Origin of the sequence: Pauljensenia sp. 20925_1_34 (assembly GCF_041432775.1) — a bacterium.
Taxonomy (GTDB): Bacteria; Actinomycetota; Actinomycetes; order Actinomycetales; family Actinomycetaceae; genus Pauljensenia.
This window is the reverse complement of sequence record NZ_JAPWAG010000003.1, coordinates 1-172500: the sequence shown is the minus strand read 5'-3', so window position 1 is coordinate 172500 and position 172500 is coordinate 1. Positions and strand designations below refer to the sequence as shown.

At 65.1% G+C, this 172500-nt stretch carries 140 protein-coding genes, 5 tRNA genes, 3 pseudogenes and 1 CRISPR repeat array; of the genes and pseudogenes, 78 read left to right on the top strand and 70 right to left on the bottom strand.

Annotation, left to right across the window (positions count from 1 at the left end; all coding sequences use genetic code 11):
* Nucleotides 1-570 precede the first annotated feature (570 nt).
* The gene (locus O3669_RS02545; protein ID WP_371523523.1) at nucleotides 571-1455 is read left to right on the top strand and encodes an alpha/beta hydrolase; all 885 of its coding nucleotides are present in this window, start codon (nucleotides 571-573) and stop codon (nucleotides 1453-1455) included.
* 254 nt (nucleotides 1456-1709) lie between these two features.
* Here the strand turns inward: O3669_RS02545 and O3669_RS02540 are convergent, their stop codons facing one another.
* From O3669_RS02540 to O3669_RS02500, 9 genes are all read right to left on the bottom strand, one after another.
* Nucleotides 1710-2588, bottom strand: coding sequence for a hypothetical protein (locus O3669_RS02540; protein WP_371523522.1), 879 nt, complete (start codon nucleotides 2586-2588; stop codon nucleotides 1710-1712).
* A 43-nt stretch (nucleotides 2589-2631) separates the two neighbouring features.
* Complete coding sequence (locus tag O3669_RS02535; RefSeq protein WP_371523521.1) at nucleotides 2632-3333, bottom strand: hypothetical protein; 702 nt, start codon at nucleotides 3331-3333, stop codon at nucleotides 2632-2634.
* 215 nt (nucleotides 3334-3548) lie between these two features.
* A complete protein-coding gene (locus tag O3669_RS02530; RefSeq protein WP_371523520.1) occupies nucleotides 3549-4478 on the bottom strand; it encodes a hypothetical protein in 930 nt (309 codons plus the stop codon).
* A 50-nt stretch (nucleotides 4479-4528) separates the two neighbouring features.
* Nucleotides 4529-5386, bottom strand: coding sequence for a hypothetical protein (locus O3669_RS02525; protein WP_371523519.1), 858 nt, complete (start codon nucleotides 5384-5386; stop codon nucleotides 4529-4531).
* A gap of 41 nt (nucleotides 5387-5427) precedes the next feature.
* Nucleotides 5428-6138, bottom strand: coding sequence for a hypothetical protein (locus tag O3669_RS02520; protein WP_371523518.1), 711 nt, complete (start codon nucleotides 6136-6138; stop codon nucleotides 5428-5430).
* A gap of 7 nt (nucleotides 6139-6145) precedes the next feature.
* A complete protein-coding gene (locus tag O3669_RS02515; protein WP_371523517.1) occupies nucleotides 6146-6910 on the bottom strand; it encodes a hypothetical protein in 765 nt (254 codons plus the stop codon).
* Nucleotides 6911-7158: 248 nt separating this feature from the next.
* Nucleotides 7159-7341, bottom strand: a complete 183-nt coding sequence (locus O3669_RS02510; protein WP_371523516.1) for a hypothetical protein — start codon at nucleotides 7339-7341, stop codon at nucleotides 7159-7161.
* A gap of 171 nt (nucleotides 7342-7512) precedes the next feature.
* On the bottom strand, nucleotides 7513-8115 hold the full coding sequence (locus O3669_RS02505; protein WP_295968591.1) for a GDSL-type esterase/lipase family protein: 603 nt from the start codon (nucleotides 8113-8115) through the stop codon (nucleotides 7513-7515).
* A 62-nt stretch (nucleotides 8116-8177) separates the two neighbouring features.
* A complete protein-coding gene (locus O3669_RS02500; protein WP_371523515.1) occupies nucleotides 8178-12041 on the bottom strand; it encodes a multifunctional oxoglutarate decarboxylase/oxoglutarate dehydrogenase thiamine pyrophosphate-binding subunit/dihydrolipoyllysine-residue succinyltransferase subunit in 3864 nt (1287 codons plus the stop codon).
* A gap of 319 nt (nucleotides 12042-12360) precedes the next feature.
* Here O3669_RS02500 and O3669_RS02495 point away from each other — a divergent pair, with 319 nt between their 5' ends.
* From O3669_RS02495 to O3669_RS02480, 4 genes are all read left to right on the top strand, one after another.
* Nucleotides 12361-13686, top strand: coding sequence for a hemolysin family protein (locus O3669_RS02495; RefSeq protein WP_295921128.1), 1326 nt, complete (start codon nucleotides 12361-12363; stop codon nucleotides 13684-13686).
* Nucleotides 13683-14717 carry a hemolysin family protein gene (locus tag O3669_RS02490; RefSeq protein ID WP_295921131.1) on the top strand — a complete coding sequence of 345 codons (1035 nt, stop codon included), beginning with the start codon at nucleotides 13683-13685 and terminating at the stop codon, nucleotides 14715-14717. The genes O3669_RS02495 and O3669_RS02490 overlap by 4 nt, the downstream gene beginning before the upstream one ends.
* A gap of 82 nt (nucleotides 14718-14799) precedes the next feature.
* Complete coding sequence (locus tag O3669_RS02485; RefSeq protein WP_314768723.1) at nucleotides 14800-15909, top strand: M23 family metallopeptidase; 1110 nt, start codon at nucleotides 14800-14802, stop codon at nucleotides 15907-15909.
* Nucleotides 15906-16739, top strand: a complete 834-nt coding sequence (locus O3669_RS02480) for a glycerophosphodiester phosphodiesterase (RefSeq protein WP_315284294.1) — start codon at nucleotides 15906-15908, stop codon at nucleotides 16737-16739. The genes O3669_RS02485 and O3669_RS02480 overlap by 4 nt, the downstream gene beginning before the upstream one ends.
* Nucleotides 16740-16998: 259 nt before the next feature.
* Here O3669_RS02480 and O3669_RS02475 read toward each other — a convergent pair whose 3' ends face one another.
* The 7 genes from O3669_RS02475 to O3669_RS02445 form a co-directional block, all read right to left on the bottom strand.
* A complete protein-coding gene (locus O3669_RS02475) occupies nucleotides 16999-17763 on the bottom strand; it encodes an XRE family transcriptional regulator (protein WP_371523514.1) in 765 nt (254 codons plus the stop codon).
* The gene (locus tag O3669_RS02470; RefSeq protein ID WP_371523513.1) at nucleotides 17760-18233 is read right to left on the bottom strand and encodes a hypothetical protein; all 474 of its coding nucleotides are present in this window, start codon (nucleotides 18231-18233) and stop codon (nucleotides 17760-17762) included. The genes O3669_RS02475 and O3669_RS02470 overlap by 4 nt, the downstream gene beginning before the upstream one ends.
* A 13-nt stretch (nucleotides 18234-18246) precedes the next feature.
* Complete coding sequence (locus O3669_RS02465; RefSeq protein WP_371523511.1) at nucleotides 18247-18675, bottom strand: hypothetical protein; 429 nt, start codon at nucleotides 18673-18675, stop codon at nucleotides 18247-18249.
* Between the two features lie 14 nt (nucleotides 18676-18689).
* Nucleotides 18690-18833, bottom strand: a complete 144-nt coding sequence (locus O3669_RS02460; protein ID WP_315284306.1) for a glycine zipper domain-containing protein — start codon at nucleotides 18831-18833, stop codon at nucleotides 18690-18692.
* A gap of 24 nt (nucleotides 18834-18857) precedes the next feature.
* Nucleotides 18858-19280: a hypothetical protein gene (locus O3669_RS02455; RefSeq protein ID WP_315284301.1), complete on the bottom strand. Its 423-nt coding sequence runs from the start codon at nucleotides 19278-19280 to the stop codon at nucleotides 18858-18860.
* Between the two features lie 341 nt (nucleotides 19281-19621).
* Nucleotides 19622-21040, bottom strand: a complete 1419-nt coding sequence (locus O3669_RS02450) for a sodium:proton antiporter (RefSeq protein WP_371523510.1) — start codon at nucleotides 21038-21040, stop codon at nucleotides 19622-19624.
* A 202-nt stretch (nucleotides 21041-21242) separates the two neighbouring features.
* Nucleotides 21243-21318, bottom strand: a tRNA-Arg gene (locus tag O3669_RS02445).
* Between the two features lie 99 nt (nucleotides 21319-21417).
* Between O3669_RS02445 and O3669_RS02440 the strand changes: the two genes are divergently transcribed.
* Nucleotides 21418-21873 (top strand): ribose-5-phosphate isomerase, encoded by a 456-nt coding sequence (locus O3669_RS02440; protein ID WP_371523509.1) that lies wholly within the window; start codon nucleotides 21418-21420, stop codon nucleotides 21871-21873.
* 475 nt (nucleotides 21874-22348) lie between these two features.
* Here the strand turns inward: O3669_RS02440 and O3669_RS02435 are convergent, their stop codons facing one another.
* On the bottom strand, nucleotides 22349-23608 hold the full coding sequence (locus tag O3669_RS02435; protein ID WP_295920258.1) for an Nramp family divalent metal transporter: 1260 nt from the start codon (nucleotides 23606-23608) through the stop codon (nucleotides 22349-22351).
* Nucleotides 23609-23778: 170 nt separating this feature from the next.
* Between O3669_RS02435 and argS the strand changes: the two genes are divergently transcribed.
* The 6 genes from argS to O3669_RS02405 all read left to right on the top strand — a co-directional run bounded on the left by argS (nucleotide 23779) and on the right by O3669_RS02405 (nucleotide 34790).
* On the top strand, nucleotides 23779-25458 hold the full coding sequence (gene argS / locus O3669_RS02430) for an arginine--tRNA ligase (protein WP_371523508.1): 1680 nt from the start codon (nucleotides 23779-23781) through the stop codon (nucleotides 25456-25458).
* 4 nt (nucleotides 25459-25462) lie between these two features.
* Nucleotides 25463-26854: a diaminopimelate decarboxylase gene (gene lysA, locus O3669_RS02425; RefSeq protein WP_371523506.1), complete on the top strand. Its 1392-nt coding sequence runs from the start codon at nucleotides 25463-25465 to the stop codon at nucleotides 26852-26854.
* A gap of 323 nt (nucleotides 26855-27177) precedes the next feature.
* A complete protein-coding gene (locus tag O3669_RS02420; protein WP_371523505.1) occupies nucleotides 27178-29526 on the top strand; it encodes a S8 family serine peptidase in 2349 nt (782 codons plus the stop codon).
* A 222-nt stretch (nucleotides 29527-29748) separates the two neighbouring features.
* Complete coding sequence (locus tag O3669_RS02415) at nucleotides 29749-34146, top strand: S8 family serine peptidase (protein ID WP_371523504.1); 4398 nt, start codon at nucleotides 29749-29751, stop codon at nucleotides 34144-34146.
* Between the two features lie 220 nt (nucleotides 34147-34366).
* On the top strand, nucleotides 34367-34582 hold the full coding sequence (locus tag O3669_RS02410; protein WP_371523503.1) for a CopG family transcriptional regulator: 216 nt from the start codon (nucleotides 34367-34369) through the stop codon (nucleotides 34580-34582).
* On the top strand, nucleotides 34575-34790 hold the full coding sequence (locus O3669_RS02405) for a CopG family transcriptional regulator (RefSeq protein ID WP_371523502.1): 216 nt from the start codon (nucleotides 34575-34577) through the stop codon (nucleotides 34788-34790). The genes O3669_RS02410 and O3669_RS02405 overlap by 8 nt, the downstream gene beginning before the upstream one ends.
* Nucleotides 34791-34901: 111 nt before the next feature.
* On the opposite strand, the gene O3669_RS02400 is transcribed toward O3669_RS02405, so the two are convergent.
* From O3669_RS02400 to O3669_RS02375, 6 genes are all read right to left on the bottom strand, one after another.
* Nucleotides 34902-35135, bottom strand: a complete 234-nt coding sequence (locus O3669_RS02400) for a hypothetical protein (RefSeq protein ID WP_295920246.1) — start codon at nucleotides 35133-35135, stop codon at nucleotides 34902-34904.
* Nucleotides 35122-35973, bottom strand: a complete 852-nt coding sequence (locus O3669_RS02395) for a DUF6318 family protein (protein ID WP_371523501.1) — start codon at nucleotides 35971-35973, stop codon at nucleotides 35122-35124. Before O3669_RS02395 ends, O3669_RS02400 begins: the two co-directional genes overlap by 14 nt.
* Nucleotides 35974-36076: 103 nt before the next feature.
* The gene (locus tag O3669_RS02390) at nucleotides 36077-37063 is read right to left on the bottom strand and encodes a hypothetical protein (protein WP_371523500.1); all 987 of its coding nucleotides are present in this window, start codon (nucleotides 37061-37063) and stop codon (nucleotides 36077-36079) included.
* Complete coding sequence (locus tag O3669_RS02385) at nucleotides 37047-37895, bottom strand: DUF6318 family protein (protein WP_371523499.1); 849 nt, start codon at nucleotides 37893-37895, stop codon at nucleotides 37047-37049. Before O3669_RS02385 ends, O3669_RS02390 begins: the two co-directional genes overlap by 17 nt.
* 445 nt (nucleotides 37896-38340) lie before the next feature.
* Entirely contained in the window at nucleotides 38341-39378 is a 1038-nt protein-coding gene (locus O3669_RS02380) for a DUF5692 family protein (protein WP_371523498.1), read from the bottom strand.
* Entirely contained in the window at nucleotides 39378-40415 is a 1038-nt protein-coding gene (locus O3669_RS02375) for a hypothetical protein (RefSeq protein WP_371523497.1), read from the bottom strand. Before O3669_RS02375 ends, O3669_RS02380 begins: the two co-directional genes overlap by 1 nt.
* Nucleotides 40416-40584: 169 nt before the next feature.
* Here O3669_RS02375 and O3669_RS02370 point away from each other — a divergent pair, with 169 nt between their 5' ends.
* Both O3669_RS02370 and O3669_RS02365 read left to right on the top strand, forming a co-directional pair.
* A complete protein-coding gene (locus O3669_RS02370) occupies nucleotides 40585-41874 on the top strand; it encodes a DUF5692 family protein (protein ID WP_371523496.1) in 1290 nt (429 codons plus the stop codon).
* A gap of 379 nt (nucleotides 41875-42253) precedes the next feature.
* A complete protein-coding gene (locus O3669_RS02365; RefSeq protein ID WP_371523494.1) occupies nucleotides 42254-46429 on the top strand; it encodes a S8 family serine peptidase in 4176 nt (1391 codons plus the stop codon).
* Between the two features lie 1678 nt (nucleotides 46430-48107).
* Here the strand turns inward: O3669_RS02365 and O3669_RS02360 are convergent.
* Complete coding sequence (locus O3669_RS02360; RefSeq protein WP_371523493.1) at nucleotides 48108-48398, bottom strand: IS30 family transposase; 291 nt, start codon at nucleotides 48396-48398, stop codon at nucleotides 48108-48110.
* 104 nt (nucleotides 48399-48502) lie between these two features.
* The gene (locus tag O3669_RS02355; protein ID WP_371523491.1) at nucleotides 48503-49120 is read right to left on the bottom strand and encodes a transposase; all 618 of its coding nucleotides are present in this window, start codon (nucleotides 49118-49120) and stop codon (nucleotides 48503-48505) included.
* Nucleotides 49121-49244: 124 nt separating this feature from the next.
* Nucleotides 49245-51303: direct repeats of the CRISPR family, unit length 36 nt; unit sequence GTCTTAATGCACCTTTTGGCGCTCGGTGCTTTCTGA.
* A gap of 1273 nt (nucleotides 51304-52576) precedes the next feature.
* Here O3669_RS02355 and O3669_RS02350 point away from each other — a divergent pair.
* From O3669_RS02350 to cas2, 4 genes and pseudogenes are all read left to right on the top strand, one after another.
* Nucleotides 52577-53104, top strand: a pseudogene (locus O3669_RS02350) (CRISPR-associated endonuclease Cas1); the annotation flags it as partial.
* Between the two features lie 73 nt (nucleotides 53105-53177).
* Nucleotides 53178-53372 (top strand): annotated as a pseudogene (locus O3669_RS02345) (CRISPR-associated endonuclease Cas1); the annotation flags it as partial.
* A gap of 101 nt (nucleotides 53373-53473) precedes the next feature.
* Entirely contained in the window at nucleotides 53474-53767 is a 294-nt protein-coding gene (locus O3669_RS02340) for a CRISPR-associated endonuclease Cas1 (RefSeq protein ID WP_371523529.1), read from the top strand.
* Entirely contained in the window at nucleotides 53764-54045 is a 282-nt protein-coding gene (gene cas2 / locus O3669_RS02335) for a CRISPR-associated endonuclease Cas2 (protein WP_371523490.1), read from the top strand. The genes O3669_RS02340 and cas2 overlap by 4 nt, the downstream gene beginning before the upstream one ends.
* A gap of 66 nt (nucleotides 54046-54111) precedes the next feature.
* Here cas2 and O3669_RS02330 read toward each other — a convergent pair whose 3' ends face one another.
* Genes O3669_RS02330 through cas6 form a run of 7 tightly spaced genes read right to left on the bottom strand, consistent with a single transcriptional unit; the run spans nucleotide 54112 to nucleotide 65402 of the window.
* Nucleotides 54112-56283, bottom strand: a complete 2172-nt coding sequence (locus O3669_RS02330) for an RAMP superfamily CRISPR-associated protein (RefSeq protein ID WP_371523489.1) — start codon at nucleotides 56281-56283, stop codon at nucleotides 54112-54114.
* Between the two features lie 2 nt (nucleotides 56284-56285).
* A complete protein-coding gene (locus O3669_RS02325) occupies nucleotides 56286-56873 on the bottom strand; it encodes a hypothetical protein (RefSeq protein WP_371523488.1) in 588 nt (195 codons plus the stop codon).
* The gene (locus tag O3669_RS02320; protein ID WP_371523487.1) at nucleotides 56870-59689 is read right to left on the bottom strand and encodes an RAMP superfamily CRISPR-associated protein; all 2820 of its coding nucleotides are present in this window, start codon (nucleotides 59687-59689) and stop codon (nucleotides 56870-56872) included. Before O3669_RS02320 ends, O3669_RS02325 begins: the two co-directional genes overlap by 4 nt.
* Complete coding sequence (locus O3669_RS02315) at nucleotides 59686-61803, bottom strand: RAMP superfamily CRISPR-associated protein (protein ID WP_371523486.1); 2118 nt, start codon at nucleotides 61801-61803, stop codon at nucleotides 59686-59688. The genes O3669_RS02320 and O3669_RS02315 overlap by 4 nt, the downstream gene beginning before the upstream one ends.
* Nucleotides 61800-63815 (bottom strand): hypothetical protein, encoded by a 2016-nt coding sequence (locus tag O3669_RS02310; RefSeq protein ID WP_371523485.1) that lies wholly within the window; start codon nucleotides 63813-63815, stop codon nucleotides 61800-61802. The genes O3669_RS02315 and O3669_RS02310 overlap by 4 nt, the downstream gene beginning before the upstream one ends.
* Before the next feature lie 13 nt (nucleotides 63816-63828).
* Nucleotides 63829-64602 carry a hypothetical protein gene (locus O3669_RS02305; protein ID WP_371523484.1) on the bottom strand — a complete coding sequence of 258 codons (774 nt, stop codon included), beginning with the start codon at nucleotides 64600-64602 and terminating at the stop codon, nucleotides 63829-63831.
* Nucleotides 64599-65402 (bottom strand): CRISPR system precrRNA processing endoribonuclease RAMP protein Cas6, encoded by an 804-nt coding sequence (gene cas6 / locus O3669_RS02300; RefSeq protein ID WP_371523482.1) that lies wholly within the window; start codon nucleotides 65400-65402, stop codon nucleotides 64599-64601. The genes O3669_RS02305 and cas6 overlap by 4 nt, the downstream gene beginning before the upstream one ends.
* Nucleotides 65403-65803: 401 nt before the next feature.
* Between cas6 and O3669_RS02295 the strand changes: the two genes are divergently transcribed.
* Entirely contained in the window at nucleotides 65804-68176 is a 2373-nt protein-coding gene (locus tag O3669_RS02295) for a S8 family serine peptidase (protein ID WP_371523481.1), read from the top strand.
* A 151-nt stretch (nucleotides 68177-68327) separates the two neighbouring features.
* Here the strand turns inward: O3669_RS02295 and O3669_RS02290 are convergent, their stop codons facing one another.
* Entirely contained in the window at nucleotides 68328-69728 is a 1401-nt protein-coding gene (locus O3669_RS02290) for an NAD(P)/FAD-dependent oxidoreductase (RefSeq protein WP_371523480.1), read from the bottom strand.
* A 199-nt stretch (nucleotides 69729-69927) separates the two neighbouring features.
* Here O3669_RS02290 and O3669_RS02285 point away from each other — a divergent pair, with 199 nt between their 5' ends.
* Genes O3669_RS02285 through O3669_RS02275 form a run of 3 tightly spaced genes read left to right on the top strand, consistent with a single transcriptional unit; the run spans nucleotide 69928 to nucleotide 70884 of the window.
* Nucleotides 69928-70182 carry a type II toxin-antitoxin system Phd/YefM family antitoxin gene (locus O3669_RS02285; protein ID WP_295921450.1) on the top strand — a complete coding sequence of 85 codons (255 nt, stop codon included), beginning with the start codon at nucleotides 69928-69930 and terminating at the stop codon, nucleotides 70180-70182.
* 40 nt (nucleotides 70183-70222) lie between these two features.
* Nucleotides 70223-70495 (top strand): type II toxin-antitoxin system Phd/YefM family antitoxin, encoded by a 273-nt coding sequence (locus O3669_RS02280; RefSeq protein ID WP_371523479.1) that lies wholly within the window; start codon nucleotides 70223-70225, stop codon nucleotides 70493-70495.
* Nucleotides 70495-70884 carry a type II toxin-antitoxin system VapC family toxin gene (locus tag O3669_RS02275; protein WP_009057585.1) on the top strand — a complete coding sequence of 130 codons (390 nt, stop codon included), beginning with the start codon at nucleotides 70495-70497 and terminating at the stop codon, nucleotides 70882-70884. The genes O3669_RS02280 and O3669_RS02275 overlap by 1 nt, the downstream gene beginning before the upstream one ends.
* Before the next feature lie 49 nt (nucleotides 70885-70933).
* Here the strand turns inward: O3669_RS02275 and hrpB are convergent, their stop codons facing one another.
* Nucleotides 70934-73567, bottom strand: coding sequence for an ATP-dependent helicase HrpB (hrpB, locus tag O3669_RS02270; RefSeq protein WP_371523478.1), 2634 nt, complete (start codon nucleotides 73565-73567; stop codon nucleotides 70934-70936).
* A gap of 41 nt (nucleotides 73568-73608) precedes the next feature.
* Nucleotides 73609-73731, bottom strand: coding sequence for a toxin-antitoxin system antitoxin subunit (locus O3669_RS02265; RefSeq protein WP_371523477.1), 123 nt, complete (start codon nucleotides 73729-73731; stop codon nucleotides 73609-73611).
* 67 nt (nucleotides 73732-73798) lie between these two features.
* On the opposite strand from O3669_RS02265, the gene O3669_RS02260 reads away from it, so the two are divergent.
* The 5 genes from O3669_RS02260 to O3669_RS02240 are packed head-to-tail and all read left to right on the top strand — an operon-like array spanning nucleotide 73799 to nucleotide 80368.
* Nucleotides 73799-74851 carry a PhoH family protein gene (locus O3669_RS02260; protein ID WP_371523476.1) on the top strand — a complete coding sequence of 351 codons (1053 nt, stop codon included), beginning with the start codon at nucleotides 73799-73801 and terminating at the stop codon, nucleotides 74849-74851.
* Entirely contained in the window at nucleotides 74848-75297 is a 450-nt protein-coding gene (gene ybeY, locus O3669_RS02255) for an rRNA maturation RNase YbeY (RefSeq protein ID WP_295969528.1), read from the top strand. Before O3669_RS02260 ends, ybeY begins: the two co-directional genes overlap by 4 nt.
* Nucleotides 75294-76652: a hemolysin family protein gene (locus O3669_RS02250; RefSeq protein WP_371523475.1), complete on the top strand. Its 1359-nt coding sequence runs from the start codon at nucleotides 75294-75296 to the stop codon at nucleotides 76650-76652. The genes ybeY and O3669_RS02250 overlap by 4 nt, the downstream gene beginning before the upstream one ends.
* A gap of 1 nt (nucleotide 76653) precedes the next feature.
* Nucleotides 76654-77901, top strand: coding sequence for a GTPase Era (era, locus tag O3669_RS02245; protein ID WP_371523474.1), 1248 nt, complete (start codon nucleotides 76654-76656; stop codon nucleotides 77899-77901).
* 1 nt (nucleotide 77902) lies between these two features.
* Entirely contained in the window at nucleotides 77903-80368 is a 2466-nt protein-coding gene (locus O3669_RS02240; protein ID WP_371523473.1) for an excinuclease ABC subunit UvrA, read from the top strand.
* Between the two features lie 770 nt (nucleotides 80369-81138).
* On the opposite strand, the gene O3669_RS02235 is transcribed toward O3669_RS02240, so the two are convergent.
* From O3669_RS02235 to O3669_RS02210, 6 genes are all read right to left on the bottom strand, one after another.
* Nucleotides 81139-81810 (bottom strand): LUD domain-containing protein, encoded by a 672-nt coding sequence (locus O3669_RS02235; RefSeq protein ID WP_291464755.1) that lies wholly within the window; start codon nucleotides 81808-81810, stop codon nucleotides 81139-81141.
* Between the two features lies 1 nt (nucleotide 81811).
* The gene (locus O3669_RS02230) at nucleotides 81812-83416 is read right to left on the bottom strand and encodes a LutB/LldF family L-lactate oxidation iron-sulfur protein (RefSeq protein WP_371523472.1); all 1605 of its coding nucleotides are present in this window, start codon (nucleotides 83414-83416) and stop codon (nucleotides 81812-81814) included.
* A 1-nt stretch (nucleotide 83417) separates the two neighbouring features.
* Nucleotides 83418-84215, bottom strand: coding sequence for a (Fe-S)-binding protein (locus tag O3669_RS02225; RefSeq protein WP_295919133.1), 798 nt, complete (start codon nucleotides 84213-84215; stop codon nucleotides 83418-83420).
* 366 nt (nucleotides 84216-84581) lie between these two features.
* Complete coding sequence (locus tag O3669_RS02220; protein ID WP_371523471.1) at nucleotides 84582-85133, bottom strand: hypothetical protein; 552 nt, start codon at nucleotides 85131-85133, stop codon at nucleotides 84582-84584.
* Nucleotides 85134-85178: 45 nt separating this feature from the next.
* Nucleotides 85179-85724: a hypothetical protein gene (locus O3669_RS02215; RefSeq protein ID WP_371523470.1), complete on the bottom strand. Its 546-nt coding sequence runs from the start codon at nucleotides 85722-85724 to the stop codon at nucleotides 85179-85181.
* Nucleotides 85725-85874: 150 nt separating this feature from the next.
* Complete coding sequence (locus O3669_RS02210; protein ID WP_371523468.1) at nucleotides 85875-87536, bottom strand: L-lactate permease; 1662 nt, start codon at nucleotides 87534-87536, stop codon at nucleotides 85875-85877.
* 204 nt (nucleotides 87537-87740) lie between these two features.
* Here O3669_RS02210 and leuA point away from each other — a divergent pair, with 204 nt between their 5' ends.
* Complete coding sequence (gene leuA / locus O3669_RS02205; protein WP_371523466.1) at nucleotides 87741-89495, top strand: 2-isopropylmalate synthase; 1755 nt, start codon at nucleotides 87741-87743, stop codon at nucleotides 89493-89495.
* Between the two features lie 64 nt (nucleotides 89496-89559).
* Here the strand turns inward: leuA and O3669_RS02200 are convergent, their stop codons facing one another.
* Nucleotides 89560-90144 carry a TetR/AcrR family transcriptional regulator gene (locus O3669_RS02200; RefSeq protein WP_295919144.1) on the bottom strand — a complete coding sequence of 195 codons (585 nt, stop codon included), beginning with the start codon at nucleotides 90142-90144 and terminating at the stop codon, nucleotides 89560-89562.
* A 397-nt stretch (nucleotides 90145-90541) separates the two neighbouring features.
* A complete protein-coding gene (locus tag O3669_RS02195; protein WP_295919146.1) occupies nucleotides 90542-91081 on the bottom strand; it encodes a TetR/AcrR family transcriptional regulator in 540 nt (179 codons plus the stop codon).
* Nucleotides 91082-91323: 242 nt separating this feature from the next.
* Between O3669_RS02195 and recO the strand changes: the two genes are divergently transcribed.
* Both recO and O3669_RS02185 read left to right on the top strand, forming a co-directional pair.
* Nucleotides 91324-92061, top strand: coding sequence for a DNA repair protein RecO (gene recO / locus O3669_RS02190; protein WP_315283443.1), 738 nt, complete (start codon nucleotides 91324-91326; stop codon nucleotides 92059-92061).
* Nucleotides 92058-92882: an isoprenyl transferase gene (locus tag O3669_RS02185; protein WP_371523465.1), complete on the top strand. Its 825-nt coding sequence runs from the start codon at nucleotides 92058-92060 to the stop codon at nucleotides 92880-92882. Before recO ends, O3669_RS02185 begins: the two co-directional genes overlap by 4 nt.
* On the opposite strand, the gene O3669_RS02180 is transcribed toward O3669_RS02185, so the two are convergent.
* The 6 genes from O3669_RS02180 to O3669_RS02155 form a co-directional block, all read right to left on the bottom strand.
* Entirely contained in the window at nucleotides 92879-93421 is a 543-nt protein-coding gene (locus O3669_RS02180; RefSeq protein WP_314768619.1) for a hypothetical protein, read from the bottom strand. The two genes, O3669_RS02185 and O3669_RS02180, sit on opposite strands and share 4 nt — an antisense overlap.
* A gap of 92 nt (nucleotides 93422-93513) precedes the next feature.
* Nucleotides 93514-93912 carry a Fur family transcriptional regulator gene (locus O3669_RS02175; RefSeq protein WP_371523463.1) on the bottom strand — a complete coding sequence of 133 codons (399 nt, stop codon included), beginning with the start codon at nucleotides 93910-93912 and terminating at the stop codon, nucleotides 93514-93516.
* A 24-nt stretch (nucleotides 93913-93936) separates the two neighbouring features.
* On the bottom strand, nucleotides 93937-94851 hold the full coding sequence (locus tag O3669_RS02170; protein ID WP_371523462.1) for a metal ABC transporter permease: 915 nt from the start codon (nucleotides 94849-94851) through the stop codon (nucleotides 93937-93939).
* Entirely contained in the window at nucleotides 94844-95686 is an 843-nt protein-coding gene (locus O3669_RS02165) for a metal ABC transporter ATP-binding protein (protein WP_371523460.1), read from the bottom strand. Before O3669_RS02165 ends, O3669_RS02170 begins: the two co-directional genes overlap by 8 nt.
* Nucleotides 95683-96699, bottom strand: coding sequence for a metal ABC transporter substrate-binding protein (locus O3669_RS02160; protein ID WP_371523458.1), 1017 nt, complete (start codon nucleotides 96697-96699; stop codon nucleotides 95683-95685). Before O3669_RS02160 ends, O3669_RS02165 begins: the two co-directional genes overlap by 4 nt.
* A 64-nt stretch (nucleotides 96700-96763) precedes the next feature.
* Nucleotides 96764-97780 (bottom strand): LacI family DNA-binding transcriptional regulator, encoded by a 1017-nt coding sequence (locus tag O3669_RS02155; protein ID WP_371523457.1) that lies wholly within the window; start codon nucleotides 97778-97780, stop codon nucleotides 96764-96766.
* Nucleotides 97781-97944: 164 nt separating this feature from the next.
* Between O3669_RS02155 and O3669_RS02150 the strand changes: the two genes are divergently transcribed.
* The 9 genes from O3669_RS02150 (at nucleotide 97945) to aroD (ending at nucleotide 108747) form a co-directional block, all read left to right on the top strand.
* On the top strand, nucleotides 97945-99129 hold the full coding sequence (locus O3669_RS02150) for an extracellular solute-binding protein (protein WP_371523456.1): 1185 nt from the start codon (nucleotides 97945-97947) through the stop codon (nucleotides 99127-99129).
* 217 nt (nucleotides 99130-99346) lie between these two features.
* Nucleotides 99347-100933, top strand: coding sequence for an ABC transporter permease subunit (locus O3669_RS02145; protein WP_371523455.1), 1587 nt, complete (start codon nucleotides 99347-99349; stop codon nucleotides 100931-100933).
* Nucleotides 100933-101829, top strand: a complete 897-nt coding sequence (locus tag O3669_RS02140) for a sugar ABC transporter permease (RefSeq protein ID WP_371523454.1) — start codon at nucleotides 100933-100935, stop codon at nucleotides 101827-101829. Before O3669_RS02145 ends, O3669_RS02140 begins: the two co-directional genes overlap by 1 nt.
* A gap of 552 nt (nucleotides 101830-102381) precedes the next feature.
* Nucleotides 102382-102771 (top strand): GntR family transcriptional regulator, encoded by a 390-nt coding sequence (locus O3669_RS02135; protein WP_101602054.1) that lies wholly within the window; start codon nucleotides 102382-102384, stop codon nucleotides 102769-102771.
* The gene (locus O3669_RS02130) at nucleotides 102768-103664 is read left to right on the top strand and encodes an ATP-binding cassette domain-containing protein (RefSeq protein ID WP_371523453.1); all 897 of its coding nucleotides are present in this window, start codon (nucleotides 102768-102770) and stop codon (nucleotides 103662-103664) included. Before O3669_RS02135 ends, O3669_RS02130 begins: the two co-directional genes overlap by 4 nt.
* The gene (locus O3669_RS02125; RefSeq protein WP_295919179.1) at nucleotides 103661-104377 is read left to right on the top strand and encodes a hypothetical protein; all 717 of its coding nucleotides are present in this window, start codon (nucleotides 103661-103663) and stop codon (nucleotides 104375-104377) included. The genes O3669_RS02130 and O3669_RS02125 overlap by 4 nt, the downstream gene beginning before the upstream one ends.
* 814 nt (nucleotides 104378-105191) lie before the next feature.
* Complete coding sequence (locus O3669_RS02120) at nucleotides 105192-106580, top strand: glycine--tRNA ligase (RefSeq protein WP_007589590.1); 1389 nt, start codon at nucleotides 105192-105194, stop codon at nucleotides 106578-106580.
* A gap of 40 nt (nucleotides 106581-106620) precedes the next feature.
* The gene (dusB, locus tag O3669_RS02115; protein ID WP_371523452.1) at nucleotides 106621-107913 is read left to right on the top strand and encodes a tRNA dihydrouridine synthase DusB; all 1293 of its coding nucleotides are present in this window, start codon (nucleotides 106621-106623) and stop codon (nucleotides 107911-107913) included.
* 12 nt (nucleotides 107914-107925) lie between these two features.
* Nucleotides 107926-108747, top strand: a complete 822-nt coding sequence (gene aroD / locus O3669_RS02110) for a type I 3-dehydroquinate dehydratase (protein WP_295968448.1) — start codon at nucleotides 107926-107928, stop codon at nucleotides 108745-108747.
* A 479-nt stretch (nucleotides 108748-109226) separates the two neighbouring features.
* Here the strand turns inward: aroD and O3669_RS02105 are convergent, their stop codons facing one another.
* Complete coding sequence (locus tag O3669_RS02105; protein ID WP_371523451.1) at nucleotides 109227-111260, bottom strand: glucose PTS transporter subunit IIA; 2034 nt, start codon at nucleotides 111258-111260, stop codon at nucleotides 109227-109229.
* 444 nt (nucleotides 111261-111704) lie between these two features.
* Between O3669_RS02105 and O3669_RS02100 the strand changes: the two genes are divergently transcribed.
* Genes O3669_RS02100 through O3669_RS02090 form a run of 3 tightly spaced genes read left to right on the top strand, consistent with a single transcriptional unit; the run spans nucleotide 111705 to nucleotide 115511 of the window.
* Entirely contained in the window at nucleotides 111705-113009 is a 1305-nt protein-coding gene (locus O3669_RS02100) for a deoxyguanosinetriphosphate triphosphohydrolase (protein ID WP_315284055.1), read from the top strand.
* Nucleotides 113010-113054: 45 nt separating this feature from the next.
* On the top strand, nucleotides 113055-115025 hold the full coding sequence (gene dnaG, locus O3669_RS02095; protein ID WP_314770305.1) for a DNA primase: 1971 nt from the start codon (nucleotides 113055-113057) through the stop codon (nucleotides 115023-115025).
* Between the two features lie 6 nt (nucleotides 115026-115031).
* A complete protein-coding gene (locus O3669_RS02090; RefSeq protein WP_295968113.1) occupies nucleotides 115032-115511 on the top strand; it encodes an S-ribosylhomocysteine lyase in 480 nt (159 codons plus the stop codon).
* 106 nt (nucleotides 115512-115617) lie between these two features.
* Here O3669_RS02090 and O3669_RS02085 read toward each other — a convergent pair whose 3' ends face one another.
* Entirely contained in the window at nucleotides 115618-116130 is a 513-nt protein-coding gene (locus O3669_RS02085; RefSeq protein WP_371523450.1) for a hypothetical protein, read from the bottom strand.
* A gap of 91 nt (nucleotides 116131-116221) precedes the next feature.
* On the opposite strand from O3669_RS02085, the gene O3669_RS02080 reads away from it, so the two are divergent.
* The 3 genes from O3669_RS02080 to O3669_RS02070 all read left to right on the top strand — a co-directional run bounded on the left by O3669_RS02080 (nucleotide 116222) and on the right by O3669_RS02070 (nucleotide 118005).
* Entirely contained in the window at nucleotides 116222-116464 is a 243-nt protein-coding gene (locus O3669_RS02080; protein WP_295921740.1) for a type II toxin-antitoxin system Phd/YefM family antitoxin, read from the top strand.
* Nucleotides 116465-116466: 2 nt separating this feature from the next.
* Complete coding sequence (locus tag O3669_RS02075) at nucleotides 116467-116727, top strand: Txe/YoeB family addiction module toxin (protein ID WP_371523449.1); 261 nt, start codon at nucleotides 116467-116469, stop codon at nucleotides 116725-116727.
* Nucleotides 116728-116856: 129 nt separating this feature from the next.
* The gene (locus O3669_RS02070; RefSeq protein WP_371523448.1) at nucleotides 116857-118005 is read left to right on the top strand and encodes a branched-chain amino acid aminotransferase; all 1149 of its coding nucleotides are present in this window, start codon (nucleotides 116857-116859) and stop codon (nucleotides 118003-118005) included.
* Nucleotides 118006-118088: 83 nt separating this feature from the next.
* Here the strand turns inward: O3669_RS02070 and O3669_RS02065 are convergent, their stop codons facing one another.
* A complete protein-coding gene (locus O3669_RS02065; RefSeq protein WP_009057105.1) occupies nucleotides 118089-118994 on the bottom strand; it encodes a LysR family transcriptional regulator in 906 nt (301 codons plus the stop codon).
* Nucleotides 118995-119082: 88 nt separating this feature from the next.
* Between O3669_RS02065 and O3669_RS02060 the strand changes: the two genes are divergently transcribed.
* From O3669_RS02060 to manA, 4 genes are all read left to right on the top strand, one after another.
* Complete coding sequence (locus tag O3669_RS02060) at nucleotides 119083-120144, top strand: YeiH family protein (RefSeq protein WP_048677357.1); 1062 nt, start codon at nucleotides 119083-119085, stop codon at nucleotides 120142-120144.
* A gap of 119 nt (nucleotides 120145-120263) precedes the next feature.
* Entirely contained in the window at nucleotides 120264-121865 is a 1602-nt protein-coding gene (locus tag O3669_RS02055) for an ABC transporter ATP-binding protein/permease (protein ID WP_371523447.1), read from the top strand.
* Nucleotides 121862-123622 carry a thiol reductant ABC exporter subunit CydC gene (cydC, locus tag O3669_RS02050; RefSeq protein ID WP_371523446.1) on the top strand — a complete coding sequence of 587 codons (1761 nt, stop codon included), beginning with the start codon at nucleotides 121862-121864 and terminating at the stop codon, nucleotides 123620-123622. Before O3669_RS02055 ends, cydC begins: the two co-directional genes overlap by 4 nt.
* 82 nt (nucleotides 123623-123704) lie before the next feature.
* Nucleotides 123705-124922 (top strand): mannose-6-phosphate isomerase, class I, encoded by a 1218-nt coding sequence (manA, locus tag O3669_RS02045; protein WP_295918515.1) that lies wholly within the window; start codon nucleotides 123705-123707, stop codon nucleotides 124920-124922.
* 216 nt (nucleotides 124923-125138) lie between these two features.
* On the opposite strand, the gene O3669_RS02040 is transcribed toward manA, so the two are convergent.
* From O3669_RS02040 to O3669_RS02015, 6 genes are all read right to left on the bottom strand, one after another.
* Nucleotides 125139-125831 (bottom strand): type 1 glutamine amidotransferase, encoded by a 693-nt coding sequence (locus O3669_RS02040; protein WP_371523445.1) that lies wholly within the window; start codon nucleotides 125829-125831, stop codon nucleotides 125139-125141.
* A gap of 33 nt (nucleotides 125832-125864) precedes the next feature.
* Nucleotides 125865-126938 (bottom strand): hypothetical protein, encoded by a 1074-nt coding sequence (locus tag O3669_RS02035; RefSeq protein ID WP_371523444.1) that lies wholly within the window; start codon nucleotides 126936-126938, stop codon nucleotides 125865-125867.
* Nucleotides 126935-127567 carry an ABC transporter ATP-binding protein gene (locus tag O3669_RS02030; protein ID WP_295918520.1) on the bottom strand — a complete coding sequence of 211 codons (633 nt, stop codon included), beginning with the start codon at nucleotides 127565-127567 and terminating at the stop codon, nucleotides 126935-126937. The genes O3669_RS02035 and O3669_RS02030 overlap by 4 nt, the downstream gene beginning before the upstream one ends.
* Nucleotides 127552-128595, bottom strand: a complete 1044-nt coding sequence (locus tag O3669_RS02025) for a hypothetical protein (RefSeq protein ID WP_371523443.1) — start codon at nucleotides 128593-128595, stop codon at nucleotides 127552-127554. The genes O3669_RS02030 and O3669_RS02025 overlap by 16 nt, the downstream gene beginning before the upstream one ends.
* Nucleotides 128596-128619: 24 nt before the next feature.
* Entirely contained in the window at nucleotides 128620-129192 is a 573-nt protein-coding gene (locus O3669_RS02020) for a hypothetical protein (protein ID WP_371523441.1), read from the bottom strand.
* A gap of 375 nt (nucleotides 129193-129567) precedes the next feature.
* Nucleotides 129568-130761: a cobalamin-independent methionine synthase II family protein gene (locus tag O3669_RS02015; protein ID WP_371523440.1), complete on the bottom strand. Its 1194-nt coding sequence runs from the start codon at nucleotides 130759-130761 to the stop codon at nucleotides 129568-129570.
* A 320-nt stretch (nucleotides 130762-131081) separates the two neighbouring features.
* On the opposite strand from O3669_RS02015, the gene ilvD reads away from it, so the two are divergent.
* The 4 genes from ilvD (at nucleotide 131082) to O3669_RS01995 (ending at nucleotide 137042) form a co-directional block, all read left to right on the top strand.
* On the top strand, nucleotides 131082-132929 hold the full coding sequence (gene ilvD, locus O3669_RS02010) for a dihydroxy-acid dehydratase (RefSeq protein WP_371523439.1): 1848 nt from the start codon (nucleotides 131082-131084) through the stop codon (nucleotides 132927-132929).
* Nucleotides 132930-132952: 23 nt separating this feature from the next.
* The gene (locus O3669_RS02005; protein ID WP_371523438.1) at nucleotides 132953-134002 is read left to right on the top strand and encodes a biotin/lipoate A/B protein ligase family protein; all 1050 of its coding nucleotides are present in this window, start codon (nucleotides 132953-132955) and stop codon (nucleotides 134000-134002) included.
* Between the two features lie 140 nt (nucleotides 134003-134142).
* Complete coding sequence (locus tag O3669_RS02000) at nucleotides 134143-135771, top strand: DUF262 domain-containing protein (protein WP_295968429.1); 1629 nt, start codon at nucleotides 134143-134145, stop codon at nucleotides 135769-135771.
* Nucleotides 135772-135782: 11 nt separating this feature from the next.
* A complete protein-coding gene (locus O3669_RS01995; RefSeq protein ID WP_295968426.1) occupies nucleotides 135783-137042 on the top strand; it encodes a type II toxin-antitoxin system HipA family toxin in 1260 nt (419 codons plus the stop codon).
* 79 nt (nucleotides 137043-137121) lie between these two features.
* On the opposite strand, the gene O3669_RS01990 is transcribed toward O3669_RS01995, so the two are convergent.
* Complete coding sequence (locus O3669_RS01990) at nucleotides 137122-137742, bottom strand: MarC family protein (protein WP_371523436.1); 621 nt, start codon at nucleotides 137740-137742, stop codon at nucleotides 137122-137124.
* 47 nt (nucleotides 137743-137789) lie between these two features.
* Nucleotides 137790-138488: a YggS family pyridoxal phosphate-dependent enzyme gene (locus O3669_RS01985; RefSeq protein WP_371523435.1), complete on the bottom strand. Its 699-nt coding sequence runs from the start codon at nucleotides 138486-138488 to the stop codon at nucleotides 137790-137792.
* A gap of 115 nt (nucleotides 138489-138603) precedes the next feature.
* Here O3669_RS01985 and O3669_RS01980 point away from each other — a divergent pair, with 115 nt between their 5' ends.
* The 5 genes from O3669_RS01980 to O3669_RS01960 all read left to right on the top strand — a co-directional run bounded on the left by O3669_RS01980 (nucleotide 138604) and on the right by O3669_RS01960 (nucleotide 141133).
* Nucleotides 138604-138993, top strand: coding sequence for a YccF domain-containing protein (locus O3669_RS01980; RefSeq protein WP_371523434.1), 390 nt, complete (start codon nucleotides 138604-138606; stop codon nucleotides 138991-138993).
* A gap of 19 nt (nucleotides 138994-139012) precedes the next feature.
* On the top strand, nucleotides 139013-139522 hold the full coding sequence (gene ybaK, locus O3669_RS01975) for a Cys-tRNA(Pro) deacylase (RefSeq protein WP_371523433.1): 510 nt from the start codon (nucleotides 139013-139015) through the stop codon (nucleotides 139520-139522).
* 309 nt (nucleotides 139523-139831) lie between these two features.
* Complete coding sequence (locus O3669_RS01970) at nucleotides 139832-139966, top strand: hypothetical protein (RefSeq protein WP_371523432.1); 135 nt, start codon at nucleotides 139832-139834, stop codon at nucleotides 139964-139966.
* The gene (locus tag O3669_RS01965; RefSeq protein WP_371523430.1) at nucleotides 139956-140651 is read left to right on the top strand and encodes a Pr6Pr family membrane protein; all 696 of its coding nucleotides are present in this window, start codon (nucleotides 139956-139958) and stop codon (nucleotides 140649-140651) included. The genes O3669_RS01970 and O3669_RS01965 overlap by 11 nt, the downstream gene beginning before the upstream one ends.
* A 53-nt stretch (nucleotides 140652-140704) precedes the next feature.
* Nucleotides 140705-141133 (top strand): bleomycin resistance protein, encoded by a 429-nt coding sequence (locus tag O3669_RS01960; protein WP_371523429.1) that lies wholly within the window; start codon nucleotides 140705-140707, stop codon nucleotides 141131-141133.
* 118 nt (nucleotides 141134-141251) lie between these two features.
* Here O3669_RS01960 and O3669_RS01955 read toward each other — a convergent pair whose 3' ends face one another.
* Nucleotides 141252-144002: a DEAD/DEAH box helicase gene (locus tag O3669_RS01955; protein WP_371523427.1), complete on the bottom strand. Its 2751-nt coding sequence runs from the start codon at nucleotides 144000-144002 to the stop codon at nucleotides 141252-141254.
* Between the two features lie 253 nt (nucleotides 144003-144255).
* Between O3669_RS01955 and O3669_RS01950 the strand changes: the two genes are divergently transcribed.
* The 4 genes from O3669_RS01950 to O3669_RS01935 all read left to right on the top strand — a co-directional run bounded on the left by O3669_RS01950 (nucleotide 144256) and on the right by O3669_RS01935 (nucleotide 149032).
* Nucleotides 144256-145749: a sodium:alanine symporter family protein gene (locus tag O3669_RS01950; protein ID WP_295967250.1), complete on the top strand. Its 1494-nt coding sequence runs from the start codon at nucleotides 144256-144258 to the stop codon at nucleotides 145747-145749.
* A gap of 172 nt (nucleotides 145750-145921) precedes the next feature.
* On the top strand, nucleotides 145922-146689 hold the full coding sequence (locus O3669_RS01945) for a fumarylacetoacetate hydrolase family protein (protein WP_371523425.1): 768 nt from the start codon (nucleotides 145922-145924) through the stop codon (nucleotides 146687-146689).
* 103 nt (nucleotides 146690-146792) lie between these two features.
* Nucleotides 146793-148238: a cytosine permease gene (locus O3669_RS01940; protein WP_371523528.1), complete on the top strand. Its 1446-nt coding sequence runs from the start codon at nucleotides 146793-146795 to the stop codon at nucleotides 148236-148238.
* Nucleotides 148235-149032, top strand: a complete 798-nt coding sequence (locus tag O3669_RS01935; protein ID WP_371523424.1) for a purine-nucleoside phosphorylase — start codon at nucleotides 148235-148237, stop codon at nucleotides 149030-149032. Before O3669_RS01940 ends, O3669_RS01935 begins: the two co-directional genes overlap by 4 nt.
* Before the next feature lie 86 nt (nucleotides 149033-149118).
* Here O3669_RS01935 and O3669_RS01930 read toward each other — a convergent pair whose 3' ends face one another.
* Nucleotides 149119-150291, bottom strand: coding sequence for a MalY/PatB family protein (locus O3669_RS01930; RefSeq protein WP_371523527.1), 1173 nt, complete (start codon nucleotides 150289-150291; stop codon nucleotides 149119-149121).
* Nucleotides 150292-150434: 143 nt separating this feature from the next.
* On the opposite strand from O3669_RS01930, the gene gltX reads away from it, so the two are divergent.
* The 5 genes from gltX to pulA all read left to right on the top strand — a co-directional run bounded on the left by gltX (nucleotide 150435) and on the right by pulA (nucleotide 156691).
* Nucleotides 150435-151940 carry a glutamate--tRNA ligase gene (gltX, locus tag O3669_RS01925; protein ID WP_371523423.1) on the top strand — a complete coding sequence of 502 codons (1506 nt, stop codon included), beginning with the start codon at nucleotides 150435-150437 and terminating at the stop codon, nucleotides 151938-151940.
* A 251-nt stretch (nucleotides 151941-152191) separates the two neighbouring features.
* Nucleotides 152192-152263: transfer RNA gene (locus O3669_RS01920), tRNA-Gln, on the top strand.
* Between the two features lie 27 nt (nucleotides 152264-152290).
* Nucleotides 152291-152363 (top strand) — tRNA-Glu (locus O3669_RS01915).
* A 21-nt stretch (nucleotides 152364-152384) separates the two neighbouring features.
* Nucleotides 152385-152460, top strand: a tRNA-Glu gene (locus tag O3669_RS01910).
* 154 nt (nucleotides 152461-152614) lie between these two features.
* Entirely contained in the window at nucleotides 152615-156691 is a 4077-nt protein-coding gene (gene pulA / locus O3669_RS01905; RefSeq protein ID WP_371523422.1) for a pullulanase-type alpha-1,6-glucosidase, read from the top strand.
* Nucleotides 156692-156770: 79 nt separating this feature from the next.
* On the opposite strand, the gene O3669_RS01900 is transcribed toward pulA, so the two are convergent.
* Entirely contained in the window at nucleotides 156771-157508 is a 738-nt protein-coding gene (locus tag O3669_RS01900; RefSeq protein ID WP_295918576.1) for an IclR family transcriptional regulator, read from the bottom strand.
* Between the two features lie 174 nt (nucleotides 157509-157682).
* Here O3669_RS01900 and leuC point away from each other — a divergent pair, with 174 nt between their 5' ends.
* From leuC to O3669_RS01875, 5 genes are all read left to right on the top strand, one after another.
* A complete protein-coding gene (leuC, locus tag O3669_RS01895; RefSeq protein WP_371523421.1) occupies nucleotides 157683-159083 on the top strand; it encodes a 3-isopropylmalate dehydratase large subunit in 1401 nt (466 codons plus the stop codon).
* Between the two features lie 74 nt (nucleotides 159084-159157).
* Nucleotides 159158-159790 carry a 3-isopropylmalate dehydratase small subunit gene (gene leuD, locus O3669_RS01890; RefSeq protein WP_295918581.1) on the top strand — a complete coding sequence of 211 codons (633 nt, stop codon included), beginning with the start codon at nucleotides 159158-159160 and terminating at the stop codon, nucleotides 159788-159790.
* 68 nt (nucleotides 159791-159858) lie between these two features.
* Complete coding sequence (gene murA, locus O3669_RS01885) at nucleotides 159859-161184, top strand: UDP-N-acetylglucosamine 1-carboxyvinyltransferase (RefSeq protein ID WP_371523419.1); 1326 nt, start codon at nucleotides 159859-159861, stop codon at nucleotides 161182-161184.
* Nucleotides 161185-161188: 4 nt separating this feature from the next.
* The gene (locus O3669_RS01880) at nucleotides 161189-162157 is read left to right on the top strand and encodes a diacylglycerol kinase family protein (RefSeq protein WP_371523526.1); all 969 of its coding nucleotides are present in this window, start codon (nucleotides 161189-161191) and stop codon (nucleotides 162155-162157) included.
* A 121-nt stretch (nucleotides 162158-162278) separates the two neighbouring features.
* Nucleotides 162279-163052 carry a lysophospholipid acyltransferase family protein gene (locus O3669_RS01875; RefSeq protein ID WP_371523418.1) on the top strand — a complete coding sequence of 258 codons (774 nt, stop codon included), beginning with the start codon at nucleotides 162279-162281 and terminating at the stop codon, nucleotides 163050-163052.
* Here the strand turns inward: O3669_RS01875 and O3669_RS01870 are convergent.
* A complete protein-coding gene (locus O3669_RS01870) occupies nucleotides 163049-163711 on the bottom strand; it encodes a hypothetical protein (protein WP_371523417.1) in 663 nt (220 codons plus the stop codon). The two genes, O3669_RS01875 and O3669_RS01870, sit on opposite strands and share 4 nt — an antisense overlap.
* Before the next feature lie 64 nt (nucleotides 163712-163775).
* Here O3669_RS01870 and O3669_RS01865 point away from each other — a divergent pair, with 64 nt between their 5' ends.
* From O3669_RS01865 to O3669_RS01845, 5 genes are all read left to right on the top strand, one after another.
* A complete protein-coding gene (locus O3669_RS01865) occupies nucleotides 163776-164795 on the top strand; it encodes an NAD(P)H-dependent glycerol-3-phosphate dehydrogenase (protein WP_295968717.1) in 1020 nt (339 codons plus the stop codon).
* A 49-nt stretch (nucleotides 164796-164844) separates the two neighbouring features.
* The gene (locus O3669_RS01860) at nucleotides 164845-165981 is read left to right on the top strand and encodes a D-alanine--D-alanine ligase family protein (RefSeq protein WP_295921272.1); all 1137 of its coding nucleotides are present in this window, start codon (nucleotides 164845-164847) and stop codon (nucleotides 165979-165981) included.
* A gap of 91 nt (nucleotides 165982-166072) precedes the next feature.
* Entirely contained in the window at nucleotides 166073-166990 is a 918-nt protein-coding gene (locus O3669_RS01855; RefSeq protein ID WP_371523416.1) for a RimK family alpha-L-glutamate ligase, read from the top strand.
* 91 nt (nucleotides 166991-167081) lie between these two features.
* A tRNA-His gene (locus tag O3669_RS01850) sits at nucleotides 167082-167157 on the top strand.
* A gap of 82 nt (nucleotides 167158-167239) precedes the next feature.
* Nucleotides 167240-168298 carry an NAD(P)-dependent alcohol dehydrogenase gene (locus tag O3669_RS01845; protein WP_371523415.1) on the top strand — a complete coding sequence of 353 codons (1059 nt, stop codon included), beginning with the start codon at nucleotides 167240-167242 and terminating at the stop codon, nucleotides 168296-168298.
* A gap of 64 nt (nucleotides 168299-168362) precedes the next feature.
* Here O3669_RS01845 and O3669_RS01840 read toward each other — a convergent pair.
* From O3669_RS01840 to O3669_RS01830, 3 genes and pseudogenes are all read right to left on the bottom strand, one after another.
* A pseudogene (locus O3669_RS01840) lies at nucleotides 168363-168914 on the bottom strand (IS3 family transposase); the annotation flags it as partial.
* The gene (locus O3669_RS01835) at nucleotides 168901-169194 is read right to left on the bottom strand and encodes an IS3 family transposase (RefSeq protein WP_371523525.1); all 294 of its coding nucleotides are present in this window, start codon (nucleotides 169192-169194) and stop codon (nucleotides 168901-168903) included. The pseudogene O3669_RS01840 and the gene O3669_RS01835, both read right to left, overlap by 14 nt.
* Before the next feature lie 36 nt (nucleotides 169195-169230).
* Entirely contained in the window at nucleotides 169231-169542 is a 312-nt protein-coding gene (locus O3669_RS01830) for a transposase (protein ID WP_371523414.1), read from the bottom strand.
* A 441-nt stretch (nucleotides 169543-169983) separates the two neighbouring features.
* Between O3669_RS01830 and O3669_RS01825 the strand changes: the two genes are divergently transcribed.
* Nucleotides 169984-170904 carry an Abi family protein gene (locus tag O3669_RS01825; protein ID WP_371523413.1) on the top strand — a complete coding sequence of 307 codons (921 nt, stop codon included), beginning with the start codon at nucleotides 169984-169986 and terminating at the stop codon, nucleotides 170902-170904.
* A 273-nt stretch (nucleotides 170905-171177) separates the two neighbouring features.
* On the opposite strand, the gene O3669_RS01820 is transcribed toward O3669_RS01825, so the two are convergent.
* The 3 genes from O3669_RS01820 to O3669_RS01810 all read right to left on the bottom strand — a co-directional run.
* Nucleotides 171178-171711 (bottom strand): IS3 family transposase, encoded by a 534-nt coding sequence (locus tag O3669_RS01820; protein WP_371523524.1) that lies wholly within the window; start codon nucleotides 171709-171711, stop codon nucleotides 171178-171180.
* 36 nt (nucleotides 171712-171747) lie between these two features.
* Nucleotides 171748-171942: a transposase gene (locus O3669_RS01815; protein WP_371523412.1), complete on the bottom strand. Its 195-nt coding sequence runs from the start codon at nucleotides 171940-171942 to the stop codon at nucleotides 171748-171750.
* Between the two features lie 302 nt (nucleotides 171943-172244).
* A partial coding sequence (locus O3669_RS01810) for a hypothetical protein (RefSeq protein ID WP_371523411.1) occupies nucleotides 172245-172500 on the bottom strand: 256 nt, incomplete at its 5' end.

Below are 172500 nucleotides of genomic sequence, written 5' to 3'. Positions count from 1 at the left end.
GTTCGCGCTCACATCTCTAGGGCGAACGTGCAAGCGACGCACAAGTCCAGGCGCCGTCGTGGCCACAACGCAGACCACCTCAGCCACAACACCCGGGACAGCTCATAGCTCACCCCATTGTCAACGTCTTTCGCCGAGATGGTCTGCGATGCTGGCGCCACGCCAGCTCGAACCGCGACCTCACCGCCAGCAAACGGGGGGAATTGCACCATTAGAGGTGCGACACGCCGGCGACACGCCGAAGGGAGGCTCCTAATGCTGCAAAACCCCCACCATGACCCCTGGTGTCCTGCTCCCTAACCAGCGCAGGCCTGCCAATTGGGACGCTGATAAACGTCGGATGGGCGTCACCGATGGGATGACGAAGGACGTCACGGGCGACCAGCTCCGCGACGACGCTTGGCGTCGCCGCCCACTGGCACCGCCGCCCAGTAGCTCTGAACGGAACAACAAACGCAACAAAGCGTCCGCAACGAGGAGAACCCCTCTCCTGAGTCGTATCCTGGTATGTGCTGGCGCGCCGGTGCGTCCCGCGCGCAACACTGATTCGTCGAGACGAAAGAGGCCGTCATGTCCCTCCAGATGCGCGTTGTTCACTTCTGTATGGGGCTTGTGCCTCCGTTGCTACAGAGCGAGACAGCAACTGAGCAGATGGCGCTCCACGCCCCACAGCCCGCCCCGATGCCTGCACGCATGCGAGGACGTTTCACGGCGACGTGCGACAAAGGCATAACCCGCGTGTTCCCGAAGCGGGGCCAGCGCGCGGGCGGCGCGCTCATCTATCTGCATGGCGGAGCCTACGTGTACCCGATGGTTGCCGGGCAGTGGGGCGTCGTCGAGGGCCTCATCGACCGAACCGGCTTGCCCGTCATCATCCCTGACTACCCGATTGCTCCCGCGCACACCGCGACTGACGCGTTCGACGTCGTCCAGCCCATCATCGACGAGGCCCAGGCTGAGTTCGGCCGCGTCATCCTCTTTGGAGACTCGGCGGGAGGCGGACTGGCCCTCTCCCTCGCGATGCAGCGACGCGACGCGGGTGCGCGGCAGGTGGACGGCCTCGTCCTGTACGCCCCGTGGGTGGACGTGACCATGACGAATCCGCGCATCGAGGAGGTGCAGCGCCGCGACCGGGTTCTGCGTGTCCCCGGCGCGGCGTGGGCGGGCCGCGCGTGGGCCGCAGACCTGGATCCGGCCGACTGGCGCGTCAGCCCCCTGTACGGAGACCCGTCGGGACTGCCGCCGATGCGTATTTTCCAGGGCGACGCGGACATCGTCGGCCCCGACGTGATCGAGTTCGCGCGCAAGGCCGCCCGCGCCGGGGTGGACGTGCGCCTGCGCGTGGAGCCGGATGGCTTCCACGTGTACGTCCTGGGTGTTCCCATCATTCCCGAGGCCGTGGCCGCCCTGGACCGCAGCGCTCGCTTCATCTCGTGGATCCTCACCCAGGGCTGACCTGTGTTTCACGCGGCGTTTCACGGCCTCGTCGATGAGGGACGAGGCCTGCGCGGGGCAGCGCCCGCCAGCACACCCACACGGGGGCAGCGCTCGCTTCATCTCGTGGATCCTCACCCAGGGCTGACCTGTGTTTCACGCGGCGTTTCACGGCCTCGTCGATGAGGGACGACGCCTGCGTGGGGCAACGCCCGCCAGCACGGGGGAGTATCGGTCAGTGTGCGGGGGAAGGTCCGCCAGCACGCCCACGTACCTCAGGACAGTCGCACGTCCTCCAGGACCATGCTGTGCATGTACACGTCGATGGTGAGGGGAGTCTTGTCCGGGTTGAGGACGCACGCCTGGTAGAGCGGCTGCATGATTCCTGACAGCCGAGAAATGTCTCGGCTTTGCGTCCTGATGGAGAAGGTGTGGCGGGTGCCGTCCTCGAAACGCATGTGGAAGTGATTGTTGAAACTGGTGTCGTTGCGCGGAATCCGGTAACTGCTCACGATGTCTTGGTCATAGCTGCAGGAGGTGACCGTGCGCGTCTGCGACCCATCGAACAGGTCCCAGGCGGCGGGAACCAGGTAAAAGAAAGTAGGCGCCGCGATCATGAGGACGCCGATCGTGGTCCAGCCCATGGAGTCTCGTTCTTTACTGTAGGCGCGGCGGTCGCCGGATTGTTTCGCGGTGCGCAGGTCTCCCAGGGACGAGACGATCGCGACGATCCCGCCGACCACGATGACGAGCCCGACACAGCACAGGAGGATGGTGCTTGTGAGCATGCCGCTGCCGTAGGCGTCCATGTTGGACATGATGACGTGGGTGGCGACGAACGCCGCCGGGATCGCGATGATGGAGTAGGGGGCCAGACGCCGGAGGGCACCGCGCTTGGGAGCCCCCGAGGGCGCCCCCGGCACCGAACCGGCCCCCGGCAGGGAACCGGCGCCCGGCACGGAACTGGCCCCCGGCACGGAACCGGCGCCCGGCACCGAACTGGCCCCCGGCAGGGAACCGGCGCCCGGCACGGAACCGGCGCCCGGCAGGGAACCGGCGCCCGGCACGAAACCGGCGCCCGGCACGGAACCGGCGGGCGGGCCGGGGATGGGAGGCTGGGAGGGAACGTTGCGGTAGGGATACTGGGAACTCATGTGGATCCTTTGACGGGCTACAGTCGCGTTGGCGGGCGCGTCGTCAGTTGAGGCGCGCGGCCAGGATGGTCCGGGAGTGGGGCATGATCTTCAACGTCATGCCGGTGGTGCCGGCATGGGTCACGCAGGCCTCGTAGAGCACGTCGTAGACTGCCTGGCTGCTAGCAGATTCGTTGTCCCGGGGGTGCAGGCGCATGTCTTGCACGCGGGTGGAACCGTCGGCGAGCTGCATCGTGATCTCGTAGACCTCGTAGTTGATGACGCGGGTCCGGCCGCGGCTGCCGCTGCGCTGCTGCCTCTGGGCGACCGTGTTCGTGCAGCTGGTGACGGTCACGTTGCGTGAGCCGTCGGTGGCGTCGCGCACGAAGGGAGTGAGGTAGGCGACGCTGATCGCTCCGAAGGCGAGGCTGATGGCGACGCGGCCCGCCACCTTCCACAGGCGACGGCGCGGGATGGCTTTGTCGACCCCGCGTTCTCGGGCCTCGCGCGCGTCGCGGATCATGACGGGGATCGCCAGGGGGACGGTCAGGCAGGTGGCGAGGACGCCGACGTTCATGGCGACGCCCGTCAGAAAGTGGAGCGGCCCGTAGTCCGCGGCCATGTACATGGAGACGGCGACGATGATGAGCGGAAAGAACGTGAAGGCCCGGATCAGGTAGTGGTGCTCGATGAGATCCCGGTAATCCTGCCTCGTGGGCGGGTAGTAGGGTTCCTTGTTGGGCTGGGGAACGCTCGTGTTAGTCACCGGTGTGTCCTTCGGGCGAGGTATCGACGAGGCGATGGTCGGCTCGCGCGGGCACGCGGGCTCGCGTCGGCCTGATCGCCGTGTGTCTAGCCAGGATAGACCCGTGTGCCCACGGGGTAGTCACCGTGTCCACGCACTGGCGGCCCGGTGTTGACGGGGCGTCGGCGTCGCGTGACAAACCTCCGTCCGGCGTTGCGGGCGCTGCTTGGCGGCGCCTAGTTGTTGAGCCGGGCGTCCGCGATGACCCGCGTGCGAGTGTAGTAATCCACGGTCATGGACGCGGCCCCCGACCGCAGATGACACGCTTGATAGAGGACTCTCACCGCGCCGCCCTCATGCTCGATCTCCTCTGCGCTGTCCATCTCGATGGTCGTCGTGTGGACGGTCCCGTCGTCGAAGGTCATGGTGAATTCGTTTTCGTACACGGTCGTGCTCCCGCCACGGGAGGACGATTTCTTTATCGAGTACTGGTCGTAGGTGCACGATGTCACCGTGAATGGCTGTGGCCCGTCGGCGAGGTCGAGGGCGGCGGGCACCCCGTTGGACAGAGCGAAGTACCCGAGCAGCAGTCCCACAAAGCCAACCATGACGAGTCCGGGCTGTCGTGAGAGGGCGTCATTCTCGTTGCCCTGCGCCCTGGATGCACGCATGCGGCGGTGTACGACGGCTCCGAGGGCGATGCACCCGAGCGCAGCGATGAGAAGCACGCCGCTCTTGATGAGCGTCCACTGAAGCACTTCCGGGCCGACGGTGAAGGACTCGCCGATCAAGTACACGAACATTGCGATGAGGATGCCCAGCGTCGACAGGATGACCCACAGCCAGAAGTGTCCCTTGGACTCTTTCTTCGGCTCGCGCGGCGCGCCGGTCGGGGATGCGCCCGGGTAGTAGCTTCCCATCGTCGAGGCCTGGGTGCGGCGCGCTTGCCCGTTGGGGCCTCCCTGCCCGCCCACGCTCGGGGCGGTCGGGTTGGCCTCCCATGCGCCCCGGTTGCGCGTGATCGGTGGTTGGGGGACGCCGCTGGAGGGCGCGTCCTCGCGTGGGGACCACGGGTCGGGCGCCTGGTGAGGGAACTGGCGTGCGGAGGCGGACGGGTCGAAGGCGGACGGGCCGAAGGCAGACGGATACGGGTTCTGGTTGCTCATGGTGGACCTGAGGGGAGGGGGAACGAAGCTGGGGCGAGATCGTCTGTGTGTCAGTTCAGGCGGGCGTCGACGATGATCCAGCTGTGCTCGTAGACGTCCAGGGTCATGGACGCGTTGCCCGATTGCACGTTGCAGGCCTGGTAGAGCACCTCGTAGGTGCCGCCCATGGTCTGGATGCTCGTGCGCTGGTCTGTCTCGATGGTTGTCGTATGCGCCGTCCCGTCGGTGAGGGTCATCGTGAAGTAGTTGTCGTACACGGTGCGCCCGCCTCCGCGTCGACGCGACCGTCGATGCGAGCCCTGCTCGTAGGTGCACGAGGTGACGGTGACGGTGTGGTGGCCTTCCACGAGGTCTTGGGCAGCCGGGACGCCGAGGGTGGCGGAGAAGTAGCCGCTGATGGGGAGGATGATGATGGTGAAGAACAGGGCGCGAACGCGCATGCGGCTGGTTGCGATGTCGCCGACGGCCTTGGCTCGCCGCAATTCGCGGAAGGAGCGGGGGATGCTGACCAGGCACCCGATGGCGACGATGAGCCCGATCCCGCTGGCCGCGGCCGTCCAGGTGAGTCGTTCCGTGCCGAAGTCGTATGAGCCTCCCACCACGGCGTAGATGACGAGGGCTAGGACGGCCAGGATCGTGAGGATGGTCGTCGCGAGGGAACGCTTCTTCCGTTGGGTGGGGGCAGTGGCCTCTTCGCCGGGCAAGGGGGCGGGCTGGGCGTACCCGTAGGAGGCGGCGCCCGCGGGCGCCTGGTAGGGCTGCCCGTACTGCCGATACTGGTATCCGGATGCCTGCTGGGAGTCGGTGCCCTGGTAGGAGGGGTACTGGTACTGGGAGGCATCGAAGGGGGGAACCTGTCCGGGGCCGGAGGGGTTCTGCGGGGAGTTGAACTGGTTGGGGTTGCTCATGTGGGGATCTATGCTGTGAGGGGTGTGTGGCGAGGCCTGGGCTAGGAGGGTGCGTCCGCCGCGGCGGGCAGGCGCGCGGTGAGGGTCCAGCTGGCAGCCTGGGTGTCTGTGTCCACACTACCGCCCACGCTCGTCGCGAGGGCGCGGATCTCACCCATGTGCCGCGCACCCAGGACGGGGGCGCGATCTGTGAGCGCGCTGATGGTGAGGGTGAGGGCTTCCTCCGTCGCCGAGCCGGTGACGGTGAGCGACGCGTTCTTGTCGAGTTCGGCGATGTGGGAGAAAGCCAGGTAGAGGATTTCCGCGCCGACGGCGTCCCCGTATTTGCTCAACGGCGCGTACTCGTTGAAGAGGTTGATGATGGTGAAACCGGATTGCTGAGCGAAGGTGATGGCTCCGTCGATGCTCGCGAAGTTGCTGGGCGGCTTGGGGTGGTTGGGAGGCGTGGCTGTGGTGGTTGGGCGGAGTGTGGGTGTTGCGGGTGGCGTGGCGAGGTGGGCGGGTACCTCCGGGGAGGGGCGCCCGGCTGCGTGCCGCGGCGGGGTCTTCCAATCCCTGTACAGGAATCGGATGCCGGCAAAAGTAGCGACCACGATGAAGACAATCAGATAGGAGGCCGCTGCGGTGACGACGGTCGGCGACCATGAGCCAGGTGAGAAGAAAGACCCTAGGACGATATTGAGGGTCAAGAAAGCGATCATGATTGCGCAGAGGAGGAACTCCTCGCGCCTGGTGGCTTTCTGCTTAGTCACGTGTCGCTCATTCCACTCGTGCGTCGACGATGATCCAGCTGTGGCGATAGACCTCGAGTTTCAGAGACGAGGTCCCCTTCTTGTCAGCGCACGCTTCGTAGAGGGCGCTGTAGACACTGGTCGCCTTGGAGGCGCCGCTTAAGCGAGTCGTGTGCTTCGAACCGTCGGTAAGGGTGAGCTTGAAACTGTAGGACGTAGAGGTGCCGCTCCGCCGCGAGCGCGTCCTGACCTCACTGTAGCTGCACGACTTGACGGTGACGGTCTCTGTTCCTTCGATCGTGTCCGCAACCGACTGCACGGAACCAATGATCGCCATCGCTCCGACGATGAGGACGGGGATGGAGGTAACAACGAGCGAGACGATTGGCTTACGCATGTTCGTCCTGTCGCCGGAGCGCTTCGCTCGGTTCATACGGTGAGCCGTCACGACGATGATGACCGCACAGATGAGCATACTGATGGTGCCTACGGCGCTCGCGATGCTTTGCCACTGGAGCTTGATGTCGCCCATATCGTAGAAATTGCTCAGCACAAAATAGGCGATGACACCGATGGTCGCGAGGACCTTCAGAGCGTTGAGCGCCGTCGTGTAGTTCGTGTTTATGACCGGACGGCCCATGTTGTTGCGTCCATGCGGAGCGCCGGGACCCTGGCCCGGGAAGGGACGCTGGGGGTACATGCCGCCCGGGTATTGTCCGGGCGGCGGCTGCGTCGGGGCTTGGCCTGGGAAGGGGCGCTGCGGAGGATAACCGTGGGGGTATTGGTTGCTCATGGTGTCTCGCTGGCGTGGTTGGTGTCGATGTGGGTGGGCAATTGAGTTCTCGCGCCGTGGCGGGCGCGCGCGGAGGAATACTCCACGGCAACTATAGCTATCTGCTCTGGCGCGCGGGGCACGTGCTGGCGTGGAGACCGCGCTGCGCGGTGCGCCGACAGGCGCAACGACGGATTCAGCCCGCATGGACATCTGTGAGGCTATGGGTGGAACACCATGCGGCCAACGCGCGGGCGGCGCGCTCGCGGTTACCCGTTCACGGCCTTGGCTACTGTCGCGTCGATGATCACCCAGCTGTGGCTGTCGACCTCAACGGTGAGGGATACGGCGCCGGAACGGGCAGCGCAGGTGACGGCAATGACGAGGCCGACGGCCGCCGCGCTCATGACGCCGAGAACGAGGAAAGCGAAGAGCTTATCGCGGGTCGACATCCCCCGCGAGGAACCCGTGAGGAAGAGCGATCCCAGACTCGTGGGGACAGAAGAGCTGGAGGAAGGGGAGGGCGGGGAAGCGTTGATGGGGTCGATCTATGTGGTGGGGGAGCGAGACGAGGCGGGGGGTTGCTCGATTGACGTGGATACGCGCGTCTCTCCCGCCGACACTCAAACGTCCGTTGGCGTCGCGCCCGTCCACTCGTACCAGCCCTGGTGCTGGACGATCCAGGCCATCAGGGCGTAACCGGCCTGGCCGGGCAGGGTCTGGCCGTCGGCGCCGCGCGCCATGGAGGCGGCCATGTCCTCGAACCACTGGTCGTGGGCGACCAGCGGCGTGTAGCAGTCGACGAAGGGGATGCCGCGGCGCGCGCACACCTCGGAGCAGGAGGAAGCCAGGGCTTTGAGAGCCCCCGAATCGACCCCGGCCAGGGGAGGAGGACCCACGACGAAGCTGGGGATACCCAGAGAGGTCGCGCGGTCCGTGATGTTGGCGAGGTTCAGGCGCGAGCGCGCGGTGGAAATACCGGCGGGAACGTCGCCGGGGCCAATCCCGATGACGAGGCCGTGGGGCTCTCCGTCGGCCAGGCGTGGCAGGACCTCGGCCTCCCAACGCGCGGCCATCTGCTTGGTCGTTTCGGAGGGGACCGCCAGCGTGAGGAAAGTGGCGGGCAAGTCGAAGGTCGAGTGGGCGTTGACGCGGCCAACCCAGCCCAGGCCTCGGGGGTCTCCGACGCCCGCGACGAGCTCGTCGCCGATAAAGCAGATGCGCATTGGGGGTCCTTTCCAGGTGTGCCTGCGCGCGCCCGGAACACCGGGCACGCGCAGGGAGGTCGCTAGCCTTCGAAGGCCTGCGCAATAAGGGTAGCTGCTTGCTCCTTGTGAAGCGAGGCACGTCCAGCTGCGGTCGTCGCCGACTCGGGGCGCGAGACCATGCGGACCGGGCGTCCCAGCGACGGGAACAGGTTGAGCGCCAGGAATGGCAGCGCGCCCTGGTTACGCGGTTCGTCCTGCGCCCACGTCACCGACGCGTTCGGGTACTGGGCGAGCGCGGCCGCCACCTCGGCCTCGGGCAGCGGGTAGAACTGCTCCAGGCGGATGATCGCCGTCGAGGTGTCGCCGCGACGCTCACGTTCCTTGGCGAGGTCGTAGTACAGGCGTCCCGAGCACAGCAGGACGCGGGTCACGGCTGCGGGGTCCGTGATCGACGCGTCGCCGATGACGGGCTGGAAGCTGCCCGAGGTGAACTCGTCGATGTGCGAGGACGCTGCCGACAGGCGCAGCAGCTGCTTGGGAGTGAACGCGATGAGCGGCTTGCGTGGGCGCTTGTAGGCCTGCGTACGCAGCGTGTGGAAGTAGTTCGCCGGGGTGGAGGGCTGGACGATCCACATGTTGTCCTGCGCGGCCAGCTGCAGGTAACGCTCGATGCGGGCGCTCGAGTGGTCGGGTCCCTGGCCCTCGTAGCCGTGGGGCAGGAGCATGACCAGCGAGGAACGCTGTCCCCACTTCTGCTCCGCCGAGCACACGAACTCGTCAATGACGGTCTGCGCGCCGTTGGCGAAGTCGCCGAACTGAGCCTCCCAGATCGTCAGTGTCTCGGGGCTTTCCAGCGAGTAGCCGTAGTCGAAGGCCAGCACGCCGTACTCACTGAGCGGGGAGTTCCACACGTCGAAGCGCGCCTGGTGCTCGGTGAGGAAGCGCAGCGGCGTGAACTCACGGCCGTCGTCGGCGTCGTGCAGGACCGCGTGGCGCTGGACGAAGGTTGCGCGCGCGACGTCCTCGCCGGACAGGCGAACGCCGGTGCCCTCCATGAGGAGCGTGCCGAAGGCCAGGAGCTCCGCAAATCCCCAGTCGACGGGCTTGTTGCCCAGCGCCATCTCCAGGCGGCGCTCGCACAGCTGACGCAGCTTGGGGTGGGGCTCGAAGCCCTCGGGGAAGCGCACGTGGGCGCGGCCGATGCGGCGCAGCTGCTTGGCAGGCACGGCGGAGGTCCACCCGATCATCATGCCGGTGCCGGGCAGCTGGGACTCGGGCATGGTCCATTCCTCGTCGCGGGACTCCCCGGCCTCGCCCACGCCGGCCGTCAGTGCGGGGTCGTGCGTGCGGCTGCCGGGGTTGATCTCGGACACCGACGAGGCTCCGCCCGCGCGGGTCTCCTCCAGGATGCGCCCCAGTTCCGCCTCGTATTGGGCGATGGAGAGGCGGGCCTCGTCCTCGGTGAGCTGACCGCGACCCACGAGGCCACGGATGTACACCGCGCGCGTGGAGGGGATGCGGTCGATGAGGGAGTACATGACCGGCTGGGTCATCGACGGGTCGTCGCCCTCGTTGTGTCCGCGGCGGCGGTAGCACACCATGTCGATGATGACGTCCTTGTGGAAGGCGTTGCGGTACGCGAAGGCCAGGTGCGCGCAGCGGATGACGGCCTCGGGGTCGTCCGCGTTCACGTGCAGGATCGGGACCTGAAGGCCCTTGGCCAGGTCGGTCGCGTAGCCGGTCGAGCGGCCCTGGGTTGGACCGGTTGTAAAACCGATCTGGTTGTTGACGATGACGTGGATCGTGCCGCCGGTCTTGTAGCCCTCAAGCTGGGAGAGGTTGAAGGTCTCCTGGACGACGCCCTGGCCGATGAAGGCCGCGTCGCCGTGGATGAGGATCGGGATGATCGGCAGGTCCGGGTCGCCCAGGGCCTCCTGCTTGGCGCGCACGATGCCCTCCAGGACACCGTCCGCGGCCTCCAGGTGGGAGGGGTTGGCCGCCATGTAGACCTTGGTGGCCAGACCGTCGTCGAGGGAGTACACGCCCCACGTGCCCAGGTGGTACTTGACGTCGCCGGAGCCCTGGACGGAGTTGGGCATGTAGTTGCCCTCGAACTCGTCGAAGATCTGCGCATACGACTTGCCCGCGATGTTGGCCAGCACGTTGAGGCGGCCGCGGTGCGCCATGCCGATGGCGACCTCGTGGATACCGGCGCGCGCCGAGTCGGCCAGGATGTGGTCGAGCAGCGGGATCAGGGACTCGCCGCCCTCCAGCGAGAAGCGCTTTTGGCCCATGAACTTCGTCTGGAGGAACTCCTCGAAGGCCTCGGCGCGGATGAGGGTGCCCAGGATGTGGCGCTGCGCCTCGGGGGAGGGGGCCTCGTAGGGGCCCTCGATGCGTTCCTGGACCCACGCGCGCTGCTCGGGGTCCTGGATGTGCATGTATTCGATGCCGACCGTGCGCGTGTAGGTGTCGTGCAGGCGCGTGAGGATGTCGCGCAGCAGCATCTGGTCGGAGCCGCCGAAGCCGCCGGTGGGGAAGGGACGGTCCAGGTCCCACACGCTCAGGCCGTAGGAGGCGATGTTCAGGTCGGGGTGGCGGCGTACGCGGTAGGCGAGTGGGTCGGTGTCGGCAGCCAGGTGTCCGCGCGAGCGGTAGGCGTGGATGATCTCCGTGATGCGGGCGGGCTTGCCCTTCTCGCGATCTGGGTCGTATTCGTAGTCGGCCTCCCACGAGTAGGGGCGCGTGGGCACGTGCAGGGAGGTGAAGACGCGCTCGTAGAAGCCGTCGCGGCCCGACAGCTTGGCGTCGATCAGGCCCAGGAGACGGCCCGACGCCGCGCCCTGGATGATGCGGTGATCGTAGGTGGAGGAGAAGTACATCGTCTTGCCGATGCCCAGGGACGCCAGGCGCTTGGGGGAGACGCCGCGGAACTCCGCGGGGTAGTCGGTGGCGCCCACGCCAATGATGAGGCCCTGGCCGACCATCAGGCGCGGCACCGAGGTGGTCGTGCCCAGCGTGCCGGGGTTGGTCAGGGTGACGGAGGCGCCCTGGAAGTCGGCGGTCGTCAGCGTGGCCGTGCGGGCGCGGGAGACCAGGTCCTGGTAGGCGTCGACGAACTCGGAGAAGGTCAGGGTGTCGGCGTCGTGGATGACGGGAACCTTCAGGGAGTGGTTCCCCTGCGCGTCGGCCACGTCGATGGCCAGGCCGAAGCCGATGTGCGCGAGCTGTTCGATGGCCGGCTTGGTGCCCTCAAGCGTGTAGCGCACGTTCAGGTCGGGCATTTCGCACAGCGCCTCGACCAGGGCGTAGCCGATGAGGTGCGTGAAGGAGACTTTGCCGCCGACGGTGCGCGCCAGGTGGGCGTTGATCAGGGCGCGGTTTTCGATGAGGAGCTTGGCGGGGATTTGACGCTGGGAGGTGGCCGTGGGGATAGAGAGCGAGGCCTCCATGTGCTTGGCGGTCGCGCGTGCGGCGGACTTCAGGACACGCAGCTCGTCCTGGACGGGTGCTCGGTGGGAGCGGGTGAAGGCGGCACGTCCGTGTGCCAGGCGCGTGTAGGGGCTGGTGGCCTCGGCCACCGCGGCGGGCGGGGCGGGGGGCAGGTCGGAGCGGGTCACGGAGACGACGGGGGTGGCTACGCGAGCCGCCTTCGTTTCCTCCTCCTCAATGTCGAGGGTGGGCGGGGTGACGCTCACGGGCACCTCGGGGGCGGCCTCCGTTGCCGAGGCCTGGGTGGCCTGGGTGGGTTCGCTCCCCTCGAGCGCGCCGGGAATGGCCTCGGGGATGGCGGGGCGGGTGGCGCGCAGCTGCGGGGGAGCGGATTCGGTCGCGAAATAGGCGCGCCACGAGGGGTCGAGCAGCTGCGGATCACGCTCGTACAGGTCGCGCATCTTCGCGAGGTACCACTGCGGATCGGGCTGGGAAACTGTGTGAGTGGGCACGTCTTCCTCCGTTTGACTCACGCCGCGTGCATGGGCTTGTTGCGCGGCGACCGTACCGGACAGATTCTACCGCCGCGTGACCACCTTCACGAGACCTGGGCGACACTTGGTGATCATTTCAAGGGCCTTTGGTCCGGTATAGGGAGAGTATTGGCACAGCATCGCGATGTGTGGAAGTGCGCGCTGGGTCGAAGGTCGTTGCCCGCTAAACTGGATGCATCATGGACTGCGACTCTGCTGGCTCTCCCGCCGCTCTTTCCCGCCCCCTGCCTGCGCGTATGCGCCCGGCCCGCCCCGGCCTCGTCGATAGGGGGCAGCGTTGACGACCGCTCTCATGCTCCTGCTTGGCGTCGTCTTGACCGCCGGGACCTTCGTGTTCGTCTCCGCCGAGTTCTCCCTTGTTGCGGTCGATCAGGCTGTCCTTGACAAGCACGCCGAGGAAGGAGACCGCGGTGCCGCTTCGGTGCTGCGAGCGACTCGCACCCTGTCGACCCAGCTCTCGGGCGCCCAGGTCGGCATTACCCTGACGACGATCCTGCTGGGCTACACGACCCAGTCCGCCCTGGCCGAGCTGCTGGAAGGCTGGCTCGGTGCCGCCGGGCTCGCGTGGGGCCTGGCGACCGGCATCGCCGCCTTCGCGGCCGCCACGTTCATCAATGTGTTCTCGATGCTCTTTGGTGAACTTGTGCCCAAGAACCTGGCGCTGGCTCACCCGATGGCCACGGCCGTGCGCGTCGTGCCCTTCCAGATGGCCTTCACCGCCGTCGCCCGCCCCGTCATCTGGGTGCTCGGCGGCGCCGCGAACTGGGTACTTGCCCGCATGGGCATTGAGCCGCAGGAGGAAATCTCGTCGGCGCGCTCGGCTTCCGAGCTGACCGCCCTCGTTGAGCACTCCGTCGAAGAAGGCACCTTCGACATGTCGACGGCCGACCTGTTCGTCAACACGATCCGCATGTCCACGCTCAGCGCCGCCGACGTCATGACCGACCGCGGACGGCTTCACACCCTCGGGGAGGGCGACAGCGCCCAGGACGTCCTCGACCTGGCCCGCGAGACCGGCCACTCCCGCTTCCCGGTGATCGGCGACGACTCCGACGACATCCTCGGCCTGGTCTCCCTGCGCCGCGCGGTCGCCGTGCCCGTCGAACGCCGCGCCGAGGTTCCCGTCATCTCTTCCTCCCTCATGACCGACGCGCCCACCGTTCCCGAGACCGTGCCGATCGGCCCGCTGATGGTCCAGCTGCGCGACGAGGGCTTGCAGATGGCCGTCGTCGTCGACGAATACGGCGGTGTTTCCGGCATCGTCACCCTCGAAGACGTCGTCGAAGAGATCGTTGGCGAAGTCTCTGACGAGCACGACCAGCGCCGCCTCGGTATCCGCCCGCGACCCGACGGGACGTTCCTCGTTCCCGGCACGCTGCGCCCCGACGAGCTGGCGCGCCGCACCGACATTTGTCTGCCCGAGGATGGCCCCTACGACACGATCGGAGGCCTCGTCATGAACGAGCTGGGCGAGATTCCCTCCGTCGGTTCGCATGTCGTCGTTGACGGCGTCGGCATTGAGGTCGCTCAGATGCAGGGGCGCAGGGTCGCGCAGGTTGCTATCACTCCCGCGCCCGCCGACGAGACGGAGGACGACGAATGAGCACCGGCATGGGCCTGGCAATCACCGTCGCGCTGCTTGCGATCAACGCCTTCTTCGTGGCCGGCGAGTTCGCGGTCACCTCGACGCGCCGATCCCAGGTTGAGCCGCTGGCTGACGGGGGAGCGCGCGGCGCCAAGGATGCGCTCTACGCGCTGCAACACGTCTCCCTCATGCTCGCCATCTGCCAGTTGGGCGTCACGGTCGCGTCCACGACGCTGGGCGTCGTCGCCGAACCCGCGATCGCTCACCTCGTGGAATCCCCGCTGGAGCGCCTGGGCGCTCCCGAGGCCACCAGCCACGTCGTCGGATTCGCGGCGGCCCTCATCATCGTGCTGTTCTGCCACGTCGTCTTCGGCGAGATGGTTCCCAAGAACATCTCGATTGCCGCCCCCGTGCGGATGCTGCTCATTCTCGCGCCCGTCCTTGTGCGCCTGGGCCGCCTCCTGCGCCCGATTATCGAGGCCATGGACCGTTTCGCGAACTGGTTCGTCCGCCTGTCCGGTTACGAGCCGCGCTCGGAAATCTCGGCCTCGTACACGGTCGAAGAGGTCGCATCGATCGTCGTCGCCTCGCAGGAGGAAGGCGTGCTGACCGACGAGCTTGGTCTGCTCAGTGGCACTTTGGAGTTCTCCGAGGAGACTGCCGGGTCGGCGATGGTCCCGCTGGCGGACCTGGTGACTCTTCCCGATGGGGCCACGCCCGCCGACGTGGAGGAACGGGTCGCCCACACGGGATACTCGCGCTTCCCGATCGCCGACCAGGACGGGGCCATCGTCGGCTACGTTCACCTCAAGGACGTCCTCTACGCCTCCGGCGAGGAACGCACCCAGCCGATCACCCCGTGGCGTATTCGCCGCCTGGAGGCCGTCTCGTCGGGCGACCAGGTCGAAGACGCACTACGCCATATGCAGCGCACCGGCGTTCACTGCGCGCTCGTGCGCGACGACGGGCAAGTCGTCGGTATCCTCTTCCTGGAGGATATCCTCGAGCTGCTGGTCGGTGAGGTTCGCGATGTCCTCCAACGGCCATGAATAGGCCGCCGGATGCGCGTTGACAGCGAGCGTTGCTAGAGTGGAACGATCAGGAAACGAGAGGGGAGTAAGCGTGAGCGACATGGAGTGCCCGCTGCCCAAGCGGTCGCAGCTGCGCGCCGCGCGATCTCAGGAGGCCGAATCGTCTCGGCCCATCACCGCGGAGATTCCGCAGGACGTGGCTCCGCCCCCGCTCCCTCCGACGACTCCGCCCGCGCGCGCCACGGCCTCGCCGACGCTCGCTCCGATGTCCCTGCCCCCGTCTGTCGAACTCGTGACCGAACCCGACCTCGACTATTCGGACGCCGACTACGACGACTACGACGATCTGGACGACGCCTACACCGGCTACGACGGCGAGGAGTACGAGGAATACGAGGAGGTCACGGAGACCACCGAAAATGTGCAGGTGCCGAAGGTGCAGAAGCCGCGCCGAAACGTTCACCCCGTCGGCTACCTGCTGCGCGCCCTCCTGATCGTGGGCCTGGCGGGGTCAACCATCGCCGTCCCGATGACGGGCCGCGTCGGATCCGACTCCTCCCTGACAGTTCCCGCGCGCTCCTTCGGCTGGACCACGGGACGCGGCAGCTGGGCCTCCTCCCAGGTCCTGCCCGAAGCAATCGCCCTGGACGCGACCCTGACCGCGGACTCGCGTGCGAAGGCCAAGGCGCCTGTCGCGGTCACCGGCTGCGCGGCCGGCGTCGGCGCCGACGGCAACCGCAACGTCAAGGTCGTCGCCGACACGGTGTACTGGCCTCTGGCCGAGGGATCCTACACGATTACGTCGCCCTTCACGATGCGTATCTCGCCTGTTTCTGGTCAGCTCCTGGCCCACGAGGGTATTGACATGGCGGCACCCATGGACACGCCCATCACCGCTGTTTACGGCGGCGTTGTCGAGGAACTCGCCGAAAACTCGCACTCGGGTGCCTACGTGCAGATCAAACACACATTGCCTGACGGTACCGTCTTCCATTCGGCCTACCTACACCAGTACATGAACAAAATTACGGTCAAGCTCGGCGACACCGTCACCGCCGGCCAGGTGATCGGCGCCGTCGGCAACAACGGCTGGTCGACCGGCCCCCACCTGCACTTCGAAATCCACGACGCCTCCGACACTCCCGTGGACCCGGAACCCTGGATGGCCGAACACAAGGCCATTTACCTTGGACAGGAGCCCTGCTCATGATGCCCGTCACCATGCGTCAGGGGCCCATCGTCTTCGCCCACCGTGGCGGCGGCGAGGAAGCCCCCGAGAACACGATGAGCGCCTTCGCCTACGCCTACGAGGCCGGGATCCGCCACGTGGAGACCGACGCCCACGTCACCGCCGACGGCACAGTCGTCATGTGCCACGACGAGACCGTGGACCGCTGCTACGACGGCGTCGGCGCGATCTCCGAGATGACGTGGCGCGAGCTGTCCAAGCTGCGCCACCGCGACTCCGGGGAGCAGATGCCGCTGCTCGCCCAGGTCCTCGAAGCGTTCCCGGACATGTACTTCAACATCGACGCGAAGGAGCCGGGCGTCGAAGGCCCCCTCCTCGACGTCATCGCCGACCACGACGCGGCCGACCGCGTGCTCGTGGCCTCCTTCTCTGAGCCTCGCCTGCGCGCCGTGCGCGACATCGCCGCCTCGGATCCCGCCCGCGCCGTCGCCACGTCTCTGGGCACCGAGGCCGTCGTGCGCCTGGTGGGCGCCGCGAAGAGCGCCACGAACCCCGCCTGGTGGCACGTGCCCGGCCCGCGCCAGGGGGCCATCGCCGCGCAGGTGCCCATGCAGCAGGGCCCGATCCGCGTCGTCGACGAGCGTTTCGTCGCCACCGCCCACACCCTGGGCCTGGCGGTCCACGTGTGGACCATCAACACCGTGGCCGACGTGCTGCGCCTCCTCGAGGTCGGCGTCGACGGCATCATCACCGACCGACCCGCCTTTGTGCGCGACTTCCTGGACGCGCGAGGCCTGTGGACCCAGCCTCCGGTGCCCGGCGCTGGCGTGCACCCGATGCCGAGGGACTAACCCGCACGCCCGTGAGCGCTCCTTTCCGAGCCGGGCACGCTGGTTTCGTGGCGTGGGCGGAGCCGGTCGGCTCCGCCCCTCAATCGACGTATGCGTCAGGACCGCAGACTCACTCGTCGCCGCTGAAGTCGGCCACGGCCTCGTCAAGGCCCGCGCGGCGGATGCGCACGAGCGAGAGGGCGGTGACCTGCTCAAGGACCTGGCTTGGGGGAGGACTCTGCTGCCTTTGGGGTCAAAGGTCGGCCGAAACAGGTGGCTGTTAGGGCACGAGCAGCCCCATCAACATCGCCCAGATCGCTGCGCGAGGCGGCGCGTCCAGTGTTGGATCCGCTGACAGGCGGGCGAGGGCTTTCTCGTCAAGCGGAGCGTGGATTTGCGCGTGCAGATGGTCGGTCACGAAGCACTCATAGTGTGGCCCCGTCCGCCACTGTCCGCGACGTGTCTCTTCGCGCACGCAGGTGACGACGCTCCAGCGCCCCGAGACGCAGTCCTGGGCGAAGTGTGACTCCGCGGGACCATATGTCACGAGATCGTTGAGCACATCCTGAGCGCCTTGTGCGTCGAGAGAACGAATCGCAGCGACGAAATCCGCGGGAATGTAAGGAGGCCCGTCGTGGATGGTCGGTCCGGCGTGCAGCAGGGAGGCGAGGGCTGCGATGTGGGGGACTTCGCAGTCATCAACCTGGCTGAAGTGCACGCCGTCCACATCGGAACGCATAACAACGGAGCGAGGTGCTGTGGGCCAGATCCTCCAGTCGCGCACGATGCCCGGGATGGAAGGGGAGAAGACGCGGATAATAATTCGGGAGTGGGCTGCCCGCACCGGTTCGAGGATTCGTGCCGCGTCACCGGCCAGGCCGTTGGCACCGGCAAGCCCGAGCGACACCAGACCGCTGGTGAGAGCAGCGCTTGAAATGTGCCCGGCATTCTCGTCACTGGCAATCATTTCGAGCAGGGCATCGGCCTGCTCGACGGTGACGATGATCTGATCCGAGGAGTTGGCGTCGATTGCCTGGTCACTCACGGTGTCACCTCCAGGGTTTGAGCCATCGTGATGAAATCATCGATGATAGTGGGGAATAGAATGCTGGGGCACGTACACGTCGCGGTCCACAGGAAACGCTGCGGAGGTTGCAGTGTCGCGGGCGCAATGCGTGTCATCCACGTGAGCTGACTGAGGGTCAGCGACACATCGTCAAGAATGTAGACGCCTGTCCGCCATCGAGCCCCCTCCGGGAGAACCGGCCACGCGAAGTCGTCAATAAGGTGGAATCCGGGCAACGCTTCCTCCACCTGCCTGATGGTGTCCGCGTAGACATCGTCGTCGCTCGCGTCGGTGCTGAGCGCTCCGCCGGTCACCACGAAGGTCGGAACATTACCCTCATCTTTCGTCTCAGTGACGGCAACGAGGCGAACGCTGGGATCATCCGCGAGTGGGCCTAGCTGTGTGTATTCCTCCGGGGTCAGGAATCTCCATCCCGACGAAAGAGCCATTGTTACCTGTTCGTCACCAGAATTCCTTCCTGCCCGCATGGTGCAGTGCCCACGCTTCCTGGTCAATGTTCCCGCTCTCATCCAGGAGGCCATGGCGCTTGGCGTACTGCCAATCGGCGTAGACCCACCGGGGAAACTTGATGGGCAGAAGACCGATGAGAATTACTAGGACAAGGAGTAATGAAATATAGACACAGGGCGTATACAGGACGCGAGGAATGATTCCCTGTTCGGCAAAGGTCATGACACCGACATCTATAAACGCTAGTGAGAATGCTGGGGTGCTGATCGCTGACCAGTTTCTGCCGCGAAGACTTGGTTTCGTCATAGTTCCCAAGATTCGTCCAAGGCGACTGTCAGAGAACATTTCAAGATACCATATTGTCATGCAGAAGATGCCAAATAGAAATGTCAAAACTGGCATGACATCATCGTATTTCATCGTCTGAATCCCTTTTACCCGTTGTCCATATGGCTATCAATGACTGAGTTTGCTCCGTCTCCAACCTTCTCTCCAGCGTAGTGCCCGATCAGTCCTCCGACGACACCGCCGACCAGGCCACCAACGACTGCACCAACGGGGGCGAAAGGCCCTGAGATAGCGAGGTGCGGACCCGCGTTCGTTCACCAGAATCCCTTGCCTTTTGTGTGTTTCTCGTATGCCTCCTGATCGATGTTGCCATCGGCGTCTAAGAGCCCATGGCGCTTGGCGTACTGCCAATCGGCGTAGACCCACCGTGGGAATTTGATCGGTAGAAGTCCAATGAGAATCACCAGAAGAAGTAGCATCATGAGGCATGCGAGGCTAAAGGTAAACCAGTCGGGGGCGTGCTTTTCAATGAGCGTAACAAGAATATATATAAACGCGATAGATGTAAGAGCTGGAGATCCAATAGCTGCCCAGTTCTTGCTGATGCGACCTTGTCCGTTCATGCGACGCCACAGGTTCGCAGCCTTGGAGTCTGTGAACATTTCGGCGTACCATGTGACCACGCCAAGAACGCCAATAAACAAAGCGCACAGAATGCCAAACAGGTGCTCTTTCATGTGCGATCCTACCCCATCCTCTCTGCTATACGCTCTACACCTTGATTGTTTATCCCATCGCCAACAGCTTCTCCAAAATAGTGGGCGGCCACCCCGCCGATGACGCCCTTGACGGGGCAGCAGTAATACGGACGAGTGTCATATGGTCGTTTCCCATTCCTCCCTGCTGCTTGCTCGTTGGCTTGAACTCAGCATCAGGGTAGCGGATGAGCTGAGGAAGGTGCTTGGCGCTTGGGCTTTGCCCCATCGGAACTGCTTATAACATCCCTGTTGGTGAGCAAAACGAGGGGGCGGAGCCGTGTGGCTCCGCCCCCCTCAACGCATCTGTCAGGACCGCCCGCTTACTCGTCGCCGCTGAAGTCGGCCACGGCCTCGTCCAGGCCCGCGCGGCGGATACGCACGAGCGACAGGAACACCAGGCCGGCTGCCAGGGCGATGCCCAGGCCTCGAACCAGCCAGGACTCGCCCACAAAGATCATCGCCATGGCGGCCAGGATCGGCACCAGGAGCGTGAACGCGTAGCCGATGTAGCGGCCAAACGACGGCATGGGCACGCCGTCGGACTCGGCAACCGACTTGACCATGAAGTTCGGGCCATTGCCGATGTACGTGATCGCGCCACAGAACACGGCGCCCAGCGAGATCGGGATCAGGTAGTACTCGGGCACGCCCGCGACCAGGGTGCCCTCGCCGCCGGAGGCCTTCGCCATCTCGAAGAACGTCATGTACGTCGGGGCGTTATCCAGGATCGAGGACAGACCGCCCGTGAACACGAAGTACGTCATGCGTGTCAGCGGCAGGGACGGGGCGATCTGCTCCAGGTAACGCAGCGCCGGCGCCATCGTCGCGAAGATGCCGATGAACAGGGTGGCGACCTCCATAATCGGCGCCCACGTGAACGCGTTCTCCTCGAAGCGCACCTTCTTATCCGAGAGCTTGTAGGACAGGCCCGCGACCGTGAACATGATGATCTCGCGCCACGGCACGAAACCGGTCCACGAGTGCACGTGGCCCTCGGCCAGCGCCTCGCCGTCCCAGGAGGGAGCGAAAGCGACGGACAGGATGATGATCGCGAAGAAGAGCAGGTTGATGGTGCCGTGCAGGCGCAGGGGCCTCACCTCGCGGTCGTCGGCCTCAATGGAGGAGGTGTCCTCCGACGCGTAGCGCACGCGGTCGATCGAGTAATACGACAGGAGCAGCAGCGCCAGAGTAAACAGCCACTCCTTCCACAGCGCAAACGTCCACGTGAAGGGAACGCCGTGCAGGTAGCCGAGGAAGAGCGGCGGGTCGCCAAGCGGAGTCAGTATGCCGCCACAGTTGGCCACGATGAAGATTGTGAACAGGACCGTGTGCACGCGGTGCTTACGTTCCTTGTTGGTCTCCAGGAGCGGGCGGATGAGCAGCATGGCCGCGCCCGTTGTCCCGATGAACGAGGCCAGCAGGCCGCCGATCGCCAGGAAGATCGTGTTGTTACGCGGGGTCGCCTTGATGTCGCCGGCCAGGTGAATGCCGCCGGAGACCACGAAGAGCGCGAAGAGCAGCGCGATGAACTGCACGTACTCCACGCCCGTGGCGATAAGCGGGCCGGTGCCCGCCCTCATGAACATCCAGACCGTCGTCGGCACGCCGAGAGCGAGCGCGACGGACAGCTGGGAGGATTCCTTTTCCCACCAGTGCGCGGTCTTGGGGATGATGGGCAAGAGCGCGATACACGCGAGCATCGCGACGAAGGGGAGCAGACTCCACCACGGGTAGGTCATTGGCCATTCCTTGGTAGACGATAGAAACGCTCTTTATTTTATGCGGTGGCCGCGTGGTGGGGAACGTTGTCCGAGGTGGGAGTGGCCTCATCGATGAGGCGGGGGCGCGTGGGTGCACGGGTGCGGGCTCGCGGTGGGCGCGTGAATGGCGGCGACCGTGATACCGCGTCTGCGCGGGCGTGTGGCGGGGCGCGGGTACGCGTGGCGCCCCGAACAGGACTCGAACCTGCGACCTCTTGCACCGGAGGCAAGCGCTCTATCCGCTGAGCTATCGGGGCAGCTCCGCCAGTTTAGCAGGCTTCAAACGCCCGCGCGTGACGGTGAGGTGTGCCATACTAGTGGGCGTTGCTTGTCCGAGAACCCCTCAGGAGGATTCCATGCGCGTCCATATTGCCACTGATCACGCCGGTTTTGAGCTCAAGGAAAAGATCATCGCCCACCTGCGCGAGGCCGGCCACGACGTCGTCGACCACGGCGCGTTCGCCTACGATGCGCTCGACGACTACCCGCCCTTCTGCATTGATGCGGCCAAGGCGGTCGCCAGCGAGCCGGGTAGCCTCGGCGTTGTTGTCGGCGGTTCCGGTAACGGTGAGCAGATGGCCGCCAATTGCGTGGAGGGCGTGCGCGCCGCCCTCGTGTGGTCGGACGCGACCGCGCGCCTGGCCCGCGAGCACAATGACGCGAACATGATGGCTGTCGGTGCCCGCCAGCACAGCGACGACGAGGCCATCGCTCTCATCGACGCCTTCCTCGAGACCCCCTTCAGCGGGGATGAGCGCCACCAGCGCCGCATCGACCTGATGAAGGACTACGAGCGTTCCGTGCGCGCCTGAGAACTTCCGTGGAACGGGGCCGGTGATGACCGGCCCCGTTTCGTGTGCTCGCCCCGGCGCGCGCCCCGGCGCTCCGGCCTCGTTATGCGCCCCGGCGCCCCGGCTTCGTGGTTCCTCCACAATGTCGCACGTAATTCCCCGGCGTGTGTTTCAAATTTTGAAATCTAAGTGGCGGAATTCCGCGGTTTTCTCGATGCCTAACAAAATTTAGGGGAACCAAATTACGTGCGACTTTTTGGTGGTGGGGAGTGTTGCCTGGGCCTGGACTCGGGCTTGGCTCCGGCCTCGTTACGCGCTCCGGCCTCGTTGCGCGCCTCGGTGCCCCGGCCTCGTGGTTCCTCCACAATGTCGCACGTAATTCCCCGCTGTGTGTTTCAAATTTTGAAATCTAAGTGGCGGAATTCCGCGGTTTTCTCGATGCCTAATAAAATTTAGGGGAACCAAATTACGTGCGACTTTTTGGTGGGTCTGGCCCCTAGCCCTGGCCAGTGAGCGTCAGGTAGACCAGGAAGAGGTTGAGCGCGACGATGACGGCTGCGATGAGGAACCCGACGGCGCGCAGCGTGCGGGTGTTCGCATACTCGCCCATGACCTCGCGCTTGGCGGTCAGGCGCATGAGCGGAATGATCGCGAAGGGGATTCCGAAGGAGAGTGCCACCTGGGAGACAACCAGCGCCCACGTCGGCTCCGCGCCCGCGCCCAGGATGATCAGGGCCGGAATGAGGGAGACGAGGCGGCGCACCAGGATCGGCACGCGAACGTGGAGAAGGCCATTCATGATCTCGGAGCCCGCGTAGGCACCCACCGACGTCGACGCCAGGCCCGAGGCGAGCAAACCCACCGCGAAGACGGTGCCCACGATGGGGCCGAGCGTGGAGGAGATCGCCGCGTGCGCCCCCTCGATCGTGTCGGTGCCGCTCTGACCGGCCAGAGCCGCGGCCGCCAGGAGCAGCAGGCCGATGTTGACCAAGCCGGCGATGCTCAGCGCCCAGTAGATGTCGATGCGCGTGGCGCGCAGCAGGCGTGAGAGGTGCCCCGAGGAGTGGCGCGAGTCCGCGGTGGAGGGGCCGAGCTCGTCGGCCTCGTGGTCGTTGACCAGCGAGGAGTGCAGATAGACCGCGTGCGGCATGACGGTTGCGCCCAGCATGGATGCCGCGACCAACACCGAGTCTGTGCCCTGGAAGCGGGGGAGGAGTCCGCCGAGCATGCCCGAGGGGCTGGGTGGGGCGACGAACAGACCTGCGAGGAATCCGAGCGTGATGACGATCAGTAGGCCGACGATGATCGTCTCGAACTGGCGCTGTTTGCCTTCGCCTTGGACGACGAGAAGTGCCATGGACACGGCACCGATGATGACGCCGCCCCACAGCAGTGAGATCCCGAAGAGGAGGTGGAGGGCGAGCGCGCCGCCGATGACCTCGGCTAGGTCGGTCGCGGCGGCCACGATCTCCGCTTGGATCCAAAAGGCGATGCGTCCGGGCTTGGACATGCGATCACCCAGGAGGGCGGGCAGGGATCGGCCGGTGACGAGGCCGAGCTTCGCGGACAGATATTGGACGACCATCGCGAAGATGTTGGAGGCGAGGAGGACCCACACGAGCAGGTAGCCGTAGCGCGCGCCGGCCGTGATGTTGGCCGCGACGTTGCCGGGGTCGACATAGGCGACGGCCGCGACGAAAGCGGGGCCGAGGAGGGGGATGAGCTTGTGGCGATGCTCGCTGTCCGTGGCGCTCATGGGGATCCTCACTACAGGTAGAAAAATATTCGGCTACCCGAAATATTACTCGCCTCGCGTCCCTCACGGCGGGACGAAAGGCGCCCAGGCGGGCCTCGTGTGGCCAGGTTTTCACGCGCGCACCGCGCATGGGTGAGCGGTGACGAGCGAAAACCCCGTAATCTTGAGGGGTGACTCCTGAAGAACTTGCCTCTCTTATTCGCTCGACGCTGCTGGACGCTGCCGCCGCCGGGCGCATCTCCATCGACCCTGCCCTTGTGCCCGACCCGGTGACGGTCGAGCGTCCGCGCGTGCGCGAGCACGGTGACTGGTCGACCAACGTCGCCATGCAGCTCGGCAAGAAGGCCGGTATGGCCCCGCGCGAGTTCGCGCAGATCCTCGCCGACGACCTCGCCGCCGCAGACGGCATTGATTCCGTCGAGGTCGCGGGCCCGGGCTTCATCAATATTCGACTGGGCGCGGGAGCGGCCGGCGAGCTGGCCCGCACCATCGTCGAGGCCGGGGCTGCGTTTGGCCGCAACGAGACCCTCGCGGGTCGCTCCATCAACCTCGAGTACGTGTCGGCCAACCCGACCGGTCCCGTGCACCTGGGTGGTGCCCGCTGGGCAGCAGTCGGCGACTCGATGGCGCGCCTCATGGCCGCCTCCGGCGCCGCCGTGACCCGCGAGTACTACTTCAACGACCACGGCTCGCAGATCGACCGCTTCTCCCACTCCCTCTACGCCCGCGCGACGGGCCGCGAGGTGCCCGAGGACGGCTACGGCGGCCAGTACATCGCCGATATCGCCGACCAGGTCCGCGCCGACGCGTGCGCCGCCGGCGAGCCCGACCCGATCAGCCTGCCCGAGGACGAGGCCATCGAGGTCTTCCGCGCTCGCGGCGTCGAGCTCATGTTCGGCGAAATTAAGGAGCGCCTGCACTCTTTCCGTGCCGACTTCGACGTCTTCTTCCACGAGGACTCCCTGCACAACTCTGGTGCGGTCGCCGAGGCGATCGAGCGCCTGCGTGAGCGCGGCGAGATCTTCGACGAGGGGGGCGCGGTGTGGCTGCGCACGACCACCTACGGCGATGACAAGGACCGTGTCCTCATTAAGTCGGACGGACAGGCCGCGTACTTCGCGGGCGACGTCGCCTACTACCTGAACAAGCGTGAACGCGGCGCGGACGTCGCGATCTACCTGTTGGGCGCCGACCACCACGGCTACATCGGCCGCATGATGGCCATGTGCGCCGCCTTCGGCGACAAGCCGGGTGAGAATCTGCAGATCCTCATCGGCCAGCTCGTCAACCTGGTCAAGGACGGCGAGCCCGTGCGTATGTCTAAGCGCGCTGGCACGATCGTCACTCTGGATGACCTGGTCGACGCCGTGGGCGTGGACGCCGCGCGCTACGCGCTCGTGCGCGTCTCGATGGATACCCAGGTCGACATCGACCTGAACCTGCTCTCTCAGCACTCCAACGACAACCCGGTGTACTACGTGCAGTACGCGCACGTGCGCACCTGCAACGTTGCGCGTAACGCGGCCACGCACGGCGTCACCCGCGACGCCGGCTTCGACCCTGCTGCCCTCGACACCGACGCGGACGAGGCCCTGCTGGCGGCCCTCGCTCAGTTCCCGGCCCAGGTCGCCCAGGCCACCGAGCTGCGCGAGCCGCACCGCATCGCCCGTTACCTGGAGTCCCTGGCCGCCACCTACCACACCTGGTACGGCCAGTGCCGCGTGACGCCGCGCGGTGACGACCCGGTCGAGCCTGGCCACGTCGCTCGCCTCTGGCTCAACGACGCGGTCACCCAGGTGCTGCGCACCGGCCTCGGCCTCCTCGGCGTGAGCGCCCCCGAGAGGATGTGACCCGGTGAGCGAGGCGGAGTTCCTGACCTGCCCGACCCCCGACGAGCGCCCCGACCTGTGGCCGTGGAGTGCGAGCCGGGAGGACGGCGTGCTGCGCGTGGGAGGCGTTGACCTGACCAGCGTCGCTGACGAGTTCGGCACGCCCACCTTCGTGCTCGACGTCGAGGCCATGCGCGGGCGCGCCCGCGTGTGGGCCAGCGCGATGGCCGAGGAGTTCTGGGACGGCTACGGCATGAGCGGCGGCGACGCCTTCTACGCCGGCAAAGCGTTCCTGAGCGCCGACGTCGCGCGCCTCGTCGCGGACGAGGGCCTGGGCATCGACACCGCCTCGCTCGGCGAGCTGACCCTCGCACTGCGCGCCGGGGTGGATCCCGACCGCATCGGCCTGCACGGCAACAACAAGTCCGATGCGGAGATCCGCCTCGCCCTGGAGGCCGGAATCCACCGCATCTTCATCGACTCGATGGACGAGGTCCACCAGATCGAGCGCATCGCCGCCGCTCTCGGAGTGGTTGCGCCCGTCATGGTGCGCCTGAAGTCCGGCATTCACGCGGGCGGCAACGAGTACATCGCGACCGCCCACGAGGACCAGAAGTTCGGCCTGTCCCTGGCCACCGGCCAAGCCTACGAGGCCGTGGCTGCGATCAAGGATGCGGCTCACCTGGACTTCCGGGGCCTGCACAGCCACATCGGCTCCCAGATTTTTGGGACCGAAGCCTTCGCCGAGGCCGCGCGCATCGTCATCGACTTTGCGGCGCTCCTCAAGGCCGAGCTGGATCTCGACGTTCCCGCGATCGACCTGGGCGGCGGCGTCGGCATCGCCTACACCGGCCAGGATCCGGTCCCGACCTCCCCGGTCGAGGTCGCCCGTGCGCTGGCCACCGTGGTGCGCGAGCGCTGCGCCCACCACGGCCTGCCCATCCCGCACGTGTCCGTTGAGCCTGGCCGCTCGATCGCCGGTCCCTCGATGGTCATGCTCTACCGCGTGGGCGTCGTCAAGGACATTTCCCTGGAAGACGGGGGAGTGCGCCGCTACGTGGCGATCGACGGCGGCATGTCGGATAACATCCGCCCGGTCCTCTACGACGCTGCCTACACGGCGACGCTCGCCAACCGCGACCCAGCCGAGGCCTCGTCCCTGGCGCGCTGCCGCATCGTCGGCAAGCATTGCGAGAGCGGCGACATCATCATCCGTGACATCGACCTGCCGGCCGACATCGCGGGCGGCGACCTGCTGGCCGTTCCCGCCGTCGGTGCGTACGGCTACTCGATGGCGTCGAACTACAACATGCTGACCAAGCCCGGCGTCCTGGCCGTCGAGGACGGATCCGCGCGGTGGTTCATCCGTCCGCAGACGGTGGATCACTTGCTGGCGCTCGACGCGGGTCTGGAGTAACTGTCGGCCTGTAATAAGCAGAGCAGACGGGGAGTGCCTACGGGCGCTCCCCGTCTCTGTTGTTTCCGTGTTCGCCCTCTGCTCCCGCGCTGAGGCGATGCTTCCTCAGCAATGTCGCACGTAATTCCCCTCCGTCTATTTCAAATTTTGAAATCGCATCGTTGGAATTGCAACGTTTGCGGGCTACTCAAATACTGACCAGGGGGAAATTACGTGCGAGATTAGGGTTGCCTACGTTTTGTTGTTACTGGCAAACCCTAGGATGATTGTTGCTACCCAACGCAGTCATGCTCCACCGAGTCACAATCGAAAGTCGAGGAACAATGCGCCGCACTGCCGCACGCATCGGAGTCGTCGCCGCGCTCGCCCTGTCCATGGGCGTCGCGACGGTGGTTGCTCCGCCCGCACACGCCGAGGACGCGACCGGCCTCATCTCCCCGGTTCGCGCCAACGACGACGAGATGAACTACGCGATCAACCTGGCCCCCGGTGCAAGCGCCGCCGACCTGGAGCGCGCGATCGCCCTGGTCCCGGGAGCCAAGGGCGCGGCCCTGGCCTCGTACCCGCAGATCGGCACCTTCTTCGCCCAGAGCGCCACGCCCTCGTTCGCCCCCGACCTGGCCGCCAAGCTGAAGGACGCCGGAATTCCCGTCCACTCGATCGGCCCGACCCGCACCCAGGGCGTGCTCTACTACGAGCGCGTTACCCTGCCCACTGACGAGGCCGGGGACGCTCCCGCTGAGGCACCCGCAGACGCGGCGGGCACCGGCCTGGCCGCCATGCGTGATGAGACCGCCACGGAGGCGGCCACCGAAGAGATCTTCAACTGGGGTGCGCAGACCATGCACGCGCGCGAGGCCGGTCAGGTTGACGTGGAGCGCGCGCCCGTGACCGTCGCCGTCGTCGACTCCGGCGTGGAGGACACGCACCCCGACCTGGCGGGCCGCGTGGACACGGTGCGCTCCGTGAAGTGTTCGGTGAACGGCGTGGCGACGCAGGACTTCTACGGCTGGCGCGACGAGTTCTACCACGGCACGCACGTGGCGGGCATTATCGCCGCCAACCACAACGACATTGGCATCGACGGCATCGCACCCCAGGCGACCATCGTGGCCATCCAGGCGACCAACGATAATCGCCTGATCTACCCCGAGTACGTGACCTGCGCGTTCATGTGGGCCGCCGATCACGGCGTGGACATCGTCAACAACTCCTACTCGATGGACCCGTGGGTCTACTGGAGCCCGACGGACCCGGAGCAGGCGGCGGGCCTGGAGGCCGCGACGCGCTCGATCAAGTACGCGCAGGGCAAGGGCCTGGCGGTCATCGCCGCCGCCGGTAACGAGGGGGTGAGCATCGACAATCCCACGATCGATAACGGTTCTCCCACAGATGCCGCCACGCCGACCAAGGGACGCAACGTCGAGGGGAGCATCCGCGTGCCCTCCATGATCGACGGTGTCGCGCAGGTCAGCGCGGTCATGCAGGCCTACAATGTTCGCCCCGGCCTGTCGCTGGCGCGCGCCGACTTCTCGAACTACGGCACGACGATTGATTTTGCGGCTCCCGGCGACCAGATTTACTCGACCGCGACGCAGCTGTTCTACCTGAGCGGGTACGCGGTCGCGGACGGCACGTCGATGGCGACCCCGCACGTGTCGGGCGTTGCCGCGCTGATTAAGTCTGTGCACCCGGAGCTGACGGGTGATCAGGTGATCGAGCTGATGAAGAAGCAGGCGGCGGGCAACTACGGTGAGCTCAACGCTCCGTGGGATGGCAAGGAGTACCGCGGTGTGGGTCTGCCGGACGCGCTGGATGCGGTCCTGAAGGATCAGCCGCGCCCCGTGGTCGGCCAGATCGAGTATTCGACGGATGGCGCTCAGTGGGCGCCGCTGGATGGCCAGGAGCTCTCCGGTTCTGTGTCCGTGCGCGCGACGGTGAGTGGCGCGGTGACGTCGGCACGTCTGCTGGTGGGTGGCCAGGAGCTCGCGACGGGCACCCCCGCGGAGGGCGTTGTGATGCTCCAGGCTGACGGCGTGGATGTCTCATCCCTGACCGGCGCGCACGTCGTCATGGTCGAGGCATCGGGCCGCAACTCGGACCCGCGCGCCGACGATGACGTGACCGTCTCGGCTCCGTTCAGCGTTGCCGGCGCCAGCGAGGATCCGAACGAGGCCGTGGCCGGCGAGTGGAAATCCGATGCCGTGGGCTGGTGGTGGCGCAAGGCCGACGGCTCCTACCCCTCCTCGCAGGCGCTGCGCATTGACGGGAAGACCTACCGATTCGACGAGCGCGGCTACATGGTGACCGGCTGGGCGACGGTCGATGGCCAGTGGAGCTACTACAAGCCGTCGGGCGAGCAGGCCTTCGGCTGGGAGAACGTGGGCGGCACCTGGTACTACCTGGATCCGGCGACCGGCGCTATGGCCTCGGGCTGGCTGAACCTGGACGGCACGTGGTTCCGCCTGGACGCCTCGGGCGCGATGCGCACGGGATGGCTCAAGGAAGGTTCGTCCTGGTACTACCTGCAGCCCTCGGGCGCGATGGCGACCGGCTGGGTCAAGGACGGCGCGTACTGGTACTACCTGGATGAGGGCGGCGTCATGGTGACGGGCGACCGCGTGATCGACGGCGTTGCCTACACCTTCGATTCGTCGGGTCGTATGCGCTAGCGGCCGGTGGCGGGGCTCGGGATGGGCACTCCCGGGGCTGACAGTACCGGCCGTGGAGGGGTCGCGCAGGCGCGCGGCCCCTCCACTGTCATGCTCGAGATCGCGCAGGTGGTGCCCGATTTCAGCGCAGATGAATTGTCAGACCTGTCAAACTCTAGGAAGATGGTCCTGCGCGTGCACGTGGTCGTGCGCGCGTTAGCGACAACTGAAAGTTGAGGAACCATGCGCCGCAACGTTGCACGCATCGGGCTCGTCGCCGTCCTCGCCCTGTCCATGGGCACAGCGACGGCGACCGCACCACCAGCCCGAGCCAATGAACCCACCTCCCTCGTTTCCCCCGCACGAAGCAGCGCGGGCCTCATGAACTACGCGATTAACCTGAGTCCGGGCTCCAGTCCCGCTGACCTGGAGCGCGCCCTCGCCCAGGTTCCGGGAGCAAACGGCGCAGCCCTGGCCTCGTATGCGCAGATCGGGACCTTCTTCGCCCAGAGTGAGTCGGCCTCGTTCGCTCCCGACTTGGCCGAGGCCTTGGCGGGCGCCGGGATCACAGTGCACTCGATTGGACCGACCCGCGTGGCCCCCGTGCCCGAGGGCGAGCGCGTCGAGATGGCTGACCCAGGTGAGGATCCCGCGCCGCAGCCCGCGCCGCAGCCCGCGCAATCTGGAGACACCGCGGGCCAGAGCGGCGCTCAGTCGGGCGGCCACTCCGGCGGCGTGCACAGCGCTCGCGGCCAGGCGGTAAGCTCGGCCGATGGGGCGGAAGAGGTCTCGAATTGGGGAGCTGCGGCCATGAGCGCCGCCGATGCGGCGGCCGTGCCCGTCGCGCATGCCCCCGTGACCGTCGGCGTTATCGACACGGGTATCGACGACATGCACCCCGACCTGGCTGGGCGCGTCGATCAGACCCGCTCCGTGTCGTGCGCGGCCAACGGCATCGCCTCCCAGGCGTACGGGGGTTGGCGTGACGACTACTTCCACGGCACGCACGTCGCCGGCATCATCGCTGCGAAGCACAACGGCGTCGGCATCGACGGTATCGCGCCGGACGCGACCCTGGTGTCCATCAAGGCCGCGAACTCCGAGCAGCTGATCTACCCCGAGTACGTGACCTGCGGATTCATGTGGGCGGCGGGACACGGCGTGGACATCGTGAACAACTCCTACTCGATGGACCCGTGGATGTACTGGAGCCCGACCGACCCCGAGCAGGCCGCGGGACTGGAGGCGGCGTCGCGCTCGATCGCCTACGCGCAGGGCAAGGGCCTGGCCGTCATAGCGTCGGCCGGCAATGAGGGGGCGGACAACGACCATCCGACGACCGACTCCGGCTCGCCGACCGACGTGGACACGCCCATCAAGGACCGTCCCGTCGCGGGTTCCATCCGCGTGCCCGGCCAGGTCGCGGGCGTGAGCCAGGTCAGCGCGGTCAAGCGGGTCGACCCCGAGACCAAGCCGGAGTGGACGACGCTCGCGCGCGCTGACTTCTCCAACTACGGTAAGACCGTCGATTTCGCGGCCCCCGGCGAGGACATCTACTCGACCGTGCCGCTCGCCCTGTTCCCCAGCGGCTACGCAAAGACGAGCGGCACGTCCATGGCGACGCCCCACATGACGGGCATCGCCGCGCTCATTAAGGCGACGCACCCGAGCTTCACGGGCACGCAGATCATCGATCTGATGCGCAAGCAGGCCGCCATCGACTACACGCGCCTGGATGCACCCGCCGACGGCAAGGAATACCGGGGCTACGGCTTCATCAACGCGCTGACCACGATGCGTCGCGACCAGATGCAGCCGACCGTGAACACCCTCGAGTACCGCGTTGGCAAGGGAGAGTGGAAGAGCCTCGACGGCGCGGTCCTGCCCGCCGGCCCGGTCACCTTCTACGCGGCGGCGGCCGCCCCCATTAGCCACCTGCACATGGATGTCGCGGGCCTGACCAGCGTCGACCGCGACGGCTCGGGCACGTACGACGCGCCCGACTTAAGCGTGTCCGCCGAGAACGTGGACCTCAGCTCGCTGGTGCCCGAAGGGGTCGACTCGGTGAGCGCCCGCATCCAGGTCAGCGCCACAGGCATCAACTTCGACCGCCAGGCCGACGACGACACGAGCCGCGAGGCGAGGGTCACGGTGTCGCGCGACCCCGCCGTCGTCCCCCAGCCCGAACCCGATCCGGGCACCGGCGAGGCTCCTCTTCCTGGAACGGCCACGGCCGGAATCACCGCCCCCGCCCGCGCCACCGAGCAGCTGCCCGCCAACTACGCGGTCAACCTGCCCAAGAACACGGATAAGGCCACCTTCGAGCGCGCCGCAGCCCAGGCCTCGTTCAAGGGAGGCCTAGTCCTGGCGCGCTACCCGCAGTTCGGAACGTTCTTCGTCCAGTCGGCTTCCCCGACGTTCTCGCCCGACCTGGGAGAGGCGCTGATCAAGGAGGGCATCAGCTACGACTCGATTGGCCCGACCCGCCAGGCGCCCGTCGGCGGTAACGAGGCCGTGGTCCCCATCGACTATGCGACCCGCGTGGCCGCGGACAAGGCGATCGAGGCCGCTCCGAAGGCCGACGCAGCGCAGACGGGCGGCGCGCAGACAGGCGGCGCTCAGTCCGGCGGCGCTCAGAGCGAGGACGAGGCCGGGGTGACGCCCGACCCGCAGACCTCCAACGGGTGGCACCTCCAGGCGCTGCGAGCCCTGGAAGCCCAGGACGTGGACGTCATGCGCGCGCCCGTGACGGTGGGAGTGATGGACCAGTCCATCGACGACACCGTGCCGGATCTGGCCGGTCAGGTCGACCACGCGAAGTCCGTGGCCTGCAACGTCAACGGCATCCCCAACCAGGATCCGGCGGCGTGGCGCTGGGACGACGCGACGCACGGCACGCACGTGGCCGGCTCGATCGCCGCTAAGCACGACGGCGTGGGCGTGGACGGGGTCAACCCGACGCTGACGATCGCCGCGATCAACGTGGCCTCGCGCAACGGCGGCTACTTCTACCCCGAGTACATTGCCTGCGGCTTCGTGTGGGCCGCCGAGCACGACATTTCGGTGACGAACGGCTCCTACTACGTCAACCCGTGGAAGTACTGGATGCCGAACGATCCCGAGCAGGCCGCCGGCCTGGAGGCTGTCCAGCGCGCCGCCGACTACGCGACGTCGAAGGACGTCATCAACGTGGTGGCCGCCGGCAACTGGACGACGGACCTGGACAACCCGCCGGCCACCGACGACTCGTCGCCGGGCGACACGTGGGGCGCTTTCGAGCGCGACGTGACGGGCGGCGTCTACCTGCCGTCGATGATGCGCGGCACCCTCGCGGTGTCGGCGCTGCAGCTGCCCGACGGCGCGGACCCCGCGACCGGCGTGCTGGAGCCGACGTCCTGGTCGAACTGGGGCGCGACCAGCATCGACTTTGCGGCGCCCGGCGCGAAGATCTACGCGCCGCTGACGAGTTGGTACGGCAAAGCCTACGGGAACCTGTACGGAACCTCGCAGGCGTCGCCGCTGGCGGCGGCCGTGATCGCGACGCTGCGCCAGGTGCACCCGGAGATGAACTCCTCGGAGATCATTGCGTTGGCGAAGAAACAGGCGGGTGCGCCCGAGAATTGGGACCGTCTGGCCGCGCCCGTGGAGGGGCGCGAGTACCGTGGCGCGGGCCTGCCCAACGCCCTGGATGCCGTGCTCAAGGACCAGCCTGCGCCGGTCATTGGCACGGTTGAGTACTCGACGGATGGGGGCGCGTGGAAGCCGCTGGCGGGGGAGAGCGTCGCAGGGCGCGTCTCCATCCGCGTGACCGTCGCCGGTCCGGTGACCTCCGCGCGCCTCCTCGTCGGTGAGCGCGAAGTCGCGACCGGCGTGGGAAACGGCGCCTTCGAGGGCAACTCGGTGACCCTCCAGGCCGACGGCGTGGATGTGTCGCATCCGCAGGGAGTGGGCCGCTTCGCGGGGGCTGCGACCGTGACTGTCGAGGCCTCCGGGCGCAACGCTGATCCGCGGGCCGACGACGACGTGACAGCGCGCGTTCCCTTCACGGTCAGCCCCGATCACGTCGGACCCGACGAGGCCCGGGCTGGGCGCTGGGTGTCCGGCACCTTCGGCTGGTGGTGGCGCTACGAGGACGGGACCTACCCGACCTCGACGCAGCTGCGCATCGACGGAGCGATTTACCGCTTCAACGCGCGCGGGTACATGGTGACCGGATGGGTGCATGAGGACGGCGAGTGGTTCTACTACGGGCCCTCGGGCGGACAGGCCTCCGGCTGGGTTCGCGTACACGGCACGTGGTACTACCTGGATCCCATCAGCGGAGCGATGGCGAGCGGCTGGATGAAGGTGCAGGGCGCCTGGTACTACCTGTCGTCCTCGGGCGCGATGCGTACCGGCTGGGTGCGCGACGGATCCTCGTGGTACTACCTGTCGTCCTCGGGGTCCCTGTCCACCGGCTGGCAGCGCGTGGGCTCCAGCTGGTACTACCTTTCGCCTGACGGCGGTGCAATGGTCACCGGCTGGCTGAAGGACGGCGGATCCTGGTTCTACCTCTCCTCCTCCGGGGCGATGGTGACCGGGGCGCGCTGGATCGACGGCACGCGCTACGTGTTCGACGACGAGGGCCGCCTCCAGGAGTAAGCCTCACGAGGCCGGGGATCCTTCCCCGGTTGAGAGATGAGGGGCCGCGCACGTTTTCTCGTGCGCGGCCCCTCGCGTGTGTTGCGCCCGTGCGGGCAGAGATGTCGTGGGAGTCCCGTTCCCTTGGGACCTATTCGTGCATACACTGATATGTGTGCGAATGGGTGGCTTTGCTGGTAACGCGAGCGGTGCTCGCAGAGGTTGGTTCAAGGAGGTAACGATGGCGACGTATACGTCAGCTGATGGTGCGACGTTCACTGATGAGGATCTGGAGCGTTGGGGGAACGAGGCTGAGAACGGTGTTCCTTACGACGGGAAGCATCTCGGTTCGTCTGCGGCCGGCCGCCCGATTAGCGTCGGTGTTGGTGCGAAGCCGTTCACCCTCCGCCTTGATCGTGCTCGCCGTGCCAAGCTTGCCGAGGTGTCACATGAATGATCGTCTCATTCGCGATAATCCTGTCAGCGATGAGCAGATTCAGGCGTGGGCTGATGAGGCTGAGCGTGGCTACGACCTGACCAAGCTCCCGTCCCCGCTCCCGGGCCGTCCCCTAGTAGGGAACGGCCCGGGCGTAGGCCTCACGGTGCGGTCGGACGAGGAGCCCCTCGATGCGATGATGCAATGCGCTTCCTCTGAAGGGGAATGACAGTCATCCTGACGCGATACATGCAGCGGTGCGAATAAGCGATCCGTTACCCCTTGCTCGCGGACGTGAAGCCCGCTTCCTCGGGCGTCGTGCCCAGGCGTACTGGGCGGGTTAGTGGCCTTGTTTTTCTTCCCAGGTGTCGGTGTTGTTGATGACCAGGTGGGACAGGCCCATACCCATTGACACCGCCGCTACCGCGACACTCGTTCCGCTAGCTTCGGCCTCAAAAAGTGAAAAATCAAAGGGCTCGTCGGCCGCATTCACACCTGACGACAGCAGTGTCATCGTCAGAACCGTGCTGGTCAGCAGTGAAGCGGCGAGTCGTTCAGGGTTATTGACGAACATCAGGATTCTTCGAACCTCCTTGGATGGCAATCCACCTACCATCTTGCCATGTCATCAGAAGCGCAAATACTAGTGATTGTTCCCCTGTAGAAGAAATAACTCTCTGGCCTTTGCAACTCGTGCCATCTGATGTCGTGGTGAGAAGGACGACGAGCACTGAATTGGGCGGCACATCATTGCCATTAGGACGTTGCGGCTCGACGCGCAGAACATGATTAACACTTATTCGACTATCGTATGTCCAGCCGTCGGAGTACATGGAATTTATGTCAGATATAAACTTGTTTCGAAAGCTGTCATTAGGGTCCGACACGTTCTCAAAGAGTTGTGTGTCTCCGGTGTTCCATGCGTAGGCGAGCGTGTCGAGGAGGTATTCGGCGGCGAGTTCTGCTCCTCTTTCGGTGTTTTCTTTGGCTTCTTCGGGTAGTTCGGGTTTGCTGTAGGTGGAGGCCGCGTGCTCGGCAGGACGCACGAGAACTCCGTCGGGTCCGATTTCGTAGCCGCCCGACATGGCAGGTTCGCTCGATGCGGACGGTGCAGGCCGAGCAGCGGGGGTAGTCGTCGCCGCAACGGTGGGTTGTTCACCCCAGGCGTGCCACCAGCCGTAAGCAACACCGTTGATGTACAGGGAGTAGGATCCGCCAATGAACAAGAACACGACGGCGACGCGGATCCCCCAGTCCACGGCGTCGGCGTCCATCCACGCCCGAAGCCGCGCCTTGGCTCCCTTGGGCCGGTTGCGCTTCACATCAGCCCGATAATCACTCCACCGCTCCCACAGCGTGTACTTACGCGGGGCGGACTCGCGGCGGAACTGCTCCTCGTCCTCCTCAGTCACGGGACGTTCAGATAGGGGTGGGACCATCATGGCGTGTGCTCCTTTGCCTTGCCTGTTTCCTGCGTCGCGTGTGCAGCGGTTACGTTCGCTCGGGCGGCTAGGGTTAGTGGCCTTGTTTTTCTTCCCAGGTGTCGGTGTTGTTAATGACCAGGTGGGACAGGGGAAACTTGCCGGTGGTCTCGGTGGTGGTGACCAGGCCGTTGATGGTCTGGGTCTCCCCAGTGAAGGGATTGGTGGCTGTTCCGCTCCACGTGGTGGTCAGCGTGATCTCGCGGTCTTCGTGGGGGTAGGGGCCATCGAGCATGGAACGCCAGCCTTGAGGCGGGGTGTAGTAGTGGCGGATGAGGCGTGGGTCGGTGTTGAGGTCCATGCCGTCTTGCCACACCGAGCCAGTGGAGGTGGTGACAAGGTTCGGGGTTCCATCACCCCAACTCCACTCATAACTCGTGGCCGTGAGCGTGATCGTGATGTCGTGGCCCAGAAGGTTGATGACGTGGGTTTGGGTGGGACTGGTGACCGCGACGATGGAAGGAATGTATTTGTTCGTGTACGAGACGTTCAGTGGGCGCTTGTACAGGCCAGCGCCGTCGGCGTGTATGATGGTGGCGGCGGCGTAGAGGATGTCCTGCGTTGTGGGCTGGCGCCCAGGATCCTGGGCTTGATCGTTGCCGCGTTGTGGTGCTGGAGGAAGAGGACACGCATCGTCGTAGTTCGTGCTAGAGGCAGCACTGCCTTTAGGTCCCTTTCCTGGAGCTGCTGCCTTGCAACGAGCCCACTCCGCGTACGCCAACGCACGAGGATCAGGCGTATTATCAGCTGTTTTCTGCGCCCTCTGTTCATCCAGAGTCGACGAACCACCACCACTCGACGGATGTCCAGAGGATTCTATCTGCTTCTGCTGCTGCGCCAATACGGTAAGGCTGTCATTGTCGGTATTGACGCAAATCCCAAGTTGTATTCCGGTGCTATCAGTGCAATTGTCGATTGGCTGAGCAACTGTTTCACCGGAAATGGCGATCGTAAGATGGGTGCATAATATGGCGCTGAGGCTAAAATTGATAAGTTGAGTCCATTTATTTTTCCTCATCATTGAGCACGCTCCCTCCCGTTGAAATCCAGCCACCATTTTTCCAAGTCATGTAGAACGCGTAAGTGACCGACTCGTCGGAATTCTTGTCAACGATCCTTTGTCCAACGCACGCGATTCCGTTGTTTATGGTGCCATCGAATACAACTGCGATAGTATTGGGTTCGACCCCCCATTCCTTTTCAGATGCTGGAAATACAGACACTATGTTTGTCACGGTTGTCTTGTTGCCGTACATCCAGCCATTTGTGTAGAGAGCGTTGACATTCTTGATCTGACCTTCACGATATTTCTCTCCTGGTTCTGTCATGTTCTCAAAGGGTTGTGTGTCTCCGGTGTTCCATGCGTAGGTGAGTGTGTCGAGGAGGTATTCGGCGGCGAGTTCTGCTCCTCTTTCGGTGTTTTCTTTGGCTTCTTCGGGTAGTTCTGGTTTGGTGTAGGTGGAGGCGGCGTGCTCGGCGGGGCGTACCAGGACGCCGTCGGGTCCGATTTCGTAGCCGCCGGACATGGCAGGTTCGCTCGATGCGGACGGTGCAGGCCGAGCTGCGGGGGTGGTTGTCGCCGCAACGGTGGGTTGTTCACCCCAGGCGTGCCACCAGCCGTACGCAACACCGTTGATGTACAGGGAGTAGGATCCGCCAATGAACAAGAACACGACGGCGACGCGGATCCCCCAGTCCACGGCGTCGGCGTCCATCCACGCCCGAAAGCGCGCCTTGGCTCCCTTGGGCCGGTTGCGCTTCACATCAGCCCGATAATCACTCCACCGCTCCCACAGCGTGTACCTGCGCGGGGCGGACTCGCGGCGGAACTGTTCCTCGTCCTCCTCGGTCACGGGACGTTCGGATAGGGGTGGGACCATCATGATGCATACACCTCTCCTGTGAGGTCTCCTCCTGGGCGCTTCCGACGCTGGAAGCACTTCCTATTCCCATCAGATTACGCGCAGAACCGACACGAAACACCAAGAATGTGCAGTAAGCACCACGGCACGTTCTCCCACCCAACCCGCACAAACGTGCACCAGGCAGACCAACCCCGCCCCGACCTCGTCAAACAACAAACACACACGCACTGGCAACCAACGGACCCACTGTCAAGACCGACCACCAAACGGACACAACGCCGACGGTAGGCGGGGACGCGGAGAACTCGCGCTGAGAGGCAAGAGCCGTCGAAACGCCGCGAGAGGTGCAACGTGCGGGGGCCGCGCACTGATGATGTGCGCGACCCCCGCCAGCAAGAAGCTCCCCACAGAGGGGCTCATCCGTCAAGGACACCTATCGTTGATCCGTAGCCACGAACCCCGCTTCCTCGGGCGTCGTGCCCAGGCGCGCGGCGATGAGCTCCTTGTCCTTGTCGGACGCGAGGTCACGGACCCACGAGGCGTAGGTGGCCTCGTCGGCGTGGACCTCCTGCGTGAGCGGGTTGCGCCGCTTGGAGACGATGGTGCGCACGTGCGCGCCGAACACCCACATGTTCGCCACCAGCGCCGCCGCCGAGAGGATGAGCATCGCCCAGGGGTTGTGGGCGCTGCGGTGGGCGAACATCGAATCGTGCATGAAGTGCGGGAACGTGAGCACGACGCCCGACCACAGCGTGAGCGTGTACGCGCGGTACTGGATCCATGCGCCGCGCCCGAACTTCATGAGCACGGGGATCGTGCACGAGGCCAGCAGCGCCACGCCCGAGTACCACGCCCGGTCCGCCAGGCAGTTGTACACGTACGCGAGGTTCCACAGGTCGTAGGCGATGATCCACCCGATCGTCAGGTCGCCCCAGATGAGGGCGCGTTCCTTGCCCTTGGAGACGAAGATCCCGACCCACCCGGAGATCGCGAGCAGGTTCAAGATGCCCGCAATGCCGTTCATGACGTTCCACGGCCCGCCCCACGTGACCATCCCCTGCGAGGGATCCACCCCGTGAATCCCGTAGCACTGGAAGTCGCGCACCACGGCCTCGGCGATATTCACCGCGAGGATCGCGGGCGGGATGATCAGGTACCAGCGGTTGTAGCGCAGCCTCGGGAAGACCTGCAGGGCGACGAGGCACAGGGACCCCGCCAGCGCCGAGTACTGTTTCACGATCGGGAACCAGCCCGCCGAGGCCGTCCCCGCCGTCGAGTGCGGCCACCAGAAGATCGTCAGGGCGATGGGCACGATCACGAAGAGCGCGAGGACCACCCACATGTTGCGCTGAGCCAGCCACGCCCCGCCCGCGAGGAGGGCGACGACGAGGAAGAGCATCGCGTAGTCCCACCACTGGCCGACCTCGAAAAAGAAGAGCGTCGGGTAGTCCGGGGGAGTGACGGCGCCCATCAGCGTTGCTCCTTCCCCCAATTGGGCAGGTAGGTGCGTTCCATCTTCTGGCGGATCTGCTCCTCCCAGGAGAAGGCGGGCTCCCTCCAGCCCTCGAAGTAGGAGGCGTCGACCTCGCCCGCCCACGGGCTGTCCGCGCCCGTCGGCGGCCACGACGGGTCGTCGGTGACGGGCGGGCGGATCTCGGCGACGGCCGGAGCGGACCGGCCGTAGCGGAACCACTGGGTGAAGGTCTCCTCGAACAGGGGAGTGCCGTCGTAGCGCCCGGCGGGCGTGCCCGAGTTGAAGAAGCGCCCGCCCAGCATGCCGCGCATGAATCGGCCCGTCAGGTGCTGCTTCTTCTTGAACTCGAGGACGCGCTTGACGTAGAGGTTTTGCAGGTGGGTCATGCATCCGCCGATGAACTCGATGTTGATCCAGTTCAGGGCTTTCATGGCGGGGGAGGCGGGCTCGTAGCCGATGCGCCAGTGGTTGATGAGGCGCGTGCGCCCGCCCGACAGGGGCACCATGTAGAAGCACCAGGCGGCCGCGAAGTTCGTCATCCCGGGGAAGCGGAACGCGTAGGAGCCGGGCGCCTTGGGCGGGTTCTTCGTGTCGACCCACTGGACCATGTACTTGCCGGGCACGACGTCTGCCCACTCCATCGACATGCCGTGGAAGTCGAAGGCCGCGATGTCGCCGGGCACCATCGAGTCGGGCTGCTGGAACTCCTCCTGGATCTCGTAGGAGTTGAAGAAGGGCAGGCGCGCGAAGACGCGCTCGAGGAACTCCGAGGAGAAGGACCCGGACTTTTCCGCGCCGATCTGCTTGAAAAGACGCCACACCGCGTAGGCGGGCGCGTCGATCGTGATCGCGTAGGTCGAAGAGTAGCCGTTGTCGTAGTTGGCGTCGATGAGGTCATCGCCCGGGTAGTGCCAGGCCTGCTCCTCGGGCGTGGCCTTCCCGCTCAGCTGGCTGAAGGCGTACATGCCGCCCAGGAGCGCGGCGGTTCCGGTCAGGCCGGCGGCGCAGAGGGTACGACGGGGTAGGCGTGTCATGAGTCCTCCTCCTTGAGGAAATTGACGAGGGGTGCTCCCGCTGGTGCGGGCCTTGGGGGAGCCCCGGCGCGTTATGGGATTCCACGGTGAACCCCGCACGCTAGGTTAGTGTTTGGGACTATGATAGCCGACAACTATTAGCCCGGTTGCACATTCAAAGGAGAATGCTGTGGACTCGCTTTTCCTGTGGGAGCTTGGGACTCCCAAGGTGTACCTCATCTGGCTGCTGGTGCTCGCCGCCCAGATTCTCGTCGCGGAGATTAACCGGCGGTGGAACTGGACGATCTTCGCCGTGTGGACCGTGGGCGGCATCGCCCTCATGCCCTACGCGTGGATCCATGGGACCCCGATGGTGGGCTGGTTCCCGTTCGGCAAGTACGCGATCATGATCCTGACCGCCACCATGACGGGCACGGTCCTGGTCTACGCGAAACGCAACCCCGTCAAGGCACACAAGTACGCGATCTGGCTGGGCGTGGCCCTGTGGATCGGCCTGGCCGTCAACATCATGGAGGCCAACATCCGCGACCTGACGATCTACTTCAACGCGGATGCATACTACGCGTGCGGCGCCGACTGGCAGTGCCTGAAGGGCGTCAACGACGCGCACACCATCGATATGATCGCAGGCCTGCCCGAGGCGCGCGGCGTCACCGCCGAGCTGCACTCCGCCCAGTGGTACCAGGAGGTCGCCGCCAACCTGGAGGCCCGCCACGTCGGCATCGACCCGGAGACGGGCTTCCGAACGATCGGCGGCTACTGGAACCTCCTGTCCGCCGCGGCCGGACTGCTCAACATCATCACGATCACGGGCCTGGGCAAGATCATCGTGACCTCGCCCGGCAAGCGCGACGTTCGAGGCCTCATCTGGGTGGACATGGTGTGGCCGTGGGTGATCGCCTACGACCTGTGGAACCACGCGTTCTTGTACAATTCGCTGGCCGACTACACGTGGTACTGCACGCTCGCCCTGCTGCTCGCCTGCACGATCCCCGCGTTCACGTGGGCGAAGGGGCAGTGGATCTGGTTCCGCTGCTTCACCCTGGTCTTCTGGATCTCTATGAACACCCTCCTGCCCGAGGTCTTGGTCCCTCCCTCGGACATCTTCAACTTCGCGACCATGGACCCGCGCGCGAACATCGCGTGCGCGGTGGCCGCGCTCGCGGCCAACGTCGCGCTGTTCGCCTACTGGCTGTACAAGATCGTGGTGTACAAGAGGAATCCGATCACGGGCGTCCTGTACTGCGAGCTGGGCGAGTTCCGCACCATCGTGCGCGAACACTGCGATGACAAGGACAAGTACTTCCTCGTCGACCGCATCCCCGAGACACCCGAGGAGCTCGGCTTTGAACCCGACTCACCCACTCCGCCGGGCGATGGCTACCGCGCGTGGATGCCGTGGTGGAAGGGTGAGGACCGCCGTCACCCCTCCAAGCGGACGGCGCGTTTGCGGGAGTAGCCCTCCCTGCGCGGTCATCATCGACGAGGCCTCCCCGGGCGTTTTCGGGGAGGCCTCGTTCGCGCGTGTGCGAGGCCTGGGCCGCCTCCGCGGGCAGTGTGTCGTGCGGGGGAGGGCATGGGATATGGGAGGGCAGTAGGCGGTGTCAAGCAGGTGCAGATGCTTATATGGCATATGGTCACGGTTTGGGTGTTTATGTTTTGGCATATGGTGATTGCGTGAGAATTATTCAAGTAATTATTTGGCTTGTATGTCGGCGTAAACACTTGTATATGGATGACTTGCCTCTGTGATTTGTGTGTATTGACAAACCTGTGGATCATGGTTACTGCGTGGACGAAGTTGTCCGCGCGCAGTGACAATTGAAAGTCGAGGAACTATGCGCCGCACTATTGCACGCATTGGCCTCGCCGCGGCCCTCGCTCTATCGATGAGCGTGGCCACGGCGACCGCCCCGCCCACCAGCGCCGACGACAACGTCGGCTTGGTCGCGCCCGCCAGATCCAGCGCGGGCCTCATGAACTACGCCATCAACCTCGATCCCAACGCCGGTGAGAGCGAGATGGCCACTGCTATCGACCTGATTCCCACCGTCGGTGGGATTCTCATGACGGACTACCCACAGTTGGGCACCCTTTTTGCCCAAAGTGAGTCGGCCTCGTTCGCGCCCGACCTGGCTGCCGCCCTGGCGAAGGCTGGGGTGAGCGTCCATTCGATTGGTCCGACCCGCGTCGCCGCGGTGCCTGACATCGAGCGGTTCACGAACCCGCTTCCGCCCCCGGATGCCGCCGCCGCGCCTGACGCCGCCGCGGCCGCGGACGCCCCTGACGCGGACGCCCCTGACGCGGATGCCGCCGACGCGGATGCCGCCCCGACGATTCCGGGCCCGAACAGTCCCGTTGCCTCGTCCGGCACGAACTGGGGCGCCGAGGCCATGGGCGCCAAGGAAGCCGCCGCCGTCGCCGTGACGCGCGCCCCGGTGACCGTGGGCGTCATCGACACCCGCATTGACGACACGCAGCCCGACCTGGAGGGGCGGGTGGATACCGAGCGATCCGTCTCCTGCGCCGTCAACGGCGTCGCGAGCCCGGTTGAGGGGCCGATGGAGGGCGGACCTGCCCACGGCACGCACACCGCCGGCATCATCGCGGCCAACCACAACGACATCGGCATGGACGGTATCGCGCCGGAGGCGACTCTCGTGTCGATCAAGGCCGTCAACGACAGAGACAAGCTGTACCCCGAGGCCCTCGTGTGCGCCTACGAGTGGGCCACAAGCCACGGGGTGGACATTATCCACAACTCCTTCCAGATGGACCCGTGGGTCTACTGGAACCCGACCGATCCCGAGCAGGCCGCTGGCCTGGAGGCCGCTGAGCGCGCCATTCACCGCGCCCAGTCGCGCGGGCTCGCGGTGATCGCCGCCGCCGGTGACCGAGGCGTTGACCTCGACCATCCGACGACGGACAGTGACTCGCCCACCGACGCGACTCCCATTCCGAACCGCTCCGTCGAAGGGGCCCGGATGGTGCCCGCCATGGTCAGCGGCGTCGCCACCGTCGCCTCGGTCGGCAAGGCGGACTGGGACGACCACTCGCTGCGCGCGACGCTGACGCGCTCGGAGACGTCGAACTACGGCGCATCCGTCGACTTCGCGGCGCCGGGTGAGTCGATCTACTCGACCTACCTGAGTGGGCGCGTCCCCCAGATCTACGGATCCGCCTCGGGCACGGCCAAGGCCGCCGCACACGTTACGGGCGTCGCGGCCCTCGTGAAGTCGACGCACCCCATGCTGCCCGGCGAGCAGATCATCGACATCATGCGCAAGCAGGCGGCCAGGGACTACGGGCGGCTCACAGCCCCGGCTGACGGCAAGGAATACCGCGGGTGGGGCTTCCCCGATGCTCTGGGCGCTGTGCTGCGTGACCAGGCCCAGCCCATGATTCGTGGCGTCCAATACCGCGTCGGCGACGGCGAATGGACGGACCTTCCGCGCGCGGTCCTGCCCGCCGAGGTCGTGCAGATGCGCGTGACAGCGCACGCGCCGGTGTCCTACCTGAACCTGGACGTCCCGGGCGTCACCTCCGTGTCCACCGACTCGGAAGCGGGATACATTGCTGAGCCCCTGGTCCTGGACGCGGACGAGGTCGACCTGCGTCAGGTGATACCTGACGGCCAGGAGTACGTGACCCTGCGGGCCGTCGTGTACGCCGAAGGCCTGAACTACGACAAGAACGCCGACGACGACGTCAGCGGCGAGATCGCCTTCACGGTCGCGCGCGACCCGAACGCCGTGCCCGACCCGGACCCGGCTCCCGGCCCCGGGGACGACCCCGCGCCCGGCGAGCCCGTCGCCCCCGGCATCATCTCGCCGGACCTGCCGATGCATCAGCTGCCCGCCAACTACGCCGTGAACCTGGCCGCGGGAGCGGATGAGGCCACCTTCGAGCGCGCGGTCGCCAAGGCCTCGTCCATGGGAGCGCTCGTGCTCGCGCAGTACCCGGCCTTCGGCACGTTCTTCGTCCAGTCGGGCTCGCCCACCTTCGCCGGCGACCTGGGTGGGGAGCTGTCCGACGCTGGCATTTCGTTCCACTCGGTGGGGCCCACCCGCCAGGCGCCGGTGCTCGGTAACGAGGCTGTGCTGCCCGTCGAGACCGCCGGAGGGCCCGTGGTCGCGAGCGGGGATGCTCCTGCCCCGGCCGGGCAGTCGCCGGTGATCGTCGGCGGCGTCTTCCCCGACCCGCCGGGCGATAACCAGTGGCACTTGAAGGCCATCGGCGCGCTGGACGCGCAGGGCGTGGACGTCATGCGCGCGCCCGTCACGGTCGGTGTCATGGCGGACGGCTTAGAGCACACGATTGTGGACATGTACGATCGCGTCGACTTCGACAAGTCCGTGTCCTGCAACGTCAACGGCATCCCGCTGCGCGCACCCCAGGTGTGGGGCAAGGCGGGCGCGACGCTGGGCACCCAGATGGCCTCCGCGATCGCCGGACGCGGCGTCTCCAGCGGCGTACCCGGCGTGAACCCGACGCTGAGCGTCGCCGCCATCGACGTGGAGTCGCCCATCAACGGGCAGCATTACCCCGAGTACCTCGTGTGCGGCTACGTGTGGGCCGCCGATCATGGCATTTCGGTGACGACCACCTCTTACGCGGCGGACCCGTGGAAGTACTGGATGCCTCACGAACCCAACCAGGCTGCGGGGCGCGAAGCCATGCGCCGCGCCATCGACTACGCGGCGTCGAAGGACGTCATCAACGTGGTGGACGCGGGAAGCGGAGGCATTGACCTGGATAATCCGCCGATCAAGGATTCCTCGTCGCCCACCGATGCGTGGGCGCCCTACGAGCGTGACTCGTGGAGCGGCCTGACCATCCCGAGCATGATGGACAACGTCGTACCCGTGTCCAGCCTGCGCCTGGTGGACGGGCAGGACCCGGCGACGGGCATGCTCGAGCCCTCATTCACCACGAACTGGGGCAAGCAGACGGTCGCGTTCGCATCCCCCGGCGAGAACGTGTACACGTCGCAGACCTGGGACTTTGGGTCGTCGGGCGGTGTTGTGAAGAATTCGTCGATGGCCGCTCCCGTGGCCGCCGGCGTGATCGCGACGCTGCGCCAGGTGCACCCCGAGATGGATTCTTCTCAGATTCTCGAGCTGGCTCGCAAGCAGGCTGGCGCTCCCGCGAATTGGGATCGCCTGTCCGCTCCCGAGGGCGAGCGCGAGTACCGGGGCGCGGGCCTGCTCAGCGCCTCGGACGCGGTGCTCAAGGACCAGGCTCGGCCCGTCGTCGGGGACGTCGAGTTCTCTGCCGACGGTTCGACGTGGGCGCCGCTGGCCGGGCAGAGCCTGTCCGGGCGCGTGTCCCTGCGCGTGACCGTGACCGGGTCCGTCACCTCGGCACGGTTGCTTGTCGGCGGCAAGGAGGTCGCGACCGGGCAGGGGAGCGGTGAGTTCTCCGGATCCGGCGTGACCCTGCAGGCCGACGGCGTGGACCTGTCGCAAGCAGTTGCCAGTGGGTCGGGTTCTGGTGGCGCGTCCGTGAGCGTCGAGGCGTTCGGGCGTAACTCCGATTCTCGCGCGGACGACGACGTCACGGTGTCCACCGCGTTCACGGTTGTGTCGGGGGATGGTTCGGGTTCCGGTTCTGACGCCTCTGGCGTGGCCGAGGCCGGGGCTGGGCGCTGGGTCACCAGTGCCCGGGGCACGTGGTGGCGTTACGACGACGGCACCTTCCCGAAGAACGTGCGCCTGCGCATCGATGGGAAGGTGTATCGCTTCGATGCGCGCGGCTACGTGGTGACCGGCTGGTCCCGGGTGGACGGCAAGTGGTCCTACTACGGCGCCGACGGGGCGCAAGCCTTTGGCTGGACAAAGATCCGAGGCACCTGGTACTACCTGGATCCTTCCACGGGGTGGGTACACACCGGCTGGCTCAAGGACGGTGACCATTGGTACTACCTGACGCGCTCGGGGGCCATGGTGACGGGCGTGCGCTGGATTGACGGCACGCGCTACGTGTTCGACGCCGCGGGCCGACTGCTGACGTAGGTGTTGGTAGCCTGACGGATTCCGGGTGTCGGATTCCGGCTGTCGGATACCGGCTGAGACGCAACGGGGCCGCGCACGACAACTCGTGCGCGGCCCCGTTGCTATGCGTCCTGTGATGCTCGGTGCTTTCTGACCCTTCCCGACGGACACGTCACCGGCCCCGACCTAAACCTGGTCTTACTGCACCTTTTGACGCTCGGTGCTTTCTGACCGTGATGGGGCCGTCCTACTGGGTGAGGCCTGGCGAGTCTTAATGCACCTTTTGGCGCTCGGTGCTATCTGACCAGACGACTCTTCAAAACGAGGAGGCCAAAAAGAGGTTCAAGGTCTTAATGCACCGTTTGGCGCTCGGTGCTTTCTAACCCAGGAAAGAGTCCCTCATAGAGCTCACAGACCGTCAGTCTTAATGCGCCTCTTGGCGCTCGGTGCTTTCTGACCATCCCTAACCCGCTCCCAGACGGCACGATCATGTCTTAATGCACCTTTTGGCGCTCGGTGCTTTCTGACACCGCTATGGGTGAGTTCACGCCAGCCCACTACTACGAGTCTTAATGCACCTTATGGCGCTCGGTGCTTTCTGACGCTGCGTCCGACGCCACGCAGAAGTTCGCGGACACACTGTCTTAATGCACCTTATGGTGCTTGGTACTTTCTGACTTCCCAGGCCCCAGTCTCGCCGGTTCCGTGTCTCGGTGCCGTCTTAATGCACCTTATGGCGCTCGGTGCTTTCTGACACACACAGCGCGGCTATGAGGTTAGTACCATTGTTGGTTCGTCTTAATGCACCTTATGGCGCTTGGTGCTTTCTGATGACAAGATCGAGAACACTGCTCACTCGGAGGGTAACGAGTCTTAATGCACCTTATGGAGCTTGGTGCTTTCTGGCATGCTTACACATCGCCTTCGGGTGTTAGCTGGAAAGCGTCTTAATGCACCTTTTGGCGCTCGGTGCTTTCTGACTCACTGTGTTCAACACAGCCAATGACTGGAACATCAATTACTAGTCTTAATGCACCTTATAGCGCTTGGTGCTTTCTGACACGTTCAAGTTCACGCTTGTCCAGGCGCTCGCCGTCGAGTCTTAATGCGCCTTGTGGCGCTTGGCGCTTTCTGACCCCAACTAGGTACTGACGTTCGAGGATTCGATTTCCAGGTCTTAATGCACCTTTTGGCGCTCGGTGCTTTCTGACAATCCTCGCCGTAACCGGCATGATAACACTCCTTATAGGTCTTAATGCACCTCTTGGTGCTCGGTGCTTTCTGACAATCATTCCGATTCTGTGGGAGAGTACCCAAATTCCTGGTCTTAATGCACCTTTTGGCGCTTGGTGCTTTCTGACCCCGAAAACATCAAGTTCGGGTGGACCAACGATAATGGGTCTTAATGCACCTTTTGGTGCTCGGTGCGTTCTGAGGCGGTTCTGGTGGCTCTGGCGTCCTTCGCGCTTGGTGTGTCTTAATGCACCTTTTGGCGCTCGGTGCTTTCTGACATGTTGAAGCTCAAGCTTATGACGGCAATCCTCACCGTGTCTTAATGTACCTTTTGGCGCTCGGTACTTTCTCACGGTTTGATTCTACTCCTTCTAGGAGACACCTACTTGGTCTTAATGCACCGTTTGGCGCTCGGTGCTTTCTCACTCCAAGAAAACGGGATGCTGAGCATGGTAAATCGGCGGTGTCAATGGGTGGTAGCAATGAGTTGGTTGAATGCTTCTGTGGGGGTGTGGTAGCTGAGGGTGGTTCTGGGGCAGTTGCCCGGTTCGTGGGCGATGGCGTCGAGGTAGGGTTGGTGGCTGGTGATGGGGGTTCCTTTGGGCAGGTAGCGGCGGATGAGCCGGTTGGTGTTGTCGTTGGTTCCTCTCTCCCCGGGGCTGTGGGGGTGAGCGAAGAACACGTCCACGCCGGTGTCGTGGGTGAGGCGTTGGTGGCGGGCCATTTCCCGGCCTTGGTCCCAGGTCAGTGTGCGCATCGCCCCTTTGGGAAGGCCCTGGATGCGGCGGGTGAGTGCGCAGGACCTGGTCGGCTTTGCGTCCCAGGGGCAGGGCGACGATGATCAGGTAGCGGGTGGTGCGCTCAACCAGGGTCGATGCTCGCGCTGGCTCCGTCTTGGCCGATGATCAGGTCGCCTTCCCAGTTGCCCGGGATTTTCCGATCAGAAATGTCAGGGCGCTCGTCAATCAGTCGCATCCCAACGATGGGGGGTTTGCGCCCGCTTGCTGGGGGTTTCTTGCGCATCCACCGGCGCGAGGGCAAGCAAATGCCGTGTTCGATGAGCGTCTTCTTGGGGTGGGCGTAGATCCACGTGTAGATCGCCTCGTGGCTGATCGTGTGGCCCTGGGCGTCGGGGGAAGTATCCATGGAGGGCAGTGTGCCACACGCCTCCTCTCGCAGGCGCCCGCTGATCTGGCGGGGAGTGTGCCCCTGGGACAAATCAGCAATTACACGGTCGCGAAGAACCTCGTCGAGGTCCAGGAGGCGCTTCTTCGGGCGACGCCTGGCCGCGCGGGCTGCCTTGCCGGCTTCCTCGGCCCGGTACTGCCCGTCAGGGCCCGTATGACGGGCGATCTCACGGCACACCACCGAGGGGCTACGCCCAATCATGTGCGCGATACGCGTCTTGGACAAGCCCACATTCACCCCCGCCATGATCGCCGCGCGATCCCAGGCACCAAGCATCCGACGACACCCCATGATCAGCCTCCAAACAGCATCACCGCTACACGAAAATTGCTTACACCCTATGACACCGCCCACCGTTTGGTGCTCGGTGCTTTTTGACCACCCGCCCCGACCACTCCCACGCCCGCAACTCCGGGTCTTAATGCACCTTATGGCGCTCGGTGCTTTCTAACCCGTCGTAACGGATACTCTGACCTCCCCGGGTCAGGCGTTGTCTTAATGCACCTTTTGGCGCTCGGTGCTTTCTGATCTGATTGACTGGTTGGTGCCCCGTGGATGGCTGCGGTATGGGGTCTTAATGCACCTTTTGGCGCTCGGTGCTTTCTGACGTGTTTCGACATGGCAGGCGAGATCGACGCTATCGGGTCTTAATGCACCTTATGGTGCTTGGTGCTTGGTGCTTTCTGACAAGAAGTACTACTACCAGATGATGCTGTATGGTCTTGGGTCTTAATGCACCTTATGGCGCTCGGTGCTTTCGGACATTCTTGACTCGATCCCCAATATGGTAGACCGCGCTATGTCTTAATGCACCTTTTGGCGCTCGGTGCTTTCTGACATTACACGTGCAGACACGTTGAATCACTTCGTGTTCAAGTCTTAATGCACCTTTTGGCGCTCGGTGCTTTCTGACACAGAAGCGACACCCACAGACCAAAAACCTACCACGTCATAATGCACCTTTTGGCGCTCTTTGCTTTCTGACTTCAATGCTCACTTTTCGCGATCCTGTCTGCAGCAAAGTCTTAATGCACCGTTTGGCGCCCGGTACCTTCGGACCTGGTCATCGACTTCGGGAACTCGGAAACCCGAGTGTCTTAATGCACCTTTTGGTGCTCGGTGCTTTCGCACCCCACAAGGCGCAGGTGACCATGCGATTCAGTCAGGAGTCTTAATGCACCTTTTGGCGCTCGGCGCTTTCTGACACTTCGATGACATGGGGTTCGGACTCACGATGTCAGCCGCGTCTTAATACACCTTTTGGTGCTCGGTGCTTTCTGACTGAGCAAGACCAACGCTGACCTCGCGTTCATGGCGGGGTCGTCTTAATGCACCTTTTGGCGCTCGGTGCTTTCTGACTGATCTCGTCACGGGCGTGGCGATGTACTCGCACTGGTCTTAATGCACCTTTTGGCGCTCGGTGCTTTCTGACCCTGGTGGCGTGTACACATGGAGAGCTCCCTAGCTCCGTCTTAATGCACCTTATGGCGCTCGGTGCTTTCTGACATGGATGTGGCGGAGTCTGAGGATCAGATCCGTGAGGGTCTTAATGCACCTTTTGGCGCTCGGTGCTTTCTGACACGCTCAGGAGAGCTGTCCGGTAGGCGGCGGTTGCCCGTCTTAATGCGCCTTTTGCTGCTTGGTGCTTTCTGACAAGGATGCCCTGTTCGTCTACCTGGAAGTAGACGCGGTGTCGTAATGCACCTTTTGGCGCTCGGTGCTTTCTGACCGATAAGGCTCAGGAGGCCCGCGAGAAACTCTACGACGGGTCTTAATGCACCTTTTGGCGCTCGGTGCTTTCTGACCACGCCTACATTGCTGCTCTGTCTTGCACCAAGGAGGTCTTAATGCACCTTTTGGCGCTCGGTGCTTTTTGACCAGCTACCGCCCAAGCATCACCTGTACGCACTCTGCGAGTCTTAATGCACCTTTTGGCACTTGGTGCTTTCTGACAGGAATCGAAATCACCAAGAAGGGACGCATTCTCAAAGATTCTTAATGCACCTTTTGGCGCTCGGTGCTTTCTGACTGCCACATGGGTATCATCTGTACGCCCTGTGCGATAAGTCTTAATGCACCTCTTGGCGCTCGGTGCTTTCTGACATCACCTCAGCAGTCGCAAACAATCCCGGGTGTCGTTCTTAATGCACCGTTTGGCGCTCGGTGCTTTCTGACCGTCAAGGCGTACGGCGGCGGCGTCTCAGAGGACAAGTCTTAATGCACCTTTTGGCGCTTGGTGCTATCTGACCCAAAGAGGACAAGGTCCCCACGGAACGACAGAAGAAGCCGTCTTAATGCACCTTTTGACGCTCGGTGCTTTCTGACAGGTGAATACCTGCAGAAGGGGGATCTCCACTCCGCATGTCTTAATGCACCTTTTGACGCTCGGTGCTTTCTGACCGACGACACAGCTGCGGCCATCGCGTCTCTTGCGTCTATCTTAATGCACCTTATGGCGCTCATCTTGGAGGGTTGTTAGAAAATATCGCATGCAATTCGGCTTCCACTCCTTCAAGAGTTGAAGCTGCATCGTTGAGATGTCGCGGTTTTCGCCGTTCATTGAAGTTTGAACTAAGGGAATTGCATGCGAAATTCTTGGGCGCTCGGTGCTTTCTGACTCGTCTCCCTGTACGAGAACAACCTCGTCGCGATCCGGTCTCAATGCACCTTTTGGCGCTCGGTGCTTTCTGACCGATCCGTTTGAGCCACATGGTGCGCAGAACTTCACGTCTTAATGCACCTTTTGGTGATTGGTGCTTTCTGACGGAATCTCGTCTTGTGGAAAATTCCCCCTTAACGCTGTCTTAATGCACCTTTTGGCGCTCGGTGCTTTCTGACGGAGTGTCAGAGGCACCTTCCTCAGAGGATCGAAAATGTCTTAATGCACCGTTTGGCGCTCGATGCTTTCTTACAAGAAGACGTTTTACGTCTTCAAGTGTGCAATGAGGAAGTCTTAATGCACCTTTTGGCGTTCGGTGCTTTCTGACTTGCATGGACAAGTTCTACAGCTCAGTCATCATTGAGTCTTAATGCACCTTTTGGCGCTCGGTGCTTTCTGACTGCCCTGCGTGTCGCACCCCTGTGACCAGGGAAAACGTCGTACCGGATAGCCAGTGGCCGAAAAAGCACCCCTCCGACCAGCAAGCACGAGGCCAGATTACCAGACGTTTCGTTGCGACTGCTCGCATCGCCGCGGAACGCCTGTGGGGCCGACGCTGTCCCGGAAATCGCCGCCATCGTCGGCGTGTGCTCCTCCATAACGCTTCACACTTGTAGAGTAACCGCAAGGTTGTTGAATGGAAGGACAGACAATGACGACATCCGCCATGCATCGCCGCACTTGACGCGAACACGATCGCAACGGCGGACGCTATCGCTCGGGCGCTCCTGGCCGAATCGGTGCGCGAAACCCTCGGACGCCGCCTCGCCGCGGAACGCCCCCACGGCACCTACGACGACACGCGCGCAGGACACGACGCATTCAGCAGGGGAGTCATAGACGACTATGACCACGACAATGACCACCTCGTGCGAGCCACCATCTGAGTCGCCGACCCGGGCCTCGTGTCCTGTGCGGGACTCGCGGCACTGGGCCTGCCCGACACCGACGCCCCCATTATCGACGAACTCGCCCGGGCCTCGGACCCCACCTCGATCGAGCGCACACTCGCTGACGCGGCGCTGCTCGAACTTGACAGGTACGCGACCGGTCGAGGCGTGCGCTACTCGCGCGTCGGAACCACCCTCATGCTCGCGGCGCCAAGCGAGCAGCGCTTGGCGGAGGCCATCGACACCGTCGCCGCCGCGGCCATCAACACGGGCGCGCGCGTCACCGACGTGACGACCCAGTACATCGACGAGGAAAGAGCCCTCGCGAGCGTCGGCATTGACCTATGGACCGCCAGGCCCGGCGACGAACCCACGGGCCAAGCCGACCGCATCCTCTACGTCGGCCGCGACGGCGCACGCGTGCACGTCAAAGCGGGCCGCGTCCTCGTCGACGCGCCCGGCTCACTGCCTGCCACCTCCGTCCCCAAAAACAGCGTGACGCGCATCGTCTTATCCGGAAACGTCGGCCTGTCCGCCGGCGCGCGCTCGTGGGCGATGCGCAGTGGCGTCGATGTCGTGTGCCTGTCGCGGCGAGGCTCCTACCAAGGCGCCCTCATCGGCGCCAACAGGGGAGCGCACGCCAGTCGGATCCTCGCGCAAGTGGCCCTCGTCGGCGACCGTGAGCGGCGCGTCCGCCTGGCCGCCAGTCTCATCGGCGCGAAAATCCGTGGCCAAATCCACGTCCTCACCCGCATCGCCCGACGCGACGAAGCCGTGCACGTCGCCGACACGACCGCGCATGCACGCGTGGCGTCGCTCCCTCGCGGGCGCGCGCACACTCGACGAAGTCATGGGTATCGAAGGCGCGTGCTCCAACGCCTACTTCGACGCGCTCTCCGGGTGTGTGCCCGCCGACGTCACCTTCGACGGGCGCAGCCGACGACCACCCCGCGACCTGCCCAACGCCGCCCTGTCCTACGGGTACGCGATCCTCCTGTCCGAGTGCGTCGGCGCGCTCCACGCCGCCGGGCTCGAACCGTTCCTCGGCATCGCGCCGCGCCCAGCGACAAGCGGCCCAGCCTGGCGCTGGACCTCATGGAACAGTTCCGCCCACTCCTGGTCGACCAGACCGTCATGGCGCTCCTGCGCGCACGCAAACTCCGGCCCGAACACGGCGTCGTCGAGGCCGAAGCCGGGGGAGTGTGGCTGGGCGGCGACGGCAAGAAGATCCTCGTCGACGCGTACGAGGCCGCCTGCCAGCGATCCGTCACCGGCGCCCTCTCCGGATATTCGGGGTCGTGGCGCAGACACATCGCCCACTCCGCGCAGATGCTGGCGCGCGCCATCGCCGAGCCCGACTACCCGTGGAACGGGATCGCCTGGCGATGATCTACATCATCGCCTACGACATCGCCGATAACAAACGGCGGATGCGCGTCGCCAAAACACTGGAATCCTGGGGCTACCGCATCCAAGAATCCGTATTCCAGCTTCGCCTCGACACCGCAACGCTGGCGCGCGTGCGTTTGTTGCTGGCCGCTCTCATCTCCGACGCCGAAGACGTCATCCACATCTACCCCATCTGCTCATCCTGCGCCGACCGCGCCGACATACTCGGCGCGGCCATAGCGCTGGACGATGTGGGGTTGTGTCGGGGAGTGTGGTGAGGGGCTGGCGCCGCGGGGGCTACACGGATCGTGTAGCCCGTACAGGTGCATTCACTTAAGCGTGCGTTACGGTTTTCTCCCTACTGACATAGGTATCTCCCAGTTATCCGCAGCCAAAGATGTGGGTGCTACAGCGTGTCCTTTCTTTGAATGGCCGGTCTTACTATCCGTTTCGTTATTCCATTTATTTTCATTAAGATGCATGTAACGAACGGGATGCTCGTCCGAATAGCCGATGCAAGAGCGCATGAATGCTTTTGCTGAAACTGTCTTAGTAAGCAGTTCGTAAAACTCTTGTGCCTGCTCAATGAACGTGTGATAGTTCCAACCTGAATCAGCGTCGGCGAGTAACTCGCTCGGAGCTCCAAAGCATCCATCAAGGTGCTTATAGTCATTAACGAGACCCCAGTGGTCCGTATCCTGTCTGGAGGTTCTATATATCGAATATTGGCTACAATCGACTTTAACGACGCCAAGGCCAAGTGCTTTTCCTGTTCCCATGCGCAGGTAAGCCGTTTGTCTGCTGTGTGAACTGCTTGCCCATGCACCGAGTTGCTCGGAATTTACGATTAGTATGAGAACGCGAAGTTCCGAAGTTGAGAGTCCTTCGAATCTAAGCGTGCAATCGAATGTCTGTTTAGAGGGAATCCATGCGTTGATGCGAGTTTGAACTCGTATATTTGACGTATCAATATTGTTGCCGCTCATAGAATCCTTGTAATGCTCATAAGTTGCGCGCTTTAAGAACCCGTCACGACTCTCAAGATCTTGAGAGCGAAATGGGTAAGCGGCGGCGCCAAGCATGTCTCCCATTGAGTAATAGTATGGGCGATCCCTGCCACTAATCAATTTTCCATTCGCGTCTGTAAGAAAGCGCCTCGCTGATGACGCTTTAGGGGCTAAAAGCGGGTGCAACACCGGTCGTTTCCTGCTTTGGAATTGAACGCTGTCGGTTGAAACGGATGAGATCGTAATGCGCCCTTTGAGTGCAGCAGTGTTGGAAGTGGTGTCTGGAATCTGTTCTGCTGTAAATCCGAAGAGGTGATCTGCTGGTGATGCTTCGTCCGCTTTAGAAGCTGGGAGTATCTGCTGTGCCTTAGCGAGATCTCGGGGTGCGCGCGGATAATTGCGACGACCAACCTCCGTGGGGAGTATCTCGATGATGGAATCGCTGCCATCCAGACGTGCATAGGCTAGGAGTCCGTTGTGGTTGATCTCTTCGGTCAGGCCGCTATTATTGCGCTCGTGCACGAAGCGGCTTGCATTCTTGGGGCGCGTCTCTCCATCTTCACTGTTGTAGGCATAGGAGAGTATCACGCGATCATATGTTGCGGCGATTTCTGGTCGGATGTCGATGCTCCGTCGTGATGAGCTCTCGTCAAAGAATATGCGTTCAGAGTTCTTTGTGCTGAATATTCTTTCGTTGGTTTTAAGTAAGTCATCTGGAGTTGTTGCATAGAACCAACCTTTGTATCCGCTTTCCATGTTCTGGCGAGTATTTGACTCTTCATCGGTTCGGGGGTCTGTATCATTGTCTAGGTTAATTTTAGCTGCTATGTTCTCTGGGAGTTCAAGGGGCTTGTAGGTGCTACGTTCGTCGTCCCAAATTGCAGTAACTACATAGGTTGAGTCGACTGGCGCCGCCTGAAACCAGACCTCACTATTATGCTTAATTTCAAGGTTGGTATTCAGCTTTCTACTACCATCAAATGTGTATACTTTGGCGAATCGTGCGTTGTTGGGTCCATATAGTAGGGTACCTCGATGTGTTCCGCTTTCGTATTCGCTATCTAAACGAATTGGGATCAGATTGTTTGCGGCGGCCGGGTCTGCGCGATAAGTTAGTGTGTCGCTATGGTCCCCAAATATCCTAAAGCGGGATGCCGTCATTCGTTCGTAAGCATTTGCAATCATCCCTTTTATCATTGTTGCCGGTATTATAGGTTTTCCTGTTGTGGGGTCGATCTGTAATTCGATTTCTCTCGGTTGACCCTCGGATCTGTCTTGTTCTCCAAAAATGAGCGCTGTCATCGTTTTGATCGTGAGGTGCATTTCTCCGGAGAATGTGTCGGCGGCAAGATGATCCAATGTCACTGGTGTTTTATCTACCAGGAAGTTACTCAGTTCGTTGCTGCCATTATTTCTTGGGCTGCTGGCGTTTTTGCTAGTTGCTGCCGAAGGTCTAATGACGGGAATTGAGTTGACGGATGAATGAAATTTGAATCTAGTATCAGTCATGGCTATTTCCACTCTCCTGTGAATAGCTGGTCGACTACGACCGTGTTTCCGTACTTATCTTCTTCTCGAATGAACTCGACTGCCGTCATCGGCTTTGTAGCGGCGTGTGCCTGGTCTTCTTCCTGACCGGTGGTTGCTTCCGAGGCAGAATCCGCGTTATCGCTCGCAGCAGACTCATGCTGCAGATAGCTCACCTTGTTGGCCCATCCGCTGACATATGGCTTCCCTGACTCCGATCCTTCGGACGATGCCTTGGTTGTGTTGGCGGTGAGCGTCAGCTCAACGGCACCCACGCCGTTCACCCACCGGAATTCGTGAGCAAGCGTTGAGTCTGCGTTGTCATCGCCAATGACCTGCCAGATACGTATCTCATAAGTGCGTTCGTCATCGAAGCGTGCGGACTTCACATCCGGTATTTGACGCGCGCCGTTGGTTGCCCACCCAATGCCGACGAATTTCTGCTCGTTGAACTTTGTGTCGATGTGCGCAGCAAGCGCACTAGCACTATCGATGATGTGATTGGTGGTCTTTAGGAGGCAAGGGACTCGGTTTGCTACGGTTGCGCAGTTATCGATATTCGTCTCATTCATTGCTTGTCGCTCTCGTTAGAATCTGAGGCCTCATTCGAGGGATCTTCGAGCTTTTGTAAACGATCAGCCCAACCCTCATACGAGGGTTGTTCCTCTGTCTTGTTTCTCAGATACGCCAGAAGTGCTGTTGCGCCTCCGCGGGCATCGGCTTCACTGCTATCGTTGCGTTTCCACAAAAACGCTTCTTTCGGGGTATTTACGACGTGACCATCAGCGCCAGACACGCTGAGGCTCGTTACCTCAACTTGGCCGTGGCCTCGAGTTGTCCTGCCTCCGAGCGGAAGCGTGCCCGCGCTGAGTTCCGCTAGGGCGATACACAGGAGACACCAGGACGCTCGGGCGAAGGGTAAACACTCGTTGAGTGATAAGCCCCCGATACCCGAGTCGGTCTTCACGTTCTGAAGAAGACGTGCGGTGTCAACCTCGATCACGATGTCATTCCACGTCGCGTGCGGATAGGTCACCTCGTTGAACAGGAGCCCCTCGACGACTCCGCCTGTCCACCGGTCGATTGCATTATGAGTGACCGTGACGGATGGTCCAGTGTCCTTTGTCGTACAGTCTCGGACTCGAACTGCCCCACGATATTCGGTGGTACCGAACATGTAACGCACGAGCCGTGGTTCTTTGGCCAGTTGCTCGTGAATATCGATGGGTACTTGGTTCTCTTCGCTATCCGCCTGAGTGAAGCTCTCGACCTGTGATGGGGGATTATCGGCATACAGTACCGTTCGAGCGATCCGCGAACACCTGGAGCGCAGCGCACCGCGAATTGAGGTACCGGGGATCAACAGGGGAGCTGTACTGTCCGCCGTGCTTTTGCCAGCAGTCTTAACCCTCAGGGGATGTTGGGTATTTCCGTCATCTGACTGAGGGTCGTGTACGAACACACCGGTTGGTGAGTTCCAGCTGATCCGCACCTGCGTCGGTCGAATACGTTGAGCTGCAGAGCTCTCTTGATCGCCATCGGATTCTGAGCCCACCCACTTTCGAATCAGATTGATTGCAGTGTGCTCTGCCGATGTCACCTCCGGGCACTTCTCACCGAAGGCTGAGATTACGCTCGTCAGAATATTTCGCGCAAAGTCCGTACGAGCCTCGTGCACCTCGTGAGAATCTTCGGGGTGATCGGGCCCCTCGAAGGGAATCTCAACTGGTGACGTAGCGTCTGGCAATCCGATGAAAGATACTCGGGAGACATCGATGAAGCCGAGACCCCCGCCTGTCCCTCCTCCAAGAGGCAGGATTCCCTCGCAGAGGTCGGTGACGGCCATGGTCAGGAGAAGGATAGCTGCTCGCATGCGGATCTTGAAGCCTGGAAGCTCGTAATCCTTGTCTGATGACGAGGGGGCTGGAAGCGCGAAACCACCAGGGTCCTGGCGAATATTTCGGCAGAGTTGGGCGTGGTCAACGTCGATCTGAATCGAATCCCATGTGGCATGCGGATACAGCAGCTCCGAATACAACGCTCCGTGGGCAGCGCTTCCTGTGACTCGGTCGATCGCGTTGCGTGTGAGCTTCAAAGGCTTATCCTTTTCCCCTTGTGTTGGGATATGCCCCTCGCAGTCGTGGACGCGGACCGTTCCCCGGTACTCGGTTGTCCCGAACAAGTAACGCACGAGGATCGGATCCGCGGCGAGCTGCTTGTGCACATCCTCCGGCATCCCGAGTTTGTCACAACCTTCGCTGTCACTGACGATGCTGCGAGCAATGCGAGAACAGTGGGACCGCAACGCCCCGCGGATCGACGTGCCCGGAAGTAGCAGCGAGGCCTTGTCCTCATGTGCGACTTTCGGATAAGTAGCATCCCCGTGATCGGCGCGATGCTTGTCATCGAGGTGCCAGTTGCGCAGTGGCGCTGCGGGTACCGTGTCTTCTTCCGAGGATTTGATGCCGTCGGGTTTGTTCATTCCGACGAATAATCCCGCCGGAGCCTGCCACTCAATCTTGATGTTGGTTGATGCAGATTGACGGTCCAGGTTCTGGTGAGGCTCGATGTATACAGGCGAGTGCTGGTCGAGTATTTGAGCAAGAGAGCTAGCTGGATCCCCCTTTTCGCTCTGTGAACCGGGGACGACTACCAGCTTGCAGTCATACCTAGCATTCTCGTTGAGCGGTTCGATGCGACCCCAACCGGCCCCTGTCCTGCCTCCGAGGCTGATGCACTTGCCGTGGAGGAGAGTCACGACCGCTTGCAGGGCTCTCTCAACGAGAGCAGGAGGCGCAGGCGGGGTCCCCTTTGTTTCCTTGCTCGGTGTTGTGGACTGTCCATCCTTGTCTTTTGTGGAGCCTGGGGACTTGTCCTGGGCTTCGGCACTGACACGGATATCGAAAGTCGTGTCCACGGGCAGGTACTCGTACGCGAAAAGTGCACCGTCTGCGGCCCCGCCGGTGGCGCGGTCAATGGCCGTGCTCATGCGGTGGGGGAGGTCACCACTAGCGCGGTCCCATACCACGGCGTGGTGGAAGGTGAGGGCGCTTGCCCGCAGTGGGAGGGATTTGTCGGTTCCGATGCCACGTTGCTCTTTGCGAGTACCGACCTCCCGACGCATCTCACCGCCCCACAGGCTCTTGAGCTCTTCCATGCTGAAGCGAAGCTCATTCATGTGTTCTTCAAACGCGGCACGAATGGCTCCCTTGATGGAGCGACCCGGCAGGATTGCCTCGCCCAGCCCATTGCGCACGAAAGCGTTCGGCTGCACAGTCCGGCCGTCCTCGTCGGTTATGGGGCGTTCAGGTACCTCATCGACGCCGCCGGAGTGCAGCGCAGAGACAACGCGCACGGGGATCGACATGTCGTAGCGGAAAATGGTCATGAGGCAGCCTCCGTTGATGCTGTAAAGCTCTTACTCTTGGTCTTGAACAAGGGCAGTGTCGCTTCCGCCAGCACGGGGGAGTCCACGACGAAGCGACCGTATCCCTGGGGCGTCAGCTCACCGACGCCGATATGCCCGAGTGCCTTGAGCGACCCCAGATCGTCCGGGGAGATACGCACTCGGACTACTGAACCCGCTTGGATCGCCAGCCGCGTGGCGCGAGGCGCGTTATCCCTCGGCGACCACGAGTCCACGCGCCGGTGTCGGATCGCAGTCAGAATCCGTTTGCGATTCTTGTCGTTCGAGTCCTGATTGGAGAGCAAACGAGGCTTTTCGTCAGTGCTCTCCTGAACGACCGTGACCGGAACGTTGGCTCGCCTGAAGGCAAGCTCCAGATCCTCAACGCTCCCGCCTAGCCCCAGAGCGCTCGACCGTGCGAGCACGTCGGACGTGAACCACAGCGATACTTCGTTGGTGGATTCAGAGGACGAGGCCTGGGTTCCCTCATCGGTGACAGGCCCCTCTACCGGGGGCGGGGTACTTCCCACTTTGGTGAAGGTACTGCCCACAGTGCAGCGGGCACGCCCGAATGTGCCTGTGAGCTTGCGGGATCCGAGGAAGGCTGACTGCTCAGCAATACCGAGGTCGAGCGTCAGAGGTGAGTCTTCGGATGAAGCATCGGTGCCGCGAAGCTCACTCAGTAGTCGTTTCGACACAACAACCGAAGCTCGCAGTTTCAACCCGGCGGGCAGGGCGCGCACGAGGAACAACTGGCCGTCTTTCGCTGCACCCGTCTCCGAATTGATCGCCGTCGACTGTCGACCGATCAGCGAGGGCTTCCCGATCCAGCCCGTGACGGAAGCACCGCTCGAGTCAACGAATACATAGCAGCCACGTGTCGGGATCGTGTTCTCGCCGCACTCCTGATCGTCAATGGGAATATGCCTGTTGAAGAGCGTGCGGGGTTCTTCATCGTCTTGTTTGTCCTTGGGTTTGTCCTCGGGAACCTTCTCATTCTCCAGAACAAAAGGAACGGGCAAACCAGGAGTTTTCTCGTAAACCGGAAGTGCATCGCTGATACGTAGGTCACCGCTGATAATAGCGGATTTCACGAGGTCACTGCCCCCCTGATACTTCTTGCGCAGGAGGTTGTGCAGCCACGGGACCAACACGGTTCCGCGCAGGAAGTCCAACGAACGGACCTCGTTCGAGAAAGGGACCTCGTAGGAGACAACCGGAGTATCAAGAACGATGTCGAGGGCCGTTTCGTACCAGGTCGTGTCACCGGACTCCGACTGCTGAAGGCAGGGCATTGCGATGTCTTGGGGGCTGTTCTCCGGAAGATTCGGCGCGTCTGGGATCTGCTTCAAGCTCTTCTGAGCGCGGCACCGCAGTTGATCTGCGACGGTCGCTACATCTTTCGACGAATATGTGATGCTATCGGGGTCGTTACTGTGGTTCTCGAGGATCCGTGCAAGCGCTTCGCTGGCGTTCTCCTCCTGCTGGTCGATCTTCACGTAGTCCTTATCGCTGACCACGACCGTGCACTCGCCGTCGCCTCCGCTGCGGCCTGAGCCGATGCCTCGGACCATGAGGCCCGCAACCCCCAGGAGGAAGTGCGCGGCCTTGATCGTCGTTTTATCGGAGATCTCAGCTCCGGCCTCGTCGATGAGGGTGAACGTGCCCGTGAGGACGCCGGCTGCCGCGCGCTCCGTGAAGCGTAGGAACTGGTTGCGCGCCGTCCCCGTGGTCGGGTCGATGGAGAGGGACACCGTGTCGTGGATTGGGATTTTCGAGGCCGGGGTTGCGTCCGAGAAGAGAACGTGACGTGGGTGGGAAGTTGAGCCTGGCTCGCTGTTGGGGTCCTGGCCGAAGAGCCACAGGGCAAAGCTGGTCCACTTCCCCTCCTTCTGCCCGTCGAGGGCCTTCGCCGCCAGCATTGCCTGCTCGCGCAGTACACCCGTGATGACCGTGCCGCGCACGACCGGCTTACCGTTGCTGCGCTCGATTGTTGAGTGCGTGCGCCCCGCCTGGCCAACGCCTGTCGACACGCCCCAGTCGGACGTGAACACGATGGTCACGTGGCCGCTCGCGGTAGGTGAATTGGTGGTCACTTGGCACCTCCTTTGGTGGAACCGTCTGCTGCTTCCGGTGAGCCATCGCCGTCGGCGTTCCTGCCAATCCGCGAAGTGAGGTAGCCGTCGGGCAAATTCCCGGACAGGTCGATGAGGTCCAGGAGCCACTTGATCTGCTCGAGGGATTCGCCAGCCTCATCGGAGCTCGATGAGTGAGGCGAGAGAAGCTTCAACTGTCTGGCAAGGAGTCCAGCACTGGGGGCATTCTGTAGCGCGTCGCCCCACTCTGTTGCGGCCTGATCTTCCTTGCCTTCCGCGAGGAGTTTGACGATACGGTTCGCGCGGGCACGCGGGAACGGGTCGCCGGTGGTCTGCGTGGGGTAGTCCGGTTTCTTGCCGTCGAAGGCGGCGACCGCCTGAAGGATGCGCGCCCAGGAGGATAATGGTTGCGGAGCTGCGATGGTTGTTTCCTCGGCCGAGGTCGTGGTTGCGTCCCCGATGCGCTGCGGCGCGTAGTGACCGATCAGGAAGGGACGCTGCGTGCGGCCCTTGTGCTCGTTTAGCGTGTCCTCCGGGTTGAGGACCGTCGCGTCGCGCAGGACGTGGAAGTCGATCGTCGAGCAGGGGACCGTCCCCGGCTTCTTGCCAAGCGTCTTTCCTCGCGACACCAGCTCTTCCGCCAGGTCGTAGGCGATGTGGAACGGGAAGTTGCGGCCCACGATGGCCACGCCCGCCGAGGCCGTCAGGGGTCCGGGGCTTTGAATGATGTAGTCACCGATTTCGAAGTGGTCCCGTTCTGGTGCGTCGGGCTTCTTTCCTCCAGCAACAATGGCGAGAACTGACAAAAGATCGTCGTCCTTCGTTAGCTTCTCATAGTGGCGGATGTAGGCTTCGGCAAAGGGGATCGCGTAGCGTCCGTCCGTGTAGACCGTGACGTCGTCGCCGCCGACCAGCACGGGAACCACGGGAACGAGATCAATATCGTCATCGTTGGCGAGGTATTCAACGTCGGCCCACGAGCGCGCAACCGCCTCTTTGACGATACCGTCAAGACGGTAGTTCACCTCCATGATGAACCATTGGAAGATATTGTTTTCGTCGGGCGTACAGGGGTTTTCTTCCCTCCAGTATGCCGCGGGCTTGAGATTGCTGAGGTTTCCCTCAACCGTGTTGAATGCCTCGCCGAGGTCACGCATAATCGCGCCCACTCCGTTGCCGTCGATGTGGATGACCCCGACAGAGGAAAGGCTAGCGAGCGTGCCCTGAGAGTTAGCTGCTTGAGGTAGGTCTTGGAATGCTCCTTCAAGCTGGAACGGGTCTTCGTTAAGCCTCTCTATTGTTTTCGGCCATTTGTCAGGATTATCTGGCGACCAACGTGACGCAACCTCCTGGAGCTGAAGGCGTCGAGCTGACCGTGACCACGCGCGCTTGATACGCGAGGGGAGGGACAAGGTGTCCTGCGCGTCTTGGTCTGTCTGCGTAGGTGGCGAAAAATTGGTGTCGTCGTCGGTGAGAAGGGGAACTTTGAGTGTTTCCCTTGCGTAGTGGCGCATCTCCCTGCAATCGTCTTCGGAGAGTTTTGGTGATGCGGGAAGAGCAGACTCTGATCCTCGTTCCAGGAACGGGAACTGCGGGAAGCGTGCCGCCGCCGGGCGGCGGTTCAGCGAGTACTCCAAAAAGACATGATCAAGCTCCTTCAGGTCGTCCGCATCTACCGTGTTGGATGTCGCCTCGATGAAGACTCCCGTGACGTCGAGGCCCGGGGCGTCAGTCAGCGCACGGAGCGTGACCTCTCGGATCAGTCGCTTCGCTAATTCCTTTGGATCGCCATCAGTGTCTCTGAAGCGGATGATCACCTTGCCGGACGAGTTGGAAACCCAGAAAAAGGGTGGAAGATCATCTGTGTCGAGGATCTCTTTCGCTTCTTTCTTAACCCAATGGGACAGCAGAGTGATCTCGAAGGACGCGCCGATCTGCTCGCGCAGGCGAGGAGACGAAAAGATGAACGACTGATTGCTGTTCGTCTGCAGCATGACGAGGTAACTTGTCATGACGGGTTCCTGCCTACTCTCCACTGCGCCGGGGAAGCGTTGTCAATAGCGAAAAGATGTCTGTCATCATCCGCCCAATTTGATTGACAACGACCGTGAAGGGACGTCGGAACGGTTCTTTTTGATCTTCTGTGTCTAGTGATCCAGGAGGGCATAGGGTGATTAGTCCGGTAATATCCTGCTGTGACTCAAGTGCTTCTTTTGTGGTGCCACTGTTTCCTATTGATTCAAGTGTATGTCGTAGTAGATCAGTTTGTTTCTCGTTGAGGATATACTTTTTTCTGCCGTCGGGCAGTAACTTTGATTTCAAGAGCTTGTTGCTAAAGCATAGAATGATCAGATCGTATTTTGTGAATTGTTCGTAAATGCAATTGTAATCCTGTGTGTCTGATGTTATGGCGTCGGATTGGTTTGTGATGTTATCCTCATTTAATAGTTGTGAATAGCGTAGCTGTGCCTCGACGTTGTCGCATTCTTTTTTATCGCCTGCTAGTAGGATCTTCTTGCTTCTGAGCCCATGATCGACTCGCTCTTTGAGTTTTATCCAGTTCTTTCCGACTGAGTCGATAGCAAAATATGTTGGGATTAGTGCGAAGAGTGAGCAAGAGAGGGGGAATAGAAATTGGTTTGCTATATCTTCACATTCATTGTTGATTAATAGTCCGCCGATAAGCAAGAGAGCTGCGGCGCAGGCAAGGCCAATGCAGATCCAGATCTGGGTGGCATAGCGCTTGAAGAAGTGTTGTGTGCTTTTTTGATTCATGGTGGAAAATCCTGTGTTGTTCATGCGGCCACAGCGTCTATGACGCCCATGCCGAAGCTCGTGTGTGAGCCGACGTTCGTGTATGCGGACAGCGCCATGAGGCGTGAGAAGACCTGGGTCGCTTCGGCGCCCTCGACGCCGCTGATGCGCAGGTGGCCCTCGTGGGCCGGGATCCGACGCGAGCTCAAGCGGCCCTGCCCCGCGTTGCGCGGCATCGCCAGCGACACCATGGAGGAGCGCGTGAAATCCTGCGTCGCTAACACGCTCGCCATGGCATGCCGATCAATCCGCGGGGGAGCGAGCCTCCTGTTCCACGCCCACCAGCGCTGCTGCAAGCTCGTCGCAATCGTCGCAGGCGACAGGCTCGGCACATGATTCCCCTTCGATGAGAATGTCGTCGGTGTCACCAGGCGCACCTCCCACGCGGTGTCCTTATCGCGCTGCGCTAACTCCTCCCACGACTCCTGCGCGATAACCTGCCCCTCACGGGCGATCAGTATCGCGTCATCCTCGGTGCCAGCGCCGAGGCGCATCACCCCACCCCACGACAGCCACGCATCCAGCGTGTCCACTAGTCGGTCGTCCAGGAAGCGCACCTCCACGCCGAACGTTGACTCTGAGTGGCATAGCTCTCCGAGCGAATACGGCTTCACGCCGCCCGCGTCGTGCGGGGGGCGGTGCGCGAGCGTCGGGAACTGGGCGGCGCGCGCCGGGCTGATGCCTGGCGGGAGGTCAAGAATGGCTGACAGGGCGGCGTGAAGCCGTCTGGGCGTCGCTGGCACCCCCTCGGGGGCGTCAAAGCTGACGTAGACGGATGCTGGCATCGGTGCCTCCCATCACTCGCGTGTGACTGTCGTCTCTGACGCTACCACATTTGATCGCCGGAAACATGGCCACCTGTCAAGTTGTCTGTTGAATTGCCGAAGTTTGAGATAATGTCTGCCGGGCAGCGCTGGCGCGATGCAAAGTCTGCGTGAAATTTCGAATTCTGAAAGAGTGTCAAGTTAGCTGTTGGACTTGGTGTGGCAATTTGGCTGGGTCTGTCTCTGATCGGCGGGGAATGGTGTGTGCGGTACAAGAAAGCCTTGGAAAATGGGTCAAGACTTCTTAAAATGTGAAACCCTGTGGAACGTTTGTCAACAACCTTGGGATCATTGTGACATGGCGCGCGCTCTAGGCTGACCTGGTGGTCGCGTCTCCATTAGTACAGAAACGAGGAACTCTGATGCATCAACGCACATGGAAGGCCCTCATCGCGGGAGGAGCTGCCCTCGCGGTCGGCTTGACACTCACCGCGTTCGGGGCCCCCTCCCACGCCGAAGGCGTCGCGGGAATCACCTCTGAGGCGCGCGCCCAGGACGAGGTCATGAACTACGCGGTCAACCTGCCCGCCACGGCCTCACGCTACGACTTCAACGCGGCCGTCTCCAAGGCCTCGGAAGGCGGCGTCGTCCTGGCCCAGTACCCCGAGTTCAACTCCTTCTTCGCCCAGTCCGTGAAGGCCGCCTACGCGCCCGACCTGGGCAAGAGCCTCGTCGCCGCGGGCATCTCCTACGACTCGATCGGCCCCACCCGCTACAAGACCGTCACCGGTGACGAGGTCCGCACCGAGCAGCCCACGAAGACCGAGGCCGAAGCGGCCGCCGTCAACGAGGCCGCCGCCGAGCATGAGACCGGCCTGTCCGCCGACTCCCAGCTCAACGACTTCACCCCCGACGAGGGTGACGCCAACGCCTGGGGCCTGTCTGCCATCGGCGCGGTCGACGCCCAACAGGTCGACGTGCCCCGCGCCACGGTCACCGTCGCCGTCATGGACACCGGCATCGACCCCGACCACCAGGACTTGAAGGACCGCATCGACGCCTCGCGCTCGGTCGGCTGCCAGGTCAACGGCATCCCCAACCAGGACCCTTCGGCCTGGAAGGATGACCACTACCACGGCACGCACGTCGCCGGCACCATCGCGGCCTCGCACAACGGCTACGGTGTGGACGGCGTGGCCCCCGACGCGACGCTCATCGCCATCAAGACCTCCAACAAGGCCGGCTCGTTCTACCCCGAGTACGTGACCTGCGCCTTCGACTGGGCGGCCGAGCACGACGTCGACATCTCGAACTCCAGCTACTACATGGACCCCTACGCCTTCTGGATGCCCAACGAGGCCTCCCAGGCCGCGGGCCTCGAGGTGGCCACGCGCGCGGTGCGCTACGCGAAGCTCCACGGCGTCGTTAACTTCGCCGCCGAGGGTAACTCCAACGACGACCACGACAACCCGACGATCGACAAGGACTCCCCGAACGACGTTGAGGGTGCGGCCGTCGAGCGTAACGTCGCGGGCGGCATTGACGTCCCGGCCATGCTCAACGATTCGGTCCTGTCCGTCTCCGCCCTCAAGCTGCCCACGGGCACCGACCCGGCTACGGCGAAGCTTGAGCGCGCCGGATTCTCCAACTACGGCACGACCTCGGTCGACGTGGCCGCCCCCGGCCAGCGCATCTGGTCCACCATGCCCACCTGGGAGAAGGACCCGCCGTTCGGCTACCTGTCGGGCACGTCCATGGCCTCCCCGCACGCGGCGGGCGTCGCCGCTCTGGTCAAGCAGATCCACCCCGACTACACGGCTGACCAGGTCATCGCCCTCATGAAGAAGCAGGCCGGCTACACCTACGACCGCCTCGCTGCCCCCGAGGATGGCAAGGAATACCGCGGCGCGGGCCTGGTCAACGCCCTCGACGCGGTCCTGAAGGACCAGCCCCAGCCGATCCTCGGCAGCGTCGAGTACTCCTTCGACGGCGGCAGCGACTGGCGCCCCCTGGCCGACGCTCACGTTGCCGGTACGATCTACGTGCGCGCGACCGTCTCCGGCCCCGTCACCAAGGCCACCATGCAGGTCGTGGACAAGGAGCCCGTCACGGTTGAGGGCACCGGCGACTTCACCGGCAACCAGGTTGTCCTGCTCGCTGGCCCCTACGACACGGCCACCCTGGCCGGGGAGAACCCCTTCTCCACCGTCACCATCAGCGCCGAGGGCCGCAACAAGGACCCGCGCGCGGATGACGACGTCACCGATTCGATCCACTTCCACTTCGACGCGTCGGCGCACGAGGGTGGCGCGTGGACCAACGACCCCGCCGGCTGGAAGTTCTGCTACGCCGACGACACCTGCGCCACGAACGGTCCGCTCGTCATCGGCGACGGCACCTACTACTTCGACGAGAAGGGCATCATGGGCACCGGTTGGCTGTCCTACGACGGCGCGTGGCACTGGGCGGGCACGTCCGGCCGCATCGCGATGGGCTGGGCCAAGGTCGCCGACTCGTGGTACTACATGGGTGACTCGGGCGCGATGATGACCGGCTGGACCGAGGTGAACGGCTCCTGGTTCTACCTGGCTGACTCCGGCAAGATGGCCACGGGCTGGACGAAGATCGCCGGTTCTTGGTACTACCTGCAGGAGTCGGGCGCCATGGCGACCGGCTGGGTCAACTACGGCGGCACGTGGTACTACCTGAACGAGTCCGGCCAGATGGTGACCGGCCGCGTCCAGATCGACGGCACCTGGTACACCTTCAACTCCTTCGGAGCGCTGGTGCGCTAAGCGCCCATTGACGAGGCCGGGGGCCGCTCCCATGGTCCTCTGACCTCGCGCTGGGTGAGGAACGCAAGCGGGTGGGTCCGAACGAAGAGTTCGGACCCACCCGCGTATTCGTTTGTGGGACGAGGCCGTGGCCGGGCCTCGCGCTGAGGCCTCAGCCGAGCGAATCGAAGAGAACCTGCAGGCCCTCACCCATGGTCGGGTGCGCGATCGGCAGGAAGCGCAGCTGCTCGTAGGTCAGGCCGCCAGCCATGGCGACATGCACGGCCGTGATGACCTCGGAGACGTTCGGGCCCAGGAGGGTCGCGCCCAGGATCTGGTGAGTGTTCGCATCCACGACGGCCTTCCAGAAGCCCTCGCCGGCGTAGCGCAGCGTCTTGGCGCGCGGGATTGCGGCCGTGGGGACCTTCGCGATACGCACGTCGAGACCGGCCTCGCGCGCCTCGGTCTCAGACAGGCCGATGCGGGCCAGCTCGGGGGTGGCGAACACGGCGTAGGGGATCGTACGGCCCTTCGTGGTGGTCGTCGGATCATCCAGGGATGCGCCGGTCAGCTGGGCGCGGATGATGCGGAAGTCCGACCAGGAGGCGTGCGTGAACATGGGCGTGCCCGCGCAGTCACCGGCCGCCCACACGCCCTCGGCAGAGGTGCGCAGGTGCTCATCCACCGCGACGAAACCGCGATCGGTCAGCTCAACCCCGGCCTCGTCCAGGCCGATCCCATCCGTGTTGGGAACGCGACCCACGGCCACCAGGACCGCCTCGGCCGACACCGTCGAGCCGTCGGAGAGGGTCAGGGTCGTCGTGGAACCCTCGCGCGACGCGGATTCGGCGCGCACGCCCGGCAGGATCCGCACGCCCGCGGCCTCCAGGCCAGCCTCGACGACGCGCGCCGCGTCCTCGTCCTCGCGCGGCAGCACGTGATCGCCCGACGAGATGAGCGTGACCTCCACGCCGAAGGTCGCCATCATGGAGGCGAACTCCACGCCGATGTAGCTGGCGCCGATGATCGCCAGGGAGGCGGGAAGCTCCTCGAGGCGCAGGATCTCCTCGTTCGTCCACGCGCCCGACTCCCACAGGCCGGGGATCGCGGGACGCGCGGGGCGCGAACCCAGGTTGATGAGGACGCGCTCGCCGCGAATCTGGCGCTCGCCGCCGTCCTCAAGAGCGACGGTCACCGTGCGCTCACCCGTGAAACGAGCCTCGCCGCGAATGAAATCCAGACCGGGGGCCGCGAACATCTTCTCGTGCGCGCCCACCATGGCGCCGACGATGCCCTCCTTGTGGGCGCGGAGCTTGCCCAGTTCGACGCGCGCACCCTCGGTGCCGACGATGCCGAAGGCCTCGTCCGTGCGCGCATCGCTGAGGCGACGCGCTGAGTTCACCAGCGACTTCGTGGGGATGCACGCCACGTTGATGCACGTGCCGCCAATGAACTGGCGCTCGACCATGGCCACCTTCCAGCCGGCCTTCGCGCGCTCCATCGCCAGGGACTTTCCGGCCTTGCCGCCGCCAACAACCAGCAGATCGACGGTCTCGATTTCGTTCGTGGACATGGTTCTCCTTGTCTTGGTGAGGTGATACTGATGAAACGCGCGCGAGCTGGAACTATTCCACAGGGTGAACACCCCGGGCGTGTCACTTCTCACGCGAATACGGCTCGATATCAGCCGTTTGGCTGTTGTATAGGAGCGCTGTGTCATAGTGTGGTCGTCGCACTCGTTGAAAGTGCCTCCGGCATGCTTGAATAGAGCTATGAGGGCTCTAGAAATTGGTGATTTCAAAGAGGATGTAGGTGCTGCGCTCGCGCGGGCCTCATCCGGGGAAGTCGTCACGCTCACACAAGAAGGCCAGCCTGTCGCCGAGCTTGGTCCTGTGCGCATGTCGACGTACCAGCAGTTGCGCGACTTGGGGCTCGAGCGTCCCGCCATGGCGGACCTCGACGCTTACCGCATGCCGTCCAAAAACCTCCCTGACGGGCGGGGCATAGTCGGCAAGCTGCAGGACTGACGAAGTTTGTCGCCACGCTCCATGTGCTACCATGTAGCACATGGAGACTGTTGGTATTCGCGAACTGCGTCAAAATGCTTCCCAGGTGGTCGCCAAGGTTGCCGCCGGCCAGGTCATCACCATCACTGATCGCGGCCGCCCGGTCGCGCAGATGAGCCCCCTTGTGAACTCATCGATCGAGCGGCTCCGCGAGCGCGGGTTGATAACCCCCGCCACTCGGACCTACGAGGAGTACCGCGCGTCGACAAAGCCGACGACAGGGCCTCCACTCAGCCCGGTTCTCCAGCAACTGCGCGATGAAGAGCGCTACTAATGGCGCTCTACTTCGACACGTCGGCGCTCGTCAAGCTCATCATCCCCGAGGAGGGGACAGAGGCGCTCGAGACGTTCATCAACCGCGCCGACTGCGGCTTGTGGACCAGTGAACTGTCGCGCACGGAACTGATGCGCGCGTGCGTGCGCCGGGGAGCGGATGCTTCCCAGGTGCGCCAGCTTCTGTGGAGTTTTTCCACGCTGACCTTCGACACTGAGATGTTCGACCTGGCGGGGCGGCTCCTGCCCGTGGAGCTGCGTAGCCTCGACGCGTTGCACCTGGCCGCCGCACTGTCGATTGGCCGCGATCTCCAAGCCATCGTCACCTACGACAAACGTATGGCTGACGCGGCGCGCAAGAGCGGAATCCCCGTCGAGTCACCGTGCTGACTCGCTTGTGTCTCCGAGTGAGGCTCCGCGTGCTCGCGCGCACTTTCCGCTAGCTCCGCCGCTTAGCGCGGTTCGTGGGCTCGGCGTGCAGCGGATCCTCAGGCCACGGGTGCTTGGGGTAACGCCCGCGTAGCTGGGCGCGCACGTCCCGATAGGGTCCCGCCCAAAACGACGTCAGGTCCGAGGTGACCGCAGCGGGCCGCCCCGCCGGGTCCGTCAGGTGCAACACCAGGGGCACGCGTCCATCGAGCAAGCGCGGCGTGTCCGTCCACCCAAACGCCTGCTGCACGCGCAGGGTCAGCACCGGGTGCGCCCCGCTCCAGTCGATCGGCCGCGTCCCTCCGGAAGGAATCGGTAGCTTCTCGGGGGCAAGCTCATCCAGGCGCGCCGCCTGCGGCCACGGCAGCATCGCGCGCAGCACCTCCAGCATCGACACCTGCGACAGGGGAGAACCCGACGCGAGGCGACGCCCCCACGGGGCCAGCCACTGCTCCGCGCTGCCCGCCAAGGCCTCGTCACTCACGTCCGGCCAGGGATCGCCCAGCGCCTCGTGGAGAGCGTGCAGACGCTCCCTCAAGGATGAGGCCTCCTTACCCCAGCCGAGCTCGCCCAGCCCCCGGGCGGCCAGATGCTGCGCCACCAGTGCGGTCGCCTCCTCGGGGTCAAGGGCCTTTGCCGGGGTCGAGGACAGGGGGATCGTCCCGAGTGAGCGCGTGCGGGTCGCCCGCAGGACGCCGCGCTCGAGGCGCGCGTCGGTCCCCTCGGCGAGCAGCGCCGAACCTGCCGCCAGCGCGTCCTCCTCCGACAGGGGCACCGCCGCGAGGATGCGCGCGTGGCGCGAGGCAGGCGCCCGGTCGATCGAAGCCACCGCCAACCACTCCTGGCCCTCCAGAGGAGAACCCTCGGGCAGCTCGGCCCCCACGCCGCCCGCCAGGATGTACGCGGACGAGGCCGGGCGACGCCTCGCGATCCACTGCGGGTAGGCGAGCGCGCACGTCAGGGCCAGCTCGTCCTCGCGGGTGCGCGCGCTCTGCCGCCTCACCCCGGAGTCGCCCGCGCCGCGCGCCGCGTCGGGGGCGTGAACGGCAGGCAGAACGCCCCCCACCAGCTCCCCGTCTGACAGCCTGGACGCGAGGCGCGTCAGGCGCGCCTGAGTCTCCTTGACGCGTGCCACCAGGGCGCGGGTAACGGACGAGTTGCCGGATCCACCGCGGCCCAGCCGCCTCTCCAACCCACCCAAGTCCGCTCCCGGCGCGCGAACGTCCTCAGACAACACCGCGACGAAACGCGCCGCCTTCACCGCCCCAATGACGCCACTCGCCGCGAGCAACGCCCTGCCCAGGGGCGGATCCAAGGGAAGGGACGCCAGCGTGCGGCCAAGAGCGGTCGCGGCCCCGGCCTCGTCGATGGCACCCAAGGAGGACAAACGCTCCCCGGCGGCCTCCCACATGCCCGCAGGTGGAGCGTTGAGCAAGGCAAGATCCTCCACCGGCGTGCCCCACGCGGCGACCTGGAGACGCGCATCCGTCAAATCCTGCGTGGCGATCCCCGGCGCCGACTGGGCGGGCCTGCGCGCGACGTCCACGGGATCCATGACGCGCACGGCGACGCCCGGTCCGGTGCGAGCGGCGCGGCCAGCGCGCTGCTCGAGACGCGCGAGCGAGGCGGGGACCGTGACCAGCGACGACAGGGAACGGCCGGCGTCGAAGCGCGGCTCGCGCGCCAGGCCCGCATCCACGACGACGGACACGCCCGGCACGGTCAGCGACGACTCCGCGATCGACGTCGACAGGATGACGCGACGAGCGCTCGCGGGGGACAGAGCGCGGTCCTGCTCGGCGGCGCTGAGCTGACCGTGCAGCGTCAGGACTGGGACGTCGCCTAGGTGCAGGTTGCTGCGCACGGTCTCGATCTCACCCACGCCCGGCAGGAACACCAGCACCGAACCGCTCGTGGATGCGAGCGTCTCCTCCACCGTGCGGGCGACGTGGGACAGGTACTCGCGGCGCACGCCCACGCGCTCATGCCCGATGGCCCCCACGGCCTCCACGCCGCGCGGCGGGGGAGCGTAACGCAGCTCCAGAGGATGGATATCGCCCGGAATATCAACGAGAGCGGGCTCCTCGCCCGTCGCCTCGCGCAGCCAGGAAACCGTGCGCGAGGCCTCCAGCGTCGCCGACGTCAGGGCGATGAACAGGTCGTCGCGCAGCGCCGAGCGGGCGTCCAACGCGAATGCCAGCGCCAAATCCGTGTCCAGGTCCCGCTCGTGGAACTCGTCGATGACCAGGGCGGACACGCCCGGCAGCTCCGGGTCGCGCTGCAAGCGGCGCAGCGCCACGCCCGGCGTCACCATCTCCACGCGCGTCCTCTCGCTCACCCGCGAATCACCGCGCACCGAATAGCCGACCTGGCCGCCGACCTCCTCGCCCAGCAGACGGGCGATCCGGCGGGCCGCAGCGCGCGCGGCCACGCGACGTGGCTGGGTGACGAGCACCCGGCCGCTCGTGCCCGCTTCCGCCAGCGCGACCGCGACCGCGGGCGGCAGCAACGTCGTCTTACCCGTGCCCAGGGGAGCGGTCACCACGGCGCATGCCCCCGGACGCACCGCCGCCGCGATATCGCCCAGCGCGCGCGTCACCGGCAGCTGTGGCGGGTGTGAAACGAGCTCTACGAGGGTGGGCATGGCTCTTTCTTCCACAAGAGAGTGATACTGCTGACGGGCTCTCATTGTGTAGAGCTGCCGTTTTTCCGCAGTATTTCAACGTCGTACCCTGCTTCTGCCCCTGCGACCCACGCATCAATCTGGTCCTCGCCGACAGCTTCTACGTGCACGGTCTGTTTGTTCATACACACAGGCTAATACGAAGGTAATGAGGGTGAGGAAGATGGGGCGGCAGCGTAGAATGGGTGCAGTATGACTACGGAGAACACTTCCCCGACGCTGTCGGCGGCCACCCTCGCACACACCACGGGCCGCGTCACCATCCCCGCAGACATGGACCCGATCACGGTCCTCGGCATCGCAGACCAGGTTCTGCGCGCCCTCGAGCGGGGTTTCCCGCACGTCCGCTTCCTCGTGACCGGCCGCGACATCTCCCTGGCCGGATCCCAGGCGGACATCGACGTGGCCGCCGGCCTCCTCGAAGAACTCATCGGCATGGCCCGGCGCGGCACCGCCCTGGATGCCACCGCCGTCGAACAGGCCATCGGCCTACTCGGACGCCTCACCTCGGGCGAGGCCCCCACGGAGGAAATCCTCTCCGCGCGCGGACGCTCGATCCGCCCCAAGACCCCCGGCCAGAAGGCCTACACGGACGCCATCGACCGCGCCACCGTTGTCTTCGGCATCGGCCCTGCGGGCACGGGCAAGACCTACCTGGCCATGGCCCAGGCCGTGCGCCGCCTCCTGTCCGGCGAGGTCCGCCGCATCGTCCTGACCCGCCCCGCCGTCGAGGCAGGGGAGAACCTTGGCTTCCTGCCCGGCTCCCTCACCGACAAGATCGACCCCTACCTGCGTCCCCTCTACGACGCCCTGGGCGACATGCTCGACCCCGAGGCCCTGCCCAAGCTCATGGCCGCCGGCACCATCGAGGTCGCGCCTCTGGCCTACATGCGCGGACGCACCCTCAACGACTCCTTCATCATCTTGGACGAGGCCCAGAACACGACGGTCGGCCAGATGAAGATGTTCCTCACCCGCCTCGGATTTGGCTCCAAGGTCGTCGTCACCGGCGACGCCTCGCAGGTCGACCTGCCCGGCAGCCAGACCTCGGGCCTGGCCGTCGTCGAAAGCATACTGGGTGACATCGACGACATCGAGTTCTGTCGCCTGACCAGCGCCGACGTCGTGCGCCACGAGCTTGTGGGCGCGATCATCGACGCCTACCAGCGCTACGACGATAAAAACGCCGCGCGCCGCGCGCGCACCCGCAGCCACAACACCGCACGCAGGGAGTACACGTCATGACCGAGGTCATCAACGAGACCGACTACGAGATTAACGAAGCCGAGTTTTCCGCCCTGGCCGACTTCGTGCTTGACCAGATGCACGTCAGCTCCGACGCCGAGGTCAACATCATCTTCATCGAGCCCGAGCCGATGGAGGACCTGCACATCCGCTGGCTCGACCTGCCCGGCCCGACCGACGTCATGAGCTTCCCCATGGACGAGCTGCGCCCCGGCACCGCCGACCGCCCCACGCCCCCCGGCATGCTCGGCGACATCTGCATCTGCCCGGCTGTCGCCTCCCGACAGGCCGCCGAATCCGGCCACAGCGCCGCCGAGGAGATGCTCCTCCTGGCCACGCACGGCATGCTCCATCTCCTGGGCTACGACCACGCGACCGACCCCGAGCGCGAGGTCATGTTCGCCCTCCAACGCAAGCTGCTGCTGACCTTCCTGGCCACCCGATGACCCTGACCGTCCCCCTGGAGGCGGCCCCGGCCTCGCCGATCATGGACGTGCCCTCGATCGCGCTGCTGATCCTGGCGATCGTCTCCCTGGCCTTCGCCTCCGTCGCGCAGAGCGTCGAGCAGGCCGTCCAGCGCCTGACCCTGGCCGGCGTCGAAGACCTCATCGAAGAAGAACGCCGCAACGCGCGCGTCCTGTACGGCCTGGTCGATCGCCGCCAGCGCACCCTCCTGTCGCTGCGTGCTTTCCGTACCTTCTGGCAGGTCGTCTACGCGGTCATGGGAACGATCGTCCTGGTGGATACGCGCCTGCCCTGGTGGGCGGTCGCCCTCATCGCCGTGTCCGTCATCGCGGCCCTCCAGCTCCTCTTCGTGTCCTTCCTGCCCGCCCAGTGGGGCGCGCGCAACCCCGAGGGCATCGGCCTGGCCGGCGCGTCCTTCGCGGACCGACTCTCGCGCCTGAGCCACCTCGCCGACCCTGTCCTGAAGCGGCTGCGCTCCTCACGCCCCGCCCCCGAACCCACCGAGGCGCAGGTGCGCGCCGAGCTCATCTCCGACCTGCGCGAAATCGTCGACGAGGTCGGCGAACCCGAGAGCTTCGAGGAGGAGGACCGCGACATGGTCCGCTCCGTCCTGGACCTGGGGCACACCCTCGTGCGCGAGGTCATGGTGCCGCGCACCGACATGGTGACCATCGACGCCGACACGCCCGCGGCCTCAGCGCTGCGCCTCTTCGTGCGATCCGGCTTCTCGCGCGTGCCCGTCGTCGGCGACGACGTGGACGACATCCGCGGCATCCTGTTCTTCAAGGACCTCGTCTCCCGCTGGGAGGCCACCGGCGGCCAGCTGGACCTGCGCGCCGAGCAGATGATGCGCCCCGCCGAGTTCGCCGTCGAAATGAAGCCAGCGGACGACATGCTGCGCCAGATGCAGGCCGAACGCTTCCACATGGCCATTGTCATCGACGAATACGGCGGCGTCGCGGGCCTGGTCACCCTCGAGGACATCCTCGAGGAGGTCGTCGGCGAGCTCACCGACGAGCATGACCGCCACTCCATCGAACCCGAAGAAATCCTGCCAGGCATCTGGCGCGTTCCCTCGCGCTACCCGATCTCTGAGCTCGGCGAACTGCTCGGCCGCGAGATCGAAGACGAGGACGTCGACTCCGTCGGCGGCCTCCTCGCCAAGGCCATCGGCAAGGTTCCGCTGCCCGGCGCGAGTGGCACCCTCGCCGGAGTCATCATGGCCGCCGAAGAAGCGCGCGGACGCCGCCGCCAGGTCTCCACGATTGTCTGCCAGCTCGACCCCGACGCTTTGCTCATCCCCGATCCAACCCCCGCCGACGACAAGGATAACTGACATGCGATTCCCCTCCGACGACGAACTCATGGCCGGCCCCAACGCCTTCGGGGACGCGCGCATCGAGGTTGCCCCCGACGCTGCCGACCCGGAAGCCGACGCTCGCGCGCAGATCGACGCCGGCCTCGGCGAAGAGACCGCGGACGAGGCCGGGGCCGAGCCGGGCGACGACGCGGACTGTGAGGACTCCGACGACTCCGATGACTCCGAGGACGACGAAGAGTACGAGGACTTCGAGGGCCTGGAGGACGAGGAGGACGCCGACCTCGACGCCTTCGAGGCGCTGACCTCCGTGGCCGCCCTGCGCGAGGACGCGGCCGCGACCATCGAGATCCCAGACTTCCCGGAGGACTTCCGCGCCGGCTTCATCTCGATCGTCGGGCGCCCCAACGTCGGCAAGTCGACCCTGACGAACGCGCTGGTCGGGCGCAAGATCGCGATCACCTCGGGGCGCCCCGAGACGACGCGCCACAACATCCGCGGCATCGTACACGGGGAGGGCTACCAGCTGGTGCTCGTGGACACCCCCGGATACCACCGCCCGCGCACGCTGCTCGGCAAGCGCCTCAACGACATGGTGCGCGAGGCCCTCTCCGAGGTCGACGTCGTGCTCTTCTGCCTGCCCGCCGACCAGCGCATCGGCCCCGGCGACCAGTTCATCGCCCGCGAGCTGCGCGGCATCAAGCGGCCCATCATCGCGGTGGCGACCAAGTGCGACGCCGTGCCGCGCGAGCGCGTCATGAAGCACCTGCTGTCCATCGAGAAGCTGGGGGAGTGGGCCGCCATCGTCCCGGTCTCCTCCGTGGAGGGCAAGGGCATCGACCACCTGCGCGAGGTCCTCGCGCAGACGGTGCCGCTGTCGCCGCCGCTCTACCCCGACGGCGACGTCACCGACGAGTCGCGCGACACCCTCATCGCGGAGTTCATTCGCGAGGCAGCCCTGGAGGGCGTGCGCGACGAGCTGCCCCACTCCCTGGCCGTCCAGGTCGAGGAGATCATCGAGAGGCCGCGCCGCGAGGGCGACGACCGCCCGCCCATGCTCGACATTCACGTGAACGTCTACGTTGAGCGCGACTCCCAGAAGGCCATCATTATCGGCCGCAAGGGAAGCCGCCTCAAGCAGATCGGCACCCAGTCCCGCGCCCACATCGAGGAGCTGCTGGGCCGGCGCGTCTACCTGGACCTGCACGTGCGCACCGCGAAGGACTGGCAGTCCGACCCGAAGATGCTGGGACGCCTCGGGTTCTGACATGCCCAGCGTCATCCGCGTGCGTGGTGCCCGCGTCCACAACCTGAAAAACGTGGACGTTGACGTTCCCCTGAACGCGTTCGTTGCAGTCGCGGGCGTGTCCGGGTCGGGCAAATCCTCCCTGGCCTTGGGCACGCTCTACGCGGAGGGATCGCGGCGTTACCTGGAGTCCCTGGCGACCTACACGCGCAGGCGTATCTCCCAGGCGGCCAAGGCCTCGGTCGACGAGGTTGCGCACGTGCCCGCCGCGCTCGCGCTGCGCCAGCGCCCCGGCGTGCCCGACGTGCGTTCCACCTTCGGCACGGTGACGGAGCTTCTCAACCACCTGCGCCTCCTGTTCTCGCGCGCGGGCTCCTACCTGTGCCCGAACGGGCACCGCGTCCCACCCTCGCGCAACGTCGCCCTGGAGGCGCCTCTCACGTGCCCGCAGTGTGCGGAGTCCTTCTACGGCCTCGGCGCGGAGGAGATGGCCTTCAACTCGGGCGGTGCGTGCCCGGTGTGCGAGGGGACGGGTGTCCAGCGCGTCGTCAACCGAGCGTCCCTCGTGCCCGATGAATCCCTGACTATTGACGAGGGCGCGGTTTCCCCGTGGGGGTCCCTCATGTGGAAGCTCATGAAGGACGTCGCGCGCGAGATGGGTGTGCGCACGAACGTGCCCTTCCGGGACCTGAGCGATGCGGAGAAGGCGATCGTCTACGAGGGGCCCGCCGAAAAACGCCACATCGTCGTCGCCACCAAGACGGGCGGCGCGGAGCTGGACTTCACGTACTTCAACGCGGTGGCTACCGTTGAGAACGCCCTGTCGAAGGCGAAAGACGAGAAGGCGCTTGCTCGCGTCGAGAAGTACCTCATCACCCGCACATGCCCCGCGTGCGACGGCACGCGCCTGGGGGAACGTGTACGCTCCACGCTCATCAAGGGCATCGACCTGGGCGAGGCCTCTCGCCTGACGCTCACGGAGCTGCGCGAGTGGGTCCAGCGCGTCCCCGGCCTCGTCCCGGATGAGGTCGCGCCCATGGCTCGCGTCATCGTCGACGAGATGACCGAACCGATGGAGCGCCTCGTCGAGCTGGGCCTGTCCTACCTATCGCTGGACCGCGCCTCCTCGACGCTATCCAACGGCGAGCGCCAGCGCATGCAGCTCGCCCGCGCGGTGCGCAACCGGACGACCGGGGTCCTCTACGTGCTGGATGAGCCGACCATCGGCCTGCACCCCTCCAACGTCGACGGCGTCCTGGCAATCATCCGCGAGCTCATCGCCGACGGGAATTCCGCTGTCGTCGTCGACCATGACACACGTGTCCTGGGTGCCGCCGACCACCTCATCGAGATCGGCCCAGGCGCGGGCGCGGACGGCGGTCGCGTCATCTTCCAGGGTCCCATTGCCGAGGCCTCCCACGCCCCCGCGTCCCGCATCGGCCCGTACATGGCTGGGGTCCGTCGGGTTGAGCGTGCAGCGGGGGAGTCGGATCAGGGCGCGGATATCGACGGGCGCGGTGCGCTTCACCTGGAGACTAACCAGATCCACACGGTGCGGCCCCTGAGCGTGGACGTACCCGTCGGCTCGCTGACGGCCGTCACGGGCGTCAGTGGGTCGGGCAAGACGACGCTCGTGCTGGAGTCGCTGGTTCCCGCGCTGCGTGCGCGCCTTGCTGGCGAGCCTTTGCCCGTGCACGTGCGCGACGTGGACGCCGCTGGCATTTCGCGCGTGAACCTGATCGACGCGACACCCATCGGCGTGAACGTGCGCTCGACCGTGGCCACGTATTCCGGGGTGTTGGACGAGCTGCGCCGCGCGTTTGCTCGCACCGAGGAGGCGCAGGCTGCTGGGTTGAAGCCCGGCGCGTTCTCCTACAACACGGGTTCGCTCCGATGCCCCACGTGCGACGGTACCGGGCAGATCACCCTGGACGTGCAGTTCCTGCCGGACGTGGACATTGAGTGCACCGAGTGTCGGGGGAGCCGCTACGGCGCGCAGGCTGCGTCGATTCTCCGCGATGGGCTGAGCCTGCCCGACATCATGGCAATGAGCGTCGACGAGGCTCGGGTGGCCGTGCGCGGACTCAAGAAAGCGGGCGCTCTCCTCGAGACCCTGTCCGGCCTTGGTTTGGGCTACCTGACGCTCGGCGAGGCGACGCCCGCTCTGTCCGGTGGCGAGGCGCAGAGGCTCAAATTGGCCTCGGAAATGGGGAGGCGGCAGGACGGCACGCTCTTCGTTTTCGACGAGCCGACGATTGGCCTGCATCCGGACGACGTGCAGGTCCTCATCGACGTGCTCCAGCACCTCATCGAGCGGGGAGCGACCGTCCTCGTCATCGAGCACGACCTGGACCTGATCCGCTGCGCCGACTGGGTCATCGACATGGGGCCGGGCGGAGGCATCGAGGGCGGGCGTATCGTCGCTGAGGGCACGCCCCGGGACATCGCGGCGTCCGAGGCCTCGGTGACGGGCCGCTATCTACGCTGACGGGGTCATCATTACCGGCTCGGCGCGCCCGGGCTGGTTGTGGCGGTGAGTGGTTCAGTGTGCCAGTTCCGCGTTTGTTCTTGTATGTTGGGGCGCTGCACCCGATCCGTAGGCAATGCACCTTTTCTGATCGGGTGCAGCGCCCCATATCGGGTGTACTGCCCCATATCGGGTGCACCGCCACGTAACGGGTGCACCGCCACGTAACGGGTGCAGTGCCCCTATGCTTCTGGCAGTTGTGGTGGCCGGGGATGTGGGCGTCTTCTGAGCTTGGGTTGTCTTCTGCTTGGGCTGTCTTCTGCTTGGGGCACTTCGTGGTGCCTTTGTGGCGCCTCATGTTGTGGTTCCTCAGAAATGTCGCACGTAATTCCCCGAGATATATTTCAAACATTGAAATCGCATCGTTGGAATTGCAACGTTTTCGGGGTGCTGCACAAAGTTCGGGTACCCGAATTACGTGCGACTTTTGGTTGATGAGGCGCCCAAGGCGAACTCCTGTGTTCGGTCGACGTCCCACGACACTGTCCACGATCCCCGGGACGCTTCGACCTGGAGGGCTCGTCTGCGTTTGAGAGGTTGTGGTGCTACCCGTAGGACCCAGCTGCGCATGGAGAGGTTGACGGTGCCGCCTGTCGGGCCAAACCGCGCATGGAGGGGCGCCACCCACAGGGTCCAGCTGCCAGGCTCCGGGCCGGAAGAGCTCATGAACAAGGCAAAATGTGGTGCCCGGCTGCCGTGAGGCAGCCGGGCACACTTACGTCGTGATCAGATCACTTGACGATGACGACTCGCAGGAAGCGGGGGCCGTGCACGCCGTTGACGCGGACCAGCTCGATGTCGGAGGTCGCCGAACCGCCGGCGATCCAGGTCATCGGACGGGTCGGGTTCTTTCCGAGGATGTCCACCGCCTGGGGGACCGTGGGCACGATGTCGGAGGCCTTGAGGACGACGACGTGGGTGTCGGGCACGAGCGAGATCGCGCGGCGACCCTGGTCGGGCTCACCGTCGAGGACGATGGTGCCCGAGATAGAGATCGCGACGCGGCAGCGCGTGACGACCGCATCGATCTCGTCCAGCTCCAGCGTCGGGATGGCCTGCTCGCGGCTGTCCTCGCGGACCGTGCGGCCGTCGCGGGCGGCGGCCTTCTTGAAGGCGTCGTCCAGGCCGGTGGGGACCACGACGGAAGAGGCCTTCTGGTCGGCCAGGAACGTCGAGATCGCGTCGGCGACCTCAGACTCCTTGGAGACCACGACGACCTTCGCCGAGTAGTCCTCGAGCTTCTCGATCATTTCCTCGATGACGGCCTGCGAACCGGGCGCGTGCTCGGTGGAACGAATGTAGTCGCGGGGGATTGGGCGCACCGGACGGCCCTGCTGGGAACGGGAGATGGCGTCGCGTGCGCGCGCCAGAATCGCGGTCTTCGCGTCCATGGTGGTGGTCATGTCACGCCTCCTTCTGGGTCGTGCTGGTGGTCATGCCGTGTTCGGAAGCGAGCGGGAGTCCCGTTGCTGGGCGGTCCGTGCGCGGCGCGTTGGCGTCGGAGTCCTTGTGGGTGCGCTTCCACCACTCGCGGAAGGTTTCCTTCGGGGCGACCGGCAGGTCGCGGGCGCGCGTCCACAGCGAGGCCGGGAACGGCAACGCGCCGATGGAGCCCTTCTTGGCGAACAGGCGGGTGGCCTTCGCGCCCTTTCCGGCGGCCTTCCACAGCGTCGCGTTCGTCATCATCGGGGTGGTCGCGCCCATGGCGAGGTCCCACACGTCGGGCACGAGGTTGCGCTTGACGTCGACGGTGCGGGCGCGCATGTGGATGAGGATCGTCGGGATGTCGATCTTGACGGGACAAACCTCGCCACACGCGCCACACAGGGAGGACGCGAAGGGCAGGGTGTGCACCGGATCGTGCTCGTCGAGGCCCTGGGTGAGCTGCGGGGTCAGGATCGCGCCGATGGGGCCCGGGTAGACGGAGCCGTAGGCGTGACCGGAGGTGTGCTGGTAGACCGGGCAGATGTTCATGCACGAGCCGCAGCGGATGCAGGCGAGGGCCTGGCGGCCGATCGGGTCACACAGGACCTTGGTGCGGCCGTTGTCCATGAGGATGAGGTGGAATTCCTGGGGGCCGTCGCCGGGGGTGACGCCCGCCCACATGGAGGTGTAGGGGTTCATGCGCTCGCCGGTGGCGGAGCGGGGCAGGAGCTGGGAGAAGATCTCCACGTCCTGGAAGCGAGGAACCAGCTTCTCGATGCCCATCAGGGTGATGAGCGTGTCCGGCAGGGTCAGGCACATACGGCCGTTGCCCTCGGACTCGAAGATGGAGACGGTGCCGGTTTCCGCGATGCCCATGTTGGTGCCGGAGACGGCGACCTTGGCGTGCAGGAACTTCTTACGCAGGTGGGCGCGGGCGGCGCCAGTCAGCTCGGTCGGGTCGTCGGAAAGGTTGCGGGGCGCGTCCTCCATGCGATCCAGGAAGATGCCGCGGACCTCGGAGCGGTTGCGGTGGATCGCGGGGACGACGATGTGGCTGGGCATGTCGTCGGCCAGCTGGACGATCATCTCGGCGAGGTCGGTCTCGCGAGCGCTGATGCCCTCTTCCTTCAGGAACTCGTTGAGGTTGGTCTCCTGGGTGGCCATGGACTTGACCTTGACGATCTCGTCAACGCCCTTGGACTTGATGATGTCCGCGACGATGCGGTTGGCCTCGTGCTTGTCGCGTGCCCAGTGGACGATGCCGCCGCGGGCGGTCACGTTGCGCTCGAACTCTTCGAGGAGCTCGGGCATGCGCGAGGCGACCTCGAACTTGACGGCCTCGGCCGCGCTGCGCAGGTTCTCCCAGTCCGGCATTTCGGCGACGCGCTGGGCGCGCTTGGAGCGGATGGTGCGGGTGGCGTGGCCCAGGTTGCGGCGCATCTGGGTGTTGGCCAGCGTCTTGTGGGCGCCTTCCGGGAAGGTCGTGCCCCAGCGGAGGGTATCCTCGGGAATGGTGACGGTGGTGCGCCAGCCGCCGGTGTGCGACTCGGGGGCGGAGGGCATTCCGATGAACGTTGCGGTCATGTCAGATCACCTGTGCGCTTTCGGGTGCGAAGGAGATGTTGCCCTCGAAGGGCTGGTCCTTGGTGGATGCCAGGATTTCGGCGAGGTGCATCGGGCGGATGCCCGAGTTGAGGCGGGAGAGGCCGCCGCCGACGTGCATGAGGCAGGAGTAGTCGCCCATGACGAGGACTTCGGCGCGCGTGGACATGACGTTGGTGACCTTGTCCGCGAGCATCGAGGTGGAGGTCTCAGAGTTCTTCATGGCGAAGGTGCCACCGAAACCGCAGCAGACCTCGGCGTCGGGCAGGTCGACGAGGGTCAGGCCTTCAACGTTGCGCAGGAGGCGGTAGGGGCGGTCGCCGACCTTGGCGATACGCAGCGAGTGGCACGTCGGGTGGTAGGTGACGGTGTGGGGGAAGTAGGCGCCCACGTCTTCCAGGCCGAGAACGTCGGTGATGAGCTCGGTCAGGTCGTAGGTGTGCTGGGCGATGAGCTGGGACTTCTTGGCCAGCTCGTGGTCGCCCACGTGCTCGGCGACGACCTTCTGCTCGTGGCGCGCTGCACCGGTGCAGGAGCCGGAGGGGACGACGATGGCGTCCCACTGGCCGTCGAGCACGGGCTCGAAGGTCTTGACGTGGTTGCGGGTGATCTTGGCTGCGTCTTCGAAGTAGCCGGTGTTGGCGTGCATCTGTCCGCAGCACACCTGGTCTTCAGGGAAGACGACTTCGTGGCCGAGGCGCTCGAGCAGCGTGACTGTCGCCTGGGCGGCCTGGGGGAACATGACGTCTGCCAGGCAAGTGGAGAAAAGAGCGATACGCACTGGGGATCCTTCCTCGTGGGTGCTGTCGCTCATCAGTATGGCTGGGTCCGAGGTCCCGGGAGACCAATTGTGTGGGGCCTTCGGTGGGTGCCTTTCGGGAGTGGCGTTATCTCGCGGAAAAGTCAGGACATAGGGATCGTGAAAAGTTGGCTCTGGGAGGGGCGTTTGGGACCTCTGGGACCCGACTTAGAACAAGGAGATCTTGCGTTTATCGTTTCTTTATCGTCGCGTGCCCTCACAGGGAAACCCGGGCCTCGTTCATGGATGTTTCATGGACGAGGCCCGGGCTGGGTTCTTGGGGGCGTGGCGCGGACTTTCGGGATGCGGCGGGGTAACGCCAGCGAAGCAATGGGGCGTGTGCGGGCGCTAGCCGTTGATGCCTTCGCCGGTGACGATGATGAGGTTGCAGTCGGTGGAGGCTGCGAAGTCGGTGATGTCGAATGAGCCCCATTCCGAGTAGATGGCGTCCTTGTTGGTCTGGAGGACGGAGTTCGCGTGGTCGGCGGGGATTGTGACGAAGTGGCAGTCCTGGGGGACGTACTGGTAGAGGCCTGGGTAGATGCCGGGCAGCAGGGTGTTGTTACCGGTGGCGCCCTCGCTGAGCTTCTGGATTGACTCGGGAGCAACGGTGGCGACGCCGGTCACCCAGAAGTGGTGGTCGGGGGAGGGCAGTCCGCGTCCCTCAGGGAAGTTGGCCGCCGCGACGTGTCCTTCGGATGCCCCCAGACCGGGCATGCGCTCGTTGAAGGAGTCGGTGCGCTCCTGAACCTTGATCTCTCCGTCGGTCTTGTAGGTGAATTCGGCGAAGCGCGGGTCCTCGGGGAGGCGCCCGCGAGAAGAGGCCCCGAAGGGGTTGCACCCAGCGGTGAGAACGGCAATGGCTGCGAGTACTGTGAGGGTGTGCAAGCGGCGTGTCATGAGATTCTCCGGTGTGAGGGGGCGTTCATTGGTTGTGTGCGGCTGCTAGTCGCTGAGTCCGATGGCGGTGATCACGACGAGGTGACAGTCGCTTGACGCTGCAAGTGCTTTGACGGGTAGAGCTCCGAAGTCCTTGTTGACCTGAGTGTTGTCGCCCTTGAGGGTCTTGTCGGCGTGTGTTGGGTCGATGGTGGAGAAGTGACAGTCCTGTGGTACGTACTGATAGAGGCCTGGGTAGATGCCGGGCAGGAGCGCGGAGCTGGTTGTGCCCTCCATGAGTGCGGTGATCGTCTCGTCGGGGACGGTGGCGACACCTGTTACCCACAGTTCTGGATCGGGGTTGGGGAGCAGGTCGGATGGCGAGTATTCGATGGTTACGTGCCCCTCAGTGGCCTGCAAGCCCGGCCAGCGCTCGTTGAAGGAGTCGGTGCGCTCCTGGACCGTCGGCTTGTTGTCGCTGTCGAAGGTGAACTCGGCGAAGCGCGGGTCTTCTGGAAGTCGTTCGCGAGACGAGGCCCCGAAGGGGTTGCACGCGGCGGTGAGTGCCACGACGGCGCCCAGTGTGACGATCAAGCGGAGGGGAGTCTTCACAGAAGCTGGCCTTCCTGGTCGGCGGGGAAACAGCGGGCGTCGCTGCGGGCTCATTGCTTCGAGACTACAAGGATGGGGGAGACGAAAGCAAATAGGACGGGGCCCCGAGAACGCAAGTCTCTCGGGGCCCCGCCTGTGCGATGAAGCTGCTCAGTGCGGCATGTAGGAGCCCAGCCAGCCCTGGGAGGCGACGAACACCAGGATGCACAGGACCAGAAGCAGTCCGATCGAGTAGGGGGCGGCCTTCTTAAGGATCTCCGCGTCCGATCCCTCCGAATCCACGGAGGTCGCGGCGATCGCCAGGTTCTGCGGGGACACGATCTTGCCGATGCCGCCGCCGATGGTGTTGGCGGCCAGCAGGATGTTCGGGTCGAGGCCGGCGCCCGCGGCGGCGGTGGACTGCAGGTTCGCGAAGAGAGCGCCCGCCGAGGTCGCGGAGCCGGCGACGGCCGTTCCGATCCAGCCCAGGATGGGGGAGAGGAACGCGAAGGCCGCGCCCGTGGTGGCCAGGGCGGCGCCGATCGAGGTGGTCTGCCCGGAGAAGTTCATGACGAAGGCAAGAGCCATGACGGAGGCAATCGTCAGGATCGCCATGCGCAGCGAGTAGATGGTGCGCGGCAGGACCGTGAACATCTCGCCGACGGAGGTCTGGAAGCGCCCGTTCGAGGAGTTCGTGCCGTACACGATGGCGACGATGATACCGGTGACAAAGATCCAGGTGCCGGGGTTGGACAGGATCTGCAGCGAGTAGATCGCAGCGGTCGAGGGCGATCCGTCGCCGGTCAGCAGGTTGCCGTAGATGCCGGGCCACGGGATCTTCACGTCCGTGGACGAGAAGAAAGCTGCGACGGGCTTGGCCAGCTTCGTGATCGCGATGATGATGACGACGAGGACGTAGGGCAGCAGGGCCAGGCCGATACGCGAGCCGGTGGGCTTGTCGGCCTCGTCGGCCTCGGTTGCGCACTCCGCGGGGGTGGTCGGACCCCAGAAGAGAAGGAAGACGTAGCAGGCGGCGAAGCCGAGCAGGGAGGCGACGACGGCGGTCAGCTCGTAGGAAACCGAGGGGGTGAAGAAGTGGCCCGCACCGGCAGCAAGGCCGGCGACGAGGGCGAGGGGCCAGAGCTGTCGCACGCCGCGGGAGCCGTCGAGGATGAAGAGCATCAGCACCGGGATGAACAGACAGAAGATCCACGTCAGGTGGCCCATGTCGCCGGCAACGACAACCGGGTCGGCGCCACCGAGCTTACCGGCGGTCGTGGTGGGAATGGCCATGGCGCCGAAGCCAACGTTGATGGCGTTGCCGACGACGGTGACGACGGCGGCCTTGATCTTGGGCACGCCGAGGGTCACGAGCATCGCACAGGTGATGGCCACGGGAGCGCCGAAGCCGGCCAGGCCCTCGAGCAGGCCACAGAAACACCAGGCGACGATGAGGGCCTGGGCGCGCTGGTCGCCGCGGCCGATCGTATTAAACACGGCCTTGAGGTCCGCGCTCCGCCCCGACTTTTCGGTGAGGTTGTAGAGCCACACGGCCGCGATGATGATGTAGATGATCGGCATGAAGCCCATCGCCGCGCCCTGCGTGCCGGCCAGGAGCGCCATGCCGACGGGCATCTTGAAGGCAAGGACCGCGATGACGAGCGAGGTGACGAGGGAGATGATCGCGCACCAGTGGGTGGCGACCTTGAAGACGCCCATGAGGACGAAGAAGAGGATGAGGGGGAGGAGGCCAACGATGGCCGTCAGGAAAACGTTGCCCGCGACGGACGTCGTCGACGGGGTAAAAGATTGGGCTAACAACAGGGGGGTCATGACTGCTCCGCGCGTCGTTGTGTGGGACATTGGACCCAATTATCATGACATATGAACGGCGTGAGCGAGGCACTTTGCGCGGAGAAAAGACGTTCATCCCCCTCGCCGCGCGGCGAAGACCCGCGGAGGCGACCGCGCCGCATCTCACGTCCAGTATGCGCAGCCCGTCCTCGCTGGGCCAGGAGCGTCGATAGACTACGAGTTGTGAAGACTACATCGACCGTCCCAGTCCCCTCCGGTTCGCCCATGCCGATTGGCAAGTACCGCGCGTTCCTGGACACGAACCCCGTCGACCTGCCGGATCGTCAGTGGCCCTCCAAGCGGATCACGAAGGCTCCGCGCTGGATGTCTACCGACTTGCGTGACGGCAACCAGGCCCTCATCGAGCCGATGGACCCGGCCCGCAAGCGTCGCATGTTCGACCTGCTCATCAAGCTGGGCTACAAGGAGATCGAGATCGGTTTCCCCTCGGCCTCTCAGACCGACTTTGACTTCGTGCGCTCGCTGATCGAGGATGACGCGGTGCCCGAGGACGTGACGATCTCGGTGCTCACTCAGTCGCGCCCCGAGCTGATCGAGCGCACGGTCGAGGCCATGGTGGGCTTCCCGCGCGCCACCGTTCACCTCTACAACGCGACGGCGCCCGTGTTCCGGGAGGTTGTGTTCCACGCGGACAAGGCGCAGACGATCGAGCTGGCCCAGTTCGGTGCGCGCGAGGTCATCGCGCAGGCGGAGAAGCGCCTGGGCGACGAGACGATTTTCGGCTTCGAGTACTCCCCGGAGATTTTCGTGGATACGGAGCTGGACTTCGCCCTCGAGGTGTGTGAGTCCGTCATGGACGTGTGGGAGCCGGGCGAGGGGCGCGAGATCGTCCTCAACCTGCCCTCGACCGTCGAGCGTTCGACACCGAACGTGTTCGCCGACCAGATCGAGTGGATGAGCCGCAACCTCAGCCGCCGCGAGTTCATCGCCCTGTCCGTCCACCCCCACAATGATCGTGGCACCGGTGTGGCCACGGCCGAGTTGGCCCTCCTGGCTGGCGCGGACCGCGTTGAGGGCTGCCTGCTGGGTCAGGGTGAGCGTACCGGCAACGTGGACCTGGTGACCCTGGGTCTGAACCTGTTCAGCCAGGGCATCGACCCGGGCATTGACTTCTCGGATGTGGATGCGATCCGTCGCACGGTCGAGTACTGCACGCAGATGGAGACCTCCCCGCGCGCCCCCTACGTCGGTGACCTCGTGTACACGAGCTTCTCCGGCTCGCACCAGGACGCGATCAAGAAGGGTTTCGCGGCCCGCAAGGCCAAGGTGGACGCCGCTGGCGGCGACGAGAACGCCGTCGTGTGGGAGCTGCCCTACCTGCCGATCGACCCGCACGACGTGGGCCGCTCGTACGAGGCCGTGGTGCGTGTGAACTCGCAGTCCGGCAAGGGTGGCGTCGCCTACCTCATGTCGACCGCGCACGCCCTGGAGCTGCCGCGCCGCCTCCAGGTGGAGTTCTCCCGCATCGTCCAGCGCCACACGGATACCTACGGCGGCGAGATCAACGCGGCTACGCTGTGGCAGATCTTCGCGGACGAGTACCTGCCCACGAGCGCCGCTCCCGGCCTGGAGCCGTGGGGCCGCTTCGAGATGCGTTCCTCGCAGGTGTCGTCCATGGACGATGAGAGCGTCGAGCTCAAGGCGACGCTCATGGATAACGGCGAGATCGTTAAGGTGCAGGCTTCGGGTACAGGCCCGATCGACGCCTTCGTCTCGGCGCTGCACGAGTTCGATCTTGACGTGCGCATCCTGGACTACTCCGAGCACGCGATGAGCCAGGGACGCGACGCGCGCGCCGCCGCCTACGTCGAGGCCGCGGTCGACGGCCAGATCGTGTGGGGCGTCGGCATCGACTCCTCGATCACGCGCGCCTCGTACAAGGCCGTCATTTCGGCGGTCAACCGCGCCTTGCGCTAAGTACGCACATGCGAACAGCGGACCCCGGCCTCGTCAGTGTACGAGGTCGGGGTCCTTCGTCGTATCAGCCGCGGCCCGAGGTCCTGGTGGGCTTGTTGGCGAACATCGTCAGCGAGCGCAGGATCTGGCCATCCAGGACGCGAGCGATACGCTCGGTGAGGATGTAGGGGTCGGCGCTCATGCCGTTGGCAAGCCACTGGGAGACGTGTCCGAGCACGCACAGCGTGAAGTGGTCGGCGACGAACATGCGGTCACCCTCGGTGATGGTCAGGTTTGCTCCGAGCTCGTCGACGATGGGTTCCATGACGGAGCGCAGCTGCTTGTGCAAGAAGAGCTGGAGCTCCTCCATGCCAAGCGAGGAGATGACGGAGCGCGTTTCCTCGGGATGGGACTGCATCCACACGAGCATGGCCAGCAGGCCGTCCGACCATTCGTCGTAGCTGGAGTGGGTGCCAACCTGGTTGCCGACCTCGCGTTTGAAGACCCACACGGTCAGGTCACGAATGTCGGAAAAATGATAATAAAACGCCTGACGGGTCACGCCGGCGGTGCGCGTGAGACCGGAGACCGTCACCTTAGACAGGGGTGTGGTCGAGAGTGCGTCGCGCAGTGCAAGCGCGAGCGCCGTTTTCGCATCGGGGTGGGGCATCGGAAGTCCTCGTCAACGGTAAGAGAGAGGTTACGTGCGAACTATACATGTCAGAATGCGGAACCGCTAAATCCTGCGCCTAGACACCGCTGGCCATTTGTACAGCGCGGCGTCCCTCACACGTGGATACTCCGCACTAATTGCGACTTGACACCCTGAACTGACCGTAACCAAGAAGTTACAAAGTCTGCGGTTATGCGGGAGTTTCGGTGTGTTGAAAGTTGCTGATGAGGCGGGATTGTCGACCCGTATTTACTCCCGTGGTCAGGTTGTAACTTATGGTTCGTCGTCACAGGGGCGTGTTGGGCTGGTCTGTGGGATGGAAAAACCCGGCCTCGTCGGTGTGGACGAGGCCGGGGGAAGCTGTGCACCCTAGCGCGGTTGGTGGGGGACCGCGTTACTGTGCCAGGCGTGCCAGAGCCGGGGTGGTCTGGTCGGTCATGAGGACCCGCATACGGGCGATCGCGACCGAGGGGTTGACCTCCAGGCCCGAGAGCATCCACTGAGCCATGTGGGCGGTGGAGGCCAGGGCGAAGTGCTGGGCGACGACGTCGCGTGCGGTGGCGGTGGCCGATCCGTCCAGGCGGGACTCGATGAGTTCCTGGATGTGCGAGGCGAGGAATGCCCACAGGTCGTTGGCCTCGATGGTCTTCATGGCGGAAGCGGTCTCATCGCGGTGCTCGTGCATCCACATCATCGTCGCTTCAATCGCGTCGAGCCATTCTCCCGAACTGGTGGTCAGGCGCGCTGTGATCTCCTCGCGGAAAACCCAGGCGTTGAGGTCGCTGAGTGAGTTGAAGTGGTAGTAGAACGCTTGACGGGTGACCCCGGCTGCGCGTGTCAGTGCGCTGACAGAGATCTTTGACAGAGGCGTCTGCGTGAGGGCCTGGCGCAGTGCAGTGCCAAGCTTTTCGCGGGCATCAATCGGGGGAGCCATATCTTTCCTTCCTTCGACGGTTACGAGTAAACCATACCACTTGCGAGAAAACTATCTACTCGAAAACTGTGTGCAAGGTGTTAGACCGACCACGCTGTCAGTTTCTCACACTTTGCTGACAACGCCCACAGGGGACTTGTCGGTGACCGTGACACCACACTTCACAACGAATTTCGCCCAGCGCGACGACTCGCACCCAACGCCACCACGGCCTCGTCCCCCCGTGACACAATGACACCGTGATGAAGTCTTACCGAGACGAGGCGATCGTCCTGCGCACCCACAAGCTGGGCGAAGCCGATCGCATTATCACGCTGCTCACCGCCGAACACGGCCAGGTCCGGGCCGTAGCCAAGGGCGTGCGCAAGACGACCTCCAAGTTCGGCGCCCGCGTCGAACCCTTCTCCGTCATCGATGCACAACTGCACCGCGGGCGCAGCCTCGACACCCTCTCCCAGGTCGCCTCCATCGCCCAATACGGAGAGTCGATCGCCGCCGACTACGATCTCTACCTCGCGGCAACCGTCGTCGTCGAAACCGCCGAGCGCCTGACCGCCGACGCGCACGACGGCAGCCACTCCCAGTACCTGCTGCTCTTGGGAGCCCTCAACGCCCTCGCGCGCCGCCGCCACGACCCTACGCTCATCCGTTCCTCCTACACCCTGCGCGCCCTCGCGCTGGCCGGCTGGGCCCCCTCCTGCTTCGACTGCGCCGTGTGCGGAGCACAAGGACCCCACTCCTCCTTCTCCATCCCCGACGGGGGCACCGTATGCGACACCTGCCGCCCGCCCGGCGCCTCCTCGCCCGCGCCCGACAGCGTTGCCCTCCTCGGCCAGCTCCTCAGCGGAGACTGGGCGCACGCCGACCGATGCGAGGCCTACGCGCGAACCGAAGCCTCGGGCCTTATCTCCTCCTATACTCAATGGCATCTCGAAAGGCGCCTGCGCTCACTCACCGTTATCGATAGGAGCCACCCATGACCGCCCATCGTCCGACCCCCATGGATCGCGCACCCGCCGACCCCGCCGCGCCCTTGCTCGGACCCGGCCAGTGGCACGTGCCCGCACCCACCTTCAAGCGCAGCGAGGTCCCCGCACACGTCGCCCTCATCATGGACGGAAACGGGCGCTGGGCCAACTCTCGTGGCCTGACACGCACCGAGGGGCACCGGGCAGGGGAGTACGCCCTCATGGACACCATCGCGGGCGCCATCGACGCGGGCGTACGCTACCTGAGCGTCTACACCTTCTCCACCGAAAACTGGAAACGCTCGCCCGCCGAGGTCTCCTTCATCATGAACTACGCCTCCGACGTGCTTGCCAGGCGCACCGACCAGCTCGCCCAGTGGGGCGTGCACGTGCGCTGGAGCGGGCGGCGCCCCCGCCTGTGGACCAGCGTCATCAAGGCCCTGGAAAAAGCCGACCGCGCGACCGAGCACTGCAAGACGCTCGACCTGATCATGTGCGTCAACTACGGGGGACGGGCCGAACTGGCCGACGCCGCGCGCTCCATCGCCGAGGGCGTGGCCGCCGGGCGCCTGAGCCCGCGCGGGGTCAACGAAAAGACGTTTGCGCGCCACCTGTACCTGCCCGACGTGCCCGACGTCGACCTGATGATCCGCACATCGGGGGAGCAACGCCTGTCCAACTACTTGCTCTGGCAGATGGCCTACGCCGAAATGATGTTCGTCGACACCCCCTGGCCCGCGTTCGACCGCGAGGAACTGTGGGGGTGCCTGGAGGAGTTCGCTGGGCGCGACCGGCGCTTCGGTGGGGCTGTCGACCGCGTCGCGCACTCTTAGGCGCGATCCTCGCTCAACGCGAGGTCGACGGCCGCGCGCTTGCGGCGGCCCCACACCACCTTCAGGGCGATCAGGGCGACGATGAGGGCCAAACCCGCCCACCCCCACGGGGAACCGGCGATGGCGCGCACCGCCGCGGCGAACACAGCGAGCATACCCAGGCCGTAGAGCAGCGCCCACAGCACACAGCCGGGAATCATGGCAATTGTGTAGGTGCTCCAGCGCATGCGCACCAGGCCCGCGCCAGCGTTGATCGCAGTCTGGATGCCCACCGTCAGGAAGCACAAGGGGATCGCGATGATGCCCCACTTGTCGAGCATCGCAGCGCCCTTGCGGGGGACCGGTCCATCGAACCAACGGGCAACGGCCCCCAGGAATCCTGTACGCCCCGAGGCGCGCATCGCGCCGGAAGCAACGCCGCGTGCGAGCCAGTAGGTGGACTGGGCGCGGAAGAAAGCGACCCCGAACAGGAAGACGAAGAGGAAGATGCCTTCACGGGCGAAGGCCGGGACCATGTTGTCGATTCCTGCGGTGTACACGTGCCCTCCATCGGATACTAAATGAAACGTAGCCTATCCTAACTCAGCGGCTGCTTAACCTGGTAGTTCCGACCGAGACAACCCGCTCACGTTCAGGCCGTCGCGTTCTTCTCCTGACAGGGGGCGCACGTTCCAAACAGCTCAAGAGAATGTTCGACGTTCGCGAAGCCGTGCCCCTGGGCGACAGACGTTACCCACGCCTCGATCTGCGACTGCTCGATCTCCTCAGCATGGCCGCACTCGCGGCACACCAGATGGTGGTGGTGGCTGTTGCTCGTGCAGATGCGGTACAGGGACTCACCCTCGGACGAACGCAGTGCATCGATGCGGCCGTCCTCCGCCAGGCCCTGCAGGGACCGGTAGACGGTTGCCAGGCCCACGTGCTGGCCGTTGGTGCGCAGATCCTCAAAGATCTGCTGGGCGCTGCGAAAGTCGTTCACCCGCGTCAGTTCGTCGAGGACAGCCTGGCGCTGCTTGGTCATGCGCTGCATGTGTGTTCCTAACGTGTGGGTCGCTCAGCTGGCCGCTGCTTGCTCCGGGTGCTGGTTGTGCGTGCGGGCCATGCGAAGCCTACGCACCCGGCGAATGCGGTCGATGATCGCCCTGATCATAAACCCGATCGCGTAGAGTCCGATGGCTCCCACGACGATGGTTGCGCCCGGAGACAGGTCAATGAAGTAGGTCAGGGACAGCCCGCACGTGCAGATGAGGACGCCGAGCACCATGGCGATACCCATCGTCGAGCGGAACGAGCGGGCAGCCAGCTGTGCGATTGCGACGGGGATAACCATGAGCGCGCTCACCAGCAGCGAGCCGACGACGCGCATGGCGACGGCGACCGTCAGGGCGGACAGGATGGCGATGAGGAGGGAGAGCGCGCGCACAGGCAGACCCGTCGAGCGCGCGAAGTCCTCGTCGTTCGTGACCGAGAAAAGCGCGGGGGCCAGGCCAACGCCGAGTACGACGATCCCGATGCCCAGGATCGTGATGAGCGTGATGTCGCTCCAGCGCACGGTCGAGATGGAGCCGAAGAGGTAGGAATTGAGCTGGGCGGAGGTGCCACCGGCCAGGCCGATCAGCAAAACGCCGCCGGCGATGCCACCGTAGAAGAGCATGGCCAGGGCGGTGTCACCCGATGTGCGCCCGCTTTGACGGACCAGCTCGATCGTGAGCGCACCCAGCAGAGAGATGATGACGGCGCCGGGGATCGCCCACGAGTCGGCTGGGCTCACGTTCGCGAAGGTACCGACCAGCCAGCCCAGTGCGACACCGGTCAGCGAGATGTGCCCGATGCCGTCGCCAAGCATCGCGAGCCTGCGGTGGACCAGGTACGTCCCGATGATCGGTGCGGTCAGGCCCACGATGAGGGCCGCCAGCAGCGAGCGCTGCATCATGGGTGAGGACAGGAGGGTGGTCACGGCATCAATCATTGGTCTCTCCCGTCCAGATTCCACTGACGAGGCCGTCGCCGCCCGCGGTGGGGGAGCTGGCCTTTGTGGGGTGGCAGTGTTCGCCGCCGTGGTGCTGTTCGTGGTCGTCGTCGATGTGCGGCGGGCCGTCATAGGAGACGTGCCCGGCGCTGATGTGCAGCTCGCGGTCCAGGAGCGGGCCGAGCTCGCCGAGCTCATGCAGTACGATGAGGATCGTCGTGCCCTGTTCCTTCGCGTCGGCGACGATGTCGGCCAGCCGCGCGCGCGAAGCGGCGTCGATCCCGGCCATGGGCTCGTCCATGATGAGCAGCTCGGGGCGGCGTACGAGGGCGCGCGCAATGAGGACGCGCTGGGCCTGGCCGCCCGACAGGATGTTCATGGGGGAGTGGGCGCGGTGGGCCATGCCGACGCGCTCCAGTGCCCCCATCGCGCGGGCGGTGTCCCCGGGCATCGCCCATAGGCGGCGAGGGCCGAGCAAGCCGGAGCGCACGACCTCGATCGCGCTGGCACTAATCGCGCCGCCCGAGGAAATACGCTGAGGAACGTAGCCGACCCTGTTCCACGGCACGCGGCGACGCGCGGTGATCGAGCGCCCGAAGAGCTGGGCGTCGCCGCCCGTGATGGGGGCGGTGCCCAGAAGCGCCTTGATGGTCGTGGACTTGCCCGAGCCGTTCGAGCCTGTGAGCGCCACGGTCTGACCGGCGGGGATCGTCAGGGAGATGCCGTGCAGAATCAGGTCCGTGTCCCAGGCGACGTGAAGATTATCGAGACGCACGACGGCGGTCGCCTCCGCGTGGGAGGCTCCCGCCGTCGCGTGGGAGTCAGTTGTGCTCACTGGCAGTTGTTTGCTTTCGTCAGAGCAGCGATGTTGTCGTTCATGACCGCGGCGTAGTCCTTGGATGCATCGGTCTGGGACTCGATCGGATCCAGGACGGCCGTGGACAGGCCGAGGTCGTCGGCCAGGGTCTGGGCGACCTTGGGGTCAATGAGGGCCTCGGTGAAGATGGTCGTCACGCCCTGGTCCTTGGCGATCTGGCCGATTTCAGCCAGGCGCGCCGGCGAGGGGGAGGACTCCGGGTCGAGGCCGGAGATGCCCACCTGGGTCAGGCCGGTACGGTCCGCGAGGTAGCCGAAGGCGGTGTGGGCTGTCACGAAGGTTGTGACCTGGCAGTTGGAGGTCTTCATGACGAGGTCGTCGCCCAGGGCGGTGAGCTCCTCGTTGAGGGCCTTGGCGTTGGCCTTGTAGGTCTCGGCGTTGGCCGGGTCGGCCTCGGCCAGCTTCTCGCCCACCAGGGTCGCGGCGGATGCCATGCGAACCGGGTCGAGCCAGAAGTGGGGGTCGGCGCTCATGTCGTGGCTGTGGCCCTCGTGGTCGTGGCCTTCGTGGTCGTGATCGTGGGCCTCGGTCTCACCGGACTGGGCCTCGTGGTCGTGGCCCTCTTCCTCGGCCGGGTGGTTGGCGCTGGAGTCGACCTCAACCAGCTCGGCGGCGGGGGAGACGTCGATGACGGTCTTGGGGGCGTGCTGCTCGATGGCCTCGTCGACCGCGCTCTGGAAGCCGGCCAGGTAGACAACTGCGTCCGCGTTGGACAGCGAGTCGACCATCTTGGGGGAGAGTTCAAGGTCGTGGGGCTCGGCGCCCGCAGGCGTCAGCGAGGTGACGGTGACGTGCTCGCCGCCGACCTTTTCGGCCAGGTACTGCAGCGGGTAGAAGGAGGCCATGACGGTCAGGGTGCCGTCCTTGGAAGCGCCGCCTCCTGACGAGGCCGTGGTGGAGCAAGCGGACAGAGCGAGCGCTGTGGCGGCCGCGCATGCGGCAGCAAGGATTCTTTTTGACATGAGAATCATTCTCTAGGCTGGCGAGAATGATTGCAAGTCAATCTCGGGTCACGGACCCTTGTGATCAGGGTGTTTAGCGCGCGTGTGCCGTGGTTCCACGCACGACCAGATCAGGCGAAAAGACGTAATCGGCGTGCTCAGGAGTGTAGTCGGGTGTGGCCAAGGCCTCGAACAGGTTGCGCACGGCAGCCGTCACGATCGCGGGCACCGGCTGGTGGACCGTCGTCAGGCCTGGGCTGAGGTGTGACATGAGGAAGGAATCGTCGAAACCGATGACCGAGATGTCCGCGGGAACGGAGAGCCCCATCGACGTAATCGTGTGGATCGCGCCGAGAGCCTGCAGGTCTGAGCCGGTGATGATCGCGGTGACCCCGCGCTCGATCAGGCCGCTCGTATGCGCCGCCGCGGCCTCGTACGTATAGAAGGTCTCCTCAATGATGGGTGCGTGGTCGCCGACCAGCTCGCCCATGATCTGGGTGAAGGCCTCGGCCTTGCGCAGCGCGGGGACGACGTGCGTGCGCCCCGTCAGCAGGGCGATGCGCGTGTGGCCCAGCTCGTGCAGGTGCGTCACGGCCGCGCGGATGCCCAGCGCGTCGCCCGTCGAAAAATCGGGGGCGAGAATCTCCGGGCGGGCGCCGTTAATCGTGACCAGGGGGATCGAGCGCTGCACGGCATCGTGGTAGGGGGCGAGGTCGGCGAGCAGATCAGCGTGCCTGCCCGAGACGAAGATCAGGCCACTCGCTCGATGCTCGATGAGCGAGGACAAGTGATCGTACTCCGAGGTTGCTCCGGGTGTCTGCGAGCGGATCATCGCGATGCCGCCGGCCCGGGATACCTCCTCCTGGAGGTGATGGGCGAAAGACGCGAAAATCGGATTCGTGAGCTCGGGGAGCACGATGCCAATCGTGGGCGTGTCGGGAGTGCGCTCGGGGCTCGGGCGGTCGTATCCCAGCTCGTCAATGGCGGTCAGGACCTTGCGCCGCGTGTCAGCGGAGACCTGCCCGACACCGTTGAAGACGCGCGAGACGGTAGCGGTCGAGACGCCAGCGTGGGCGGCGATATCTGCCATGCTCGTGCGGTTTTTCGTCATCGACTCAACTCTCCTTTGGGTGTGTGCGCACGACGTAATACGTACAAATGTAACAGGAAGCTCACATTTCGGAAAATTATTGCAGAAACAAAAACGGAGGTACTACAGTTACGGTTAGCGGGTCGCTGATGGAGGCGACCAGCTCGACCAACACAGGAGAAATAATGCGACGTGGCATCGCAGCACTCGGCGTGTTCGCGGCGGTTACCGCCCTGGCCGCCTGCAGTGGCAAGACTGCGGCAACCCTTACCATCTGGGCGGACGATACCCGTTTTGTTCAGGTTCGTTCCCTCGCTGACGATTTCACTGCCTCGACGGGCGTGGCCGTGAACGTCGTCCAGAAGTCCGAATCCGACATGGATACCGAGTTCACCACCCAGGTGCCCACCGGCAACGGCCCCGACCTGATCGTCATGGCGCACGACAAGCTCGGCGCGCTTGTCGCCAACGGCGTCGTTGCCCCCGTCGACCTGGGCGAGGATAGCTCTGCCTTTTCCGATGTGGCCGTCAAGGCCGTCACCTACAACGACCAGACCTACGGCGTGCCCTACTCCGTCGAGTCCGTCGCCCTGGTGCGAAACAATGCGCTCACCCAGGACGCCCCCACCACCTACGACGACATGATCGCCTCGGGTAAGGTCTCTGGTGCGGAGTACCCCTTCGTCATCCAGATGGGCGACAAGGGTGACCCCTATCACTTCTACGCCTTCCAGACCTCCTTCGGTGCCCCCGTCTTCCAGACCAACGCCGACGGCGAGTACACCTCCGAGCTGGCCATGGGCGGCTCCGGCGGCACCGACTTCGCCAACTGGCTCAAGGCTCAGGGCGACGCGGGCGTGTTCTCCCCGTCCATCACCGGCGACATCGCCAAGCAGAAGTTCCTCGACGGTGCTGCCGCCTACACGGTGACCGGTCCCTGGAACGTTGCCGCCTTCCGTGAGGCCGGCATGGACGTCTCCGTCCTGCCTGTCCCGTCGGCCGGTTCGCAGCCCGCGCTGCCCTTCGTCGGCGTCCAGATGTTCTACCAGAGCGCCAAGTCCGCCAACCCGGTCGCCGCCAGGCTGTTCTTCAACTACCTGGCCACCCCCGGGGCTCAGGAAAAGATGCAGGAGCTCGGTGGTCGCGCCTCCGCGATGCCGTCGGTCGCCGCGAAGTCGGATGACCAGGACATCAAGGACTTCGCGAAGGTTGCCGAGTCCGGCGCTCTCGCTCCCGCGATCCCCGCCATGGGTTCCGTCTGGAACTACTGGGGCCAGACCGAGGCCAACATCGTGACCGGCACCGAGACCCCCGCCGAGGGTTGGGCTACGATGATCACCAACATCAACAACGCCATCGCCTCCAAGTGAGCGATCGTGGTGGCCGCTAGCAGCCACCACGAAGGCTCGCCTTCAGGCGTGACAACGCCCCACCCCCGCCCGCACCCACGCGGCGGGCGGGGGTGGGGCGGCGTTGAACACCGCGGCCGCCCAGCGGCCAACAGGCACCCTCGGTGCCCACTTCTTGACCCGCCGTCCGGCGGGATACGTCGCAAAGACGCGCGAACGCGCACGTGTGGAGGACACGATGTCTGAGCCAGCGAATGCTGCAGAAAAGAAAAAGGCGGGGCCTAAGACCTCGCACGCGAGCGAAGTGACCAAGCCTGGTTTCTTCGTCAAACTCATCCTGATGATGCTGATCGATGCCCTGGGGCTGTACGGCATGTTCACCGCTTACATGGTGAAGTCGTGGGCGGTTCTCGCCGTCCTGGCCGTCCTGCTTCTCGCGGTCAACTGGGTGTACTTCTCCAAGCGGACTATTCCCGCGAAGTACCTCGTTCCCGGCATGGTCTTCTTGCTCATCTACCAGGTCTTCGTCATGGGGTACACGGGCTACGTGTCCTTTACGAACTACGGGCAGGGCCACAACTCGACCAAGGAAGACGCAGTCGCCTCGATCCTGAAGGCTGCCGCGAAGCGCGCCCCCGGAGCCCGCAACGTCCCGGCCGCCATCGTCGAAGACAGCTCGGGCCTGGGCCTAGCCATCGTCGACACCGAGACCGGCGGTATCCAGGTCGGAGATTCCGATACGCCCTTCCACGAGGCGAAAGGCACCATGTCGGCCGGCGCCATCACGGAGGTTGACGGCTACAAGGTCCTGACGCTGAACGAGGTACTGCAGCGCCAGACCGAGGTCTTCGCGCTCAACGTGCCGGTCTCGGCCGATCCTGACGATGGCCACTACAAGAGCGAGGACGGCTCGACCGCCTACCTGGCCAAGTCCCGCTACAGCTACGACGAGGCGGCCGACACGCTGACCGACACCAAGTCGGGCACCGTCTACACGGCCAACAACAAGATCGGTGCCTTCGTTGACGCGGACGGCAACCAGATCGATCCGGGCTGGCGCGTCTACGTCGGCTTCGACAACTACATGAACATGTTCGCCCGCGGCGACCTGGCCGGCCCCTTCCTCAAGGCGCTGCTGTGGTCCTTCGTCTTCGCCGGTGTGTCCGTTCTGTCGACCTTCGCGCTCGGCCTGATCCTCGGCCTCGTCTTTGCGGACAAGCGCATCAAGGGCCGCAAGATCTATCAGTCCCTCATGATCCTGCCCTACGCCTTCCCGGCCTTCCTGGCCACCCTGGTGTGGAAGGGCATGCTCAACACGGACTTCGGCTTCATCAACCAGGTGCTCTTCGGTGGCGCAGACATCCCGTGGCTGACGGACGGAACGCTGGCGAAGCTCTCGATCCTGGGCGTGAACCTGTGGCTGGGCTTCCCCTACATGTTCCTCGTCTGCCTGGGCGCCCTGCAGTCCCTGCCGGGCGACGTCGAAGAGGCCGCGAAGATCGACGGCGCCTCCGGTCTGCGCACCGTGTGGTCCATCAAGCTGCCGCTCGTCCTGCAGTCCACCGTCCCGCTGCTGATCGCCTCCTTCGCGTTCAACTTCAACAACTTCTCGCTCATCTACATGCTGACCGGCGGCGGCCCGAACTACCCGGGCATGGATGTCGGCCAGACTGACATCCTGATCTCGATGGTCTACAAGATCGCGATCGAGTCGGGTTCCCCGAACTACGGCCTGGCCTCGGCCATGTCCATTGTCATCTTCATCGTCGTGGGCGTGATCGCGTGGCTCGGTTTCCGCCAGACGAAGACCCTTGAGGAGCTGTGATGAGTGCTGCAACAGTGAAGAAGAATCGCCAATCCACCCTCAAGGGTGGCCGCTGGTGGAAAGAAGTCGGATGGCGCCACATCGTCGCCATTGCGATGATCATCTACTGCCTGGTCCCGCTGCTCTACGTCCTGTCGGTGTCCCTGAACCCCGGTGCGACGCTGACCGGCTCGAACAGCCTCTTCTCGAAAGTGTCCCTCGATAACTTCACGGCGCTGGGTTCGGGCAAGTATGCCGCCTACTGGTCGTGGGTTGTCAACTCGCTCATCGTGTCCACCGTGACCGCGGTTGGCACCGTCCTCATGGGTGCGGCCGCCGCCTACGCGTTCAGCCGCTTCCGCTTCAAGGGGCGCCGCGGCACCCTGACTGGCCTGCTGCTCGTTCAGATGTTCCCGCAGATGCTGGCCTTCGTGGCCCTGTACCTGCTCCTCCTGGGCATCCAGGACATCTTCCCGGTCATGGGCCTGAACTCCAAGCTCGGCCTGATCTGCGTCTACCTCGGTGGCGCGCTCGGCTCGAACACCTTCCTGCTCTACGGCTTCTTCAACTCGATTCCGCGTTCGCTGGACGAGGCAGCCATGATCGACGGTGCGACGCACGCCCAGACCTTCTGGACGATCATCATGCCGCTGGTTCGCCCGGTTCTGGCGGTCGTTGGCCTGCTGAGCTTCATCTCCTCGCTCGGTGACTTCGTGATCGCGAAGGTCGTCCTGCAGGATCAGAGTCAGTTCACGCTGGCGGTCGGCATGTACATGTGGGCAGCCGACGAGCGTACCGCCCCGTGGGGCATCTTCGCGGCTGGTGCCGTCCTCGCGGCCGTCCCGGTCATCCTGCTGTTCCAGTACCTGCAGAAGTACATCGTCTCCGGCCTGACCGCCGGCGGCGTCAAGGAGTGAGCGCTCCCGCGCTTAATCCCTGACCTGGCCCCGGCCTCGTCCCCAATCCCCGTGGGACGAGGCCGGGGTTGTTTGTGTGCGTGGGGCGGGTTGTGTGTAGGGCGGCCAGTGTGCGTGGGGCGGGTTGTGTGTTGGGCGGGCAGTGTGCGTGGGGCGTGTTGTGTGTAGGGCGGGCAGTGTGCGTGGGGCGGCCAGTTGACGTGCGGATGTGGATCCGGCGGGCGCGGGCGCGGGCGCGGGGGCGAGCGCGGGCGCGGACGTTGCGAGCGTTGCTGACGTTGCGGGCATTGCGGGCATTGCGAGCATGGTTCCCCAACAATGTCGCACGTAATTTCCATGTAAACCTTTCAAACTTTAAAATGTGGTCGTTGGAATTGCAACGTTTGTGGGCGGTGTTGAAAACTGACCGGGGGGAATTACGTGCGAGATTTGGGTGGGGGGTGGATTTGTTGTTGTGGATGTGATCTAGGACTCGTTGTGAGAGCTTGACGGGTTACCTGGTTCTATGGTTCATTAGTTATGTAATGAACCGCTGAACCGAGGAGGCTGCCCATGGCACCCACGTTCGTCTCGGGGATCCCGATCTACGTGCAGATCGCCGACGACATCCGCGCACAGATCCTGCGCGGCGCCCTGCGCGCCGGAGACCAGCTCACCTCCACCACGGAGTACTCCGCGACCTACCGTATCAACCCGGCCACCGTCGGCAAGGCCTTCGCGATCCTCGTCGACGAGGGGCTCGTCGAAAAGCGACGTGGCATCGGCATGTTCGTCGCCGAAGGCGCACAGCACGCGCTCGTGGCCGACGGGCTCGCCACCTACGTGGAGGAGACCCTGAACCCCGCTGTCGAAGCGGGCCTGGCCCTGGGCCTCGACATCGACGCCATCATCGACCACGTCCGCGCCTATGGCGCTGACACAACCGCCAAGGACAACTCATGATCACCCTCAACTCCATCACCCACACCTACCGAGGTGAGATAGTGCCGGCTTTGCTCGACGTCTCCCTCACCCTCGGGGAATCGACTGTCACGGCTCTGGTCGGCCCCAACGGCTCGGGCAAGACGACTCTCATGCAGATCCTCGGCGGCCTGCTGGCCCCCACCTCGGGGAGCGTTGCCATCGACGCCGCCCAGGCCAGCGCCGATGACCTGCTCACCGGCTCGATCATGGCCTCGTCCAGCCGAGACCTCGACGATGTCCCCGCAACTATCCTGGTCCAATACGCCCGTCTGCGTCCCACCTGGGACGAGCGGCTTTTCGCTCACTACGCCCGGCGCTTCGGTCTGCCGGTCCGCAGCCGCAAGACTCTTGGAAAGCTCTCCACAGGCCAAGCGGCCGTTGTCACCGGCGCGATTGCCCTGGCATCGGGCGCGCCCATCACCCTCCTCGACGAGATCCAGGCACCCCTGGACGTACCCACGCGCTACGCCTTCTACGAGGAAATCCTCACCCTGGCGGGGGATGTCATGGAAGGCAAGCGCCCACAGCGTCGCTTCCTCATCTCCTCGCACATGGTCTCCGAACTCGAAAAAGTCGCCGAGGATGTCATCGTCTTGAAGAAGGGCGAGCTCCTCGCTCACCAGAGCATCGACGACTTCACCTGCCGAGTCTCAGCTCTGACCGGCCACGCCTCCGACGTTGAGCGCTTCCTCGCTGCCCACCCGGACCTCGCCGTGATCGCCAGTCGCGAGCTTGGCTCCACGCGAGAGATCGTCGTGGACCTGCGCGGCAGCGCCGTCGGCGACACCGAGCTCGCATCCCACTCCCTGACATCTTCGCCCTGTTCCTTCCAGGACGCCTTCGCCTACCTCATCCAGGAGAACGACCAATGAGCACCGCACCCACTGTTTCCTCTCAGCCCTCGATCTGGCGCCTCGGAATGGTCGACTGGCGATTCGCCTTCGGAGTGTACGCCTCGGTTATCGTCGGTCAATTTGCTATTAACTCCACGGTGAGCGCCATCATGTACGCGACTTCCGATGACTTCTCCCAGCACGTCGATCAGGCTGCCGTCAACGCCGCCTTCTCGACGGCCATCTACATCCTCATCGCGCAGATCATCACCACGACGACGGACCTGCGGGCAGCGTCTCTGAGCGGAGCGTCGCGCCGGACCCTGGCACTCTCGACCTACGTGCTAAGCGCTGTCGTTATCGCCATCGCCAGCGTGATCTGGTGGGTGCTCGCCCTGGCTCAGACACACATGTTCTTCCTGGGGAGCCTCGAGTATCCCCTCGGAGTGGACTCGTGGCTCATTGTGGTGGTCGCTTGGATCGCCTGCGACGGGGCCGGACGCCTGATCGGTGCGGCCTCGCGCCATGGTCGGGGCCCGTGGACGGTCGCCCTCGGCATTATCGTGGCGACTGTTCTGGGCCTGGCTGGCATAGCCGGTCCGGTCACCTGGCTGGTTCTCACGCTTGTTCACAAGTCCGGCTACCTTCCCCCGATGCACCCCGCCTTCTGGCTGCTCGGCCTGATCACTCTCGCAGTCACCGCTGCCGGATGGCGCCTGACCCTCACGGGCAGGATCCGCCGCCTCAACTGAACCTGTCGCTCGCCCGGGGAACATGACCCCTTGACCCTGCCCCGGCCTCGTTCCCTCCCGTAGGAGCGACGAGGCCGGGGCTGTTTTATGCATTCGGGCGCGGGGGAGTGGGGCGGCCTGAGGGGCGCTGGTGCCGAACAGTCGGTGTCGAAGGCGGTGGTCACCGCCGATGAGAACGGCGCATCGTGTTGCTGAGTGTGGCACTGTAGTTCTGTGCGCGCCCTACAATTTCGCATGCAATTCGATGATGGAATGTTCAATCATGTGCTGAAAATGGCGGAATTTCAACGATATGATTTCGCCGCATGAAATAGGTAAAGGGGAATTACGTGCGACTTTTGGGGTGCTGTGCTTGGTGAGCGTGGGTGGTGGCTGTCGGCGCTGTCGGCTCTGTCGGTGCTGGCACGCGCGCATGTGGATAGGTTCGAAGTCTGCGTGCTCGTACTCGCCGTAGCGGAGCCTGCCCCTCCTGATCTGGATAGGTTACGACGATGTGGATAGGTTATTCACATGTGGATAGGTTAATAACCTATCCGTATCTTCATAACCTATCCGTATGCTCATAACCTATCCGCGAGCGGGCTGCTGGAGAGCGCCGCAGAGCCCAGCCAGGACTCCAAGCGCGCACCTGTGGTGGGATCCATGGGCGCGCCGGGCAACGTGCGCCGCAGGGCCCAGCCAGAATCCCAAGCGCGCACCTGTGGTGGGATCCATGGGCGTGCAAGGGCCCGAAAGCGCCCCACGCAGTAGTTATCGACTAGTATCGATGGCGACACGACAGCCAGTCGTGCCCCAAATACTCAAGGAGTGACAAGTGGCTAAGGGACCCTCCCGCCTCGACAACGTGATCAGCCTGGCCAAGCGCCGCGGCTTCGTCTTCCCCTGCGGTGACATCTACGGTGGCACCCGCTCCGCGTGGGACTACGGCCCGCTCGGCGTGGAACTGAAGGAAAACATCAAGCGCGCCTGGTGGAACGCCATGGTCCGCCGCCGCGCCGACGTCGTCGGCCTCGACTCCTCCGTCATCCTCCCGCGCGAAGTGTGGGTCGCCTCCGGCCACGTCAAGGCCTTCACTGACCCGCTCATCGAGTGCCTCAACTGCCACAAGCGCGCCCGCCAGGATCAGCTCATCGAAGAGCTCGCCGAAAAGAAGGGTGTCGAAGAGTCCTCCCTGTCCAACGCCGACATCGCCTGCCCCAACTGCGGCGTGCGCGGCCAGTGGACCGAGCCCCGCGCCTTCTCCGGCCTGCTCAAGACCTACCTGGGCCCCGTCGACGACGAGGCCGGCCTGCACTACCTGCGCCCCGAGACCGCCCAGGGCATCTTCGTCAACTACGCGAACGTCATGAACGCCGCGCGCAAGAAGCCGCCGTTCGGCATCGGCCAGATCGGCAAGTCCTTCCGCAACGAGATCACGCCCGGCAACTTCATCTTCCGCACCCGCGAGTTCGAGCAGATGGAACTCGAGTTCTTCTGCGAGCCCGGCACCGATGAGGAATGGCACCAGTACTGGATCGACTACCGCAAGGCCTGGTACGTCGACCTGGGCATCGACCCGGAAAACCTGCGCGAGTACGAGCACCCGCAGGAGAAGCTCTCGCACTACTCCAAGCGCACCGTCGACCTGGAATACCGCTTCGGCTTCCAGGGCAGCGAGTGGGGCGAGCTCGAAGGCATCGCCAACCGCACCGACTACGACCTGACCGTCCACTCCGAGGCCTCCGGCGCGAAGCTCGACTACTTCGACCCGAACACCAAGGAACGCTGGACCCCCTACGTCATCGAGCCCTCCGCTGGCCTGACCCGTTCCCTCATGGCCTTCCTCATCGAGGCCTACCACGAGGACGAGGCCCCCAACGCCAAGGGCGGCGTCGACAAGCGCGTCGTACTCAAGCTGGACCCGCGCCTGGCCCCCGTCAAGGCCGCCGTCCTGCCCCTGTCCCGCAAGCCCGAACTGACCGGCCCCGCCCAGGAGCTGGCCGACGAGCTGCGCGGCATCTGGAACGTCGACTACGACGACGCCGGCGCCGTGGGACGGCGCTACCGTCGCCAGGACGAGATCGGCACGCCGTTCTGCATCACCTACGACTTCGACTCGATCGAGGATCACGCCGTCACCATCCGTGAACGTGACACGATGGAGCAGGTACGCATCCCGCTCGACAAGGTCAAGTCGTACCTGATCGAACGCCTGGGCTGCTGACTTGCAGATAGCCTCAACATCCGCAGCGGCCCCTCTTCGCGTGGGGCCGCTGCGCCTGTGGACACCCGTCGTCCTGGCCCCCATGGCCGGGGTGACGGACGTGCCCTTCCGACGCCTGTGCCGCATCATGGGCGAGTCGGGCCTGCCCGACCACCTGCGGCCCGTCGGCATCCCCTCCTGGGCAGCCGAGTCCGGGCAGTCGGCCACGGCCTCGTCCCCGAAGAACCCCGGTGAGACTGCTCCCGGCGAGACCACCACCGAGCCGCGCCACGTCGCCATCCCGCGCGTGGACGCGCCCGCCGGCCTGTACGTCACCGAGATGGTGACCAGCCGCGCCCTCGTCGAGGAGAATGAGCGCACCCTGGAGATGGTGCGCCCCGACCCCGCCGAGCGCGTGCGAAGCCTGCAGCTCTACGGCGTCAACCCAGCCGTCATGGCGAAGGCCGCGACGATGCTCGTCGAGCGCGACCTCACCGACCACATCGACCTGAACTTCGGCTGCCCCGTCCCCAAGGTGACGAAGAAGGGCGGGGGAGCGGCCCTGCCCTGGAAGCGCGATCTCTTCACCGACCTCGTGGGTGCCGTCGTGCGCGCCTCACGCGAGGCCGGGGAGCGCGCGGGGCGCGAGATCCCCGTGACCGTCAAGATCCGCATCGGCATCGACTCCGAGCACGAGACCGCGACCGACGCGGCGCTGACTGCGCAAAAGCTCGGCGCCGCCGCGCTCACCCTGCACGCGCGCACCCAGAACCAGCACTACGCGGGACGCGCCCACTGGGACGAGATCGCGCGCCTGAAGGACCTGCTCGACATTCCGGTCTTTGGTAACGGCGACGTCTTCGAGGCCGCCGACGCCCTGGCCATGCTGGAGCGCACCGGCTGCGACGGCATCAGCGTCGGGCGCGGCGCCCAGGGACGCCCCTGGATCTTCCGCGACATCGTCGCCGCCTACCACGGTGGGACGATCCCGCCCGGCCCCAGCCTCGCCGAGGTTGTCTCCGTCATCGAACGTCATGCCGCCTGGTGCGTCGTTGAACAGGGCGACGAGGGGCGCGCACTGCGCGAGATGCGCAAGCACATCGGCTGGTACCTGCGCGGATTCGCCGTCGGTGGCCCCCAGCGCCACGCGCTGTCCATGGTCTCCACGCTCCAGGAGCTGCACGAGCGCCTCGCGGACCTCGACCTCGATCAGGAGTTCCCGCCCGCCGCACGCGGACCGCGCGGCCGAGCCGGCGGCGAAAAGACCCCCCACCTGCCCGACGGCTGGCTGGACCACCCCTACCTGACAGATGCGGAGCGCTTACGCCTGCACCTGGCTGAAATCGGCTACTAAAGCGAAGGAATCATGTCGTACCCATCGACGCCCGACCCCGACCCTGCCCCTAGCCTCGTCACCATCGGGCGAGCCGCCAAGAAAGCGACCCTCGGCGCGCGCACCCAGGTGATCGTCCCCGTTGGCGGAGATGCGCACTCCCTGAGCGAGCAGGTCGGTGCCCTGGCCTCCTGCTACGCCGACATCGTCGAATGGCGCGCCGACACCTACCTGGCCTCCCTGGTGGGATCACACTTCGTCGCCGCCAGCGAGGTCGCCGACGACCTGGTGCGCATGGCCCGCTACGTCGCGGACGCCTCGCCCCTGCCCGTCCTGGCCACCATCCGCACCTCCGTCGAGGGCGGCGAGGCCTTCCTGGACGACGAGGAATATTGCGCCCTCGTGCGCGCCCTTGCGCCCCTCGTCGGCGGCGTCGACGTCGAGATTTCGCGCGACGGGGCGCCCGCCCTCATCGAGGACGCCCACGCGGCCGGATCCCTCGTCATCGGATCGTTCCACGACTTTGACGCGACCCCCAGTGACGACCAGCTGGCCGAGGTGCTGGCCGACATGAACTACGCGGGCGCGGACGTCCTCAAGTTCGCGTGCATGGCCACCAGCGCCACCGACGCCGCCCGCGTCATCGGCGCCCAGGCGTGGGCGCGCGAGGCCTACGACCGTCCCGTCATCGGCATCGCCATGGGCCCCTCCGGCGCCCCCACGCGCCTGGTCGGATCCGCACTCGGCTGCGCGGCCACCTTCGCGACCCTTCCGGGGAGCGAGGGCAGTGCGCCCGGCCAGTTCACCATCGAACAGGTTCGAACGGTCCTCGACATCATCGAAGCCCAGCGCTAAGCGCCGTCCCGCCGAGCCCTGGGCACCGTCCCGCCGAGTCCTGGGCGCCGTCCCGCCGAGCTTTCCGCAACCATCGCAGCCCAACATGATGGTTCCTCGAAAATGTCGCACGTAATTTCCCCGGGTCAGTTTTCGACATGGCGCACAAACGTTGGAATTGCAATACCCCTATTTCAATGTATGAAAGGTTGACAGGGAAATTACGTGCGACATTGTTGGGGAACCGTGCGGTGTGGCCACACCCGGGCGGGCCGCCCAGCACCAACAAGCTAAGAAACAAGACAAACCTCACCACCTGGGACCCGCAGCAAGACAAACCACCTGGGACCCGCAGCAAGACAAACCACCTGGGACCCGCAGTGAGACGGCATGTTCTATACCCCTAAGTGTGCTTAGCGTCGGTTGAACACCCGGCGGATACACGTGTGGGGGCGGGCCTCGTGGCCCGCCCCCACAGCGTCAGCGAAACGCCGGGACGCTCACGCCTCCTTGGGCGCAACCGTCACGACGGTGTCGTCGATGCCGACAGCGCCGGGTGCGGCGGGGGTGATCGTGCCGAACTTCTTCTTGTTCGTCACGACCATCGGGGTGATGGTGTCGTAGCCAGCCTCGCGGATGACATCCCAGTCGACCTCAGCGAGCACGTCGCCGCGGCGCACGACGTCGCCCTTGGCGACGCGAGGCGTGAAGCCCTTGCCGTCCAGCTTGACGGTGTCCATGCCGATGTGGATGAGGACCTGGACGCCGGAGGCGGACTTGAGGCCGTAGGCGTGGCCGGTCGGGAAGGCAACCGTCACCTTGCCGTCGCAGGGGGCGACGACGACCGCGTGAGCGGCGGGGGAGACCGCAATGCCGGGGCCGAGCGCGCCGGCGGAGAAGGCCTCGTCGGCCACGTCCGAAAGCGCAACCAGCTCGCCCGCCATGGGGGCGGTCAGGGTCAGGTCAGCCTTGGCCTCGTCGCTGAACTCGGGAGCAGCGGGAGCAGCGGGGGCGGCGGCAGCCGGGGCAGCAGCGGCGGGGGCGGCGGAGACACCAGCATTGAGCGCAGCCTTCTTCTCGCGTGCCTCAGCCTTCTGCTCCTTCGTGCGGTAGTCGAACAGCACGACCATCAGGAACGCGGTGATGAACGCGGCGGCAATACCCAGGCCGTAGACGGCCGTGGGGGTGAAGACGGGGATCGTCAGCAGCGAGGTGAATACGAAGGTGTTCGTGGTGACGCCGTTACCGATACCGATGACCAGACCGCCGACGACACAGCCGGTGAGCATGAGCGGGTAGATGCGCTTGAAACGCAGGTGGATACCGTACAGGGACGGCTCCGAAATACCGCCGAAAAGACCGGCGGCGAGGGCACCGGACGCGGTCTGGCGCATATCGGTGTCGCGGTCGCGGATCGACAGGAAGAGCACGCCGGCGGTGGCGCCGAAGCAGGCGAAGTTCCACGCGCCCATGGGGCCCTGGATGAAGTCCGAGCCGGTCGAGGCGATGTTGGCCAGCTGCAGGGCGTTGAGGGGCCAGTGCAGGCCGAGCGGCACCAGGAAGGGGTAGATGATCGGGATGATGATCGCGAAGAGGATGGGGGCGTGGCCGTTGAGCCATGCCAGGCCGCCACCCAGGCCGTTGCCGATCCAGATCGACAGGGGGCCGATCAGGAAGGCCGTCAGCGGCATGATGATGATGAAGGAGATGAAGGGGACGAACACCATCTGAACGTTCGAAGGAACGATCTTCTTCAGGCCCTTGTAGACCAGAGCCAGGATCGGGACCATCAGCAGCGGCACGAACACCTGGCCGCCGTAGTCGGCCAGCTGCAGGGGTAGAGAGCCGACATGGGTGACGCACTGCTCGGAGCCGAGCGCGGTGGTCGTACAGGTCGTCTCAGCGAACGAGGAAGCGTTGCTCAGGCCCATGAAGTTGGGGGTAAGCAGTGACAGGATGACGGCCGTGCCGACCCACGGGTCGATGTCCAGCTTCTTGGAGGCGTTGTAGGCGACCATGGCGGGCAGGAAGTAGAAGACCGCGCGCCACATGGAGTTCACGTAGCCCAGCCACGCGGGGATCGTCTCCGCGCGCGTGTCGACGACGCCAGTAGAGTCGAGGACCGCGAGGAACGCCAGGATCAGGGATGCGCCGAGGAGGACCGGCAGGAGGGGGCGGAACGAGTCAGACAGGTACTCAAAGAACGCGTCGACGAGAGCATTCTTGCCGCGCGCCTTCGCGCGGGCGGCGGCCTTCACATCGTCGTTGGAGGCGGCAGCGGCGCCACCGGCCATCGACGGCAGGTTATTGATCTCGTTGAAGACGGACTGAACGGCGCCGCCGATGACGATCTGGTAGCGGTCGCCCGACTGGGGGACAGCTCCGAGAACGCCGTCGATGGCCTCGACCGTGTCCTTGTCGACGACGGAGGCGTCGCGCAGCTCAAAGCGGAGGCGCGTGGCGCAGTGGGTAAAGTGAGTGATGTTGCCGGGACCACCGACCGCATCGAGGATTTCCTGTGCCGTGTTGGACACGGGGGACTCCTTCCATGGATGAGATTCGACGCTGAATGCGACTCTTGACAATTAGCATGTTTGAACAAATGAGGAAAGCTCCGCCGGGGTATCTCACAGTAACAATTTGGTAAATTTTCGACATCTGCTGCAACGAGGTCGCGGCAGGTGAGCAAAAACGCTGAACGGGTGTTTCTTTTCAATGCCTTTCATTCCAGATCAAAACCCATTGGGGCCTTCTCGTAATCTTCTCATCCCCTTCTTTCTTTGACCGGACATTCTTGGTGTCAGAGATTAATGAGGAAGAGGTGGCCTCATCGTGATGAGGCCACCGTCCGTGCGGTTCTATCGCTCATACACCTCGGGCCACGCGGGGCTTGCCGAGCACCGATCACGGACGAGGCCGTGGCGCCGGCGCGGGTTCGGCGTCCCGACTGAGGTGGGTGGGGCGCGTAAAATGGGCCCGTGAACGAGTTTTCTTTGGCAATTCCCGGTGTTGACGGCGGTGACGCGAAGGCCCCGTACAGCCCGGCCGATTCTGAGCGCTGGGTGCCCGAGGACCACAAGTCTTCGGCGCGCACCGAGTTTGAGCGCGACCGTGCGCGGATCCTGCACTCCTCAGCGCTGCGTCGCCTCGGCGAAAAGACGCAGGTGCTGGGCCCGATTTCGGACGATTTCGTGCGCACGCGCCTGACCCACTCCCTCGAGGTCGCCCAGGTGGGCCGCGAGCTCGGCAAGGAACTGGGGGCTGACCCGGACGTCGTGGATGCGGCGTGCCTGTCTCACGACCTCGGGCATCCGCCTTTCGGGCACAACGGCGAGCGCGCTCTGGATGCGGCGGCCGCCTCGATCGGCGGGTTCGAGGGCAACGCCCAGACCCTGCGTGTCGTGACGCGCCTAGAACCCAAGGTGATCGGCGCGGGAGGCGTGCCCGCGGGCCTGAACCTGACGCGCGCGACCCTGGATGCGATCTGCAAGTATCCGTGGGTGAAGTCTGGCGGGCCGGACCTGGCCAAGTCGACGCGCAAGTTTTCGGTCTACCCGGACGATGCGCCCGTGTTCGCCTGGATGCGTCAAGGGGCCCCGGCCGGGCGGCGCTGCCTGGAAGCCCAGATCATGGACCTGTCGGACGACATCGCCTACTCGGTGCACGACATGGAGGATGCGGTCGCCACGCGCAAGCTTGACCCCGCCGACCTCTTCGACGACGCGCACTGCGCGGCGGTCGTGGCCTCGACCCTGGACTGGTACGGGCCCGCGGTGGCGCGCTCGGACCTGGAGGACGCGCTCGAACGCATCGTCTCCATGCCCGTGTGGCTGCGCTCCTTCGACGGCTCCTACGTCTCGCTCGCCCACCTCAAGGACGCGACGAGCGAGCTGATCGGACGCTTCTGTTCGGCGACCGTGGAAGCCACTCGCGAGACTTTTGGCACCGAGCCGCTGGGCCGCTACCGCGCGGACCTGGTGGTGCCGCGGCAGGTGCGCGCCGAGATCCAGATCCTCAAGGGCATGGCCGTCCACTACGTCATGAGCCCGCGCGAGACCGAGCCCGTCTACTACCAGCAGCGCACGCTCTTGGCCGACCTGGTTGACGCCCTGTACGAGGCCGGGGCTGACGCTCTCGAACCGGTGTTCGCCGCGCAGTGGCGGGCAGCATCGGACGACGGGGTGCGCCTGCGCGCGGTCATCGATCAGGTTGCCGCCCTCACCGACGTGTCGGCCTCCACCTGGCACGCCCGCTGGTGCGGGATGCTCTCTTCGCAGCTCTGAGCGTGATCGGACGCAGACGTGGGCGGGCGTCGGTAGACTGAGATCATGGCGGGTCTGATTCGCAAGGACGATATCGAAGCGGTACGTAACGCAGTGAAGATCGACGAGATCATCGGCGAACACGTAGCGCTGCGACCCGCGGGCATCGGCTCCCTCAAGGGGCTGTGTCCCTTCCACGATGAGCGTACCCCCTCCTTCAACGTGCGCCCCCACCTGGGCATGTTCCACTGCTTTGGATGCGGCGAGAGCGGCGACGTCATCTCCTTCGTGCAAAAGATCGACCACCTGCCCTTCACCGAGGCCGTGGAGATGCTCGCGCAAAAGGCGGGGATCACCCTCCACTACGAGGAGGGCGGCACCCGCGTGCGCACGGAGGAGCCGGGCAAACGCCAGCGACTCCTGGACGCCCACCGCGTCGCCGAGGAGTTCTACTGCAAACAGCTGGGGAGCAAGGAGGCCCACAAGGGCCGCAAGTTCCTGGCGGAGCGCGGATTCAACCAGGCGATGTGCGAGCATTTCGGGGTCGGCTACGCCCCGGCCTCGTGGGACGCCCTCACCCACCACCTGCGCTCCAAGGGCTTCACCGACCAGGAGATCCAGATTGCGGGCCTGGGGTCGAAGGGCAACCGCGGCGTGTATGACCGCTTCCGTGGCCGCCTCGTGTGGCCGATCCGCGACATCACGGGGGCGACGGTGGGCTTTGGCGCCCGCCGCCTGGACGATAACGATAAGGAATCGCCCAAGTACCTGAACACCCCCGAGACCCCGATCTATAAGAAGTCTCAGCTCCTGTACGGCTTGGACCTGGCGAAAAAGTCGATCGCGACCGGGCACAAGGTCGTCATCGTCGAGGGCTACACGGACGTCATGGCCGCCCACGTCGCCGGCGTGACGAACGCCGTGGCCACGTGCGGCACCGCCTTCGGGTCCGAGCACGTGCGCATCATTCGGCGCCTGCTCGGCGACCACGCGGATCCCGCCGCCGGCGTCGTGCTTTCCAGCGGGCGCGCGCATGGCTCGGAAGTCATCTTCACCTTTGATGGCGATAGCGCCGGGCAAAAGGCGGCGTTGCGCGCCTACGGCGAGGATCAGAACTTCGCGGCGCAGACCTTCGTGGCGGTGGCGCCGGGCGGCCAAGACCCGTGCGACCTGCGCCTGTCCCAGGGCGACCAGGCGATCGTCGACCTGGTGAACTCGCGCATTCCCCTTTTTGAGTTCGCAATCCGCTCGGTCCTGTCCCAGATGGACCTGCGCAGCGCCGAAGGGCGCGTGCAGGGCTTGCGAGCCTCGGCGGGCATCGTCGCGCACATCAAGGACCTGGCGCTGCGCGCCGAGTACACGCGCCAGCTGGCGGGGTGGCTGGGCATGGACATGCGCACGGTCGAGCAGGCGATCCGGGCGGCGGGCCGCGTCGAGGTCATCGCCCCCGAGCCGCGCCCCGGCGAGATCGAGATGGCCGGCGCCGGGCGCCCCGCCCCCACTCAGGCGCGGCGCGGGCCGGAGGATCCGGTCACCCGCGTCGAGCGCCAGGCCCTCGAGGCCGTCTTGCAGCACCCGCTCTACGTCGTCGGCTCCGGGTTCGAGGAGCTCGACGGCCAATCCTTCACTGTGCCCACGCATCGCGCCGTCCACGACGCGATCCGCGCGGCCGGTGGCCTGGATGCTTTCACGCAGATGATGCGCCAGGCCGAGGCCCACTTCGGCCCCGGCGACAACGCGACGCTGGCGGCGTCGCGCCACTTCGTCCAGGTCGTCCTCGACGCGGCGGGTGAGTTTATCGGCCCTGCCGTCACCGAGCTGGCGGTTTCTCCTCTGCCCGTCGCGGGCGAGGCCGACGTGCGTTCCTACTGCCGCGGCGTCGTCGCCGCGATGGTCCGTATGGACCTGACGCGACAGTTAGGTGAAGCACGTGCGGCCCTGTCACGCATGAATGAGGAGGATCCGCAGTACTCTGAGGTTTTCCGATCGCTCATGCGATTGGAACAACGCCGGCAAAACTACACCGAAAGGGATTAATACACCATGGCAGAAGTGGAGAGCTTCACTCTGGACCACACAGCCGTGAAGGCGCCCTACGTGCGCCTCATCAACGTGGAGGCCGGCCCGAAGGGCGACCAGATCTCGAATTTCGACGTGCGCTTCCTCCAGCCCAACAGCGGCGAAATCCCGACCTCCGGTCTGCACACGATCGAGCACCTGCTCGCCTCTCTGCTGCGCGACCGCATCGACGGCGTTATCGACTGCTCGCCGTTCGGCTGCCGCACGGGCTTCCACCTCATCATGTGGGGGACCCCCACCGTCAAGGAGGTGACCGCGGCTATCGCCTCGTCGCTGCACGCCATCGCCGAGGAAGTGACCTGGGAGGACGTTCCGGGAACGGACGTCTACTCCTGCGGCAACTACCGCGATCACTCGCTGTTCAGCGCGCGCGAGTGGGCGCGGACGATCCTCGAGCAGGGTCTGTCCGTCGACCCCTTCGAGCGCGTCTTCATCGTTCACTGATCGAGACACACAATAGTCCGGGGCCCAGCCGAAAGGTGGGCCCCGGACTCATCTGTGCGGGGGCGTTGCGTCAGGGGCGAGCGCACACCCGCCACGGCCTCGCCTCTTAGTCCAAGCCGACCGCGTCGCGCACGCTGGCCTCGAGGGCGTCGGCCTGGCGCTGAGCGGCCGCGTCGAGTGGGCCGTCGGCCGTCAGGATGGAGAACAGGCCGTCTGGTCCCCGGCGTACCCACGCCGTGATCGTCGTTCCGGCGTCGGTGTCCGCCTGGGCGAACATGACGATGGAGCGGTTGACGTACTCGCTGACCTGGCGCATGAACTCGTCCGGGTCCCCCTGGCTGCGCCCAGCCAGGGCCGCGCGGGCCGGGTCCACCCACTCCAGCGCGAAGAGTTCGCCCTCCGCCTCCCAGCGCGCCCGCGCCACGTCGTACCAGGGGAAGAGCTGGGGCGTGGCATCGCCCTTGCTCTTCTCGCTCTCGTTGGACGAGGCCTCGGCACCGAAGACGTACAGGCCCGACTTTGCGGCCGCCATCCAACGCCCGTCCTCCAGCTTCAGGCCGGGGGAGCGGCGCTCGCGGGTGGGCAGGGCGGAGGAAAGAGAGTCAGGCAGAGTCGTCATGCGTCGATCGTATCCTTTCGGCAAAAATCATGCGCACAGACCTATGCGTACGCAAAAGCGTACGTTATGATGGGAGTGGAAAGGAACAATCATGACTGCTGTGAGTGCTACCGCGGCCCGCTCAGACCTGTACCGGCTCATCGACACCGTGAACGAGGACTCGACACCCATCACGATCACCGGCCGTCGTGGAAACGCCGTTCTCATCGGCGAGGCAGACTGGTCCGCCATTCAGGAAACCTTGTATCTGCAGGGGATTCCCGGAATGTCGGATAGCCTGAAGGAAGCCGCTCGCGAAGATCTCGACGACGCCCTCGATGACGTGGAGTGGTAGCGATGTGGCGGGTCGTTTTCTCCAAGCAGGCCGCGAAGGATGCGAAGAAGCTCTCCGCCAGCGGACTCAAGGCGAAAGCTCAGAGCCTCATCGAGGTTCTGACTGAGGATCCGTTTGCGACGCCTCCCCGCTACGAGCGCCTCGTCGGGGATCTCGCAGGTATGTATTCCCGCAGGATCAACATTCAGCGCAGGCTTGTCTACGAGGTCTTCGAAGAGGAACGCATCGTCCGCGTCCTGCGCATGTGGACCCACTACGAGTGAGACGTCCTGCGGGTGAGAACGTCCACAGGGAGCGGGGGAGTGGGTCACATGCCGAAACCAATCGGCCACAATGCGGACGGCGGGCATATTCTGGCTTCATATTTGTGAAAAACCACGACAGGAGACCTCATGGCATCGACGCAGCACACCCCCACGGAACTTGAGGCTGCCGGCGATCTGGTACTTCCCGCCGCCGACGAGCTGGCCGGTCGTTTTCCCCTGACCCCCAACGCTCACCCGGCGACGCCGGAGGAGTACAACGAGATCATGTCGACCCTGGCCTTCGGCAAGAAGTTCACGGACCACATGGCCCACATGCGCTGGACCCGCGAGGGCGGCTGGGAGGACCGCGAGGTCATTCCCTACGGCCCCCTGAACCTCAACCCGGGCGCCTCCGTCTTCCACTACTGCCAGTCCGTGTTCGAGGGCATCAAGGCCTACAAGCGCGAGGACGGCTCCGTGTGGACCTTCCGCCCCGGCTACAACGCCGCGCGCCTGAACCACTCGGCCCGCCGTCTCGCCCTGCCCGAGCTGAGCCGCGAGGACTTCGTCGCCTCCCTCGTGGACTACGTGCGTGCCGACGTGAAGTGGGTTCCAGGCGTGGATGGCTCGTCCCTGTATCTGCGTCCCTTCATGTTCGCCTCCGAGGAGTTCGTGGGCGTTCACCCCGCGGGCGTCGTCGACTACTACGTCATCGGCTCGCCCTCTGGCCCCTACTTCAAGGGCGGGCTGTCGGGCGTGGCCATCTGGGTGGAGCGCGAGTACCACCGCGCCGGCCCCGGCGGCACCGGCAGTGCCAAGGCGGGCGGCAACTACGCGGCCTCCCTGCTGCCCCAGATCCAGGCCGAGGCCAAGGGCTTCTCCCAGGTCTGCTTCCTGGACACCTACGAGGGCAAGTACCTCGAGGAGCTGGGCGGCATGAACATGTTCGTCGTCATGGCCGACGGAACGATCCGCACCCCCGAGCTCACCGGCGTCATCCTCGAGGGTGGCACGCGCAGCGCGATCCTGCGTCTTCTGCGCGACGAGGGCGTGGACGTGCGCGAGGAGAAGATCGCCCTGTCCGAGGTCGTGGATGGCATCCGCTCGGGCGCGGTCGCCGAGGTCTTCGCCTGTGGCACGGCCGCCGTGGTCACCCCGATCACGCGCCTGGGTGGCGACGACTTCGACGTGGAGATCGAGGTGGGGGACAAGACCCGCGAGATCCACAAGCGTCTCACCGACATCCAGTGGGGCCGCGCCGAGGACCCCTACGGCTGGACGTACCGCCTGGTCTGAGCTTGATTGCTTGAGGGAGCCACGGCCTCGTCGATTGCACGAGGCCGTGGCTTCTTTATGTGGTCGCGATGCAAAATTGGTCGTTACCGGTCAGTTCGCGCGATGACGTCCAGGAAGTCCCGTATGTGAGGGGGCGGAGTCGTCCCGGCCCAGATGGCGGTGAGCGGGCGGGTGATCTGGAGATTGTTGATCCGAACTCGCACGAGTCGGCCGGCGCGGGCGTCCTCGGACACGGCGAGGGAGCTCAACGCGCCGGGGGCTATGCCGGCCATAATCGCGCTGCGAACGCCGAGCGTGGTCGTCAGCACGGCTGCGGGCTCGGCTGCGAGGGGAAAGCCCGCCTCGGTGAGGGCGTTCTCGAGCGCTTGTCGGGTGCCGCTGCCGGTCTCGCGGAGCACCAACCCAGTGCCCGCCAGTTCACGGACGGACACCCGGCGGGTCTTCGCCCATCGGTGACCGTGCTGCACAACGACTTCGATGGTGTCGTAAGCGACGGTGACCGACCGGAGGCCGGCGGGAACGACAGGGGTCTCGACGAGCCCGAGGTCTGCGGTTCCCTCGCGTATGGCCTCGACGACCGTGCTGCTGTTGGCGGCTGTGAGTTGAACGACCGGGCCGTCATTGCCGTGAGAGATGCGCCACCGGGCGATCCAATCCGGTAGGAGGTGTTCTGCGATCGTGAGGCTCGCGGCGATGCGCATCATCTTCCCGCGATCCGTGCGGAGCGAGTTGACAGCATCCGAGAACTCGTCGGCCGCTGTCAGCAGCGTTGTTCCCCAGCCAACAACCAGCTCGCCTGTCGGAGTCAGTCGGGAGCCCCGTGCGGAACGCACCAGCAGTCGCATGCGCAGATCTTTTTCCAGGTTCCGGATGCGCAGAGATATCGCCTGCTGACTCACGCCCAACTGCGCGCTTGCCGCCGACATGCTGCCTTCCTTCGCGACGAGCGCCAAGACTCGCAGTGCCTCCAAGTCCGGCTCGTAGTGCATCTTCCGCCTCCCAGCCACAAGCATAACTTGTATAGCGGACCGTATCTGCCTCTACTCGCGCAAGCGAGTCCCAGGGAACAATGGATGCATGACACAGACACAGAACATTGCAACTGCCCGACCGGAACACACGCTGCTTGCCCGAGTCCGCGCGCTCCTGCCCGGGCTTGTCCTCTGCCTGGCCGCGGCCGGAGCATCGTACGGGGTCAGCCTGCTGCTGCCGGGAGTCAGCCCGCTCATTATCGCGATCGTGCTTGGCGTACTCCTGGCCAACGTCGTCCGGCTGCCAGCAGCGGCCTCCGACGGCATCGACTTCTCCGCGAAAAAGCTCCTGCGCGCCGGCATCGTCTTCCTCGGACTCCAGCTGGTACTGACCGACATCCTCGACCTCGGAGCCCCAATGCTGGTCGTCGTCGTGTGCATTGTCGCCGGCGGTCTGCTCGGCACCGTTCTCCTGGGGAGGCTGCTGCGGGTTCCATCCGGGCTCTCGCTGCTCATTGCCTGCGGATTCTCCATCTGCGGTGCGGCAGCCGTGGCGGGCGCGGCAGGGGTCACCGACCCGGACGACGAGGCCGAGGAAGACACCATCACCGCGGTCGCCCTCGTGGTGATCTTCGGAACGCTGATGATTGCCCTCGTCCCACTGCTCACGAACCTGCTTGGCCTGGGCTCCGAGACGGCCGGGATGTGGGCCGGGGGTTCCATCCATGAAATCGCGCAAGTCGTCGCGGCCGGAGGCATCATCGGCGGCGGAGCGCTCACGGTCGCGGTCATCGTCAAACTCGCCCGAGTGCTGCTGCTCGCCCCGGTCGTGGCCATCCTCAGCATCCGGGAGCGCCGTCTCAGTCGTACGGCAGGCGAACCCAGTCAACAGAGGTCGAGTTCGAAGCTGCCGCCCATCGTCCCGCTGTTCATCATCGGGTTCATCGCCATGGTGCTCCTGCGTTCCTTTATCCCTCTGCCGGACTTCGTGCTGACGACCGGCGGGCTGCTGCAGACAGGGTTGCTGGCTGCAGCGATGTTCGGACTCGGCTGCGGCGTCAAGATTCGGAACCTCATCAAGGTGGGCCTCAAGCCCTTCGCCCTGGCCGCGCTCTCCACCCTCCTCGTCGCCACCATCGCCTATTGCGGAGTCACCCTCGCCGGCTGAACATGGCTCACCAGGGCGTCACTACGCGCCGCAAACGGTCCAAAGTGACAGTAGTGTCAGAACCAAAGTAAGGGTATCCTTCTCTATATACTCGTGTGTGTCGTGTTGATAGGAGAACCATGAAACGCGCGATAGTTGTCCTCTGCTCGTGGGCGTCTGCTCTGTGTCTGGCGCTCGCCTATCTGGCGATCGGCTGGGGCATTGACGAAGTTGTCGGTGGACATTCGTGGTCGACGTGGTGGCTCGCCCTGGCCGGCGCCCTCGCTTCCGGCTTCTTTGCGTGGGCGGTGAGCGCGCTCGGCGCGACGGTGATGAAGCAGCTGGAACCGAGCCTGCGCCATTCGATGATCCGCCAGGTCTTCGCCCTGGGGCCCTCGCAGCGCACGAACGAGCGCGCGGGCCGCGTCGTCAACTCGGCGACCGACGGCGTTGAGCGCGTGGCCGCCTACAAGGGCATCTTCCTGGCCCCCATGATCGCCTCGCTGACCACGCCGATCCTGGTTGTCGTCTTCGTCGCTCTGGTTCTCGACCCGGTTGCCGCAGGCTTTCTGGCCATCGCGATCCCGTTGGTCCCGATCTGCGTCATAGGCTTCCGTAAGGCCTTCAAGCCGGTGTCCTCGCGCTACCGTCACGCCTCGCGTCAGCTGGCCGCCAAGGAGCTCGACGCCATCCAGGGCCTGGGCGATCTGGCCCTCATGAACGCGGGCAAGGACATGGGTAAGCGCCTCGCTGAGGCAGCCGAAGAGGTCCGCTCGAAGGTCATGAGCTACCTGGCCGGCAACCAGCTGATCCTCCTCGTCATCGACTCCGTCTTCTCCCTGGGCATGATCACCGGCGCGATTGCGCTGGCCCTCATCCGCTACCAGCAGGGGGCGCTGTCCGTCGGCGGCGCGCTCTCCCTCGTGCTTCTCTCCTCGATCATGCTCGACCCGCTGGATCGCATCGGCCAGTTCTTCTACATCGGCATGGGCGGCATGGCGGCCAACAAGGAGATCAAGAAGTTCAACGCGCAGGTCCCGCCCGTGCTCGACGCGCCGGACGTCAAGGCCCCGGCCCTGCCGCCCGCTCCCGGCCAGATCCGCCTGTCGGACGTCTCTTTCGCCTACACCCAGGGCACGCCGGTGCTCGCGGGCGCCGACTTGACGCTCGCCCCCGGCGAGCACGTCGCCCTGGCCGGGCCCTCCGGCGCCGGAAAGTCCACGATCTCCGCGCTGTTGCAGGGCTACCTACGTCCACGCTCCGGGCAGGTGAGCCTGAACGGCGTCGACCTGGCGACCGCGCCCCTGTCCTGGGTGCGCGCCCAGAGCGCCGTCGTCGAGCAGACCACCTATCTTTTCTCCGGCACGCTGCGCGAGAACCTGCTCCTGGCGTCCCCCACCGCCACGGACGATCAGCTCATCGAGGCCCTGCGCGCCGCGCACCTGGGTGAGTTCCTCGACACGCTGCCCGGCGGGCTGGACGCACGCGTGGGTGCCCGCGGCCTGGCCGTGTCCGGTGGCGAGGCCCAGCGCATCGCCATCGCCCGAGCGTTCCTGAAGAACGCGTCGATCATGATCCTGGACGAGCCGACCGCGCACGTGGACCTGGCCTCCGAGCGCGAGATCCTCGCCTCCCTGGAGACGGTGTGCGCCGGGCGCACCACCCTGACGATCTCTCACCGAGACGCCACGATCAAGGGCGCCGACCGCGTCGCGACGCTCACGGAAGGAACGATCCGATGACCCGCAGGCAACTCTCCCTCCGACTCCTGTCGATCACGCGCCGGGTGCTGCCGCCCCTGGCCGCCTCCATCGCCGCGCGCATCGTCTTCCTGATGATCGGCATCGGCCTGTTCGCCCTGGGCGGCTGGGCCGTCGCAGCCCTGGCGTCGGGCGGAAGCGCGTGGGGCATCCCCCTCGTCATCGGCGTCGCCGTTGGCCTGAGCATTTTCAAGGGTCTGGCGCGCTACCTTGAGCAGTTCGCCGGTCACTTCGTGGCCTTCCACTCCCTGGCGATGCTGCGCAACTACTTCTACGACCAGCTCGAGCCCCAGGCTCCCGCGGGCACGGATCGCCTGGATTCGGGCGACATCATGAACCGCGTGACCAAGGACATCGACCGCGTCGAGGTCTTTTTCGCCCACACGCTGGCCCCCGTGACGACGGCGATCATCGTCCCGATCCTGACCCTGGCGTGGATGGGGACCTCGGTGTCGTGGACCCTCGCCGCCGTCCTGTTCCCCTTCCTGCTGGTCGTCGGCGCCGTCATCCCCTTCCTGGGGTCGGCATCGACCGCCCGCGCGGCCCGTGAGCTGCGCGAGGCCCGCGGGGCGATCGCAGCCCACGTGACCGACTCCGTGCAGGGCGTGCGCGAGGTCCTCGCTTTCGGCGCTCAGGAGCGCCGCGAGGCCGAGATGAGTGCGATCGAGGAGCGCATCGACTCTGGCCTGGGCGTCCAGGGTCGCTGGATTGCCCTGCGCCGAGGCCTCAACCAGGCCGCTGTTGCCGCGGGCGTCGTCACCGTCGCTTTTGTTGCAGGCTCCGAGTACCTCGCCGGGGCGCTGACCCTGCCCCAGGCGGGCATGGCCATCGGCATCGCGATGGGTTCCTTCGGCCCGGTCCTGGCGGTCGAAGAGTTCGCCGCCGACCTGGACCAGGCCTTCGCATCGGCAGCCCGCGTCTTCGCGATCACCGACCGTGCGCCGGTCGTCGCCGACCCGGCCGACCCCAAGCCGCTGACCCCGGGCGACATCGAGATCACCGACGTCACCTTCGCCTACCCCCTCGAGGACACCGGGATACAGGCCCCGACCGTCCTGGACGGCGTGAGCATCCACATCCCCGCGGGCAAGCGCACCGCGATCGTGGGCGCCTCCGGTTCGGGCAAGTCGACCCTGGCCGCGCTGCTGACCCGTACCTGGGACCCTGCCTCGGGCACGGTCACCATCGGCGGCACCAACGTCGCCGAGGTCTCCCTGACCGACCTGCGCTCCACGGTGGCCTACGCGCCCCAGCGCCCCTACCTGTTCAACGACACGCTGCGCGCCAACCTGGTCCTGGCGGCCCCCGGCGCCAGCGACGAGGACCTCACGCGCGCCCTGGCCGCCGTCGACCTCACCGACTGGCTGGCCAGCGAGAAGGACGGCCTGGACACCGTTGTCGGCGACATGGGCGAGCGCCTCTCCGGCGGCCAGCGCCAGCGCCTGGCCCTGGCGCGTGCTCTCCTGCGAGATGCTCCCATCTACATCCTCGACGAGGCCACCAGCCAGGTCGACCCGGCTACCGAGGCGCGCGTGCGCGCCGGCATCGCCCGCGTCGCCGGCGACGCCACGATCGTCGAAATCGCCCACCGCATCAGCGCCGTGCGCGACGCCGACCTGATCATCGTCATGGACGCTGGCCGAGTCGTCGAGACCGGCACGTACGCCGAGCTGCACGCCCGAGGCGGCGCGCTCGCCGCACTCGAGGCGCGCGAAACCAACGCCCAGCCCAGCGCCTGACAGCACGCAACGGACGCGGGGGAGGAGGCCCAGGCCTCGTCCCCCGCGTCTTTGTGTGCCCGGTCGCGATAGGATGCGACCTATGGAAAAACTGATCGGCTGGACAAAAGCTGACGCGTGGGGCTCCACGAACGCGATCCCTGAGTTCCTGGGCGCTGCCGCCGGGGACGATCCCGTGTCTGAGGTGTGGTTCGGCACCCACCCGGATGGCCCGACGCTGCTGACGAGCGGGGACACGCTCGCGGAGCACATCGCGGCGGACCCAAAGCGCGCGCTGGGCGGCGGCCTGCTCTACGCCTTCGGCTCGACGCTGCCGTACCTGGCGAAAATCATCGCGCCCGCCCAGACCCTGTCCCTGCAGGTGCATCCGACGAAGGAGATTGCCCGCGAGGGCTACCTGCGCGAGGAGGTCCTGGGGATTGAGCGTACGGATCCTCGACGCGTCTACCGGGACATGAACCATAAGCCGGAGATGATCTACGCGCTCACGGAGTTCAGCGCGCTCGTGGGCTTTCGCGTGCCGCGCAAGGCGCGCGAGCTGCTCGTGGGCCTGCAGGGTGAGCTGGCCGAGCGCCTGCGGCATCGCCTGAAGCTCTCGACGGTACGCGGTGGCCTGCGTTCGCTGGCGACCTGGCTCCTCGATGAGGATTCCCCGGCGACCCCCGAGCGCATCGAAGAGTTCGTGGAGTCGTGCCGCTCCCGCCTGGCGTCGGGGAATTCCCCCTCGCCGCGCACCGACACGCTCGTGAGCGTCCTGGGCGAGAAGCATCCCGGGGATCCCGGCATCATCGTCGCCTTCCTCATGAATCCGGTGTCGCTGCGTCCCGGTGAGGCCGTCTACATCCCGCCGCGCCAGATTCACGCCTACCAGTCGGGCCTGGGCATCGAGGTCATGGCCTCCTCCGACAACGTCGTGCGCGCGGGCCTGACTCGCAAGTACGTGGATTCCGCCCAGCTCGTCGAAATCACCGAGTTCTCAGCGCTGCCGCCCGTGCGCGTGGCCCCCGAGCATCCTTCCTCCACGACGGACCGCTTCCTGGCGCCCGCCCAGGAGTTTGAACTCTCCGTGACGACGCTTGCGCCGGGCATGTACACCTCGCGCGTCGACGAGGTCGCCGTGCCCGGGGAGGGGCCGCGTATTATCATCGCGACCTCCGGGTCCATCACCCTGCACGTGAGCGAGGAGCAGGGCGGGGACAGTGTGGAACTGAGCCGCGGCCAGGCCGTATTCATCTCGGCGGCCGAGCGCCGCGTGTGGGCGTACGGAACGGGCTCGTTCGTGCAGGTTGCGGCCCCCTGACCGCCTGACGCGGGGAGTATCGACGAGGCCGTGGCGGGCTTCGTTGTCAAGCTGTCCCACGTGGTGGTCTTGGTTCCTGAAAAAGCTACTTGGCTCGCTGAGTTTTGCCCTAAACTAGATGCAGGGCCTCAACTCCGCTCGCTGCGATGAGGTCCGATTGTCAATCGCAGTGCGGGCACCGCGTGGGGGTGCCCGCACTGCGATTCTGTGTGTGCCTTAGAAGACGCCGCTGACCCAGTCGGCCAGGGTCTTGCAGGTGGATGCCAGCTCGCCCTCGTGAGCGTCGTATCCGGCCACGATGTCCTCGGTGTCGACGTCCTCGTTGTTGACTGCCCACACGGTCGCGGTCTCGCGCGTGACCTCCGGGTGGAATTGGACGCCCAGGGCTGTGCCGTAGGAGAAGATCTGCGTGTATTTGTCCGAGCGCGCCCACTCGCGCGCGCCGTGGGGGAGTTCCACGATGGCGTCGCCGTGGTCGGCGAACACCGTGTGGGTTGAGGCCAGGGCCATGCGCAGGGGGACGGCTCCGCCGCCGCCCGCCTGGTCGTTCGTGCCCCAGGCCAGGGAGATGACGCCGTATTCGGGGCCCGCCGGGTCAGCGACGCTGACGCGCCCGCCGAAGGTCGCGGCAATCAGCTGGGCGCCCAGGCAAATGCCGAGCACTCGGATATGTGCGGCGACGCAGCGGCGCACGAGTGTGCGTTCTGCTTCCAGCCACGGGCACGCCTCGTCGTCGTAGGCGTTGGCCCGGCCACCCAGCAGGATGAGGGCGCCCGGCAGGGGAGCGGCCGCCAGGTCCTGGAGGCGCTGCGGGTCCTCCCAGGCGCGCACCACCTCGTGACCGCCGAGGAAGGCGGACAACTGACCCACCGGAACGATCGGGTCGTTTTGAATCACGAGGACGCTCATACACCAATTGTAGTCGCGATCACGCGCTGATACCTACCGGCCCTTGAAGAAAGTGAACAGCTGGCGCTCGCGGATTATCAGGGAGGCAATCACGACCCCGATGAGAGTCCACGACGCGGCACAGACACCCTCGGTAGCGACCAAACGCATGAGATCGGAGCGATCCCCGGGCGCCGCTCCGCTCAGGATCGTGAGGCATATGCCGGACGTGAGGATGCATGCGCCGCCCACCCACGCCACGGCCTCGAACAGTTGGAGGACCGTCGTATCCGATCTGCGGAGCCCAGCGTGCAGCGCCGAGGCGATCTCGAGGCGACGCCACCACGTAGCGGCAGCCCCGGTGGCGGCGCCGATGGCGCTCGCGGCGATCCACGCCCACCAGGTCGGCCTCTGCCGCAGTCGCCCCGCCGCGTCGAAGGTCGTCCCGCGCGAAGGGTTCATGGCCATGACCTGGGCGTTCTGATCGTCGCTTCCAACGAGGGCTGAGCGCACCAGGGCATCGACGTCGTCGCTGTGCGGCCAGGATTCGTACCAGCACTCATCGAAGGTCCCCGTCGCGGGTACGGGGGCAAGAGCCGCGTAGGCGTAGCCGGGACGGCGCCCGTCGTTTTCGTCCCACGGGTAGGTGCCCGCGACCTCGGCCTGCCCGTGTGCGAGGGGAAGAAGGGTTCCTTGAGGGGTGCCGAGGTCCTCGGCTACCTGCTCAGGGAGCAGAATTCCCGTCGGATCGGCCGTTGTTGTCCCCAGGAGAGAGACGGTTCCAGGCGTGACCTCGTACAGGGGCAGCGACGAGGCCGGAAGGGCGAGCGGGGACAAGCCGGATTCGACCGAGCGAACGGCTCCTGCGCGCACCCCGGGGATTCGCGACAGCGCATCGCAGGCGGCCCCGTCGATGCTGCCTTGCGCTTGGAGGACTCGCACTGATCCCAGATGGGCACGAAAAGAGGCCGCCTCAACGCTGAGGGAACGAAGCGAGAACGCATCGGCGCAGATCGCGCCTCCGACCAGGGCGGTGGCCAGAACAGTCAGCAACCCGACGCGGGCCGTCCCGCTCAGGCAGTCCCTCCAGGCCTCGGACAGGAGTGCGCGCCACGAGAGTGTGCTCATCGCTCCTCCTCCTCCTGGAAGCGGGCGAGGTCAATGACGGCGTCGCACTGCGCGCGAATCGACGGATCGTGCGTCGCGATCACGACGCTCACCCCGTCCTCGCGCAGAGAGCCGAGCGTGGAGGCGATGTCACGAGCCGTGGACTGATCAAGCTGCGCGGTCGGTTCATCCACGAGGAGCAGGGTGGGGGAGCATGCGAGCCCGCGCGCGAGGAGCACACGCTGAGCCTCGCCGCCCGACAGATCACGAAAAGAGCGCTCCGCGAGATGCGCCAGGTTGAAGGCATCAAGGAGCCGGTTCGCCTCGACATCGGCCTGCGCCCGGCTCATGCCGCGGGCCAGCAGGGGCAGCGCCACGTGGTCAATCGCGCTGCGTGCGCGAACGCCGAATGGGTTCTGGAAGACCCACGCAATGCGGGGCTTCTGCTCACCAGGCGGACGGGGGACGCTGATCGTTCCCTCGGCTGGAGTCTCCCATCCCGCCATCAGCGACAGCAGGGTTGATTTGCCAGAACCGGACGGGCCGATGATGGCGGTGAGGGCACCGTCCTCGCAGCGGGCGCTCAGACGGCGAAAGAGCCACGGGCTTGCGGCGAACCTGTGCCCGACGTTGTCTAGCTCGACGGACATGAGCGTCCCTCGACGGCGGTGTCGACGGCGGAGAGCGGGGTCGTTGGCAGGACGTAGGTTCGGCCGAGCTGAGAAGACACGATAGAGACGGGGATCGGCGTGCCGTCCTCAAAGACGCACGCGTTCGTCGCGTCTCCGATCACTGAGGACGGCGGGACGACCGTGACGGTGATGGGGGCGGCGAGCTTCCAGGAGACGGGCAGCTGAACGGGTCCATCGCTGCTCGGGGCGGAGCGGACGAAGTCCGTGTATTCGCGCGAGGACAGGATCGTCGCTGTCAGGGTGGGGTCGGCGATGACGCCGTCAGCGGGAACGGGGTAGTCCGTCTCCCCCAGCGTGATGACGTGGTCCGCGGGATAGGCGTCCGGTGGGACGGAGAGGCGCAAGGCGTCGCGGGAGTCCTCAAGGGCGAGGAGAACAGTGCTCGTATCGACGCTGTCACCCAGGTGAACGGGGACCGACGAGGGGGTGACGGTCGGCGCGGGAATCCACAGGACGTGAGAGGCCTCGATGCGGGAGGGGACACCTCCGGCTCCGTCGTTCACGCCCATCGCCGAGGCCAGGGCCGCTCGCGTGGAGGCCGTGACCCGCTGAGAATCTGCGGGAGCCGCATAGCCGAGTCGTGCAAGCTCAGCGTTCAGGGCGCCGATATCGGGTCCCGCGGCTCCGTCCACCACGTCCTGATAGAGCGGGGTGGATAGGGCTAAGGCAAGAAGGGGCAGGCCATCGATCTCGCAGGGAATAGAACCTGACGTGATGGGAGTTCCCGGTGCTGCCTGGAGGGCCGTGATGCGCCCGGCGATGGGGGAGGTAAGTTCGTGAGGCGAGGCCGGGGGAATCGTGAGGGTGAGGGAGCGTGTATCGGTGAACTCGCGGGTGGTGACGGGGACCGTCGATGGAGCAGATGACGATGCCAACGAGGCCGGGGTGGGCGGCGAGGCAATGAGGATACCCGCGCTGACCCCACCCGCACCGGTGATGAGAGCGACAAACGCGGTGAGGGCGAGCCAACGGCGAGAAGATGCCATCTCAACTCCTGAGGGTGGTTGTGGTCATTTGCTGGGGTCGCTGAGGCATCGGTGCAAAATGTCGGGACCCTGGGATGGGTCGATGAAAGGCAGTGCGCTGTCGAGAGGCGTTCCGCTCTCGCGAGCGCGCGCGAGCTCTTGGGCTGTGAAGGACGCCTCAACCGCCTTATTGCGGATCAAACACTGCGTGAACAGCTCGTTGATATCCCGGTGATCCGGGTTGACTCGCATGTCGAACTCGAGCGCCTCGATGATCGGCTGACCGGCATCGATGGAACAGGTGTGGACGAATTCTTCTTGCTGTTCTTCAGATACGGAGGAGCCAACCGGCTGATCGGGGACGCTCAGATTGCCGCTCGGGCTGAACGATGCGCCGGTGACGCCCTTGTCTGTCAGGCAGCTCAGCACGCGCTGACGCATGTCCTGGAGTTCGGCCTCGCTGATGGCAGAGTCGGCGAGGACAGATTGAACGAACTCGTTGGACGCCCACTCACTGCGCGCCTGCTCGATGTCGGCCGCCCACGGCCCCTCCGCCGCGGGCGTGGTCTGTTGGCAGCCGCACGCTGTAGCGGCAAGGGCCAGAGCAGCTGCGCACATAACAACGCGCGACCGTATGGAGTGTGTGCTTTCTCTGTTGGACGCTCCCATGATGTTCTCCCTCGAACAGCCTCGACAATGGGTGCTTACTTCCAGAATAACGAAGAATGGGCTCCGTCACTCGCATGACGGACAAGCGAGTTAAAACGTGGGTGTCAAGATGCCCCGGACGCGCCGCAGCCCCCAATCCCGGAACCCGATGCGGCGTGCGATCCCCACCGCGGCGAGCCGACCCGGAAGCGGGGGCTGCAACACGTGTTTAATTGTGTGAGGCAAAGCTCAAAGAATGGGGAGCTTTGCCTGAGAAAAGCCTGGGAAAGGCGCGCGGGGTGGATACTCATCCACCCCGCGCGCCCGGTGCCTGCAATCAGGCAATCACTTCGATGCGAGATGAGCGCCCTCGGCAAGAGCCTCCAGCTTCGCCCACGCAATCGACGGGTAGATGCGGCCGCCCAGGCCACAGTCCGTCGATGCCACAACGCGCTCGTCGCCCACGATGTCCGCGAACTGGCGGATACGCTGAGCTACCAGCTCCGGGTGCTCCACAACGTTCGTCGAGTGCGACACCACGCCCGGGATCAGGTACTTGCCCTCGGGCAGCGGGGTGTCGCGCCAGATCGTCCACTCGTGCGCGTGGCGAGCATTCGCCGCCTCAAACGTCAGGCCATTCGCGTTGACCAGCAGGGCCAGATCCACGATGTCCTTGAACGCAATATCCGTCGTGTGCGGGCCGTGCCACGAACCCCAGCACACGTGGAAACGAACCAGAGACGGGTCAATGCCCTCCAGCGCGTGGTTCAGCGCGTCAATACGCACGCGCGAGAACGCGCGGTAATCCTCAACGGAGGGCTCCGGGTTCATCTGATCCCAGCCCTCCGCGATATCCGGCGCATCAATCTGCACCGTCAGGCCCGCGTCCGTAATGCGCTTGTACTCCTCGCGCAGCACGTCCGCGCACGCCCACACCACGGCCTCGTCGTCCTCGTAGAACGCGTTAGCCACGCGAGCCGCCGAACCCGGCGAAATCGCCGCCACGAAACCATCCGACACCGGCTTGCCCGCCGCCTCCAGCGCGTGCTTCGTACCCGCGATATCGCGCTCCACGGCCTCGGCACCGATGTAGGTCAGCTCACCCGTGATCGTCGGGAACGCGATCGGGTTACGGTTCGCGATGTGAATACCCGAATCCGGATCCGCGTACGCGTCCGCGAAACGCTGCCAGTCGCGGCGCTCAGCAAACGATGAGAAGGACAGACGGCCATCACGGCCAGCCGGGGGACGCACATCGAAACGCTGCACGTCCTCAAAGGACAGCCCGCCGAAACGAGAGAAGGAATACGTCCACCACGCGCCGTAATCAACCGTGTCGAGCATCGCGTGACCGTACTCGCCATCGTTGACGATATCTAGGCCAATCTCAGCCTGACGCTTCACAACGCCATCAACCTCGGCCTGCAGCAGCGACGTGAAATCAGCGTCGCTGAGCGAACCCTCGCGGTGCGCGGCGTTCGCCTTAAGCAGCTCGGGGGTACGGGGCAGGGAACCAACATGAGTGGTGCGAATGGTCATCGCAGTCCTTTCTCTTCACTGTGCCCTCAGCCTACGTTTCGCGCGTCGAGAACGAGGCTGAATGTCCGAAGCGTGACCAATGCGATCAACCCGCATCTGCAAGACGCTAATTCACGCACGCGCCCCTTGCGTTTTCCGTGCAAACGCGCCCACAAGCGTCCACCCACTGACACGGCGCCACGCTCACCACAGCCCCCGACATACCGCGCGAAAACCACCCGCACCCAGCTCGGGCCTCGTCCATGAGACGAAACCCGCACGGAAACGCAGCGCTCACGCTCCTAGGGTGGAGTCATTACAAGGCAAAAGAAAGGCACATCATGAGTCGCCCGCTGCGCTCGGCAACATCCACCCAAGGCCGCAACATGGCCGGAGCTCGCGCCCTGTGGCGCGCCACCGGCATGACGGACGGCGACTTCGGCAAGCCGATCATCGCCATCGCCAATTCCTTCACCCAGTTCGTGCCTGGCCACGTGCACCTGAAGAACATGGGCGACCTGGTTGCCGGAGCCATCGAAGCGGCCGGCGGCGTCGCCAAGGAATTCAACACCATCGCCGTCGACGACGGCATCGCCATGGGCCATGACGGCATGCTCTACTCCCTGCCCAGCCGCGACCTCATCGCGGACTGCGTCGAAACCATGGTGAACGCGCACCGCGCCGACGCCCTCGTGTGCATCTCCAACTGCGACAAGATCACCCCCGGCATGCTCCTGGCCGCCATGCGCCTGAACATCCCCACCATCTTCGTCTCCGGCGGCCCCATGGAATCCGGCGCCGCCGTCGATGGCGTCGTCGAGCACCGCCTCGACCTCATCGACGCCATGGTCATGGCCGTTGACGACTCCGTCAGCGACAACCAGCTGGCCAGCATCGAAGCCAACGCGTGCCCCACCTGCGGCTCCTGCGCCGGCATGTTCACCGCGAACTCCATGAACTGCCTCAACGAGGCGATCGGCCTGGCCCTGCCCGGCAACGGCACCACCCTGGCCACCCAGATCGAACGCAAGAAGCTCTTCACCGAGGCCGGCGCGCGCATCGTCGACATGTGCCGCGCCTACTACGACAACGAGGACGACTCCGTCCTGCCGCGCTCGATCGCCACCAAGGCCGCCTTCGAGAACGCCATGAGCCTGGACGTGGCCATGGGCGGCTCCACCAACACCGTCCTGCACATCCTCGCCATCGCCAACGAGGCCGGCGTCGACTTCACGCTCGACGACATCGACGCCATCTCGCGCCGCGTGCCCTGCCTGTGCAAGGTGGCCCCCAACTCCACGACCTACCACATCGAGCACGTCCACCGCGCCGGCGGCATCCCCGCCCTGCTCGGCGAACTGGACCGCGCGGGCCTGCTCCACCGCGACGTGCATTCCGTCCACTCTGACAACCTGGAGAACTGGCTGGGCGCGTGGGACGTGCGCAGCGGGAGCGCCACCGACGAGGCCACGCACCGCTTCCTCGCCGCCCCCGGCGGCGTACGCACCACCCAGGCATTCTCGACCGCCAACCTCTTCGAGTCTCTCGACACCGACTCTGAGGCCGGCTGCATCCGCTCCGTCGACCACGCCTACACGAAGGACGGTGGCCTGGCGGTCCTCTACGGCAACATCGCCGCCAACGGCGCGATCATCAAGTCCGCCGGCATCGACGAGTCCCTCTTCCACTTCGTCGGCAAGGCCTTCGTTGTCGAATCCCAGGAGGAAGCCGTCGAGGCCATCCTCAGCAAGCAAGTCACCGAAGGCGACGTCGTCGTCATTCAGTACGAGGGCCCCAAGGGCGGCCCCGGCATGCAGGAAATGCTCTACCCGACCTCCTACCTCAAGGGCCTGGGCCTGGGCAAGAAGTGCGCCCTCATCACCGACGGCCGCTTCTCCGGCGGCACGTCGGGCATCTCTATCGGTCACATCTCGCCCGAGGCCGCGGCCGGCGGCGCCATCGGCCTCGTGCGCACCGGCGACGAGATCGAAATCGACGTCAACAACCGTGTTCTGCGCGCGAACGTGAGCGACGAGGAGCTCGAGCGCCGCCGCGCCGACAAGGGCGCCGCCCCGTGGAAGCCCTCCAAGCCTCGCGCCCGCCAGGTCTCCGACGCCCTGCGCGTCTACGGCATGCTCGCTGCCTCCGCCGACAAGGGTGGCGTGCGCGTCCTGCCCGACTGGGCGTGAGCGAAGCGCCTACAATCGTGGGCATGCATGGAGAGTACAAAGTCCCCGGAGGAAAGCTCGTCGTCGTCGACACCGACGTGGAGGAGGACCGCCTTGCGCGCGTGAGCGTGTCGGGCGACTTCTTCCTCGACCCCGACGACGCGCTCACCCGGATCACCGCGTCCCTCGAAGGGGCCCCGGCCTCGTCGAGCGCCAAGGATCTGGCCGCCCTCGTGGAGGGGGCCCTCCACGAGGGCGACACCCTCATGGGCGTGACCCCTGAAGCCGTCGGCATCGCCGTACGCCGCGCGCTGGGCGCCGCCCTGTCGTGGGACGACATCGACTTCGACGTCATCCACGGCCCCGTCGTCGACCCGATGATCAACGTCGCCATGGACGAAACCCTCGTCGAAGACGTGGCCGCGGGGCGCCGCAAGCCCTTCATGCGCCTGTGGGAGTGGAACGGCCCCCAGGTCGTCATCGGCTCCTTCCAGTCCTACCAGAACGAAATCCAGCAGGACGGCGTGGATCGCTACGGCATCACCGTGTCCCGGCGCGTCACCGGCGGCGGCGCCATGTTCATGGAACCCGGCAACTGCATCACCTACTCGCTCGTCATCCCCACCGCCCTCGTGGAGGGAATGAGCTTCGAGCAGGCATACCCCTACCTCGATCAGTGGGTCATGGAGGTCCTCGAAAAGCTGGGCATCAAGGCCAAGTACGTGCCGCTCAACGACATCGCCTCCGAGTTCGGCAAGATCGGCGGCGCAGCGCAGAAGCGCTGGGCGAACGGCTACATGGTCCACCACGTGACCATGGCCTACGACATCGACGCCATCAAGATGAACGAGGTTCTGCGCATCGGCATGGAGAAGATCCGCGACAAGGGCACCCGCAGTGCCGTCAAGCGCGTGGACCCCATGCGCTCCCAGACCGGCCTTCCCCGCGAGGAGATTCTGCAGGTGTTCTTCGACCACTTCAAAGAGAAGTACAACGCCACTGTCGGCACCATCACCGAGGCGGATCTTGAGGTCGCGCGCAAGCGCTGCGAGACGAAGTTCGCGCGCGAGGAGTGGGTGCACCGCATCCCCTGAGCGCGCTCGCTTGGTGTGAGCTGGGCGCGCCCGTTGCCCGCTTCGGCGTCGTTTCGACGAGGCCGGGGCGGGCTCTCGCGTTCCCGTGCGGCTGCGCGCGTGACAGCGTCCGAGAATCGGTGTCGGAGTAACATAGACACATGTCGAGCGAAGCGATGCAGCCGAAACACGAAACCTTCAGGCTTTCCGAATTGCGTGACCTGGTGGCGACGGGGCGAGTGCGAATCCCCGACTTTCAACGTTCCTTCCGGTGGACGAACCAAGACGTCGTTGCCCTCTTTGATTCCCTTCACCATGGGTATCCAATCGGGAACCTGCTCATGTGGAAACGTGAGGCCCCGGCGCAGCGGCTCACCGTTGGTTCCATCGATATCGACGCCCCTCAGCGCCCGGACGCACTATGGCTCGTCGACGGGCAGCAACGCGTGACGAGTATCGTCAACGCGATGGACGCCGGCAGCCAACGAGATGCTCGTTTTGCGGTTGGGTACGACCTGGAAAATGCCTGCGTTGTTTCAACTCTGGGGCGTCATTCTCGCGCCGTCATGCCGCTCTTTCGTCTCTTCGACTTTGAGAGCGCCTGGCAGTGGTTCGAGGAGAACACCGAATTCCAGGCGTTGCGCGGTCGATACCAGGAGGCCTTCAATACCTTTAACGCCGTGAGCGTTCCGGCGACTGTGCTGGAGGGAGCGGACGAGGATAAGCTCCGCGTTATCTTTGATCGCATTAATCAGAGCGGTAAGAAGCTCAAGTCTTTCGAGGTGTTTGAAGCGCTCAACAGCTCCGCATCCGATGGACGTACTTTGCGCTCGGTTTCGGATGCCGTTGCCCGTTCAACGAACTTTGGGCTGATTTCGGAAGACCAGGTCTTGAATGTACTGAAAGCTCGTCGGCATCCAGACTACGTTCGCGATGTGCGCGATGAGTTTGGAGACGAGCGACGGAGGATCTGCGATTTTCCGGACGAAGATCGCGACACCGCATACGCCGAGACGGAACGCGTTCTGATGAAAGCGACGCGATTCCTCCAAGAGAATTGTTGTATTCCCCATGCAACGTTGCTGCCGTACGGGGCGATTCTGGTGGTGGTGTCGCGCTTCTTCGCGCTGTTCCCCGAGCCGAAGCGCCGCAATAAAGAGCTGCTCAAGCGCTGGGTGTGGCGGACGATTTACAAGACTATCGGTATGACTTTGAGCAGTGCGAGCGGACAAACCAGAGCGTTTCTGAAAGACGTGCGCCGCGGAGATGAATCCGGTTCCGTTCAGAGACTACTGGAGAGCGTCGGTGAGCGGGGGGCCTCGAAGCACGTCACGATTCCCGATGCGCGCATGAATCGCTCGGATGCTAGGGCATGCGTGTGTGCCATGTGGTCCTACTACGTTCGGGCGGACGACTATGCGGGTCAGGCGTCGATTGCCGTGTTTGATTCGCTCGTCGATGACTACGGTAGTGTGGCTGATCTCCTCGTGGAATACGTGGGGCGTCGTTGGTTTGAGGGGACAGATGTCAGTCGATATTCGTCGCTCGCAAATAGAGTGTTGATGGTCAATGAGGAGGCTCTGCGGGACGAGGATGCGGCCCCGGCCTTCATGACAGCCCACCGGAACATGCTCATGCTCCCCGAGACGGTAGAGGACTGCGAGGCTTCTGCCGATCCGGTGGAATTGGTTGATCGGCGTGAGGAACTGTTGTCCGCGCGTGTGAACGAATTCTTCGAACTGATGATGGCGTGGGATTACGTGGCCTTTGCCCCCGTTGAATTGACGTGAAAGGAACACAGATGTCGCTCTATTCGCCCAACGTTGAGTTTCGTGTTCGCCTGCATGGCATCGACATCGGGACAATCTCGTGCTACTCGTCCAAGAGTTCGTTTCGGTTCTCCGGCGACTACTACTGGCGCGTGGATCGGCCTGTTCTTGGCTTCTGGTTCGAGAATGGGATGCGCCGTGAAACAAGTGTGAAAGGCCAGTCGGTTCTTCCGCTGTGGTTTTCTAATCTCCTGCCTGAAGGGTTGCTTCGAACGATTGTGTGTGCTCAGCATGGACTGAGCGAGGAGGATGAGCCGGGCATTCTCAGCGCGCTCGGCGATGATTTGCCGGGAGCTGTCACGGTGTCCCGTATCGGGGATCCTGTTCCGGGTTCGGCGGATGACGCCTTGCGATCCGGTGATGTCGCGTCGTCCTCAGCGGATTCGCTGATTCGTGCATCCATTGCCGGCAATGTCCTGAAGTTTTCGATGAAGTCCCGTGATCAGCGCCTGACGTTGCCAGGCAGCGGCGAGTATGGAGACCATATCGTCAAGCTGCCGCCGCCGAGTGAGTACGACGCGCTTGTCCATAATGAGTTCTACGTGATGTCGCTCGCCAAGGCGTGTGGCATTGAGGTTCCTGACTTCGATCTTGTGCATCGGGAGAACGTCGAGATTGCGCCCTCCGATTGGGTAACAACCGAGGAATACGCATTCAGCATTGCGCGCTTTGACAGGAGTGATCATAGCCGCGTCCATATGGAGGATTTCTGTCAGGCGGGTAATCGGCCGGGATTTCAGCGGTCGAAATATCAGAGTTCGGTCGAGTACGTGATGAAGGTCGCGTACCGGAATTACGACCTGCCGTCGCTTGTTGAGTGTGTCCGTCGGACGGTATTCAACATTTTGTGTGGCAACGATGATGCGCATCTGAAGAATTGGAGCCTGGTGTATCGTGATCGTCGCAACGCCGTTCTCTCGCCTGCCTACGATCTGGTGTGTACGGCCGTTTATTTTGATCGGCCCCAGGATATGGCGCTCAAGCTATGCGGCAAGGAGATCTCGGCGGATATCTGTCTGGATGATTTCCGCAGTATCGCCGATATGTGTCGCGTCGAGCGCGGAGTCATCGAAGAAGCTGTTCGTTCCATGATCGCCGAGTACGGCGAGGCTCTGGACATGGTCGAGGTACCGACTAGCCTCACGAGCATCAACGTCAGGGGAAGGAGCCTCGACCTGCGTCCGTGGCTCCGTGATCGCTATCGGCGCCTGTCGGTGTCATTGCTGTCCTAGCGTGGTTGGTGCGGCGTCCTCGGGAATCGTGCGCGGCTTGTCCCGGGTGACGGGAGACGAGGCCGGGGCGGGCTTCCGCTTAGAAGAGCTGGAGCGCGCGCACCCCGTGGATGATGAGCTCGACGCCGATGACGAGGATCAGGAAGCCCATGATGCGCACGATCGCGCCGACTCCGGTGGCACCCAGCTTGTCGATCCAGGGCGTGCCGTAGCGCAGTAGCAGCGCGATGGCCGCGGCCGTGATGAGGATGCCCAGGACGATGCCGATGTGAAAACCGATGGCCGTGTTGCGGGCAGCCAGCGCGATAACCACGCCGATCGAGCCGGGCCCCGCGATGAGGGGGAGTGCCATGGGGGAGAAGGAGACATCCGCCTTGGCTGTCGCGTGCTGAGCCTCCTCGTGGGTGGCACGGCGCTTGTTTTCCAGCATCAAGAAACCCGAGTGCGCGACGACCAGGCCGCCGGCGATTTGCAGGGAGGGCAGGTCGAAGCCGAAGAAACGCATGATGAACGAGCCGCAGACTGCAAAGGTCGTCAGGATCGCAAACACGTAGATGCCGGTCTTCCACGCCTGGGAGCGCACCGCCGCCGGGTCGTCGGCGGCGGTCAGGCCCGCGAAGGCGGCGAGGCCTCCGATCGGGTTGGTGATCGGGGCGAGCGCCAGGATCGCGGCGGACATTCCAGCGAGAACAGCCATCATGCAGACAATCCTAGTCGGTGCTGTGCTCGCGCGAACGATCGGTCCGCTCAGACGCGGCGGGCGCCGAAGATCGCGGTGCCCAGGCGCACGATTGTCGCCCCCTCGGCGATGGCCCACTCAAGATCGCGGCTCATGCCCATCGACAGTGCCAGGTCGGATTCCTCGACCCCCAGGTGCGTTGCGGCCTCGTCCCTGATCCCGCGCAGCTGCGCGTACGCGGCGCGCACGTCGGCTTCGATGGGGGAGTTCAGGCCCACCGTCATGAAGCCCGCGAGCTGCAGGTGGGTCGAGGCCTCGACCGCGTCGATCAGTGCGGCGACGTCGGAGGGGGCGCAGCCGTGCTTCGTGACCTCGCCCGAGACGTTCACCTCGACGAACACCGGGAGCGTGCCGGTCGCGCGCGCGTCGATTTTCGAGGCCAGGGCGGGGGAATCCAGCGACTCGATCGCGTCCACACAGGCCAGCGCGTGGTTGATCTTGTTGGACTGCAGAGGCCCGATCAGGTGGATGCGCGCGCCGGGCACCTCTCGGATCGCGTCCACCGTCGCGCGCGCCTCCTGGACGCGGTTGTGGCCGAGCAGGATCGGCAGGCTCGCCTCGCTCAGGGCGGCGGCGGCCTCGCGGCATTCCTCGGGCGTGCGCGTCTTGACCGCCAGCTCCAGGTGCACCGAATCGGTGCGACCGCACGCGGACGTCGCGCGGTCGATGCGGTCGCGGGCGGCGGCGATGGCCTCGGGAATACTCATGCCCTCATGGTACGCGCGGAGTAACTTTCAGGGGCCAATCAGGGGCGACTCAGGGGGATCTGAGCGAGGAGTCGTGGCAGACTAGAATGTTCACAGATCAAGGAAAGGACACGCAATGCGTACCCTGCTCAACATCATCTGGTTCTTCTTCGGAGGCCTGCCGCTCTTCCTCGGCTACCTCCTCGCGGGCCTCGTCGCCTGCCTCTTCATCGTCACGATCCCCGCGGGCGTGGCCTGCTTCCGCATCGCCGGTTACGTACTGTGGCCCTTCGGTAAGAGCGTTGTCGACCAGCCCAGTGCGGGCGCCGGATCGGCCCTCATGAACATCGTCTGGTTCCTCGTCGCGGGCCTGTGGCTCGCCGTCGGTCACATCATGACCGCCGCCGCGCAGGCCGTGACGATCGTCGGCATCCCGCTGGCCATCGCCAACCTGAAGATGATCCCGATCACCTGCTTCCCCTTCGGTAAGGCCGTCGTCAACGACCCCGCGGCGTCGATCCTCTGACGCGTCCTACACTGGGGTCATGGCTCGTAAACACAGCAAGGATCACGGCGGTGGCCCCACCCGCGCCATTGAGGCGCTCACGGCGGCGGGCGTTGCTTTTACTATTCACGAGTACGAGCACGACCCGGCCGCCCGGGCGTTTGGGGAGGAAACCGTCGAGAAGCTGGGCATCGACCCCACCCAGGCTTTCAAGACCCTCATGGTGCGCCTGGAACCCACCGGCGAGTTCGTCGTTGGCTGCGTGCCCGCACTGGCACACCTGTCCATGAAGCTGATCGCCAAGGCTGCCGGTGCCAAGAGCGCCGCCATGGCTGATCCGGCCGTCGCACAGCGCCGCACCGGCTACGTCGTGGGCGGGATCAGCCCGCTCGGGCAGACCACTGCGCACCGGCTGTTCATCGACTCGGCGTGCCTGGACCACGAGACCATGATCGTCTCGGGCGGGCGCCGAGGCCTCAGCGTCGAGCTGAGCCCCCTCGACCTCGTCGAGTTGACGGATGCTGAGGTCACGGATCTCGCCCAGGTCTGACCCGGCCTCGTCCTGTTTCTGTCTTCATCGCAGATGCCGATACTCCCGCGCCCCCAAAATTTCGCACGTAATTCCCTCAGCCTTCCTTCAGGTTTTGAAGATTGGTCGTTGAAATTCCGCGGATTGTGAGCTCTTCGCTCCGATCCGCATAACGAATTACGTGCGACGTTGTTGAGGAACCTTGCGGAAGTGCTACTTCTCGTCCACGACTCGTGCCGATCCGATGCTGTGGTCCGTGTTAGCACGTTGGCTGCTCGACATACAATGAGTGCACACGGGTGAGTGAGGATGAACGAGGAGACGGTGATCGTGTCTGCTGATCTGCGGTACAACGAAGAGACTGAGGCGGCCATGCGCGAGGCTCGCGAGATTGCTGCTGGGCGTCTCTCTGCTGCGCGCTATGGCTCTGCGGCGGAGGCGTTTGGGGAGAGCGATGACAACTGACATAACTGAACTAAGCCGCCGCGGGTGCGCCGCCTACTGGGTGGTCGCCGCCCTCGCCTGGGTGGGCGTCGCCGCCACCCTCATCATTACGGCCTTCGACGGATATGTGCCGCCCACCTACCATGAAGAGGGACTCTTCGCGGGTGCCCCCCACGGCTGGGCGGGCGCGCCCGAGCGCCTCATCAATTGCCTGTCCTACTTCACCGAGCTGTCCAACATCATGGTCGCGATCATCTCGACCCTCCTCGCGCGCCGAGGCCGCGTCGGGGCGTGGGGGAGGGCGACGCACCTGTGCGCGCTCATGATGATCACGGTGACCGCGATTGTCTACGCGACGCTGATTGGCCCCTACGAGGTCATCTCTGGCTTCGCGCTGGTCACCAACCCGCTCCAGCACATCGTCGTCCCTGCCGCCTTCGTGACCGCGGCCGCGCTCGCGGGACCGCGCGGCGGCATCACGTGGGCGACGCTGGGACGCGCCCTGCTGATCCCGGTCGCGTGGGTGGCGTACACGCTCGTGCGAGGCACCTTCACGCACCAGTACCCGTACGGCTTCGTGAACGTGTGGCGCATCGGCTACGCGCAGGTCGCCATCAACATCGTGGCGATCCTGATCGGCGCCCTGGTCTTCATGGCGATCTTCGCGGGCGCGGACTGGCTGATCCGCAAGGCGTCCCGGCGCTGACGGTCTGTGCATCTCCCGGACACGGTCTCGTCCGAGGCCGCTAGAGTGAAGCCATGAGCAACGAGCCCGGGCTTGTCCCTGAACTTACCGTCACCGATTACGAGGCATCGCGCCGTTTTTGGTGCGACCTCGTCGGTTTTTCCCTTCGCTATGAGCGGCCTGAGGAAGGATTCGGCTACCTTGTGCTGGGTAACGCGCACCTGATGCTCGACCAGATCGACCAGGGTAGGACGTGGGCGACAGGTCCCCTTGAGTTCCCCCTTGGTCGGGGTATCAACTTTGAGGTTCAGGTCGACAATCTGGACGGCACGTTGCGGCGCATCACAGAGGCAGGATGGCCGATCTTCGTCGAACCCGAAGAGGAGTGGTACCGGGCGGGCGATGTAGAGATCGGCGTCCGGCAGTTCCTCATCCAGGACCCCGACGGATACCTTGTGCGGCTCCAGCAGGAGCTCGGAGAGAGGCCCGCGCAGCGAGGATAACTCGGACGGCGGGGACCACGACTTTCGGCGTCGCTCCCACCCGACTCATCCGAATTGCCACATCAACGAGGCCGTGGTGGCCCGTGACGTCCCAGCTGCGCCTCGAAGCTGGAGGGGCTTACCGCGGCCCGACGGTGATCGTCGCCAGGGCAACCCTGCCAGCCTCGTCCGAGGCCGGCACGTCCACGAGGGCGACGATACGCCAGTCCATGTCCTCCTCCGGGTCGAACAGGGTTTGCGTGGCCAGCCAGAACGTGCCGACCGCAGCCTCATCCACCGCGTCTGCGATCGCCTCGATGCGCGCGACCTGGGCGCGCTCGACATCCGACGACACTGCAGCGGGGGCCAGCTCCAACACGTCCTCGCGGGTTGGGGCCTCGTTCAACGAGCACAGCGACAGGGCGCGCGCCCGCTGATCGATGCCGATCCACTCGTGCTCCGACCAGTAGCGCTCGAGCACCGCGTCCCACTCGTCCTCGCCCCACGGGGCGACCAGCGGGGTGCGCGAGGCCTCGTCGAGGCGCGCCAAGGCCTCGACGTTGTCGCGGCTCATCGCCTCCACGCGCTCGAACAGGGCCGAGCGGATCGCCGTGCGGAACGCGTGACGGTTCGCGCTAAAGGGAACGGTCCCGTCCTCCCGCGCGCCAAACGCGAGCTCCGCGCCCTCCGTGCCGTCGCCCTCGGACGCGGGGAGGGCCTGGCCCGTGGACATGGCCTCCCACTCGTCCAGCAGCGAGGAGTCGACCGCGCGGATCAGCGCTGACAGCCACGCAATGATCGAACGCAGCTCGTCCGTCATGAGCTCGTCCGGCACAATCTGGCGCAGCGCGCGATACGCGTCCGTCAGGTAGCGCAGCACGATGCCCTCGGAGCGGCCCACGTCGTAACGGCCCACAATCCCCGTGAACGTCAGCGCGTTCTCGATCATCTCGCGCACGACCGACTTCGGGGAAATCTCCTGATCCTCGATCCACGGGTTCGCGTGCAGATACACCGCGAATGCGTCGCCCAGCAGATCGGCCAGCGGGCGCGGCCACGTGACATCTTCTAGGGCGGCCATGCGCTCGTCGTACTCCATGCCCTGCGCCTTCATCGCGGCGACGGCCTCGGCGCGCGCCGCCTTCTCCTGCGCGAACAGGAGCGGGCGCGGATCCTCCAAGACCGACTCGATGACCGACACGACGTCCAGGGCGAAGGTCGGGGACTCGGGGTCCAGCAACTCGAGCGCGGCCAGCGCGAAGGGGGAGAGCGGCTGGTTGAGCGCGAAGTCGTCCGGCAGGTCGGTGGCCGCACGCAGGCGCGGCTCACCCGACGCCGAGGCCTCGGTAGAGGACACGTGCTCGACGACGCCCGCCTGCTTCATCGACGTGTAGATCTCACCCAGGCGGCGCAAGTGCGGATTGCGATCCTGGGGCGGATCGTCGTTGTTGCGTGCCAGCCACACGAGGTGCTCGCCCGGGTCTCGCCCGGCCGTGGGCGCACCGGCCAGCACGTTGAGGACCATCGCGTGCGTCATCTCGAAACGGCTCGTGAGCTGCTCGGGAGCCGCGTCCACGAGCCGCTCGAACGTCGAGCGCGTCCACGAGATCTCGCCCGCGCCCGGGCCCTTGCGCTTCTTCGCGGACTTCTTCGCGGCGCGCTTGGCCTCGCGGGCGTCGTGGGCCGCCTCCTGCGCGGCGCTCAGGCGTGCGCGCTCACGGGCGGCGTCAACCTCGTGTTCGGGGGCCAGGACGCGCACGAAACCGACCGTGTCGAAGCCGGCGCGGCCCGCGCGCCCCGCGATCTGGTGGAACTCGCGCGCGCTCACGTGGCGCATGCGCCGACCGTCGTATTTGACGAGCGACGTCATCAGGACCGTGCGAATCGGCACGTTGATGCCCACGCCCAAGGTGTCCGTGCCGCACACGATCGGCAGCAGGCCCGCCTGGGTGAGGCGCTCGACGAGGCGGCGGTAGCGCGGCAGCATGCCCGCGTGGTGCACGCCGATGCCCTGGGAGAGCAGCGACTTGAGGGTCTGCCCGAAGCCCTTCGTAAACGATACGCCCGCCAGCTGCGCGGCGATCGCCTTCTTCTGCTCGGCCGACATCAGCGAGGAACGGTCAAACGACTGAGCGGTCGCCACCGCGTCGCGCTGGGAGAAGTGAACGATGTAGACGGGCCAGCGGCCCTCGCCCAGCAGGCGCTCGACCGTGTCGGGCAGGCGGTCCACGACGTACTCGAACTCGAGGGGCACGGGACGCTCCGCATCGTCGATGAGGGAGACATCGCGCCCGGTGCGCTCCTTCCACGCGCGCTCGAAACGCGTCGTGTCGCCCAGCGTCGCGCTCATCGCAACCACCTGCGGGGACCTCAGCTCCAGGAGCGGCACCTGCCACGCCCAGCCGCGCTGACGATCCCCGTAGAAGTGGAACTCGTCCATGACGATCATGTCCGCGTCCAGCGTCGGCCCCTCGCGCAGCGACTGATTCGCCAGGATCTCGGCGGTGCAGCAGATAATGGGGGCGTCGGCGTTGAGGGACACGTCGCCGGTCACCATGCCGACGTTGTCCGCGCCGAACAGGGACACCAGGTCGAAGAACTTTTCCGACACGAGGGCCTTGAGGGGTGCCGTGTAGTAGGAGCGGCCCCCGTGCGCCATCGACGTGAAGTGCGCGGCGAGCGCGATCATCGACTTGCCCGAGCCCGTGGGGGTCGCCGCAATCACGTGGTTGCCCGCCAGGATCTCGACCAGGGCCTCCTCCTGGTGGGGGTAGAGCGGACGCCCGGTGCCCTCGGCCCAAGACACGAAGGCCTCGTACAGGGCATCCTCGTCCCGCAGCTGCCCAGCGTCCTCCAAGTCATCCAGGATCTCGTTCAAAGTCGCGCTCATGCCTCCATTGTCCCAGAGTGCGCCCACGTCTGCGTCCTCGCGCCGCCGGGCCCTTCCCGCAGCTCATCGACGAGGCCGGGGTGGCCTCGTGCACTCGCGCGCAGGTTGGCGCGTGGCGAGATGATGCACGCCCTGACCTCTGCCATGTGGCAAGATGAACGGGTCCCATACAACGCGCGGGTGCGGCCCGCGAAGTGAGCGAGGCCCCGCGACTGTCCCACGGCCTCGTCGATAGACAGCCCGGGAGGTTCCTGTGGAAGAATTCGCCTTGCTTGAAAAAGCCATCGCCGACTGGATCACGTTGCACGTGACGATCTTCGCGCTGATCGGAGTCGGCCTGTTCCTGACGCTGCGCTCCCTCTTCGTCCAGGTGCGCTTCTTCCCGGAGATGATCCGCACGGTCCTGGGCTCGCGTAAGGGAGCCGACGGCGGCATTTCCTCCTTCCAGGCCTTCGCGATCTCGCTGGCCGCGCGCGTGGGCATCGGTAACGTGTTCGGCGTGGCCGCGGCGCTCCTCATGGGCGGTCCTGGCGCGATCTTCTGGATGTGGGTCGTGGCCCTGGTGGGCATGGGTACCGCGTTCTTCGAGGCGACGCTCGCCCAGATTTTCAAGGTGCGCCACGCTGACGGCTCCTTCCGCGGCGGCCCGGCCTACTACATGAAACGCGGCATGAAAAACCGCACGCTGGCCAACGTCTTCGCCGTCATCACCGTCATCACCTGCGGCGTCGTCATCACCTCCGTCCAGTCCAACGCCATCGCCGGTACGCTGACCACCGCCTTCGGTGAGGCCGCCAAGCAGCCCCTCCAGGGTGCGGGCGGCTTCTCGGCTGCGCAGCTGACCATCGCGGGCCTGATCTTCGTCTTCTCCGCGATGGTGATCTTCGGCGGCATCCGCACCGTCGCGCGCGTCACCGAGTGGATGGCCCCGATCATGGCCACTATCTACGTCATCATGGTCGCCATCATCTGCCTGATGAACATCTCCCAGTTCGGCACCGTCCTGGGACAGATCTTCACCTCCGCTTTCTCCGCGGACGCCACCGTCGGTGGCCTGGGCGGCGGCATCATCGCCGCGATGATCAACGGCACCAAGCGCGGCCTCTTCTCCAACGAGGCCGGCCAGGGTACCGCTCCCAACGCCGCCGCGACCGCCACCGTGTCCCACCCGGTGCGCCAGGGCCTCATCCAGTCCCTCGGCGTCTTCATCGACACCATCGTCGTGTGTACCGCCACCGCCTTCGTCATCCTGCTCGCGGGCCCCGAGGTCTGGGGTGCCGAGGGTGTGGATCCCTCGAACCTGACCACCCTGGCTGTCGCCAACGAGCTGGGCGCGTGGACGATCGTCCCCATGGCGATCCTCATCTTCGTGCTGGCCTACTCCTCGGTGATCGCCGCCTACGTCTACTCCGACACGAACATGTCCTTCGTGTTCGGCGACGCCCCCTGGGCGACCTGGACCGTGCGCGTCGTGTGCGTCCTCTCTGCGACGGTCGGTGCGCTGCTGAGCCTGGATGTCGTGTGGAACGCCGTCGACATCGCGATGGCGGTCATGACGATCACGAACCTGGTGGCGCTCGTCGTCCTGTCGAGCTGGGTTGTTGGCGCGCTCAAGGACTACCAGGTGCAGCGCAAGGCCGGCATCGATGACCCCATGTTCATGGGCCACGCCAACACGTTCCTGCCTCGCGACGTGCCGGGCAGCGTGTGGAAGCGCCCCAAGTTGACCAAGGCCAAGAAGCACTGACACTCCAGCGCTCTCGGGCGCGCCGGGCACATCGCGCCCTGGCGCGCCCGACGCGTCCCTGGGCCCGCCGCGCGTCTGCGCGGCGGGCCCCTTGCTTCCCGCTGCCCGCCCCGGCCTCGTTGCTCCTGGCGCTTCGCCCGCCCCTGCTGAGCTCGCGGGTTAGGCTACTGCCATGAGAATCGCACGTTTTTCGGATGGAACGAACCTGGTGTACGGCGCCCTTGAGGAGGGCTCGAAGCGGATTGTGGGCCTCAAGGGCGACCCACTGTTCTCGCCCGTAGAGCCCTCGGGCCAGATCTACGAGCTGGACGAGGTCCGCCTGCTTTCCCCGGTGATCCCGCGCTCGAAGGTGGTGGGCATCGGCAATAACTACTCCGATACGCCGATTCCGCTCGACGAGCGCCCCGAGCCCCCGATTTTCCTCAAGGCCAACACCTCGGTCATCGGGCCCGACGACCCGATTGCGATCCCCGCGTGGTCGAACGACGTGGTCTTTGAGGGCGAGCTCGCCATCGTCATCAAGTCCCTGGCCAAGAACGTGAGCGCCTCGGACGCGCCGCAGGTGATCCTCGGTTACACGGTCGCCAACGACGTCACCGCCCGCGACGCAATGACGGGCGGCCCGTGGTCGCGCGGCAAGTCGTTTGACACCTCTTGCCCGCTGGGCCCGTGGATCACGGTCGACCCCACCCTCGACGTCACGAACCTGGCGATCCGCTCCTACCTGAATGGGGAGAAAGCGCAGGACAGCTCGACTGCACACATGATCTGGAATCCGTTCGAGCTGGTCTCCTACGTGTCCCACCAGATGACCCTGCTGCCCGGCGACGTCATCGTGACGGGCGCTCCGGCGGGTTGCGGGCGAGTGGACGTGGGTGACCGCGTGGAGATTGAGATCGAGGGGGTCGGGCGTCTGGCGAATCCCGTGCTTCGCGCATAACAGTGTGACCTCTGTGATAGGATAATGTCGTTCTGACAATATATCCCTCGCAGAGGAGAACACCGTGAGCGAGCCTCAAAACTCGGGCGCGCTGGCCGTCGAAATGGCCGGCCTGGACGTCATTCCTGAATCCGATCGCAAGGGGAAACCCTCCGACCTGTTCATGCCGTGGTTCGCGGCGAACATCTCGGTCCTGGGGATCTCCTGGGGCTCGTGGGTCCTCGGCTTCGGCCTGTCCCTGACCCAGGCGGTCATAGTGTCCGTCGTCGGTGTGGCCCTGTCCTTCCTGGTCTGCGGCCTCATCGCGATCGCCGGTAAGCGCGGTTCCGCGCCGACGCTGGTCCTGTCGCGCGCGGCCTTCGGCTTTAACGGCAACCGCATTTCGGCGGCGATCTCGTGGATCCTGACGGTGGGCTGGGAGACCTTCCTGGCGATCATGGCCGTCCAGGCCACGGCCACCGTCATGGGGGCGCTCGGCTTCACGAACCACGTCGTCGCCCAGATCATCGCGCTGATCCTCGTCGTCGTCCTCGCGGCGGGTTCGGGTATCCTCGGTTTCGAGGCGATCATGAAGGTCCAGACGTGGATCACCTGGGCGACCGCGGCCCTGACGATCGTCTACCTGGTGCTGGTCGCCCCGACGATCGACTTCGCGGTGCTTTCCGCGCGTCCCTCGGCGCCCTTGACCGCGGTGCTCGGCGCGGGTTGCATGCTCCTCGTGGGCTTCGGCTTCGGCTGGATTAACGCGGCCGCCGACTACTCGCGCTACCTGCCGCGCGCCGCCTCGACGCGGGGTGTTGTCGGCTGGACGACGGTGGGCGCGGCGCTGCCCACGGTCATCCTCGTCTTCTTCGGCATCCTCCTGGTCGGCTCGGCCGACGAGTCGCTGTCCGAGGCCATCGGCGCGGATCCGATCGGCGCGCTCACCACGCTGCTGCCCACGTGGTTCCTCATCCCCTTCGCCCTGGTCGCGATCCTGGGCCTCATCGGCGGCATCGTCATGGATATCTACTCGTCGGGCCTGTCGCTTCTGGCCACGGGCGTGCCCGTCTCGCGCCCGGTTGCCACCGCGATTGACGGCACGATCATGACGGTCGGCACGATCGTCGTCGTGTTCTTTGCGGATTCCTTCCTGACTCCCTTCACGGCCTTCCTGACGACGCTGGGCGCGGTCATTGCCGCGTGGGGTGGCGTCATGCTGGCGGACATCGCGCTGCGGCGCAAGGACTACGACGAGCCCTCCCTCTTTACCCCCTCGGGCCGCTACGGCTCGGTGAACTGGGGTGCGGTCGCCTCCCTGATCGTCGGCTCGCTGGTGGGCTGGGGCCTCGTCGTTAACGCGAGTGCCTCATGGCTGTCCTGGCAGGGCTACCTCCTCGGCCCCCTGGGCGGGCGCAATGGTGACTGGGCGGGCGCCAACATCGGCATCCTCCTGGCGATGGTCGTCGGCTTCGTCGGCTACTGGGCGACCAGCGCGGGCCGCGTGCGCGCGCAGGAGAAGCTGCCCTCGCGCACCTATGCCGAGGGCGCGGAAGAGGGCGCGCAGTGAGCGTCGACCCGCGCTTCTCCCAGGCTCTCCTCGACGACGAGGCCGTGGCCGGCGCCCGGGTCCTCACCTCTCTCGCGGGGCGCCCGGATGCGCTCGTCGTCCTCGGGTCGGGCCTGGCTGAGGCTCTCGACGAGGCCTGGGGAGCCCCCGCGGCCACCGTGCCGCTGGGGGACATCCCCGGCGTCGTCGCGCCGGTCGCGGATGGGCACGGCGGCGAGCTGCGCGCCTACGAGACGCGTCGGGGAGTGGTCCTCGTGGCCACGGGCCGCACGCACCTGTACGAGGGGCTGGGTCCCCGCCCTGTCACGGCCCTGGCCCGAGCTGCCGTAGCGGCGGGGATCAGCCGCGCGGTCCTCACGAACGCGAACGGCTGCCTAAAGCCCTGGAACCTGGGCGACGTCATGGCGATCACCGACCATGTGAACCTCAGTGGCGCCTCGCCCTTCGATGGGCCGCTGTTCCTGGACGTGTCGGCCGTGTGGGACGCCCAGATGACGCAGGCGCTGCGCGGGGTCTGCCAGCGCGAGGGTACTTACGCGATCCTGCGCGGCCCCGAGTATCAGACGATGGCCGAGACCCGCATCCTTGCGGGCCTGGGCGTGGACTGCGTGGGCATGTCGACCGTCATGGAGGCGATCACCCTGCACGCCCTGGGCGTGCGCGTCGCCGGCATGTCGGTCGTCTCCGACCTGTCCTTCGCCGATGCTCCCACGGACCCGACCGCCGTTGTCGAGGCGGCCTCGGCGGCGCGCCAGACCGTGGTTGCCGGCATCGAGGCGGCCCTGGGCACCTGAGCACAGAATCAGACACAAACGAGGCCGTGGCCGGGAGGTGGATCTCCACCGCTCCCGGCCACGGCCTCGTCTCGTGTGAGAAAAGATCAGAGCAGGCCGAGGACCCCCTCCACGATCCGCGAGGCAACGTCGGGGGCGCACGCCAGGTTGATGCGCGCCCATGAGGAGTAATCCGCGCCCAGGGTGCGCCCCTCGTTGGCGGCGATGCGGGCGCGCTCGCGCAGCGAAGCGGCGGGGGAGAGGGGGCCCAGGTCCACTCCGTCGAAGCCCCACCACGTCAGGTAAGTGCCCTCGGGGCGCACGAAGTCGATCGGTGTGGGTGCCAGGGCACGCTCGACCAGGTCCACGTTCGAGCGGATCAGGTCTTTGACCTCGCGCTGCCAGGCGTCCCCGCGTTCATAGGCGGCGATCGCTCCGACCGTGCCGATGACGTTGGCGTCGTGGCGCACGTCGGCGGCGAACACGTCCCAGCGTTCGCGCAGCGCCTCGTCGGGCAGGATCACCTGCGCGGAGGGGAGTCCTGCGATGTTCCACCCCTTCGACGCGGCGGTCGCCGTCACCGTGTGGGCGGCAAAGGAGGGGCCGAGGCTCGCGTAGGAGACGAACGGGACCTGCTCATCCAGCACCAGGGAGGAGTGGATTTCGTCGGAGAACACGAGGGCGTCGTAGTCGGAGACCACGTCGTGCAGGGCGCGCAGCTCGTCCTCACGCAGGACGCGGCCGACCGGGTTCCACGGGTTGCACAGGATGACGAGGCCAGCGCCGGCCTCGAGCCCGGCGCGGATCCCCTCCAGGTCGAGTGCCCAGCCGCGCCCGAGCGCACGCGTGCCGCGCAGTGAGGGCACCTCGATGACGGGGTGATCGAACTTACCCGGAATGGTCAGGAAGGGCATGTAGGCGGGGGTGGGCACGATGATCGGCGCGCCCGGGCGCACCAGGTGCTGAATCGTCGCTTCGAGGGCGGGCAGGACCGAGGCCACGAGGCGTACGTGGGAGGCCTCCACGTCCCAGCCAAAGCGCCGCTTCTGGAACTCGGCGGTCGCGCCCGCGATGCGCGGCTCCAACCAGGTTGGCTGGTAGCCGAGCAAGCCGTCGTCGATCGCGCCCTTCATCGCGTCGGCCACCTCGGGGGCCGTGGCGAAGTCCATTTCCGCCACCCACGCGCCGATCGTCGGCTCACCGCTCGCGGTCGTGATGCCGGTCCATTTCAGGGAGCCGGTGCGGTAGAGGTGGGAGTCGGAAAAGAGACGAACGGACACGGTGTCCTCCTGGAAGATGCGGTGGATGCGGAGCGGGCCGATCCCGATGATGACAGAAGCGTATCGCCGCCCCTGACCTGCGTCGCAGCGCGCCCACGCATCAAGCAAATGCAACAGCGCCTCTGGAGTAGGATGGGGGAATCATGAGTGAAACAACTGCCACCGGTGCCGACGTTCGCGTCCGCTTCTGCCCCTCGCCCACAGGAACCCCTCACGTCGGCATGGTCCGCACGTGCCTGTTCAACTGGGCCTACGCTCGCCACACGGGAGGAACCTTCGTCTTCCGCATCGAAGACACGGATGCCGCCCGCGACTCCCAGGAGTCCTTCGACCAGATCATCGAGTCCCTGCAGTGGCTGGGCCTCGACTGGGACGAGGGCGTCGGTAAGGGAGGCCCGCACGGCCCCTACCGCCAGAGCGAGCGCATGGACATCTACCGCGACGTGGCAGCCCGCCTGCTCGAGGCCGGCTACGCCTACGAGTCCTATTCGACTCCCGAGGAGATCGAGGAGCGTCACCGCGCCAAGGGCGAGGATCCCAAGCTCGGTTACGACGGCTTCGACCGCAATCTGACGGAGGAGCAGATCGCCGCTTTCCGCGCCGAGGGGCGAGCGCCCGTCCTGCGCCTGCGCATGCCCGACGAGGACATCACGTTCACGGATCTGATCCGCGGCGAGATCACCTTCAAGGCTGGATCGGTGCCGGACTACGTCATCGTGCGCGCCAACGGCCACCCGCTCTACACGCTGGTGAACCCGATTGACGACGCGCTCATGGAGATCACTCACGTGCTGCGCGGCGAGGACCTGCTGTCTTCGACGCCCCGCCAGATCGTCCTGTACCGCGCGCTCGAGGCCATCGGCGTCGCCAAGTTCATGCCGCGCTTCGGCCACCTGCCCTACGTCATGGGCGAGGGCAACAAAAAGCTGTCCAAGCGCGACCCCGAGTCTAACCTGCTGCTGCACAAGGCTGCCGGCATGATCCCCGAGGGCCTGAACAACTACCTGGCCCTCCTGGGCTGGTCGATCGCCCCCGACCGCGACATTTTCTCCATGGAGGAGATGGCGCGCGCCTTCGATATCTCCGACGTGAACCCGAACCCGGCGCGCTTCGACCAGAAGAAGGCCATCGCCATCAACGCTGAGCACATTCGCTTGCTGGACGGTGAGGACTTCCGAAATCGTCTGGTGCCTTTCCTGCACCGCGACGGGGTCGTCTCGGCCGATTCCTTCGAAGCGCTGACCGATCGCGAGCGCGAGATCCTCACCGAGGCCGCCCCGCTCGTTCAGACCCGCATCCAGATGCTGGGTGAGGCCACGGGCATGCTCGGCTTCCTCTTCGTCGCGGACGAGGCGCTGGAGATGGACGAGAAGTCGGTCTCCAAGCTCAAGGACAATGCGGCGGACGTCTTGGACGCCGCCATCGAAACTGTTGAGGGCCTGACCGAGTTCACGACCGCTTCCCTCGAGGAGGCGCTGCGCGCCCGCATCGTCGACGAGATGGAGGTCAAGCCTCGCCTGGCCTTCGGCCCGCTGCGCGTCGCCGTAACCGGCCGCCAGGTCTCCCCGCCGCTGTTCGAGTCCATGGAGATCCTGGGGCGCGAGTCCTCGCTGACCCGCCTGCGCGCGCTGCGCGCCTCCCTGGCCTGATCGCTGTGCCCGGCCCCGGCCTCGTCGCCTGTTCATGGGACGAGGCCGGGGCTTCATCATGTGCTGATGTGTCCTCAGGGGCGGGGAGAGGGTGCGCCGACGTGGGAGGATGGAACCCGAGACGTGCGTCGAACCTCGGCGCCGTCGGGCAGTGATCGGTGCCACTCCGTTTCGATTTGGCACGTCGGGAACATTCCGCTAAAGTTATCTCCTGTCGCCAGCGACGTGAGAACGAAGCAGGTGATGCCCAATGGGGTATGGTGTAATTGGCAACACAGCTGATTCTGGTTCAGCCATTCTAGGTTCGAGTCCTGGTACCCCAGCGATCTGAAACGTCAGTTTCAGTCAAGGCCCCCATCGTCTAGCGGCCTAGGACGACGCCCTCTCACGGCGTTAACACCGGTTCAAATCCGGTTGGGGGTACGGATTCATAACTGAATCAAGGCCCCCATCGTCTAGCGGCCTAGGACGACGCCCTCTCACGGCGTTAACACCGGTTCAAATCCGGTTGGGGGTACCACGAGCCTCGCCACCATTGCGGTGGCGAGGTTTTTGTTTGCCGCGGTGCCGCGGTTTTTCTTGTGCCTTGCAGAAAACTTTGCTCACCGTTTCACAGTGTCTAACCTTGTAATCAGCCCCCGTAGGGGGGATCGTTTTGGACGAGGGAGTCTTTCGTGACAGACCGACACAATAGGACGCTGCTGCGTCGAGCCCTGGGCGTAGGCGCTGCGCTTGCGCTGATGGGGGGCACGTTCCCGGCAGCCTGGGCTGAGCCGGGTGGGGAGGCGGCAAATCAGGATGCAGACACGCAGGCCATCGACGCGGGAGGCGCGGGCGGCGGTGACGATGTGCTGGTGACAATCCCCGGTAACCATAACAAGGCGATGGGGTGCGACGCCGACTGGGCTCCCGACTGTGCCAAGGCCGCTTTGACACGCGACGCGACGGGCGTCTACACCGCGACTTTCACTCTGCCCGCGGGCGACTACGAGTACAAGGTCGCCGAAGGTGGCTCGTGGGATGCCGCCTACGGCCAAGGGGGAGCAGCCGGGGGAGCGAACATCGTCTACTCTCTAAAGGAAGCGACTGCGGTCACTTTCTACTACAACCACGCGACTCACCGCGTATGGAATAACGTCTCCGACCAGATGGTGACGCTGCCGGGTTCCTTCCAAAAGGACCTGGGTTGCGCCGACAACTGGAAGCCTGAATGCCTGGCCCCGCTCTTGGAGCCCACGGGCAACGGCATCTACACCTACGAGACGACGGCATTGCCTGAGGGCACGTACGAGCTGAAGGTTGCTGTCGGTGGCTCGTGGGATGAGAACTACGGGCAAGATGGTGCCGCCGGTGGCGCCAACTACCAGTTTGCGACGAAGGCGAACAAGCTCGTGTCATTCACCTATGATTCCGCGACCCACAAGCTGGACATCGCCTCCGCTGACGCTCCCGTTGTCGGCGTCGGTGAGCAGCGCGCTTACTGGGTCAATGCCACAACCCTGGCGTGGCCGACCTCGCTGCTGCCCCAGGGGGTCACGCGCGCCCAGGTCCTCGATGGCTCCGCGGCCCTCTCCTACGAGCTGGTCACCGCCCCCGAGGGTGGTGCGGCCCTGACGGACGGTGCTATCACCGGAGCGACCATCACGCCGCTGACCGTCGCGGGCGACCTGCCCGCCGAGGTGACGATGGCTCACCCCAACCTCAACGGCTACATCGCCCTGAAGGCCCCCTTCGACGAGGCCGGGGCCCGCGAGGCCCTCACCGGCCAGATCGCGGTCGCCCAGAAGTCCGGCGAGACCGTCAACGCATTCACGGGCGTGCAGATCGCCCCCGCGCTCGACTCCATCTACTCCGCTAAGGCCACCCAGGCCTCGTACGGGGTGGGTTGGAATGACGCGGGCGCTCCGACCTTCGCGCTGTGGGCACCCACCGCTAAGGACGTCACGCTGCTGTCGTGGAACACGCGTACTCCGCGCGGCGCTGACCCCGAGGTGAAGGGCGACCCCGTGCGCACCCCCGCCACGCGCACCGATGATGGACGCTGGAGCGTTGACAACGCCGACGGTGCCATCAAGGAGGGTGCCCAGTACCTGTGGGAGGTGCGCGTCTACGTGCCCTCCACGGGCGCCGTCGAGACCAACCAGGTGACCGACCCCTACTCGGTGGGTCTGACCGCCGACTCCACGCGTTCCGTGGCTGTCAACATGGACAACCCCGCGATCGCCCCCTACGGGTGGACGAGCGTCAAGGCACCCGTCATCGAGGACGACGCGCAGCGCTCCATCTACGAGCTGCACGTGCGCGACTTCTCGGCGGCCGACAAGTCTGTGCCCGAAGACATGCGCGGCACCTACATGGCCTTCACGCAGTACGAGTCCAACGGTATGCGTCACCTTTCCCAGCTGGCCGAGGCCGGCATGAACACGGTGCACCTGCTGCCCACCTTCGACATTGCGACCATCCCTGAGAAGCGCTCCGAGCAGAAGGTTCCTGAGATCCCCAAGGATGCAGGCCCGGCCTCCGAGGAACAGCAGGCGGCCGTGGCCGCCGTCGCCGATGAGGACGCCTACAACTGGGGCTACGACCCGCTGCACTGGATGGCCCCCGAAGGCTCCTACGCCACCGCCTCCCACCAAAACGGTGGCGCCCGCGTGCGCGAATTCCGCTCCATGGTCGGCGGACTGCACCGCATCGGTATGCAGGTCGTCCTCGACCAGGTCTACAACCACACGCCGGCCGCAGGCCAAGATGCTCACTCGGTGCTCGACCGCGTCGTTCCCGGCTACTACCAGCGCCTCAACGCCTCGGGCGGTGTGGAGACCTCTACGTGCTGTTCGAACGTTGCTACCGAGAACGTCATGAGTGAACGCCTCATGATCGACTCGATGATTCACTGGGCGAAGTACTACCACGTCGACGGCTTCCGCTTCGACCTGATGGGTCACCACCCGGCCGAAGAGATGAAGCGTGCCAAGGAGGCTCTCTCGCAGCTCACCCTCGAGAAGGACGGCGTGGACGGATCGCGACTCTACATCTACGGCGAGGGCTGGAACTTCGGTGAGGTCGCGAACAACGCGCTGTTCACGCAGGCCACGCAGGGCCAGCTGGACGGCACCGGCATCGGCGCGTTCAACGACCGTCTGCGCGACGCCGTCCACGGCGGCGGTCCCTTCGATGACGACCACCGCGTCATGCAGGGCTTCGGTTCGGGCGCGTTCTCGGACTTCAACGGCCTCGACACACGCTCGGAGACGGAGCGTCGCGCGGACTACCTGCATCGCGTGGACCTCGTGAAGCTGGGGCTTGCGGGCAACCTGAAGGACTACACGCTCACCACCTACGATGGTCAGACCGTGAAGGGGTCGCAGCTGGACTACAACGGTCAGGGCGCGGGATTCGCGTCCCAGCCTGCGGAGAACGTCAACTACGTGGACGCCCACGACAATGAGACGCTCTTCGATCTGGTGACCTACAAGATGCCCGCGGACGCTCCGATGGAGCACCGCGTGCGCATGTCGCTGATCAGCCAGGCATCCGTGGCATTGGCTCAGTCGCCCTCGTTCTGGGCGTCGGGCACAGAGACGCTGCGCTCGAAGTCCTTGGATCGTGATTCCTTCAACTCCGGTGATCACTTCAACTCGATTGACTGGACGATGAAGGACAATGGCTTCGGTCATGGCCTGCCCATCAAGTCGAAGAACGGCGCGGCCTGGGACCACATGCGTCCCCTGCTGGAGAATCCCGATCTGAAGCCGACCCCGGAGCAGATCGGCACCTCCTCGGAGATTGCAATGGACTTCCTGCGCGTGCGTTCGTCTTCGCGCCTGTTCACGCTGGGCAGTGCTGAGCTCATCAACCAGAAGGTGACCTTCCCGAACTCCGGCTCCGAGGCCGTGGATGGGACGATCATGATGCTTATCAACGACGAGGCCGGGGCTGGGACGGACGTTGATCCGGCCCTTGACGGTGCGCTCGTCGTGTTCAACGCGACGGACAAGCAACTGACGCAGCGCGTCGACGGCCTGGCTGGTCGTGTTTTTAAGCTGCATGACGCTCAGGCCACGGGCGCTGACTCCGTCGTCAAGGAGGCATCCTTCTCGGCGCAGACGGGTGTCGTCACGGTCCCCGCACGCACGGTCGCTGTCTTCACACAGGCAGCGGGGGAGCGGGTTGAACCTGGCCCCGTCGCCGAGGACGGCACGTGGATGCACGCGGCTGACGGGCGCTGGTGGCTGCGCTACCCGGACGGCACCTACCCGGCGAACGAGCGCATCGAGCTGGGAGGCGTGACCTACGCCTTCGACGCATCCGGCTGGATGAAGACCGGCTGGGATAAGGAAGAGGGTCTGTGGCGCTACTACGACCCCTCGGGTGCGATGGCGACCGGCTGGACCGCCGTGGGTGGCACCTGGTACTACCTGGATCCCGACACCGGGGCCATGGCGACTGGATGGCTCAAGGACGGCGACACCTGGTACTACCTGCACGGCAGCGGTGCGATGGCCACCGGCTGGGTGAACCTGGGTGGTGCCTGGTTCTACCTGAACGGCAATGGCTCGATGGCCACCGGCTGGGTGAACCTGGGAGGCACCTGGTACTTCCTGTCCGGCGATGGCCGTATGGCCACCGGCTGGGTCAAGGACGGCGAGTCCTGGTTCTACTGCTATCCCTCAGGCGCGATGGCCACGGGCCGCGTCGTTGTGGACGGCACTGCTTACACCTTCGATGCTAATGGGCGTCTTGTGCCCTGACGAGGTGGCGGCGATACGCGGGCGGGCCGGGACGATAGCTATCGTCCCGGCCCGCCCGTTTGCGTGCGTGTATCGAGGCTTAGAGTTCCGCAGCGTCCTCGACGGTGGCGAGGAACTCGGAGAGCCGGTTGGCGGCGGCCATGACGGAGGGGCCGTGCTGGCGTCCGGGCTGGCGGCCCATGCGCTCGATGGGGCCAGAGATGGACAGGGCAGCCAGGACGCGGCCCGAGGGGCCGCGCACAGGGGCCGACACGGAGGCGACGCCGGGCTCGCGCTCGCCCACGGACTGCGCCCAGCCGCGCCGGCGCACCTCGGCGAGCATGGTCGCGTTGAAGGAGGCGCCGTACAGGCCGCGGTGGAGGCGGTCGGGTTCCTCCCAGGCCAGCAGAACCTGGGCGGCTGACCCGGCGCTCATGGACAGGGTGGCGCCTACGGGGATGGAGTCGCGCAGGCCCATTTCACGTTCGGATGCCGCGACGCACACGCGGTAGTCGCCCTGGCGACGGAAGAGCTGGGAGGATTCCTTTGTGTGGTCGCGCAGGGCCTGAAGGACGGGCATCGAGGCCTGGAGGAGGCGGTCTTCGCCGGCGGCGGAGGAGAGCTCCTGGAGGCGGGGGCCGAGAATGAAACGTCCCTGCATGTCGCGGGCAACCATGCGGTGATATTCGAGGGCCACGGCCAGACGGTGAGCGGTCGGGCGCGCGAGCCCAGTGCTGGTCACGAGTTGTGCAAGCGTCGCGGGCCCCGCTTCGAGAGCGCTGAGGACCAGCGCTGCCTTGTCGAGGACGCCAACGCCACTGGATGTTTGCTCTTCCATACAACTATTTAATATCTCAGTTATTGAGATGGCAAACTGCCGGATAGTGAAACAGGTCAAAGCGGCGTCCGAGACGTGAGATCGGGGAGGTTGACACGCGGTCAAGGCGCTTCCATTAGGTGCGTAGCACGACTGACACCGTGTCTCCAAAGAGTGGAGACCAGAGGAGGAATAATGAGCGGAACGATGGCGGAAAAGGTGTGGCGCGACCACATCGTCTCCAAGGGTGAGAACGGTGCCCCCGACCTGCTGTACATCGACCTCCACCTCGTGCATGAGGTCACTAGCCCCCAGGCCTTTGAGGGCCTGCGCCTGGCGGGTCGACAGGTTCGTCGCCCCGATCTGACGATTGCGACCGAGGACCACAACACGCCCACGGTCAACATCGACCAGCCCATCGCGGACATCACCAGCCGCACCCAGATCGACACCCTGCGCAAGAACGCGCAGGAGTTTGGCGTGCGCCTGCACTCCCTGGGTGACGCCGACCAGGGTATCGTCCACGTTGTTGGCCCCCAGCTGGGTGTGACCCAGCCCGGCATGACGATTGTGTGCGGTGACTCCCACACCTCCACGCACGGAGCTTTCGGCGCGCTGGCCTTCGGTATCGGCACGAGCCAGGTCGAGCACGTGCTCGCCACCCAGACCCTGCCCATGGCCCCCTTCAAGACCATGGCCATCACCGTCAACGGCTCACTCCCCGCCGGCTCGACCGCTAAGGACATCATCCTCGCGGTCATCGCCAAGATCGGCACCGGCGGCGGCCAGGGCTACGTCCTGGAGTACCGCGGCCAGGCGATCCGCGAGCTGTCCATGGAAGGCCGCATGACGATCTGCAACATGTCGATCGAGGCGGGCGCCCGCGCCGGCATGATCGCCCCCGACCAGACGACCTTCGACTACATTAAGGGCCGCCCCCACGCCCCCGAGGGCGAGGGCTGGGACCGCGCCGTCGAGTACTGGTCCTCCCTGGCCTCCGACGAGGACGCCGTCTTCGACGCCGAGGTCATCCTCGAGGCCGCCGACATCGAGCCCTTCGTCACCTGGGGTACCAACCCCGGTCAGGGCGTGCCGCTGTCGGCCGCCGTGCCCGCCCCGGAAGACTTCACCGACGAGACCGCTCGCGCGGCCGCCGAGCGCGCCCTGGAATACATGGACCTCACGCCCGGCACCCCGATGCGTGAGATCGCCGTGAACACCGTGTTCATCGGCAGCTGCACGAACGGGCGCATCGAAGACCTGCGCGCCGCCGCCAGTGTCGTCAAGGGACGCCACAAGGCCGATGGTGTGCGCGTCATGGTCGTACCCGGCTCCGCCCGCGTGCGCCTCCAGGCCGAGGCCGAGGGCCTCGACACAATCTTCACCGACTTCGGCGCCGAATGGCGCAACGCCGGCTGCTCCATGTGCCTGGGCATGAACCCCGACACGATGAACGCGGGAGACCGCTCGGCCTCCACCTCCAACCGCAACTTCGAAGGCCGCCAGGGCAAGGGCAGCCGCACGCACCTGGTCTCACCGCTTGTCGCGGCCGCCACCGCCGTGCGAGGCACCCTGTCCTCCCCGGCCGACCTCTGAGGCCCGCCCTCCCGCCACCCGACAGCGGGGGAGGGCCACGGCCTCGTCCCCCAGAGAGAAAAGACTGACGCACCATGGAAAAGTTCATCACCCACACCGGCGTCGGCGTCCCGCTGCGCCGCTCCAACGTCGACACCGACCAGATCATCCCCGCGGTCTACCTCAAGCGCGTGACCCGCACGGGCTTTGAGGACGCCCTCTTCGCCGCGTGGAGGAACGACCCCGAGTTCGTCCTGAACCAGGACGCCTACAAGAACGGCTCCGTCCTCGTCGCCGGCCCTGACTTCGGCACCGGTTCCTCGCGCGAGCACGCCGTGTGGGCGCTCAAGGACTACGGCTTCCGCGTCGTGCTGGCCCCCAAGTTCGCCGACATTTTCCGAGGCAACTCGGGCAAGCAGGGCCTGGTGACCGGCATCATCTCCCAGGAGGACTGCGAGTCCCTGTGGAAGCTCCTCGAGGCCGAGCCCGGCACGCAGGTGACCGTCTCCCTGGAGGACAAGACGTGGCGCGCGGGCGCGATTTCGGGCACGTTCCAGATCGACGACTACGTGCGCTGGACCCTCATGGAGGGCCTGGATGACATTGCCCTGACCCTGCGCCACGAGGACGAGATCGAGGCCTACGAGGCCGCGCGCCCCTCGTTCAAGCCGCGCACGCTGCCGGCGAAATTCTTACCAAAGCAAGAGGTTTTGTCCGCTCGCGACTGAACGACTTCGCACACTGGCCCCTACCTAGCTAGAGTAGGGGCCAGTTACGTCATAGTGAGGAGCACTCCATGCCATCCATCCTGCAAGTTGAAGGCGGCCATCCGCTGCGCGGCGAGATCACCGTTCGCGGTGCCAAGAACTTCGTTCCCAAGGCCATGGTCGCGTCGCTGCTGGCCGACACACCCTCCGAGCTGTACAACGTGCCGCTGATCCGCGACACCGACGTCGTCTCGGACCTGCTGAGCCTGCACGGCGTCGAGATCGACTTTGATCAGGACCGCGGCACGCTGCGCATGGATCCCTCCAACGTCAAGATCGCCTCGCGCTCGGACATCGACACGCTCGCGGGCGCCTCGCGCATCCCGATCCTGTTCTGCGGCCCGCTCCTGCACCAGCTCGGCGAGGCCTTCATCCCCGAGCTGGGCGGCTGCGCGATCGGTGGGCGTCCCATCGACTTCCACCTGGAGACGCTTCGCAAGTTCGGCGCGATCATTGACAAGCAGCCCGACGGCGTGCACATTAAGCGTCCCTCCACGGGCCTGCACGGCGCGATCATTGAGCTGCCCTTCCCGTCCGTGGGTGCCACTGAACAGACGCTGCTCACGGCCGTGCGCAACGAGGGCATCACGACCCTGAAGGGCGCGGCCATCGAGCCCGAGATCCTCGACCTGATCAACGTCTTGCAGAAGATGGGCGCGATCATCTCCGTGGACACAGACCGCACGATCCGCATCGAGGGCGTCGCCAAGCTGACGGGCTACCGCCACACGGCGCTGCCCGACCGCATCGAGGCCGCTTCGTGGGCCGCGGCCGCCCTGGCCACCCGAGGCGACATCTACGTGCGCGGCGCTCACCAGCCCGACATGACCACGTTCCTCAATACTTTCCGCAAGGTCGGCGGCGGCTTCGATATCGATGCTGACGGCATCCGTTTCTACCACACGGGCGAGCCGCTGCACTCGATCGCGCTGGAGACGGCCGTCCACCCCGGATTCATGACCGACTGGCAGCAGCCCCTCGTCGTGGCCCTCACGCAGGCCGAGGGCCTGTCCATCGTCCACGAGACCGTGTACGAGAATCGCTTTGGGTTCACCGAGGCGCTGCGCAAGATGGGCGCGAACATTCAGGTCTACCGCGAGTGCCTGGGCGGCACGCCCTGCCGTTTCGGGCAGAAGAACTACTACCACTCGGCGGTCATCTCGGGCCCGACCCCGCTGCACAGCGCGGATATTGAGGTCCCGGACCTGCGCGGTGGTTTCTCGCACTTGATCGCGGCGCTGGCCGCGTCGGGCACGTCCACCGTGTCGGGCATTGACGTGATTTCGCGCGGCTACGAGCACTTCACGCGCAAGCTCCACAAGCTGGATGCGCGCGTGCGTTACCTGGATAGCTGACGCGATGGGCGAGCGGGGAGTGCGACGGAGCATTCTGTTGCTGGTCTCGTCGATGTCGGCGGGTGGGCGCTCCGTGCGCCTGGGTCCGCGCATCGTGCGGATTCTGCGCGGCGGCGGCTGGGAGGTCGCGGTTCGCCTGACGACGCCCGGCGACGACCCGGCTGCCCTGGCCGCTCAGGTCGCCTCCGATTCGATCGTGGCCGCCCTGGGCGGGGACGGGTACCTCGGCGCGGTTGCGCGCGGGTGCCACGACTCCGGCGCACTGTTCGTCCCGTTTCCTGGCGGGCGCGGCAACGACCTGTGCCGCGCGCTCGGTATCGGCACGGATCCGCTGGCTCGTGCCCGTGATGTGGCGTCGTTGGGTTTCGTCTCCGGCACCGCGGGGGACGAGGCCGTGGCTGGCCGGGCGCGCAGGGCAACGGATGCGCTCGCTTCCCGGGTGCGTCCTTTGGATGGCATGTGGGTGCGCTCACGCGACGGGGTGCGCTTGGCGCTCGGCGTTGTGTCGGTGGGGTTGGATGCGCGGGCGAATATCTTGGCGAACGAGTCCTCGCTGACGTCGGGTCCGCTGGCGTATGGCTATGGGGCTTTCGCGGCCCTGGCCTCGCACGAACCCACCGAGATTATCGCGACCGTTGACGGTCGCGAGCGTGACATGAGCGGCTGGGTTGCGTCCGTGTCGAACTCGGGGCGTTTTGGCGGGGGGATCACGCTGGTGGAGTCCTCGGATATGAGCGACGGCATCTTGGAGGTGTGCCACGTGGGGCCCATGCCGGTGGCGCGCGCCCTGCCGGTGTTGGCCCAGGTTGTGGCCGGCCGCGCGAAGCGGCACCCGGCCATCGAGGTGGAGACTGCGCGCGTCGTGTCCTTCGCGGCGCCTGCGGGGATGGTCGCGATGGCGGACGGGGACCGGATCGCCTCGATTCCTTTCACGGTGGACGTCGCGCCGGGAGTTGTTTCTGTTCTCGTCTGAGCGCCCGCGTGCCTTGGCGGGGGCCGACGCGCCGACCGCACGTGTGACCTGCGCTCGGTTGCTGCGTAACGTGGCCCTCGGGTTTTGCGTTGCGGGGTCGTGGTCCCCCTAGAATGACACCATGAGTGCAGTCTCCGGCTTTTATTCCTTCGCGAAGGGCGTGTTGACGCCCATCATGACCCCCTGGGTGAAGTTCTCCGTCACCGGCGAGGAGAACCTCCCCACGGAGGGTGGTTTCCTGTTGGTTTCCAACCACCTGTCGAACGTCGACCCCCTGTGTCTGTGCTGGTATTTCATGAAGCGCAACACCGCCGTGCGCTTCCTGGCGAAGAAGTCGATGTTTTCCGTCCCGGTGTTCGGCTGGATTATCAAGGGCATGGGTCTGATTCCCGTCAACCGTGATTCGAATCCCTCGGCTGTCCTGGCCCCCACGCGCGAGGCCTTGACGGCAGGTGAGGTCGTCGGCATCTACCCTGAGGGAACGCTCACGCGCGACCCGGACCAGTGGCCGATGGAGTTCAAGTCGGGTGCCGCCCGCCTGGCCCTCGACACGGGCGTCACCGTCATCCCCCTGTCCCAGTGGGGTCCGCAGGACATCATGGCCCCCTACAACGCTAAGGGCATGGATATGCGCCCGGGTCGGCGCATCTCCTATCACTTCGGCGAGCCCGTTGACCTGTCGGACCTGATCGGCCCCGCCGGATCCGAGGACCACGACGCGGTCAACGCGGCGACGGCGCGCATCCTTGCTGCTGTCCGCGAAGGGGTCGGCCAGCTGCGCGGACTGCCCGTGCCCGACACCGTGTGGGACCCCGCCACGCAGGCTGGCCCCTGGTGGGAGGAAGAGCAGGCGCACAGGGCCAAGAAAGCGAAGAAGGCCGCGAAGAAAGGTTAGTCCCTGATATCGACGACCAGGCGCGACGGGTTCGACAGGAAGCCGACCTGGAATTGGCGCTCGGTGGGTGCCCCGATGACGACGTGCGTGTTGTCCTCGAAAGTCCCGTCCGAAACGATATCCAGGGCACCCGCGCGCACGTGCGCCCCGCTCGGGTAGGTGCCTGCGGGTGAGGTAGCCGTCATGGGCGTGCCGTCCAGGATTAGCTCCAGGACGGCCGCGCCATCGACCTCGATGGGCTGGCCTCGGCCCTGTTCGATCGCCTGGTCGCTCCACTGCGCCAGGCGGATGCCCGGGGATCCCTCGCCGTCGAACTCCAATACGACGCGGGTGAAGCCCTCGTGGGAGGCCGCGCGAATGTCGGTGAGAACCAGCGCCCGATCCGGGTTCTGAGTGCGCACGGGCGGCAGCATCGACACCGAGGACGTCCAGTTGTCCGCGTTGATGGGCCTGGTCGCGTCCAGACCCGGCTCGCTTGCCGCGCTCTGCGTGCCCGACTGCGCGCTCGCGTTCGCCGTGGGGGAGGATCCCTGGCTGGACGAGGCCGTGGCAGGCTTCGTAGGCGGAGCTCCCGCCGGGGTGGCGGGGGAGCAGGCGGCGAGCGCGAGGATAGTGGCCGATGCCAGGACTGTTGTGGGGATCGCGCGGCGGTGAGACAAAGCCCCTCCTTGAAGTGTGACGGTTTTCCCATCCTAGTAGACTGTCGCTGACAGGGAGGTCTCGATGAGTATGACAACAGCAGCGGTCCTGGGAACGGGTGCTTGGGGAACGACGTTCGCGCAGGTGCTTGCAGACGCGGGCGTGGACGTGACGATGTGGGGGCGTAACGCCGACACGATTTCCTTTATCAACGGCCACGAAAACCCGACGTACCTGCCGGGCATCACTCTGTCCGAGCGCATTTGCGCCACGACCGACATCGCCAGCGCGGTGTCTGGCGAGCAGCTGGTGGTCGTCGCCGTCCCCGTCAAGGCCGTACGCGCGACGCTGGAGGCGGCTCGTGACGCTTTCGTGCCTGACGTCGCCCTACTGTCCTTGGCCAAGGGACTGGAGCTGGGGAGCCTGAAGCGGGTGGACGAGGTCATCGCCGACGCCTCGGGCGTGCCCGAGGAACGCATTGCCGTCCTGTCCGGGCCGAACCTCTCGCGCGAGATCGCCGAGCAGCAGCCGACCGCGACGGTCGTGGCCTCCTCCGACGTCGAGCTGGCTAAGGAGATTGCCCGGGCCTGCCACAACTCCTATTTCCGCCCCTACGTCTCCACCGACGTCGTGGGCACCGAGATGGCGGGCGCGACCAAGAACGTCATAGCGGTCGCCATCGGCGCCGCCGAGGGCATGGGCCTGGGCATTAACACCCGCTCGACCCTCATCACACGCGGCCTGGCCGAGATGACGCGCCTGGGCACGGCCCTGGGCGCAGACCCCGCGACCTTCGCCGGTCTGTCGGGCATCGGTGACCTCGTGGCCACCTGCTCCTCGCGCCTGTCGCGCAACTTCTCGCTGGGCCACCGCCTCGGCTCCGGCATGAGCCTGGCCGAGGCCATGGCTCTGTCCCCGGGCGTCGTCGAGGGCGTCGCCTCGGCAGGACCGATCCTCCAGGTCGCCGCCTCCGTGGGCGTCGACATGCCGATCACCAGCGCCGTCGTCGAGGTCGTCGAGGGGCGCGCGAGTATCGCCGACATGGGCCGCATGCTGCTGTCGCGCCCGCAGAAGATGGATGGGTGGAAGATCGAGTTGGTCTAAACGCGCACACTCGGGCGGGAAAAGCCTGACGCGCGGTAGGCTTGGACCCATGACAGCAATTTCTCGTCCTCGCGTCCTCATCGTTTTCGGCGGGCGCTCCTCAGAACACGAAGTCTCTTGTGCGACGGCCGCCGGCATCCTCACGGCCATCGACCGCACGAAGTGGGACGTGATCCCGCTGGGTATCACGCGCGACGGCCAGTGGGTGCGTGTCGCCGACGACCCGTCGGCGCTGAGGTTCAAGGACGGCAAGGGGCAGTCGATCACCGCCGGAGCCACCCGCGTGGCCCTGACCCCGGGCGAGGGCAACCTCGTCGAGCTCACCTACGACGGCGACCCTTCTGACGATACCTCGCGCGTTGTGGGCGTGGAGGACCTGGGGCACGTCGACATCGTCTTCCCGCTCCTGCACGGCCCTTACGGCGAGGATGGCACCATTCAGGGCCTCTTCGAAATGGCGGACGTGCGTTACGTGGGTTGCGGCGTGACCTCCTCGGCGATTTCCATGGACAAGCACCTGACCAAGACGGTGCTCGCCGCCGCCGGCATCGACGTTGGCCGCTGGGTTTGCATCACCGCCCGTCAGTGGGAGAGCGACCCCGCCTCGTGCATGGACCGCATCGAGCGCCTCGGCTTCCCCGTCTTCGTCAAGCCCTGCCGCGCCGGCTCCTCCGTCGGCATCTCGCGCGTCACCTGCCGCGAAGATCTGCCCGTCGCCATCAAGGAAGCCGCAAACCACGACCCGCGCATCATCGTCGAGGCCTCGGTGACCGGCCGCGAGGTCGAGTGCGGCGTGCTCGGCTCGCGCCCCGACTGGCAAAGCGGCACCTCGCCCCTGGGCGAGATCGTCGTCCCCGAAGGCGAGTTCTACGACTACGAACACAAGTACGTGGACGACGTCGTCGGCCTGTCCTGCCCGGCCGACGTGCCCCCCGCCTACGCCCAGCGCATCCGCGAGACCGCGTGGCGTGCCTTTGACGCGCTCGAATGTGAGGGCCTGGCACGCGTCGACTTCTTCCTCAACGAAGCCACCGACACCGTCATTATCAACGAAGTGAACACGCTGCCCGGCTTCACGCCCATCTCGATGTACCCGCAGATGTGGGCGGCCGCCGGTGTGTCCTACCCGGATCTGCTCAGCGAACTGCTCACCGAAGCGTCGCAGCGCCCCCTGGGCCTGCGCTGAGAGAGCGGCCGCGGTGACCCGCATCTGCGCGTGTCCCGCGGCCGCACCCCGACCTCGTTAATTCCCGTCACACCGACCCTGAAGGACACACATGACGACCAACCCCAAAGTCACTCTGGTGACATGCAAGGCGCTGCCCAATCTCTTCCCCGGGGAGGAAGGCCTGCTTGACGAGCTGGCGTCGCGCGGATGCGACCCGCAGATCAAGGTCTGGAACGATCCCGACGTTGACTGGGCCGATGCTGGCATGGTCGTCGTGCGCTCCGTCTCCGACTACGCCGCGGATCGTCCCGCCTTCCTGGAGTGGACGCGCCAGCTGCGCCGCGTGCAGAACTCGAAGGACGTGCTCAACTGGAACACAGACAAGCACTACCTGAAGGAACTCGCGGCGATGGGGCTGCCGACGATTCCGACGAACTGGCTTGAACCCTCCCAGAAGCTCACCAAGCACCAGATCCACACGCGCTTCCCGGCTTTCGGTGAGTTCGTCGTCAAGCCTGCCGTGTCTTCCGGCGTGCGTGATGTCGGCCGCTACACGACTGTGGACATCCGCCAACGTCAGGCCGCCATGCGCCAGGTGCAGGGCTTGCTGGGCGAGGGGCGCTCCGTCATGCTTCAGCGCTACGTTGAGGAAATCGACCTGCACGGCGAGATTTCGCTCGTGTTTTTCAATGGCCTGGTCTCCCACGCCGTTGAGAAGCGCTCGGCCCTGCACCCCGCCTCCGTCACCAACCCCGAGATGCATGAGGCCGTGCTGACCGCCGACTCTGCCGACTCCGTCGCGTGGACATGGGGTGAGCAGATCCGCTGCGTCCTGCACAACTACGTGCGAGCCCGCCTGGGCCACGACGAGCAGTTCCTGTTTAACCGCGTGGACCTGGTTCCCGACGGCAAGGGATCCTTCCTGGTCATGGAGGTCTCCCTCGTGGACGCAGACCTCTACCTCGGCTCGACGCCCGGTGCCCTGGGCAATTTCGCCGACGCGATCTCCGCGCGCGTTCACTGGTGACGCACGCCACCGCCGTGAAGGCACCTCTCGAGTTTTCAAGCTCGGTCGGGTAGTGCTAAGCTCTACCCGTTGCCTTCACGGTGACGCGATGGTGGCTGTAGTTCAGTTGGTAGAGCACCTGGTTGTGGTCCAGGACGTCGCGGGTTCGAGTCCCGTCAGCCACCCCATTGCCCCGGCGCTTACGCGCCGGGGTTTTTGTTTCTTGAGTATGCTTGTAGCAGCCTCAATTGACCGGACAAAGGAGTTCTCATGCCCAGTGTGATTGCTTACGGATGCGACGACGCCACCACCCAGTTCCACCCCCTCCAGATTGACATTCGCGAACCCGGCGAGGGCGAAATCTACTTCGACGTCGCCTACGCGGGCATCTGCCACTCCGACATCCACTCCGCGCGCGGCGAGTGGGGTCCCGTCGCCTACCCGCTGGTGCCCGGCCACGAGTTCGTCGGCACCGTCGCCAAGGTCGGCCCCGGCGTCACCACCTTCAAGGTGGGGGACCGCGTGGGCGTGGGCTGCATGGTCGGCTCGTGCGGCACGTGTGAGATGTGCGAATCCGACTACGAGCAGTGGTGCACCTCGACGCCTGGCACCCTGTGGACCTACCGCGCCGACGCAGAGGGCAACCCGACGACCGGCGGCTACTCACGCGGCTTCACCGTGCGTGAGGACTTCGCGCTGCGTATCCCCTCTGAGCTGGATTTTGCTGCCTGCGCCCCCCTGTTGTGCGCCGGCATCACCACCTATTCGCCGCTCAAGCATTACAACGTGGGCCCCGGATCGCGCGTCGCGATCCTCGGTATGGGTGGCCTCGGACATGTGGGCGTGCAGATCGCTAAGGCCATGGGCGCGGACGTGTCCGTCATCTCTCATGGACGTTCCAAGGAGGCCGACGCACGCCACTTCGGTGCTGACCATTTCTACGCCACCAGCGAGGAGGGCGTGCTCGAGTCCCTGCGCGGTACCTTCGACCTGATCCTGTGCACCGTGTCCGCCGAGGGCCTGGACTACGCAGGCTACATGGCCGCGCTGCGCCCCTACGGCGTCTTCGTAGACGTGGGTCTGCCCTCCGAGCCCGTCTCCCTGCCGCTGCGCGCCTTCGTCAACGGCGGCAAGTCGTTTGCGGGCTCCCAGATCGGCGGCATCGCCGAGACCCAGGAGATGCTCGACTTCTGCGCCGCGCACGGCGTCATCCCGCAGGTCGAGATGATCAGCGGCGAGGACATCACGCAGGCTTACGACAACATCGTGGATTCGCGCGTGCGCTACCGCTACGTCATCGACACCTCCACGTTCCCCGAAAGCGCGTGAGGCGCGCGTGCCTCTGATGGGACATCCTCGGGCTGGGCCTGTGTGCAAGTTGTTGACGGTTTGTTTATGCGGCTTTTGTCCAGGCCGCTTGGTGTAGTTCGTATTCGATGGGGGATTTGCCGCCCAGGCTGGTGTGGATGCGGCGGCGGTTGTAGAAGTCTTCGATCCAGGTGGCGACCCCGGTGTAGACCTGGTCGCGGGTGGTGAAGGCGCGCCGGTAGTAGTACTCGGTTGTGAGGGTGGCCCAAAAGGATTCGGCCATGGCGTTATCCCAGCACACTGGGGCCTGCCCCATCGACACTCTTCCTTTCACGGCGCGCATGTAGGCTGCCAGCTTCTGGGAGGTGAACTGTGTTCCCCGATCAGCGTGGAGCACGACCCCTGCGGGGAAGCTGCCGCGGGTGGTGGCGGCCATGTCGAGCGCGGTGATGACCAGGTCGGTGCTTTGCTGCTCACCCATGGCGTATCCCAGGACTCTACGCGAGTGCGCATCGCGCACGGCGCACAGGTAGACCCAGCCTTGGGCGCAGCGCAGGTAGGTAAAGTCCGTGATCCACACCCGGTCCAGGGCACCTTGATCCCACTGGCGGGCGCAGTGATCCTCATGGGCCACAGGGCCCGCGCCGGCCGCGCCTGGACGGGCGTGGGTGCGTGTTCAGGCCTGTCAGGCCTTGGCGGCGCATCGACGCGGCGACCGCACGCACACCCACATCCACACCCGCGCGCGTCAGAGCATGGCGGATGCGAGGAGCCCCATAGGTGCCGCCCGACACCTCGTGTTCCCAGGCCACCGCCTCATCCAAACGCCGACGCGCCGATGCGCGCTTGCCCCGCTGGGGTGCACGGTTTTTCCACGCGTAATAGCCCGCGCGCGTGACACCCAAGACCTTGGCCATCAAGGTGATTGAGTAGGAAGCCCTTGTGCGCGTCCATCAGTTCAAAGCGCTGGTGTTGTGGTGCACGGAGGCGAAGAAGGCGTTGGCTTTTCCCAAGAACTCGTTCTCCTTCTCCAGCTGGCGCACCCTCCGGCGCAATGCTGTGATCTCAGCTTCCAGCTCGCGTGGATCAGGACGACCCTCACGCACGGCTTGACGCCGCACGCGCTTGAGTGTGACCCAGCGGCCCACCACCGATTCACCCAGCCCTAAATCCCGGGCCACAGACGCGATCGAAGACCCTGTATCCAACACCAAAGACGCAACATCACGACGATACTCCGGCGTAAAACGACGACGAGTTCCCATAACAGGTACCTCACTGGCCGCAGGCACACACACCCGCTTAACGAAGTGTCAACAACACAAGCCTAACCCCAGCCATCGCATGTGCCTTTCTGGGGATACGGAAAAGCCCCACCACAACACGTGGAGGGGCATGAGGAAGCCGGAAAATTGGGGTATTGGAGCGCTCTGACGCGTGATGTCTGCGCGCTTCTTGGCTACCGCAGCAGCTACGTACTAAACTGGCCCCACCAGTAGCGGCTCGCCACGTCTTCGGATGTGGTCAGAGCCGGTCATCATGTGCCGAGGGTGTCCTATCGGAACAGAGAGGCCAAGCCCCTGGCGCAATCGTGACCTAGTGCGTGCTCGACATCAGTGTGCTAGCATGGGTGTCAACACGACCGGTTCCGCTGCCCATCTCGGTGGGAGTCCAGGGCCGGTCCCTTTCTATCTTCACGAGGTCGCATGGGGACAAAGCCGTTCAAGAGCTATGAGGAACAGGTCAGTATCCTCCAGTCACGAGGACTGGGCATCGACGATCCGGCTCATGCTGCCGAAGTTCTGCGTACGCATAACTACTATCGGTTATCGGGTTACTGGCACTCGATGCGTCAAGTAGATCCCCAAACACATACGGCACTCGATGTTTTCAAGGACGGCGCCACCCTCGATCTTGTCCTCGCGCTCTACGACTTCGATGCTCGATTGCGCCACGCGGTTTTTGCGAACCTTGCTCCCGTAGAGCTAGCGATCCGTTCATTGCTTGGCTACCATCTCGGGGCACTTGACCCGCTGATTCACCTCGATGCATCGAAGCTCAGTGCCACCGCGAGCAATCCTTCAAAGCGCACTAAGGGCGCTACTGAGCATGATGACTGGGTAAGGAAATATCGCCAAGCGTTGCGTAGCTCTCGGGAGGACTTCGTCGAGCACCACCGCAGCCAATATGACGGAGTCCTTCCTGTCTGGGTGGCTGTTGAAGTCATGGATTGGGGAATGCTCTCCCACCTGTACAGGTTTACTCCCAACCCTGCTCGCAATCGCATAGCTAGAGAGTGCAATATGAGCGGGCCGCAATTGGAGTCGTGGCTAAAGTCGCTCAATATTCTGCGGAATTATTCGGCTCATCATGCTCGCTTGTTTACGCGAGTGTTCGACATTAAACCAAAGACAATCGATGATCCTCGTATGAAGCCAGTTGAGAGCGTCTCACATCTCGTGTTTGGTCAGCTCAGCCTCATACGTTATCTGCATGCTGTTTTGGGAACAGATGGAGGTGTACCTGACCTCGCAGGCGTTCTGGAAAGCTATCCTCACAACCAGCTCGTCTCGTTCTATCGCCTGGGCACGCCCGAGAATTGGCGCGAGCTCGACCTCTGGTCCTAGCTAGATTGCTGACCCACAGCAACGCGAAAGCCCGTGTCGAAACACGGGCCTCGGAATTGGAGCACTATCAGGCGTCCATCTCCAGAGTGCCAGATTTACAGCAGATGGACAAGACCTGCGGCGGCGCCAACTAGGGTAAACTCTACTGGCGAAGACCCCGGAACGATCCCCAGCTTTGGCTGCATCGCCGGGGTTACCGCTTTTCTTACACTGGTACATGGCCCGGCGAGAATACCTGTACCGCAAGTGCTGCAGATGAACTGTGTTCCCCGATCAGTGTGGAGCACGACCCCTGTGGGGAAGCTGCCACGGGTGGTGGCGGCCATGTCGAGCGCGGTGATGACCAGAGCGCGTGTTGTGCTGCTCGCCCATGGCGTATCCGAGCACTCTACGCGAGTGCGCATCGCGCACGGCGCACAGGTAGACCCAGCCTTGGGCGCAGCGCAGGTAGGTAAAGTCCGTGATCCACACCCGGTCCAGGGCACCTTGATTCCACTGGCGGGCGCAGTGATCCTCATGGGCCACAGGGCCCCGCCGGCCGCGCCTAGATGGGCGCGGGTGCGTATTCAGGCCTGTCAGGCCCTGGCGGCGCATCGACGCAGTGACTGCACGCACACCCACATCCACGCCCGCGCGCGTCAGAGCATGGCGGATGCGAGGAGCCCCATAGGTGCCGCCCGACACCTCGTGTTCCCAGGCCACCGCCTCATCCAAACGCCGCCGCGCCGATGCGCGCTTGCCCCGCTGGGTGGCTCGGCTTTTCCGCGCGTAATAGCCTGCGCGCGTGACAGCCAAGACCTTGGCCATCAAGGTGATTGAGTAGGAAGCCCTTGGGCGCGTCCATCAGTTCAAAGCGCTGGTGTTTTGGTGCACGGAGGCGAAGAAGGCGCTGGCTTTTCCCAAGAACTCGTTCTCCTTCTCCAGCTGGCGCACTCGCCGACGCAGAGCAGTGATCTCAGCTTCCATCTCGCGTGGATCAGGGCGCCCCTGTTCGGCGGCCTGACGCTCGCGCTCGAGTTTGACCCAGCGGCCCACCACCGATTCACCCAGCCCTCAATCCCGAGCCACAGACGCGATCGTAGACCCCGTATCCAACACCAGGCACGCAACATCACGACGATACTCCGGCGTAAAACGACGACGAGAACCCATAACAGGCACCTCACTCTCCGCAGGCACACACACCCGCTTAACGAAGTGTCAACAACACCAGCCTAAGCCCAATTCGAGCAGACTCAAGGCGGCGGCATCACGCTCCCCAAAGAGGTTGCGCAGTGTTCCCTGCCCCGTCGCAGGGTTGTACGTTTCTGGGTAGAAGTAGGATTCCCAGGTGTCGTACATCAAAGCGACGTGGGCTTGCTATTTGTGTTCTGCAAGAGGCGCTTAACCATCGCCCGTGAACGGCGCTCGTACTCGCTGTCATCAATCAGCCCGAGCACGTAGTCTGTCAGGTTTTCGACGTGCTCGCGGGTGGGTTCAAAGCCTTCATGCCATCCTGCGGCGAGTGACTGACGCACGGCGTTGCGCTGACGTGCGTCGAGGCGGTCGAAGAGTTCTGGCCAACGGTCTTCAAAATCAAAAATCTCAGACATGAGG

What these genes read in the sequence shown, in the direction of transcription:
- O3669_RS02545 (WP_371523523.1), top strand. Translation starts at nt 571, where the DNA reads ATGTCCCTCCAGATGCGCGTTGTTCACTTCTGTATGGGGCTTGTGCCT.
- O3669_RS02540 (WP_371523522.1), bottom strand. Translation starts at nt 2,588, where the DNA reads ATGAGTTCCCAGTATCCCTACCGCAACGTTCCCTCCCAGCCTCCCATC.
- O3669_RS02530 (WP_371523520.1), bottom strand. Translation starts at nt 4,478, where the DNA reads ATGAGCAACCAGAACCCGTATCCGTCTGCCTTCGGCCCGTCCGCCTTC.
- O3669_RS02525 (WP_371523519.1), bottom strand. Translation starts at nt 5,386, where the DNA reads ATGAGCAACCCCAACCAGTTCAACTCCCCGCAGAACCCCTCCGGCCCC.
- O3669_RS02515 (WP_371523517.1), bottom strand. Translation starts at nt 6,910, where the DNA reads ATGAGCAACCAATACCCCCACGGTTATCCTCCGCAGCGCCCCTTCCCA.
- O3669_RS02510 (WP_371523516.1), bottom strand. Translation starts at nt 7,341, where the DNA reads ATGTCGACCCGCGATAAGCTCTTCGCTTTCCTCGTTCTCGGCGTCATG.
- O3669_RS02505 (WP_295968591.1), bottom strand. Translation starts at nt 8,115, where the DNA reads ATGCGCATCTGCTTTATCGGCGACGAGCTCGTCGCGGGCGTCGGAGAC.
- O3669_RS02490 (WP_295921131.1), top strand. Translation starts at nt 13,683, where the DNA reads ATGAGCACCGGCATGGGCCTGGCAATCACCGTCGCGCTGCTTGCGATC.
- O3669_RS02485 (WP_314768723.1), top strand. Translation starts at nt 14,800, where the DNA reads ATGGAGTGCCCGCTGCCCAAGCGGTCGCAGCTGCGCGCCGCGCGATCT.
- O3669_RS02480 (WP_315284294.1), top strand. Translation starts at nt 15,906, where the DNA reads ATGATGCCCGTCACCATGCGTCAGGGGCCCATCGTCTTCGCCCACCGT.
- O3669_RS02470 (WP_371523513.1), bottom strand. Translation starts at nt 18,233, where the DNA reads ATGGCTCTTTCGTCGGGATGGAGATTCCTGACCCCGGAGGAATACACA.
- O3669_RS02465 (WP_371523511.1), bottom strand. Translation starts at nt 18,675, where the DNA reads ATGAAATACGATGATGTCATGCCAGTTTTGACATTTCTATTTGGCATC.
- O3669_RS02455 (WP_315284301.1), bottom strand. Translation starts at nt 19,280, where the DNA reads ATGAAAGAGCACCTGTTTGGCATTCTGTGCGCTTTGTTTATTGGCGTT.
- O3669_RS02450 (WP_371523510.1), bottom strand. Translation starts at nt 21,040, where the DNA reads ATGACCTACCCGTGGTGGAGTCTGCTCCCCTTCGTCGCGATGCTCGCG.
- O3669_RS02440 (WP_371523509.1), top strand. Translation starts at nt 21,418, where the DNA reads ATGCGCGTCCATATTGCCACTGATCACGCCGGTTTTGAGCTCAAGGAA.
- O3669_RS02435 (WP_295920258.1), bottom strand. Translation starts at nt 23,608, where the DNA reads ATGAGCGCCACGGACAGCGAGCATCGCCACAAGCTCATCCCCCTCCTC.
- O3669_RS02420 (WP_371523505.1), top strand. Translation starts at nt 27,178, where the DNA reads ATGCGCCGCACTGCCGCACGCATCGGAGTCGTCGCCGCGCTCGCCCTG.
- O3669_RS02415 (WP_371523504.1), top strand. Translation starts at nt 29,749, where the DNA reads ATGCGCCGCAACGTTGCACGCATCGGGCTCGTCGCCGTCCTCGCCCTG.
- O3669_RS02410 (WP_371523503.1), top strand. Translation starts at nt 34,367, where the DNA reads ATGGCGACGTATACGTCAGCTGATGGTGCGACGTTCACTGATGAGGAT.
- O3669_RS02405 (WP_371523502.1), top strand. Translation starts at nt 34,575, where the DNA reads ATGAATGATCGTCTCATTCGCGATAATCCTGTCAGCGATGAGCAGATT.
- O3669_RS02400 (WP_295920246.1), bottom strand. Translation starts at nt 35,135, where the DNA reads ATGTTCGTCAATAACCCTGAACGACTCGCCGCTTCACTGCTGACCAGC.
- O3669_RS02390 (WP_371523500.1), bottom strand. Translation starts at nt 37,063, where the DNA reads ATGATGAGGAAAAATAAATGGACTCAACTTATCAATTTTAGCCTCAGC.
- O3669_RS02380 (WP_371523498.1), bottom strand. Translation starts at nt 39,378, where the DNA reads ATGGGCGCCGTCACTCCCCCGGACTACCCGACGCTCTTCTTTTTCGAG.
- O3669_RS02375 (WP_371523497.1), bottom strand. Translation starts at nt 40,415, where the DNA reads ATGACACGCCTACCCCGTCGTACCCTCTGCGCCGCCGGCCTGACCGGA.
- O3669_RS02365 (WP_371523494.1), top strand. Translation starts at nt 42,254, where the DNA reads ATGCGCCGCACTATTGCACGCATTGGCCTCGCCGCGGCCCTCGCTCTA.
- O3669_RS02360 (WP_371523493.1), bottom strand. Translation starts at nt 48,398, where the DNA reads ATGCGCACACTGACCTGGGACCAAGGCCGGGAAATGGCCCGCCACCAA.
- O3669_RS02355 (WP_371523491.1), bottom strand. Translation starts at nt 49,120, where the DNA reads ATGGGGTGTCGTCGGATGCTTGGTGCCTGGGATCGCGCGGCGATCATG.
- O3669_RS02340 (WP_371523529.1), top strand. Translation starts at nt 53,474, where the DNA reads ATGGAACAGTTCCGCCCACTCCTGGTCGACCAGACCGTCATGGCGCTC.
- cas2 (WP_371523490.1), top strand. Translation starts at nt 53,764, where the DNA reads ATGATCTACATCATCGCCTACGACATCGCCGATAACAAACGGCGGATG.
- O3669_RS02330 (WP_371523489.1), bottom strand. Translation starts at nt 56,283, where the DNA reads ATGACTGATACTAGATTCAAATTTCATTCATCCGTCAACTCAATTCCC.
- O3669_RS02325 (WP_371523488.1), bottom strand. Translation starts at nt 56,873, where the DNA reads ATGAATGAGACGAATATCGATAACTGCGCAACCGTAGCAAACCGAGTC.
- O3669_RS02320 (WP_371523487.1), bottom strand. Translation starts at nt 59,689, where the DNA reads ATGACCATTTTCCGCTACGACATGTCGATCCCCGTGCGCGTTGTCTCT.
- O3669_RS02310 (WP_371523485.1), bottom strand. Translation starts at nt 63,815, where the DNA reads ATGACAAGTTACCTCGTCATGCTGCAGACGAACAGCAATCAGTCGTTC.
- O3669_RS02305 (WP_371523484.1), bottom strand. Translation starts at nt 64,602, where the DNA reads ATGAACAACACAGGATTTTCCACCATGAATCAAAAAAGCACACAACAC.
- cas6 (WP_371523482.1), bottom strand. Translation starts at nt 65,402, where the DNA reads ATGCCAGCATCCGTCTACGTCAGCTTTGACGCCCCCGAGGGGGTGCCA.
- O3669_RS02295 (WP_371523481.1), top strand. Translation starts at nt 65,804, where the DNA reads ATGCATCAACGCACATGGAAGGCCCTCATCGCGGGAGGAGCTGCCCTC.
- O3669_RS02290 (WP_371523480.1), bottom strand. Translation starts at nt 69,728, where the DNA reads ATGTCCACGAACGAAATCGAGACCGTCGATCTGCTGGTTGTTGGCGGC.
- O3669_RS02285 (WP_295921450.1), top strand. Translation starts at nt 69,928, where the DNA reads ATGAGGGCTCTAGAAATTGGTGATTTCAAAGAGGATGTAGGTGCTGCG.
- O3669_RS02280 (WP_371523479.1), top strand. Translation starts at nt 70,223, where the DNA reads ATGGAGACTGTTGGTATTCGCGAACTGCGTCAAAATGCTTCCCAGGTG.
- O3669_RS02275 (WP_009057585.1), top strand. Translation starts at nt 70,495, where the DNA reads ATGGCGCTCTACTTCGACACGTCGGCGCTCGTCAAGCTCATCATCCCC.
- hrpB (WP_371523478.1), bottom strand. Translation starts at nt 73,567, where the DNA reads ATGCCCACCCTCGTAGAGCTCGTTTCACACCCGCCACAGCTGCCGGTG.
- O3669_RS02265 (WP_371523477.1), bottom strand. Translation starts at nt 73,731, where the DNA reads ATGAACAAACAGACCGTGCACGTAGAAGCTGTCGGCGAGGACCAGATT.
- O3669_RS02260 (WP_371523476.1), top strand. Translation starts at nt 73,799, where the DNA reads ATGACTACGGAGAACACTTCCCCGACGCTGTCGGCGGCCACCCTCGCA.
- ybeY (WP_295969528.1), top strand. Translation starts at nt 74,848, where the DNA reads ATGACCGAGGTCATCAACGAGACCGACTACGAGATTAACGAAGCCGAG.
- O3669_RS02250 (WP_371523475.1), top strand. Translation starts at nt 75,294, where the DNA reads ATGACCCTGACCGTCCCCCTGGAGGCGGCCCCGGCCTCGCCGATCATG.
- era (WP_371523474.1), top strand. Translation starts at nt 76,654, where the DNA reads ATGCGATTCCCCTCCGACGACGAACTCATGGCCGGCCCCAACGCCTTC.
- O3669_RS02240 (WP_371523473.1), top strand. Translation starts at nt 77,903, where the DNA reads ATGCCCAGCGTCATCCGCGTGCGTGGTGCCCGCGTCCACAACCTGAAA.
- O3669_RS02235 (WP_291464755.1), bottom strand. Translation starts at nt 81,810, where the DNA reads ATGACCACCACCATGGACGCGAAGACCGCGATTCTGGCGCGCGCACGC.
- O3669_RS02230 (WP_371523472.1), bottom strand. Translation starts at nt 83,416, where the DNA reads ATGACCGCAACGTTCATCGGAATGCCCTCCGCCCCCGAGTCGCACACC.
- O3669_RS02220 (WP_371523471.1), bottom strand. Translation starts at nt 85,133, where the DNA reads ATGACACGCCGCTTGCACACCCTCACAGTACTCGCAGCCATTGCCGTT.
- O3669_RS02210 (WP_371523468.1), bottom strand. Translation starts at nt 87,536, where the DNA reads ATGACCCCCCTGTTGTTAGCCCAATCTTTTACCCCGTCGACGACGTCC.
- O3669_RS02200 (WP_295919144.1), bottom strand. Translation starts at nt 90,144, where the DNA reads ATGCCCCACCCCGATGCGAAAACGGCGCTCGCGCTTGCACTGCGCGAC.
- O3669_RS02195 (WP_295919146.1), bottom strand. Translation starts at nt 91,081, where the DNA reads ATGGCTCCCCCGATTGATGCCCGCGAAAAGCTTGGCACTGCACTGCGC.
- recO (WP_315283443.1), top strand. Translation starts at nt 91,324, where the DNA reads ATGAAGTCTTACCGAGACGAGGCGATCGTCCTGCGCACCCACAAGCTG.
- O3669_RS02185 (WP_371523465.1), top strand. Translation starts at nt 92,058, where the DNA reads ATGACCGCCCATCGTCCGACCCCCATGGATCGCGCACCCGCCGACCCC.
- O3669_RS02175 (WP_371523463.1), bottom strand. Translation starts at nt 93,912, where the DNA reads ATGCAGCGCATGACCAAGCAGCGCCAGGCTGTCCTCGACGAACTGACG.
- O3669_RS02170 (WP_371523462.1), bottom strand. Translation starts at nt 94,851, where the DNA reads ATGATTGATGCCGTGACCACCCTCCTGTCCTCACCCATGATGCAGCGC.
- O3669_RS02160 (WP_371523458.1), bottom strand. Translation starts at nt 96,699, where the DNA reads ATGATTCTCATGTCAAAAAGAATCCTTGCTGCCGCATGCGCGGCCGCC.
- O3669_RS02155 (WP_371523457.1), bottom strand. Translation starts at nt 97,780, where the DNA reads ATGACGAAAAACCGCACGAGCATGGCAGATATCGCCGCCCACGCTGGC.
- O3669_RS02150 (WP_371523456.1), top strand. Translation starts at nt 97,945, where the DNA reads ATGCGACGTGGCATCGCAGCACTCGGCGTGTTCGCGGCGGTTACCGCC.
- O3669_RS02145 (WP_371523455.1), top strand. Translation starts at nt 99,347, where the DNA reads ATGTCTGAGCCAGCGAATGCTGCAGAAAAGAAAAAGGCGGGGCCTAAG.
- O3669_RS02140 (WP_371523454.1), top strand. Translation starts at nt 100,933, where the DNA reads ATGAGTGCTGCAACAGTGAAGAAGAATCGCCAATCCACCCTCAAGGGT.
- O3669_RS02135 (WP_101602054.1), top strand. Translation starts at nt 102,382, where the DNA reads ATGGCACCCACGTTCGTCTCGGGGATCCCGATCTACGTGCAGATCGCC.
- O3669_RS02130 (WP_371523453.1), top strand. Translation starts at nt 102,768, where the DNA reads ATGATCACCCTCAACTCCATCACCCACACCTACCGAGGTGAGATAGTG.
- O3669_RS02125 (WP_295919179.1), top strand. Translation starts at nt 103,661, where the DNA reads ATGAGCACCGCACCCACTGTTTCCTCTCAGCCCTCGATCTGGCGCCTC.
- aroD (WP_295968448.1), top strand. Translation starts at nt 107,926, where the DNA reads ATGTCGTACCCATCGACGCCCGACCCCGACCCTGCCCCTAGCCTCGTC.
- dnaG (WP_314770305.1), top strand. Translation starts at nt 113,055, where the DNA reads ATGGCGGGTCTGATTCGCAAGGACGATATCGAAGCGGTACGTAACGCA.
- O3669_RS02090 (WP_295968113.1), top strand. Translation starts at nt 115,032, where the DNA reads ATGGCAGAAGTGGAGAGCTTCACTCTGGACCACACAGCCGTGAAGGCG.
- O3669_RS02085 (WP_371523450.1), bottom strand. Translation starts at nt 116,130, where the DNA reads ATGACGACTCTGCCTGACTCTCTTTCCTCCGCCCTGCCCACCCGCGAG.
- O3669_RS02080 (WP_295921740.1), top strand. Translation starts at nt 116,222, where the DNA reads ATGACTGCTGTGAGTGCTACCGCGGCCCGCTCAGACCTGTACCGGCTC.
- O3669_RS02075 (WP_371523449.1), top strand. Translation starts at nt 116,467, where the DNA reads ATGTGGCGGGTCGTTTTCTCCAAGCAGGCCGCGAAGGATGCGAAGAAG.
- O3669_RS02070 (WP_371523448.1), top strand. Translation starts at nt 116,857, where the DNA reads ATGGCATCGACGCAGCACACCCCCACGGAACTTGAGGCTGCCGGCGAT.
- O3669_RS02065 (WP_009057105.1), bottom strand. Translation starts at nt 118,994, where the DNA reads ATGCACTACGAGCCGGACTTGGAGGCACTGCGAGTCTTGGCGCTCGTC.
- O3669_RS02060 (WP_048677357.1), top strand. Translation starts at nt 119,083, where the DNA reads ATGACACAGACACAGAACATTGCAACTGCCCGACCGGAACACACGCTG.
- O3669_RS02055 (WP_371523447.1), top strand. Translation starts at nt 120,264, where the DNA reads ATGAAACGCGCGATAGTTGTCCTCTGCTCGTGGGCGTCTGCTCTGTGT.
- cydC (WP_371523446.1), top strand. Translation starts at nt 121,862, where the DNA reads ATGACCCGCAGGCAACTCTCCCTCCGACTCCTGTCGATCACGCGCCGG.
- manA (WP_295918515.1), top strand. Translation starts at nt 123,705, where the DNA reads ATGGAAAAACTGATCGGCTGGACAAAAGCTGACGCGTGGGGCTCCACG.
- O3669_RS02040 (WP_371523445.1), bottom strand. Translation starts at nt 125,831, where the DNA reads ATGAGCGTCCTCGTGATTCAAAACGACCCGATCGTTCCGGTGGGTCAG.
- O3669_RS02035 (WP_371523444.1), bottom strand. Translation starts at nt 126,938, where the DNA reads ATGAGCACACTCTCGTGGCGCGCACTCCTGTCCGAGGCCTGGAGGGAC.
- O3669_RS02030 (WP_295918520.1), bottom strand. Translation starts at nt 127,567, where the DNA reads ATGTCCGTCGAGCTAGACAACGTCGGGCACAGGTTCGCCGCAAGCCCG.
- O3669_RS02025 (WP_371523443.1), bottom strand. Translation starts at nt 128,595, where the DNA reads ATGGCATCTTCTCGCCGTTGGCTCGCCCTCACCGCGTTTGTCGCTCTC.
- O3669_RS02020 (WP_371523441.1), bottom strand. Translation starts at nt 129,192, where the DNA reads ATGTGCGCAGCTGCTCTGGCCCTTGCCGCTACAGCGTGCGGCTGCCAA.
- O3669_RS02015 (WP_371523440.1), bottom strand. Translation starts at nt 130,761, where the DNA reads ATGACCATTCGCACCACTCATGTTGGTTCCCTGCCCCGTACCCCCGAG.
- ilvD (WP_371523439.1), top strand. Translation starts at nt 131,082, where the DNA reads ATGAGTCGCCCGCTGCGCTCGGCAACATCCACCCAAGGCCGCAACATG.
- O3669_RS02005 (WP_371523438.1), top strand. Translation starts at nt 132,953, where the DNA reads ATGCATGGAGAGTACAAAGTCCCCGGAGGAAAGCTCGTCGTCGTCGAC.
- O3669_RS02000 (WP_295968429.1), top strand. Translation starts at nt 134,143, where the DNA reads ATGTCGAGCGAAGCGATGCAGCCGAAACACGAAACCTTCAGGCTTTCC.
- O3669_RS01995 (WP_295968426.1), top strand. Translation starts at nt 135,783, where the DNA reads ATGTCGCTCTATTCGCCCAACGTTGAGTTTCGTGTTCGCCTGCATGGC.
- O3669_RS01990 (WP_371523436.1), bottom strand. Translation starts at nt 137,742, where the DNA reads ATGATGGCTGTTCTCGCTGGAATGTCCGCCGCGATCCTGGCGCTCGCC.
- O3669_RS01985 (WP_371523435.1), bottom strand. Translation starts at nt 138,488, where the DNA reads ATGAGTATTCCCGAGGCCATCGCCGCCGCCCGCGACCGCATCGACCGC.
- O3669_RS01980 (WP_371523434.1), top strand. Translation starts at nt 138,604, where the DNA reads ATGCGTACCCTGCTCAACATCATCTGGTTCTTCTTCGGAGGCCTGCCG.
- ybaK (WP_371523433.1), top strand. Translation starts at nt 139,013, where the DNA reads ATGGCTCGTAAACACAGCAAGGATCACGGCGGTGGCCCCACCCGCGCC.
- O3669_RS01965 (WP_371523430.1), top strand. Translation starts at nt 139,956, where the DNA reads ATGACAACTGACATAACTGAACTAAGCCGCCGCGGGTGCGCCGCCTAC.
- O3669_RS01960 (WP_371523429.1), top strand. Translation starts at nt 140,705, where the DNA reads ATGAGCAACGAGCCCGGGCTTGTCCCTGAACTTACCGTCACCGATTAC.
- O3669_RS01955 (WP_371523427.1), bottom strand. Translation starts at nt 144,002, where the DNA reads ATGAGCGCGACTTTGAACGAGATCCTGGATGACTTGGAGGACGCTGGG.
- O3669_RS01945 (WP_371523425.1), top strand. Translation starts at nt 145,922, where the DNA reads ATGAGAATCGCACGTTTTTCGGATGGAACGAACCTGGTGTACGGCGCC.
- O3669_RS01940 (WP_371523528.1), top strand. Translation starts at nt 146,793, where the DNA reads ATGGCCGGCCTGGACGTCATTCCTGAATCCGATCGCAAGGGGAAACCC.
- gltX (WP_371523423.1), top strand. Translation starts at nt 150,435, where the DNA reads ATGAGTGAAACAACTGCCACCGGTGCCGACGTTCGCGTCCGCTTCTGC.
- O3669_RS01900 (WP_295918576.1), bottom strand. Translation starts at nt 157,508, where the DNA reads ATGGAAGAGCAAACATCCAGTGGCGTTGGCGTCCTCGACAAGGCAGCG.
- leuC (WP_371523421.1), top strand. Translation starts at nt 157,683, where the DNA reads ATGAGCGGAACGATGGCGGAAAAGGTGTGGCGCGACCACATCGTCTCC.
- leuD (WP_295918581.1), top strand. Translation starts at nt 159,158, where the DNA reads ATGGAAAAGTTCATCACCCACACCGGCGTCGGCGTCCCGCTGCGCCGC.
- murA (WP_371523419.1), top strand. Translation starts at nt 159,859, where the DNA reads ATGCCATCCATCCTGCAAGTTGAAGGCGGCCATCCGCTGCGCGGCGAG.
- O3669_RS01880 (WP_371523526.1), top strand. Translation starts at nt 161,189, where the DNA reads ATGGGCGAGCGGGGAGTGCGACGGAGCATTCTGTTGCTGGTCTCGTCG.
- O3669_RS01875 (WP_371523418.1), top strand. Translation starts at nt 162,279, where the DNA reads ATGAGTGCAGTCTCCGGCTTTTATTCCTTCGCGAAGGGCGTGTTGACG.
- O3669_RS01865 (WP_295968717.1), top strand. Translation starts at nt 163,776, where the DNA reads ATGAGTATGACAACAGCAGCGGTCCTGGGAACGGGTGCTTGGGGAACG.
- O3669_RS01860 (WP_295921272.1), top strand. Translation starts at nt 164,845, where the DNA reads ATGACAGCAATTTCTCGTCCTCGCGTCCTCATCGTTTTCGGCGGGCGC.
- O3669_RS01855 (WP_371523416.1), top strand. Translation starts at nt 166,073, where the DNA reads ATGACGACCAACCCCAAAGTCACTCTGGTGACATGCAAGGCGCTGCCC.
- O3669_RS01845 (WP_371523415.1), top strand. Translation starts at nt 167,240, where the DNA reads ATGCCCAGTGTGATTGCTTACGGATGCGACGACGCCACCACCCAGTTC.
- O3669_RS01835 (WP_371523525.1), bottom strand. Translation starts at nt 169,194, where the DNA reads ATGGCCAAGGTCTTGGGTGTCACGCGCGCGGGCTATTACGCGTGGAAA.
- O3669_RS01830 (WP_371523414.1), bottom strand. Translation starts at nt 169,542, where the DNA reads ATGGGAACTCGTCGTCGTTTTACGCCGGAGTATCGTCGTGATGTTGCG.
- O3669_RS01825 (WP_371523413.1), top strand. Translation starts at nt 169,984, where the DNA reads ATGGGGACAAAGCCGTTCAAGAGCTATGAGGAACAGGTCAGTATCCTC.
- O3669_RS01820 (WP_371523524.1), bottom strand. Translation starts at nt 171,711, where the DNA reads ATGGCCAAGGTCTTGGCTGTCACGCGCGCAGGCTATTACGCGCGGAAA.